Origin of the sequence: Actinomadura monticuli, assembly GCF_041463655.1 — a bacterium.
Lineage (GTDB): Bacteria > Actinomycetota > Actinomycetes > Streptosporangiales > Streptosporangiaceae > Spirillospora > Spirillospora monticuli.
Genome location: NZ_JAXCEI010000005.1, coordinates 343,730 through 544,652, shown reverse-complemented (window position 1 = coordinate 544,652; position 200,923 = coordinate 343,730). Strand labels below are relative to the sequence as shown.

Sequence of the window (200,923 nt, the reverse complement as noted above, 5' to 3'; positions counted from 1 at the left end):
CTTCTACCGGGGGCTCCACGCCCTTTCCGGGTGCCGCCTGATCGTCCGCGTGTCCGCCCTCAAAGCCTCGTTCGTGACAGGGAAGGCATCCTTGTCCGGATCGATTTCCCTGAGATCACCTCACTGTCAATTAATAACCGCCACCGCACCACCGCCGCGCGCCTCGTGACTGGCTCGTATCCCACTCGTTGATTTGCGGCGTGTTGTTGTTATCAAGCGGCCCATAACAACAACACGCCGCAGATCAACAGACCGCCTTGACGCGCCGGCCATGCCGGACGCTGCCATGCTCCCGGCCGGAGGCCGCGGCGCCGCCGTTCCGCATCTGGGAGGCGGCCGCGGAGCCGTGAATCGGCAGGTAAGCGACTCGGTGACGTCTCCCCCGCGCCTTCGGATCGCGCGACGAGCCGGCCTCGCTCGACCACCACGCCAGCGCGCGCACGAGGCCGCACCACTGTGGCACGTCACCCGTCCACAGCCCCCGCTCGCTGCGTTGACCTGCGGCGAGTTGTTGTTATGCGAGCCTTCAAAGCAACAACACGCCGCAGATCAACGGAACGGCGGACGCGCCGACCACGCCGGACCCCGCCACGTTCATCTCAAGAGAGGCCACGGCCGCCGCGCTACCGCTCTCCACGAAGCGAAGCGCGCCCCCGAGCGCCAGCGGCAAAGACCGCCGCGTTGATCTGCGGCGAGTTGTTGTTATGCACGCCCCCGAAACAACAACACGCCGCAGATCAACGGACTCGTGGGCGCGGCGGCGGGGCCCGGCGCTGAACGTTTCTGTCAGGGGAGGTCGAGGCGGCCGCTCTTCACGGCGTTGAGGAAGGCAGGCCAAGCGTCAGCGCCGAAGCCCAGCATCGGTCCGTCCGGATCCTTAGAGTCCCGCGCCAGCACCATGGTTTCGTCCGGCGCCACCTCGACACATTGGCCTTCTTCCGCGCTGTGGCTGCTCTTTCGCCAAGCGCCGATCTCGACACACTGGCCCCCATTACCAGTGCTGTAACTACTTGTGCGCCAGTTGATTCGAGACGCTTCCATGGGGCACCTGCTTCCTCGAGGACTCAAGGTCAGTTGATTGCCTGAATGGATGAAGTGATCAAGCTTCGCGACTGCTCGCGGCCACTGGCCTGAGCGCGCAGGTGGTTGAAGATGAGCACATAGCTGTCCACTTCGTCCGGCTTCTCCAGGTAAAGGCTTCCCCGCCGATACTCGACGTACACCGTGGCCGGATCGGCGGGTTCAGGAAATCCGAGGATCGTGAAGCCTCCCTGCATGGCCGGGTGAGCACCAGCAGTGAACGGCAGAACTTGGAGCGTGACATTGGGACGGCGGGACAGTTGAAGCAGCGACTCAAGTTGGCCTCGCATGGTCGCACGTCCACCGACTTGGCGTCGGATGGCTGCTTCATTGATGACGAACCACATGTCTGGGGCGTCCTCGGCCTCAAGGAGGCGGGCCTGACGCTCCATACGGAGGTTGATCTGTCGATCGATCTCTTCCTCCGAAGGGACTACCGCTTCCGCCAGATACGTGGCCCTGGCGTACTCCTCAGTCTGGAGGATTCCGGGGACGACCTCTGACTGATAATCCTGTACCAACGCCGCCTCGCCTTCGAGACCGACGTACACCTGGAACCAACTGGGCATGGTGCCGCTGTACTGGTGCCACCAGCCGCGTTTGCGGGCGTCTTTGGCCACCTGGAGGAGGGCTTCGCGCTCGTCGCCGGTGACGTCGTAGACCTCCAGCATCAGGGAGACCTCTCCGACGCGGGCACCGCTCTGCCCGGTCTCGATGCGCGTGATCGTCACGGGGGCGCATCCGATGCGTTCGGCGACCTGTTCGCGAGTCAGCCCGCACTCCTTGCGCAGACGCCGGAGTTCAGCGGCGAGGCGGCGCTTGCGGACGGTGGGGCTACGGCGAGCGGTCACTTCGTCCTCCTTGTATCCGTTTTATGGTGCCTTGAGATCAAGATCGAAGAAACAAACTGCGTTAGTTCAGTTCGTTTCTATTGCAGAACGCACGTCTCCTGCGCACACTCTGACCGTAGCGAAAATCACGCACGGTAGATGAGCGGTCACACAAGAAAGTCGGGTGAATCGTGGTCGTTCGCGTGCCTGGAGAAGGGGCGTCCGACGATGTCAGCGGATCAGCGACCGCACGTGGTGCGGTTCAGCCTCCTGGCTGATCTGTGTCTCAAGCTGGGGGAACGTCAGCAGTGCGCGTCCATGCTCGTCCACCCGTCGCGGGGTGAGGCGGTGCTGTGGGTGCCGGGGCGGGCCTGGCCGCACAGGTGGCTCGGGGTCGCGGCGGTCGACCACCGGGGGCGGTGGCTCTACGCCTTCGGCGACCAGTGGAGCGTGGCCGGGGACGTGGCCGAGGCCGCGGCCCGGGTGGCGTGGGCGGTGCGGGCCCGGTGAAGCATCTGGGGACGTGCGTCATCCCGTCCGCACCGCAGAACGTGGCGAACGGACGGCGGTGGCTGCTGGGGCGGCTCGAACCACTGCTCGGCGCGGAGCACAGCGCCTGCGATGACAGTGTCCTGCTGCTCTCGGAGACGCTTACCAACGCGATCGTCCACGGTGAGGGCCGCCTTGTGGAGGTGGACGCTTACGTGGACACCGCCAATATCCGGATCGAGGTCACTGACGCGGGCGGCAGCACCGTCCCGCACGTCGGGACGATCCGCGTGGCGAGCATGGGCGCGGACTTCCCATTCTGTCGATGCTCGCGAAGTCGTGGGGGTTCGACCAGCTCGATGACGGCCGGCTGCGGGTCTGGTTCGAGGTCCCGCACACCGTGCCGCCCGACGCTCATGCCACGGCGCGCGAGGACGTTCCGGGCCCGCCGCGTCCCAGCGACGGAATCCATGATGCGGCCACTCTCGCGGCGAACACGTCCGCGCATTCAGTCGACGGGTGATTGCTCCTCCGCCTTGGGACGCGTCCACCAGCGGGGCAGGGCGATGAGGGCCAGGCCCGCCAGGAGGAGCAGGACGGTGTAGAGCCAGAGGTGGCCGGGTTCGCGGAACAGTTCCGCATTGGGTCCGCGTCTACCTGTCCCGTGCCAGTCGGCGAGCAGGCCGCAGGCACCGATCACCGTCGCGAACATCAGCGGGCCCAGGACGGCCGGGGAAAGACCGTCCTGGGTCAGCCGGATGCCGAGCGAGGCGATCGCGACGGTGACGGTGGCGGCGAGGAGGGCCAGGACGATGACGGTCAGGCCGTCTGGGCGGATCAGCATCGTCAGGGCGAGGACAATCGCGCAGGCGGCGCATCCCGCGAGGGCGGCCCAGAGCCGCCACGACGGGAACGCGGCGGCGGCCCCCACCACGACGCCGAGCGCCACCAGGAACCACATGCGGATGTAGCTCGTGTTCTCCGCCTGGATCAGCGCACTGGCCGGGCCCGAGATTCCGACGACGACCGCCGATGCGACGAGAACGCCGGCCGCCGCGCGGAGCCCGGCCAACGCCGCCGCGACCAGGCCCGTGCCCAGCAGGACCCAGCAGGCGTTGACGCCGAACCCGCCCTTGACCGTCTCCATCGCGGCGGCCGGGACGAACGCCACGGCCCCCACCGAGCCCGCGAGCGCCGTCCGGAGGCCCAGCTCGGGCTCGGGGCCGGACGGTGCGGCCAGCTCGGGCCGTCCGTCATAGCGGTGGTGCAGGCTCAGCAGGAGAAGCGTGCCGCCGATCGCCGTGGCCAGGAACACGACATGAAGGAGGATCTGGGCGGCCTCGGCGACGTCGACCGGGAAACCGCCGGGCTGCGCGATCGCGATGTGGGCGATCCACACGTCGGTGGACGCGCCGAAGACCTGGGCGCCCATCCCGGCCCCGATGAGGATCGCGCCCGCGCCCGGCGCACCCATGTGGACGAGCCTGACCCCGGCGGCCAGCGTCCCCAGCAGCACCAGCTGCGCCCCGGCCGTGACCGGCCCGAAGTAGAACCAGGCCGCAGAACCGAACAACTCGTTCCGGGTCACGACGTTCGCGAGCTCGGTAGGGAGTGTCAGGGTCACGCCCGCGACCAGCAGCCACGGCCAGCTCCGCCGCAGCGACCACCACAGCGCCGCGAACCCGGCGACGGTCACCACCGCGACCACGGCCGCCTGCTCGGTCTGCACCACACCGGGATTGACGCGCAGGACGTCCGCGAACCCCGCCGCGCGGCCGACGCTCCCTCTGGGCCGCGCCGAGTTGGCGACCGCCCCGAGCGTCCCGACCGCACACAGGAGAACGGCGCCGATCACCCATGGTCGGCTCGACTCGACTGGATTCCGGCCCCTCAGGGATTCGGTCGCCATGTCACTCCTACGGGTCTGTCATCGTCCGCTGGCGAGTTGCGGCAGTCGGCTCCGGGGACGCCTCATCGGTCGTCGTGTCTCCTGTGGTCGTCGTCCCATTCAGCGAATCGTTGGAGGTTCTTGCGCACCTGCCAGGCTGCGGCCGCGAAGCGCGCGATGCTCGGGGCGGGACGTGTGGGGCGCCGTGCGATGGGCGTGTCAGGCGCGTAACGCATGACCGCCTCGGCCAGGCGCTCCCCCTCCAGTCGCCAACCCTGGATCCTTTGCGACACCAGGGACGGCTCGGCGGCCATGCCACGGAGCCAGGGGCCGAAAAGCGCCTCCTTGATCTCCTCCTCCGCCGCGGTCGGCGGCGGCAGTCCCGGTGGCCTGGGCAATCGGCTCATCCGGGCCTTGGCGCCGGCGGCGTTGAGTTCGACTCCCACGTGATGCTGGCGCCCTTTCTGTCCGCCACCGCCGTGCGTGATCTGGTCGAAAGTCACGATGCAGTCGATCCATGCCCAGGGGATCAGATCCGGTTGAACGTTTTCGCTGCTGTAGCCGAAATAGACGCCGCGGGCATCCACCGCGAACGAGACCTCCCCGCGGCGTACTGATCTCGCCACGAGAAAGACGAGTAGCGCGGTGATTCCGCCGAACCCCAACAGTGCGATGCCGGCCCCGAGTCCGGGATTCCGAATGGTCTGATAGAGCACGAACACGGTCACGGCGCCGAGTATGACCACGACCGGCAGATTGCTGGCCCAGGTCTGACGGGCGATATACGCACCCTCGGTGAACTCGCCGGGGAAGCCGTCGGGGCTCATGCGCAGCACCCCACCCCTGTCCGCGAACGGCTCATCGTCGCCACCACCGGATACCCGTGTGTCGCTGTCCGTGTCAACAGCGCTGAACTCCAGACTGTCATCGTGCGGCGTCGCACACCAGACCCATTCTTTGGGTCGGCACCAATGGCGCCTGACGTGCTATGAGAGCCCGGCCACCTTCAATCGCGAGGTTCCGGAAACCACGCGCACACGGTTATTGATCGGCGGACGGCCGCGCGGGTCCCACCCTGTCTCCCGGCCCGAGCACAGATCCGAGACGTGGCGGCCGCCCTCTACTCGGTGCCGGGAGCGCCGCTGCCCGTCAGAGGTTGTTGATGGGGAGGAGGGCGATGTAGTGGTCGAGGACCACGGTGTTCGCGCCGGCCGGTGACGGCAGACCGGTCGCCGAGTTCACGAGGGCGTCGACGTTCACCCCGGCCTGCTCGCATCCCCGTGCGGCAGGTGCGAGGAAGGCGTTGTCCACGTGCGTCGCCGAGAAGACGTTCGCGCCGCCCACTTTCCCCACGGTCGTGAACGGGACGCCCGTGATCGGAGTGTTCGGCGGTGGCGGGCTCGTGGTCCCCGTCGTCATGCTGAGCGGAATCGGGTCCTCATCGCTGCCGATCACGCAGGAGCCGCCGAGTCCGGCGCCGCTCAACCGGATCTTCAGACCGATCGTCATGTTCGGGAAGTTGATCGTAAGGCCGCCCGCGTACTCGGGAGCCGCGAACACCTCCTTACCCGGCGGAAGGCCGATGGCCTCCGAGGGCAGCGCCACCTTCTTCGTGTGCAGCGGCCCGACGAGGTACTGCCTCTCCCCGGAGAGAAATTGCGTTACCTCGGCGTAGGTGAATTTGATGGGATCAGTGATCTCGTGACTGAGCCGGCCGATCTGGATCCGGCCACCCACCACGACCTGGTCGTAGCACATCCCGAAATAACTTTCGTGTTCCTTCGGGACAGTGGGACAATCGGAGAAATCGAAGTCCGGCAGGTCGATTTCTGCGGGAGCCGCCGGAACGGTACGAGCTTGGGCGGAGGACGTTCCGGTCAGGAATAACCCAGCCGCTGCGGCCCCATCGCCACCAGAATGGATGCTTTCCTACGCCGCATCGAAATCATTCCTTCTCATTGCTGCCGATACACCGTCTGCGGGAAGCTCGACCGGTGAGGTGGAGGCCGTGCCCGCGGGGTCGCCGCGGGCACGGCACGTTCACTACCGCGGGGTCAGAGTTCGCTGTAGCTCTTCTGGGCGATGTACTCGTTCTGGATCATGGTGTTCTTGCCGGCCGCCGACGGGAATCCGCCGACCTGGTTGATCAGCCAGTCGGCGACGCCGCCGCCGAACACGCAGCCCTTGGCCCCGGGCACCGCGAAGGAGTTGTCGACGTGCTTGGCCGCGCGCACCTCGATCGGGCTGGTCTGCACGATCGTGGCCGGGGACCCGCTGATCGGCGTGTTGGGCGCCGGCGGGTTGGTGGTGCCGGTGGTCAGGTCCAGCTTGATCGGGTTGCTGTTGGTGCCGACCGTGCAGTTGCTGCCCAGGAACGGGTTGATGAGCCGGACCTTCAGCCCGATTCGGATCCTGAAGTCATCGCTCGTCGGCAGCTCGAAGGACCCCGCGTACTCCGGCTTGGCGTACACGGCGGACAGGAGCGGATCACCGAAGAGGCCCGGCTGGATGAGCATCGACTCCGCGGCGATCTTGCCGAAGACGGTGCCGAACTCGAAGGTGTCGAGATTGAGGGTCTGCGCGAACGTGATCCGCATCGGCTTCTCGATCGACTGATCGAATTTGCCGATCTGGAACTTGCCGCTGGTCACCACGGCCACGAAGCAGTGCGAGAACAGAGGGTCCGCCCCCGCCGGCAGGGCCGGGCAGTCGGAGAAGTCGAAACTGCTGGGGATCGGGTCGGGCGCGGCGTGGGCCGTGCTGCCCAGGCCGAAAGTCAGTGCCGCGGCGAGAACGGCGGGAAGCGCGAGCCGTGAACCGCGCCTCGAGAACCGGGTGAATTGCACAGACGGTCCTTTCGTCGTACCGGGGGTGGAAACGGGAGCTGAGCACCGGACGACCGGGATCAATCCAGCTGATGCCGGAAACGCGAGCCCGTGCCCGCGGGGTCGCCGCGGGCACGGCATGGTCGACCGCGCTCCGTCTAGAGCTCGCTGTAGCTCTTCTGGACGATGTACTCGTTCTGGATCATGGTGTTCTTGCCGGCCGCCGACGGGAATCCGCCGACCTGGTTGATCAGCCAGTCGGCGACGCCGCCGCCGAACACGCAGCCCTTGGCCCCGGGCACCGCGAAGGAGTTGTCGACGTGCTTGGCCGCGCGCACCTCGATCGGGCTGGTCTGCACGATCGTGGCCGGGGACCCGCTGATCGGCGTGTTGGGCGCCGGCGGGTTGGTGGTGCCGGTGGTCAGGTCCAGCTTGATCGGATTGCTGTTGGTGCCGACCGTGCAGTTGCTGCCCAGGAACGGGTTGATGAGCCGGACCTTCAGCCCGATTCGGATCCTGAAGTCATCGCTCGTCGGCAGCTCGAAGGACCCCGCGTACTCCGGCTTGGCGTACACGGCCGTCAGGAGCGGATCACCGAACAGACCGCCCTGGATCAGCATCTTGTCAGCGGCGATCTTGCCGAAGACGGTGCCGAACTCGAAGGTGTCGAGATTGAGGGTCTGCGCGAACGTGATCCGCATCGGCTTCTCGATCGACTGATCGAATTTGCCGATCTGGAACTTGCCGCTGGTCACCACGGCCACGAAGCAGTGCGAGAACAGAGGGTCCGCCCCCGCCGGCAGGGCCGGGCAGTCGGAGAAGTCGAAACTGCTGGGGATCGGGTCGGGCGCGGCGTGGGCCGTGCTGCCCAGGCCGAAAGTCAGTGCCGCGGCGAGAACGGCGGGAAGCGCGAGCCGTGAACCGCGCCTCGAGAACCGGGTGAGCTTCACAGACGGTCCTTTCGTCGTACCGGGGGTGGAAACGGGATCAAGGCGCCGGACGAGCGGAATCAATCGCAGCCGACACCGATCTGCCGACGCTGGCCCGCAACGGGAATAGCGGTTATTCCCAACCGGATCGTAAGACTGACTCGATGGCGTTTCAATACACACCAACACGCCAACTTGGAAATTCTTTCACTCTTGTCAGCGGCTGCCATCCGGAGCGGCATCCACTCCGGCGATATTGTCACCTGCCGCACAGTGCCCGCCACTGGCGAAGAAGGAGATCATTCGATCTGAATCGAATGAAGCAAGTCCGCAATTGGCCTGGCGGAACAGAACTGGCTGCGCCGTGACGTGACCGCCGCACTCACCGTGGGCCTGTGGAGGCCCACGGTGAGCGGGCTGGCCGCACCCGCTGGGGTGGTGCAGACAGGTACGGCCGGCCTTTGACCAGCCTGGGGCGCGGAATCAGACCGCACCCCGGCGGGCACCACTCAGGGGGAGGTGATGCTCTGTGGTGGGTGGAGACCGAATTCGCCCTTCGCCTCGAGAGCGACATCAAATCCCACCCCGAAACAAGTTGAGGCCGGCGATGACATCAGTTCCCCCGGGGCCAACGACAAGGACATGACCCCATTGTCGTAGCTTCCAGTGAATCGGCCAGGCCCCTCAATGTAGTCGAACCCCGAGAACTGTCCCCGCGCCAGCCGCAATGAACATTCTTCTCCATTGACGATCAAGGGTGCGTTGATGACGACATTTTCCATCGCGATCTGCACCTTGCCATCGTCTTCGACTTGGAGCACGTTCAAGAACAGGTCATTTTCCTGAGTGACCTCTCCTGCGGACGGATAGATCGTGCCGTCCGGCCCCTTGACCGTACAGCCCTCGAACGACATGCGGCTCTTCGCAAGCATGAAGGGCGCCTGCCAGTGCCCTTGATCCAGATGGAACCGAATCGTCGCCGACTCGCAGCTGAGCTGACCTCCGCCTTCCCAATTGGACACGATGGTGAACGGCTTTGCGACGGCGGTGACATTCCCGCCGGGACTTACCGTGAGAGTGGTCGGCTGGGCACCTTCACCGTTGACGCAACCCGATCCGTCCGTAACCATGCACCATACCCCGGAATGGACATTCACGTAGTTGCCTGATCCGGAGACACTTGCGGTAAGGAGCGGACTGAGGTCCTCCGTTGCGCCGCAACCACTGAAGGCCGGGATTTCGAGGTTTTCAGAAATCAGCGACTGACCAGGTATCGGGTTCAGCACACCGGTCTTTTCGTTCCCCATGAACGAGGCTGCGGAAAGCCGGGTTGGAGTGGTCATGCATTTGTTGCCGAGATCGATCGGTACGCCGTTCACTGCCGCCTTGTCAGCCTTGACCCGAATGTAGGCCGCAACCTGAATTCCCGTGTCCTTGAGAACATTCGGCGCATTTCCTGGCGTGAAGGTGAGGAACCGATAGTTACCTGCGATCGGGTCATTCTTCCCGCCTCGTGGGCTCCGGACCTGAACAGCCTCGGCAATCGCACGTGTCGGCATAAAACCGAACCCAAGCACAGTGGCCGGTACCGGCTCGGTACTGTTGACGAAATAGCCCTGGTCCTCAAGGTAATTCGATCCGAACCACGGATCACCGGCGTAGGTCTTGACTTGCCTTCGAAGAAGGGATTTGGCGGACACCGGGACCGCGTTCCCGGCCTTCTTTACATTGAAGAACCCCGCTGCACTGATGCACATCGGTATGCCCCCGTCCTCGGGGCTCTGAGTCGCATCGTCCGGTCTTTTCGGGTCGTCGTAGATCTTCATGAGATCGGGATCGGGGTTGAAGTCGTATCGCGGATCGACTCCCGGAGGGGGGATCTCCTTGCACGCTTTCTCCGACGGAGCAGCGGCTTGAGGGGAAACCCCGCTCCGCCCGTTGGGCGCCGCCTGGCTGCCGCCTCGGACGCGTACGGCACCCATTACCGTCTGCTTCTCCGCCGCGCAGCGCAGCGACACCCCCGCCTTTTCCGTCCCAGTCGCCGCATCACTCGGCACCAGGTTCAGTTCGAGATCACCAGCCACCCATGAGAGCCCGCCTGACGATCGGGGGACCAATGGCGGTGCCACCCCGCTACCGGTCAGGTGCACGGTTCCGTCTTCACGAGACGGGGTGGCCGCCAGCGCGAACGCCGGCCACCCGCTGCCCTGCTGCTCACGGCCGGGACCGTCAACGGCGACCTGAATCTGTGCCACTCCCGCGATGGCGGGTGAGGGCGCGGGCGCGACCCCCGTGACCGGGGGCGCCGAAGCCTCTCCCGGGGACTTCGCCGCCACCTCGTCCGCCAAGGCCGCCGGGATGCCGACGTCCACCTTGATGGTGCCCAGCTGCAGCGGTTCACCGACATTTCCGGAGGTCGGGGCGCCGGCTTGGATCCGCAGCCCCACCTCACGTGTACCGGTCGCACCGTCGCACACGAATCGCATGTCCGCTCCGATGTCCGCCATCGCCGGCGGAACGGCCACCACCGCACCGCTGCTCACGGCGATCGCCGTGATCGCCACGACCCGCACGACGCTTCTGGACATCGGATGCATGTTCACTTCCTCGGTCGACGGGAGAGGGAACCGCACCCGGGCGGGGCCCGGGTGCGGTCGAAATCAGAGCCGTGCCCTCACATCACGGGCTGGTGATGGTCTGAGCAGGCGACAGGAGGTACTCGCCGGCGAGCGTGATGGGGTCGCCCGGCGAGGCGAGGGTGCCGCAGCCGGGGCCGGTGGCGGTCAGCACCACGAGATTGCTGCCGGTCACGCCGAGGCGGTGGGTGCTGTTCGTGTGCTTGCCCGTGATCGTGGCGCCCCCGCCGCCGGAAGCGCCGACCGTCACGGTGCACTGCGGGCTGGCGGGGTTGCCGATGACGGCCGTGGCCTTGACACCGGTGAGGTTGCCGGTGGTCACACCCGCACTGTAACCCGTGGCGTTGAAGTGCCACGGCAGGTTGGTGGCCGTGATGGTCGTGGCGAGACCGCCCGTGGTGACGCAGCCGGTGGCGCCCACGGTGTTCAGCTGGGCGATGTTCGTGCCGGAGAGTCCGGAGCCGCTCAGCAGGGTGCCCGAGGCCGTCGAGCCGCTGCAGACCGCGGCCACTCCCTTGGCCGTGTTCAGAGCCCGCAGGGGCTGGGTGTTGGTCCCACTGACGGCGCCGCCGGGGGTGACGGTGAAGGTGATCGGTGCCGCCGAGGCCGGGACGACCGCAAAGGCAGCGGCGGAGGCCGCGACCACGGTAGCGGTCAGGGCCGTACGGGTGATCTTTCGCATGTCAGTTCTTTTTCCCTTCAGGGGGGGTGGTTTCTTCTACTCGTAGGGACACTGACCGCGTTCTACAGAACGAACTCCTCCGGGTCGATGGGAGCAGAACCCCGGAAGCCGAACTCATTCAGCTCCGCTGCAAGACCACCCAGTCCTGCCGTACTCATATAAAAAGGTACCTGCCAGTAGCCCACTTCTCAAGAGCCCTTAGGGACTTTTCTTAGGCTCACATAAGAATCAGGTACCACTTGTCACCTGCTTAGCATTGGATCATTATGTATTTATCACCGGCTTACAGCGTCGCAGCCGACGCGACCGCACCACGAATCCTTATGCCAACCCGGCGCCGGCTAGGAGACGTGATACTGGGCACGGAGCGAGATAATATCGCCCGTGATGAACAAGCCAGCACAGGGCCCGAATGTGCTCACGATCACGAGATTGGTCGACGAGCCCAGGTCGAGGACGCTTGAGGAGCTGGTGAAGGTGCCGGGAATAGATCCAGGTCCGCCGCCGGGGCCGGTGACCGTTACCGTACACCCCAGCCCAGCAATCATGAATTGGAGCTTGAAGCCCGTCAACTGGCCCCAGATCACTCCCCCGCTGGAAGCGATCTGGCTGAAGACCCATGGGAGGTTCCCTGGCTGCACCGCGACGGCAAGACCGCCGATGCTATTGCAACCAGAGAAGGTGACGCCGGTCATCACGAAGGGAGGATTCCCACCGGAGGACGTACCGGTGGCCGTCGAGGAGTTGCAGGTCACCGAGGCCCCTGTGGCCATGTCGAGCATTTTCACTGGCTGCGTGTTCGCCGCCGTCAAAGGGTCAGCGAAGGCCGGGACGGCGGTGAGGGCCGTGGTGGCGGTCACAGCCGCGATAGCGGCTAAGACCCTTCGTACGAGCTTTCGCATGCCGTATTGCTCCGTTCCGTGATTGGTTAGGCGCAGTCAGGCACCGAGGGTGTCGATGTTGGTGATCTTCCATTTGCCGTCGGCGTACAGGGCGTCGACGGCGAAGACGGCCGCGGAGTAGCTCGTCTTGTTGGTGTCGGTGCGGGTGTTGCGTTGGTCGGCGAAGACCAGGAGGCGGGCCCGGTCGCCGGTCAGGGACTTCACCGCCGAGTCGGTGACCGACGTGGTGAGCACCTGCTTCTGCTGCGGCGCCTGCTGGCGCACCAGGGCGAACAGCTGGTTGTACTGCTGGACGGCCTTTCCGGTGAGCAGTTCCTGCGCCGCCTTCTCCGTCTTCGCAACGTCTGCGTAGTTGTAGGAGAACACCGTGTTGACGACCGTGGTCACCTGGCCTTTGACCTCGGCGGTGCGGCCATTATCGCTGAGTGCGTCGTTCTGCGCGGAGGTCGCGCCAGTCAGGTCTCTTTCCTGGGTGTTCGACCAGGCGGCCACTCCACCCAGCGCTATTGTCAGCGCGCCAAGAAAGACGACCAGGAGGGTGCGCCCGGTGCCGGGAAAGAAGCGGCCGGCCGAGGTGATCGCTGCCATTTTCGCTTTCTCCTCCCTGCTCAGGACGTTCCGGTCGGGGCCTGGCCGAGCGCCGACAGCTTCCAGCCGTCCGAGGTCCGGGTGAGCTGGCCGGCGAAACGGCGGGTGTTGTCGACCGGCTTGCCGTCGGCACCGGTGATGGTGATGCGGACGGCGGCGATCACGGCCGCCTTCCCCGCGCGGGTGTCGAGTTCGGTCAGCCCGGACTCGAGGATCTTCGCGGTGCTGGACGTCTTCGCGTTCTGCACCTCGGTCCTCAGCCGCTCCCGGCCCGAGACGATCTGGTCGTAGAGCTGCGCGGTCGCCGAGTCCTGCCACACCTTCAGGCCCGCGTCGACCTGGCGGTAGTCGAGGGTGTTGAGGTTGACGATCTCCTGCCCGGCGACGGCGAGCACCCGGTCGCGTTCGGCGGCGTAGGCCAGCGAATCGTCACCGGACGCAGAGTGGTACGACCAGCCGAACCAGGCCGCCGCGCCGGCCGCGACCAGCGTCACGAGGGACGCGACCCGGATGAGCGGGTCCTTGGAAAGGCGGCGCCGGGGCCGTTCGTCCGCGTCCTTCGCCGGCCGTTTCGCGCCCGGCGGCTCACCTGTCCTCTTCTCGGACGTCGGCGTTTCCTCGCTCTCGGCCTTCTCCTCCGCAGCCTCGGGGCCCTTGTCGGTCTCCTTCGCGGACGGTTCCGGCTCGGACACCTCGTCCGCCGGGACCTCGGGCTCGTCCGCGCGGGCCTCGGGCTCGTCGGCCTTGGTCCTGGTCTTGGTCACCTGAATTTCCACCCTTCGTTCAGGCGGCCCGGAGGTCGCTGATGCGCCAGCCGTGGTCGTCGCGGGCCGTGACGATGAGCTGGGCCGCGACCGGCGAACCGGTCGGCTTCCCCGCCCTGGTCGCCCGCTGGTCCAGCAGGACCAGCAGGACCGCCGTCCCGTCACGGGAGAGTTTGATCAGCCCCGCCCTCGTCACCGTCGTGGTGAGGGCGAGCTTCATGACCGGTGCGTTCTGCTTCACCAGGCCGAACAGCTTGCGGTAGTCGCCGACGGCGCGGCCGGTGAGGACGTCGTTCGCGGCCCGCTCGGTGGCCGCCGGGTCGGTGTGGCTGTAGGTGAAGATCCGCGCGACCTTCGCCGAGACGTCGGCGACGACCTTGCCGGTCGCCGTCTTGTCGACGAGTGCCCGGTTGGCGGCCGGTGACCGCTCGCTTCTCCTGTCGGCCCAGCCGTGTACGGCGAAGGCGGACAGGCACAGCGCCAGGGCGAGGGCCACCGGCCACCCCAGCCCGGCCGTCCGCTTGAGTCCGGGGACCAGCGAGCGCCGGGCGGTCTTCTTCCTTTTCTTCTTCCGCGGGGCGGGGTCGCGGCGCGCGGGGCGCTCCTCGGTGATGCTCACGGGCCGCTCCCTCCGGCTGCCAGGGATCTCAGCGAGCTGATCTTCCACACGTCGCCGACCCGCTGCATCCCGACCTCGTATCGTTTACGCTGCTCGGTGCCCTGGGCGGCGTCGCCGACGGGGTCGGTGAAGATCCGGACGGAGGCGAGGACGGTCGCCTCCCCCGCCGACCGGTCGAGCGAGGTGACGGCGAGGGCGGTGACGCGCCCGTGCGAGGGCGCCTTCTGCCCGGCGAACTTCGCGCGGGCGTTGGGCATGTCGCGTTTGAGTGCGTCCGCGAACGGGCCGGTGGCGACGTCCAGCCAGTGCGTCATGTCCAGCTCCGCCACCTTGGGGTCGATGCTGTTGATCAGCGCCAGGTCGCGGACGGCGGTCCGGGTCACGTCGTCCCGGGCGGCGGCGAGGTCGTGGTCGGCGCCCCGCCCGGACTGGAACAGCGACCAGAACGCCAGGAGGAGCAATACCGCGGCGACGGCCGTGAGGGCGTAACCGGCCGGTTTGATCCACTCGATCATCCGGGTCGGCTTGCGCAGCACGGCCGCCACGATCGTCACCGCGTACCTCCGAGCCCGAGCAGGGTGGCGAGGTCGCCGGACGGCGCCTGCTGCCGCGTCAACCCGGCCAGGCCCAGCGAGGCGAGCAGCCCCGTCGCCTCCGGGCCGCTCAGCTTGCCGGGCTTCGCCGGCGCCGGGACGCCCTTGCGCGGTGCGTTGGCGGTGCCCCGCACGTTGATGCCGCTGCTCGGGCTCTCCGAGCAGTGCGCGTCGGTGTTGAACGGCGCGGGCGACAGCGTGAGGCCGTCTCGGTACTTCGTCTTGCCGTAGCCGCGGGTGCACGGCTGGGGGTTGAAGAACGTGGTGGCCAGGCCCATCCGGAGTTTGTCCCCGTCCACGATGCTGGGGCCGATCGCCGCGACCTGCGGAAGATTGGCCAGCATCTCCTCGATGGCCGCCTGCCGCGGCTCGGCGACGCGGGCGGTCGTGAGGAGGTTCGCCAGCAGGACGCTGAGGCTCGGGTCCAGGTCGTGGAGCAGGCCGGACAGCTCGGCCGCCGCGCCGGGCCCGGCCGAGATGAGCTCGCGCAGGTCGGCGTCGGAGTCGCGGAGTTGCGCCGCGAGCAGGCTGGAGTTGGTCGCGAACGACTTGAACGCCCCCGACATCTCGTTCTGCGTCCGCAGCACCGCCTGCCCGTTGTGGATCAGCGCGCGCGAGTCGGGGAACGCCGCGTCGGACGCCGCGATGAACTGGGCGCTCGTGTCGAGGAGCTGCTGGAGGTGCGGGCCCTGCCCGGCGAACGCCAGCCCCATCTCGTCGATGAGGATCTTGGTGTCGTTCAGCGGCAGTGAGGCGGTGAAGTCGTTGACGCTCTTCAGCGTCTCGTTGACCGGCGCCGGGGTGGTGGTGGCGCTGCGCGGGATCGTCGTGCCCTGCGCCAGGTAGGGGCCGGAGGCGGCGCGCGGTCGCAGATCGACGTACTGCTCGCCGACCGCGGAGCGGTTCGCGACGATCGCCTGGAGGTCACGCGGGATGTCCGGCGCGGAGTTGTCGATCCGAAGCTCGGCGATGACGCCGTCGTGCGTGAGGTCGAGCTTGCCGACCTTGCCGACGGTGACACCCCGGTACGACACCGCGGACCCCTCGAAGAGGCCGCCGGTCTCGGGCAGGTCGAGCCGGACGGTGTAGTACCCGCGCAGCCCGACGTAGCGGCCGACGTCGCCGTAGGTGACGCCGATGTAGGAGACCACGACGATCGCGATGACGACGAACACGGCGATCTTGATGCGGGTGACCAGGGTCAGCATGTCAGTTCCCCTCACCGAGCGTCGGCAGCGGGAGGGCGGGCTCGCTGCTCGGGCTTTCGTTCCGCGGCGCCTGGCTCGGTGCCACCGGCTGCGGCGTTCCCGTGGTGGGCGTCCCCGTGGCGGGGGTCCCCGCGCCGGGCGCCGTGGCCGTCGAACCGGGGCCGGTCGCGGTGTCCGGGCACGGCGTTGGCTGGGGCCCGGGAACCGTGGGCGTCGCGGCGAGGGCGCGTGCCCGCGCGGCTCCGTCCTCGTCCTCCTCGTCGAGGACGCCCTTCGGGCTCCTCTCCTTGACCGGCGGGATGACGCAGTTGTAGCCGTCGGCGGCGATGACGGTGACGTAGCCGTTGAGGTAGTCGCCCTTGATCGCCTTGAGCGCCTCATCCGTGAACGGGTATGTCAGCAGGATCTCCAGCGACTTCGGCAGGTCGCGGCCGGAGTCGGCGAGCTTGCGCAGGATGACCGCCAGCGACCGCAGGTTCGCGGCCGTGTCGTCCCGGCTCGCGTTGATCGTCTTGACGGCGACGTCCGACAGCTTCTCCAGCCGGCGCAGCATCGTGAGGAGCTGGCCGCGCTGCTCGTCCAGCACCTTCAGGCCGGGCGAGAGATCGTCCAGGACGGTCGCGACCTGCCCGTTGCGGGACGCGACCGTGGACGACAGCCGGTTCAGCCCGTCGAGCGCGTTCACGATCGACTGCCGGTTCCGGTTCAGCGTGCTGGTGAGGGTGTTGAGGTTGCGCAGCGCCGACCGGACCTTGTCCTCGCGGCCGTTGAGCGCCTGGTTCAGCTCCCGGTTGATCGTCCGGATCTGCGGGAGCCCGCCGCCCGACAGCAGCAGCGACAGCGCGCCGAACACCTCCTCGGTGTCGGCGTTGCGCGTCGTGCGCGACGCCGGGATCACCGCGCCGTCGGTGAGCCGCTGCGGGGACGGCGCCGTCGCCGGCGCGGCCAGCTTGACGTACTTCTCCCCCAGCAGGCTCGACTGCTCCAGGTTGGCGGTCGCGTTCGCGGGCAGGTGCACGTCGCCGTTCACGACGAGCGTCACCTCCGCCTGCCACGCCCCCTTCGGCAGCGACACCTTCTTGACCCGTCCGACCGGGACGTCGTTGACCCGGACGGCGGCCTGCGGGACGAGGTTCAGCACGTCCTCGAACTGCACCTTCACCGTGTAGGGGTGGTCGCCGAGGTCGGCGCCGCCGGGCAGCGGGACGTCCTCCAGCTGCACCGAGCAGCCCGTCCCGGCCGCGAGGACGACGCCGGCGGTGAGGGCCGCAACGAGCTTGGCCGCGCGCATCAGCGGACCGCCTTCCCGCCGGTGCCGGCGTAGATCTTGCCCGCGGGCGGCAGCGGCAGCGCCGGCAGCCCGGTCTCCTGGCTGGGCGCCACCGCGACCAGCCCGCCCTTCGTCAGCCGGTCGCACTGCTCGCGGAGCGCCTCCGTCGCGGCCGACGCCGACGCGCACAGCGGCCGCTCGTCGGCGGCGACCGGGTCGACGCCCGGCTGGTTCAGGCTGCCGAACGCCTTGGTGATCTCCAGGAGGTTGCCGCGCGCCATCAGCGTCCGGGTCTTCGGGTCGTAGGCGTTCAGCGCGTTCTGCGTCACCAGCGGCGCGGTGTCGATGAGCTCGGCGAGGGACGCCCGCTGGTCGACGAGGATCTGCGTGACGTCGGAGAGCTTGGCGACGTTGCGTTTCAGCGCCGCGCGGTTGTCCTGGATGAACCCCTTCACCTCGGCGAGCGCCTTCGCGAGGTTGCGCAGGGCCGCGCCGAGCTCGTCGCGGTCGGCGGCGAGGAAGCCGCTGACCTCGGAGAGCTGGCTCTCCGCCAGCCTGATCTGCCCGTCGTTAGCGCGGAGCATCTCGCTGAACCTGTTGAGGTTGGCGACGGTCGCGTACAGGTCGCCGCTGTTGTCGGACAGCGTCTGCGACGCCTTGCCGAGGTCGGCGATCATGGTGTTGAGGGCCTGGCCGTTGCCGCCGAGGTTGGCGGCGCCGACCCGGATGACGTCCGACAGGGCGCCCTGGGCGTTCAGCCCCTGCGGGCCGAGGTCGCCCGAGATCTTCCGGACCGCGGCGTAGAGCTGGTCCAGTTCCAACGGGGTCGCCGTGCGGCTTACGTCGATCAACGCGCGGTCGGCCATCTTCGGGCCGCCGCTGTAGGCGGGGTCGAGCTGGACGTACCGGTCCGACACCAGGTTCGGCGCGATGACGATCGCGCGGGCCGCGGCGGGGACGTCGACGTCGTCGTTCACCCGCATCTCGACCTTGACCTTGTCGCCGAGCGGCTTGATCGAGTCGATCGACCCGACCTTCACGCCGAGGACGCGGACGTCGGAGCCGGGGTAGACGCCGATCGCGGTGGCGAAGTACGCCGTGATCCGGTGCGTGGGCCCGCCGCTCAGGAACGGCACCAGCGCGATCGCGACCAGCAGGACGAACACCGCGATGAGCGCCTGCACCACCCGCGTCCGGTGGTCGCGGATCGGCGAGCCGAGCTTCGGCAGCTTCACGGGGCGTGCCGAGGGGGACGCCATGTCACCGTCCTCCCGTCAGGTGCGGCGGCTTGCAGCGGTCCGGGTCCTCCGGCTGCCACCTGCCGTTCTCCAGGTACTCCTTGGGGACGGTCCCGCACAGGTAGCCGTCCACCCAGCGGCCGTTGCCCGTCGCGTTCCCGAGCACGCGGATGTAGGGGACGGCCGTCGTCAGCACGCGCTCCAGGCTCTTCTGGTTGCGCTGCAGGACGCCGATGACCTTCTCCAGTGACGCGAGCGTCGGGCCGAGCGTGCGGCGGTTGTCGTCGACGAGGCCGATCAGCTCCGTGCCGAGCCGCTGCGTGCCGACGAGCAGCGCGTGGATCGCGTCCCGCCGCCGGCGCAGCTCGCCGAGCAGCAGGTTGCCGTCCTTGAAGAGCGTCTCGAACTGCTCGTTCTGCGCGGCGATCGTGCCCGACAGCTGCTTGGTCCCGGCGAGCAGCCGGGACAGCTCGGCGTCCCGCGAGGCGATCGTGGTGGACAGCGACGACAGGCCGTGCAGCGCCACCCGGACGCTCACCGGGGTGTCCTCGAACGTCGTGGAGATCGTCTCCAGGCTCTGCGCGAGTTTGGCCGTGTCGAGCTGCTCGAACGTCCGGCCGAGGTCCTGGAACGCGCTCGTCACGTCGTAGGGGGCCACGGTCCGGTCGAGCGGGATCGGCACCTTCGGGTTCTGCTTGCGGTAGCCGAGCGGGTCGAGCTGGAGGTACTTCGACCCCAGCAGCGTCTTGATCATGATGGTGGCGCGGGTGGAGTTCCCGACCCAGGTGTCCTTGACCCGGAACGTCACCTTGACCTTGTTGCCCTTGAGGGACACGTCGGTGACCTTGCCGACCTTCACGCCCGCGACGCGGACCTCCTGGCCGGGGTTCAGCCCGGCGGCCTCGGAGAAGTAGGCGCTGTACGTCGTCCCGCCGCCGATGACCGGCAGCTGGTCGGCGCGGTAGGCGAGCGTCCCGAGGACGAGCAGGATGACGATGCCGACGGCCGCGATCCCGATCGGGTTGCGCTCGCGCAGCGGCTTCAGCCGGGGCCGGCCCTTCTTCGGGCGGGGCAGGGCGCGCGGCAGCGGCGCCGTCGGCCCGCCCGGGGGCGGCCCGCCGGCCGGCGGGCCCACCGGCGGTCCACCCGGTGGCCCGCCCCCCGGGGGGATCGGGGGCGGGCCGCCCGGCGGCGGGGTGGGCGGGGTCGGGGGCGTCATCCGCGGCACCTCGCGTCCTTGATGGGGATGCCGGTCGGCGGCGGCTGGTTCGACAGGTCCGAGCCCGCGTAGCTGACGCCGATCAACTTCACCTCGCACTGGTAGAAGTTCACCCACGACCCGTAGGAGGCCAGGCGCCCGAAGGTCGCCATCTTCCCGGGGGACCGCTGCAGGAATCGCTCCAGCAGCGGCTGGTCGCGGTTGAGGTTGTCGCTGAGCCGGCCGAGCTGGACGATGTCGTCCTTCAGCGGGTCCCGCGTCACCTGGAGCAGCCCGGCCGTGGCGGTGGTCAGGTCGGCGATCGACCCGAGCGCCTCGCCGAGGGGCCTGCGGTCGGTGGCGAGCCCGGAGGTGAACCGGCGCAGCGTGGTGACCAGGTCGACGAGCTGCCGGTCCCGGCCGTTGATGGTCCGCACGACGCTGTCGAGGTTCGTGATGACCTGGCCGATCACCTCGTCCTTGGCGGCGAGCGTGCTCGTGAGCTGCCCGACGGTGCGCAGCAGGCTCTCGACGGTGCCGCTCTCGCCCTGGAGCACCTTGACGACCGACTCCGACAGCTTGTTCGCGTCCCCGGGCGACAGCGCCTGCATGAGCGGCTGGAAGCCCTGGAACAGCTGGGTGAGGTTCAGCGTCCCGGCCGTGTGCTCGACCGGGATCGTCCCGCCGGGCTTCAGCACCTGGCCCGGCGAGCCGGTGCCCTGGCCGAGCGCGATGTACCGCCCGCCGACCAGGTTCAGGTACCTGACGGCGGCCGTCGCCGACGCGGGGATCTGCCGGTCCCGGTCGACGGAGAACTTCACCCGGGCGAGCCGCCGGTCGCTGACCTTGATCTCCTCGACCTGGCCGACCTGGACGCCCGCGATCCGCACCCCGTGCCCCGGGTGCAGCCCGGCGACGTCGGTGAACTTGGCGTAGTAGGTGACGCGGTCGCCGCTGGTGGCGCCGGTGATGCTGGACGCCAGCAGCGCCGTCGCCAGCACCGTCACCGCGATGAAGATCAGCGAGCTGACGAGCGGGAAGCCCATGCCCTTGATCCCCTGGCCGGTGAGCCTCACTTGACCGTCACCTCCGTGCCCCGGTAGATCGGCCCGACCAGCACGCTCGACCAGTCCGGCAGTTCCTCGGGGACCTCATCGAGCGGCGGCCCGGCGAGCTCGTTGACCAGGTCGTTCTCCGACGCCGAGTTCGCGGGGCCGAGGCCGCTGCCGGCCGCGCCGCCGGTGCCCGGCGCCCCGCCGGCGGGCAGCACCCGCACCCCGTTCCCGGTCGCCAGGTACGGGACGCTCGGGCAGTGCGGCCCGTCGCCGCCGTCGTAGCGCGGCGCGTCCCTGCCCGGGACGTAGCGGCCCTTGCTCGTCACCGGCACGACCACGCCGTGGACGCCGTGCCGGTTCGTGCCCTTCCCGAGGACCTTGTTCATCGTCGGGATGAAGCCGGCGAGCGTCCGGAACGTGCAGGGCGCCGCGGGCGCGTAGCGGCGCATGATGTCCAGGCTTCCCCGGCTCTCGGTCGCCAGCGCGATGATGTTGCCGGAGTTGGCGCGCAGGAAGTCCTCCAGGTCGGCGGACGACCCCGACACCGCGTCGTACAGGGTCGCGAGGGCGGTGCGCTGCTCGGCGATCGTCCGGCTCGTCACCGTGAAGTCGGTGAGCGCCTGGAGCAGGTCCGGCGCCGCGTCGGACGCGTGCTGGGTGAACTCCGCCAGCTCCTGGAGGTTGCGGGTGAGCGCCGGGACCTCCGGGTTGAGCTTGGTCAGGAACGCGTCGAGCTGCTCGAAGTTGCGGCCGATCTGGTCGCCGCGCCCCTCCAGCGCCCGCGAGATGGCGTTCAGCGTCGCCGACAGCTTCGCGGGCTGGAGGGTGTTCAGCAGGTCCATCGTGTGGTTCAGGACCTCCGACAGCTCCACCGCGTTCTGCGAGTGGTCCTCGGAGATGACGTCGCCGTCGGCGATCGGCGCGCCCGCCGACCCGGGCGGCGGGACGAGGGAGACGAACCGGGCGCCGAACACCGTCGTCGGCAGCAGCCGCGCCTGGACGTCCGCCGGGATCCGGTCGGTCATCCCCGGCTTCAGCGCCAGCTCCAGCTTCGCGCCGGACCCGTCCGCCTTGATGGAGCGGACCTCGCCGACCACGACGCCGCGGACCTTCACGTCCGCCATCGGGTGCATCTCGTGCCCGGCCGTCGAGGTGCGCAGCGTCACCATCGTCGCGTCGGTGAACTGCTTGTCATAGATCGCGATCGACAGCCAGACCAGCAGCGCCGGGACGAGCAGGAACGCCACCCCGGTCAGCCGCTGCCCGACCACATGCCGGGTCGTCCGTTTCGCCATGTCAGCCCGTCACCTTCACCGTCGTCGTGGCGCCCCAGATGGCGAGGCTGGCGAAGAAGTCCGTCACGCTGATCAGCACGATCGCGGTGCGGACCGCGCGGCCGACGGCGACGCCCACGCCGGCGGGGCCGCCGACCGCGCGATAGCCGTAGTAGCAGTGCGCCAGCACCACCATCACGCTGAAGATCAGCACCTTGGCGAACGAGAGCAGCACGTCCTCGGGGGCGAGGAAGATGTTGAAGTAGTGGTCGTAGGTACCGGCCGACTGCCCGTTGAACCAGATCGTCACCTGTCTGGACGCCAGGTAGGAGCTGAGCAGCCCGATGCCGTACAGCGGGATGATCGCGACGGTGCCGGCGATGATCCGCGTGGTGACCAGGTAGGGCACCGACTGGATGCCCATGCCCTCCAGGGCGTCGATCTCCTCGTTGATCCGCATCGCGCCGAGTTGCGCGGTGAACCCGGCGCCGACCGTCGCCGACAGCGCCAGCCCGGACGCCAGCGGCGCGATCTCACGGGTGTTGAAGTACGCCGACACGAAGCCGGTGAACGCCGCCGACCCGATCTGGTCGAGCGCGGCGTAGCCGGACAGGCCGACGACGACGCCGGTGAAGATCGTCATGCCGATCATCACGCCGACGGTGCCGCCGATGACGGCGAGCGCGCCGCTGCCGAACGCCACCTCGCCGAGCAGCCGCAGCGCCTCGCGCAGGTAGCGGCGCAGCGCGCGCGGCGTCCACAGCAGCGCCCGGACGTAGAAGCCCAGCTGGTCGCCGGGCTGGTCCAGCCACGAGACCAGCTTCACCGGGCGGAGGCGGCGAGCCCCGGGGACCGCCATGTCACGCTCCCTTCGGGGGGACGACCTGCAGATAGATGGCGGTCAGCACGACGTTGACGAAGAACAGCATCAGGAACGTGATGACGACCGACTGGTTGACCGCGTCCCCGACGCCCTTCGGGCCGGGGCTCGGGTTCAGGCCGCGGTAGGCGGCCACGACCCCGGCGATGAACCCGAAGATCAGCGCCTTGAACTCGCCGATGTACAGGTCGGGGAGTTGCGCGAGCGCGGAGAACGACGCGAGGTAGGCGCCGGGCGTCCCGTCCTGCAGCAGCACGTTGAAGAAGTAGCCGCCGGCCACGCCGACGACGGAGACCAGGCCGTTCAGCAGCACCGCGACCGCCATGCAGGCGAGGACGCGGGGCACGACGAGGCGCTGGATGGGCGAGACGCCCATCACCTCCATCGCGTCCATCTCCTCGCGGATCGTCCGGGAGCCGAGGTCGGCGCAGATCGCCGACCCCGCCGCGCCGGAGATCAGCAGCGCCACGATCAGCGGGCTCGCCTGCTGCACCACCGCGAGGACGCTCGCGCCGCCGGTCAGCGACTGCGCGCCGAGCTGCTTGGCCAGCGACCCGACCTGGAGCGAGATGACCGCGCCGAACGGGATGGACACGAGCGCCGTCGGCAGGATCGACACCGACGCGATGAACCAGAACTGCTGGACCAGCTCGCGGAGCTGGAACGGGCGCCGGAACGACAGCGCCAGCACCGTCCCGGCGAGCGCGAAGAGCCGGCCGGTCTGGCGCAGCGCGCCGGCGCCGGGGACAGCGGAGTCAGGTGCCGCCACGCGCGTCTCCTTCCACGGAGGTTGCCGGGAGTCCGGCCTGATGTTCGGTTCGCGCCCGTTCGATCGGCGCCCGGTCGGTTCGTCCCGGTTCAGTTGGCGCCATGGAACCCGCCCTCCCGCATGTTCCTGCGGTTGGCGTGGATCGCCTGCTGCGCCTGGTAGGACAGCCGCGGCATCATCTCGTCGACGCGCCGGGCGTGCCGCAGCTCGGCCTGCCGGGGCGGCATCCCCGGGGTGGGGCGCAGCTGCGGCGGGATCTCCAGGGTGCGGTGGGTGCGCGCCGGAGCGGCGGCCTCGGCCGCGAGCAGCGCCGCGTCCTTCTCCTCCGACATGCCGATCGGACCGTGCACGTCGCCGTGCAGGAACTGCAGGACGGCCGGTTCCTCGCTGGTCAGCAGCGCCTCGCGGGGACCGAACGCGACGAGGTCGCGGCGGTACAGCATGCCGATGTTGTCCGGGACGGTCGCGGCGATGTCGATGTTGTGCGTGACGATCAGCATGGTCGCGTCGATGCGCGCGTTCACGTCGATCAGCAGCTGGGAGATGTGCGCGGTGCGGACGGGGTCGAGGCCGGAGTCCGGCTCGTCGCACAGGATGATCTCCGGGTCGAGGACGAGGGCGCGGGCGAGGCCGGCGCGCTTGCGCATGCCGCCGGAGATCTGGCCGGGCAGCTTGCGCTCCTCGCCGCCGAGCCCGACCATCTCCATCCGCTCCATCACGATCCGCCGGATCTCCGACTCCTTCTTGCGGGTGTGCTCGCGGAGCGGGAACGCGATGTTGTCGTACAGCGGCAGGGACCCGAACAGGGCGCCGTCCTGGAACATCAGCCCGAACCGCTTGCGGGCCTCGAACACGTCGCGGTCGCGGTCGTTGACCATGTCGACGCCGTCGATGAGGACCCGGCCCTCCTCGGGCTTCAGCAGCCCGACGAGCGACTTGAGGAAGACGGTCTTGCCCGTGCCGGACGGGCCGAGCAGCACGCTCACCTCGCCGGGCGGCAGGTTGAGCGTGACGTCACGCCAGATCGTCTGCCGGCCGAACACTTTCGTCAGCCCCTCGACGACCACTTCGATTCCCACGACACCACCACTCGCGCTAGGAAGGAGGTTTCGTGGACGTTACGGCTGAGTAGACACGGTATTCAATAGGAGCCCGGAAGCTCATCGGCACAATTCGGTAAATGGCCGCCGGAATTTGTCAACGGGTTAGTAGTCGATCTCGCGGAACACGTCGCCGGTGACTACCAGGGAGTAACATGCCCCTCGGCGGCGCCGCGCCGGCCGACCCGGACCCGCCGGGTTTGTCAACGACCCTGTAACCGAACCGCGTTCTTGTCACAACGTGCGCAAGGAAGCCCCCTCCCGGGGCCGATCATGCGGCAAGCCCTTGCCAGCCGGGACTGGCGACTTTATGTTCACGGTGTTCTCGATCTCGTCCAGGGTGTTCGCTTCCCGCCCGGTACACCCCATCCGACGCCGCCGTCTCGGCCGGGACGGCGGCGCGGCGACCGGCCGGCTCGATGCGGAGGTTCCTTTCCATGGCGCAGGCATTGGAATTGTCTGAACACGACCGGAGTCAGACTGAGTTCCAGGATTTCCTCGACCTGCTGCGCGCGGGGCTGTCCGATGTGACCAACGAGATCGTCAGCGAGATCAAGCAGAACATCCCGGAGTACGACCGTCCCGACCCCGCCTACGACCAGATCCTCCGGCTCTGCACCGACATCCTGCTCCCCTCGTTCCTGGACCGGGTCGCCGACCCGGACGCCTCCACCGCCCAGCGCGACGAGACCTGCCGCACCATCGGCCGCTTCGAGGCCGTCGAGGGGCGCACCCTCGACCACCTCCAGGCCGCGGCCCGGATCGCCTTCCACGTCGCCTGGCGCCGGACGGCCGTCCTCGCCGAGCGCGAGCAGGTGCCGACCTCCGTCGTGTCCGCCGCCGTCGACGCCATGCTCGTCTACCTGGAGGAGTCCGTCGCGCAGGCCCGGCTCGGCTACCAGCAGGCCACCGGGCACGCCGACCTGCGCCGCCGCGAGGAGCGCCGCCGGCTGCTGCACCTGATCCTGCAGCGGCCCGCCGTCGTCCCCGAGGCCATCGAGGACCTCGCCAAGTCCACCGGCTGGTGGCCGCTGCCCGAGGAGGCCACCCTCGTCGCGCTGCACCCCGAGGCGCCCTGCACCCGCTCCGCGCTCGACACCGACGTCCTCACCGACTTCGACTCCGCCGAGCCGTGCCTGCTCGTCCCCGGGCCGCTCACCGCCGACCGGCGCAACATGCTGCGCGCCGCACTGTCGGACGCCAGCTGCGTCCTGGGGCTCACCGTTCCGCTGGAACGGGCCACCCACTCGCTGCGCTGGGCCCGCCGCGTGCTCTCCCTCGCCGAGGAGGGCGTCATCCCGGACGGCTCCCTCATCCCGTGCCAGAACCACCTGATGACCATGTGGCTGCTGCTGGACCCGCCGCTCATCGAGGAGCTCACCCGGCAGCACCTGGAGCCGCTGCGGGACGTCTCGGACGGGCAGCGCAAGCGCCTCGTCGAGACGCTCGCCGAGTCCGTCACCACCCGGGCGACCGCCGTCGACATCGGCGAGCGGCTCAAGATCCACCCGCAGACCGTCCGGTACCGCCTCCGGCAGCTGGAGGGGTACCTCGGCGACAGCCTGGAGGACGCCGACACGCGGTTCTCCCTCGACGCCACCCTCCGCGCCGCGAGCCTGTACCGGCGGCGCGGACGCGGCCGGAAGGGCACGCCCGGCACCCGGTGAGCGCGCTCGACACCGCGCCCGGTGGGGCGTGGGCGCGGTATCGGGTCACACGGGACGGCGCGGACCGTTATCCTGACGTTCTGGTTACCGGATCCTGACGGAAAGTCGAAGGAGTCCATGCCGACGTCGACCTGGTTCCGCCTCAACGTCGCCAAGCGCGAACGCGTCCTCGAGGTGGCGATGCGCGAGTTCGGGGAGCACGGGTACTCGACCGGCAGCCTGAACACCATCGCGCGCGAGGCCGGCATCGCCAAGGGCTCGCTCTTCCAGTACTTCAGCGACAAGCTGGAGTTCTTCGCCTTCGTGTGCGACGAGGCGTCCCGCCGCATCCGCGAGGAGATGGAGCGCCGCATCGAGCGCGTCTCCTTCGACCAGCCCTTCGACGAGTGGCTCTTCGACGTCCTGTGCGACTGGACCGAGTACATGGCCGACCACCCGCTGGAGCGCGGGGTCACCGCGGCGACGAACTTCGAGCTCGACAACAGCGTCCGGTCCGTCGTCCGCGACACCGCGAACCAGCACTACCTCCAGGTCATCCATCCGACGCTGGAGCTGTGGAAGGCCGAGGGCGCCATCCGCGAGGACGCCGACCTCGCCGTCCTCGCCACGTGGCTGATGACGCTGCTGCCGTTCCTCGCGCTCTCGCCCTACTACGACGGCCTCGACCCGATCCACGAGCTGCGCGGGCGCACCCCGGCCGAGCAGCGGCCCGTGATCCGCCAGCTCATCGCGGGCTTCCGCCCCATCTTCGCGCCCGAGAAGTAAGCGCGCTCCCGTCAGTCCTCTATGTCCGCGACCAGGACGTCCATGTAGCGGGCGGCGAAGCGGCCGGGCGCGGGGAGCTCCGCGGCCTCGGCGGGGGTCAGCACGCGGGGGGCCGTGATGCGCCGCACGCGACCCAGCCGCTCCACGCCGCCGCGGCCCTCGGCGAGCAGGTTGCGGACCCAGTCGGTGTCGCGCCCGTACGGCAGCCCGACGATGAGCCGCCCGCCGCTGCGGAACGCGGTGACCGGCGTCCGGTACTCGCGGCCCGACCTGCGCCCCCGGTGGACGATCATCGCGAGCGGCGGCAGGTAGGGCGCGTACACGCCCTGGATGCGGTTGGTGACCTTCTTGTTGAAGCTGGGGAGCCAGCTCGGCATCAGGGGCTTGCGCATGCCCCATGAGTAACACGTCCGGGACGCGCGCGCACGGCGTCCCGGACGTTCCCGGCCCGCCCGTCAGCGGGTGAGGAGGTACTCGTCCGGGTCCACCTTGCGGGAGCCCGCCCAGAACTCGAAGGTGTGGCCCGGCCAGAGGGTGCGGTTGACGCCCTGGTCGTCCAGGTACCAGCTGCTGCATCCGCCCTCGTTCCAGACGGCGCGGCGCAGCCGCTTCTGGATCCGGTCGTTGAACCGGCGGGCGGCCTGCGACTTCGGCTCGATCGCGTCGGCGCCGGACTCCTGGAGCAGGCGCAGGCAGTTCAGCACGTGCTGGATCTGCACCTCGATCATGAACACGACGGAGTTGTGGCCGAGGCCGGTGTTCGGGCCGAGCAGCATGAAGAAGTTCGGCATGCCGGGGATCGTGGTGCCGCGGTGCGCCTCGATGCCGTCCGCCCAGATCTCCTGGAGCTTGACGCCGTCCCGGCCGGTGACGCGCAGGTCGGTGAGCGCGTCGGTCACCTTGAAGCCGGTGCCGTAGATGATGCAGTCGACCTCGTACTCGCGCCCGTCCGCGGTGACGATCGAGTTCTCCCGCACCTCCGCGACGGCGGAGGTCTCCACGTGCACGTTGGGACGGGTGAGCGCCGGATAGTAGTCGTTGGACAGCAGGATGCGCTTGCAGCCGATCGTGTAGTCGGGCGTCACCTTGGCGCGCAGCTCCGGGTCGGGGATCTGCTTCGCAAGGTGCCGGCGCGCGATCTTCTCCTGCGGGGCGGACAGCCGCGGGTCGAGGGTGAAGCCGACCGCGCGGGCCTCCAGCGCCCAGTAGATGCCGCCCCGGAAGGCGCGGGCCGCCCCCGGCACCTTCTCGAACGCCTTGCGCACCGGCGCCGGGATGGCCACGTCGGGCTTCGGCTGGATCCACGGCGGCGTCCGCTGGAAGACGACGAGGTCGGCGGCCTGCTTCGCCACCTTCGGGACGAACTGGATCGCGGACGCGCCCGTCCCGATGACGGCGACGCGCTTGCCGGTCAGGTCGTAGGAGTGGTCCCATTCGGCGGAGTGGAAGGCCGTCCCCTGGAAGCGCTCGATGCCAGCCAGAGCTGGGAAGGACGGGACGTGCAGGGCGCCGATGCCGGACACGATGGCCTTCGGAGTGAGGACCGTCCCGTCCGCGAGGGTCACGTTCCAGCGCTTCGCGCCGTCGTCGTACTCCATGGAGTCGACGGCCGCGCCGAAGCGGATGTGGTCGCGCACCCGGTACTTGTCGGCGGTGCGCTCCAGGTAGGCGCGGATCTCGGGCTGCGGCGCGAACATCCGCGACCAGCCGGGGTTCAGCTCGAAGGAGAAGGAGTACATGTGCGAGGGGACGTCGCAGGCGCACCCCGGGTAGGTGTTGTCGTGCCACGTGCCGCCGAGCGCCTCACTCTTCTCCAGGACGGCGAAGTCGTGGAAGCCGGACTGCTTGAGCCGGATCGCCATGCCGAGCCCGGCGAAGCCGGAGCCGATGATGACGATCGACGGGGCTCGCTCGCTCATAACCCATCCTCTCGCGTAACCTACTCTGGGCAAGTTACCTGGAGTAGGTTACTGACGGTAGGTCCAACGGAGAGGATTCGCCTGTGAGTGGCGCCACACCCCCGCACCCGCCCCGCCGCAAGCGGATGTCGCGGGCCGCGCGCGAGCGGCAGATGCTGGACGTGGCGGAGCAGGTGTTCGGCGAGCGCGGCTACCAGGCCACCTCCATGGACGAGATCGCCGAGCGCTGCGGCGTCTCCAAGCCGATGCTCTACGAGTACTTCGGCTCCAAGGACGGGCTGCTCGTCGCGTGCGTGAGCCGCTCCAAGGCCGAGCTGCTCGACGTCACCCAGAAGGCCATGGCGGGCGCCACCACCCCCGAGGACATCCTGTGGCGCGGCATGGTCGCCTACTTCACCTTCATCGACTCGCACAGCAAGTCGTTCGCGATGCTGCTGCGCGAGCCGACGGCCGAGACGCCGGAGACCGCCGAGGCCATCGAGGCGACGCGGCGGCAGCAGAGCACGCTGATCGCCGGGGTGCTGGCGACGTTCGCGCCGACCGCGCCCGCCGACGTGATCGAGGCGTACACGCAGATCATCATGGGCGCGAGCGAGCGGATGGCGCTGTGGCAGACGAGCCGTCCCGACGTGTCCGCCGAGGACGCGGCCCGCTACATGACCGACTTCTGCCGGCAGGGCCTCAGCCCGTACCTGACCCCGCCCCCGCCGCCCTCGTCCGCTCCGCCCCCGTCCGCGCAAGCGCCTCCAGCGCGGCGATGAGCAGGTCGAGGCCGAACTCGAAGTCGGTCTCGGGAACGTGCGCGGCCAGCTCGGGGCCGTAGGCGATGACGTGCCGGAACTCCTCCGGGTCGAGGTGGTTCCACGACTTGGCGCCCGTCTCGGCCAGGTGCCCGAGCATCTTCTCCATGCCGACCTCGCGCATCTGGGCGCCGATCGCGTAGGCGAGCAGCGCCCGCATGATCCGCACGGCGGTGCCGCCGTCGAAGCCCGCCGCGTCCGCCAGCGCGAGCGCGCGCTCCATCGGCCGCAGCCCCACCGCCGTGTCGACCTTGTGGGTGAACACGATCGTCATGCAGCGCGGGTAGTCGTGCGCGACCTTGCGGAACGCGCGGACGAGGGCGCGCGCCCCCTCCTGCCAGGAGACGGCCGGATCGCGCTCCAGCTCCAGGCCGGCGACGACGTGCTCGGCGACGCCCTCCAGCAGCGCGGTCTTGTTCGGGACGTGGTTGTAGAGCGACATCACCGCGACGTCCAGCTCGGCCGCGACGCGGCGCATCGACAGCGCGTCCGCGCCCTCCCGCTCGATCAGCGCGACCGCCGCCTGCACGATGCGGTCGCGGGTCAGCGCGGGACGCGGGGTGTCGGAGACCACCGCCGCTCCTCTCCTTGCCGTTGACACCGGTAAGTGTCCCATGACACCGTACGTACATTGTACGTGAGACGTACACCGTACGTCCGCGCTTCGGGGAGGAGTGCCCTTGTCGACCCACGACCTCTACACCGACCCCGTCCCCATCGAGACCTGGAACGTCCCCAACGCCGGCGACGCCCGCTTCACCTGGGAGTACGACGACGGCCGCGACCGCCTCCTCGCCCTGTACCAGAAGGGCAAGGACAAGCAGTGGGACTCGGTCAAGCGCATCGACTGGGACATCGAGGTCGACCCGCACGACGTCCTCGGCGTCCCCGACCAGTCCCTCGCCATCTACGGGACGAAGTACTGGGACATGCTCTCGGCGAAGGAGCGGGGCGAGCTGCGGCGGCACCACACCTCCTGGCAGTTCTCCCAGTTCGTGCACGGCGAGCAGGGCGCCATGGTCACCGCCGCCCGGATCGTCGAGTCGGTGCCCGACCTCGACGCCAAGTTCTACTCCGCCACCCAGACGATGGACGAGGCGCGCCACGTCGAGCTGTTCACCCGGTTCCTGCACGAGAAGGTCGGGATGGTCTACCCGATCAACACCAAGCTGCAGGACCTGCTGAGCGAGACCCTCACCGACTCCCGCTGGGACATGCCCTACCTCGGCATGCAGGTGCTCATCGAGGGCCTCGCGCTCGCGGCGTTCGGCGTCATGCGCGACATCACCACCAAGCCGCTGCCGAAGCAGCTCCTCGCCTACGTGATGCAGGACGAGGCCCGCCACGTCGCGTTCGGCCGCCTCGCCCTGCGCGACTACTACAAGCAGCTGTCCGCCGCCGAACTCCGCGACCGCGAGGACTTCGTCATCGAGGGCTGCTACCTGATGCGCGACCGCATCCGCGGCCGGGAGATCTGGACGAACTTCGGCATCGACCCCGCCGAGGTCGACCGGCTCATCGAGGACTCGCCGTACATGCGGATGTTCCAGAGCCTGCTGTTCAGCCGCATCGTCCCGTGCGTGAAGGACATCGGGCTGTGGAGCGAGCGCATCCAGCAGACCTACGACGACATGGGCGTCCTCGACATGTCCAGGGCCGACCTGGACGCCCTCATGAACCAGGACGAGGAGATCGCCGAGAAGCTCGACGCCGAGCGGTTCGCCGCCGAGGAGGCCGCCCGGAAGGCCGAGGTGGACGCCGTCATCGCCGAGGCCGCCATCGCCGACACGGGTGCGGGCTGAGTACGTTTGGATCACTCGATCCGCACACCTCGGAGGTCTGGATGCCACTCGCGCACTTCGATGGAGCGCTCGCCGTCGTCACCGGAGCCGGCAGCGGCATCGGCCGGGCCATCGCCATCTCGCTGGCCGGCAACGGCGCGACCGTCATCGCGGCCGACATCGACCTGGACGCCGCCGAGCGGACCGTCGCCCGCGCCAAGTCCGTCGGGGCGGGCGGCACCGCCTACCGGGTGGACGTGTCCGACGCCGACGCGATGGAGGCGTTCGCCGCCGAGGTGAAGGAGGCGCACCGCGTCCCCGACATCGTCGTCAACAACGCGGGCATCGCGCTGGCCGGCCCGTTCCTCGACACCGAGATCGACGACTGGGAGCGCATCCTCGGCGTCAACCTGTGGGGCGTCATCCACGGCTCACGGCTGTTCGGCCGGCAGATGCGCGACCGCGTGCAGGCCCTCCCCAACAAGCCCGACAAGCCCAACTTCGGCGGCCACATCGTGAACATCGCGTCCGCCTCCGCGTTCGCGGCGTGGCGCGCGATGCCCGCCTACTGCACGACGAAGGCCGCCGTCCTGATGCTCAGCGAATGCCTGCGCGCGGAACTGGCCGGCTCCCGCATCGGAGTCACCGCCGTCTGCCCCGGCTTCGTCAGCACCGACCTCGTCAAGAACGGAAGCTTCACCGACGGGCGCTCCGCCTCCCCCGGGAAGCTGCGGCAGCGCGGCCAGCAGGCCATCCAGCTGCGCAACTACCCGCCGGAGAAGGTCGCCGAGCGGGTCGTCCACGCCATCATCAAGAACAAGGCCGTGGTCCCGGTCAACTTCGAGGGCCACCTCCTGCACGCCCTTTCCAGGATCTCCCCGGCCTCCGTGCGCCTCCTGGCCAGAATCCCCGCCCCCCAGGGCTGACCCGCACGGGCACGGCCCCCGACTCTCCCGTACTGAGAGGTGAAGGATCGATGCCCCCCGAAGCGTTGCTGCTCGACGGCCGACCGCGGAACTGGACGGCCCGGATCAGGTGCACGGACGGCGACCACACGCTGGAGCTGACGCATCGGGAGGTGGTCGCCGAACGGCTGCTGCGCACGTCCCGCAAGCACTCGTTCGACCCCGACACCGACATCGACTGGGACGCCCCGCAGGACCCGGACGTCTTCTACATGCCGCCGCAACTCGCGTCCCTCTACGAGACGCCGCTCTGGGACACGCTGACGCACCGGCAGCGGGTCGAGCTGACCAAGCGGGAGATGTGCAGCATCGCCTCGTTCGGCATCTGGTCGGAGATGATGCTGATGCAGTCGCTGCTGATGCACGCCTACCGGCACCGCTACGACAGCGACCACGTCGCCTACGCGCTGACGGAGATCGCCGACGAGTGCCGGCACTCGAAGATGTTCGGCCGCATGGTGCGGACGTGCGGGCTGCGCACCCACCGGCCGCGGGCCCTGGAGTACAACGTCGCGAAGCTGTTCGGCGCCGTGTACGACCCGATGCCGATGTTCGCCGGGACGCTGGTCGTGGAGGAGTTCACCGACGCGTTCCAGCGGCTCACCTTCCCGGACGAGGACGTCCAGCCGATGATCCGGCAGGTCACCCGCATCCACGTGATCGAGGAGGCCCGGCACATCAAGTACGCCCGCGAGGAGCTGAAGCGGCTGGTCGCGAAGGCCCCCACGGTGCGGCGGCGGATGGCGGCCTACGTTCTGGCGCAGGCGACGCGGCTGATGGCCGCGCAGGTGATCCACTCGTCCTGCTACACGGCGGTCGGGCTGGACCCGAAGCTCGCCCGGCAGGTGGCGGCGCGCAGCCCGCACCGGCGCGCGACCCTGGCGTGGGCGTTCCGGAAGTGCACCGCGTTCTTCGACGAGGTCGGCTACCTGGACGGCCGGGCCCGTGACGTGTGGATACGCGGCGGCCTGCTGGAACGGTAACCGGTTCCACCGGGACGCCATTTATCTCGACGTCGAAGCGTTTTTAGAAAACAGTTCTTGAATGCCGCGTCGTAGTGGTACCCGCGATGGGAGCGCAAAGGACCGCGGAGCGGGGACCACTCCGCGGCCCACCGACGAACAAGGGCGCCTGCCTGGGGTTATCTCACCCAGGACACTCCAACCGATTGCACGGTCACGTCGTCGACCTCCTCCTCCCCGGCGCTATCAGCACACCGATCACATGCCTGGCGCGGGAGCATGATCGGCATACCGCCTCCCCTATACCGAATCACCTTAGAAGGTCTTGACAGAAGATATGCCGCGATCGGCCGAATCAGGTCAGAAATCATTAAGCGCGGTGAACACTTCGCGGGCGGCGGCGGTCGCCTTGGCCAGGCACGCCCGCTCCCGCTCCGCCTGCTCGCCCCGGCCCGGCGCCCGCTCGCTGTAGCTGACCGTGAAGACCGCGTTGCGGACCCTAGCCGTGACCTGCCCCACCACGGTCGGCTGGCCCTTGTCGGCCGTGAACCAGCGGTACGCCTCGTCCCCGACGCCGCCCTGCCGCTCCAGCGCGATCGTCCGGACCAGCGGGGCGTCGTGCGCCTGCGCCCACTGCGCGTCGTAGTAGCTCTCGGCGTCCCGCACCGGCGTCGCCGTGTTGGCGGGCGCGTACAGCCGCGTCTCGACCCGCATCCACCGGAACCCCGGCTCCGTCGAGGTGTACGTGCACGTGGTGAGCGTCGAGTTCGCGCTCTCCTGCTTGCGCGCCTTCGGGACCGTCCTCGCGACCGTGCCCTCCGAGACCGTCCCGCACGGCGGCGGCAGGGCCCGCACGATCCGCTGCGCCGGCTCGGACGGCGAGGGAGTCGCCGGGGCGCTCCCGGTCGGCGTCACGGCGACCCGGTCGGTGCCGTCCCCGCCTCTGCCGGGCGCGACCAGGAAGACCGCCACCGCCGCCGCGGCGAACGCGGCGGCCGCCACCGCGAACACCAGCAGCCGCCTCGGCCGGCGGGACGGAGACGGCGGCTCCGGCCCGGCGTACGGCCGGTGGAACGGTTCGACCGGACGCCGCAGCCCCACGTCCCGCTCCTCACTCCCCCGTCGCGTCATGGCCCGCCCTCCCGTCAACGTAGCCAGGCGCGCCGCCTCTGACCAGGCCCCCCGACGGTGCCGATTGTCAGACCCCGGGGCCACACTGGAGGGGTGCTGATCGCTGACATCGCGCGGACGTCGGGGGCGGTGGCGGGCACCTCGGGCCGGAAGGCCAAGGTAACCGCGCTCGCCGAGTGCCTGCGCCGGGCCGACGCCGGCGAGGCCGCCATCGTGGTCGCCTACCTGTCCGGTGAGCTGCCGCAACGCCAGATCGGCGTGGGGTACGCCGCATTGCGCGATCTCCCGCCGCCCGCCGCCGAGCCGTCCCTGACCGTCCCCGGCGTGGACGCGGCGTTCACCGAGATCGGCGCCGTCTCCGGCCCCGGCTCGGTCGCCCGCCGCCGCGACCTGGTCGCCTCGCTCCTCGGCCGCGCCACCCGCCCCGAGCAGGACTTCCTCATCCGGCTGCTGGCCGGCGAGCTGCGCCAGGGCGCGCTGGACGGCGTCATGGCCGAGGCGATCGCGGCGGCGGCCGAGGTGAAGCCCGCCGAGGTGCGGCGCGCGTTCATGCTGCGCGGCTCGCTGGGCCCGGTCGCCACCGCCGCCCTCGCCGACGGCGTCGCCGGCCTGCGCGCCTTCACCCTGGAGGTCGGCCGCCCGGTCAAGCCGATGCTGGCCGCGGCGGCGCCGTCGATCGGCGAGGCGTTCGGCAAGCTCAAGGCCGAGGCCGCGGTCGAGTGGAAGCTCGACGGCATCCGCGCCCAGGTGCACGTCTCCGGCGGCGAGGTGCGCGTCTTCACCCGCACCTTGGACGAGATCACCGCCCGCCTGCCCGAGGTCGTCGAGGCGGTGCGCGGCCTCCCCGTCCGCGCCGCCGTCTTCGACGGCGAGCTGATCGCCCTGCGCCCGGACGGCCGTCCCCACCCCTTCCAGGTGACCGCCGCCCGCACCGCCACCCGCACCGCGAAATCCACCGAACCGGTCCCGCTGAGCGTCTTCCTCTTCGACGTCCTCTACCTGGACGAGGGCGCGGGCACCGCATCCGATGGTTCGGGGGATCTGCTCGACGCGCCGGGGGCGGAGCGGAACGCGGCGCTGGTGCGGGTGCTGCCCGAGGAGCTGCGGATGCCGCGGGTCGTGACGGGCGACCCGGTGCGGGCCAAGGAGGTGTTCGACGAGGCCGTCGCACGGGGCCACGAGGGCGTCGTGATCAAGTCGCTCGACACGCCCTACACGGCCGGGCGGCGCGGCGCCGGGTGGATCAAGGTGAAGCCGCGGCACACCCTCGACCTCGTCGTGCTCGCCGTGGAATGGGGGCACGGGCGCCGCCGGGGGCTGCTGTCGAACCTGCACCTGGGCGCCCGCGATCCCGCGACCGGCGGGTTCGTCATGCTCGGCAAGACGTTCAAGGGGCTCACCGACGAGCTGCTCGCCTGGCAGACCGAGCGGCTCCGCGAGCTGGCCGTCCGCGAGGACGACTGGGTCGTGCACGTCCGTCCCGAGCTGGTCGTCGAGATCGCGTTCGACGGCGTCCAGCACAGCCCCCGCTACTCCGGCGGCATCGCGCTGCGGTTCGCGCGGGTGCTGCGGTACCGGCCCGACAAGTCCGCCGCCGAGGCCGACACGATCGACACCGTCCGCGCGGTGGCCCCGGTGATGGACTGAGCGGTGATGGACTGAGCGGTCACGGGCCGGGCGGTCAGGGCGGGTCGTCGGGCTGGGGGGCGGCGGGCTCGCGCGGCGGCGCGGGCGGGAGCCGGCCGCCGGGGCGGAAGCCGGGCGGGAAGTCGTCGCCGGTGCGGGCGTCGCGGGCCTGCCTCGCGGCGGCGCGGGCCCGCATCCGGGACGCGGCCCCGCCGGGGATCCGGGACGGGACGACGGCCCCGCGGCGGCTCCCGTCCCGTGTGGCGGACCGGCGCTCCGCCCGGCGGGCCGCGCGCCGCTCGGCCCTGCGTTCCGCGCCGGCCGCGAGGCGGGCGGCGGCCCGCCGCTCGGCGCGTTCGAGCCGCCGACGGCGGGCGCGGTCGGCGGCCTCGGCGCGGCGCTGCAGCAGCTCCGGCGGGATGAGGTCGTGCCGTCCCGCGATGAACTCCTGCACCCAGATCTTGCCGCGGATCAGCGGCCGGCGGACCTGCTTCTCGCGCCGCACGGCCCGCTGGTACCGGCGCGAGTCCGGGGCGTAGCGCCAGCGCGCCCACGGCGACCCCGGCCGCGCCACCCGGATCGCGCCGACGATCAGCAGCGCGGGCACGAACAGCCCGATGAGGCCCGTCCAGATCTTGCCCTTGAGCAGGGTCAGCACGGCGAAGACCAGGTTGACCACCAGGGACGCCACGTAGACGCGGGTCAGGATGCCGGTGCCGGGGTCGGGCGCGATGCCCTCGTAGCCGAGCGGGCGGATGCCGAGCAGCAGCAGCCCCGTCACCGCGATCGCCACGAACACGGCGTCGACGGACGCGCGGCCCTTCTCCGTCCAGTACACGTCGCTGAGGTGCAGGATCAGCGCGAACTCGTCCAGGACGAGGGCGGAGCCCATGCCGAACACGACGGCGGCCGACACGTTGAGGCCGGTGTAGGCGTCCGGGACGGCGAGGCTTCCGATGCCGCCCGCCAGCATCAGCACCACGCCGAACACGACGTGGTGGATGTGCAGGTCGCCGGCGGTCACGTTGCGGAACCACCAGCGCGCGTCCGACCGGATCAGCCGGACGTTCACCCGCGTCAGCACGAATGTGATCAGGAACGCGACGAAGAACCCGAGCAGCGGAAGCCGCCCGGTCGCCACGATCCGCTCGTCGAACATCTCGATCATCTGCCCCCCGCTGCCTCCATGATGCACCGTGACATGCGCGGATATCGTGGGACCCCTGCCGACCGGCGACGATCGAGGAGGGTACGCCGTGAGCCGCACCGTGGACCGCTGCGATCCCGGCTACCGGGCCTGGACCGCCGAGGCGATCCGGCTGGTCGACGCCGACGCCAACCGCAGCGCCGACACGCACCTGCACGTGTTCCCGCTGCCGCCGGAGTGGGGCATCGACCTGTACCTGAAGGACGAGTCCGTCCACCCCACCGGTTCCCTGAAACACCGGCTCGCCCGGTCACTGTTCCTGTACGGGCTCGCGAACGGCTGGATCCGGCGGGACACGACGATCATCGAGGCGTCCAGCGGGTCGACGGCCGTGTCCGAGGCGTACTTCGCGCGGCTGCTCGGCCTGCCGTTCATCGCGGTGATGCCCGCCTCGACCAGCCCGGAGAAGATCCAGCTGATCGAGTTCCACGGCGGCCGGTGCCATCTGGTGGACGAGCCGTCCGCCATCTACGACGAGTCGCGGCGGCTCGCGGCCGAGTGCGGCGGGCACTTCATGGACCAGTTCACCTACGCCGAGCGCGCCACCGACTGGCGCGGCAACAACAACATCGCCGAGTCGATCTTCGATCAGATGCGGCTGGAGCGGTTCCCGGAGCCGTCCTGGATCGTGGTCGGCGCGGGCACCGGCGGGACGTCCGCGACGATCGGCCGGTACGCCCGCTACCAGCGGTTCCAGACGCGGCTCGCGGTCGTCGACCCGGAGGGCTCGGCGTTCCACGGCTCCTACGCCGACGGCGACCCGGAGCGGACGGCGGCCGGCTCGCGGATCGAGGGCATCGGCCGGCCCCGCGTCGAGCCGTCGTTCCTGCCGACGGTGATCGACCGGATGATCCGGGTGCCGGACGCGGCGTCAGTCGCCGCGATGCGCTGGACGGCGCAGGTCAGCGGCCGGAGCGTCGGCGGCTCGACCGGCACCAACATGTGGGGCGCGGCGGAGCTGATCGCGCAGATGCGCGAGCGCGGCGAGCGCGGCAGCGTCGTCACGCTGATCTGCGACGGCGGCGAGCGCTACGCGGGCACCTACGGGTCGGACGCGTGGCTCGCCGAGCAGGGCCTCGACATCGCGCCCTACCTGACCGCGCTGAACGGCTTCCTGAAGACGGGCGAGATGCCCGCTATCCCGTGACGGTGACGGGGTTCACGAGGTCGGCGTAGATCAGCAGGCCGCCCATGACGATCAGCACGACCGCCATCACGTACGTCACCGGGAGCGCCTTGGCGACGTCCACGTACCCGGGGTCGGGACGGCGGAAGATCTTCGCGAACGCCTTCTTGACCGCCTCCAGCAGCGCGCCCGCGATGTGGCCGCCGTCCAGCGGCAGCAGCGGGACGAGGTTGAACAGCCCGACCGCGAGGTTCAGCGAGCCGAGCAGCATCACGAAGAACGAGACCTTCTGCGCGGCGGTGTAGTCGCTGGACGCGGCGACCTCGCCGCCGATCCGGCTGACGCCGACGACGCCGACCGGGCCGTTCGGGTCGCGCTTCTCGTCGCCGAACGCCGCGTTCCAGACGCCGACCATCTTCTGCGGCATCCGCACCAGCGCCCCGGCGGTGCGCGCGGTCAGGTCGCCCATCGTGCTCGCGACCGCGCCCGGCCCCTGCCGCTCCATCGCCTGGATCGGCGTGATGCCGAGGAAGCCCACGTTCACGATCTTGTCGGGGTCGTCGAGGTCGTGCATCTGGTTGCGGATGATCGGGACGTTCAGCCGCACGTCCTGCCCGCCGCGCTGGACGGTCATCGGGACGGTCTTCCCGCCGTTGTCGCGGATCAGCACCCGCAGCTTCTCGTAGTCGCCGTCGATCTTCGTGCCGCCGAACGACACGATCCGGTCGCCCGCCTTGAGCCCGGCCTGCGCGGCGGGCGTCGGCGCCGCGTTCGCCGGGCACTGCGTCGTCTGCGACTGGCTCGCGGGCACCATGCACGGGAGGACCTCGCCGATCACCGGCTGGGACTGCTTGGTCCCGATGCCCATCAGCAGGATCGCGAAGAACATCACCGAGAGCAGCAGGTTCATCGCGGGCCCGCCGAACATGATGAGCAGCTTCTGCCACCACTTCTTGGCGTAGAAGACGCGGTCCTCGTCGCCGGGGCGGATCTCCTCCAGCGCGGCGCCGCGCGCCGACTCGATGAGGCCCTGCCACGGCCCGGTGCTGACCTGCCGGACCTGACCGGGGGCGTCGCCCTTGCGCGGCGGCAGCATCCCGATCATCCGGATGTAGCCGCCGAGCGGGATCCACTTGACGCCGTACTCGGTCTCGCCCTTGCGCCGGGACCACATCGTCGGCCCGAAACCGACCATGAACTGGGTCGTCCGCACCTTGAACAGCTTGGCGAACGAGAAGTGGCCGAGCTCGTGGAGCGCGATGGACACCAGCAGGCCGAAGAACAGGATCAGCATTCCTGCCAGGTAGACCATCCCGCTTGCCCTTCACGTCGCGCCCCCGCGCTCACCGCGGGTGATCTCCGGTAACCAACCAAAGAGTACGTGATCCGCCCGCATTCGGTTGAAGCCCGCAAGGAATCCCCGCAGCGCCCGCGGGCCGCCCCGCTTTGAGGTGGGCTGCTAAGGCGCGGCGCGGGCATTCACCCGCCGTTGACTATCCGCGCGGCGGGCCACATGCGCATCATGGGCCGTTCTCACCCCGTCATTGGAGGTACTCACCTTGAAGCGCGGACTTGTAGCGATGCTGGCCTTGACGCTCGCGCTCGGCGGATGCGGCGGCTCCGATGACGGCGGCACGGACTCGGGCGGGTCGGCGCCCTCCTCGCCGGGGGCCTCGGCGCCGTCCGGCACCTCGACCGCGAAGGGGATCACCGGCACGCCGACGCCGCCCGCGGAGTCGAAGGTGACCAAGAAGTTCAACGACTGCATGACCGACCAGGGCGTGCGGCTGCCGAGCCCGAACCCGTCGACGACGCCCGCCAAGAAGGACCTGGAGAAGATGAAGGCGGCGCTGAAGACGTGCATGCGGAAGCTGCAGCCGCCGGCGTCCTCCAACCCCGGGTGACGGCGGGTGGTCGGCGGGCAGGGGCGCTGCTAGATTGGCGGTTCAGCCGTTGATCCCGTGCGGGAGAGTCCCACGCAGCCGGTGTGGGACGCCGAAGGAGCAACTCCTCCCCGGAACCTCTCAGGCCCACGGACCGCACGGACCAGGCGACCTCTGGAAAGCGGGGACCCGGGTCCCCCGCCGAAGGTGAAAGCCCGCCCGGCAGGCGGGTGAAGCTCTCAGGCGCAGATGACAGAGGGGGAGGCACCGAGACGCCCGGTGCGCGAGTGGGACGATGGACCACATGCGCCCGTGACGAAGGAGCCGAACCCATGTCCGCCGATCCGAAGACCACCCCGCTGCACGACGTCCACCGGGACCTCGGCGCGAACATCGTCGACTTCGCCGGGTACCTGATGCCGCTGCGCTACAAGAGCGAGACGGCCGAGCACGAGGCCGTCCGCACCGGCGCCGGGCTGTTCGACCTGTCGCACATGGGGGAGATCTTCCTCTCCGGGCCCGGCGCGGGCGCCGCGCTGGACTACGCGCTGGTCGGGAACCTGTCGCCGATGCCGGTCGGCAAGGCCCGCTACACCATGATCTGCGGGCAGGACGGCGGCGTCCTCGACGACCTGATCGTCTACCGGCTCGCTGACGAGACGTGGATGGTGGTCGCGAACGCCGCCAACGCGGCCGTCGTCCGGGACGCGCTGACCGAGCGGGCCGCCGGCTTCGAGGCGGCCGTCGACGACCGGTCGGACGCGTACGCGCTGATCGCCCTCCAGGGCCCGCGCTCGCAGGAGATCCTGGAAGGGTTCACCGACGCCCCGGTGGCCGGCCTCAAGTACTACGCGATCCTCGCCGGGCGGGTCGCGGGCGCCGACGCGCTGGTCGCCCGCACCGGGTACACCGGCGAGGACGGTTTCGAGCTGTTCGTGGACGCCTCCGACGCCGTCCCGCTGTGGCGGGCGCTCGCCGCGGTGGACGGGGTCGTCCCCGCGGGCCTCGCGGCGCGCGACTCGCTGCGCCTCGAAGCGGGCATGCCGCTGTACGGCAACGAGCTGACCGCCGAGACGACGCCGTTCGAGGCGGGCCTCGGCCGCGTCGTGAAGCTGGACAAGCCGGGTGACTTCGTGGGCAGGACGGCCCTGGCGGCGCAGGCGCAGACCCCGCCGGGCCGTAGGCTCGTGGGACTGGTCGCGCGCGGGCGTCGCGCGCCCCGGAAGGGGTACCAGGTCGTCACGTCCGGCGGCACGCCGTGCGGGGTCGTGACGAGCGGCGCCCCGTCGCCCACACTGGGCAGGCCGATCGCCCTGGCCTACCTCGACAGCGGCGTCGAGGAGACGGACCTGGCCGTGGACGTCCGCGGCCGGCACGAGCCGGTGGACGTGGTCGGACTGCCGTTCTACAAGCGGTCCTAAAGAGCCCTAAGAGAAGGTTGTCCGGGGGTGTGGGGGTCGGCCCCCACCATCAATGAGAAGTTGTCGGGGGTGTGGGGGTCGGCCCGGCCCCCGCCATGACAGGAGAGAGAATCGTGAGCGTTCCGGAGCAGCTCCGCTACAGCGAAGAGCACGAGTGGGTGTCCGGCCTCGGCGGTGAGGACGGCATCGTCACCGTCGGCATCACCGCGCACGCCGCCGACGCGCTCGGCGAGATCGTCTACCTCGAGCTGCAGCCCTCGGAGGGCGACGCCGTCGAGGCGGGCGAGCCCTGCGGGGAGGTCGAGTCCACCAAGTCCGTCAGCGACCTCTACTCCCCCGTGAGCGGCGAGATCACCGCGATCAACGCCGCCGTGGTGGACGAGCCGAAGGTCATCAACGACGACCCGTACGGGGAGGGCTGGATCTTCAAGGTGCGGATCTCCGACGAGCCGGGCGACCTGCTCGACTCGGCGGCCTACGCGAAGCTGATCGAGGAAGCATGAGCCTCTACGACTCCCTCGCGACGGCCGATCCGGAGGTCGCCGAGGCCGTCGCCGCGGAGCTGCGCCGCCAGCAGACCACGCTGGAGATGATCGCGTCGGAGAACTTCGCGCCCGTCTCGGTGCTGGAGGCGCAGGGCTCCGTCCTGACCAACAAGTACGCCGAGGGCTACCCCGGCAAGCGCTACTACGGCGGCTGCGAGTACGTCGACGTCACCGAGCAGCTCGCCATCGACCGGGCCAAGTCGCTGTTCGGCGCCGAGCACGCGAACGTCCAGCCGCACAGCGGCGCGCAGGCCAACACGGCGGTGTACTTCGCGCTGCTGCAGCCCGGCGACACGATCCTCGGGCTCGACCTCGCGCACGGCGGCCACCTCACCCACGGGATGCGGCTGAACTACTCGGGCAAGACGCTGAACGTGGTGCCGTACCACGTCCGCGCCGAGGACGGCCTGGTCGACATGGACGAGGTGGCCGCGCTCGCGGCCGAGCACCGGCCCAAGATGATCGTGGCGGGCTGGTCGGCGTACCCGCGGCAGCTCGACTTCCCGGCGTTCCGCGAGATCGCCGACTCGGTCGGGGCGCTGCTCATGGTCGACATGGCGCACTTCGCCGGGCTCGTCGCGGCGGGGCTGCACCCGTCGCCCGTCCCGCACGCCGACATCGTCACGACGACCACGCACAAGACGCTCGGCGGCCCGCGCGGCGGCCTGATCCTCGCCCGCGAGGAGTACGGCAAGAAGATCAACTCGGCGGTGTTCCCCGGCATGCAGGGCGGGCCGCTGGAGCATGTGATCGCCGCCAAGGCCGTCGCCCTCAAGATCGCCGCGTCGGAGGAGTTCAGGGCCCGGCAGGCGGCCACCGTCGAGGGCGCGAAGCTGCTCGCCGAGCGCCTCCTCGCCGAGGACTGCGCCAAGGCCGGCGTGAAGGTCCTCACCGGCGGGACGGACGTCCACCTCGTCCTGGTCGACCTCGTCGACTCCGAGCTCACCGGACGCGACGCCGAGGACCGCCTGCACGACATCGGCATCACGGTGAACCGCAACGCGGTGCCGAACGACCCGCGCCCGCCGATGGTGACGTCCGGCCTGCGGATCGGCACCCCGGCCCTCGCCACCCGCGGCTTCACCGCCGCGGACTTCGCCGAGGTCGCCGACATCATCGCGCTGGCCTTGCAGCCGTCCTCCGCGGACCTGGGGTTGGCGGCCCGGGTGCAGGCGCTCGCCGACGAGCACCCCCTGTATCCGAACCTTTGACGTCTCCGCGCCCCCTCCCCCCGTCCGGGGAGGGGGCGCAGCTACAACGAGGTAGCGATGGCCATCAGCGTTTTCGACCTGTTCAAGATCGGCATCGGCCCGTCCTCGTCCCACACCGGGGGCCCGATGGCGGCGGCGCACCGCTTCGCGCGGGGCCTGGAACGCGACGGCCTCCTGGAGAAGACGGCTTCGGTCCGGGTCGTCCTCTACGGTTCGCTCGGCCTCACCGGCAAGGGGCACGGCAGCGACAAGGCCGTCATCCTCGGCCTGGAAGGCGACAAGCCCGAACTGGTCGACGTGGACCGGGTGGACGAACGGCTGGCGTCCATTCGCGGACGCGGGGCCCTGCGGCTCTTCAACGACCACGACATTCCCTTCGTGGTCAACGAGCACCTGCACTTCGAGCGCAAGGAGTCGCTGCCCGGCCATCCCAACGGCATGCGCTTCACCGCCTACGGCGACCCGGGCGAGGAACTGCGCTCGAAGGTCTACTACTCGGTCGGCGGCGGCTTCGTCCTGGACGAGAACGCCGCCGGCGCCGACCGCATCAAGCCGGACGACACCGTCCTCCCCCACCCGTTCGACACGGCCGAGGCGCTCCTCGACCGGTGCCGCGAGACGGGCCTGTCCATCTCCGCGCTGATGCTGGAGAACGAGGAGGCGTTCGGCCGCGGCGCCGGCGAGATCCGCGCGGGCCTGCTCGCGCTCTGGGAGGTGATGCGGGCCTCGGTGACCCGGGGCTGCGCCCGCGAGGGCCTCCTGCCCGGCGGCCTGAAGGTCCGCCGCCGCGCCCCTCAGCTCCACCGGCAGCTCTCGTCCGAGAAGACCTCCGACCCCCTCCACGCCATGGACTGGGTCACCCTCTTCGCGCTGGCCGTCAACGAGGAGAACGCCGCCGGCGGGCGCATCGTCACCGCGCCCACCAACGGCGCCGCCGGGATCGTCCCGGCCGTCCTGCACTACTACGACCGCTTCCTGCCCAGCGACGACGACGGGATCGTCCGGTTCCTGCTGACCGCCGGGGCGATCGGCGTCCTGTTCAAGCAGAACGCCTCCATCTCCGGCGCCGAGGTCGGCTGCCAGGGCGAGGTCGGCTCCGCCTGCTCCATGGCGGCCGCCGGCCTCACCGAGATCCTGGGCGGCACCCCGGAGCAGGTCGAGAACGCCGCCGAGATCGGCATCGAGCACAACCTGGGCCTCACCTGCGACCCGGTCGGCGGCCTGGTCCAGGTGCCGTGCATCGAGCGCAACGCCGTCGGCGCGATCAAGGCCATCAGCGCCGCCCGCATCTCCCTGCGCGGCGACGGCCGCCACTTCGTCACCCTCGACAAGGCCATCAGGACCATGCGCGACACCGGCCGCGACATGCTCGACAAGTACAAGGAGACCTCGCGCGGCGGCCTCGCCGTGAACGTCATCGAATGCTGACGCCCGTCAGAGGGTTTCGGACATCCGCGCGAGGCGGCGGGCGAGGCGGGCGGCGGCCTCGCGCAGTTCGGGAGGGTCGAGGATCTCCGCGTCGAAGCCGAGGCGGGACACGTGGACGGCGAGCCAGTCCAGGTCGTCGCCGCCGGTGACGAGCAGGCACCACCCGCCGCCGTCGTCCTCGACGCGTCCCACCTGGGGCGGCACCAGCTCGCGGACCTGGCCGGGGTCGGCGCGGAGCCGCACGCGGGCCAGGTGCCGGTACGGCGCCCCGGTCACGGCCCGCTGCACGTAGGCGACCGGGTCCGGATGCTCCCTCGGCCGGAAATGCCAGGTGGTCGCCTCGGTCCCGCGCATCCGGTCCAGCCGGAAGGTGCGCCAGTCGCCGCGGTCGACGTCCCAGGCCATCAGGTACCAGCGGCGGGCGGTGGCGACCATCCGCACCGGCTCGACCAGGCGCTCGCGCTCGGCGCCGCCGCGTCCGGCGTACCGGAACCGCACACGGACGGCGTCCCGGCAGGCCCGCGCGAGCGTCACCAGCACCTCCGCGTCGACCTCCACGCCGGGGCCGACGAGGGTGTCGGTCGCGCCGTGCACGGCCCGCACCTCCTCGCGCAGCCGGGGCGGCATGACCTGGTCGAGCTTGGCGAGCGCCCGCAGCGCCGCCTCGCCCGCGCCGGTGACCGTGCCACCGGACGCCATCCGCAGCGACACCGCCGTCGCGATCGCCTCCTCGTCGTCCAGGAGCAGTGGCGGCAGCCGGGTGCCGGCGCCGAGCCGGTAGCCGCCGCCGACGCCCGCCGCCGCGTGGACGGGGTAGCCGAGCGCGCGCAGGCGCTCGACGTCGCGGCGCACCGAGCGGTCGGTGACGGCCAGTTCGGCGGCGAGTTCGGCGGCCGTCCAGGACGACCGGCGCTGCAGCAGTGCCAGGAGCCGCAGCACCCGCTCGGTCGTCCCCTCGACGGTCATGGCGTTCATCGTCGCACGGAACGCGGAACGTATCTGTCCGCTATTTGGGGAAGGGTGGACGGCATGGACTGGAACGCACGGCTGCGGGAGCAGCTCACCTGGCACTGGGACCACCAGCTGCGCGACCGCCTCGCCGGGCTCACCGACGACGAGTACTTCTGGGAGCCGGTGCCCGGCTGCTGGAACGTGCGCCCGCGCGGCACCGGCAGCGCCCCGGTGCGGGCCGGGTCCGGGGCGATGACCATCGACTTCGCGTTCCCGCCGCCCGACCCGGCGCCGTTCACGACGATCGCCTGGCGGCTCGCGCACGTCATCGTCGGCGTGCTCGCGATGCGCAACGCCGCGCACTTCGGCCGCGCGGCCACGGACTACGACTCGTTCGAGTACGCCGCCACCGCCGGCGAGGCGCTGGCCCAGCTGGACGCCGAGTACGCCGCCTGGCTGGACGGCGTCGAGTCCCTCGGCGAGGCCGGACTCGCCCGCCCCTCCGGGCCGGCGGAGGGACCCTACGCCGAGTACCCGCTGGCGGCGCTCGTCCTGCACATCAACCGCGAGATGGTGCACCACCTGGCCGACGTGTGCCTGCTCCGCGACCTCTACCTGCACACTCACCGGGAGGCGAGCTGACATGGCCCGCGACGTACAGATCACCCGCGACGTACAGATCACCTTCGACTGCGCCGACCCCGCCGCCCTGGCCGCGTTCTGGGCCGAGGCCCTCGGCTACCGGCTCCAGGACCCGCCCGGCGGCTTCGCCTCGTGGGACGAGGCCCTCGACGCGATGGGCGTCCCGCCCGAGCGGCGCAACGACGCCTCGGCGGTGGTCGACCCGGGCGGCGCCGGGCCGCGGCTCTTCTTCCAGCGGGTGCCGGAGGGCAAGCGGGCCAAGAACCGCGTCCACCTCGACGTCCGGGCGGCCCCCGGGCTGGAGGGCGACGCGCGGATGGCGGCCCTGGAAGCCGAGGCCGACCGCCTCACCTCGCACGGAGCCAAGCGCCTCGCGCGCCACGAGCCCGCTCCCCCGCTCGGCGCCGGCCACATCATCATGGCCGACCCGGAGGGCAACGAGTTCTGCCTGGACTGACCGGCCGCGCTACCGGATCGGGATGTCGGCCCCGTGCTCGTCCGCCGGGCGCGGGCCGTGGATGCGCCGGTCGGCCTCGCCGATCCGCACATCGTTGATGCCGGCCTCGCGGCGCCGCATCAGCCCGCGCTCGTCGAACTCCCAGAGCTCGTTGCCGTAGCTGCGCCACCACTGCCCGGCGTCGTCGTGCCATTCGTACTGGAAGCGGACGGCGATCCGGTTCTCGCGGAACCCCCACAGGCTCTTGCGGAGGGCGTAGTCGAGCTCCCGGTCCCACTTCTCTTTCAGGAAGGCGACGATCTCGTCCCTGCCGGTGATGAAGCGGTCGCGGTTGCGCCAGACCGAGTCGGGCGTGTAGGCGGACGCGACCTTCTGCGGGTCGCGGGTGTTCCACGCGTCCTCGGCGGCCTGGACCTTCTGCCGGGCGGTCTCCTCGGTGAACGGCGGGTAGGGCGGGCGGTCCTCGGGCATCACGGTCTCCTCAGTTTGAGAACGTACGTTCTCTATCTCTTCGGCTACGGTAGGGAACGACCGTTCTCGACGTCAAGCGGGAGGGCCGATGCCGGCCGCGATCACCGAGGAGCAGCACGCCCGGGACCGCCGGACGCTGCTCGACGCCGCCGAGGACCTCTTCTACCGGCGGGGCGTCCAGGCGGTCGGCATGGACGAGCTGCGGGCGGCGGCCGGGCTGCCCCTCAAGCGCATCTACCGCCTGTACCCCACGAAGGAGGCGCTGATCGTCGCGATGCTGGAGCGCCGCGACCGGCGCTGGCGCGGGAGCCTGGCCGCCCACCTGGACGCGGTGGCCGACCCCCGCGAGCGCGTCCTCGCGCTGTTCGACTGGCTCGGCGCCTGGTTCGCCGAACCCGGGTTCCGCGGCTGCGCGTGGGTCAACGCCCACGGCGAGCTCGGCCCGTCGGCGCCCGCGATCGCGGAGGCCGCGCGCTCGCACAAGCGCGCGTTCCACGCCCAGGTCGTCGACCTGGTCGGCGCCGTCGACGCGTCCGCCGCCGAGGCCGTCTACCTGCTCGCCGAAGGGGCCATCGTGGTGGCCGGCGTCCACGGCGACCCCGCGGCCGCCGAGCGGGCGCGGGCCGGAGCCCGCGCCCTGCTGGCGGCGTCAGGAGGCGCGGACGCCCCGCCCGCTGGGTGAGTGGGCGCCCCTCCGGGCCTCGCCGCCGCAGTGCGCGCACACGACGACGGGGGTGACGGTCTCACCGCAGGAGTGCTGCCAGCGGACGGGCGGGTCGTCCGGATGCAGGTGCCGGTCGCCCCACCGCATCAGCACGAGCAGCACGTCGCACAGCTCCACGCCCGCCGGCGTCAGGTGGTACTCGTACCGCACCGGGTGGTCGCTGTAGCGCTCCCGCCGGATGATGCCGTTCGCCTCCAGCTTGCGGAGCCGCGACGTCAGGATGTCGCGGGACGCGCCCGTGTTGCGGACGATCTGGTCGAACCGCCGCACCCCGTAGACCAGCTCCCGGATCGCGAGCAGGCTCCAGCGTTCCCCGACCAGGTCGAGGGTGTCGGCGACCGAGCACTCGCGCGGGTCGGCGTCCTTCGGCATACGCGCAGCCTAGCCGCCGGTCAGAGCCGTTCGACGATGGTGGCGTTGGCGAGGCCGCCCGCCTCGCACATGGTCTGGAGCCCGAACCGTCCGCCGCGGTCTTCGAGGGCGTGCAGCAGCGTCGTCATGATCCGGGAGCCGCTCGCGCCGAGCGGGTGGCCGATCGCGATCGCGCCGCCGCGCACGTTGACCCGCGCCAGGTCGGCGCCCGTCTCCCGCTGCCAGGCCAGCACGACCGGCGAGAACGCCTCGTTCACCTCGAACAGGTCGATGTCGTCCAGCGTGAGGCCGGCCCGCCCGAGCACCTTCCGCGTCGCCGGGATGATCGCGGTGAGCATCAGCAGCGGGTCGTCGCCGGTCACGGCGAACGCGTGGAACCGCGCCCGGGGCCGCAGCCCGAGCCGCTCGGCGACGTCCGCGCCCATGACCAGCACGGCCGCCGCGCCGTCGTTGATCGGCGACGCGTTGCCCGCGGTGATCTTCCACTCGATCTCGGGGAACCGCTCCGCCGTGCGCTCGTCGTAGTAGGCCGGCCGCAGCCCGGCGAGGACCTCCGGCGACGTCCCGGGACGGACGGTCTCGTCCCACTGCCCCGTCCAGGCGACCTCCCGGTCGAACTCGCCGTTCTTCCACGCCTCGGCGGCGCGCCGGTGCGACTCGTAGGCGTAGGCGTCGAGCTCCTCGCGCGCGAACCCCCACCGGGCGGTGATCAGCTCGGCGCCGATGCCCTGGCCGACGAGCCCGTCCGGATACCGCTCGCCCAGCATCGTCCCGAACGGATCGCTTTCCGGCAGCACGCTCGACCCCATCGGCACCCGCGACATCGACTCGACCCCGCACGCGATCGCGACGTCGTAGGCGCCGCTCTGCACGCCCTGCGCCGCGATGTGCAGCGCCTGCTGGGACGACCCGCACTGCCGGTCGACCGTCATCGCGGGCACGCTCTCGGGGAACCCGGCGGCGAGAACGGCCGTCCGCGTGATGTTGAGCGCCTGCTCGCCGACCTGCGTGACGACCCCGCCGATGACGTCATCGACCTGCCCCGGGTCGATCCCGGCCCGCTCGACGAGCGCCTTCAGCGTCCGGGCCAGCAGATCCGCCGGATGATCACCGTGCAGCGCCCCGCTCGCCTTCCCCTTGCCCACCGGAGTCCGCACGGCCTCCACGATCACCGCATCCCGCACCCCGACCACCTCCGTTCGGTTTTCCAACTAACACTCGCAGTATCCTCCGACAAAGTTGGAAAACACAACCCACTCCTCCGCGTGCGCTGCCTCACATCGGCCGGCCGGGATCGGGCGCGCCGGCAGGCGGCGGGCGGGGACGGAAAAACCCCGGGGCCGCGGCGAATGGCTGCGATCCCCGGGGTTTCGGGCCGCTCAGCGGGAGGGGCCCATGCCGTGGTCCGTCTGTTCCCTCCATACGTCGAAAGGCCCCTTGGTGGAGCCGCCCGTATTCTCACGGTGGGACAAGTGCGCCTCCTCGATGGCCTCGACGTCACGTTCACTACGGACGTTAGCCCGAAGTGCGGACATGGCCGACAAATCAGACCTAAAGGGGCCGTCAATTCGCCGGCGGGGGACGTCCGGGGCTCAGCCGCCCTTGAACATCTCGCGCATCTTGCGAGCGGCGTCGCCCGGTTTCTTCTTCTGGGGCGGGTTCGCGGCGTTCTCGGCGCGGCGCGCGGGCGGCGGGTCCTCGCGCTCCCGTTCGGTGTTCGCCCTGCCCTCGGGCTTGCCAGGCTTCTCGGTCACGACAACTCCCCGATGTCGCTGCACTGTCGTCCCATAGGTACCCCGCCTAGCCGGGGTAGAAGCGCACTTCCGGACGGCCTACCTGTCCGTAGTGGGGTTTGCGGTGCGCCAGGCCGTTCTTCGCCAGGTACTCCAGGTAGCGGCGCGCGGTGACGCGGGAGACGCCGGTGAGGTCGGCGGCAGCGGCGGCGGACAGGCCGTCGGAGGCGCGGGACAGCACGTCCGTGACGGCCTGGAGCGTCTCGCCGCTCATGCCCTTCGGCAGCGCCCGGTGGTCGGGGGTGCGGAGGGTGGCGAGCATGCCGTCCACGTCGGCCTGACCGCTGACCTCGCCGGTGCCGACCGTCTGCTCGCGGAAGCGGGCATAGCGGTCGAGTTTGTCGCGCAGGGACGCGAACGTGAACGGTTTGAGGAGGTACTGGACGACCCCGACCGAGACCGCCGAGCGGATGACCGCCAGGTCGCGGGCGGAGGTGACCGCGATGACGTCCACGTCGCGGCCTCCCGCGCGGAGGGCGCGGCAGACGGTGAGGCCGTGCGTGTCGGGGAGGTAGAAGTCGAGGAGGACGACGTCGACCGGGGTGCGCTCGCAGAAGCGCAGGGCCTCCGCCCCCGAGTGGACGACCCCCGCGACGGTGAAGCCGGCGACGCGTTCGACGTAGGCGCGGTGCGCCTCGGCGGCGACCGGGTCGTCCTCGACGATGAGCACTTCGATCATCGGTTGTCCAGGGGAAGTCGGACGGTGAACACGGCGCCGGCGTCGTGCCCGACCCGGACCTCGCCGCCGTACCGCCGGACGGCCCGCCCGACCAGCGCGAGGCCGAGCCCGTGCCCGACCGGGCCGCCGGACGTCTTCGTCGTCCAGCCGCGCCGGAACATCTCGGGCACGGCGGACGGATCGATCCCCGCTCCGCTGTCGGACACCTCAAGCAGCAGGGTACCGGCGTCCTCCCGGGCGGTGACGACGACCCGGGGCGGACGGGCGGCGGCGTTCTCGATCGCGGCGTCCACCGCGTTGTCGATCAGGTTGCCGAGGATGGTGACGAGGTCGCGGGCCTCGACGGCGCCCTCGATCGCGGTGTCCTCGGTGATGACCAGCTCCACGCCGCGCTCGGCGGCCTCGGCCGACTTGCCGAGCAGCAGCGCCGCGAGGACGGGCTCGGTGACGGCGCCGACGACCCGGTCGGTGAGGCGCTGCGCGGTCGCGAGCTCGGCGGTGGCGAACTCGACGGCCTGCTCGGGACGGCCCAGCTCCACCAGCGACACCACGGCGTGCAGGCGGTTCGCGGCCTCGTGGGCCTGCGAGCGCAGCGACTCGGCGAAGCCGCGGACGGTGTCCAGCTCGCCGGTCAGGCCCTGCAGCTCGGTGTGGTCGCGGAAGGTGACGACGTTGCCCCGCGCCTTGTCGCGGGACCGGACGGGCGAGGTGTTCACGACGAGGACGCGGGTGTCGCCGACGTGGATCTCGTCCGACCGCGGCCGCCGGGACACGAGGGTCCTGACCAGCTCGTCCGGCAGGCCGAGGGACGCGACCGGCCGCCCGCGCGGATGCTCGCGCAGATCGAGCAGTTCGAGGGCGGCGTCGTTGCAGAGGACGACGCGGCCCGCCCGGTCCAGGATGAGCAGGCCCTCGCGGACGGCGTGCAGGATCGCCTCGTAGTACTCGAACATCTCGCGCAGCTCGCCGGGCGCGACGCCGCGGGTCTGCCGGCGCAGCCGCGCGGAGACGAGGTAGCTGCCGGCCATCCCGGCGGCGAGCACGACCCCGGCGACGGCGCCGAGCGCCAGCAGCCGCCGCTCCAGCCGGCCGCTGATCTCCCGGACCGTGATGCCGACCGCGACCAGCGCGACGACCCGCTGCCGGTCGTCGAGGACCGGCGCGACGGTCCGCACGGACGGGCCGAGCGTGCCGGTGTAGGTCTCGGTGAACGTCAGCCCGGCCACGGCGGGCGCGGTGTTGCCGACGAAGTGCCCGCCGATCCGGGACGGGTTGGGGTGCGTGTAGCGGATCCCGTCCGGGCTCATGATCGTGATGAAGTCGACGCCGGTGTCGCGGCGGACGCGCTCGGCGTACGGCTGCAGCAGCCGGCTCGGCTCGTCCGTCGCGATCGCGGCCCGGACGTTCTGCGCGTCGGCGATGCTCACCGCGAGCGCCGTGACGGTCTGCCTCGCGCTCTCGTCGGCGGCGCGCCCGGCGTCCAGGTAGGCGAGGACGGCGCCGGCGGCGACGAGCAGCCCGACGATCGCGGCCTGCAGCACGAGCAACTGCCGCGCCACACTCCAGCTGCCGGGCCTCGCCCAGCGGGGACGCCGCATCGGGCCGCCGCACCTCCTTCCGAACTCGCCGTGAACGAAATGTACACAAGCGTGACGGTCGTCACGGGGTTGCGCATAGTAGCGGTTGCAAGGAACGCGGCCCCGCCGACCACGCTCCCGACCTGCGCGACTTCCCCCAACGCGGTGCGCCCGCCGTGTGCATGCGCCGTCCGTCCCGGCGCATGGGCGCCCGCCGGGGAGCGGGCGCCCGTCCCGGACCGAGCCGGGACGGGCGCCGCTCCTCCCATCGCTCCATCGCTTCCCGTCGCCGCGCCCAGGTGCGTCCGTTCCCGGCGCCGCTGCGGCGGGGCACCGCGGAGCCCTCCCCGGTGACCGCCCGAACACTCGGCCGCCCGGTGCCACGCGCCCCGGTACCGGGCGGCCGTCAGGCGTCCCCGATCGCGGGGACGTTCAGGCCGTCTCCGGCTGCGGGCGGCGGCGGCGCGGGCGCTTCCGCTCGACCAGCGGACGGAACCGGACCACCACCGGCAGGCCGGGCATCCCGACCGCGCGGCGGTAGCGCTCCACCGGCCCCGCGCCCAGCTCCCCGTACACCTCGCCGACCAGCGTGTCTCCCGTGCACGAGACGTCCAGCAGGAGGCGCGGCCGGTCGGCCGTGCCGGTCAGCCGGAGGCGGACGTCCTCGACGCCGGGCAGCGAGCGCACGTCCCGGCCGAGGTCCTCCCCGGCGTGCCGCGCCCGGACGCGGGTCTCCGCGTCCAGGTCGGGCCACCGCTTGTGGACGAGCGTCCGCACCTGCAGGACGAGCCACAGCTGCCCGGCGAGGGCCAGCAGCTCCGCCGCGCCCGCCGCGGACGGCAGGAACCACCCGGTATCGGCCGCGAAGCGCACCAGCGCCGGGTCGAGCAGCGGCCGTCCGGACACCGCGCCGAACGCGTCGAACGCGCCCAGCCCGGCGGCTGCCGCGGACACTCCGGCCAGCAGCAGCACCGTCCCGGTCACCGCGATCGCGATCCGCATCATCAGTCCTTCCGCCAGCCGAGCCGGACGTCGACCGGCGGCCGGTGCATCGGCTCGATCCGGTCCAGGCGCGCGTCGACGGCGTCGCGGACCAGCTCCGCCAGGTTCGACGGGTTGCGGTAGTACGTGCCGGCCCGGACGACCAGCCCCCGCCGGACGACCCCGAGGCCCCGGACGCGGACGCGCTCGATGCCGGGCACCTCCAGCGCCGCCTCAGTGAGCGTCCGCCGCAGCGCGGCCCGTCCGATGAGGCCGGCCTGCCGCGGGTCGGAGCCGGCCAGCGGCACCCCGCGCAGCCGGCCGGGCAGCGCGGCGGCCAGGAACGCGGCCCCGAGGACGGCGACCCCGCCCATCACGACGAGGACGTTCGGGTCATTCCACGTGTACCGGCGCAGGACGTCCAGCAGGGCGGCCACGCCCGGCACCGGATGGACCGCGGACCCGAGCGCGGCGGCGAGCAGTTCGATCGCCGCCACCCCGTTCACCGCCGTCACCAGCAGCGCCGCGGCGAACCCGGCGAACGCGCGGCGCGGCCGGAACGCGCGGACGGCCAGCCGCCGCGCCTCCCGCCTGCCGCGCTCCTCCTCGATCAGGTCCTGGACCAACGCCTCGGCCATAGCCACCCCCGTGAGCCACCGGCACGTCCGACATCGTCACGTGTCGATATCGTCACCCATGGTGCGTCAATGTCACGCGGAGTGAAACACGCCATGCCGACATGTCACGGGAATCCGCAGGTCAGCGGAAGACGACGGTCCGATCGCCGTTGAGCAGCACGCGGTGCTCGGCATGCCAGCGGACGGCGCGGGCCAGCGCGAGGCACTCGACGTCGCGGCCGACCGCCACCAGCTCCTCCGGGCTGTGGGTGTGGTCGACGCGCGCGACCTCCTGCTCGATGATCGGCCCCTCGTCCAGGTCGGCGGTGACGTAGTGCGCGGTGGCGCCGATCAGCTTCACGCCGCGCGCGTGCGCCTGGTGGTAGGGCCGGGCGCCCTTGAAGCTCGGCAGGAACGAATGGTGGATGTTGATGATCTGACCGGGCAGCTTGGCGCAGAAGTCGTCCGACAGGATCTGCATGTAGCGGGCGAGGACGACGAGGTCGGCGCGGTAGTGCTCGACCAGCGTCAGGATCTCCGCCTCCTGCGCGGCCTTGCCGCCGGACCCGGCCGGCAGGTGGTGGTAGTCGATCCCGTACGACTGGGTGAGGGGCCGCAGGTCGGGATGGTTGGACGCGACGGCGACGATGTCGATGTCGAGCAGCCCCGACCGCGTCCGGTAGAGCAGGTCGTTCAGGCAGTGCCCGCCCTTCGACACCATGATCAGGACGCGCGGTCGCTCGGCCAGCGCGTGCAGCCGCCACTCCAGCCCCAGCTCCGGCGCGAGCGACGCGAACGCGGCGCGCAGCTCGTCGGGGTCGGTGTCGTCCAGGGCCGAGAACTGGACCCGCATGAAGAACGTGCCGGACTCGCCGTCCCCGAACTGCTGGCTCTCCAGGATGTTGCACCCGCGCTCGGCCAGCAGCCCCGAGACGGCCGCGACGATGCCGGGCCGGTCCGGGCAGGACAGGGTCAGGACGAATTCGCTCAACGGTCTCACTCTTATCGCGACGCGGCAGGTCGGAACGGGTCCCTACGAGCTTACGCGGGCGCGGCCCGTCCCACCGCCGTCCTCGCGCGCGTCCACCCGGGCACTTCGTCTACCGGCGAGTAGTTTGAGGTCGTCCGTTGGGGTTAGCTTTGCCTCCATGCGGCGAATCCTGCTCGTGGTACTGGCGGTCACCCTCGTTCTCGCGGGCTGCACCGAGAAGCCCGGCGAGAAGGGCGGGGACGGCAAGCGCCCGGCCGAGGCGAACGGCATCCCCACCTCGGCGGGCACGCACAAGCAGAAAATGGACGTGGGGACCTTCGGGCACCGCGAGTTCCTGCTGCACGTGCCGTCCAAGGTGTCCGGCGGCGACTGGGAGGACGGCAAGCCCGCCGACCCGCCCGCGCTGGTCATCGCCCTGCACGGCGGTCTCGCCACCATGGGCAAGATGCAGGACCTGACCGGCTTCGACAAGCTGTCGGACGAGCACGGCTTCCTCGTCGCGTACCCGGACGGCTTCATGACCACCTGGAACGCGGGCGACTGCTGCGGCGCCGCGAAGGTCGGGAACATCGACGACGTCGGCTTCCTGACCAAGCTGATCGACAAAATCACCGGCGCGGGGCTGGCCGATCCGAAGCGGGTCTACGTCACCGGGTTCTCCAACGGCGCGGGCATGGCCTACCGGATGGCCTGCGAGAAGCCGGACAAGGTGGCGGCGATCGGCGTCGTCGAGGGGGCGCTGGTGACGCATTGCGACCCCGGCCGGCCGGTCTCGGCGATGATCTTCCACGGCACGGCGGACGGCAGCGTCCCGTTCAACGGCGGCGGGCACCGCGACTTCAACGACAGGCGCCCGTTCCCGCCGGTGTCCAAGGCGGTCGACTTCTGGCGCAAGGTCGCGGGCCTGCCCGCGCCCACCGAGCGGGTGAAGGCACTCGGCGACACCACAAGCTGCGAGAGCACCGGCAAGGGCGACCAGGGCGTCGCGGTGACCTTCTGCAAGATCCAGGGCGGCACGCACCAGTGGCCGGATGAGGCCGCTCCGATGCTGTGGAACTTCTTCTCCTCACATCCTCGCAACGGTACGTGAGACCTTTTCACATTAGCCGCTAGGGTGTGGCAGTGTGACAAGCATGAACCTCCGGGACCGCTATGACGCCGCGACCGCCGGCATCGAGGCGCCGTTCGCCGTCGTCGACCTGGCGGCCTTCCGCGCCAACGCCGCCGGCCTCGTCCGGCGCGCCGCCGGCAAGCCGATCCGCGTCGCCAGCAAATCGGTGCGCTGCCGGGCCCTCCTGGAGGACGTCCTCGCCACGGACGGCTTCGCCGGGATCATGGCCTTCACGCTCCCCGAGGCGCTGTGGCTGGCGGCCGAGGGCGTCAGCGACGACATCCTCGTCGCCTACCCGACCGCCGACCGGACGGCCATCGCCGCGCTCGCCGAGAACCCCGGGGCCGCGCGGGCCATCACGCTCATGGTCGACTGCCCCGAGCACCTCGCGCTGATCGAGCGCGCCGCCGGCGACCGGAAGATCCGCGTCTGCATCGACATCGACGCCTCCTACCGCCCCCTCGGCGGACGGGTCCGGATCGGCGCGCTCCGCTCCCCGCTGCGCACCGCCGCCCAGGTCTGCGCGTTCGCCGAGCGGATCCTCAAGCGGCCCTCGCTCGACCTCGTCGGGCTGATGGCCTACGAGTCGCAGATCGCCGGCGTCGGCGACGTCCCGCCCGGACGTCCCGCGCGGGGCCGCGTCATCCGCGCCATGCAGCGGCAGTCCCGGCTGGAGCTGGCCCGGCGGCGCGCCGCGATCGTGCGGGCCGTCCGCGAGCTGACCGACCTGGAGTTCGTCAACGGCGGCGGCACCGGCAGCGTCGAGAAGACCGCCGCCGAGCGCGCCGTCACCGAGGTCGCCGCGGGCTCCGGCCTCTACCAGCCGCACCTGTTCGACCAGTACTCCAACTTCAGCGGGCGCCCCGCCGCGCTGTTCGCGCTGCCCGTCGTCCGCCGCCCTGCCCCCGGCGTCGCGACCTGCCTCGGCGGCGGCTACCTGGCGTCCGGCCCGGCCGACGCCGTCCGCCTCCCCCAGCCGTACCTGCCGACCGGGCTGTCCTTCGACCCCAACGAGGGCGCCGGCGAGGTGCAGACCCCTCTGCTCGGCCACGCCGCCGACCTGCTGTCCATCGGCGACCGCGTCTGGTTCCGGCACACCAAGGCCGGCGAGCTGTGCGAACGCTTCGACGCCCTCCACCTCATCGACGACGGCCGCCTCCTCCGCACCGTCCCCACCTATCGAGGCGAGGGCAAGACGTTCCTGTAACACGTAGGTTGGGGGGATGACGGATGCTCCCCTGATCAGTGTTCGTGGTGAGGCTGTTTTGGAGGCCGAGCCGGAGATCGCGCGGCTGTCGGTGCACGTCCAATCGCAGGAGTCCGACCGGCGCACCGCGCTGGACCGGCTCACCGAGCGGAACCGGCAGTGCCTCGACCTGGTCGGGTCGTACGGCGACGCCGTGGAGAAGGTGGAGACGGGCGGGGTGTCGATCGCGCCGGTGCTGAAGTACCGGCGGCGCGAGGGCGACGTCCGGGGCTACCGGGGCACCGTCTGGATCAAGATCGCGGTGACCGACTTCGCGGTGCTCGGGGAGCTGGTCGCCCGGCTCGGCGACCTGGAGCGGACGTACGTCAACGGGCCCGAGTGGGAGCTGCGGCGCGACAGCGAGGTGTACGAGCGGGCCGCCCGGCAGGCGGCGCACGAGGCCGTGGCGCGGGCGCGCGGCTACGCGGAGGCGCTCGGCGCGCGGCTCACCGGCCTGGTGGAGCTGTCGGACGAGGGGGTCGGCCGCACGCCGGACGCCCCCGTCGCGCTCGCCGCCGCGTACGGGGGCCGGATGGACGGCGCCGAGGAGCCGGAGCCGATCGACCTGGAGCCGGAGACGCAGATCGTCCGCGCCGCGGTCGTGGCGCGCTTCACCGCGACGGCGCCCGACCTGGAGCCGCGGTGAAGGTCGCGATCGTCGGGGCCGGCAGCGGCTACATGCCGGGGATCGTCCGCGGGCTGCTGCACCGCGCCGATGATCTCGCCGGGACCGAGCTGGCCTGCTACGACATCGACGCCGTCCACCTGGACGTCATGACACGGCTCGCGCGGAACATGTTCGCCGCGCGGGGCGCCGCGTTCACCGTGTCGTCGCACACCGCGCTCAAGGCGGCGCTGGACGGGGCGTCGTACGTGTTCACGACGTTCCGTCCGGGCGGGCTGGCCGCGCGGCACCTGGATGAGTCGATCCCGCTGAAGCACGGCGTCGTCGGGCAGGAGACGGCGGGGCCGGGCGGGTTCCTCATGGCGCTGCGGTCGGTGCCCGTCCTGCTGGACATCGCGGAGAAGGCGGACGCGGGCGCCTGGATCGTCAACTACACGAATCCAACGAACGTGGTCACCGATGCCGTGGCGCGGCACACCGGCGCCCGCATCATCGGGCTGTGCGACCAGTTCATCGGCGACACCGAGATGTGGGCCGAGCTGCTGGGGCTGCCGTCCGACGGGCTGGAGGCCGACTGGATCGGCCTCAACCACGCCACCTGGGCGCAGCGGCTCCGGCTCGACGGCCGCGAACTCGACGTCCCGCTCCTGCTGGACGATCTGGAGGTCCCCGGCGGCGGCGCGACACCGTGGCGCGACCCGTCCCGGATGGCGGAACTGGCCAAGACGCTCGGGTTCCTGCCGAACTCCTACTCCAAGTACTACTTCTTCCACGACGAGGTCGTGGCGGAGCTGCGGGCGAAGGGCACGACCCGCGCGCAGGACATCCTCGCCATGCTGCCCGGCTACTACGAGCAGGTCGCCGCCGAATCGCGGAAGGCCGACCCCGACCCGTCCCGGGAGCGCGGCGGCGGGGAGCACGGCGAGTTCGCCGTCGACGTCATCTGCGCCCTGCACCGGGACGAAGGCCGCCGGATGATCGTCAACACGCGGAACAACGGGGCGATCGCGTCGCTGGACGCCGACGCGATCGTGGAGGTCCCGGCCCTGGTCGGACGGTCCGGACCCGTCCCGCTGACGATGGGCCCGCTGCCCGGCCCGGTGCGCGGCCTCACCCAGGCGATCCACGCCTACGAGCGGCTCGCGTCCGACGCCGCCGTCACCGGCGACCGCCGCACCGCGCTGCAGGCGCTGATGGCGCACCCGTTCGTGCGGAGCAAGCACACCGCGGAGAGGATCCTGGACGAGGGCCTCGCCGCCCACCAAGACCATCTCCCCCAGTTCCGCTGAACGGGGCGGGGCGCCGTCCCGTACTCCAGGGTGTGGGAGGAACGGACTGCGGGGCGTACCGTCTCGGTCTCGGCGTCTACGCCATCGGGCAGCTGGTCGGCGCCGAGGCCGACGCGCTGTCGGCGCACCTGCTGAACTGCCCGACCTGCCGCGCCGAACTCGCCGAGCTGCGGGACGTCGCCGAGCTGCTCGCGCACTCCGCCCGGTCGGGCGCCCTACCGGAACGCGAAGGCGCCGGCCGCGGACCGCGGACCGGCGCCTCCAGGTCGAGCCTCAGCGGCGCCTGCGCCTACGGCGCCAGAGGACCAGGGCGGTCACGGTGACCGCGGCGCCGACGCCCGCGAGCACCACGCGCTTGTCGATGCCGCCGCCCTGACCGTCGTCGTCCTCGCCGGGGGGCCGCACCATCGCGCCGATGGCCTTGGCGACCTGGTCGGCCTCCTCTTTCAGCCGCTCGACGCCCCGGTGCGCGACGTTCTTCGGGTTGACCCGGTCCGCGAGTTCGTCGACGGTGCGCGCCAGGTCCTTGCGGGTGCGCGCTATGTAGCGTTCGACCTCCTCAGGGTCGCTGAACCTGTCGGCCATGCCGTGTCCTTATCGTCGTGTAGGGCGAACTCGCAGCGGGGCGAGACCACGAGGCAAGCATGATCCGAACAGTGTTGCAGGTCTTACCGGGGGACGTCCGGCCAACCCCGGCCGGTACGGTTGGTTCCACCATCCGAGCGAAAGGCGGGTCAGGGTGTCCGAGCGGCTGCAGCCGGGCGACGTCGCCCCCGATTTCGAGCTTCCCGACGCGGACGAGAGCGCGGTGTCGCTGGCCTCGCTGCGCGGCAGGCGCGTGATCCTCTACTTCTACCCGGCGGCCATGACTCCCGGGTGCACCAAGGAGTCCGTCGACTTCGAGGGGAGCCTGGCCGAGCTGGAGGCCGCGGGCGTGACCGTCGTCGGCGTCTCCCCCGACAAGCCGGCGAAGCTCGCGAAGTTCCGGGAGAAGGAGGGGCTGACGTTCCCGCTCCTGTCCGACCCGGACGCCGAGGTCCTGAAGGCCTACGGCGCGTACGGCGAGAAGAAGCTGTACGGGAAGGTCGTCGTCGGCGTCATCCGGTCCACGTTCATCATCGACGCCGAGGGCAGGATCGAGAAGGCGTACTACAACGTGAAGGCCACCGGGCACGTGGAGCGCCTCCGCCGCGACCTCGGGGTCTAGCACCAATGCCGGGAAGTTAAGGATCTCGGGTTGCTGTCAAGGGGGATCCGGTGAGGATGTTGATGGCGATGGTGGCCTGGTAGGTGGTTCGGTCGATGACCGGGCCGCGGGCGTTGTACTTGGAGATCGCGCGTTTGACGGTGCGGGCGTTGGTGCGCATGCGTCGGTCGGGCAGCAGGTTGTCCAGGACGGCTCGTCCGATGCGGCCGGTCAGGTCGATGGTGGTGTCGGCGATCACGCCGGCGGCCTGGATGACCTGGTCGCGGGCGGCGGCCAGGGCGGTACTGAAGCCGGCCCGGTCCGGGGCGATGCGGGGGTCGCTGTTGGTGGCGTCGGCCATCGCGGTGCGTAGTGCCTGGTAGGCGATCAGCAGCGCGTAGACCTCCTGGTCGGTGCCGGCCGGGGTCCGGGCCCGCAGGACACGGCCGCCCAGGATGGAGGATTTCAGCTCCAGGTAGGCGGTCTCGACCTCCCACCGCTGGTGGTAGAGCCGCACCAGGTCGGTGGCCGGATAGGCGCCAGGGTCCAGCAGTGTGGTGATGAGCCGGTAGCTGCCGGTGGACTGGCCGGCGGCGGTGGAGACGGTGATGGCGGCGTCGATGACGCGGACCTTGATCCCGCCGTGCCGGGAGATGAACGAGCCGTCGGGCAGGCGGTGCAGGGCCGGCAGCTTGGGTGCCGAGCGGCCGTTCTTGACCCGGATCAGCAGGTGGGCGCCGGTATCGGCGATCTGCTTGACCAGCCACCCGGCGGCAAAGCCCCGGTCGGCCAGCACGATCATCTGCTCACCCAGCGCGCCCAGCAGCCGGGCCGCATAGGCGGTCTCGCCGTTGCCGGTCCCGCAGGCCGGGCCGAACGCCGCGTCCAGGACGCTGCGGGTGCCGCAGGCCACCACCGCGACCAGACGCAGCATCGGGAAAGCCGACCCGCGCTGCTGGGGATAGGCCACGCGGTTGGCCGGGCTGTCGGCCGCACTCATCACGGTCCCATCGACGGCGCACACCAGCAGACCCCGCCACCGCACCGCGCCGCCGAGCGTGGCGGCCGGGCCGCGCAGCAACTCAAACAGCGCCTTCAGCGGTGCGACACCCAATCGCCGCCGCGCCTGGGCCAAAGCGGCCCCGCTCGGCACCGGCTGCGACCCGCCGAGCCCGGCGGTCAGCCGCCCCCATACCTGCACATAGCCCAGCTCGGCGAACAACACCCCGGCCAGCAGCAGATACACCACCACCCGGGACGGAAGCAGCCGCACCCGCCGCTGCACGGCACCGGTCGCCACCAGGACCTCGTCGACCATCTCGAACGGCACCTGCTGGGTCAGCTCACCCAGATGCCCGGGCGCGAACACCCCCGCCCCCACCCGGACCGTCCGCGTGACCGTACTGATAGCGCAGGCCAGCGTGGACCTGCCAGACTGCTGAGACAACGGAGATCCAGTCTGTTCGGACGTTTGTGAGAGAACACCCGTTCTACTGGATCTCCGTTCTCATGTCCGGCCACCAGCCGAGAACCCTTGACACCCCCGGCGTCATCCTCAACTTCCCGGCATTGGGTCTAGCACCGCGAAGGCCCGCGCTCCGCGCGCGGGCCGGGTGTGCGGGCGGGGGGATTCGAACCCCCACGGTGTCGCCACCAACAGGACCTAAACCTGCCGCGTATACCTGATTTCGCCACGCCCGCCGGTGCCTCCCTCGGGGAGCGCGTTCAGCTTAGCGGCTTGGTCCGCGGGCTCGGCAACGGAATTCGCGGGCTCCCGGCGCGGCGTCCGGTACAGGGCCGCGACGGCGACGGCGGTGGCGGCGATCACGATGGACGCGGTGAGGAAGGCCGACTGGACACCGTCGGCGAACGCCGCCCGCGCCTGCTCGGCGACCTGCGGGCCGAGCCGCAGCGCGCCCGCGAGCGACTCCTTCGCCCCTTCGGCGGCCGGTCCGGGCAGCCCCACCGGGTCCAGGTTCGCGCGGTAGGCCGACTGAAGGAGGCTGCCGAGGACGGCGATCCCGAGCGCGCCGCCCAGCTCGCGGGCCAGGTCGTTCATCGCCGAGCCGACGCCCTGCTTCTCCGCGGGCAGCGCGTCGGTGATGGCCGCGGTCGCGGGCGTCATGGCGAGGCCCATGCCGGCGCCGAGCGGGATCAGCCCGGCGAGCAGCAGCCAGTAGGTGCTGTCCTCGTCCAGCAGGGAGAAGACCAGCATCGCGACGCTGACCAGCAGCAGGCCGGCGGTGATGACGCGGCGCGGGCCGAGCTTGGCGGCGGCGCGGGGCGCGACGCCGCGGGCGAACGGCATCATCGTGAGCGCCATCGGCACGAGGCTGAGCGCCCCGACGAGCGCGCTGTGGTCCTTCACCAGCTGCAGGTACTGCAGGACGATGAAGACGAAGCCGAAGAAGGCGAAGAACTGCAGGGTGAGCGAGAGCGCGCCGGCGGAGAACGCGCGGACGCGGAACAGCCGCGGGTCGAGCAGCGGGTTCGCCCGCTTCAGCTCCCAGCCGACGAACCCGGCGAGGATGGCGACCGAGGCGGCGAGGCCGAGCAGGGTGCGGGCGCTCCCCCAGCCCTCGGTGGGCGCCTCGATGATCGAGTAGACGCCGGCGCCGAGCCCGGCGACGGTGATGGCGGCGCCGGTCAGGTCGAGCTTCGGGGCGTCCGGGTCGGCGGACTCGGGGACGACCGCGAGGGTCGCGACCAGCGCGACGACCGCGAGGACGACGTTCATCCAGAACACCGACCGCCACGACCACGCCTCCAGCAGGCCGCCGGACACCAGCAGCCCGAAGATCGCGGACGCTCCGGCGACGCCCGCCCAGGCACCGACCGCCTTCGTGCGCTGCGCGGCCGGGAACGTCGAGGTGATCGTCGACAGCGTCGCGGGCATCACGAGCGCGGCGCCGACGCCGAGGACGCCGCGCATCGCGATCAGCCAGCCGGGATCGCTGGCGAGCGCGGCGGCGGCCGAGCCGGCGCCGAAGACGACCAGCCCCGCGGCGAGCGCGCGGCGGCGCCCGTAACGGTCCCCGATGGCGCCGCCGAGCAGCAGCAGCGCGGCGAACACGAGCGCGTACGCGTCGATGATCCAGGACAGTTCGGTGAGCCCGGCGTGGGTGTCGCGGGCGATGGACGGGACCGCCGTGTTCAGGGACGCCACGGCCGACACGACGGTGGCGAGGGAGAGCATCACGGCCGGCAGCACCGCGCGGTGGACGGTGCCCGGGCCCTCCGGAGCTGTGGTCTTCATGCCTCGACTCTCGGCCCCGCCCCGGCTATATTTCAATCGTGATGAATAAATCCGGGCCGGGCACGCGGGGGCGGCGACGCGGCAGCCCCGACACCCGGGAGGCGATCCTCGCGGTGGCGCGCCGCCGCTTCCTCGCCGACGGCTACGGGCCGGTCACGATGCGGTCCATCGCCGCCGAGGCCGGCGTGGACGCCGCGCTGATCAGCTACTTCTTCGGCTCGAAGAAGGGACTGTTCGGCGCGGTCCTCGGGCTGGTCGCCAACCCGCCCGAGGTGCTCGCCGGCGCGCTGCCCGGCGACCCCGGCACGCTGCCCGAACGCGTCCTGCGGGCGCTGCTGGCGGCGTGGGACGACCCGGAGGGCGGCGCGCGGCTGGTGCTGCTGGTGCGGGCCGCCGTGCACGAGCCCGAACTCGCCCGGCTGCTGCGCGACCTGCTCGAACGGGAGATCATCGGCCGGATCGCCGAGCACGTCGGAGGCCCCGGGGCGACCGCGCGGGCCGGCGCGTTCGGCACGCAGCTCGCCGGGCTGATCTTCGCCCGCTACATCATCGGCATAGAACCGGTCGCGTCGATGACGCACGATGAATTAATCCGGCACCTGGCGCCGGGGCTCCGCGCCGTCCTGTACCGGGCGCCACACCCCCGTGCCCGGTAAGGACGGGTCGGTCGCGGAATTTGACACCGCCGTCCGGCTGCGGCTCGTCCTTCCCCCGCTCGGACCGGCCAGTACGGACGGAGGGTGAGGAGCTCCATGCGTTGGGCTTCCAAATCGTCCGCGGCGGCGTACGCTGAACGAATCCACCCAGAATCCGATGGGCAGGCCATGGAAACATCCTGGTTCGCCACGCGCCCCGTCAGCGCCGTCCGGCCCGGGGACCACGGCTGGCTGGCCTACAACGGTCCCGAGGAGCGCGACCGGGTCATCGGCCCCTTCGTGAGGGAGGGCCTGGAGACCTCGGAGAAGGTCGTGTACGTCACCGACGTCCCCGCCGAGCGCCTCCCCGGCCTCGGCCCGGGCATCGACGTGGAGGAATGCGTCGAATCCGGCCGGCTGCGGGTCATCGCGCGGCGGGACGCCTGCCTCGACCGCGACGGCGCCTTCGCCCCGGCCCTGATGCTCGACACCATCGGGCGGGAGGTCGGCGAGGCGTTCGACCAGGGTTTCCGCGCGGTGCGCCTCACCACCGACTACAGCTGGCTGCTGCACGGCCCCGAGCCCACCGACCTCGGCCGGATGCTCGGCTGCGAGCACCGGGTCGGCGACACCGTCTCGCCGAGCACGATGGCGATGGCGATCTGCCAGATCGACCGGCGCGCGTGCCCGCCCGACCAGCTCAACGCCCTCCGCGACACACACGAGGTCCTCGTGGAAGTGAACCCCGAATTCGACGACGGGATCCTGAAGATCGTGCGCACGTTCGATCCGGCCGGCCTCCGCATCGAGGGCGAGCTGGACGCCGCCCGGCACACGGTGGTCGCCGAGACGCTCTGCCGGATCGGCACGCTGCACGGCAGCGTCCACCTGGACCTCTCCCGGCTCGGCTTCATCGACATCGGCGGCCTCAACCTGCTGGCACGGCACGCCACCCGGCTGCCCGCCGACGGGTCGCTCGTCCTCGACCATCTGCGGCCGAGCGTGGAGCAGGTCATCGAAGCGGTCGGCTGGAACCGGCTGCCGGGCCTCTCCCGCGGCGCGCGGGCGGGGCTCCCGGGGACGGAGGACATCGCCTGATGGCCCTGGAGCACAAGGCGTTCATGTACTCCGGCACCGACGACTTCCTGTCGGTCACGGTGCCGTTCCTGACGTCCGGCCTGGACCGGGGGCAGGCCGTCGTCGCGGTGGCGCGCGAGCCCAACCTGTCCGCGCTGCGCGACGTCCTCGGCGAGAAGGAGATCCTCTTCGTCGACTCCCTCGGCTTCTACCTGCATCCCGTCCACACCTTGCGCGACTACCAGACCATCATGCGGGACAACGCACCGCGCAAGGTGTGCGCCGTCGCCGAACCCGTCTGGGACGGGCTGGACGAGCGGCAGACCCTGGAGTGGATCCGGTACGAATCCCTCATCAACGTGGTGTTCGGCGACTCCGACGCCCGCGCGCTGTGCACCTACGACACCGTGTCGCTGCCGCCCCGCGTCCTGAGCGAGGCGCGGCGCACCCACCCGCTGCTGCTCGCCCCCGGCCACGACGGCGCGAGCGACGACTACCTCGACCCGGTGGCCTTCGGTTCCCGCTGCGACCGCGGGCTGCGCTTCGACCGTCCCGGCGACGCCGAGTACCTGCCCATCGACGGCGCCGACCTGCACGTCCTGCGCACCTTCGTCGGCGAACGGGCGCACCGGCACGGCCTCACCGTGCAGGCCGCGCAGAACCTCGTCACCGCCGTGAACGAGATCGCGGCGAACGCGCTGCAGCACGGCACCCCGCCGATCGGCCTGTGGGTGTGGCAGGACGGCGACGAACTCGTCTGCGAGGTCGGCGACCACGGCTTCTGGCGGCCCGGCCCCGGCCCGCTGACCGGTTATGTCCCGCCGGAATCGGCCCTGCAGAGCGGCTTCGGCCTGTGGACCGTCCGCCTCCTGGTCGACCTCATGGAACTCCGCGCCGGATGGGACGGCACCTTCGTAAGAGTCCACTGCTCGACCCTCGGCGTCAGGCGCTAGAGCGCTGTGTTCGTTGCTCCGCCCTCGGCGTCCGGCGATTAGAGCGCCTTCTTTCAACGGGCCGAGCGGCGATCGCTGCATCGCTCCGGCTCGCCCAGGGGCTCGCTGCGCGATCGGTTTCTCGCGGGCTCGAAACCGCCTTCGGACGCGATCGCAACACGGCGGGTCGGTGCGGGCCGGGCTTACGGACGTGTGCCGTCAGGTTGGCGCGTGGCCGGCGCATCGGTTGTGGTCGGTGAAACGGTGCCGGTCGGCGAAACGGTGACGGACGGTGAAGCGGTGGTCGGCGGTGAAGCGCTGGGTGCGGGGGTCGGGGGTGCCGAGGGCTGGTTGGTCGGTGTCGGGACGGGTGGGTCCATCTCCTGTGCGGGGCCCATCGGACGAGGTTGTTCCGGGTTTCGCGTGACCGGCCACAGGAGCAGGACCACCGCCACGAGGACGGCGGCGGTGAGGGCGGCGGCCAGGGTCGGGAGCATCCACGTGCGGAGGGGGACGGGGACGGTGCGGGTGCTCCGGGCCGCGTCCTGGAAGCGGCGGACGGTGGCGGGGTCCGCGTGGACGTCGTCGGCGGCGGCGCGGTAGTGGTCGCGTAGCAGGTCGTCCAGGTCGTCGTTCACGCGCGGCCCTCCCTCAAGTGCTCCCGCAGCGCGGCCATGGCCCGCGCGGTGTGGCTCTTCACCGTTCCCCGGGAGATCCCGAGCGCGTCGGCGATCTCGTGTTCGCTCAGGTCGCACCAGTACCGCAGCACGACCACCGCGCGCTGCTTCGCCGGCAGCGCGCGGAGCACCTCGTCGAGGTCGCCCGCGGCGGCCCCCGGCGCCGGGGACGGCCCCGCGAGCCGCTCCAGGTCGGCGGCCGACCCGGCCGGGGTGTCGCGGCGGCGGGCGCGCCGCCTCCCCTCGTCGATCGCGAGGTTGACCAGGACGCGGCGCGTGTACGCCTCCGGGTCGCCGTCCGCGAGCCGCCCCCACTTCCGCGCGACCCGCTCGTAGGCGGTCTGGAGCAGGTCCTCGGCGAGGTGCCGGTCGTAGACGAGGAACACGGCGGTGCGCAGCAGCCGGCCCGCGGTCGCGGCCACGAAGTCGTCGAACGTGGCCGCCGTCCCGCGGATCTCCTGGGTGCTCAACGCGGACAGGTCGCACCTACCCGTCGTGGGAGGGCACCGGCGACGGGGTGGCCGTCGTGGTCGGCACCGGCCTCGGCATCGTCGGCCGGGTCGTCGGGGCCGGGGCCGCGGTCGCCGGCGGCCTGGCGGGCGCGGGCTCCAGGCAGGGCGCCGGCGCGGGCGTCGCGGTCTCCGGCGCCGACGGCACCGGCACGGGCGCCGTCTCGGGCGGCGCCGTCGGGGCGGGCGCGGGAGGCGTCGGCCGCCTCGTCGCCGGCGGCTCGCACGGGGCCGACGGCACCGGTGACGGCGTCCGGGCGGGAGGCGTCGCCTCGCTGGCGGCGACGGGCTTCGCGTCCGTGGACGACGCGGAAGCGGCGGCCAGCCAGACTCCGGCGGCGACGAGACCCGTCCCGCCGAGCCCGGCGAGTGCGAGCAGCGGGCCGCGGCGGATGCGGCGCTTGTCGGTCATGGTGCTCCTCGGGGGAAGTTTCCCTACACCCCCGATAACCCCCGGCCGGGTCCGGCGGGTTGTCATGCCGCCGGGTTTTTCTCGCGGGACGTCAGCCGCCGGCCGCCAGCGCGTCCGGGACGAGGGCGGCGAGGTCGCGGAACGCCCTGCCGCGGTGGCTGATCGCGTCCTTCTCGGCGGCGGACATCTCGGCGGTGGTGCGGGTCTCGCCGTCCGGGACGAAGACCGGGTCGTAGCCGAAGCCGCCCGTGCCGCGCGGCTCGCGGATCACGGTGCCCCGCATGCGGCCCTCGACGGCGCGCTCGACGCCGCCGGGGGTGGCGAGCACGGCCGCGCACACGAAGGCTCCGCCGCGCCGGTCGTCGGCGACGTCGGAGAGCTGGTCGAGGAGCAGGTGGAGGTTGGCGGCGTCGCGGTCGCCGGTGGCGGCGCCGAAGCGGCCCGACCAGCGCGCGGACAGGACGCCCGGCATGCCGTTCAGCGCGTCCACGCACAGGCCCGAGTCGTCGGCGACGGCGGGCAGGCCGGTGAACGCGGCGATCGCGCGGGCCTTCAGGAACGCGTTGCCCTCGAAGGTCAGCTCGGTCTCGGGGACGTCGGGGGCGCCCGGGAACTCGTCCAGCCCGACGACGTCGAGGCCGCCGAGGATGCGGTGGAGTTCGGCGACCTTGCCGCGGTTGTGGCTGGCGAGGACGATCCGGCTCATCGGCCGAGGGCCTCCTTCTGGAGGCGGGTGAGGTCGGCGCAGCCGCCGGCGGCGAGGTCGAGCAGCGCGTCCAGCTCGCCGCGGTCGAACGGGGCGCCCTCGGCGGTGCCCTGCACCTCGACGAACCGGCCGTCGCCGGTGCAGACGACGTTCATGTCGGTGCCGGCGGCGGAGTCCTCCTCGTAGCAGAGGTCGAGGCGGGCCTCGCCGTCGACGACGCCGACGCTGACCGCCGACACGGAGGTGATCAGGGGGTCGCCCTTGAGGAGCTTGCGCTCCCCCATCCAGGAGACGGCGTCGGCCAGCGCGACGTAGGCGCCGGTGATCGCGGCGGTGCGGGTGCCGCCGTCCGCCTGCAGGACGTCGCAGTCGAGCTGGACGGTGTTCTCGCCGAGCGCCTTCAGGTCGAGGCACGCCCGGATGGATCGCCCGATCAGCCGGGAGATCTCGTGGGTGCGCCCGCCGATCCGGCCCTTGACGGACTCGCGGTCGTTGCGGGTGTTGGTGGCGCGGGGCAGCATCGCGTACTCGGCGGTGACCCAGCCGAGGCCGCTGTCGCGCCGCCAGCGGGGCACCGACGCCTGCACGGACGCCGCGCACAGCACCCGGGTCGCGCCGAACTCGACGAGCACCGAACCCTCCGCGTGGTCGAGCCATCCGCGCTGGATGCGGACGGGGCGGAGCTGGTCTGGAGCGCGATCACCGGGGCGGGCCATGCGCCCAACCCTAGCGGGACTCAGAGGGTGTAGCGGGCGCCCACACGGGCCAGCTCGATGTCGCCCTCGTAGGCGGTGGCCTTGGCCTCCTTGAGGGAGAGGTCCGCATCGTTCCAGGGGACGAGGTGGGTGAGGACGAGCCGTCCCACCTCGGCGCGGGCGGCGTGCTCGGCGGCCTCGCGTGCGGTCAGGTGCAGTTCGGGCGGGTGGCCCGGACCGTCCAGGAAGGACGCCTCGCAGAGGAACAGGTCGGCGCCGCGCGCCAGCTCCACCAGCTCGTCGGACGGGCCGGTGTCGCCGGAGTAGGCGAGGACCCCGCCGCCGTGCTCGATGCGGAACGCGTACGCCTCGACCGGGTGCGGCATCTGCGCGGTCGTCACGCGGAACGGCCCGATCTCGTAGGGGCCGGGGCGCAGCGTCTGGAAGTCGAACGTCTCCGACATGCCCGGGACGGGGTCGAGGTCGTAGGCGCGGGCCATGCGGGCGGCGGTGTCGGCGGGGCCGTGCACCGGGAGCCGCGGGGGCGGGCCGCCCGGTCGGTAGGTGCGCGCGACCCAGTACCCGCACAGGTCCAGGCAGTGGTCGGCGTGGAGGTGTGAGATGCAGACGGCGTCGATCTCGTACAGCGAGCGGAACCGCTGCAGCGACCCGAGTGCCCCGTTGCCGAGATCGAGCACCAGCGCGTAGCCGTCGGCCTCGATCAGGTAGCTGGACGCGGGGCTGTCCGGCCCAGGGAAACTGCCGGAGCAGCCGATCACAGTGACCCGCACGCTCACTCCTCCTTCGGTCCCCGAGGAATCAGGTGGTCAGTGCCTCGTCGGGCACGGCCTCGCTCAACGTCGTCTCCACCGAGCCGATCTCCGGTCCGAGGAAGCGGCGGCCGAGCTCGGCGAACACGGCGGGGTCCCCGGTGGCACGGAACCGGTGCCGCGGCCGGGGCGTCGCCTCGGCGCGGGCCAGCCCCCGATCGTGCAGCACTCGGTACACGTCCTTGGCGGTCTCGTCGGCACTTGACACCAGTGTGACCCCGTCGCCCACGACATACGAGATGACGCCGGTCAAAAGGGGGTAGTGGGTGCAGCCGAGAATGAGGGTGTCGCAGCCGGCGTCCACGATCGGCCGCAGGTAGCCGCGGGCGGCCTCCAGCAGTTCCCCGCCCATCGTCACGCCCGCCTCGACGAACTCGACGAAGCGCGGGCAGGCGGCGCTGACGAGGTCGATGTGCGGGGCGGCGGCGAACGCGTCGTCGTAGGCGCGGCTGGTCACGGTGGCCTGCGTGGCGATCAGGCCGACCCGCCCGTTGGACGTGGCGCGGGCGGCGCGGCGGGTGGCGGGGTTGATGACCTCGACGACCGGGACGTCGTAGCGTTCGCGGGCGTCGCGCAGCATCGCCGAGCTGGCGCTGTTGCAGGCGATCACCAGCATCTTCACGCCCTCGTCGACGAGCTGGTCCAGCATCTCGAGGGCGAACGCGCGGACCTCGGCGATGGGGCGCGGCCCGTACGGCTGGCGGGCCGAGTCGCCCAGGTAGACGATCGGCTCGTTGGGGAGCTGGTCGAGGATGGCGCGGGCCACCGTCAGCCCACCGAAACCGCTGTCGAAGATCCCGATGGGAGCGTCTGGGAGGCCGTCCCCCCGGGATGGATCTGACATGGTGCACAAGGCTAAGCGACACGGCCCCGCACGGGTGCGTCATGCGTCGGACATCACACCGTCACATGCCGGAAAACCGTCCAGGTCATGACCGGCGCGCGTGATTCGGCCGACCGGAGCGGCGACACTCCGGGTTCTCCGCGCGGCGCGTCAGGAGCGGGCGCGGGGGACGCGGGCGATCTGGCGGCTCTGCGCGACGAGCCGGCCGGCGGTGTCCCACACCTCGACCTCCTCGTCGAACCAGCCGTCGGCGAGCAGCCGTCCGGTGCCGTGGACGGCGAGCCAGCCGGGCGCGGGGACGGCCCGCATGTGCCAGGTCAGCTCGACGGTCGGCGCCCAGCCCTGCGCGCCGAGGTTGAGGGCGACGGGCGGCAGCGCGTCCACGGCGAGGGCGAGGGAGCAGGCGTCGATCTCGTAGCCGTCGCGGTGCCGGAACCAGGCGCGGATCTCGGGGTTCCCGCTGGGCTGCCCGTCGAGCCAGCCCATCGTGGTCCGGTCGAAGCGCATGTCGACGCTGTCGGCGAAGCCGCCGCCGGTGGGCGGCCGGAAGTCGGTGCAGTCGTCCACCGGCGGCACCGGGGCGGGCGCGGCGCCGGCGTAGTCGGGCTCGGCGGCGGCGTCGAGGGTGCCGGTGGTGATCAGCGCGTCCACGACGGGACGGTCGTCCTGGACGAGGGTGACCAGCGCCGAGGCGGCCGTGCGGCCCGTCTTGCGGGGGTCGACGATCACCTGCGCGGGGCCCGCCTTGGTGACGCGGTGGAAGTCGGCCGCGGTCGAGATGGGGTGCGCGTGCGGGGAGGCGTCGACGGCGGCGCGGGCGAGCACGGCCATCAGGTAGCCGCCGTTGAGCGCCTCGCCGATGGCGTAGCCCGCGTCCAGGTCGATCTCGTACCGGCCCTCGCCGACCCGCTCGACGGCGGTCGCCTCGCCGAACCCGCTCATCCGCACACTCCCACGTCGGCCGGGGCCTTAGACGTCCCGCCGGCCCGGTTCTAGAATCACGTTCGAAAACGCACTCTACCGTGCCGGGCGGGACGCCGTACCCGCCGGTTCAGGCCCAGAGCTGGCCTTCGAGACGGGCCTCCGCCTCTTCCAGCGTCCCGCCGTAGGCGCCGGTGGACAGGTACTTCCAGCCGCCGTCGGCGACGACGAACGCGATGTCGGCCCGCTCGCCGGCCTTCACCGCCTTGCGCGCCATGCCGATCGCGGCGTGCAGCGCGCCGCCGGTCGAGATGCCCGCGAAGATGCCCTCCTGCTCCAGCAGCTCGCGGGTGCGGCGCAGCGCGTCCCCCGAGGTGACGGAGAACCGGGTGGTCAGGACCGTGTCGTCGTACAGCTCGGGGATGAAGCCCTCGTCGATGTTGCGCAGCCCGTACACGAGGTCGCCGTACCGGGGCTCCGCCGCGACGATCTTCACGTCCGGCACCCGCTCGCGCAGGAACCGGCCGACGCCCATCAGGGTGCCCGTGGTGCCCAGCCCGGCGACGAAGTGCGTGATCGTCGGCAGGTCCGCCAGGATCTCCGGGCCGGTCGTCTCGTAGTGCGCGAGCGCGTTGGCCTCGTTGCCGTACTGGTAGAGCATCACCCAGTCGGGGTTCTCCGCCGCCAGCCCCTTCGCCACCCGGACGGCCTCGTTCGAGCCGCCCGCCGCCGGGGACGAGATGATCTCCGCGCCCCACATCTCCAGCAGCTGGCGGCGCTCGGCGGAGGTGTTCTCCGGCATCACGCACACCATCCGGTAGCCGCGCAGCTTGGCGACCATGGCGAGGGAGATGCCGGTGTTGCCGGACGTCGGCTCCAGGATCGTGCAGCCGGGCGTCAGCAGCCCCTCCTTCTCCGCCTTCTGGATCATGTAGAAGGCGGGGCGGTCCTTGACGGAGCCGGTGGGGTTGCGGTCCTCCAGCTTGGCCCAGATCCGGACGTCCTCGCCGGGCGACAGCCGCGGCAGGCCGACCAGCGGCGTGCGGCCGAGCGAGTCCAGTAGCGAGTCGAAACGCATGCTCGTCCCGGTTCGGGTCAGCCGCCGGCCACGGCCGGCAGGATGGTGACGTTGTCGCCGTCGGCGACCTGCGTCTCCAGCCCGCCGAGGAAACGCACGTCCTCGTCGTTCAGGTAGACGTTGACGAACTTGCGCAGGCCCTTGTCGTCCACCAGCCGGCCGCGCAGGCCGGCGTGCCGGGAGTCAAGGTCGGTGAACAGTTCGTCCAGTGTGCCGCCCTTGCCCTCGACGGCCTTCGCGCCGTCGGTCAGGTTGCGCAGGATCGTCGGGATCCGGACCTCGATCGCCATCGCGGTGATCTCCTTCTACGTCGTACGGGGCTCCCCGCCCTCTGCGTCAACCGGGCGGGCAGCGGGATGATTCCAGGCGTGATCAGCGCGTCAGCGACAGTCGTAGACGACCTCGGCGCGTGAGTGCCCGAACAGGAAGCTCTGCACGGGTGGCACCGCGGCGGACCCGGAGCGGCGCCGCACGCCGCCCGCCTCATACCCGCTCGTCCACATGTCGACCAGTTTACCGGCCGCGACCATACCGTCCCGCTCCGGTGCTAGGGGGTGTAGGCGTCCACGACGGTGACCTCTTCTTCGGTCACCTCGCCGTCCACTATCCGGTACGACCGGAACTCGGTGTCGTCTTCCGCACGGGTCGACACCAGCACGTAGTGGGCGTTCGGCTCGGACGCGTAGGAGATGTCCGTGCGGGACGGGTACGCCTCCGTGGCCGTGTGCGAGTGGTAGATCACCACCGGCTCCTCGTCCCGGTCGTCCATCTCCCGCCACACCTTCAACTGCTCCTGGGAGTCGAACCGGTAGAAGGTCGGGGACCGCTCGGCGTTCTCCATCGACACATACCGGACGGGACGGTCCGAACCGGCCGGGCCGGCGATGATGCCGCACGCCTCGTCCGGGTGGTCGGCGCGCGCATGCGCGATGATCTTCTCCACCAGGGCGCGCTCGATCGTCAGCATGGCCCCGAGCTTAAGGCAACGGCTCCCCAAGGACGCGGACGAGGCTCTCCTGCAGCATCGTCAGCCAGTCGTAGGTGGCGAAGAGGGGGGCGCGGGGATCGCGCGCGTCCATCGTCTCGGCCTCCTCGTACCAGTCCTCGGTGATGTCGAGCCGCGTCCCGAGCGCCAGCCGGACGTCGTTCAGCGCCCGCAGCCAGCCCTGCGTTTGCTTCTCGTCCAGGACGATGTCGGCGCCCCCGTCGTGCAGCGCGCCCAGCACCATCCCGGCGGCCTCGCGCTTGCCGTCCCGCAGCCCCATCTCGGTGTAGCGGCGGAACTCCCCCGCCGCCTCGCCGTCGTCGCGGTAGGCGTCCGGGAACAGCCGCGCCAGGACCGGGTCGTCCGGCGTCGTCGCGTTCTCGGCGATGCCCATCGCGGCCAGCTCGTCGTCCCCGCCGGGCGCGTCGCCGATCAGCGCCAGCAGCTGCTCCATCAGGGCGCGCAGCAGCGCCGCCTCCTCGGCCTCCAGCCGCACCCGGACGCCCTCGCGGGTCCTGCGCACTTCGGTCATCGGCTCAATCGTCCCGTTTCACGGTCGCCCACAGCCCGTAGGAGTGCAGGATCTCCACGTCCCGCTCCATCTCCTCGCGGGTGCCGTTCGCCACGACGGCGCGGCCCTTGTGGTGCACGTCGAGCATCAGCTTCTCCGCCTTGGTCTTCGGATAGCCGAACACGGCCTGGAACACGTACGTGACGTACGACATCAGGTTGATCGGGTCGTTCCAGACGATCGCCAGCCACGGCCTGTCGGCGCTGACGTCCTCGTCGGCCTCCGGCCGTTCCAGCTCGACCGGTGCGGGCGCCGTGCTCATGGCGCTCATTGCCCGGACCGCCCCCTCTCTGCGCGCTGTCGGTCCGCCCACCGCACCCGATGCTATGCGCCGCTCCCCCGCCAGGTGCGCGAGCCCGCACATCCATGGTGCCCCCACTCGGGCTTAGGGTTCCACCCGTGGACCTTGGTGACGGCACGGCCCTGCTGACCGACCAGTACGAGCTGACCATGCTGCAGGCCGCGCTCCGCAGCGGGACGGCCGGCCGCCGCGCCGTCTTCGAGGTGTTCGCCCGCAACCTGCCCGCCGGACGCCGCTACGGGGTCGTCGCGGGCACCGGCCGGCTGCTGGACGCGATCGAGGCGTTCCGGTTCGGGTCCGCCGAACTGGACTTCCTCACCTCCACCGGCATCGTGGACGAGCCCACGGCGCGATGGCTGGAGAAGTACCGCTTCACCGGCGACGTGTGGGGCTACGCCGAAGGCGACTGCTACTTCCCCGATTCACCGATCCTGACGGTCGAGGGGACGTTCGGCGAGGCCGTCCTCCTCGAAACGCTCGCGCTGTCGATCCTGAACCACGACTGCGCGATCGCGTCCGCCGCGTCCCGGATGGTGCAGGCCGCGCAGGACCGCCCGATCATCGAGATGGGGTCGCGGCGCACCCACGAGCGGGCCGCCGTCGCCGCCGCCCGCGCCGCCTACATCGCCGGGTTCACCACCACGTCCAACCTGGAGGCGGGCCGGCTGTACGGCGTCCCGACCGCCGGGACGAGCGCGCACTCCTTCACCCTCCTGCACGACGGCGAGCGGCACGCGTTCCAGGCCCAGCTCTCGTCCCTCGGGGAGGGGACGACGCTGCTGGTCGACACCTACGACGTCGAGCGGGCCGTGACGACCGCGGTCGAGCTCGCCGGGCCCTCCCTGGGCGCCGTCCGGATCGACAGCGGCGACCTCGGCCTGATGGCCCGCCGCGTCCGCGACCAGCTCGACTCCCTCGGCGCGCACGGCACCCGCATCGTGGTGACCGGCGACCTGGACGAGTACGGCATCGCCGCGCTGACCGCCGCCCCCGTCGACGGGTACGGCGTCGGGACGTCCCTGGTCACCGGCTCGGGCGCGCCCACCGCGTCCCTCGTCTACAAGCTCGTCGCCCGCGCCGACGGCCCGGACCGCGACGCCCCCATGCGCCCGGTCGCGAAACGCTCGACGGGCAAACCGAGCCGCGGCGGGCGCAAGACGGCCGTCCGCCGCATCGACGGCCACGGCGTCGCCTACGCCGAGACGATCTCCACCGGCGAGCCGGCCGCGGGCAGGCGCGACCGGCCCCTGCACGTCCCGCTCGTCCAGGACGGCGACATCGTCGGACGCGAACCGCTCCACGCCGTCCGGGAGCGCCACACGCGCTCGGTCGCGGAGCTGCCGGCGACGGCGGTGCAGCTCTCCAAGGGCGACCCCGCCATCCCGACCGAGTTCACCGACGGCGGTCCCCGCTCGTAACCCCGCACGCCTGGGGTACCGTCGGTTCGGGGCAACCGGTAACAGGGAGCGGTCATGGGCAAGAAGGCTCTGATCATCGTCGACGTCCAGAACGACTTCTGCGAGGGCGGCTCGCTGGCCGTCGACGGCGGCGCGGACGTGGCCACCGCCATCTCGGCGCACGTGGCCGGGCACGGCGACGGCTACGACCACATCGTCGCGACGCGTGACTTCCACCTCGACCCCGGCGCCCACTTCTCCGCCGAGCCCGACTTCGTCGACACCTGGCCGCCGCACTGCGTGATCGGCACCCCCGGCGCCGACTTCCACCCGAACCTGGCCCTCGCCCCCATCGAGGCCGTCTTCAGCAAGGGCCGCGAGGCCGCCGCCTACAGCGGCTTCGAGGGCTCCGCCGACGACGAGACCCCCCTCGGCGACTGGCTGAGCGCCCGCGGCGTCGACACCGTGGACGTCGTCGGCATCGCCACCGACCACTGCGTCCGCGCCACCGCCGTCGACGCCGCCCGCGCGGGCCTGAACACCACCGTCCTGCTCGACCTCACCGCCGGCGTCAGCAAGCCGACGGTCGACCGCGCCCTGGACGAACTGCGCGAGGAGGGCGTCGCCCTGTCCGGCGCCCCGGTGGTGAGCGCCTGACCATGACGACACCCCCACCCCCCGAGATCGTCCTGGTCGCCGGTGTGTCCGGCAGCGGCAAGACCACCATCGGAGCCCTTCTCGCGGAACGCCTCGGCTGGGAGTACGCCGAGGCCGACGCGTTCCACTCCGAGGCCAACATCGCCAAGATGCGCGCGGGCCGCCCGCTCACCGACGAGGACCGCCTCCCCTGGCTCCGCTCCATCGCCGCCTGGATCACCGAGCGCCTCGCCACCGGCCGCCCCGGCGTCGTCAGCTGCTCGGCCCTCAAGCGCACGTACCGCGACAGCCTCACCGGGGGCCGCCCCGAGGTCGCCATGGTCCTCCTGGACGGCGACCGCGACCTCATCGCCGCGCGCATGAAGGCCCGCAAGGGCCACTTCTTCACGGAGACCCTCCTCGACACCCAGTTCGCGGACCTGGAACTCCCGGCCCCCGACGAGAACGTCCTCCTGGCCCCCATCACGGGCACGCCGGAGGAGACGGTCGCCCACATCATCAAGGCCCTGAACCTGGCCCCCGTCTCCGGCTGACCTCCCGAAGGGCGCTGCTGAACACCGCTGTTCTCAACCCGGCCCAGCGGGCTGTGCGATGTAAGGTTTGTGCATACCGGGGCCACCACCGTTGAGAGCACGAGGAGACCTCCGATGACGGCGATGCCGGAAGAGCCGCCGTTCGTCCGTGAAGACCTGCGCGCCGCTTTCGCCGCGCTCGAGGTGATGCCGGGCTTCCGCGCCGAACTGGTAGATGGAGAGATCATCGTGTCGCCGACCCCCGACGGTCAGCACGAGACCATCGTCGTCGCGATCTACGACTGGTTGCGCGATACCCATGACCTGCGACTGCACAGCAACCTCACGCTGATCAGCCCGGAGGGCGAGTATGTGCCCGATGGGATCGCCGCCCCCAAGGGAGCGTTCGCCGGGCGCGAGTGGCACAGCAAGCCCGACGGAGTCGTGATGGTGCTGGAGGTGACCTCCGGACGGCGGGGCGACCGCAAGGCCGCCGAGCGCGACCGCGGCCCCAAACGCCGCGGCTATGCCGCCGCCGACATCCCGCTTTACCTGCTGATCGACCGGCTGGACGGCAAGGCCACGATCTTCTCCGAGCCGCGTGGCGGCGACTACACGCACAGCGCCTCCGTCGCCCTCGGTGAAGACCTGCCCATCCCCGCACCTCTCGAGAGCGTCCTGCCGACCGACGAGTTCTGACCACCTGCTGGGCCTGGCACACCGTCAACGACCACGAACCCGTCAGACCTCCGCGCTCCGCGCATCTCCGCCGTCGTCGGGGTAGTCGGCCAGTTCGCCGCGCCGGACCCTGCGCACGTCCATGTCCACCGCGATGCGCCGCCCCGGGTCGCGGTTCCACTCCGGGACGAGGCCGTGGTCGCGGAGCACGCCGACGACCTCGTCGCCCAGCGCGACGCGGGACTCCTCCGAGCCGTCGGGCGTGTCGAAGGCCAGGTACAGGGGACGGCGCCCGGTGTCCTGCTCGTGGTAGAAGACGTAGCCCCGCGCCTCGTCGTCCCCGGCGTCGTGGTCCTCGTCGCGGATCTCCGCCAGCCCGCACCGCTGGCAGCAGGCGAAGTTCTCGCGGGCGACGATCGCGCGGGCGTTGAGTTCGTCGAAGGCGTCGCCCAGCCGGTCGCCGTCGGCCGGACGCCCGCCCAGGCTCTGCTGCCACGCAAGGTGCGCGGCGAACTCGTGCCGGAGCAACTCCACGAGCCATGCGCGCAGGTCGTCCTCGTCCACCCCGTGCAGTTCCTCGTACTCGCCCGCCTCGATCTCCAGCGGCAGGTCGATCATCAGGGTGGCGTCGATGACGTCCTCGACGATCTCGTCGAAGGTGCCGTCGGCCAGCGCCACCGGCGTCGCGAGCGCGTCGTACATGGAGTCGAGGACCTCGCGGGCGTCCAGGTCGGAAAGCGCGCTGCTCATGGGTTCCTCACAGAGTCGGGGACGGGACGAGCGGAGCCGCCCGCGGCCCCGGGCCGCCCCACCCCGATCCTGACGCAGACCGCACCCGCCCCGGTTCCACGCCCGCCGACACCGCGTCCTTCGAGGTGCTCGCGGGGCGCGTCAGTCGCGCACGTAGTAGTGCCCGAGGACGCCGTCGTAACGTCCACTGGATCGGCAGCAGCGCCGGAAAGCGCCGCCCGGACCCGCAGGGGCAAGGGTCGTTGCCACCGAGCTTCTCGACCAGCTCGGTATCGCCGCCGACCACCCGGTCACCGCGCTTGACCTTGGTCTCGCTAGAGGGAACCCCCTGCGACGCTTACTAGTCCGCTCAAAAGGACGCCTCAGTGTCACGCTCGCGATACATGTCAGTCTCCTTCACTCGGGCTCGAATGCCGCCGACGATAGGCCGAAAGGATCCGGCGAAGCCACCCAATTGATCCCACAGCCTGCCCACCCTCACCGGCTTGGATGATGCGTTCTTCGGCCCGACCTCTGGAGGAGCGCATGGCCCACAACCAGAGTTGCGCGGAGGCCAGGTCGCCTCGTTGTGAATGCGCGTGCGGCGGCGCGAGACATGGCTGCCAGGGGGCGTTCCGGGTGGCGGACGAGCTGAGACCGCCAGGGTCTCGGTAGGCAGTCCTCCTCCGTGGGTTCATGCGGGGGAGGGTCGCAGCCGTCCGCGACAGTGTCCGGTCACCCTTTTCCCGGTGAACTGCTCGCGCATCCGCACGGCGTTGCCGAGGTGGCCACGACCTCGACGCTGTACTTCACCTTCTGCCGCGAGCCGCGTCCGGTCAGTGACCTGTCCCACGGCTGGGGCTCCAACTCCCAGTGGCGGACGAGCTTCTCGCGGTTCTACTCCGACGAGGACGGACTGCACTTCAACTGGTACGGCGAGGTGGACATCGGCGCGGACCCTCCGGCGCTCCAGGCCGAGCGGCCCGGCGACCCGGATCCACTGGACGAGCGCCGGGAGCTGCTGCTGCACCGCTGCTTCGTCCGCAGCGCACCGCCCCGCGACGAGGACGACCGCTTCCCCTTCGAAGACCGCCTCAGCCTCACCACCGCGGAATGGCCGCTGCGACCAGAGTCGATCGTGCATATGAGTAGGGGTACTCAGTCGATGTGAGTAGGTGACCTCATGCGCCCGGCGGCGACCGGACGCAGTCTCGGTGCATGGACGGCAAACCTCCCCGTGACGGGATCCGTCAGCTGGTCATGGGCTTGGCGATCGTGACCGCGGTCGTTCTGACCGTCGGCGGGCTGGCGGTCATCGGCGCCTACGTCTTCATCGTCATCGCCATGTCCAATTTCGGGAGCAACAAGTGATCCCGCGGATGCTGCTGATCGTCCGGATGGCGCGCCCGGCGGTCGTGGTGCTGCTGGGGCTGTTCACGGCCACCGGCCTCGCCCAGGCGGGACGCGACGAAGACCACCTGCTGCTGGCCCGCGCGCTCGTCGTGGTCTTCGGGTTCCTGGTGTTCTCCGTCGCCTGCAACGACATCGCCGACGCGTCCATCGACCGGGTGAACCTGCCCGGCGACCCGGCACGCCCCTTGGCGGCCGGCACCGCGCATCGTCGGGACATGGCGCTGATCGGTGTCACCGCCGGTGCCCTGGCACTGGTGGCGAGCCTCACCTTGCACTGGCCCGCCGCGGTGGTGACCCTGGTGGGCCTGGCCGTCAGCGCCGGCTATTCGCTTCGTCCGGTCCGGCTGTCCGCCCGTGGTGTGGTGGCGCCGCTCGTGCTGCCGGCCTGCTACGTCGCCGTCCCCTACCTGGTCGGGATCTTCGCGGTGCGCGACTCGCCGAGGCACGGCGACCTCCTGCTGCTGGCCGGGCTGTACGTCGGCTTCATCGGCCGGATCCTGCTCAAGGACTTCCGTGACGTCCGCGGGGACGAGATGTTCGGCAAGCGGACGTTCCTGGTCCGGCACGGCCGCCGCTGGACCTGCGCGTTCAGCGCCTTCTGCTGGGCCGCCGGGACGGTCATGCTGGTGGCGGCCGTCCGGCACCCCACCGTCACCCTGGTTCTCGTCAACGCCGTCTACCTGGCCGCCGCGCTGCTGCTCCTGCGGGCCCTGTCGGCCGGACGGGGCGCGCGGCGCGACGAGCACCTCATCGCCGCGATCGCCATCGTCGGCCGCGGGATCGTGCTGTCCGTCCTGGCGCATCTGGCACTCACGAACGCCCAGTGGCCCGCCGCGTCGTACGGGGCCATGATGATCGCCGTCACCGCGGGCATACTGGGCCTGGCGGCCGTGATGGCCCGCCGCGGCCCGGCCGTCCCACCCGCCTGGCGGTCGTCGCGGAACCCGACCAGCCTCGAAGGGAAAGTCGCCGATGCCGATCCCCGGTGCCGTGGCCCGCTTCAACCGGACCGTCACCAACCGCGTGACCAGGCCGTTCGCGGGACGCCTCCCCGGGTTCGCGGTCGTGCACCATAAAGGCCGCAAGTCCGGCCGGCCCTACCGGACGCCGGTCAACGTCTTCCCGCGCCCCGGCGGGTACATCGCCGCACTCACCTACGGTCCCGACCGCGACTGGGTCAGGAACATCATCGCGGCCGGGGGCGGCGAGCTGGAGATCCGCGGAAAGATGATCCAGGTCGGTGAACCGAAGATCGTCCATGATCCGGGCCGGGCCGACATGCCGCCGGGGGTGCGGCAGTTCCTCGGCCTCATCGGAGTCACCGACTTCCTCCACCTGACCAAGGTGACACGCTAGGCGCACATCGTCCGAGCCGGATGACCAGTGCGGTGGCCATCAAGGTTCACCGGGTCCGTTGACCTGCGGCGTGTTGTTCTTATGGGCCTCGCCATAACAACAACACGCCGCAGGTCAACATAGGGACGATCCTGCCGACGTGCGTGGTCACCGCACTAGGCGTCCTTGAGCGCCTCGCCGAGGTGGCGGAGCGCCCGGGGGGTGAGGAGGAGCTTGGGGCCGTCCGGGTCCTTGCTGTCACGGACGGCCACGGTGTTGTCGATGCGGGCCAGCTCGACGCAGTCGCCGCCGTTGCTGGAGCTGCGGCTGGACTTGCGCCACTGGGCGGTGCTCAGGTCCATTTCCTTCGCCACCTTTCCTGTCGGCTCAGCTCGGACGCCGTCCGGGGGGCGGCGTCCGAGCCGGGTGACTAGGCGTCCTTGAGCGCCTCGCCGAGGTGGCGGAGCGCCCGGGGGGTGAGCAGGAGCTTGGGGCCGTCCGGGTCCTTGCTGTCACGGACGGCCACAGTGCCATCGATGCGCGCGATCTCGACGCAGTTGCCGCCGTTGCTGGAGCTGCGGCTGGACTTGCGCCACTGGGCGGTGCTCAGGTCCATTTTTCCTTTGCCACCTTTGCTATCAGGTCGAGGGACTGGTCCACGGGGTACGCGGCGGACTGAATGGACGCGAACAGCTCGGTGAGCCGTTTGATTTCGAGGCGGTCGGTGGTCGTGTCGCCGCTGATTGCGTTGTCTTTGTACCCTACCTCGCTTCCGTCTGGAAGCGCTCCTATGGCGAAGGCACCGGTGATGCCCTCGTGCAGGCTGAGCGGGGCGATTTGGATGCGTACCTGACGGGAGGAGATCGCCAAGAGGTGCTGGAGTTGGTCACGCATGACCTGCGGATCTCCCGCGCCGCGGTTGAGGACGCTCTCGTCGATCACGTACATGAGGTTCGGTGGAGTGTCGCCGGTCAGGACGTCCTGCCGGGTGAGGCGGGCCTCGACCGCGGTCTCGTCGTTGTCGAGCAGGTGGGCGGCGTAGGCGGGGGTCTGCAGAAGACCGGGGATGACCAGAGGCTCGTAGCCTCGGATGGCGTCGAACTTCGGTTCCTGCATGGCCCAGTCGACGAACCAGACCGGGACGGCGTTGGTGCCCTTGAACAGGCCGTCCCACAGGTGGGTCAGGGCCTCCCGGGTGTCGAGGACGCGGTCGCCGTGGACGGCCAGGAGCCGGTCGGGCCGGGACTCTCCGCGTTCCACCGAGCCGACGGTGCTCTTCGAGTACGGCGCGCTCTCCTGGATCCGCTCGCAGAAGGCGGCGATGCTCAGACTCGCCGCCTCGCGGTAGCGGCGGAGTTCGGAACCGAAGAGCGCGTTCGGGGACTCCCAGGGGCGTAGGTCGTTCGGGCGTTGTCCCATCTCCATCTCCTTTGCGGACGGCCGGTGATGACCGGCCATGAGCGGCGGCTGCCCAGGGATGCGCGGACCTTGGGCACTCGTTGTGCATTTCCCATCGCACAGCGTGACATGAAAGCAATGATTTTGCCACCGGATTCCGCGAAAGAACGCCGTTCTGGAGGCTGTTTACCGTGATCGATTCGAATCTGGCGACAGAGGCGGGCGCAATCGTGCTCAATTCCTCCGCGCGCGCGCCGGAGACCGCTCGAAAGTGGCTTGCGGACGTATTCCGTCAGCACTCTCTAGGGGACGACTACATCGGACGTACGGTCGTCACCGAATTGGTGACCAACGTCCACAGGCACACCGACACGGAGCTCATTTCCGTCCGTCTAATCTTGCGAGACGGTTACACCTTGGTGGAGGTGGAGGACGGCTCCGACGAACTCCCGGTCGTCCACGCCGAGGACGACACCGCCGAGTCGGGGCGCGGGCTGCTGATGATGTCCATGCTCGTCGAGGAGTGGGGCGTCCGGACGCTCGGCAACGGCGGGAAGGTGACGTGGGCGCGGCTGGCCGAGTGACGGTTCCCCGTACCCGGCCCGGGGTGTGGTGGGTCCGGCTCCGGTACCGGCAGCGGACGGCCGAACGGCATCTGGACGCCCTGGCCGACACGGTGCGGACGCGAGGCTGGGCGCAGCTCAAGATGTACGCCGAGTCGCCGCCGGTGCTGTGGGTCTACCCGCAAGGGGCCGAGAGCGCCGCGGTGAGCGTCGCGGCGGTACGGGCCGGCGGGCGGTGGGTCCTCCAGATCTCCCGCTTGATCGAGTACCCGTGTGAGGCGGTCGATCGGGTGGCGGGGGTGCTCGATGACGTCCTGCGGGATCGCGTCGGGCGGCCGAAGGTCCCCGACGTGCGGTGATGCCGTCAGTGGCGGCGTTTGGCGGCCCAGTCGCGGATCTTGGCGATGCGGTCGCGGATCTCGGCGGCGCTGGCCTGCGGGACGGGCGGGCCGCCGCAGGCGCGGCGCAGTTCGTTGTGGATGACGCCCTGCGGCTGGCCCGTGCGGTGGTTCCAGGCGTTGACCAGGCCGTTCAGCTCGCGGCGGAGGGCGGCGATGTCCTCGGCGGCGGTGCGGTCGGCGCGGGGGTCGCCGGTCTTGCGCTTGCGCTCGCTGGCCAGCTGGGCCTCCTGCCGCTTGCGCAGCAGGGCCGAGACCTGCTCGGGCTCCAGGAGGCCGGGGATGCCCAGGTACTCCTCCTCTTCGGCGGAGCCGGGCTGGGCGTTCATGCCGAACTCGCCGCCGTCGTAGAGGACGCGGTCGAACGTGGCCGAGGCCTCGACCGTCTCGAAGGGGAGTTCCTCGCCCACGTCGGGGGTGTCCTGCTGGCGGTTGGCCTCGGCCAGCAGGTCGTCGTCGAGGCCGTCCTCGCGGACGGGCCGGTCCAGGACGTGGTCGCGCTCCTCCTCCATGTCGGCGGCGTGGCCCATGAGGGTCGGGACGGACGGCAGGAAGACCGAGGCCGTCTCGCCGCGCTTGCGGGCGCGAACGAAACGGCCGATGGCCTGCGCGAAAAACAGCGGCGTGCTCGTCGAGGTCGCGTAGACGCCCACGCAGAGGCGCGGGATGTCGACGCCCTCGGAGACCATGCGGACGGCGACCATCCAGCGGTCGTCGGTGTCGGTGAACGCCTTGATCTTCTTGGACGCGGTCGGGTCGTCCGACAGCACGACCGTGGCGCTCTGGCCGGTGACCGCCTTGAGCATCCCGGCGTAGGCGCGGGCCGTCTCGTGGTCGGTGGCGATGACCAGGCCGCCCGCGTCCGGGATGACGCGGCGCAGCTCGGTGAGGCGCCGGTCGGCGGCGGCGATCACCTGCCTGATCCAGTCGCCCTTGGGGTCGAGCGCGGCGCGCCACGCCTGGGCGGTCTGGTCCTGGGTGAGGGGCTCGCCGAGGGTGGCGGTGATCTCGTCGCCGGCGCGGGTGCGCCAGCGCATCTCGCCCGCGTACGCCAGGAAGATCACCGGGCGGACGACGCCGTCGGCGAGTGCTGGGCCGTAGCCGTAGGTGTAGTCGGCCCGGCTGCGCCGGATGCCGTCCGGCCCCTCGTCGTACTGGACGAACGGGATCGGGTTGATGTCGGTGCGGAACGGCGTGCCGGACAGGCCCAGCCGGCGGGCGGCGGGCTCGAACGCCTCCCGGACGGCGTCGCCCCAGGACAGCCCGTCGCCCGCGTGGTGCACCTCGTCGAAGATGACGAGGGTCTTGCGGCTCTCGGTGCGGTTGCGGTGCAGCGCCGGACGGGCGGCGACCGTCGCGTAGGTGACGGCGATGCCGTGGAAGTCCTTGCCGACCGGGCCCTGGCCGTTCTGGTACTCGGGGTCGATCCTGATGCCGACGCGGGCGGCGGACTCGGCCCACTGCCGCTTCAGGTGCTCGGTCGGGCACACGATCGTGATCGCCGCGACGATGCGCCGCTCCATCAGCTCGCGGGCGAGGCGGAGCGCGAACGTCGTCTTACCGGCGCCGGGCGTCGCGACGGTGAGGAAGTCGCGCGGGCCCGGCGCGGAGCCGTCCGTCCCGAAGTAGGCCTCCAGCGCCTGCTGCTGCCAGGCGCGCAGGGACGACGCAGTCCCCCAGGCGGCGCGTTCGGGGAACGCGGGGGGCATGCTCGATGCGGCGAAGGTACTCACGGTCATCGAAGGCTACCGAGCCCCGCCGACAGTTCGTGCCCCGCCGGCCTCACGTGTGCCGAGATCCACACGGTGCCGGCCGTGCCCGCGGGACCGGTAGGCCGCCCACGACGCCCGGATGAGACGGCCCTGACCTGCGGTGAAGGAGTTCATGCAGGCGTCGTGGGCGTAGTCCATGAAGTTGTGGATCGGATCGCGGCCGCGCTGCGGGCAGGAGTCGCGGCCCTGCGGGCAGCCCTCCGCCGGCTCCGCCTCGTACGGGGTGTCGGCCACCCCGTCGCCCGGCGGGACGCAGCCGCCCTCGAACGTGTGCAGCAGCCCGAGCCAGTGCCCGATCTCGTGGACGGCCGTGTACCCGCGGCTGAACGGCCCGGACGACCCGCCCGGCAGGCTGCGGTAGTCGATGACGACGCCGTCCATGCGCGGGTCGCGCCGGTACCACTGCGGGAACGTGGAGAACCCGAGGACGTCCGACCCGACGGAGGCCGTGAAGACGTTGAGCGTGCCGCGCCCGCCCTTGCGCAGGCGCTTCTTCATCGCGCGCTCGTTCCGCTCCGGCTCGTGGAACCATCTCGCGTTGTTCGTGCTGTCGACGCCGGTGAGGCGGAACCGCACCCCCGTGTCGACGCCGCCCTTCCGGCCCCCGTACGCGGCGTTCAGGGTGGAGATCTGGCGCTGGACGTCCCGCTTCGACAGCCGTCCGCTCGACCCGCTGCGGACGACGTGGAACCGCACCGGGACGACGAGGCGCCTCGCCTTGCGGCGGGCGGAGTCGAGGCGATGCTCGTCGGACGTCCCGAACCGGTCGAGGAGCGTCCGGCGGAGGTCGGCGAGCATGCCGACGACCTCGTCGTGCCCGAGGTCGGCCCGGTCGGCCCGGTCGCGCGGGCGGGCCGTCCGGGCGTTCGGGCGGTCGACGCACCCGCCGTCCCGCGCGGCGGCCGGGACGGCCCGCGGCCGCACCCGCTGACCCTCCGCGATCGGAACGGCGCATACCGTAACCAACAGTGCGCATAGCGAAACCCCGGCCAGCCGCCGCAATTCATCCCCCGTATGTCAGAAACCGCGTATGTCAGAAACCGCAGGCCCCGCGGCATGCCCCCGCCGCGGGACCCGATAGCGCGCAGCCCGGAATGGCGACGCGCCGCAAGCCGCCTCTCAGCGGCAGGTCACTCGTCGCCCTTGCCCGCCGGCTGCATGGATTCGTAGATCTCCTTGCACTCCGGGCAGACCGGGTACTTCTTCGGATCCCGGTTCGGCACCCAGACCTTGCCGCACAGCGCGATCACCGGCGTGCCGGTCACGGCACTCTCGGTGATCTTCTGCTTCTTCACGTAGTGGGCGAACCGCTCGTGGTCGCCGTCACCGTGCGAGAGGTCCGGCCGGACGTCCTGCTGGGTGTCGCTCTCAGGAAGGATCTTCGTACTCACGTCGTTCACCTTAGTTCAGCGTGGGGTCCTCGGGGAAAGTGGAGACGAACGCCAGATCGCCGCCCTGCCTGCGCAGGACGTTCCGCCACAGCCGGTCCGGGTCGGAGGCGAACACGTCCCCGGCCTCGGCGGGCACGAGGTACCAGGAGCCGTCCTCGACCTCGCCGCGCAGCTGCCCGGCCGACCAGCCCGCGTATCCGGCGAACACCCGCAGTTGCAGCAGCTCGGCCGCCAGCAGTCCGGGCGGGGCCTCCAGGTCGACGACGCCTACCCGCGCGACCTCCGTCCCGCCGTCGAGGGCCCGCCAGCCGAGCGGCTCGTCCTCGCCGGGGAGGCGGGCCAGCGCGAGCGCGTGCTCCAGCGCCACGGGGCCGCCCTGGAAGACCACGGCGGGCCCGGTGGCGAGCTCGGCCCAGGGCGGGAGGACGCGGTCCACGGGAATCTCGGTCGGCCGGTTGAGGACAACTCCCAGCGTGCCGCCGCCGATGTCGTGCTCGACCAGCAGGACGACGCTCCGCCGAAAGTTCGGATCCTCCAGCTGAGGGGTCGCCACCAGCAGGAGCCCCACCCTGATGCCGTCTTCCATGGGTTCCATCATGCGTTGTGCGGACCTCCGGCGGCACGTCCCCCCGCTCGTTAGCCTGTTACGCATTCCTATCGATGGGGATATCGGCACCACAAGGTCCTGGGTTAAGAATGATCTAGGATCATCGGCCACCCGCTTGGTGCGCGCCGGGAGGACAGCGATGCAGTTGCCCAGGGTCGTCATCGCCGCCGTGTTCATCGTGATCGGAGCGCTGATCGCGATCCCGGCCTTGTTCAGGTCGGACGGGCGCGCCGAACCGACCTCCGCCACGACCTCGGCGAGCCCCGGCCCGTCCGGCTCGGCCACCCCCACCCGGTCCGGGACGCCGAAGCCGCCGACGCCGCCGGTGACCGCGAGCATCGGGTCGGTCTCCTGCCCGGAGCGCACCGTCAACGTGAAGATCCGCAACACCGGGACGCAGACCGAGGACTTCTCCATCGAGCGGGACGACGGCGGCGCCGCGATCCCCGGCCAGATCCGGCCGAACAACACCCGCACGATCTCGGTCAAGCTCCGCGAGGACCGCCGCACCGACCTCGCCGTCACCTGGGCCAACAAGCGCATCGAGGCCAAGACGGTGAAGGCGAACTGCACGAAGGCGGGCACCGGGGCGCCGACCGAGACGCCGCCGAGCAACCTGCCGCACACCGGCCCCGACACCGTCCTGTGGGCGCGGGCCGCGACCGGCGTCGGCATCATCCTCACCGGCGTGATCATCTTCTGGTACGGCGGCGTCTGGCCGCGCCGCCGCGAGCACATGTTCGCCGGCAAGAAGGGCGACTAGGGCGCGGGACGCGCCCCCGCTACGCCTCGGTGCGGGGGCGGCCGCCGGCGGCCTCGCGGACGGCGCCGGCGACGCGGGTCGCCACGTCCGGGTGGAAGACGCTCGGCACGATGTAGTTGGGGCCGATCTCCTCCGGGGTGACGACCTCGGAGAGCGCCGTCGCGGCGGCGGCCAGCATGTCGAGGGTGACGCCGTCGGCCTGGGCGTCCAGCAGGCCGCGGAACACGCCGGGGAAGGCCAGCACGTTGTTGATCTGGTTGGGGTAGTCGCTGCGGCCGGTGGCGACGACGGCGGCGTGCTCGCGGGCCTCGTCCGGCGACACCTCGGGCTCGGGGTTGGCGAGCGCGAACACGATCGCGCCGTCGTTCATCGTGGCGATGTCGTCGCCGGTCAGGATGCCGGGGGCGGAGACGCCGATGAACACGTCGGCGTCCTTGACCGCGCCGCGCAGGTCGCCCGCGTAGCCGGCCGCGTTGGTGTGCTCGGCGATCCAGCGGAGCGAGTCGTCCAGGTCGTCGCGGCCCTTGTGGACGGCGCCGCGGTAGTCGCACACGACGAGCTCGCGGGCGCCCGCGTGCATCAGCAGCTTCAGGATCGCCGTCCCGGCGGCGCCCGCGCCCGCCATCGTGATGCGGACGGAGCCGATGTCCTTGCCGACGACGCGCAGCGCGTTCGTCAGCGCGGCCAGGACGCAGATCGCCGTGCCGTGCTGGTCGTCGTGGAAGACGGGGATGTCGAGCAGCTCGCGCAGCCGGGCCTCGACCTCGAAGCAGCGCGGGGCGGAGATGTCCTCCAGGTTGATGCCGCCGAACGCGGGGGCCAGGATCTGGACGGTCCGGACGATCTCGTCCGTGTCCTGCGTGTCGAGGCAGATCGGCCACGCGTCGATCCCGGCGAACCGCTTGAACAGCGCCGCCTTGCCCTCCATGACCGGCAGCGCGGCCTCCGGGCCGATGTTGCCGAGGCCGAGCACCGCCGACCCGTCGGTGACGACGGCGACGCTGTTGCGCTTGATCGTCAGCCGCCGGACGTCCTCGGGGTTGCGGGCGATGGCGAGGGAGACGCGGGCGACGCCCGGCGTGTAGGCCATCGAGAGCTCGTCGCGGTTGCGCAGCGGTACCTTCGACTGCATCTCGATCTTGCCGCCGAGGTGCATCAGGAAGGTCCGGTCGCTGACCTTGTGGATCTTGACGGACTCGATGCCCTCCAGCGCCCCCGCGATCGCCTCGGCGTGCTGGGTGTCGCGGGTCGCGATCGTGACGTCGATGCGCAGCGTCTCGTGGCCGGCGGTGTTGACGTCGAGGGCCGTGACGATGCCGCCGGCGTTCTCGACCACGTGGGTGATCTGGCTGACGGCCCTGCCGCCGGCCGGGACCTCCAGCCGGACGGTGATGGAGTACGACACGCTCGGCACGCTCGCCACGACGGATGCTCCCTTGTCGATCCGGGTTGTTCTCGCTCCCGCGCGCCGCCCGTGGACCGCGGGCACGGGAGCCCTCATGACGGCGACATGAGGGTGCGGAGCCGCGGATCGGCGGGGTCGACCTCGTTGACGTGCATCACCTAGGCCGTCCGGGCACGGTCATCTTCATCGAGCATACGCTCACCGCCGCGGCCGGGTGTCCCGATCGCCCCGCCTCGTCCCGCGAGAACGACGCCGGTCAGAAGAGGGCGGACTGCAGGGCGCGGCGCGCCCTGCCGACGCGCGGGTCGTCCGGCGGCAGCAGCTCGAACAGCGACAGCAGGTGCTTGCGCGCCGCGTCGCGGTCGTCGCCCGCGCTGCCGCGCACGGCGGCCAGCAGCCGGTCGAACGCGGCGTCGATGCGCCCGGACACCATCTCCACGTCGGCCGCGCTGATCTGCGCCCGGACGTCGCCGGGCTTGGCGTCGGCGTCCTCGACGGCGCCGGCGTCCAGCGTCCCGACGCGCAGGCTCAGCTCGACCAGCGCGAGGCCCTGCTTGGCCTGGGCGTCCCTCGGGTCGTCGGCGAGGATCCGCTCGAACGCGGACTTGGCGGCGGGCAGGTCGCCGCGCTGCAGCGCGTCCTCGGCGGCGGCGTACACGGGGTCGGCGGCGGGCGCCGCCCCGACCTCGCCCGCCGCGCCGGGCTGCTCGCCCTGCGGCGCGTCCGGCAGGATGCCCTCCTTGCGCAGCGCGTCGAAGAGCTGGCCGATGGCCTCGCGCACCTGCGGCTCGGGCGCCGCGCCGTTCAGGAACGGCAGCAGCTGCCCGGCGACGACGGCCGCCACGAACGGGATGCCGCGCACGCCCATCTGCTGCATGTACGCGGCGAGCTGCGGGTTCGCGTCGATGTCGACCTTCGCGAGGACCCACGCGCCGGCCGCCTCTGCGGCGAGCTTCTCCAGGATGGGGCCGAGCTGCTTGCACGGCCCGCACCACTCGGCCCAGAAGTCGACGAGGACGGGGACGGACTGCGACCGCTCCACGACCTCGGCGTTGAAGGTCTCGTCGGTGACGTCCACGACGTACTGGCCGGCGGCCCCGCCCGCGCCCGCCGGCGCGGCGGCCGCCTGGGCGCGGCGTTCCTGCTGCTTGCGTGTGGCCGCCTGGCGCGCCCCCAGGTCGATGGCCCCGTGCAACGAAAAGTCCCGAGAAGGCATGGGTCCATCCTGCCCCATGACCGCACCGTGCCGTGCCCCCGTACGCTCCCAGCGGAGCGCGCCGCCGGCGCCGGACGCCCGGCAGGCCCCACCACGCACGACAAACCGCGAATTGTCCGCCTTTCTCGAATTCTCACCTTCGGCGCGGTAGGCAAAGAATCCAGGCGTGCTGCCGTAAAGGCAATAAGATTGCTGACAGCGATCACCAAGCCCGGTTATAGTCACGATGTCGATGCATCGCGGCTCGGCAAAAGCGGCCGGCGCCCGCCGAACGGCGGCCCGGTCCGGCGGGCACCGCGTGGCGGGTTGGGGGACCCGGGGCCACCGCGGCGTCCGCGCCGGCACCGCGACCGCATGACGAGCAACGGGGGGAAACACTTGTGATCGCGGAGCATTCCGTGATCGTGGCCCGAGGAATGGGTGTCCGCCGCGGGGGGCGGTGGCTCCTGCGCCCGGTGACCTTCGGCGTGCCCGAAGGCGTGGTCGGCCTGGCCGGTCCACCTGGTGCCGGTAAATCCACTCTGCTGGCCACGTTCGCGACCTTGCGCAGGCCGAATGCCGGCCTGCTGCGCATTCTCGGACATGACATATCCAACGCCGCCGGGCTGCGGGCCGCGCGGGCCGGGATCGGCTACCTGCCGGCCCGGTTCTCCCAGGCGGAGAGCATGACGGCCGGCGAGTTCGTCGCGTACGCGGCGTACTACAAGCGGATGAGCGCGTCCGCGGCGCGCTCCATGCTGCGGCGGCTCGACCTCGCCGACGCCGCCGGGACGGAACTGGCGCTGCTGCCGCCCGACGTCCGGCTGCGCGCGGGCCTCGCCGCCGCCTGCGTCCACGAGCCGACCGTGCTGCTCCTGGACGACCCGTTCGGCGACCTGTGCGCCGCCGCCGAGCCGTGGCCCACCGGCGCGGCCGGCCCCGGCGGGTCCACGCTGACCGCCGCGATGGCGGAGCTGTTCCCGGTGCTGCGGACGCTGGCGCCGGCGGTGGTCGTCACCGCCGACGCCACCGACACCCTCACCGGCTGGTGCGACCGGCTCTTCACGCTCGCCCGGGGCCGGCTGACCGAGCAGCCGACGCACTCCGCCGGCGCGCGGCGGGGCCGGTCCGCCGCCGACCGGCGCGGCGCCGACGCCCCGGGCCGGCAGGACGCGCCGCAGCCGCAGGCCGTCAACGCGCTGCGGCGCCGGCCCGCCCGGCCCGCCCGGCCGGCGCTGCCCCAGCTCCAGCTGCCGCAGCTCGCCGGTCTCGCGGGCCTGCGGGTCAGGCGGCCGCCCGCCGGGAGCACCACCGGTGTCTGACCTCGGGCGGGTGCTCCGGCTGGACGCCCGCCGCACGGCACTGCTGGTCGCCGTGCCCGTCCTCACCGTGGTCGGGACGGCGGCCGCGCTTCCGACGCTCTGCCTCTCCGCCGCGTACTGGGACAACACGGTCGCCACGCTGGTCAACGCCGTCCGCTTCCTCGGGCCGGTCGCCACCGCGCTGGCGGCGTGGGCGGCGGTGCGCGAGCGCCCCCTCGACTACCTGCGCGACCTCACCGCGCGCTCCCCCGCCACGGGCGTCCTGCTCGACCTCCTCCTGCTGTCCTCCGCGGTGCTGGTCTCCTACGCCGTCGTCACGGCGCTCGTCGTCGCCGTCACGCTGGCGCAGGCGGAGGCCGGCCACCCGCATCCGCTCGGCGTGATCGCGGGCGCGGGCGCGCTCGTCCTGCACGTCGTCGTGGGCTACCTGATGGGCCGCGTCGTCCCGCACCGCGCGACGGCGGCGCTGGCGTTCGGCGCGACGTCGATGTGGGCGGCCCTGCGCATCCCCGGCGTGTCGTGGTGGAGCCTGCTGCCCCCGGCCGCCTTCACCCGCATCGACCTGTTCAGCGCCCTGCGCCCGCGGGTGTTCGCCGACCAGGCGCTCTGGACGGCCGGGCTGACGGTCGCGCTGATCCTCGGCTACGTGCTGTGGGCCACGCGGCGGCTCCTGCTCGTCCTGCCGCTGGCCGCCGCGCTCGGCGCGACCGGCACCGCCACGCTGGGCCTGCACGAGTCGGGCGCCGGGACGGTCCGGGCCGCCCCCGCGCGGCCCGTCTGCCGGCAGTGGCCGGTGGTCGTCTGCGTGCACCCGGCGCTGCGGGACGCGCTGCCCCGGCTGACGGCGGCGGTCGTCCCGCTCGCCGCGCGGCTGAACGGCACGCCCGGCGCGTTCACGGAGGTGCGGCAGCAGCCGGAGTGGGCTCCGGTCTCGGTCGCGGGCGGGGTCGCCTCCGTCCACCTCGACGAGAACCTCTCCCCCGGGTACGAGGCGCGGGCCGTCCGGCAGATCAGCGACGCGCTCAAGGACTCCGCCGCCTGCGCGGGCGACTCCGCCGGCTACCGGGCGCTGGTGGACGCGTGGCTCCTCGGCGACGATCCCCCGTCGATCGGCGACGCCGACGCGGCCCGCCGGTTCGCGGCGCTGACCGAGAGCCGGCGCCGCGCCTGGCTGGGCCGCCACTTCACCGCGTACCGCACCTGCACCCTCGGCCCCGGCGACTTCCGCCCGGCGCCCGCGAAGAAGCACCGCGGTGTCGGCGAGTCGCGCCGCCGGGCGCCGGAGCCCGCGAGCTCCCCCGCGTGAAGGCTCCCCTGCGTGGCCGCGGCGGCCACCCCCAGCCGGCCGCGGCCACGCAGGAACTCAGGCCCGTCCGGCCGGCTGCGGCTGCGGCTCGGCGGCGGGCGTCGCGGGCCGGGTCCAGTACCGCTCCACGAGGAACGGGGCCACCGGCAGGAAGGCGGCGCCGAGCGCCGGGACCGTGCGCTTGAAGCCCCAGCCGAGCTGCTCGCGGACGAGGAAGACCAGGCCGACGTAGGCCATGAACAGGACTCCGTGCAGCGGCCCGACCACCTGAACGCCGGCCGGCATGTCCGCGCCGTACTTCAGCGGCATCGCCACCAGCAGCAGGAGCAGGAACGAGACCGCCTCGGCGACGGAGACGAGCCGGAAAACACGAATCATGTCCACGCCCCCACAACGGACCGTCCCCACCTGGGGTTTCGGCTCGCCCTATGGCCTTGATCACACCGGGGCCCACACCGACCTCACCGGTCCGGCAGGTATTGGACGCGGATGCCGGGAATGTCATGGGCATGGCTCGCTCCGAACCGAAGAACGACGCGCCCCCCACGCCGTCCCGCCCCGCCCGGCGCGGCCTGCTCACCCCCGTCCTGCTGGTCATCGCGACCATCGCCCTGGTGCTGGTGGCGCAGCAGGCGCTGCACGGGCTGCCGGGCTGGCTGAACCCGTTCGGCACGGAGACCAAGGACCGCAGCGGGCCCGTCCTGCTGAAGTCGATCCGCGACCTGCACCGCTACGAGGCGGCGAGCGGCAGCTTCCAGGTCATCGTGGACCTGGAGAAGGACGCCAAGTTCCTGCCCGGCTCGCTGCGCGGCAAGCGGACCCTCTTCGTCGGCAACGGCACCGTCGACGCGTACGTGGACTTCTCCAAGCTCGCCTCCGGCGCCGTCAAGGTGAACCAGGACCGGACGTCCGCGACGATCACGCTCCCGCGCGCCGAGCTGGAGAAGACCAACCTGGACCCGAAGTCCAGCTACGTCTACGCCACCGAGCGCGGCCTCATCGACCGCTTCGGCGACTTCTTCAGCAGCAACCCGAACAACCAGCAGCAGCTCTACGTCCTGGCGTCCCAGAAGATCCAGACCGCCGCGCAGCAGAGCGGCCTGAAGGAACGCGCGGACGCCAACACGAAGTCGATGCTAGAGAACATGCTCAAGGCCCTGGGCTTCAAGACCGTCACCATCCAGCAGTCCAGCGCCCAGTGAGCCGGTGAGCCGGTGACCGCTAGGCGGTGGGGACGCGCAGGATCAGCGCGTCTCCCTGGCCGCCGCCGCCGCACAGGGCGGCGGCGCCGGTGCCGCCGCCGCGGCGCTTCAGCTCGTAGGCGAGGTGCAGCGCGATGCGGGCGCCGGACATGCCGACCGGGTGGCCGAGCGCGATGGCGCCGCCGTTGACGTTGACCTTCTCCGGGCCGACGCCGAGGTCGCGCATCGACTGGAGGCCGACGGACGCGAACGCCTCGTTGATCTCGATGAGGTCGAGGTCGTCGACGGTCAGGCCGTCCTTGCCGAGGGCGTGCCGGATCGCGTTGGACGGCTGCGACTGGAGCGAGTTGTCGGGGCCGGCGACGTTGCCGTGCGCGCCGATCTCGGCGAGCCAGCCGAGGCCCAGCTCCTCGGCCTTGGTCTTGGACATCACGACGACGGCCGCGGCGCCGTCGGAGATCTGCGAGGACGAGCCGGCGGTGATCGTGCCGTCCTTGCTGAACGCGGGGCGCAGCCGGGCGAGGCCCTCGGCGGTGGTGTCGGCGCGCACGCCCTCGTCCTTGGCGAACACGATCGGGTCGCCCTTGCGCTGCGGGATCTCGACCGGCGCGATCTCCTCGTCGAACACGCCGTTCTTGATGGCGGTGGCGGCGCGCTGGTGGGAGCGGGCGGAGAACTCGTCCTGGTCCTCGCGGGAGATGCCGAGCCTGGCGTTGTGGTGCTCGGTCGACTCGCCCATCGCGATGCCGTCGAACGCGTCGGTGAGGGCGTCGTAGGCCATGTGGTCGAGGACCTCGATGGAGCCGTACTTGTAGCCGCCGCGCGACTTCGGCAGCAGGTGCGGCGCCTGGGTCATCGACTCCATGCCGCCCGCCACGACGATGTCGAACTCGCCGGCCCGGATGAGCTGGTCGGCGAGCGCGATCGCGTCGAGCCCGGACAGGCACACCTTGTTGATCGTGATGGACGGGACGTTCATCGGGATGCCCGCCTTGACCGCCGCCTGCCGGGACGGGATCTGGCCCGCGCCCGCCTGGAGCACCTGGCCGAGGATCACGTACTGCACCTGGTCGCCGGACACGCCGGCCCGCTCCAGCGCCGCCTTGATCGCGTGCGCGCCGAGGTCGGCCGCGGAGAAGTCCTTGAGCGAGCCCATCAGGCGCCCGATGGGGGTGCGCGCACCTGCGACGATCACGGACGTTGCGGTCATGTGGGGGCCCTCCCGATGGTGCTGCGGCGACGTTTGCCACCATACCCAGGGCGACGTCGTTCGGTTCCGTTCGCCCCCGCCTGGCCGCCGGAGTAGGGAGAAAGCCCATGCTGACCCGTATCGACCACATCGGCATCGCCTGTCATGACCTGGAGGCGACGGTCGAGTTCTACAAGGCGACCTACGGTTTCACCGACGCGCACTTCGAGGTGAACGAGGAGCAGGGCGTCCGGGAGTGCATGCTCAAGATCAATGAGACGGGGGACGGCGCGGCGAGCTACCTGCAGCTTATCGAGCCGATCCGGGACGACTCGGCCGTCGCCAAGTGGCTGGCGAAGAACGGCGAGGGCGTCCACCACATCGCGTTCGGGACGGACGGGACGGTCGTCGGCGAGGCGGCGGGGATCGCGGGCAAGGGCGTGCGGGTCCTGTACGACGCGCCGCGCAACGGATCCATGGGATCGTTGATCAACTTTTTGCACCCCAAGGACTGCCACGGCGTGCTGACCGAACTCGTGCAGAAGCGCCGGGACACGGAATGATCTTGCGGGCCGGGCGCGGCGCGGGCGCGACCGGATCGTGACGTGTTCGATATCACGGTCGCGGGCGGCGGGGCCTTGACCGCCGCTCTGTGACCGTTCAGACACATCTGGTGCATTTGCACCGCCGGTACCTGGGCAGCCTTGACCCGCCCGAACACGGCAACAAACCGGACATTCCACGCAGCGCGTCAAGATGAGCCCCCAACACGGCAGTGTCCGGAGTACGCTTCGTTTCGCCGGAAGAGGTCTGGGGCTCCGCGCCCGTTCATGTCAGGCGATCAACCGGTCCCCGGAACCACCCGTAGCCCCGTCACATCAGGATTGAGCCACATGCAGTCCGACATCGACGCCCAGCTCAGCAACTTCTTTGAAGACACGCCCCCGCGCGAGTTCGACGTGGTGCTTCGCGGCTACGACCGGCACCAGGTCGACGAGCACATCAAGCAGCTCGACAACGAGGTGCGGCAGACCCGCGAGCAGACCCAGGCCCTGCAGCGGGAGCTGTCGGACGCCCATCGTCAGCTCCAGGAGCAGGAACGTCCCACCTACTCCGGTCTCGGCGCCCGCATCGAGCAGCTGCTGCGGCTCGCCGAGGAGCAGGCGACCGAGCTGGTCCAGGCGGCCCGCTCGGAGGCGAACGAGATCAAGGCCGCGGCCAAGGTCGACGCCGCCGAGCAGCGCGCCAACGCCGAGAACGACGCCGCCGAACTGCGCGCCAACGCCCAGCGCGAGGGCGACGACATGCGCAACGCGGCCGAGCGCGAGGCCGAGGAGGTGCGCACCTCCGCCCACCGCGAGGCCGACGAGCTGACCTCGACCACCGAGCGCGAGGTCGCGAAGCTCCGCGCCACCGCCGACCACGAGGTCGCCGAGAAGCGGGCCGGCGCCGAGCGCGAGATCGCCAAGCTGCGCACCACCACCGAGCGCGAGGTCGCGCAGCTGCGCGCGTCCACCAAGCGCGAGCGCGACGAGATCCTCACCACGGCCAAGCGCCAGGCCGACGAGATGCGCGCGCAGGCGCAGCGCATCCTGGAGGAGAGCGAGGCCCAGCGCGCCCAGGCCGAGGCCGAGTTCGAGATCCAGCTCGCCGCCCGCCGCGAGGAGGCCGACCGGCAGGACGCCGAGCGGCACTCCGCCGCGCAGGCCGCCACGCAGAAGCTCGTCGCCGAGGCCGAGCAGCGCGCCGCGTCCGCCGAGCAGCGCGCCGGGAAGGCGACCCAGCAGGCCGAGCAGACCCGGCGCGAGGCCGACTCGCACGCCAAGCAGCTCATGGCCAACGCGCGCAAGAACTCCGACAACGTGATCGCCGAAGCGAAGGCGCAGGCCGAGCAGCTGCTCGCCGAGACCAAGTCCGAGGCCGACCGCGTCCGGACCCAGGCGCAGCGCCAGGTCGACGAGCTCACCCGGCAGCGCGACAGCATCACCAGCCACCTCAACCAGCTGCGCCAGCTCATCGGCGGCGTCGCGCCGTCGATGGGCGGCGAGCCCGAGCTGGCCGCGGCCCCGGAGAAGGCCGCGATCCCGGCCGCCGAGCCGAAGCCCGCCCCGGCCCAGCCGAAGCAGCAGCCGGCGGCGGCGAAGGCCGCACCGGCCAAGCCGGCCCAGAAGTCCGAAGAGGACGACGAGGACTGGTGGCAGGAGTGAGTTCCTGAGATCGGCGTCGAGGAAAGCCTAGAGGCGGTGAAACGCCTCTAGGCTTTCCTTCGTCTCAGACAGAGACTGCGACACGAGGAGAGCGGCGTGCCCGACGAGACCTCCCGCGAGGACGGACCGGAGGCGGTACCCGGCCCCGGACGGCCCGCGGGCGACCCTGCGGTCCCCGCTCCCACCCCGCCCGCCGACGACCGCGACACCGTCGGCGACCAGGGCGGCGACCAGGGCGGCGACCAGGGCGGCGCCCGAGGCGGCGCGGCCGGCGGCGAAGGCGAGAGCGTCGCCCCGAGCGGTGCGCTGCGCCCCGAAGAGACGGACGAGCCCGTGGGGGAACGCGACCCGGCGACCGGCGCCCCGGTCACCCTTCCGGCGGCGTCCGCCGAGCAGGCGCCGCCCGTCCCCGGTGCGCCCGACCCGGCGCACGACGTCGAGCAGCGCCGCCGCGAAGCGGGCGTCGACCACCGGTTCCCGTTCGGCCGGCCGGGGGAGCCGCTCGGCCGCGCCCACCCGTTCGTGTTCGGGTTCACCGCCGCGCTCGGCGTCATCACCGCGTGGATGCTGGTGAAGGCCGCCACGAACGCCAAGTCCGTCATCGTGATGATCGTCGTCGCGATGTTCCTCGCGGTCGGGCTCAACCCGGCGGTGGAGCGGCTGCGCAAGTTCGGGTTCCCGCGCGGCGCCGCCGTCGCGACGGTGTTCCTGCTGGTGATCCTGTTCTTCGCGGGGTTCGTCGCGTCGCTCGTCCAGCCGGTGTCCGAGCAGGTCACCGAGCTGCGGCACAACATCCCCGAATACGTCACGCAGCTGCAGAACAACAAGACGCTCGCCGACTGGGACAAGCGCTACGGGCTGCTCGATCGCGCCCAGAAGGCGGTGTCCGGCGAGGACTTCCAGAAGACCCTCACCGACACCGCCACCGGCATCGGCAAGGTCGCGGTCAACGGCATCTTCCAGACGATCACGATCCTGATCCTGACGCTGTACTTCCTCAGCTCGCTGCCGCAGATCAAGACGTTCTCCTACCAGCTCGCGCCGCGCTCGCGGCGGGCCCGCGTCGCCCTGCTCGGCGACGAGATCCTCGACCGGATCGGCGGCTACGTCGCCGGGCAGTTCACGATCGCGTTCATCGCGGGCGTCAGCTCGTACGTCTTCCTGTCGATCCTCGGGGTGAAGTACGCGCTCGCGCTGGCGCTGATCGTCGCGGTGACCGACCTGATCCCGCTCATCGGCGCGACGATCGGCGCGGTCGTGGTGTGCCTGGTCGCTTTCCTCACCGGGACCACCACCGACCTCATCGTCTGCGTGATCTTCTATGTGGTCTACCAGCAGGTCGAGAACTACCTCGTCTACCCGCGCGTCATGAAGCGGACGGTCGACGTGCAGCCCGCGGTGACGATCGTCGCGGCGCTCGTCGGGGCGGCGCTGCTGGGCGTGGTCGGCGCGCTGCTGGCGATCCCGACGGCGGCGGCGATCTCGCTGCTGATCCGGGAGGTCGCCATGCCGCGCCAGGAGACCCTGTAGCCGGACGGCGCGGGGCCGCTCAACGGGCGCGGCTCAACGGGCGCGGCTCAGCGGGCGGTCCGGGCGAGCGCGGCGGCGAACTCCGCCACCGCCTGGTTGAACAGGTCGGGCTGCTCGACCGCACACAGGTGCCCGGCGCGCGGGATGACCAGCAGCTCGGCGTTCGGCAGCGCGTCCGCCATCGCACGGGCCTCGGCCTCGGTGGCCAGGGCGTCCTCGTCCCCGATCATGACGAGGGCGGGCGCGCGCAGGCCGCGGAGCGTGTCGAAGGCGTCCGGGCGTGCGGCCATGGCGCGCTGCGCCCACGCGGCGGCGTGCGGCGGCGTCGCCTGGACGAGCCCGCGCACCCGCCCGTAGATCAGGGCGCGCTGCCGGTAGGTGGTGGGCCCGACGAGGCCGGGCAGCACCTCGTCCACCAGGACCTGCGGGCTGCGGTCGCGTTCGAGCCGCTCGGCCTGCCGGAGCCGGTTCCGCCGGACGGGCTCGGTGTCGGCGGCGGCGCGGGTGGCGGCGAGCACGAGGCCGAGCACCAGGTCGGGGTGGCGGCGGCACAGCGCCATCGCGACGTAGCCGCCCATGGACAGCCCGCCGACGACGGCGCGCTGCACGCCCGCGCTCCGGAACATGCGGGCGACGTCGTCGGCCATCGCGTCGACCGACGGCTCGTCGTCGCCGAGTACCGAGCCGCCGAAGCCGCGCAGGTCGGGGGTGATGACGCGGAACCGTCCCGCGAGGCCCTCGCGCTGGGCCAGCCACATCGCCGAGGACAGCGGGAACGCGTGCAGCAGGACGAGCGGCGTGCCGGAACCGACATCCCTGGCGTACAGCTGCACCGTCATTGGGCCATGGTTACCCGCTCGCGCGGCCCTGTGACGGGAGTGGCCGCGATCGGCCGCGAGGTTTATCTGTCCGCTTCGTCCCATTCGGCGGGGAGCGGGTAGGCGGCCGGCGCGACACGCTTGACGATCTCGTTCAGGACGATCCGGACATACGGCTCGCCCACCCAGAGGTGCTTGGCGTTGTCCACCGCGACCACCTCGGCCTGCGGGACGCGCTTGAACCGCTCCCGCGCCTCCGCCGGGCGCAGGTAGTCGTCGAACTCGGGCACGAGCGCCACCACGGGACGCCCGTCGGCGCCCCACGCGTCCAGGTCGGCGTCCCCGGCCCGCTTCAGCGGCGGCGACAGCAGGATCACGCCCTCGACCAGCGGGTCCCGGCCCCACCGCAGCGCCAGTTCGGTGCCGAACGACCAGCCGAGGAGCCACGGCCGCGGCAGGTCGTGGTACTCGGTGTACTCCAGCGCCGCGGCCACGTCGAACCGCTCGGTCTCCCCCTCGCCGAACTCGCCCTGACTCGTCCCGCGCGCCGACGTCGTCCCCCGGGTGTTGAACCGCAGGACGGCCAGGTCGGCGAGCGCGGGCAGCCGGTAGGACGCCTTGCGCAGGACATGGCTGTCCATCATGCCCTCGGCCGTGGGCAGCGGATGCAGGCAGACCAGCGTCGCCACCGGCGGCCGCTCCAGCGGCAGCGCCAGCTCCCCGACCAGCTCCAGCCCGTCCGACGTGTGCAGCGTGATCTCCTCGCGCCGCGCCGGCAGCACCGTCGCCGCCCTGATCTCCGCCCTGCTCTCCGCCATATGGCCCTCCTTCAGTAACGGGGTGCGTTGCGGCTGCGCTGGACGCGGGGCGAACGCCTGCCCCGTGCCTGCCAGCAGGGACGATGCCAGTGCCGCCGGTCGTCGCCGTCGTCCCCGGCCCGCCAGGCGACGACGTGCGGGACCCCCGGCGGGATCTCCTGGTCGCATCCCGGGCACCGGTACGCCTTGGTCGCGGCGGCCCCGGCGATCGGCCGGACGATCCACTCGCCGTCCGGACCCTCCTCGGTCTCCTGAGCCCACGCCCCGCCGCCGCCCGCGGGGGGACGTCCGGTATAGGCACGGCGATTCTTCCGGGGGCTCATGCTCCAAGAATATTCAACGAGCGGAGCTCGTCCTTTGAATGGCGGTGGGCGGGGGCTGGAGGACGGGCGCCGAGCGAAGCTCGTCTGTTGGATGGCGGTGGGTGGGGGCTGGAGGACGGGCGCCGAGCGAAGCTCGTCCGGCGGCGTCAGCGGAGGGGGCTGCCGGCGGTCACGTGCTCGACGAGGAGCGGGGTCGGGGACAGCGCGGGTTCGCGAATCTCGGCGTGCAGGGCGCGCAGGACCGCGACGGCCCGCGGCAGGCCGAGCCGGTCGAGGTCGGCGATCGGGCCGGTCGGGTAGCCGCAGCCGAGCGTCATCGCGGCGTCGATCGAGTCGGCGTCGGCGTATCCGGCGCCGAGCATGGCGGCGGCGTCGTTCAGGTACGGGAAGCGCAGCGCGTCCACGATGAACCCGGCACGGTCGCGGCACCGGACGACGGTGAGGCCGAGCCGGGCGAGGAGGTCCGCGGCGCGGTCGGCGACGTCCGGGCCGGTCGCGACGGTGGCGGCGATCTCGGCGAGCGTGCCGGCCGGGTCGGGCAGGTGCAGCCCGACGACGTCGGCGGGACGTCCGGTGGCCATCGCCTGCTCGATCACCGAGCCGCCGGCGGACGTGACGGCGAGCACCGCGTCCGGCTTGGCGGCCTGCGCGGCGGCCGACAGCAGCGCGCGGGCGGCCTCGGCGTCCTCCGTCGCCTCGATGACGAGGTCGCAGCCGGCGAGGTCGGCGGCGGAGTCGCGGACCTGGACGCCCGCGCCGTCGCACAGCGCGGCGAGCGCGTCGGCGAGCGGGCCGACGCCGACGATGCCGACGACCGGGAGCGGGCCGTCCGCCGGCTCGGGCGCGGCTCCCGGCGAGGTGTCGTAGGAGTAGAAGCCGCGGCCGGTCTTGCGGCCGAGCAGCCCGGCGGTGACGAGTTCGCGCAGCACCGGGGAGGCGGCGTGCCGGCGGTCGCGCGACTCGGCGTAGATCGCGTCCAGCACCTCCAGGCAGGTGTCGAGGCCGATCAGGTCCATGAGGGTGAACGGGCCCATCGGCAGGCCGGCGCCCGCCTTCATCGCGGTGTCGATGTCGTCGCGGGTCGCGTGCCCGGACTCCAGCATGCCGGCGGCCTGGTTCAGGTAGCCGAACAGCAGCCGGTTGGCGACGAACCCGGCGCGGTCGCCGATCGTGACGGGCGTCTTGCCGAGGCCCGTCACCAGGCCGGCGACGCGGGCGACGGCGTCCGGCTCGGTCAGCACGGTGGCGATGACCTCGACCAGCTTCATCACCGGCGCCGGGTTGAAGAAGTGCACGCCGACGATCTTGGTGGGGCGGCCGGTGGTGACCGCGATGTCGGTGACCGACAGCGACGAGGTGTTGGTGGCGAGGACGGCGTCGTCGCGGCACACCCGGTCGAGTTCGGCGAACACCTTGCGCTTCAGGTCGAGCCGCTCGGGGACGGCCTCGATGACCAGGTCGCAGTCGCCGAGGTCGGCGAAGTCGGTGGACAGCGTCACCCGGCCGAGGATCTCCCGCTGCGCGTCCTCGGTGAGCCTGCCGCGCTTGACGGCCCGTCCGGTCGAGCCTTCCAGGTGCCCGCGCCCGCGCTCCAGCGCGTCCTGGTTCACCTCGATGCCGACGACCGCGAGGCCGCCGCGCGCCAGCACCTCGGCGATGCCCGCGCCCATCGTGCCCAGTCCGACGACCCCGACCCTGCTGAACGAACCCTCAGTCATGCTCCGCAGTCTTGCAGAGGGCTCGCGCCCACCGGTTGCCGGGTACGACGGGGACGTGCGCCTAGGAATCTTCCTCTTGACCACCCGATTTCCGGGGCAGGACGACGCCGCCGCCGTGTCCCGTACCGTTGAGGCCGCCGTCGCCGCCGAACGCGCCGGGTTCGACGACGTCTGGCTGGCCGAGCACCATTTCATGTCGTACGGGGTCGTCCCGTCCGCGACGCTGATGGCCGGGCATCTTCTCGCCGTCACCTCGCGGATCCATGTCGGGACGGCGGTGAGCGTCCTGTCCACGCAGCACCCGGTGGCGCTCGCCGAGCAGGCGGCGCTGCTGTCCCTGCTCTCCGGCGGACGTTTCCACCTGGGCGTCGGGCGCGGCGGGCCGTGGCGGGACCTGGAGGTCTTCGGCACGGGCGTCCCCCGCTACGAACACGGCTTCGCCGAATCCCTGGACCTTCTCCTTACCTCTCTGCGTGATGACCGTGTCTCCTGGGAGGGGGAACACTTCCGCTTCCGCGAGGTGCCGATCGTCCCGCGCGCGCTCGTCCCGCCATCGGTCACGGTGGCGTGCACGTCGCCCGCCACCGAGAGGCTCGCCGCCGAACGCGGCCTGCCGATGCTGCTCGGCATGCACGTGGACGCAGGCGAGAAGGCCGCCGCCGTCGCCCGCCACGGCGACCCCGCGCTCCCGCACGTCTCGACGCATGTGGCCCAGGTGGCCGACACCCGCGAGCAGGCGGTCACGACCCTCATGACGGAGATGCCCCGCTGGCTGGCCCCCGGCCTGGACGGCTACGTCGCCGTGGACGACCGTCCACGGCCGTCCCCCGATCCCGTCGGCTACACGCGCCGCATGTGCGGCATCCACCCCGTCGGCTCGCCGGACGACTGCGTCGAGTCACTCCTGACCACGGTCGAGAAGACGGGCATCACGCACCTGATCCTGCTGGTCGAGGCCGCCGGCTCCCGCGAGGCCGCCCTGGAGAACATCGCCCGCCTGGGAGCCGACGTCCTCCCTCGGCTCCGCGCCGCCAGCTGAGCGCGCGGCGCGCCGGGGGCCGGCGCGCCGCGCGGGGTCGGGACGGTCGGGTCAGCAGTCGCGGAGTTCGGGAGACTGGTTGAGGATCTGTTCGCGGGCCGTCACGAACGTCCGGTGGGCGGGGGTGTCGCCGGCCGGGAAGACGGCGACGCGGTGGCAGTTCTGGAAGGCCAGCTTCACGCCGAAGTAGCGCTCCAGCGCGTCCCGCATGGCGTCGCTCGCGAGGACGCGGAGCAGCTGGCCGCGGGACTGCTCGTCCGGCGGGGGCGTGAGGTTGTCGGCGAAGTCGCCGCCGTCCACCTGGAGCCGGGCCACCAGCCCGCTGATCATGTCCCACGCGTACGGGAGGGAGGTCCTGATGCACTCGACGAAGGCCGCGTCACCGACCTCGCCCTTCTGCGCCGTCTCAAGCAGTTCCGGAGTCACGTCGAGAGACATGCGGGGGGTCCTTTCGCCGATGGAGGATGAACACCCACCCGCCGACGCTAATCACGGCGTCCGGAGAATTCCAGGCTTGACAAAGGTTTTCATTCCGCTATGCGCCGCCCCCGGCCGGTCCCGCCCGGCCGGGGGCTCGCGTCATCGGGCCGGCGCCGCTCCGTGCCGCCGCGGGCGGCGCGCGGCGCGCCGGACGGCGAACCGCTCGGCGCGGTCGGCCCAGAACTCGCGGGCCCGGCGCGCCGTCCCGGCGTCCCGCTCGGCCGCGGCCCGCGCCCGCAGCTCGCGGCTCCGCTCGGTCATGATCGACTGCATGATGTCGTGGTGGAACACGGCCCCTCCCGAGTGCTCCGGGCCGTTCGGCACGGCCCGACATCCAAAACACTCGTCCTAAGGACCCCGCCCCCGCATCGGCAGCACGCCTTATCTGACCGTCTCCGGCGTCTTAGGCGCACCCGTCCGCCATGATCGCGGCATGAGCGAACCGCCGGCGGGGCTGGACGACATCGGCTGGGCGGGGCTCGACCACGCCTACGGCTCGGCGGAGGACGTGCCCGACCTGGAGATCCTCGGCGTCTGGGGCGTGCCCGCCGATCACGACGAGTGCCGCCGGTATGCCGGTCTCGCCTGAAGCGGGGGTGACGCCGCACTAAGGTGAGGCAGCGTGCGTCTCGTTATCGCCCGCTGCAGCGTCGACTACGCCGGCAAGCTCACCGCCCACCTGCCGATGGCCCCCCGCCTGATCCTGATCAAGGCGGACGGAAGCGTGAGCATCCATGCCGACGACCGCGCCTACAAGCCCCTCAACTGGATGAACCCGCCCTGCTCGCTGCGCGAGGAGAGCTACGAGGAGAACGGCGCCGTCGCGCGCTGGACGGTCACGCACGGCAAGTCGGGCGAGCGGCTCATCCTCACCATCGAGGAGATCGTGCACGACACCAGCCACGAGCTGGGCATCGACCCGGGCCTGCAGAAGGACGGCGTGGAGGCGCACCTCCAGGAGTTGCTCGCCGAGCACATCACCACGCTGGGGGACGGGTACACGCTGATCCGCCGCGAGTTCCCCACCGCGATCGGCCCGGTCGACATCCTGTGCCGGGACTCCGACAGCGCCACGGTCGCCATCGAGATCAAGCGGCGCGGCGAGATCGACGGGGTCGAGCAGCTGACCAGGTACCTGGAGCTGCTCAACCGCGACCCGCACCTCGCGCCCGTCCGCGGCGTGTTCGCGGCGCAGGAGATCAAGCCGCAGGCCCGCGTCCTCGCCACCGACCGCGGCATCGACTGCGTCACCCTCGACTACGACGCGCTGCGCGGCATCGAGCACGAGGGCACCCTCTTCTAGCCCGTCCCGCCCCGCTCCCCGCCCTGTTCCGTCCTGTCGGACGTGACGTGCATCATGGCGGGATGACCTTCCAAGCGAGCGGCAGCTTCGACATCGAGGCGTGGGACGCCGAGAAGCCCTACGAGGAGCAGGACGGCACCAAGCTGACCCGCGTGCACGTCGGGAAGCAGTTCCACGGCGACCTCGTCGGGACGAGCAGCACCGAGCTGATCACGGTGGAGACGGCCGCCGGGCCCGCCGCCTACGTGGGCGTCGAACGCGTCCAGGGCATCCTGCACGGGCGCGAGGGCACGTTCGTCCTGCAGCACAGCGCGGGCAGCGAGGACGGGACGCCCGACACCCAGTGGCTGCGGTGGCTGATCGTCCCCACCTCCGGGACGGGCGAGCTGGCGGGCATCCGGGGCTTCGGCCAGATCACCGTCGCCGACGACGGCTCGCACACCTGGACGCTGGAGTACACGTTGGACTGAGGGCCCGCGGGCGGCCGGTAATGTTCGGGTCATGCCGGTCACCACCGACACCACGCGCGAACGGATCATCGACGCGGCCGAAGAGTGCTTCGGCCGCTTCGGCGTCGCCAAGACGACGGTCGAGGACATCGCGGCCGCCGCGAAGCTGTCCCGCGCGACGGTGTACCGGAGCGTCACCGGCGGGCGGGACGAGCTGATCCTCGCCGTCGTGGTCCGCGACCTGCTCCGGTTCCTGGACCGGCTCGCCGAGCGGCTGCGCCGGGAGCGGTCGGTGCCGGAGGCGATCGTCGAGGGCACCCTGGACGCGGTCGAGTACGTCCGCAGCGAGCCGACCATCGCGCACTTCCTCGTCCCGGAGGCGGCCGGGCACATGCAGGCGGCGGTGGCGGGGGCGGCCGAGCACGTGCTCGCGCTGTGCTGCGACTACGTCCGGCCCTACTTCGAGCAGGCGCAGCGGCAGCGGACCCTGCGCGCCGACATCGACGTGGAGGGGACGGTCGAGTTCCTCTTCCGCATCATCACCTCGCTGATCGTGATGGACCGGGACCGGGACGCCGACGGGCTGCGCAGCTTCCTGCGCACCTATGTCGTTCCGGTCATCGCGGCACCGTGACTCCGGCGAGCAGGTAGTTTCCGTAGGAAGATCAGGCAGGACGGGCGCCCGGACGCGGCGCGGCGAGAGGGGCCGGAGCTATGAACGGGACTGCGCACGAGGCGCGAGGGAGTTCGGCCGTCCGGCCGAGCCCGGTGTTCCTCGCGATCGTGGCGGCGACCGTGCTGTGCGGCCTGATCGCCTGGCGGTACGGGACGATCCTGGAGACCCCCGGACGGACCGCGCTGTTCGGGTTCGTGCTCGCGGCGTGGGTGCTGTCGCTGTCGCTGCACGAGTTCGGGCACGCCTACATGGCCTACCGGTCGGGCGACCACAGCGTCGTCGCCAAGGGCTACCTCACGCTGAATCCGCTGAAGTACTCCGACATTCTGATGAGCTTCCTCATCCCGGTGGTGTTCATCGTCCTCGGCGGCATCGGCCTGCCCGGCGGCGCCGTCTGGATCGAGCGGCACCGGATCCAGGGCCGGCTGCGGCACAGCCTGATCTCGGCGGCGGGGCCGCTGTCGAACGCGCTGTTCGCCGTCATGCTGGCGGTGATCTTCAAGAACTTCGCCGACAAGGACCACGCGCTCTTCTGGTCCGGGCTGGCGTTCCTGGCGTTCCTCCAGGTCACGGCCACGGTCCTGAACCTGCTGCCGATCCCCGGGCTGGACGGGTTCGGGATCATCGAGCCGTACCTGCCGCGCCGCCTGGTCCAGCAGGTGAGCCCGTACGGCGGCTACGCCTTCCTCATCCTGATCGCCCTGCTGTGGCTGGGCCCGATCAACGAGGGCTTCTTCAACGTCATCTTCCACATCACGGACGCGCTGGGGCTGGGCGAGTTCCCGTTCCCGGTGAGCGCCGCGGTCGACAACTTCCCGATCGAGATGGGCCGCTACCTGTTCCTGCCCTGGCAGAAGTGACGCCTCGGGGCGACGGCGGCGCCGCGCTCAGCGGCGCTCGTCGATCGTCCTGATCTCCCGCATGGCCCAGTCGAACCAGTCGCGGCGCATGGCCATGTAGCGCTTGCCGTACTCGATGGCGAGCCGTCCGTAGACGGAGAGGTCGTCGTCGCCCCAGTCGACGTTCTTCTCCAGCTCCTTCAGGTCGTCGAGACCGCCCGCCACCCCGGGATCGCGCGGAAGCGCCACCTCCCCGAACCCGGCCGGACGGTCGCCGCCGCCCGGCCGTCCTCCCGCTGACCTCACGAAAGGACCACCGCGATGAGCGAGAACGCCGCCGGCACCGCCGCCTGGATGGACGGCCACCTGGCGCCCGTCCCCGACGAGACCGACGCCTACAACCTGCGCGTCACCGGCACCCTGCCGGACGCGCTGACCGGACGCTACTTCCGCAACGGCCCGAACCCCAGACCTGGCGGGCCGAGCCGGCACTGGTTCGCCGGGCACGGGATGATCCACGGCGTCCGGCTGCGGGACGGCCGCGCCGAGTGGTACCGCAACCGCTGGGTCCGCACGGACGCGCTCACCGAGGGGAGGCCGTTCGTCCGCGACGACCTCACCTTCGACCGGCGCGCCGTTCAGGCCAACACGCACGTCGTCCCGCACGCGGGGAAGATCTGGGCGCTGGTGGAGGTCGGCTTCCCCTACGAGGTGACGCCGGAGCTCGAGACCGTCGGCCCGTGCGACTTCGGCGGGCGGCTGACCACCGCGATGACCGCGCACCCGAAGGAGGACCCGGTCACCGGCGACCTGCTGTTCTTCGGCTACGGCGTGTTCCCGCCCTACCTCACCTTCCACCGGCTGTCCGCGGACGGGACGCTGGTCGAGAGCCGCGAGATCGAGGTGCCCGGCCCGACGATGATGCACGACTTCGCGATCACCGCGAACCATGTCGTCTGGCTCGACCTGCCGGTGGTGTTCGACCTGGACCTGGCGCTGTCCGGGACGTCCGGCATGCCCTACCGGTGGGACGACGGGTACGGGGCGCGGCTCGGCGTGATGCCGCGGGACGGGTCCGCCGGCGTCACCTGGTTCGACGTCGACCCCTGCTACGTGTTCCATGTCGGCAACGCGCACGAGGACGCCGCCGGGCGGGTCGTGCTGGACGCGGCGCGCTACCGTCCCGGGAACTTCGCCGCCCTCTGGGGCGGGATCGGCGGCGCCACCGACCCCGCGGCCGAGGCGGCGCGGTCGGAGAGCGCCCACCTGCACCGCTGGATCCTGGACCCCGCCAAGGGGAGGGCGACCGAGGAGCAGCTCGACGACCGGAACGTGGAGTTCCCCACCCACGACGACGCCCGGACGGGCCTGGAGCACCGCTACCTCTACACCGTCGCCGGGACCTCGATCGTGAAGTACGACCTGCGCGGGGCGCCGTCCGCGTACGACCGCAAGCCCGGGGCGCACGTCGGCGAGGCGGTGTTCGTGCCCGCGCCGGGCGCCCGCGCGGAGGACGAGGGCTGGCTGCTGTCGATCGTCTCCGCAGACTCCGGCACGGGCACCGAGCTGCTGGTCCTGGACGCCTCCGACCTGTCGCACACCGCGACCGTCCATCTGCCGCGGCGCGTTCCGGCCGGTTTTCACGGGAGCTGGATCCCAGACTCCCCGCCGGCGGCTTAGGGTGGTTTACTAGCCGGTACCAGACGCAAGTATTCACTTACAAGGCTCCTCCCGGGAGGTTCCTCATGTCCGTGGCCACGGAGAGCGCCGAGACGTTCGCGTCCCTGAACCCGGCCACCGGCGAGGTCGTCGCCGAGCACCCCGTCCAGGACGGCGCGGCCGTGGCGGCGGCGATCGAGCGCGCCCGCGAGGCCGCCGAATGGTGGCGCGCCCTCGGCTGGAAGGAGCGCCGGCTCCGGCTGCTCAACGTCAAGGGCTCCCTCACCCGCAACCTGAACCGGATGGCCGAGCTCATCCACCAGGAGACCGGCAAGCCGGTGCAGGACGCCCAGCTTGAGACGATCATGGCGATCACCCACCTGGACTGGGCCGCCCGCAACGCGCAGAAGGTCCTCGGGCCGCGCAGCGTCTACCCCGGCCTCATGGCGGTGAACCAGAAGTGCGTGCTGGAGTACCAGCCGCTCGGCGTCGTCGGGGTCATCGGCCCCTGGAACTACCCGATCTTCACCCCGATGGGCTCGATCGCCTACGCGCTCGCCGCCGGCAACGCGGTCGTGTTCAAGCCGTCCGAGTACACCCCGGGCGTCGGCGTGCTGCTCGCCGAGCTGTTCGCCGCGGTGATCCCCGAGCACCCCGTCCTGCAGACGGTCACCGGGCTCGGCGAGACGGGCGCGGCGCTCTCCTCGTCGCCGCACGTCGACAAGATCGCCTTCACCGGCTCGGCCCGCACCGCCAAGCGCGTCATGGCGGCCTGCGCCGAGAACCTCACCCCGATCGTCGCCGAGTGCGGGGGCAAGGACGCCTGCATCGTCGACGCCGACGCCGACCTCGACGCCGCCGCCGAAGCCGCGCTGTGGGGCGCCATGTCGAACGCGGGCCAGACCTGCATCGGCGTCGAGCGCATCTACGTCGTGGACGAGGCGTACGACAAGTTCCTCGGCAAGCTCACCGAGAAGGCCAAGGACCTGCGCCCCGGCTTCGACCGCGAGTCCGCCTACGGGCCGATCACCATGCCCTCGCAGCTCGACATCGTCGAGCGGCACATCAAGGACGCCCTCGACAAGGGCGGCAAGGCCGTCGTCGGCGGCGCCGACTCCGTGCGCAAGCCGTACGTGGAGCCGGTCGTGCTGACCAACGTGCCGGACGACTCGTCGGCCGTCTGCGAGGAGACGTTCGGGCCGACGATCACCGTCCACCGCGTCAAGGACCTCGACGAGGCCGTCGAGCGGACCAACAAGACCAGCTACGGCCTCGCCGGGACGATCTTCTCCCGCGACAAGGCCCGCGCGCTGGACGTCGCCCGCCGGATGCGCTCCGGCATGACGTCCATCAACGCGTTCGCCGCGTTCGCCCAGGTCGCCGCGCTGCCGTTCGGCGGCGTCGGGGAGTCCGGGTTCGGCCGCATCCACGGCGCGGACGGGCTGCGCGAGTTCACCCGCCCGAAGGCCATCACCCGGCAGCGGTTCGCGACGATGAACCTGACCACGTTCGCCCGCACCGAGAAGGAGATGGCGCGCGTCCTCGGTCTGATCAACATGATCCACGGCCGCCGCTACAAGCGCTGACGCCGTGCGCCCCCGGCTCCGGCCGGGGGCGCCGCCTAGACTCGAGACCATGACCTCCGGGACGTTCGGCGCCCCCGTCCGCAGCCGGCTCCAGGCGACCCTCGGCGCGACGCCGCCGCCCCCGCCGTGCTTGCGCCCGTTCACCGGCGCGGACGTCCCGCCGCTCGCCGCCGCCATGTGGGCCGCCTACCGCGGCACCCTCGACGAGGCCGACGTCGGCGACCTCCCGGGCGCGGCCCGCGAGATCCAGCTCACCCTGAACGGCGAGTACGGGACGTTCCTGCCCGGGGCCTCGTTCGTCGCCGACCACGAGGGCCGTCCGGTGGGCGCCGCCCTGGTCACCCTCTACCGGGACGAACCGCTCCTGGCCTTCCTCTTCACCGCCCCGTTCCACGCCGGACGGGGCCTCGGCCGGGGACTCGTCCACGCGGCCATGCACGCCCTGGCCGCGCAGGGCCACGCCACCCTCTCCCTCGCCGTGACCCGCCGCAACCGCCGCGCCCGCCGCCTCTACGAGCATCTCGGCTTCGTCGAGGTCGGCTGAGCACCGGGACGGGCCGTCAGCCGGGTGCGGCCGGGGCGATGTTCTGGTTCGCCCGGAAGAAGTTGCCGGGATCGTACTTCGCCTTGATCTGAGCGAGCCGGTCGTAGTGGTCGCGGTAGGTGGCCCGGACCCGCTCCTGGCCCTCGTCCGCGCCGAGGAAGTTCACGTAGGCGCCGCCCATCGAGTACGGGTGGAGTTCCTCCCAGTAGTCCACGCTCCACCGGCGGATGGTCTCGGCGTTCGCGGGGTCGGGGTCGATGCCCGCGTAGATGCCGGACCAGGTGGCGTCCCGGTAGCTCCAGGCGGTGTCGTCCTTCCCCACCCGGCCGGCCGCGCCGTCGATCGGGTACAGGTGCATGGTGGACAAAGCCGTCGGGATCTCGGCGCCGTGCCTGTGGTGCACCTCGATCGCCTCGTCGGTGATGCGGTCGAAGAAGTCACCTCGCCAATACCACTGGAGACCGGTCGGCAGGAGGTCGTCGAACATGGACTGGAGCATCGGATAGGGCATCGGGCTGGTGAACTGGAAGGCCGGCGGGCCGGGCGCGCCCGCCCGCGCGAGGATTCCCGGCAGTTCGTCCGGATCGCCGGTGTGGCACCAGACGACGGCGCACATCTTCGTCCCGTGGAGTTCCGCGGGGAACGGCGGCGCGGGAGGGACGACGAGGACGGCGAAGAAGCCGTTCAGGTCGTCGGGAGCCTGCGGCAGGAAGTCGCGGTACCACTGGAGGACCTCGCGCATCGCGTCGACCGGCCATGCGGTGATGCCGACCCCGACCGTGTCCACGGGGTGGAGCCGGTAGGTGAACGAGGTGACGACGCCGAAGTTCCCGCCTCCGCCGCGGAGCGCCCAGAACAGGTCGGAGTTCTGCGACTCGGACGCGGTGACCCACGTGCCGTCCGCCAGGATGACATCGGCGGCGAGCAGATTGTCCACGGTGAGGCCGTACTTCCGGGTGAGGTGGCCGTGGCCGCCGCCGAGCGTGAGGCCGCCGACCCCGGTCGTCGAGACGATTCCCGCGGGCGTCGCCAGGCCGAACCCGTGGGCGGCGTGGTCGAGGTCGCTCAGCAGGCTTCCCCCGCCGACCTCCGCGGTGCGCGCGTCCGGGTCGACCCGCACCCAGCGCATGGGCGACAGGTCGACGGTCACGCCGCCCTCCACCAGGCACAGGCCGGACCCGCTGTGCCCGCCGCCGCGGACGGCCGCCGCCGCGCCCACCTCGCGGATCAGGCCGAGCGCCGCCACCACGTCCGCGGCGTCCGCGCACGAGACGATCGCGGCGGGACACGTGTCGATCATCGCGTTGTAGATCGCGCGGGCCCGGCCGTACTCCGAGTCCCGCGGACCGACGACCGGGCCGCGCAGTGCCGTTCGCATGGATTCCAGAACCGTGGCCGTCATCAGGCCTCCCCACCGGGCCGCCGCGCACCATGCGCCTCGCGCACCCGTGGCATCGATGACCCACCAGGCCCCTCCCGGCGGGAGTTACCCGCAGCAGTACCCGGCCCCCCTCTCGCCACAATCAGGCCAAAGAGGAAAAATCACCCCAACTCGGGGACGGGGGCGCCCCGAAGGACGGCCCTGCGTCCGGTCATTTCCGGGCCCGCAGGCACACCCAACCCGCGGGCGTCTCGCCGGAATCAAGGAAGCCTCGCAGCCGCTCGCCCTGCGGCTCCGGCACGACCCGATCGAGCTCCGGGTAGAGGATCTTCTCCTCCTTCAGGTTGTGGTGCAGGAGCTGGACGGCCAGCCGGCGGCACAGCGTGAGCGCGGCATCGGCGTCCGGCTCGCCGTCGAGGACGTCGAGCGTCGCCCACATCTCCCCGTGCTCGCGCAGCATGACGAGGACCGGCGCCATGAGCCCCGCCGCGTGCAGGGCCGGGAACAGGAACTCCTCTTCGAGATAGATGTGCCGCCGCAGCGCACGGACGGCACGCGCCAGCGGCTCGCGGACGCCCGGCTCGGCCGTGAACGCCTCGATCCCCGCATCGATCTCCTGGTGCTCCCGCTCGAGCGCCGCCGCCAGTGACTCGATCTCCATGCCCGCACCTCGATGCCGCGCTCGGACGGTGCACCCACCGCCACCGTTCGCCCCCGCACCCAACCGGCCGGGGACGCTGGAGTTCGATATTAATACATGTGCAGTTTGTAAAAAATGTCACCGGCATGAGAAACAAAGCACACCCGGCCGGTCCCCGGCCGTCCGGCGCGGTGGCACCGGTTCAGTCGGCGACCAGGCGGGTCCCCAGCCGTCCCCCGTGTACTCGCGCTGGCGGCGGACGGCGTAGCGGCCCGGGGTGCAGCCGGACGCGCCGTGCTCGGGATGCAGCAGGTAGACGGGGCCCGAGCAGTCAACCGCCGCACCGCACCCTCCACCCACCTCCAGGACGCCAGGTGCGCGGCTGGGCGTCCATCTGAGTTCCTTCGGGTGAGCCGGGGGCGGATCTAAGGCGTCCTAGGTGGCCTAGATAAGGCGTCGTCCCCATGTGAGGGGTGGGGTCTTAGGACGAACCTTGTAGATGTCGGGCCGAGAGGGTCCGGCGGGATTCGAGGAGAACGCAATGATCCGCCCGGAGTTCAGCAAGGTCATCATCGACGACCGCCTACGCACGTTGCGGAAGGAGGCCAAGGAGGCCCGCCGCGCGCGCCTGGCGAAGGCGCTCAAGCGGTGACGCCCGCGGCCTGTACGCGCGAGACGCCCCCGTCCGGAAGGACGGGGGCTTTCCTCATTTACGGGCGTTGGCCGGCGGCAGCGGCGTCCGGCCGCGGATCAGGTCGGCGGCGCGCTCGGCGATGGCGATCGTGGGCGCGTTGGTGTTGCCCCGGGGGACGGCCGGCATGACGGAGGCGTCCACGACCCGGAGGCCCTCGACGCCGCGGACGCGCAGGGACGGGTCGCAGACGGAGTCGCCGCCGCCCATCGCGCAGGTGCCGACGGGGTGGAACAGCGTCGCGACCTCGCGGCGGACGAACGCGGTGACGTCCTCGTCGGACTCGACCTGCTCGCCCGGCGCCCACTCGCCGCCGATCAGCGAGGCCAGCGGCCCGGACGCGGCGATCTCGCGGGCCTGCCGGACGCCCGCGACCAGGATGGCCAGGTCGGATTCCGCGGCGAGGTAGGCCGGGTCGATCAGCGGCTTGGCGTGGGGGTTCGCGGAGCGGAGGGTGAGCGCCCCGCGGCTCTCGACCGCGATCGCGGTGACCATGACCGACAGCAGCCGCTCGGACGAATCGGTGAGGCCCTGGTTCACGAACGGCGTCGGCAGGACGTGGTACTGCAGGTCGGGGGCGGGCAGGCCCTCCGCGGTGCGGACGAACCCGCCCGCCTCGGCGACGTTCGACGCGTACGGGCCGCGCGCCAGGGCCTGGTACAGCGCGAAGGAGCGGGCGTTGGCGAGTTCCCACAGGGGCTTGGTGCGGGGGGTCGCGAACATGACGTTCACGAACGGATGGTCCTGGAGTCCCTGCCCCACCGGGGAGTCGACGACGACGTCGATGCCCAGGGAGCGCAGGTGGCCGGCCGGGCCGATGCCCGACAGCATCAGGAGCTGCGGGCTGTTCACCGCGCCCCCGGAGAGGATCACCTCGGTCCCGGCGCGGACCGAGTGGGCCTCGCCGCGCGCCTCGTAGCGGACGCCGACGGCGCGCCCGTCCTCGATCGCGACGCGGGTGGCGAGGGCGTCGGTGACGACCGTGAGGTTCGGCCGGTTCTCGATCGGGTGCAGGTAGCCGGCGGCGGCCGACCAGCGCCGGCCGCGCTTGTGGGTGACCTGGTAGAAGCCCACGCCGTCCTGGTCGGCGCCGTTGAAGTCGGGGTTCGCGGCGAGGCCGTACGCCTTCGCCGACTGCACCCACGCGCGGGTCAGCGGGTGCTTGTAGCGCAGGTCCTCCACCCGGAGCGGGCCGCCGACGCCGTGGTAGGGGAGGTCGCCGCGCTGCTGGTCCTCCGCGCGGCGGAAGTAGGGCAGCAGGTCCTCGTAGCCCCAGCCGTCGCAGCCGTAGGAGTCGCGCCAGGTGTCGTAGTCGTGCCGGGAGCCGCGCATGTAGATCATCGCGTTGGTGGACGAGCTGCCGCCGAGCGTGCGCCCCCGCGGCCAGTAGACGCTGCGGTCCGCCGCGTGCCGCTGCGGGACGGTCGCGTAGTCCCAGTCGTACGGACCCTTGATCAGCGAGGCGACGGCCGCCGGGATGTGGATCTCCGGCGCGTCGTCGGGCGGACCGGCCTCCAGCAGCAGGACCTTCACCGAGGGGTCCTCGGTCAGGCGGGCCGCGAGAACGCAGCCCGCGCTCCCGGCTCCCACGATGATGTAGTCGTACACGGCGGCCTCCGGGGTCTTTCCGGAACCCTACCGAACGGCCTTCGACGCATCGCATCGCTAGGCTGCCGATATGGCGAAGAACAGGGACAACCCCGTCGTGCTCTCGCGGATCTATACCCGGACGGGCGACGACGGCACCACCGCACTGGGCGACGCGTCGCGGACCCGCAAGACCGATCCGCGCCTCGCCGCCTACGCCGACGTCGAGGAGGCCAACGCCGCGATCGGGGCGGCGCTCGCGCTCGGCTCGCTGCCCGAGGACGTGGCGGCGCTGCTGACGCGCGTCCAGAACGACCTCTTCGACGTGGGCGCCGACCTGTGCGCGCCGGTCGTCCCCGACCCGCAGTACCCGCCGCTGCGCGTCGAGGCGTCCTACATCGAACGGCTGGAGGCGGCGTGCGACGAGCACAACGCCGCCCTGCCCGTCCTGCGCAGCTTCATCCTCCCCGGCGGGACGCCCGGCGCCGCGCTCCTGCACGTGGCCCGGACGGTCGCCCGGCGCGCCGAGCGCACCACGTGGGCGGCGATCGAGGCGCACGGCAGCGCCGGCGAGGCCGCGGAGGACGGCGCGGCGGCCGAGGGCGGCGTGAACCCGCTCACCGCCACGTACCTCAACCGTCTGTCGGACCTGCTGTTCATCCTGTGCCGCGTCGCGAACGCCGGGCACGGCGACGTGCTGTGGAAGCCGGGCGGCGAACGCTGACGGGCGTCCGGGGGTAGGGCTAGCCCCACCCCCGGATGACCGGCTCCCCACCTGGTGACGCCGCCCCCGCCGCGCCAGGCTGGTCTTGTACGGTGCACGGCGATCATCGGGAGTGACCAACGTGAGGACCTTGACGGGGACGGCCGTCCTGGCGGTGGCGGCGGCCGCGCTGACCGCCTGCGGCAACCTGAGCTTCGGTACCCATCACGACCAGCGCTCCTACACCGCGCCGGCCGGCGTCACCAAGCTCAAGATCCAGACCAGCGGCAGCCGGGTCGAGGTGACCGCGTCGGACGTCCCCGCCATCCAGGTCAGCGAACGGCTGCGCTGGTCCAATGACGAGAACAAGCCCGAGGTGAAGCACGTCACCGAGGGCGGCACGCTGAAGCTCACGTCCACGTGCGGCACGCAGGTGATCGGCATCTCCTCGTGCGGCGTGTCCTACCGCGTCCGGGTGCCGCGCTCCACCCCCGTGGAGATCGACAACCGGGACGGGTCGATCGCCGCGTCCGGGCTGGCCGGGACGGTGAGGCTGCACAGCGACAACGGCTCGATCACCGCGGAGGGCCTGAGCGCGACCTCGGCGACGCTGTCGTCAGAGGACGGGTCGCTGCGCGTGTCGGGCAGCGTCACCACCGCCGACCTGAACAGCCGGAACGGCTCCGTGGACGCGACCGGGCTCACCGCCCGCACGCTGACCGCCCGCTCCAGCGACGGCCGCATCCGCCTCAGCGGCACGGTCACCGTCGCCGACCTGCGCACCGACAACGGAAGCATCGACGCCGACGGGCTGAGCACCGACCGGATCACCGCCCGGACCAAGGACGGCGGCATCCGGCTCCGCCTCGTCGCGCCCCCGGCGAACGTCGACGCGGGCACCGACAACGGCTCCATCCACCTCCGCCTGCCGGCCGGGGAGGGGTACGCGATCAGCGCGGCCACCGACAACGGCAGCAAGCGCATCGACTCGGGCATCCACGAGGACTCCCGCTCCGAGCGTCGGATCAAGCTCGACACCCGCGACGGCGGCATCACCGTCAAGCCGAGCTAGCGGACCTGGTACGGGCCCTGCCACACCGGCGCGTAGGACGGGACGAGCGGCAGGGCCAGGCGGGCGCCGCCGTTGACCGCGACCGTCGTCCGGGCCAGGTGCTGCAGGACGTGCGCGACCCCGTCCGTGGTCGTGTCGAGGAGCTTGAGGTTCACGTTCTTCATCCGGTCGCACGCGGCGTGGTAGCAGGGGTCGTACGCCTTGCCCGGCCTGCCGCCGAACAGCTTCGCCTCGGCGGCGGTCTTCACGCCCTCGGCGCCCGTCGCGATGCCCCCGGACGGGATGCCCTTCTCGATGAACGGGCCGTAGTCGGAGCGTCCGTCGAACTCGCTCTCGGACGTCGGCAGACGGCGGCTCTTGAAGTAGTCGCGGAACATCTTCTCGATCGCCCCCGACCCGGCGGGCGCCCGCGTGCCGCCGGTCGAGTTGTCCCCGTCGTACACGCCGCGGGTCCCGTTGGGCGAGCCGAGCATGTCGAGGTTGACGTTGAGGGCGATCTTCTCCCTCTCGGCGGCCGGCAGCGACCCGACGTAGTGCGCGGACCCCCGCAGCCCCTCCTCCTCGGCGCCCCACCAGGCGAAGCGCACCCGGTTGCGGAGGCCGTCCTTGCCGAGGTCCTTGATCTTCGCGGCGATGGCGAGGAGCGCGGCGGCGCCGGTGCCGTTGTCGTTGATCCCCGGCCCCTTCGGGACGCTGTCGAGGTGCGCGCCCGCCAGCACCACGTTGCCGGGGTCGCCGCGCCCGGTGTCGGCGAGGACGTTGGCCGACGACGTCCTGCCGTGCACCGTGTCCGTCTTCACCCGCAGCCGCAGGCCGCCCCTCCTCTTCGCGATCTTCACCAGCCCGGCGCCCAGCTCGTGCGTGGGGCCGACGACCGGGAGCGTGGACGGCTTCGTCACCGTCCCGTTGATCGGCCCCTTCTCCCCCGGCTTGTTGTAGATCACCACGGCGGACGCGCCCGCCGCCTTCGCCCGCGACGTCTTCGTCTGGAACGTGCACGTGCCGCGCTGCAGGAGGGCGATCGAGCCCTTCTTGAAGCCCTTGAAGTCGCTCTTCTCGCAGCCGCTCGTCCCCTCCCCCTTCGCGGGGACGTCCACGGCGATCGCCCGCGCCGTCACGTCGCCGGACCCCGAGAAGGCGAGCGTGAGGAAGTCCTCGTCCAGCTTGTAGGACTTGGCGGACGGCGCCGTCCGCGCGAACACCGCGTCGGACCTCTCCCGCCAGTACGGGTACGTGAACTTCTGGACCTTCGGGGTGAAACCGGCCTTGCGGAGCCGCCCGACGACGTACTTCACCGACACGCCGTAACCCGGGCCCCCCGACGCGCGGTCGCCGCCGTTGTAGTCGGCGATCTCCTGGAACGCCGCCAGATGCGCCTTCACGTCCTTCAGCGTCACCAGCCTCGCCAGATCGCCGCGCGCCGGCGCGGCGCCCGCCGCCGGAAGGGCCGCGGGCAGGAACAGCGCGGGCAGCGCCACGGCAGCGCCCATGAAAAGCTTGCGGCCGACGAAAAGCTTGCGGCCGATGAGAATCTTGCGGCCGGTAATCAGCTTGCGCACGGGCACTCCAGCGGACGGACGGCGAGCGGACCAGCAGCGATCCTCGCCCCGCGCTCCGCCCGCCTCAAGCAGCGGCGGCACGGCCACGCCAATTCGATACCGGCGCCTTACCCGGCCTTACCCCGTCATTCCGGAGGGTGCAGATCGACCGGCAGGCCGGGCGGCGCCGCCTCCAGCCACGCCAGGAACCCCGTCAGCGCCGCCGCGCTCATCGCCAGCTCGACGGTCAGCCCGCCGTCCCGCACCTCGATGACGCTCACCTCCGGCAGCAGGCCCTCCGCCTCCTGCGGGCCCGGCCGCCGCCGGTTGGACACGACGAGGCCCCGGCGGTGGATCACCTGCCGGGGCCTTCTGCGGAAACCGAACACGCGGTGCCAGTGCAGCTCGTCGCCCTTGTAGCGGCCGATGCCGAGCCGCCACACCCCCGGAGCTCCGCCCTCCGGGGACAGTTCACGCAGGCTGCACTCCACGGTGCCGCCGCCGCGCGTGAACAACCAGCGGCGCACCAGCATGCAGACGACCAGCAGCGCCGCCACGAGGACGAGCGCGGCGAGCGCACCGCCCACATCCAGTGCCAGGTGCTCGCCCACATCCCCCGCCGTCCGTCGAACTCCAGGCTTCGATGCTAGGCCTCGATGCCCGCCGCGCGCAGCCGGGCCCGCGCCCGGCGCTCCGGCGTGGCGTCCTCCGCCTCGGCGCCGAGCGCCGCGTCCAGCGCCTGCCTGGCGTCGTCGACGTCGATCTCGTCGCCCAGCTCGGCCAGCTCGGCCAGCACCGACACCTCGTCGGCGGCGACGGAGAAGAACCCGCTGCCGACCGCCGCGATGATCGGCTCGCCGCCGTCGACCGGCTCGATCTTCACCACACTGCCGTCGAGCAGGACGCCCAGCACCGGGGCGTGGCCCGGCAGGATGCCGAGCGAGCCCTCGATGGTCTGCGCGACCACCATCTTGGCCTCGCCGGACCAGATCTCGCGCTCCGGCGACACCAGCCCGACCTTCAGGGTTGCCACGTTGGTTCTCCTCCGAATACTGGAGCGGATCCGCCGGAGCGGCCCGGGCCGAGGCCGCGGGCCGCTCCGGCGAAGCGGACTACTTCTCCAGCTCCCTGGCCTTCTTCTCGACGTCCTCGATGCCGCCGCACATGAAGAACGCCTGCTCGGGCAGGTGGTCGTACTTGCCCTCGGCGATCGCCTTGAACGAGGCGACCGTCTCGTCCTTCGGCACGGTGACACCCGGCTGCCCGGTGAACTGCTCGGCCACGTACATCGGGTGCGACAGGAAGCGCTCGATGCGCCGCGCCCGCTGGACGGTGACCTTGTCCTCCTCCGACAGCTCGTCGATACCGAGGATCGCGATGATGTCCTGCAGCTCCTTGTACTTCTGCAGGATCCGGACGACCTCCTGGGCGACCTCGTAGTGCTCGTTCCCCAGGATCTGCGGGTCCATGATCCGCGAGGTGGAGTCGAGCGGGTCGACCGCCGGGAAGATGCCCTTCTCGGAGATGCTCCGGGACAGGGTCGTGGTGGCGTCCAGGTGCGCGAACGTGGTGTGCGGCGCCGGGTCGGTGATGTCGTCGGCGGGCACGTAGATCGCCTGCATCGAGGTGATCGAGTGACCGCGCGTCGAGGTGATCCGCTCCTGCAGCACGCCCATCTCGTCGGCCAGCGTCGGCTGGTACCCCACCGCGGACGGCATGCGCCCGAGCAGCGTGGAGACCTCCGAGCCGGCCTGCGTGAACCGGAAGATGTTGTCGATGAACAGCAGCACGTCCTGGTTCTGGACGTCGCGGAAGTACTCCGCCATCGTCAGCGCGCCCAGCGCGACGCGCAGCCGGGTGCCCGGCGGCTCGTCCATCTGGCCGAACACGAGGGCGGTGTCCTTGAGGACGTCCGCCTCGGCCATCTCCACCCAGAGGTCGTTGCCCTCACGGGTGCGCTCGCCGACGCCGGCGAACACCGAGGTGCCGCCGAAGTTGCGGGCGACACGGCGGATCATCTCCTGGATGAGGACCGTCTTGCCCACGCCCGCGCCGCCGAACAGGCCGATCTTCCCGCCCTTGACGTACGGGGCGAGCAGGTCGATGACCTTGATGCCGGTCTCCAGCATCTCGGTCCGCGACTCCAGCTGGTCGAACGCCGGGGCCTTGCGGTGGATGCCCCACCGCTCGTTGATCTCCAGCGACGCGGTCGGCGTGTCCAGCGCCTCGCCCAGCGCGTTCCACACGTGGCCCTTGGTGATGTCACCGACCGGGACCGCGATGGACTTGCCGCTGTCGAACACCGGAGCGCCGCGGACCAGGCCGTCCGTCGGCTGCATCGAGATGGCCCGGACCATGTTGTCGCCCAGGTGCTGGGCGACCTCGAAGGTCAGGGTCTTCTCCTCGCCGCCCAGCGCCACCTGGACGTTGAGCGCGTTGTAGATCTCCGGGAGGGCGTCGGCGGGGAACTCCACGTCGACGACCGGGCCGATGACGCGTGCGACGCGCCCGGTCGCGGTCGCCGTCTCTACCTGTGCAGTCATTATCACTCCCCGCCAGACTCGGCGAGCGCGTCAGCGCCACCGACGATCTCGCTGATTTCCTGGGTGATCGCGGCCTGCCGCGCCTGGTTCATCTGGCGCGTGTAGACCCCGAGCAGTTCGTTGGCATTGTCGGTCGCCGACTTCATCGCCCGCCGGACCGACGCCTGGAACGACGCCGCCGACTGCAGCAGCATGTGGAAGATGCGGCTCTCGATGTAGTTCGGCAGCAGCAGGTCGAGCGCCGCCGCGGCGGACGGCTCGAACTCATACGACGGCGGCACCCTGTCGCTGGAGCTCTCCTCGATCTCCAGCGGCATCAGCCGCTTGACCTGGACCTCCTGGGTCAGCATCGAGACGAACTCGGTGTAGACCACGTGGATCTCCCCGACGCCGCCCTCGGCGTCGGTCTTGAGGAAGTCCTCGGTCAGCCGGCGGCCGATCTGCTCCGCGTTCGCGAAGTGCGGCCGGTCGCTGAACCCGTGCCAGCTCTGCGCGACCTCCCGGCCCCGGAACCGGTACCAGGTGATGCCCTTGTTGCCCACCACGTACGGGACCGGCTCGCGGCCCTCGTCCCGCAGCGCCCTGATCAGGGACTCGGCCTCGCGGATCACGTTGGCGTTGTACGCGCCGCAGAACCCGCGGTCACTCGTGACGATCAGGACGGCGCTGCGGGTGTCGGCCGGCTGCTCCTGCAGGAGCGGGTGGTCGATGCCGACATGATGGCTCACCAGCGCGGTCAGGGCCTGCGTGATCTGGTCGGCGTACGGCTTGGACGCCGCCACCGCCTGCTGGGCCTTGACGATCCGCGACGTGGCGATCATCTCCTGGGCGCGCGTGATCTTGGCGGTCGACTTGACCGTCTTGATCTGCTGCCGGAGTTGACGAAGTTGCGCGGCCATCGGCGTCAGACCTTCTTGACGCGGGTGATGGTCTCCTGCTCGACGTCCTCGGCCTCGATCGGTTCGACGGGCTCCTCGGCCAGCAGGTCGCCCTCGCTGGTCTGGAAGCCCTTCTTGAACTCCGTGATGGTGTTCTTGAGGCTCGTGAGGCCGTCGTCGGAGAGCTTGCCGGTCTCCCGGATGGAGGTCAGCAGGCCCGCCTCCTCGCGCTCCACGTAGTCGAGGAACTCGCGCTCGAAGCGGCGGATGTCCGCGACGGGCACATCGTCCAGCTCGCCGGAGGTGCCGGCCCACACGGACACGACCTCCTGCTCGACCGGGAACGGGTTGCCCTGCGGCTGCTTCAGCAGCTCGACCAGGCGGGCGCCGCGCTCCAGCTGGGCGCGGGAGGCCGCGTCCAGGTCGGACGCGAACGCCGCGAACGCCTCCAGGTCACGGAACTGCGACAGCGCCAGGCGCAGCGTGCCGGCGACGGTCTTCATCGCCTTGATCTGCGCGGAGCCGCCGACCCGGGACACCGAGATGCCGACGTTGATCGCCGGCCGGACGCCCTGGTTGAACAGGTCCGTCTCCAGGAAGCACTGCCCGTCGGTGATCGAGATGACGTTCGTCGGGATGTAGGCCGACACGTCGTTGCCCTTGGTCTCGATGATCGGCAGACCCGTCATCGAACCGGCGCCCAGGTCGTCCGACAGCTTCGCGCAGCGCTCCAGCAGCCGCGAGTGCAGGTAGAAGACGTCGCCCGGGTAGGCCTCGCGGCCCGGCGGGCGGCGCAGCAGCAGCGACACCGCGCGGTACGCCTCGGCCTGCTTCGACAGGTCGTCGAACACGATCAGGACGTGCTTGCCCTGGTACATCCAGTGCTGCCCGATCGCGGACCCGGTGTAGGGGGCGATGTACTTGTAGCCCGCCGGGTCGGACGCCGGAGCCGCCACGATCGTGGTGTACTCCAGCGCGCCGGCCTCCTCCAGGGAGCGGCGGACGTTGGCGATCGTGGAGCCCTTCTGGCCGACCGCGACGTAGATGCAGCGCACCTGCTTGCTCGGGTCGCCCGACTCCCAGGCTTCCTTCTGGTTGATGATGGTGTCCACGCAGACCGTGGTCTTGCCGGTCTGCCGGTCACCGATGATCAGCTGCCGCTGGCCGCGGCCGATCGGCGTCATCGCGTCGATGGCCTTGATGCCGGTCTGCAGCGGCTCGCCGACCGACTGCCGCTGCACGACCGTGGGGGCCTGCAGCTCGAGCGCGCGGCGCTCGGTCGTCTCGATCGGGCCGAGGCCGTCGAGCGGGCTGCCCAGGGCGTCCACAACACGGCCGAGGAAGGCGTCGCCGACCGGCGCCGACAGGACCTCGCCCGTCCGCCGGACCTTCTGGCCCTCCTCGATGTTGCTGAAGTCGCCAAGGACAACGGCGCCGATCTCGCGCACGTCCAGGTTCAGAGCCAGGCCACGGGTACCGTCCTCGAACTCAAGGAGTTCGTTCGCCATCGCGGAGGGCAGGCCCTCGACGTGGGCGATACCGTCGCCGGAATCGACGACGGTGCCGACCTCTTCGCGCGCGGCGGCCTCGGGCTCGTACGACTGGACGAAGCGCTCCAGCGCGTTCCGGATCTCGTCCGGACGGATCGTCAGCTCCGCCATGATTCCTCTCTTGCTCCCTAAAAGGTCAGCTCAGCAGGCGTTCAGCCGGCGCCGAGCCGCCGGCGGACGTCGTCCAGCCGTCCGGCGATCGTGCCGTCGATGATCTCGTCCCCGATCTCGATCGACAGTCCGCCGATCGTGCCGGGGTCGATCTCGATGTTCAGGTGTACTTCGTGTCCGTAGGCGGTGGCGAGCACTCCCGCGAGCCGCGTCCGCTGCGCCGCCGACAGGTCGGTCGGCGTCCGGACCAGCGCGACGAGCCGCTCCCGCCGCTGGGCGACGAGCTTGCCGTACTCGGCGAGCCCACCTTCCAGGCTACGTCCTCGCGGGCGCAGCACCAGCTCGGTGACCAGCGCCAGCGTCGCGGGAGTGACCTTGCCCTCCAGCAGCGCGTTGACCAGGCCGAGCTTGCGGTCGTCCGGCAGCCCCGGGCCGGCGAGCGCGCCGCGCAGGGCGACCTCGCCCTCGATGACCCGGGAGAACCGGAACAGCTCGTCCTCCAGGTCGTCGATCTGCCCGTCCGCCTCGGCGCGCGCGGCCTCGGCGGTGACCGCGAGGGCCTCCACCGCGTCCGACAGCTCCGAGGGCTTGGACCAGCGCAGCCGGACGACGTCGGCGACCAGCCCGAGAGCGGCCGGCGACACCTTGCCCTCCAGCAGGATCTGCACGAGCTGCGCCTTGTCGGCACCGTCCCGCGCCGGGTCGGAGACCGCCCGCCGCAGGCCGTGCTCGCGGTCGATCAGGTGCAGCACCGCGAACAGGTCGCCGCCGAGCGCGGCCAGGTCGGCGGAGGGAATGACGGCCTCCAGCCGCTGCCTGGCCTCGGCCAGCGACGCCCTGCCCACCGCTCCCGTGATGGTCATGGCGCCGCCCGGTCTGGACTGAGGAGCGAGGCACGAGCGACGAGGGAAGACCGGGCGTGGAAACGCCGTGGCCCCTCGTGCCGGAGGCGCGACATCAGGTAGGTCATGAGGTGATCTGCTCCTGCGTGCGAGCGCGGCTCTCCAGCTCCTCGAGGAACCGGTCGACGACCCGGCTCTGCCGCGCGCTGTCCTCAAGGGACTCGCCCACGACGCGTCCGGCCAGGTCGACCGACATGGCGCCGATCTCGGCGCGCAGCGACTGCAGGGCCTGCTGCCGCTCGGCCTCGATCTGCTTCTTGGCGTCCTCGACGATCTTGCGCGCCTCCGCCTGGGCCTTCTCCTTGGCCTCGGCGATGATCTGCGCGCCCTGCTCCTCGGCCTTGCGTCGCTCGTTGGACGCCTCGACCGCGGCCGCCTTCTGCTGGGACTTGTACTGATCGAGGACCTGCTGGGCCTCTTTCTGCGCCTGCTCGGCCCGTTCGAGGCCGCCCTCGATCGCCTGGGTCCGCTCCTCCAGCGTCTTCTGCAGACGCGGGACGAGGATGCGGCCCAGGACGACCATGACGACGACGAACGAGAAGATGCCGACGACCAGCTCGTACGGGTGCGGGACGAGCGGGTTGTTGGCCTCCTCCGCCGCAAGGACGGAAGCTGCTGTGATCATGTCTGCAGCCCTTCCTCAGGTACGGACGGCTACTACTTGATGCCCTGGAAGATGAACGGCGCGACCAGGCCGATGAGGGCGAGCGCCTCGGTGAGGACGAAGCCCAGCAGCATGTTGGTGCGGATCACGCCGGTCAGCTCGGGCTGGCGGGCGATGGCGTTCACGCCCTGGCCGAAGATGATGCCGATGCCGATGCCCGGGCCGATGGCCGCGAGGCCGTAGCCGATCGAGGTGACGTTACCGCTGACGGCGGCGAGAACTTCTCCCGTCATGGGGCTCATTCCTTTTCTGTCGGCCGGCGGACACTCCGCCGGTCTTGGGCTAACGAGGGTGTCTGGGAGAGCCCGGCACCGGAGCGCGCGGGCCCGAGGGCTCAGTGGTCCGCTTCGAGACCGCTCTGGATGTACATCGCGGCGAGCATCGCGAAGAGGAACGCCTGCAGGAACTGGATCAGCAGTTCGAGCGCGGTCAGCACGATCGTGACGAGCACGCCGACGATGCCGACCCCGAAGCCGAGCGCGGTGGGCTTCTCGAACAGGAACCAGAAGCCGACGAGGCTGAAGAACGCCAGGATCGTGTGGCCGGCGAACATGTTGGCGAAGAGCCGGACCGCGTGCGTGAAGGGAGCGAGGATGAAGGTCGAGAGGTACTCGATCGGCACCAGCAGGAAGTAGACCGGCAGCGGCAGGCCCGAGGGGATCATGTTGGTGAAGTACTTCAGCTTCTGGTGCTTGAGGCCGAGGTAGACCTTGACGATGTAGACGAAGACCGCCAGGACGATCGGGAACGCGATGTGCGACGCGATCGGGAACTGGATGATCGGGATGACCGCGAAGATGTTCCAGAACCAGATCAGGAAGAACAGCGACATCAGCATCGGCATCCACCGGTCGGTGTTCTTGCCGAGGAACGGGCGCGCGATCTCGTCCCGCACGAACATGTAGCCGATCTCGCCGATGTTCTGCATGCCGCGCGGCACGAGCTTCGGCTTGGCGAACGCCGTCCAGAACAGGACGCACACCAGCAGGGCGCCGACGACCGCGAAGACGACGGGTTTGGTCAGCCACTCCGGGCCGCCGGCGAACAGGGGCGGGAAGTCGAACAGCTCCGGGCCCGGGGCTTGGAACTCATCTCCCCCGGAGGCGAGGACCGTCAGCGCGTTCACGCGGCGTTCCCTTCATCAATGTGGTGATGTTTCACGAAGGCTTCCTCGGCGGCTTCCTCTGCGGGGCCGCTCAGGAGGAGTGGCGACCGTACTTCAGGTAGACCAGGTAGACGGCGAGCCCGACACCGATGACCAGGCCGATGGGTATCAGCCAGGCCTGGTGCGTCCACTTGGACAGCAGCCACCCGATGCCGCCCCAGATGATCATCCCGGAGAGGAGGTAGCTGGGCACGGACCAGGCGACGTCGGCGAATTCCCGTTGGCCGTCCTCCGGACGACGCTTCTGCTCGCTCATCGCGCTCCGGACGATAGCAGGCCACCCCTGCGGTGGTCATATTGGAGTAGTCCTCGGGAACAGGTGCCGTCCGCCGGGGCTGCATCACGGGCTCCGGTCCAGGACGTTCTCGGGCTCGTCAATGTAGGGCCTCCGCTGCAGCACGATCCGGAACTCGGCGGCGATCCAGAGCAGCGCGAGCCCGATGACCGTCCAGCCGAAGACCTTGGTGTTCCAGACCGAGACGCCGTCCATCGTCGTGACCAGCACCATCACCGCGAGGATCTTCACCATGTAGCTCGCCAGCGCGGCCAGCATCATGGTCTGCGCGGAGTACTTGGCGGCCCACGAGACCACCAGCGCGCTGGCCGAGAAGAAGGCGATCACCACGACCGACGCCAGCGCCGCGGCCAGGGCGCCCTTGGCGCCGGCGGTCAGCAGGCCGATCAGCACGGCGGCCACCCCGACGACCGAGGTCGGGATCGCGGCGCCGCGGAGCATCCTGGCTTCGGAGGTGTGCATGAAGGCTCCGACTGGTCACGTTCAGTGGTCGTCTGTTGTTCGTGAAAGGTATCACAAGCGTCCGGAATGTCCACAATTACCCTAGAGGTAATGCGGGTCCAGGGCCCGGGAGGCTACCTCCGGTAACGCTCGCACCTGGACTTTAGCCCAGCTCAAGCCCTGCTTTAGCCTCCGCGCCCCGACCCGCGCGCCGTCCATGCGCGGTCCATTCACCGTCCACGCGCGGCCCGCGCGGCGGTCATCCGGCCGCCTTCCCGGCCGCCGCGAAGCGGTCGCGGCCCGTGTCAGACGCGCATCGGGGGACGCTGCGCGGGCTGGTCGCCGGTGCCCGGATCGATGCCGGGCCGCTTGCGGCGCGGCTTGCGGAGCATCAGCACCACCCCGGCCGTCGCGATCAGCAGCGTGACGCCGAGGGTGATCCACGCGGCGTCGAACAGCGCCAGCCCGACCAGGCCGGAGGCCAGCAGCCCCACCCAGAAGTACATGATCAGCACGGCGCGGCGGGTGGAGTGGCCGAGTTGCAGCAGCCGGTGGTGCAGGTGCTGCTTGTCCGGGGAGAAGGGCGACCTGCCCTGGTTCGTCCGCCGCCACACCGCGAGCAGCATGTCCGCGAACGGGACCGCGGCCACCGCCGGGATCAGCAGGATCGGGACGAAGAACGGGAACAGCCCGTTGGCGAGGATGGCCGGGTCGAACTGGCCGGTCAGCATGATCGTGGACGCGCTGAGCAGCAGGCCGATCAGCATCGAGCCGGTGTCGCCCATGAAGATCCTGGCGGGGCTGAAATTGTGCGGCAGGAAGCCCAGGCACATCCCGAACAGGATCGCGGCGATGAGCGTGGCGCCGGTCAGCGTGGTCAGCCCGATCGTCCGCGACAGCAGGTAGGCGTAGGAGAACAGCGCCAGCGCGGCGATCCCGACGACGCCCGCGGCGAGGCCGTCCAAGCCGTCGATGAAGTTCACCGCGTTGATCGTGGCGACCACGACCAGCACGGTCAGCGGCACCCCGTAGGCGGGCGGCAGCGACAGCGACTCGCCCGTCGGCAGCGGGATCACATAGATCTGGATGCCCTGCATGATGAAGATCCCGGCGGCCGCGACCTGCCCGGCGAACTTGGTGAGCGCGTCCACCTCCCAGCGGTCGTCGGCGATGCCGATCAGCACGATCAGCCCGCCCGACAGCGTCAGCGCCTTCGCGACGCTGATGTCGCCGTCGTCGAGGACCTTGCGCATCTCCGGCAGCCCGGTCGCGACCACCAGCGCCGCCAGCATCCCGCCGAACATCGCGAGACCGCCCAGCCGGGGCGTCGGGATGACGTGCACGTCGCGATCGCGCGGGACGGCCTGCGCCCCGAACCAGACGGCGAACCGGCGCACCGAGGGCGTCAGCAGGTACGCGACGAGAGCGGCCACGAGAATCGTGAGCAGGTACTCCCGCACTCCGCGCGCCTCCCTTCGCCGATCACCGGTGCCGTGCCGCCCCGTCCGGCGGCCCCCCGTCCTTCGAGGCCGTCACGGTGGTAGACGGCCTGCGGGGCCGACGGGTTCGCGCCGCGACCGACCAACTGTAGACCCACCCGGCGACCCCTCGCTGCCGATCACGGCCGGGCCGCGCCGCGCGTACACGATCCCGGCGCCGACGATCAGCAGCGCCAGCCCGGCCAGGCACGGGTCGCCCAGCGAGAAGGCCCACGGGCCGCGGGCCGCGATCTCGTCCCCCGCGTCGGCGACGACCAGCAGCAGGCCGGCCGCGATCAGCCCCGCGCCCGCCCGCCGCGGGACCGGGCGCCGCGCGACCAGCGCCACCGCGCCGACGGCGAGGGCGAGCACCGCGGTGCCCGGCCAGTCGCCCGTCCAGCGCGGCGGGACGTACCGGGGCGCCGCCACGGCGATCGCGTGCTTGGGCAACCGGACCCGGATCTTCATGCCCTCGTGCGGGGCCAGCGCGTTCTGGACGAAGTCCACCGCGTACGGGCCGTCGCGGTCGCGCGGGCAGCGGATCGTCGCACCCCGCGCGCCCGCCCGGCACGTCACGTGCCGCAGCGGGACCGGCGCCTCGACCCGCACCGCCGCACTCCCGATCGGGACGCTCCAGGCCGTCCCGATCGCGTCCCACACCAGCTCGTCGTGGTCGGCGCGCGGCGTGAACGCCCGCCCCACCTCGTACTCGATCACGTACGCCTGCCGCCCGCGGACCTCGCGGTGCCGGTCGCCGACGCTGATCTGCACGTCGTGCAGGAACCGCGTCATCCGGGCCCGGGACGGTGCGCCGGTGGACGAGCTGGTGCGCACGTTCCGCACCTCGAAGACGCGGTCGCCGCGGCGGAACGGCACGTGCCGGACGATCCCGTGCTCGCCGCTCTGGTCGAAGTCGTAGGTGATCGTCTCCCGGACGTACAGCACGCCGTCGGCGCCGATGGTCAGCACGACGTCGTAGGTCGGGATGCTCTCCCCGACGGCCGGCGGGGGCGGCGGGACGGTCCCCGACACGCCGGGCGCGGGCTCGGTTCCGGGGGCGGGTTCGGCGCCGGCGGCGCGGGCGGGCAGCATGAGCACGACGATCAGCAGCAGAGGGCCCACGAAGATCGCGGGCCTCCGGACACGGCCACGCACGTCAGGCATGGTTTCACCTGTTGCCATGATCGTGTCGGTCTAACGCGCCCCGGCGGCCGCCGGGCGGGCGCGAACGGCTTCCTGGACACTTGGACGCACCCGGGCCCGGATCGGTTCGTCCGCCCGCCGAGATCGTCCGGCCCTGGTCAGCCTGTAAGGCTGTCATAAAGGTGACCATGCAGACACTGCTAAGTTATCGGCTGCTAACCCCCAACACACGAGCCTGGAGGGACCTATGCGGCGAATCGCTGCAGTCGCCCTGACCGCCGGCACCCTGATGGCCGGCATGGCCGCCGTGGGTGCTCCCGCCGAAGCCGCCACCGGCTGGAAGCCCTACGACTCTTACAGCGGCATCGACGCCTGGGGCACCTACTCCCGCAGCGGCGGCAAGACCTACGTGAAGGGCTACCTTCGCGACACCAAGAAGAACGGCTGGACCGCCTGCGTCCGGTTCCTCTTCACCGAGGGCACCAACAAGTACTGGTCCCGCTTCAAGATCATCGGCGTGACGTCCGGTGGCACGAAGTACAACTTCGACGGCAAGGCCACCGTCTCGATCAGCGTCAGCTCCAGCTACAGCAGCCACCTGTGGGTGCAGGAGTGCGGCCGGAGCAAGAGCACCGGCAAGTACTACTACGGCAAGGGCAAGAAGCTCTTCTAAGCCCCGCCGTCACGCCTGACGACACAGGCCCCGCCCGGCCCGGCGGGGCCTTCGTGCTTTCGCGGGCCCGTGCCGCCCGGCCGGCCGGTCAGGACTCCCGGCCGCCGGCCGGGTCGTCCTTCGCCGGTGACGGCTCGGCCGCGGGCTGAACGACGTCGGCAGGGGCCTCAGCAGGCGCGTCGCGCGTTTGCGCGGCGTCCCCCTTGCTGAGGGAGGGCTTCGCGGACGGAGTGTCGGAGACGGCCTCTGCGGGCTCGCCCGGCGCCGCGGACTCCCGCCTCTTGCGGAGGGAGAGCGCCGCCGCCTCCGCGTCGGCGGCGGCCTTCGTGGCAGTGTCCGACATGGCCGGGGTGTCGGGCTCGTCGGGGTCGTCCTCATCGGTGAGGAGGACGCCCACGACGGAGCGGATCCTGTCCTCGGGGACGGCGCCGGCGCGCAGCAGCCGCGGGACGGGCCCGGTCAGGTCGATGATCGTCGACGGGTCGGCGTGGCCGGAGACGCCGCCGTCCAGGTAGACCGCGACCGAGTCGCCGAGCATCTTCTCGGCCTCGTCGACGTTCCGCGCCGCGGACCGCCCGCTCAGGTTCGCGCTGCTGACCGCAAGCGGGCCGGTCTCCTTGAGCAGCTCCACCGCGAGCTCGTGCATCGGCATCCGGACGGCGACGGTGCCCTTGGTCTCGCCGAGGTCCCACATGAGGTTCGGGTTCGCGCGGCACACGAGCGTCAGCGCGCCCGGCCAGAACTCGTCGATGAGGTCCTGGCCGTACGTGCCGAGGTCCTCCACGAGGGCGGTGGCGGCGCGCACGGAGCCGACCAGGACCGGCGGGGGCATCTCCCGGCCGCGTCCCTTCGCCTCCAGCAGCGCCGTCACGGCGGGCGGCATGAACGCGTCCGCGGCCACCCCGTAGACGGTGTCGGTCGGCATGACGATCAGCTCACCGCGCCGCACCACCGACACGGCCTCGGCGATCCCGCGGGTGCGCTCCATCGGCTCGGAGCAGTCATAGCGTCGGCTCACGAACCCAGTTTCCCACGCGCCGGGGACTAGTCGGCAGCCAGGCGGGCGGTCACGAAACGGTCCCGGTTCGTCAGGTCGCGGCGGTTGCGGACGTCGCGCCAGCCGTTCTCCTCCGCGAACGTCCAGTAGACGCCGTTCCCCTGCAGGTCACTGTGCTCGACGGCCACGTACCCGCCCGGACGCAGCAGCCGGCGCGCGGTGCGCTCCACCACCCGGATCGCGTCCAGGCCGTCGTCGCCGCCGCCCCACAGCGCGTCCGCCGGGTCGTGGTCGCGGACGTCCGGCGGCACGTACTCCCACTCGCTCATCGGAATGTACGGCGGGTTGGAGACGACCAGGTCGACGGTGCCGTCCAGCTCGGGAAGCGCGGTGGCGAAGTCGTCCAGATGGAGGCGGACGCGGCCCCGCTCGTCCAGCTCCTCGATGTTGCGGGTCGCGTGCACGAACGCCGTCGGGTCCTTCTCCACCGCGTGCACGCGCGCGCGAGGCGCCTCCAGCGCGATCGACAGCGCGATCGCGGCCGAGCCGGTGCCGAGGTCGACGACCAGGGGGTCGCGCACGTCCATGTCGCGGAGCGTCTCCAGCGCCCAGCCCACCATCACCTCGGTCTCCGGACGCGGGACGAACACGCCGGGCCCGACCTTCAACTCCAGGTAGCGGAAGAACGCGCGGCCGGTGATGTGCTGCAGCGGCTCCCCCGCCTCGCGGCGCGCGACGAACTCCCAGAACCGGGCGTCGAACGCGCTGTCGGGGACGCCGTGCAGCTCCGAGCGCCGCACCCCGTGCACGGCCGCCGCCAGCTCCTCGGCGTCGGCGCGGGGCGAGGCGGCGCCCGCGTCGGCGAGGCGGGCGGTGGCCCGGGCGATCTCGTCGAGCAACAGGTTCATGATCGTGCCCTTCGAGGGGGGACGACCCCCCACACCCCCCGGATTCGCTCCGCTCATGGCCTCGCCCTTCGAGGGGGGACGACCCCCCACACCCCCCGGATTCGCTCCGCTCATGAGGTTTGGGCTTCGGCCAGGCGGCGCTCCATGTCCGCGTCGACGAGCGCCTGCGTGACGTTGTGGAGGTCCCCGTCCAGCACCTGGTCGAGGTTGTAGGCCTTGTAGCCGACGCGGTGGTCGGAGATCCGGTTCTCCGGGTAGTTGTAGGTGCGCACCCGCTCGGAGCGGTCAACGGTGCGGACCTGGCTCTTGCGCTCGGCCGCCGCCGCCGCGGCGGCCTCCTCCTGCGCCATCGCCAGGAGCCGCGACCGCAGGATGCGCAGCGCCTGCTCCTTGTTCTGCAGCTGGCTCTTCTCGTTCTGGCAGGAGACCACGACGCCCGTCGGCAGGTGCGTGATGCGGACCGCCGAGTCGGTCGTGTTGACGCTCTGCCCGCCCGGACCGGACGACCGGTACACGTCGATGCGCAGGTCGTTCGGGTCGACCTGGACGTCGACGTCCTCGGCCTCCGGCGTCACCAGGACGCCGACCGCGCTGGTGTGGATGCGCCCCTGCGACTCGGTCGCGGGCACCCGCTGCACGCGGTGCACGCCGCCCTCGTACTTCAGCCGGGTCCAGACGCCTTCCTCGGCGTTGCCCTTGGCCTTCACGGCGACGGTGACGTCCTTGTACCCGCCGAGGTCGGACGGGTGCGAGTCGATGATCTCGGTCTTCCAGCCGATGCGCTCGGCGTACCGCAGGTACATGCGGAGGAGGTCGCCGGCGAACAGCGCGGACTCCTCGCCGCCCTCACCGGCCTTGACCTGGAGGATGACGTCCTTGGAGTCGCTCGGGTCGCGCGGGACGAGCAGCCGGCGCAGCCGCCCCTCCAGGGCCTCGCGGCGCTTGTCGAGGTCGTCGGCCTCGGCGGCGAAGGCCGCGTCCTCGCCGCCGAGCTCGCGCGCGGTGGCCAGGTCGTCCAGCGTGGACGCCAGCTCCCGGTGCGCCTCGACGATCGGGCGCAGCTCCGCGTACCGCTTGCCGAGCTTGCGCGCCAGGACCTGGTCGGCATGGACGGACGGGTCGGCGAGCCGCTCCTCGATGCTCGCGTACTCACTGATCAGATCGTCGAGATTCACGCTGTGTCCTGACCCGTCCCGGCCCGGAGACGGCCTCCGGTTCGCCGACTTCGAAAGGCCCGGGGACCTCGAGCGTCCCCGGGCCGTTCCTGGTATGTGTGCGGCGCTCTTCCTACTTGCCGGCCTTCTTCTTGCCGAAGCGCTGCTCGAAGCGCGCCACCCGGCCACCGGTGTCGAGGATCTTCTGCTTGCCCGTGTAGAACGGGTGGCAGTTCGAGCAGACGTCCGCGTGGATCACGCCGTTCTCGGCGGTGCTGCGGGTCTCGAAGGTGTTGCCGCACGTACACGTCACGGTCGTGACGACGTAGTTCGGGTGAATGTCGGGCTTCATGGTTCTCCTCGCCTCAGGCGGTCGCCGGGCGCCCCTCGCCCATGGTGGGACCCATGGGAGATGTGGGAAGCGTGAACCGGTACCGCAGCGGTTGCACCTCAAGTGTGCCAGATACCTGAACGTGGCGAGGTCACCGGTCATTCCCGATCTTGGACGGCGGCGCCGTCCGTCACCCGCCGGCCCGTCCCAGATAGGCCAGCACGGCCATCACCCTGCGGTGCCCGCCCTGCGCGGGCTGCAGGTCCAGCTTCATGAAGATGTTCGAGATGTGCTTCTCCACGGCGCCCTCGGTGACGACGAGGTCCGCGGCGATCGCGCCGTTCGAGCGTCCCTGCGCCATCAGCCCGAGCACCTCGCGCTCGCGCGGCGTCAGCGACTCCAGCGGGTCCCCGGTGCGGCGCCGGCCGAGCAGCTGCCCGATCACCTCCGGGTCGATGACCGTCCCGCCGGCCGCGATGCGGCGGACCGCGTCGATGAACTCGGCGACGTCCGACACCCGCTCCTTCAGCAGGTAGCCGACGCCCTCCGCGCCGCCCCCGATGAGGTCGGTCGCGTACCGCTCCTCCACGTACTGCGACAGGACGAGGATCGGCGTGCCCGGCCGCCGCTCCCGCACCGCGAGCGCCGCGCGGAGCCCCTCGTCGGTGAACGACGGCGGCATCCGGACGTCCACGATCGCGAGGTCGGGGCCGTGCTCCTCCACGATGCCGAGCAGCCCCGGCCCGTCCCCCACGGTCGCCACCGTCTCGATCCCGGCGTCGCCGAGCAGCCGGACGAGCCCTTCCCGCAACAGCACCGAATCCTCGGCGATCACAACCCGCATCCCGCCATTATCGAGCCTGCGGCCCGGCTCGCGGACGCGCGAGCCGAGCCAGGAGCCCGCGGTCGAGCCGGAGGCGGTCACCAGGTGCAGGGCAGGTCCGCGCGGATGATCGTGGGGCCGCCGGGCGGGCTGTCCACGATGAGCATCCCGTCGATCGTCGCGGCCCGGTCGGCGAGGCCCGCGAGGCCCCCCTCGGGACGGGCGACCGCGCCGCCGACCCCGTTGTCGACCACCTCGACGACGACCCAGCGGTCCTCGCGCGCCACCCGGACCGACACCTGCGTCGCGCGGGCGTACTTCGCGACGTTCGCCAGCGACTCGGCGACGATGAAGTAGGCGATGCTCTCGACCGCCGCCGGGGGACGCTCCGGCAGGTCGACGTCCACCTCGACGGGGACGGGGGCGCGGGCGGCGAGACCCGACAGCGCCGGGTCCAGGCCCCGGTCGGTGAGGATCGCCGGGTAGATCCCGCGGGCGAGGTCGCGCAGCTCGGAGATGGCCTCCTTCGTGCCGGCGTGGGCCTGCTCGATCAGCGCCCGCGCGCCCTCCGGGTCCTCGTCGAGCTTGGCGCGGGCGCGCCCGATGTCCATCGCCACGGCCAGCAGCCGCTGCTGCGCCCCGTCGTGCAGGTCGCGCTCGATGCGGCGGCGCTCGAACTCGGCGGCGTCCACCCCGCGGGCGCGGCTGGCCCGCAGATGCTCGGTGCGCCTGCGCAGCTCGGTGTTCTCCGCCTGCGCGGGGCTCGGGCCGAGCAGCAGCGCGGTGAACACCGAATGCCCGATCGCCATCGCCCGCGTCACGTACATCGCGAGGACGAGGAACACCAGCCCGAGGGCCATCACCGGGACGGCCTCCAGCGGGTTGCCCGCCCAGTACGAGACGACCCCGAAGCTGATCTCGGCGCCGTCGCCGTTCACCGCGACGATCAGCGGCAGGAACAGCGTCATGCCCGTCGCGCCCCAGACGGCCGCCGACACGACGAACTCGACCAGCGTGACCGGGAACAGGACGGCGAGGTAGGCGAGGTCCTTCCAGGTGGCCGGGTCGGTCGCCATCCCCCTCAGCTTGGACAGCGGGTTGCGGCCCGCCGGCAGCCGGCGGTACGGGTCCGGGATGCGGACGCCGAACGCGGCCCGGACGAGCCGCCGCTCCAGCATCGCGCCGAACCGCCACGCGATCATCAGCAGCGCCAGCAGCGGCACCCCGACCCAGATGATGAGCAGCCCGGCGGACAGCGACAGCCCGACGACCAGGGTGACGAACCAGCCGAGCCCGAGCCCCATGCTGACGCCGAGGTAGAGCGCCGAACGCCAGGTCAGCGACGACCGCGCCATCGCCACGGGATGCCAGGGCCGGTTCAGGACCGACGGCGCGTCCCCGCCGCCGCGCGTCGCCGCGGCCCACCGGGTCGCGGCCCATCCCACGGCGCCGCCGCCGGGTTCTCTGCTCAGCTCGCCCACATCGTCCTCCGTGCCCATTCCCAACCTACGGTCCCAGCGTGCCGGGCCCGGGACGGGACGACCATGACGCGCTCCGCCGGATCGGAGGTGGGGCTAACCCCACCATCGGACCGGCCGGGCGGCCTCGGCCTGGGCCTCGGCCTCGGCCTCGACTTCGGCCTCGGCCGGGACGCGGAACGCCCCCGCCCGGTCTCCCGGACGGGGGCGTGTCGGCCCGTGCTCCAGCCAGCGGTCGAGCTCTGGGCGTCGCGCCGCGCTGTCGCGGCTCAGCGGTCGTCGGAGACCGTCGTCTTCTGCACCTGGAGCAGGAACTCGGCGTTGGACTTGGTCTCCTTCATCTTCTCGATGAGGAGCTCCAGCGCCTGCTGCGTGTCGAGCGCGTGCAGCACCCGGCGCAGCTGCCAGACGACCCGCAGCTCCTCCGGAGCCATGAGGATCTCCTCCTTGCGGGTGGACGACTGGTCGACGTCCACCGCCGGGAAGATCCGCTTGTCGGCCAGGCTCCGGTTGAGCTTCAGCTCCATGTTGCCGGTGCCCTTGAACTCCTCGAAGATGACCTCGTCCATGCGGGACCCGGTCTCCACCAGCGCGGTGGCGAGGATCGTCAGCGAGCCACCGTTCTCGATGTTGCGCGCCGCGCCGAAGAACCGCTTCGGCGGGTACAGCGCGGTCGAGTCGACACCACCGGACAGGATGCGGCCGGACGCCGGCGCCGCCAGGTTGTAGGCCCGGCCCAGGCGGGTGATCGAGTCGAGCAGCACGACGACGTCGTGGCCCAGCTCGACGAGCCGCTTGGCACGCTCGATCGCCAGCTCGGCGACCGTGGTGTGGTCCTCGGCGGGACGGTCGAAGGTCGAGTGGATGACCTCGCCCTTCACCGTCCGCTGCATGTCGGTGACCTCTTCCGGACGCTCGTCCACGAGGACGACCATCAGGTGGCACTCCGGGTTGTTCTTGGTGATCGCGTTGGCGATCGCCTGGAGCACCATCGTCTTGCCGGCCTTCGGCGGCGACACGATCAGGCCGCGCTGGCCCTTGCCGATCGGCGACACCAGGTCGATGATCCGCGTGGTCAGGATGCCGGGGTCGGACTCCAGCCGCAGCCGCTCCTGCGGGTACAGCGGGGTCAGCTTGCTGAAGTCGACGCGGCCCTTGGCCTGCTCCGGCTCCATCCCGTTGACGGTGTCGAGGCGGACCAGCGCGTTGAACTTCTCGCGCCGCTCGCCCTCGCGCGCCTGCCGGACGGCGCCGGTGATGACGTCGCCCTTGCGGAGGCCGTTCTTGCGGACCTGCGCGAGCGACACGTACACGTCGTTCGGGCCGGGCAGGTAGCCCGTCGTCCGGACGAAGGCGTAGTTGTCGAGGATGTCGAGGATGCCCGCGACCGGGATGAGGACGTCGTCCTCGCTGATCACCGGCTCCTCGTAGCGCTCGCGCCCGCCGCGGCCCCGGTTGCGCTCGCGGAACCGGCGCCCGCGCCGGCCCCGGCCGCCGCCATCGTCGTCGTCGTGCTGGCCGCCGCCGCCCTGGCTCTGGCCGCGCTGCCGGTTGCCGCCGCCCTGGTCGCCGCGCTCGCCCCGGTCACCGCGCTCACCGCGGTCGCCCCGGTCGCCCCGGTCACCGCGCTCGCCCCGGTCGCGGCCCTCGCCGCGCTCCCGGCCGCCGCGCTGGCGCTGCCGTCCGCCGCCCTCGCGGCCGTCCCGGCCCTGCTCGCGTCCGCCGTCGCGACCGCCGTCACGGCCGCCCTGGGACTCGCCGTCCTCGGCGTTCTGCTCGCGGCCCGGACGCTCGCCGCGTCCCTCGCCGGCCCCCCGGTCCTGCCGCTCACCGCGCTGGCGGCCGCCCTGCCGGTCCGCCCGCTCGGCCTTCTCCGGCTTGTCGGCCGGCTTCTCCGCGCTCTTCTCGGCGGCCCTGTCGCCGGCCTCGGCCGGCTGCTCGGCGGCCGGCGCGGCGTCGGCGATGGTGACCTGGTCGTCGGAGACCTCGCGCTTGGCGGACGTCGTGCGGGTCCGCCGGGGACGCTCGGCCTTCGACGGGGCAGCGGCTCCCTGCTCGCCCCCCGCCGAGCCCTGCTCCTGCCCGCCGCCCTGCTTCTCCTGGATGGCGGCGATGAGCTGGCTCTTGCGCATCCCGGTCACGCCGGTGATGCCGAGGCTGGACGCGAGCGCCTTGAGCTCGGGCAGCACCATGGCCGACAGGCCGGTGCCCGACCGGCGGCGCCGGGGGGTGGCGGGCTCCGCGCCGGCCGCGGCGGCGTCGGACACGGTTCCCGTGCTTGCTGCGTCCGTAAGGAGTTCGCTGGATTCGCTCACTAAGGGTCCTTCCCAGGGAGCGGGCGTTGGCCGGCGTTCGGCCAGTCGACCCGGTGGTGCGGCCCGGCGGGGGCGCCGGGACGGGCTCCGCTGATCACGATGGAACCGGGATCTGCGTGTTCTGGGCACAGCCAGATGGTGGACGGGACGTTCCGCTCGTGCGAGTCCCCGGTACCGTCACGTCCGAAGTTGTTGCGCTGGAATGCCTGACAACGGGATGTCACGGTGTCGGGGAGCCTAGTACGCGGGACCGACACGACCGGAGGGCCGAACAGGCGACGCGCGGCTGACGAGCACGCTGCCCCGAACGGGGCATCTGGTGCGGCATTAAGCCTAACATCACCAGGGCACACTGCTATTCCCCAGAGGTCGATGTCTTCGCATTTTACCTAGCGGGATCGGGCCGGGACCGGGACCGGCCGGAGCGGCACGGCAGCCCCGCCCACGGCTTCGCGATCAAGCCCGGACCTCGGATTCTCCGGTCATGACGCGTGCGCCGCGGGTAGCGACGTCCAACGGGTGTATGTGCCACCCTTTACCCACTTCGGGGACCACTGAATCAACTCGTGATGCGTTTGTGAAGGCCAGGACAGTCGGTCCCGCCCCGGAAATCACGGCCGGCACGCCCGCGTCCCGCAGCGTCGTGACCAGGGCGGCGGAATCGGGCATGGCGGGCGCGCGGTAGTCCTGGTGGAGCCGGTCCTCGGTCGCGTCCAGCAGGACGTCCCCGGCCAGGCCCGCCGTGAGCGCCGCGATGAGCAGCGCGGCGCGTCCGGCGTTGGCGGCGGCGTCCCCGTGCGGGACGGTCGCGGGCAGCAGCCCGCGCGCCCGCTCGGTCGCCAGCCGCTGCTCGGGCACGATGGCGACGACCTTCGTGACCTGCGAGTCCAGCCGGACGAGGCGCGGGCCGGCGGGCGTCGTCCAGGCGACGGTGAGGCCGCCGGCGAGGCACGGCGCGACGTTGTCGGGATGCCCCTCGATCTCGGTGGCAAGGCGCAGCGCGGCGCCGTCGCCGAGCAGTCCCCCGGCGGGGTGCAGCGCGCGGGCCGCGACGATCCCGGCGACGATCGCGGCCGACGACGAGCCCAGCCCGCGGCTGTGCGGGATCCTGTTGCGGCAGCGCAACCGTATTCCCCCGGGCCTCGGCGGGCCGGATCCGGCCAGGTCATCGAGGACGTCGAAGGTGCGGCGCAGCACCTTCACGATCAGGTGGCGCTCGCCCCGGTCGGCGACCTCGGCGCCCTCGCCGTCCACCTCGATGGACACGCCGGAGCCGGTCAACTCGACCTCGACGTCGTCGTGGAGGCTGAGCGCGAGCCCGAGCGAGTCGAAGCCGGGGCCGAGGTTGGCGCTGGTCGCGGGGGTCCGCACCAGCACCGGGCCCTCCGTCCAGCCCACTTAGGTGAGGCCGAGTTCGGAGGCGGCGGAGTGCGCGTCCACCTTGATGGTGGTCGGCGCGGGGGCGCCAGAGATGGCCCAGTCGGGGTCCTTGAGGCCGTTGCCCGTCACCGTGCAGACGACCCTGGAGCCCGCCTTGACGGCCCCCTGCTCGCTCGCCTGCAGCAGGCCCGCGACGCTCGCCGCGGAGGCGGGCTCCACGAAGACGCCCTCCTCCCTGGCGAGGAGGCGGTAGGCGGCGAGGATCTGCCGGTCGGTGACGGAGTCGATCGCGCCGCCGGACTCGTCCCGCGCGGCGACGGCCAGGCCCCACGACGCGGGGTTGCCGATGCGGATCGCGGTCGCGATGGTCTGCGGCTTCAGGACCGGCTCGCCCTTCACGAACGGCGCCGCGCCGCTGGCCTGGAAGCCCAGCATGCGCGGGGTCCGCGACGCCTCCTTGTCGGCGGCGTACTCCTTGTAGCCCATCCAGTACGCGGAGATGTTGCCGGCGTTCCCCACGGGCAGGCAGTGGACGTCGGGCGCGTCGCCGAGCGCGTCCACGATCTCGAACGCCGCCGTCTTCTGGCCCTGCAGCCGGTACTTGTTGACCGAGTTGACAAGCGCCACCGGATAGTCGACCGACAGTTTCTGCGCCAGTTCGAGGCAGTCGTCGAAGTTGCCGTCGACCTGCAACAGCCGCGCGCCGTGCACCAGCGCCTGCGCCAGCTTGCCCATCGCGATCTTGCCCGCCGGGACGAGGACCGCGCAGGTCATCCCGGCCCGGACCGCGTAGGCGGCGGCGGACGCGGACGTGTTGCCGGTGGAGGCGCAGATCACCGCCTTCGCGCCGTCCTCGGCGGCCTTGCTGATCGCCATCGTCATGCCGCGGTCCTTGAACGAACCGGTCGGGTTGGCGCCCTCGACCTTGAGGAACACCTCGCAGCCGGTCAGCTGGGACAGCCGGTGGGCGGGCAGCAGCGGGGTGCCGCCCTCCAGCAGCGTGACGACCGGTGTCGCGTCCGTCACCGGAAGCCGGTCGCGGTACTCCTCGATGAGGCCACGCCACGCGCGGGCGTTGGGGTTCACGTCGGTCTCCTGAATGACCTGGGATATTGTCCGGAGTCTACCGGGGGCGGTCCCTCCGGTTCGCTCTCCGGTGGCCTTATAGGCGGACTTATTCGTCACCCTCGACGCGCATCACGCTCGTCACCGCCCGGACGATCTCCAGCTCGCGCAGCCCTTCGACCGTCGCGGTCAGCGCGGCGTCCGGCGCGCGGTGCGTCACGACGACGAGCTGCGCCTCCTCACCGAGCCCGACCTGCCGGACCGCCTGGATCGACACCCCGTGCCTGGCGAACTCCTCGGCGACCGTGGCGAGGACGCCGGCCTCGTCGGTGACGTCCACCTGGATGTAGTAGCGCGTGACCGTCTCACCCATCGGCAGGACGGGAAGCTTCGCGTAGGTGACCTCGACAGGGCCCGGTGTACCGCCGGCCACGTTCCGCGCCACCGCGACGAGGTCGCCCAGGATCGCGGACGCCGTCGGCGCTCCGCCGGCGCCCGCGCCGTAGAACATCAGCGAACCGGCCGACTCGGCCTCCACGAACACCGCGTTATATGCCTCGCGGACACTCGCCAGTGGGTGCGACCTCGGAATCATGGCCGGATACACGCGGACGGACACGCCGCGGCCGTTCCGTCCGTCCTCCGAAGGGACGCGCTCGCAGATGGCGAGAAGCTTGACGACGCAGTCCATTCCCTTGGCGCCCGCCACGTCGGCGGCACTCACGTCGGTGATGCCCTCACGATGGACGTCCGCGGCCGTGACGGGCGTGTGGAACGCGAGCTGCGCCAGGATCGCCGCCTTGGCCGCCGCGTCGAAACCCTCCACATCGGCCGTCGGGTCGGCCTCCGCATAGCCGAGCGCCTGCGCCTCTTCCAGCGCGTCGTTGAAACCGGCGCCGTGGGTGTCCATCTGGTCGAGGATGTAGTTCGTGGTGCCGTTCACTATGCCGAGCACCCGGTGCACGTGGTCGCCGACGAGCGAGTCCCTGAGCGGCCGCAGCAGCGGGATCGCACCCGCCACGGACGCCTCGTAGTACAGGTCGGCGCCGTACTCCCGCGCCGCCGCGAACAGCGTCGCGCCGTCCTCGGCCAGCAGCGCCTTGTTCGCGGTGATCACCGACTTGCCGGACTTCATCGCCTCCAGCATCAGCGTCCTGGCCGGCTCGATGCCGCCGATCACCTCGATGACGATGTCGACGTCGTCCCTGGTCACGAGCGTCTGGGCGTCCGTCGTGAGCAGCTCCCTGGGCACGCCCTCGCGCACCCGGTCCGGCCTGCGGACCGCGATCCCGGCCAGCTCCAGCGGCGTCCCGACGCGCGCGGCCAGATCGTCCGCCTGCTCGATCAGAAGCCGGACGACCTCCGTGCCGACCACGCCGCATCCGAGCAGCGCCACGCGCAGTCCGGGTTTCACGCTTCGACCTCCGCATCGAGCCGCAGCAGGTCCTCGGGGCTCTCCCGGCGGACGATCACGCGCGACCTTCCGTCCCGCACCGCCACCACGGCCGGCTTCGGGACGAAGTTGTAGTTGCTGGCCATCGACCGACAGTACGCACCGGTCGCCGCCACCGCCACCAGGTCACCCGCCGCAATATCTTCGGGGAACCACAGGTCCCGCACCACAATGTCGCCGCTTTCGCAGTGCTTGCCGACAAGCCTACTGAGCATGGGCGATGCGTCGGACGACCGGCTCGCGAGCACCCCGGTGTACTCGGCGCCGTACAACGCCGTGCGCAGGTTGTCGCTCATGCCGCCGTCCACCGACACGTACGTGCGCAGGCCCTCGACGTCCTTCACGGTGCCGACCTCGTACAGCGTGACGCCGCCCGGACCGATGATCGCCCGTCCCGGCTCCACCGTCAGCCGCGGCATCGACAGCTCGTACGCCCTGCACTCGCGGGCCACGATGTCGCGCAGCCCGTCCGCGATCGACTTGGGGTCGTGCGGCTCCTCACCCGGCAGGTAGGCGATCCCGTAGCCGCCGCCCAGGTCGAGCTCCGGAAGCTCGATCCCGTGCTCGTCGCGGATCGCCACCAGCAGCTCCGCCAGCCGGTGCGCGGCGACCTCGAACCCGTCGACGTCGAAGATCTGCGACCCGATGTGGCTGTGCAGCCCCACCAGCTCCAGCTGCTTCAGCTCCAGAACCCTCCGCACGGCCTCCAGAGCGGCGCCGGAATTCCTGGAGAACCCGAACTTCTGGTCGTCGTGAGCGGTCGCGATGAACTCATGGGTGTGCGCCTCGACGCCCGTGGTGACACGCACCATCACCTTGGGGCGGACACCCCTCTCATGGGCGAGGTACCCCAGCCGCGCTATCTCCTCGAACGAGTCGAGGACGATCCGCCCGACGCCGACCTCCAGAGCCTTCTCCAGCTCCCAGGACGCCTTGTTACTCCCGTGCAAGGTGATGCGCTCGGTAGGGAAGCCTGCCGCCAAGGCAATGGCAAGCTCACCCCCGCTGCACACGTCGAGCCCGAGCCCCTCCTCGTTGAGCCACCGCGCGACCGCGGTACACAGGAACGCCTTGCCCGCGTAGTGGACGTCCCCGTCATGGAACGCCGCCGCGTACTCCCGGGCCCGGCTCCGCACGTCCTCCTCGTCGTAGACGTACAGGGGCGTCCCGTACTCCTTGGCGAGGTCCCGGACGTCGACGCCGCCGACCGTCAGAACGCCCTCGTCCCGCCGGGCGCCGCGCGGCCACACGGCGGGCTCCAGCGCGTTCAGATCCTCCGCCGGCCCGGCAGGATGGTCCTCCGGCAGCACATCCGCGTGCCGCGGCCCAGCAGGGTGTACTCGACTCATATCCGCTCTCTAGGGGTCTCACCGATCATGTTCAGCCCATTGCCGAGGACGACCTTCGCCGCCCGCGCCAGCCCCACCCGTCCCGGAACGGGCTCCTCGTCGCCCTTCGGAACAGCGGGACATCTCTCATGCACGTCGTGGTACGCCCCGGCCACCTTCTCCAAACAGAACATCAGCGGCCCGGCATCCCGTTCCCGCTCCGCCTGCTCGGCCCGCCCCGGCACGTCCGCCAGCGCCCAGGCGAGCTCCGACTCCAGCTCCCCCGCCGTCAACCGCCCGTCCCGGATGCCGAGATCCTTCGCCCACCGCTCCACCCAACAGGCCCGCGCATAGGCGTAACGCACCGAAAAGCCGGGATTGTCGAACGTCCGGGGCCACTCGTCCCACGCAGCCCGCGGCACCCGCGCGACCCCGTAACGAGGATCACGCAGAACCGCCTCCAGGACGTCTCCCACCGTCAGCACGATCCTGACGAACCCGCTGGCGGCCACGCCCCCGGCCCGCCGCGCGATCACCTCGGGCTCGACCCCGAGCCGCAACGCCACCGGGCTCTCGAAGACCCCGCGCCCCCGCCCGAAGACGACCACGCTCTCCGGCACCGCGACGTCGATCTCCCCTTCGGCCACGGCGTCCCGCACCGCACGCAGAAGGACATCGCCTGGAGTCACCCTGGTGAGACTATCTGACCACTATCTGGACACGGCAGCGAGTTTGCGCACCGTCTGGATCAGCTGATTCGGATCGAACGGCTTGGTCACGTACGCGTCCACACCGATCTCGTGCCCCCGCCGCACATCATGCTCCTGCGCCCGCGCCGTGATCATCACGACCCGGATGTGCGCCGTCCCGGGGTCCTCCCGGAGCTTCACCGCGGTCACCCACCCGTCCAGCCGCGGCATCATCACATCGAGCGTGATCACGTCGGGCCGCACCTCGGCCACCCTCTCCAGGCAGTCCTGACCGTCCACCGCGGTCGACACCTCGAACCCCTCCAGTTGCAGGTTCACGGCGATGAGCTGGCGGATCACCTCGTCATCATCGACGACCAGCACGCGTCCCAATGGCTCGGTCACGGCTCGAAGTTAGCCCACTCCCACCCCCGCACGCACGGCGAAAAGCCAGGTGCGCGTCACCCCGCCAACCCTGGTAACCTTCTACCGCGCCGCAACGAGGGCGCAACGCCCCCTTAGCTCAGGGGATAGAGCAACGGCCTCCGGAGCCGTGTGCGCAGGTTCGAATCCTGCAGGGGGCACCTTAGATGATCAGCCACTTTCGCGCTTGACCTGCGGAGATCGACTCTTGCCGTTCATGGGCCATGGGACGTCAGGTGCCACCGCGGGACGGCGTGTGTTCCACCCGTGTTCCAGGCTTAGACGAGTGGTTCCGCAGTGTGGCCAGTGGTCGTATGGGCTGGTGACCGGGTAGGCAGGGCGGGGCGGCGGGAGCTTCTGGCCGTAGCTGGGGCCTATTGGATGGACGTTGAGGGGCAGCGGACCATCTCGCACTTTGCTGCCAGCATCTGCGGGCACTCCGCGCATGGGGGCGGCGGGGCCTCCGGAGGCAGATCATTCCGATGGCGCAACCACCTCACGGTGCCGACCAAGACCGCCGCCGCGTTCAGGATTAACGCGAGCTCGCCCACCTCTAACGCACCCACGTGGTCAGCCCCCCATCGAAGAACGCGGTCACATCGATACACAGCGACGTGTGCGCGGAAACGCCCCTCGATACAACATGATGAAGGTGGGCATGGCAACAGCCCTGGGCCCCTGCCCCGGGAGGCGCCGGCGCGTTAGTCGTTCTTAGGTCCGGCCAGGCCCATGGCGAAGGCGAACGTCTCTACGTGTATGCGACCACTGCCTTGGGCAACTGCGTGACCAGTTGCGGAGATTCGTTCATCCCCGCATCCCAGCAGGTCCCACCGACACGACATCACGGGCTGCTGGAAGAGTCCTGCGCCTGGGCGGGAGAAGTGGTGTCGACGGGTGGACGCCGCTTTCAGTGCGAGTGCGCGACATGAATGCGGGCGACCGCATGGCTGGGCGCTGAGTGGTCAAGGCCGGCGTCGGCAGTAGACGTCGAACCAGGTCCAGGCGGCGCTGCTCGGGTACATCCGCCGTTCGTACGCCGCGACCGGACGGGATGTGGTCACCTCTGCCCGAAGTCCGGACGTCGCGAGGAGTTCGACGATGTCGCGCTGGTCGGAGTAGTACTCGTAGAAGCGCCCGTCGGGGGTGACGACAGAATTGTTGTTGAGCTGGAAGGTGAAATAGGCGACCCCCTGGGGAGTGAGGGCGTCCGCGATCCAGCGGGCCAGCTTCTGGGCCTCCGACCTGGTGAGATGGATGATCGATTCGGCGACCGTGACGACTTCGTAGGTCTCGGCGGCCGGCGGCGACAGCATGTCGGCGGGCGGCGGGGCGGGAATGCCCAGTCGTGCCGCCGCCACCTGGAGCATCTCGGGAGACAGGTCGACGATGTCGACGTCGAACCCCATGCGGGCCAGGAGCGCCGCGTGTCTGCCGGTGCCCGTGCCGAGGTCCAGCGCCCGGCGTGTCCGGGCGTCGTGGTCGACGAGGAGGCTTTCCATGATCGGCTCGACGGTCCGCAGGTGGCTTTCGCCGGCGAGTTCCGCGAAGACGCGCGCCCCGGCGCCCCGGTAGGCCTCGATCGTCTCGCCCACCGGGGCGATCCTCGTGGCGGAATCGACGTAGTAGCCGCTTTCCAGCTTGTTCACGAGGAGGCTCACCAATGCCGAACTGTCGACGTCGTCGTCGGCGGAGCCGGAGAGGCGGAGAATGGCCGCGACGTGATCGACGAGCGCGGATTCGGTCGTGGCGCGTTGGAGCGTGTCGCCGATCAGCTGATCGAGCTCGCGAAGCGCCGCCGCCGGCAGAAGCGAGTCCTGAAGCATCCACAGGACTCGGAAGAACGACGCGGCGTGAGTGTGATGGAAGATCTCGGGATGCGTCCGGTAGCGGTCGAACGTCTCGGAGAGCGCGAGGCGAAGGGCCGTCCGCTTCTCCTGGATGACCGCCTCGTCCTGCATGTCCTTCAGCAGGTCGATGATGGCCGGGGCCTCCAGGAGCGCCGCGAGCTCGGCGCTCAGACCCCAATCGCGGTGGGCCTGGCCCGGGTCGCCGCGGTGGTAGTGGATCAGGCTTGCGCAAGGGTCGGTCGGATCGAAGGGGGCATTGACCTCCGCCAGAAGTGCGACCAGGCAACTGGCCAGGCGGTCGCCGAGTCTTTCGCGGACCGGCGGCAGCATCGCGCGTCCGCCGTCGACCAGGGCCAGGGGAAGGTACATCAGCAGACCAGAGCGTTCCATCCGCCAGAAACTGCTGTAGGGCCAGAAGAAGGGCTGCCCCAGGGAAATCCCATCGGGCGGAGTGGGACGCGGCAGGCGTCTTCCCTCGGTGTCCTCCGCGAAGAGGGCGGTGAACATGTCCGGCAACGCGGCAGTGAGAACGCCGTGCACGTCCTTGGCGAGGTCGGGCGGCAGCGTGGTCTTCACGTCGCCGCCCAGCAGGTGGACGAGCCGGACGGTGGCCATGGTGCTGCCGAAGAGGTGGCTCATGTCCTCCCGCCACATCGAGCCGTACCGGCGGAGATACTCCGCCATCGCGGCGGCGGCGTCGGGTCTGCTGTGGCCCCCGAGGTGGCCGACATTGTCGGCGATGAGGGCGATCAGGGCCATGACGGTGTGACGGATGCGCACATCGTTGGCGCCGCGGCCGGACGACCGGCTGCCGACACCCCCGAGGGGACCGCGCCGGGAGGCGATGTTGTCACTGGCATGGCCGATCATGCCGTTCTCGTTGAGGACCTCGGCGGCCTCCTGCGCCGTCAGGGCCATGGTCAGATAGTCGACCACGTTGATGACGTTGCCGCACAGGATGTCGGTTCCGCCGTTGTCCCGGATCTTGCGGTCGCGCGTGATCGAGCCCTCGTCCCCCGCCCACAGGGATTCCATCCAGTTGTTCACCGTGCGGCCCCACGCCCCATTGGGAAGCTGGTCGAGGCGCAGGAACGAGTAGGCGAAGAGTCCGAGCGTCATGCGCCGGGTCTGGAGCCGGACGGCGGACCGGTCGTGCCGGAACTGCGGCTGGGCCGCTTCAAGACGATCCTTGATCTCCAGCGCATGGTCCAGTGCCGTGCGGCGGAGCTCCTCGGACGCGTGCGCGCTGGCCGCCGAGAACATGAACCGGGTCGCGAGCGCGACGTCGTATTCGAAGTCGGGATCGACGCCGGAAGGCGCGTGCGCCCTCGCCAACTCCCGCAACCTTCCGGTGACCGCCTCCGTCCGCTCGGGCTCCAGCGCCGCATCGGGATCGAGCTTGAGCACGATGTCCCGTTCGAGGCTCACGAAGTCCGCCAGGTAATGCTTCTCACCGACGTTGCCGAAGTCCACCACGTCGATTCCCGGACCATCGGCGGACCCGTGACTCGCGGACACCAGGATGTTGCCGCCGTGCAGGTCGCCGTGCGCGAGCCGGGTCGCACTCGAAATCGACAGGCGCGTGAATGCCTGATCCCACCAGGCCCACAATCGTGCGCCTTCGATCCCGAGCGCCGAAAGGCGTCGGTGGACGCTCGCGGGATCGTCGATCGTGTGGCAGCGGAACACGCTCCTGTTGGTCAGGTTCAGCGTGAGCTGGTCCAGCCGAAGGACGTTGTGAAAGAGATCGTCCAGCGCGGTCACCGCCTCCGCCGCGGTCGCGGTCGTGTACCACTCCGCGAAGGGGACGGCGTTCGTGCCGGTCAGGCTCAGCGGCAGGGCGATCAACTCTCGGTGCTCGACCTGCGCGTCCAGCATCTGGCCGGCGTTGCGGTACATCGTCCGCGCGAGGCGCAGCCCGTCGACGTCTCTCGAGAGGTCCTCGGCGGCCCCGACTTTGACGACCATCTGATGGGGACGGCCGAGAGAGCTCTCGGGGAGGCACAGGTAAGTGGCCGCCCCGGACGCTCCGCTCATGTCACGAACGATGGCCAAGCTGGTGAAGTTGAAGCGATCGAGCAAGGCCGCATGGATACCGGCGTATTTCGGAGGCCATTCCATGGCATCTCCTTTGATACTGGTCTAGCTTGCGTCAGGGCTCTGTCGGAGGATCAGATGCCGCCATTGTTTGAGCCGGGTGTCGCCCAGGGACCCGCGATTAGCGGTGCCTTCCCACTCGTCCGCGACGATGAGGCCGGCCCGGCCGCAGAGATCGATGATCTCGGCTCGCTCGTAGTACACGAATACCCGGCCCTCGCGGCGGACGACGACACCGCGCCCGGGCTGGAAGTTGATGTACAGTGCGCCCTCGCCGCAAAGAAGGCGCGCGGATTCTTTGAGGATCGCCAATGCCTCGCTCCGCGGGACATGGACGAGCACGGAGCGCAGCCACACTCCCGCGAAGGACCGAGCCTTGAACGGAAGGCGGCCGACGTCGCCCATCACCAGCCGCGGGGAGGGGACCCGCGCGGAGGCCAGGTTCTGGCGCGCGCTTTCGATCATTCCGGCGGAGGCGTCGACGCCGGTCCACGGGACGCCCAGCGCGGTGAACGCACCGTGGTGCACGGCCGGCCCGCATCCGGCGTCCAGCACGCCGAGTTCCGCCGCCTTGGGCGACTGCGGGAGCCGGCGGACGAATCGCGCGACCATGGGGTCGTCAGACCGCCCCCGCCAGGTCCGGGTGAACGCCTTCGAAACGGCGTCGTTGCCGATGCGATTCGACCTCCGCACGGCGGCGCCGAAATCGAGCACCGGCACGCCGTCCGAGACGTCCGGGGCGAATCGCTCGTGGTCGAGCAGCCAGGTTCGAAAGTGCGCGACGTTCACCCTTTCGCCCTCGGAGGAGTCGAAGATTTCGCGCGCTTCGGATGCGGAGACCAGCCATGCTCGCCAACTCTCGCGCTGAGCCTGCCCGATGCGGAACGCCTCGTCGATCACCCGCTGCTCCAGGTAGACGAGCGAACGCGGGTTCGGGACGTCGGCGAGGCCATGGAGGCCGTCGGGCACCGGGGTCCCGCCGACCGGCATGACGCCGTCCGCCGGCACGCACAGCAGGCGCATTCGGCCCGTGCCGTCCGAGAGTTCGAGCGACATCTCGAACTCGCGCCCCTGCTCGTTGAGAAAGGAGGTGATGACGCTTCGAAGGAAGCGGACGCGGTCGAGGTCCGTCGCGGGGAGGTCCGCGAGCCTCGCCGCGCCCCCATGACGCGGGCAGCGCAGCGCGGTCAGTTCCATCCGGCCCGCGGCGGACGGTTCGGCTCGCCGGGAAACGAGAGCGAAGGGTGGCATGGCCAGGAGGATGTCGAAAGGCGCGAGCGAGCAATGCCCGCACTCCGAGGTGTAACCGTGGTGCTCCATCCCGGCCCCGTCAGCCCTCATGGACGTCTCGCACGTACCGCACGATCGATCCGGCCATGGCCGGGTCCATGTCGAAGAGCTTGTCCAGCCTCCGGCGGTCGCCGTCCAGCGCCTCGATCGTCGCCATGACGTACTCGTGGAAGACGGCGATGCCGTTGTCCGCGCACCGCCTTGTCGGCTCCGGGATGAGCGAGGAGTTGTCCAGGACGGCGTCGAAGACGTCCCGGTCGGGCGCGAAGATCTGACCGTGGCCGTCCAGCAGGCGTTCGACGTCGAGGGTGTCGCGCCGCTGCACCTTGATCGCGCATTCCAGGACGTCCGGCCCCGCGCCGTCGATGGAGACGAAGCACTTCCGCGCACGTGCGGCCAGATCCGATTCCAGCCAGATGCGCAAAGAACCGTCGCCCGAGAACCAGGGTAAGAACCGGGTGTCGAAGACGACGCGGTCGTCCTCACGAGCCCGGCGGCCGAGGTATTCGTCTATCTCGGCATCGATGGACGAGGACTTCAGTATGGAGCCGAACTCCTGATAGCGGTCGAACCAGGTCCGAGACTCGTTCACCTTCGTGCGGTCGACGTCCAGCCGCTCAAGAAGGATCTCCGAGGCGGACACGTACGCGAATCCGAGGGTCTCCGCCAACAGAAGGGAATGGGTCGTCTTGCCGACCGCCGTATAGCCGGAGAAGCACACGTTCATGTCCGAATCATGCCCGATCCCTCGGTGACCTATTGCGTGATCGTCAGGTGCCTTCGTGGACCGTCGACGGATATGAAGTTCGGTCGCCCGGGCCATGGCGAGCAGCTGGGGCTTGACCGCATCCTACCAAAGTGACAAACACAAGGTATTTGATCTTATGGAGGGGCATCCCGACCGTGCGTGCCCGGCGCGGTCACGCGGGATCGAGACATGTCACGGGCGGAAGCCGTTCGACGTTAGCGCGTTCCATGCGCCGGGCAGTGTCAAGGGAGACGGTGATCTTGAGGTCGTTCGCGGTATCGTCCACGCGGAACCACCAGGGCTCGGCCCGGTTCCTTCGCGACCTGGGCATGCTCTGTTCCCCCGGACGAAAGCGCGCTCTACATGCAAACGACGAGGTCAGTCGATCGCGAGCAGTGGCCCGAGGCGGGCAGGGCAGGATCAGGAGACGATATGGCCAGGGAAAAACTGGTTCGTGACCGTATCCCGGACATCATCGGCGCGAACGGGGACACCTTCCAGACAAGGATCGCGGGAGAGCAGGAGATTCCCGAGCTGCTGCGCGAGAAGCTCCTGGAGGAGGTCCATGAGGTCCTTGCCGCGACGGACGAGCGCGCCACGATCGACGAGCTGGCCGACGTCCTCGAAGTGATCCACGCGTACGCCGAATGCCTCGGCGTCGAGATGCCGGAGATCGATCGGGCCCGGCGGACGAAGCGGGCGGCACGCGGCGGCTTCAGCGGCGGAGTCGTCCTGATCTCCACCGGCTCCGGCTGATCCGCCGGGACGGCACAGGCCGGCCGCGGAGCCGGCCCGGCGACCGAGACGGCCTCGGACTCCGACGCGTCCAGGCTCGCTCAGTGACTGCACTCCGCCGACTGACCGGCCAGTGTCCGCTGGGTCTCGCGGATGTTGTCCCATCGCGGGACCGCCGCATAGTCCCAGGCGTCGGCCTCACCGAGCGCCGCGGCGATATGGCGGCGGAAGAACTGCGAGACCCCGGGATCGGCCGCGAAGTGCACCGGCTCACCCGGTTCCTGGAACATCAGGTAGCTCAGGCCCCGCCCGGAATCGGCCGCCGCCAGCATCCCTTCGAGGGAGTCGAATGCCGTGAACTGCGGCGCGGTCTGCGCGAGCCCGTACTTCCCGGGGACGACGTGCACGTGCGAATGCGCGACACAGGCGGGGCGGCGTCCTTCGAGTTCCCGGCACGACCCGTGTTCGAAGATGGTCGCCGGGCCGTAGTGGCGCTCGATTCGCGATCTCACAGCGTCCAGCAGCCGGAGCAGTTCGCTGCGCTTCCCCTTCGGCAGGTCCCGAATCGACCTGGTGTGCATGATGGGCGCCACGATGACATAGCCGGGAACGAGGGCGCCGACCGCGCCGATGACCGTGCCTACTTCCGGCTCATGAATGAGCGGGCGGTCGTACCACGGAATCAGCTCCGGAGGGCAGTGTCCGGCGGCGCATATGAAGCAATCGGTGTCGTCCGCTCTCACCGGAACAGTGCACATTCACCCTCCCTTTCGCGGCAGAGGCCGACGGACAGAGATGGGACCGCAGTCTTGCAATGTTGTCACTATCGCTGGTAATGTATCACGCAGTCATGGGCCGCGCTAGTGGAACTTCGTAGCAGCTGAACACTTCAGCGGTTGCGCAAGTTGATCCTGGAGTGACAGTGACGCAAGCAAGTGCCGCACGCCTGGTCTACCTCCACGGTTTCGCTTCCGGTCCATATTCTTCGAAGGCTTCGCTGATCGCGGATCTCAGTGCACGTTTCGGCCTTGCGCTCGCCGTCCCCGATCTCAATCTTCCGACCTTCGAATCGCTTTCCATGGACGCGATGGTCGACATGGCCTGCCACATTATGGCCGCGAACCGGAATCGCACCTTCGCGATGGGCGGCAGCCTCGGCGCCGCCGTGCTCCTGCGGGCGCTCGCGGAGCGGAGGGCGCCCAACGTGGAGCGTGCCGTCCTGCTCGCACCGGTGGTCGACCATCGCGCCGCGCTTCTCCGGGTCGCCGGGCTGCGGGACGAAGAGCCGTGGCGTCGGTCGGGCACGCTTGAATTCCAGCATTACGCGGCCGGCATGCCGCTGCCGGTCGGCTACGGCCTGATCGACCGCCCGCCTCCTCTGGACGACGGGGTCCTGGCCCGGATCGAGTTACCGGTGCTCCTGCTCTCCGCCGCGGATGACACGGTCGCCACCGAGGAGGAGACCACGCGTCTCCTCCGGGTGCTGCCCAACGCCACTTCGGTAACGATGCCGACCGACCACCAGTTCACGCGGGGGTTCGACGCCACCTGGGCGGCCGTCAGCGACTTCTTCGATCTCCGTCGATCAGAGCCGGTTGGCCTGTCCGGCGAAACGGCGGCCAACCCGGAATTGCGCGAGCGAGCCGAACTGGTCCAGGAGGCCGTCTCCCTGCTGTGCGCCGCATACGCGGACCGGAGTTATCCGCCCGCCGTTCACCGCGAGCGCCTGGTGCACGAAGGCTCGATGCTCGCCTCGGTGCGGGATGAACGCCGTCCGGGCGCTCCAATGGTCGCGGTCTCCTACGTCCGCCCTGACGGCAAGGTCGCTGCGGTGGCCGTCGATGAGCGCTACCGCGGGCGCGGCCTCGCGAGCCGTGTTCTGCGGGCTCTGAGAGCCGCGCGGACGTCGCGGTTCATCGAGGTCGAACGCGACGACGAGAGGGCCGAGCACATGGTTCTCGCGGCCGGCTTCCACCCCGTGTACGACCGCGCCGGTGTCACCGATCTGCTGGCGAGCGCGGGCCATGACGTCACCTGCCTCGGCAGGGACCGGCTGGGCGTCTACTACGAACGCCACCGACGGGCGGCGGGGCGACCGGGAATAATGAGGACTTTCACCGCGGGCCGATTCGAAGAGTACGTCACTAATGATCTGTCAACCGAGACCAGAGGATGACACGATGGACTCTCCGGATGTCAGCGCGGCGATCGCGGAGTACACGTCGCTTCGCGGGGAGATCGACGGGCGCGCGAAATACCAGCAGCAGATCCTCGCCCTGCAGCTGACGCTGACCGGTGCAATATTCGGGTTCGCGCTGACCCGCGCCGGCCTGTCCGGCATCATGCTGCTGATTCCAGTGAGCTCCTATCTCCTCGGTGGGCGGTACGTCGCCCAGCGCACCGCCATCCACCGGATATCGACTTATATCGACGAAGTGCTCAACGACAAGGTCGGAAAGGGCTTCGGGTGGGTCGAATGGAGCCGGGCCAATCCGCGTCCCGCGACGACCGTCGATTGGCTGATCCCGATGCTGCTGACCTTTCCGGGGGCGAGCCTGCTGGCGCTGGGCTGGGTGTTTCCGCTGGTCTTCTACCGCGCCGATGTGTCCGTGGCCGAGCGGGTCGGCCTGATCGCGGTGTGGTCGGTCGGCTGCTTCGGCGCCGCCGTCACCGCCCGGATGATCGTGAGCATCCATCGCGGCGGAGACCGCCCGCCGTCGCGGTGATCGGGTCCGTTCAGGACGCAGGGCGCGGAGGGCCCCTCCACCCCCGCTCCAGTGGGTGTTCGAGGCGGTTGGAGGGGGTCTGAGCTGGGGGTTTGATTTTGGGAGGGTTTGCCTTCCCTTGGGAGCTTCTGTAGCTTGGCCCCCACCGGGGTGCCCTCCAGGTGCTCCCGTGCCACCCGGGACGGGTGGGAGCGGCGGCGCGACCCACGTGCCGTCCTGCGGCGGTCCGGCCGCCGCCTGAGACCTCGCCGACCGTGCGCGCCCACGCAGAGAGCGCGCTGCGGCAGGTCCGTTCACACGGCCCCCGAGGCATATCCCTCGGACGGTCTGACAACATCAGCGCCGCTCTTCCCGCATGGGCCGGCACGGTCCCGGGACCGCAGCGGCACCGCCGAGTCCGCATCGCGCGGAGCCGGGGACCCACCCTCGCAGCACTGGGGTGAATCGGCCTGCCCCCAGGCCGTAGGGCGACTTCCACGTCCGAACCCGTCAGCTAACCCGGTAGGCGGCACATGGAAGAAGGAGCCCCCCTTTTGAAAGGCAAGCACAGCAACGGCAAGGGCGTTTTCGGCCTGAGCCCCCGCACCAATGGAGCGCTGCTCGGTCTCGCCGTGTTCGGCGTGGCCGCGGCGACGGTGCACGTGGCGGAGCGTCCGTCCGATACCGGTACGTCGGTCGCCGCCGTCAAGACCATCCCGCAGCCGCGAAAGGCGGACGCGACCGAGAAGTCCGCGAAGAAGACGGACGAACGGTCCGAGGTCATCGAGCGGGCCAGGTCGTGGAAGCCGCACAGTGCGGACCGGGTGCCCTACAGCCAGGTGAGGTCGCACGAAGGGTACCGGGCCGACTGCTCGGGGTATGTGTCCATGACGCTGGGGCTGCCCAAGCCCGGGCAGAACACGGTCGGCCTGACGTCGTCGCGCTACACCGAGCGCATCAAGATGTCGGAGCTGAAGAAGGGTGACCTCGTCATGGACGCGGAGGGCACCAACACCACCCGGCACGTCGTCATCTTCGAGAAGTGGGCCAACAGCCGGCACACGTCCTACTGGGCGTACGAGCAGCGCGGCCGGTACGGAACCGACTACCGGACGCGCGACTACGGCCTCGACGCGGGCAGCGAGTACAAGGCCTACCGGCCGAAGAAGCTCAGCGACGCCTGACTCCCCGGATCGGGGTGCCCGGAGAGCAGGGTGATTCCCTGTTCTCCGGGCGCTTCGGTCAGGTGGAGCGCACCGCCCTGATGGACTCCTTCAGGGAGCCCACGGTGGCCATGACCGCGGTGGGCTCGTAGCCGCAGTGCGCCATGCAGTTGGCGCAGCGCGGGTCGCGGCCCCGGCCGTAGGAGTCCCAGTCGGTCTCGTCCAGGAGCTCCTTGTAGCTCTGCGCGTAGCCGTCCGACATCAGGTAGCAGGGACGCTGCCATCCGAAAAGCGAGTAGGACGGGATCGCCCAGGCCGTGCACGGGAAGTCGATCTTGCCTTCCAGGAAGTCCAGGAAGAGCGGCGAGTGGTTGAGCCGCCAGCGCTTGCGGTTCCCGTCCGCGAACGCCTTGCGGAACAGTTCCCTCGACTCCTGGACGCCGAGGAAGTGCTCCTGGTCGGGCGCCTTGTCGTAGGCGTATCCCGGCGAGATCATCATCTCGTCGACCTGGAGATCGTCGTTCAGGTAGTTCATGACCTCGATGACGTTCTGCGGGGTGTCGGTGTTGAAGACGGTCGTGTTGGTGGTGACGCGGAATCCGCGGCGCTTGCATTCCTTGACCGCAGCGACCGCGTCGTCGAAGACGCCCTCCTTGCAGACCGAGGCGTCGTGCCGTTCCCGGAGGCCGTCGATGTGCACCGCCCACGCGAAGTACGGCGACGGCTTGAACTTGTCGATCTTCCGCGGAATGAGCAGCGCGTTCGTGCACAGGAACACGAACTTCTTGCGCTTCACGAGCTCGTTGACGAGTTCGTCGATCTGCGGGTGCATGAGCGGCTCACCGCCCGCGATGGACACCATCGGGGCGCCGCACTCCTCGATGGCGGCGACGGCCTGCTCGACCGGCATCCGCCTTTTCAGGGTGTCGGCGGGGTGCTGGATCTTTCCGCAGCCGGCGCAGGCCAGATTGCACGCGAACAGCGGTTCCAGTTCGACGATGAGCGGGAACTTCTCCCTGCCGCGCATCTTGTTGCGGAGGATGTAGGTTCCGATGCGAAGGCTCTGGCGAAGCGGCATGCTCATTGTGTTCGGACCTCCTTTGGCAGGGTGAATTCGGTCGTCTCCACCGTGACCGTGCGCTCCTCGGCGTCGACCGGTCCGAGGCCGCGCAGGGCGTCGACGACGGCGTCCAGCACGGACGGCGGCGCGGACGCCCCCGCCGTCAGCCCGACGACGCGGGCCCCGGCGAGCCGGCCGAGCGGGATGTCCGCCGGCCCGTCGATCAGCACCGCGGGCGTCCCGTGCGCCTCGGCCACCTCCACGAGCCGGCGCGAGTTGGAGGAGTTGGCCGACCCCACGACGAGGACGAGGTCGCTGTCGCGGGCGACGCCGGCGACGGCCCGCTGCCGGTTGGTGGTGGCGTAGCAGATGTCGTCGGTGTGCGGGCCGACCGCGTCCGGGAACCGGCCGGTGATGGCGGCCGCCACCTCGCCCGCCTCGTCGGCGGCGAGGGTGGTCTGGGTGAGGTAGGCGACGGGGCGGCCGGCGGGCAGCGACGCGACGTCGTCCGGCGTCTCGACCAGGACGGTCGAGGACGGCGCCTCCCCGAGGGTGCCCTCGACCTCCTCGTGCCCGGCGTGCCCGATCAGCGCGACGAGGTGGCCGGAGGCGGCGTACCGGCGGGCCTCGGCGTGCACCTTGGACACCAGCGGGCAGGTCGCGTCGACGACCCGCAGCCCGCGCCGCCCGGCCTCGTCCCGGACGGCGGGCGCGACGCCGTGCGCGGAGAACACCGTGACCGAGCCGGGCGGGACCTCGTCCAGCTCGTCGACGAACACGGCGCCGCGCCGGGCCAGGTCGTCCACGACGTGGGTGTTGTGGACGATCTGCTTCCGCACGTAGACGGGCGGCCCGTGCAGGTCGAGGGCGCGTTCCACGATCTCGATGGCCCGTTCCACGCCGGCGCAGAAGGAGCGCGGCCCGGCGAGGAGCACCCGTCGCGGGCCGGTCGCGTCCGCCCATTCGCGCAGGGCGGGGCCGACGGTGCGCAGCCGCCGCAGCGCCGCCGTCCCGCCGGTGAGCGTGGCGGGGCCGACCAGCGGGCGGCCGGGCGTGTCGACGATGGCGCGGACGACGGCGAACGGCCGGTCGCCCGCCGCCTCCGCCAGCACCGAGGACTCCATGTCGGCGACGAGCGCGCCGGACGCGGCGAGGGAGGCGCGCTCGGCGCCGGACACGATGTGGTCCGTGGTGACGAGCGGCCCGCGGTGGACGGTCGCGCCGGTCGTGCGTTCCAGCAGCCCGGCCAGCGCCTCCGCCGACCGGCAGAGCACCGTCCCGGACGGGCCGCGGACCTCCGTCGCGACGAACAGGTCGCCGGGGCGGAGCCGCGCGTCCAGGGCCCCGCCGCAGCCGGCGACGGCCAGCGCCTCGTACTCGGGCAGCCGCCCGGCGGCGGCCCGCGCCTTGGCGGGCCCCATCCCGGTCCGGACGACGTCCCGTCCCACGGCCCGCGCCTCGATGGCGAGCGCCGCGCACACGACGAGGCGCGTCATGTGGCACCGCCCAGATAGCGGCCCAGCGCGCTGATCGGGAACACCAGCCGGTACAGGTGGTAGTTGATGTAGAAGTCGCCGGGGAACCCGGTGCCGGTGAACTGGTCCTCGTCCCAGTTGCCGTCCGGGCGCTGGTTCCGCACCAGCCAGCGGACGCCGGCGTCCACGGCGGCGGAGCGCTCGCCGGCGGCGAGCAGCGCCAGCAGCGCCCACGCCGTCTGGGACGGGGTCGACTCGCCGCGCCCGATCCAGGACGGGTCGTCGTAGGAGCGCAGGTCCTCGCCCCAGCCGCCGTCGGCGTTCTGGTGCTCCTCCAGCCACGCCACGGCGCGCCGGATCGCGGGCTTCTCCGGGCGGACCCCGGCGGCGATCAGCGCGGGCACCACGCCGCCCGTCCCGTACACGTGGTTGGCGCCCCAGCGCCCGAACCAGGACCCGTCCGCCTCCTGCGCCTTGAGCAGCCACACCACGGCCCGCTTGACCACGGTCGACTCGGCGAGGCCCTCCTTGGCGAGCGCCTCGACGACGTGCGCGGTGACGTCGGCGGACGGCGGGTCGATGACGGCGCCGAAGTCGCAGAACGGCAGCTTGGTGCACAGTTCGCGGGTGTTGTCGGCGTCGAACGCGCCGAAGCCGCCGTCCCGCGAGGCCATGCCGTTCAGCCACCGGACGGCGCGCTCGATCGGCGCCTCCGCCTCCGGCAGCGCCACCTTGCGCAGCGCGAGGATCGCCTCGGCGGTGTCGTCGGTGTCGGGGTAGACGTCGTTGTCGAACTCGAAGGCCCACCCGCCGGGCGGGGTGCCGGGCCGCCGGACGGACCAGTCCCCCGGGCCGCGCACCTCCTCGCCGACGATCCAGCGCCCCGCCCGCACCAGCGCGGGGTCGTCGGGCGCGGCTCCGGCGTCGCCGAGCGCGTTCATGGCGAGGACGGTGTCCCAGACCGGCGACTGGCACGCCTCCAGCCGGCGGCCCTTCTCGTCCCTGATCGTGAACCGCTCCAGGCCGTCCAGCCCGCGCTTGACGACCGGGTGGTCGAGGCCGTAGCCGAGGACGTTCAGCGCCATCAGCGAGTACACCCACGGCGGCTGGATGCCTCCCCAGCAGCCGTCGGCCTCCTGCCGGGCGATGATCCAGTCGGCGGCGCGGCGCATCGCGGCGGTGCGCAGCGGGCGCACCGGCGCCTTCTCGTACACGTGCAGGACGCGGTCGAGGGCGTTGAACGCCCGCCCCCAGCCCTTCGCGTCCTTCGGCGGCATGACCCCGCTGCGCAGTTCCGCCAGGTCGACCGGCAGGTCCCGGACGGGGCGCAGCGACCCGAGGATCGTCAGCGGGACGATCGTCTGCCGCGCCCAGCACGCCCAGTCGTACACGTTCAGCGGGACGCGGCTCGGCAGGTACATCAGCTCGGGCGGCATGACGGGCAGGTCGTCCCACGACCACTGCCCGAACAGCGCGAGCCAGATCCGGGTGAAGACGCGGCTGCCCTCGATGCCGCCCGCGTCCCGCGCGTACTTCGCGGCCCGCCGCATGTGGTCGGCGTCCACGGGGTCGCCGGCGAGCCGCAGCGCGACGTACGCCTCGATCGTGGTGGACGGGTCGGCGGGGCCGCCGTGGAAGTTCGCCCAGGTCCCGTCGGCGCGCTGCTGCGAGCGGATCCAGCGCGCCGCCTCCTTGGTGTCGGCGTCGGAGCGGATGCCGAGGAACTGGCGGAGCAGCAGATCCTCGGCGTCCATGGTGACGTTGGTCTCCAGCTCGGCCTTCCACCAGCCCTCGGGCGACTGCAGGCCGAGCAGGTGGTCGCGGGCCGCTTCGACGGCGGCGGCCGCCGCGCCGGTGAGCTCCGGGGCTTCCGTCGTGGTCATTCGGCGGTCTCCTTCTCGCGCGTGGCCGGGTCAGTGGTCCCGGGAGGTGACGAAGAGGGCGATGTCCCGGAACTCGGCGGCCACGTGGTCGTCCATCCCGGAGTGGTCGAGGTGCCGTTCGGCGGCGGCGATGCGGCGGTCGGCCTCGGCGGCGGCCCAGTCGCGCCCGCCGGCGGCCGCCACGAGCCGCGCCATCTCGCGCAGGGCGTCCTCGGACGGCCGTTCCGGCTTGGCGTACAGCTCGGCGAGCCGCGCGGAGTCGGGCGTCCCGGCGTTGAGCGCGTACACGACGGGCAGCGACTTCTTCCGGGCCCGCAGGTCGGACAGGACGGGTTTGCCGGTCGTCTCCGGGCTGCCCCAGATGCCGAGCAGGTCGTCCACGAGCTGGAACGCGAGGCCCATCTCGGCGCCGAACCCGGTCAGGCCGGTGACGAGCCGGGTGGGCCCCTCGCCGAGCATCGCGCCGATCGAGCAGGCGCACGCGAGCAGCGCGCCCGTCTTGTCGGCGGCCATGGTGACGCACTCGTCCAGCGAGACGTCGTCGCGCTGCTCGAACCCGATGTCGGACGCCTGGCCGGAGATGAGCCGCTGCGTGGCGGCGGCCAGGGCGCGCGCCGCCCAGTGCGCGCCCCGCGTCTGCTCGTCGAGCAGCAGCTCCTCCGACAGGGCGAGCAGCGCGTCGCCGCCGAGGATGGCGGCGGACGGGCCGAACACCGTCCACGCGGCGGGACGGTGCCGGCGGGTCCGGTCGCCGTCCATGATGTCGTCGTGCAGCAGCGAGAACGCGTGCACGAACTCGACCGCGACCGCGCCGGGCAGCGCCGTCTCGGGCGGCGCCCCGGCGGCCCGCGCGGACAGCAGCGCCAGCGCGGGGCGCAGCGCCTTCCCGCCCGCCTCCGCGGGACGCCCGTCCTCGTCGGTCCAGCCGAGGTGGTAGGCGACGACGCGGCGGGTCCACGGGTCGAGCCGTTCCGCGGCGGCGCGCATCGCCTGGTCGGCGAGCGCGCGCCCGTCGGTGATCGAAGTGGGAATGGTGGTCATCGGCCGCTCACCCCGTCGGTCCGCACCTGGCGCAGGTGCCGCCGGACGAGGCGGGCGGCGGTGAGGCCGCTTCGCACGGCTCCCTCCATCGTGTCGGGCCAGCCCGTGTCCGTCCACGCGCCGGCGAGGAACAGCCCGGGCAGCCGCGTCGCGGACGCGGGACGCAGCGCGCCGCTGCCGGGGCTCTGGCGGAACGTGGCGTGCCGCTCCCGCGTCACGAAGAAGTCGGTGACGCGGGCCCGGCGCGCGGCCGGGAGCAGCCGTTCCAGCGCGGCGAGGTACACGTCGCGCAGCTCCGCGGTGGGGGTGTCGATCCAGCGGTCGGCCGCCGAGACCGAGACCGCGAGGTACTGGCCGCCGCCGGTCAGGCCGCTCACCGCGGTCCGGTCGAACACCCACTGGACGGGCGAGCCGACCGCCGCGACGAAGGGCTCGTCCCTGCCGTCGACGCGCAGGACGGGCCGGTCGTAGACGACATGGACGTTGACGATGGGGCTGGAACCGAGCCCGTCCCACCGCGCCCGGTCCGGGGACGCCTCCTCGGGGACGAGCGAGGACGCCGCCCGGTGCGGCACCGCGATCACGACGGCGTCGGCGCTCACCGGGGCGCCGTTGACGACGAGCTTCGGCCCGGCGTCCACCGCCGTCACCTTCGCGCCCAGCTCGACCCGTCCGCCGCCGTGCCTGATCTTCGCCGCGGCGATCGTGCCGTGCAGGTCGCCGAGCGGGATCGTGGGGACGCCGATGTCGGCGGCGTCCGAGCGGCCGAGGAGCGCGGTCTGGCACACCATCGCGGCCGGGCCGAGCGCGGCGTCGTCGACCCGGATGTTGAGGGAGGCGGTGACGAAGAGGTCCCAGAGCGCGTCGCGGGCCCGCGGCCGCTGGCCATGCCCGGTGAGCCAGCCGCCCATGCTGAGCCGGTCGAGCGCCGGGTCGTCCGGGTCGAGCCGGTCGAGCGCGAGGGACGCGCGGACGGCGCGCAGCCGGTCGGCGGGCGGCAGCAGGCGGTAGCCGGCGAGCGCGGGCAGCAGGTGCAGCGGGCCGGGGGCCTTGGCGCGGCGCAGCCGCCCGCCGGGGCCGTCCGGGGTGAGGACGCGGACGTCGAAGCGGTCCTGGACGCGGACGCGGTCGGTCGCGCCGAGCCTGCCGAGCAGCCCCTGGTACGCCGAGCAGCACTTCAGGAAGATGTGCTGCCCGTTGTCGACGGTCAGGCCGTCGCGGGTGAAGGAGTGGGTGGCGCCGCCGAGCCGGGGGCGCGCCTCGTAGACCGTCGCCCGTATCCCGGTCTCCTGGAGCGCCAGCGCGGTCGTGACGCCGGCGAGGCCGCCGCCGACGACGGCGACGTCCGGGCCGCTCACCGGTGGACCCCGGACATGGCCAGCGCGGACACGGCCGCCTTCTCCCATGCGGGGAGGGACGTGCGCGTGTCGAGCGCGGCCAGCGGGTCGGCCTTGATGCGTTTCAGCAGGTGCCGGTAGATGCCCGCCATCGCGCCGGCGCACGCGGCGCTGCGCCGGTCGAGCATGGGCAGCAGCCGGAGGCCGGTCGCGTACCACTCCTCCGCCCGGTCCGCCTCGAACCGGATGAGGCCCGCCAGCCGCTCCGGGTCGTCGGTCAGCCGGCCCGACGCGTCGCGCTCCAGCGTGACGCCGAACCGGGCGAGGTCCTTGGCGGGCAGGTAGACGCGGCCGCTCAGCCCGTCCTCGCGGACGTCCCGCAGGATGTTCGTCAGCTGCAGCGCGACGCCGAGCGCGTCCGCGCGGGGCGCGGCCGTCTCCGGGTCGGACGTGCCGAACACGCCGAGCGACAGCCGCCCGATCGCGCCCGCGACGCACCGGCAGTACCAGTGCAGGTCGTCGAAGGTGTCGTAGGTCTCACCGCGGACGTCGGCCTCGCAGCCGTCGATCAGCTCGCCGAACGCCTCCAGCGGGATCGGGTAGCGGTCCGCGGCGTCCGACAGCGCGACGAGCACCGGGTCGGACGGGTGGGCGGCGGCGCCCGCGAGGCGCTCGCGCTCGTCGCCGAGCCGCGACAGCCGGGCCGCGGGCGGCGCGGCGTGGTCGTCGCCGATGTCGTCGACGCGGCGGGCGAACGCGTAGACGGCGCTCAGCGCGCGCCGTTTCGGTGCGGGAAGCAGCCGGATCCCGTACGAGAAGTTGCGCGCCTGCGAGCGCACGACGTTCTCGCAATGCCGGTAGGCGCTGGGTGCGTCCATCCACTATCTCCTTCCCAGTGTCCGCGACCACTCGGCCAGCAGCCGCGCTTTCCTCGGGCGTGACGGGCTTCCCAGGACGTCGTAGGCGCCGCGTTCCAGTGCGGCGAGGGCGGCGAGCCCGCCCGCGACGTATCCGGCGACGGCGACGCGCGCGAATCCGCGGAGCGCGCTGGTGAGGGCGGCGCCCTCGTCCAGCAGCGCCGCCGCCCGCCCGGCCTGGAGGGCGACGACGCCGCGCAGCCGGGTCGGCGTGATCGCGGCGGCCAGGTCGTCCTCGGTGCAGCCGAACCGCGTGAGGTCGTCGCCCGGCAGGTAGATCCGGCCGTTGCGGTGGTCCTCGCCGACGTCCTGGCAGTGCTCGATGATCTGCAGCGCGGTGCACACCTTGTCCGACAGCCGGAGCCGGTCCGGGGTGGCGGCGCCGAACACGTGCAGGACGATGTGCCCGACCGGGTCGGCCGAGTAGGCGCAGTAGCCGAGGAGGTCGTCGAACGTCCGGTACCGGGTGACCTCCTGGTCGCGGCGGTTGGCCTCCAGCAGGCGGCGGAACGGCTCCGCGGGGATCCGGCACGCGGTGATGGTGCGGGACAGGTCGCGCAGGACGGGCAGTTGCGCCCTCTCGCTCGCGTAGACGCGGTCGAGATCGCGTTCGACCAGGTCGAGCAGTCCGGCCCGCTCGGCCGGCGGCGCCTCGTCGCCGATGTCGTCGACGAGCCGGGCATAGCCGTACACGTTCAGGAGATGCTCGCGATGGCGCGCGGGGAGCAGCCGGGTGGCGACCGGGAAGTTCTCCCGGGACTGGAGTTCGAGGCGGGTACGGCGTTCCTCGGTCTCGTTCCACAAACGCTCGCTGACGGACATGGCGTTCCTTCGAGGAGGCGGCGGCGCAGGGCGTTCATCGATGGCCGATATCCGGGTGCCGACCTGGTAAACATGACCCATCGCGAACCCCTGTGCCCTACGTCCCCGAACCGCTCCGAGAAACCTCCAAAATAACCGGCTTTTATCATCTTAGGCCGGAAGTGGTCAGCCGGGAATATGTGATCCCGACGGCGCGGGATCACCGCTGGGCAGCACTTTTTTCCATTCCGTTATGTTGGACCCGAGTGGAGACTTGCGTCTAACTCCGAGGCTCGATTCGAGTCCCGGGAAGGGCCGGTCAGTAGGCGGCGAGCAGCCGGGTGAGGATCCGCTGGGTGTGCTCCGGCGGCGCGGCCTCGGTCACCAGCGTGTTGAAGACGTGCCAGTGCCGCTCGATCTCCGCGCGCCGCGCCGGGTAGGCGGCGCCGTCGGCCCGTTCGAGGTACACCATGTCGGGCAGCCCCTGCTGCGGGAACCGGACGAGGGTGAGCGGCGCGTCCCCCGCGACCCTGCCGCAGATGCCGAACGGCGCGATCTGGACGGTGACGTTCGGCCGCGCGCACAGCTCGGCGATGTGCCGGAGCTGGCCGCGCATCGTCGCCGCGCCGCCGATCGGACGCCACAGGGCCTGCTCGTCCAGGACCACCCAGAGGTTGAGCGGGCGCGGCCGGCGGCGCAGCACCCGCTGGCGGCGCAGCCGGAGCTCCACCCGCCGCTCGACCTCCTCCTCGGGGGCGACGCGGCGGATCATGGCGCGCGCGTAGTCCTCGGTCTGGAGGAGGCCGGGCACGAACTGGGCCTCGAACGTGCGGACCAGCCGGGCCGACTGCTCGGCGCTCAGGTAGGGCCGCGCCCAGCGCGGGACGATGTCGCCGTCGCCGTGCCACCAGGCGCGTGCGGTCGTCTGCTCGGCGAGGGCGAGCAGGGTGGTCTGCTCGTCGCCGTCCGCCCCGTAGCGGGCGAGCAGCCGGGCGACCTCGCGCGGCCGGCCGCCGGCCCGGCCCTGCTCCAGCCTGGCGATCTTGGACTCGGAGCCGTGCACGATCAGTCCGGCGTCCCGCCGGGACAGCCCGGCCCGCTCCCGCAGCTCGCGGAGCCGCCTGCCGAGCAGCATCCGGGGGACGAGCGGATCCCCGTGGGGGCGTGCGGCGCGGGCGCGTGCCGACCGGCTGCTGCCGGTGCTCGTGACGGAGGCCAACGGGACTCCTCGTCGGGGGGATCGGCCGGACGACTCACTATAGCTTCACGCAGCGCGGCGGAGAGGAAACGGTGCGCGACCTCGCCCCGGCGTCAGGGTTTACGCGCCACCGCGCACAGGGTCGGAAGCTCTTCGACCTCGATGCCGGCGACATCGGGACGCCACGCGCCGCTCGTCACGAGCCCCGGCTCCTCCATCTCCAGTCCGTCGAAGTAGGCGCGGATGAAGTCGGGGCCGCGCAGCCGGAACGGGATGGCGCCGGTCTCGTCGTAGGCGCGCTGCGCCGCGTTGAACGCCTCGTTCTGGTCGGTGGAGTCGTGCAGGATGAGGTAGCTCCCGGACGCCAGCGGCTCCAGCAGCCCGCGGACGACGCCGAACGCCTCGTCGGGGTCGACGATGTGCCCCATGACACCGATCAGCAGCAGCCCGACCGGCTGCGACAGGTCGAGGATCTCCGCCGCCCTCGCCATGATCGTCTTGGGGTCGTGCAGGTCGCAGTCGATGTAGGACGTCCGGCCCGCCGCGGTGCCCGTCAGCAGGGCGCGGGCGTGCGCGAGGACGAGCGGGTCGTTGTCGACGTAGACGACCCGCGCGTCGGGCGCCGCACGCTGGGCCATCTCGTGGGTGTTGTCGACGGTGGGGAGCCCGGTCCCGCAGTCCATGAACTGGCGGATGCCGCGTTCGAGGGCGAGGAACCTGATCGCGCGGTCCATGAAGTAGCGGCCGGCGCGCGCGATGGGCACGATGCCGGGATAGAGCGAGACGTACGCGTCGCCGGCGAGGCGGTCGACCTCGTAGTTGTCGGTGCCGCCGAGCCAGTAGTTCCAGATCCGGGCCGACTGGGGGACATCGGTGTTGATCTTCGTCTCGGGCCCCTGGTCCGGGCCGCTGGTGGCATCCGTCATGGGTCAGACGCTCCTTCGGGGGGCGCTCCGGCGTGTCCCTGCAAACGTAGACCCGCCGTCCTCGGGCCGCCCGGGAACGCGAAATTCGGCTCTGTCCGCATTGCCTTTCGGGACACGAATGTCGGGTATACCCATGAGGCTGCCGCGCCGCAACGCGCCCCGCGGGGCGAACGCGAACACCGCCGACCCTTAATGATCACTTACCGTGCGGTCAGAATGCCCTCGCCGGGACGCACGAAGCTCACACCCGTGGACCAGCCCACATGCACGGCCAAGGGCCGTCGTTCCACACCAATCCCGCGGACGCACGTACTTCACAGGGCGGCGTCCCGACCGTGAAGGCCCTCGCGAAGAACACCCGTACGGCCCGGCTTCCACCGCATGACCGCGCCCGATCAAGAAGCCGGCCGGATTCCGCCGATCGTCGCCCTCAGCGTTTTTCTGGACGTCTCCATAGAACGCCGCAGACCGCTCGTGTCGCGCCGCCCGGCCATGACCGCCGCCGGGCGTCCGCGAGCATTGCCGCACGCCGGGTCCGCCACCGCAATCGAGACCCCCGCCCAGCCGTCGATCGCGACATTTGTCTCATTTCTCGCATTCCACCCGAACTGCGAAAGAGAAGCCCGGGGAAAGCGCCGCACAGCGGGCCCTGCGGACACCGGTAACGCCGGTGACGCCGTCAGCGGGTGGCCCAGACCGCGATGGCCAGCGCCACCCGGTCCTCGAACCGGAGCGGGTCGCGGCCGGTCAGGGACTCGATGCGCGCCAGGCGGTGGCGGAGCGTGTTGGGGTGCAGGAACAGAGCGCGGGACGTGGCGCCGACCGCGCCGCCCATGTCCAGGAAGGTGCGGAGGGTCTCGGTGAGCCGGGTGCCGTGCGCGCTGTCGTACTCGTTAAGCGGCCGGGCGATCTGCTCGAGGAACGGGGCCAGCTGGTCGTGGTCGAGGCGGCCGAGCAGGGCCTGGAAGGTGGCCAGGTCGGAGGCGTGCACGACGCCGCCGGCGTGGCGCGCCGCGTCCAGCGCGGTGAGGCTCTCGGCGAGCGACACCGGCAGGTGGTCGAGCGATCCGGCGCTGCCGACGCCGGCGGGCTCGGACCAGGCGTGCGCGTCGTTGGTGACGAGCAGCGCCATGTCGCCGTCCAGGCCGAGGACGCCGGGCAGCGCCTCCTCGACGCCGTCCATCGCGATCACGAGCAGGGCCGCCGGGTCGAGCCCGGCGTCGTCGATCCGCTCGCGGAGCACCTCGGCGGACGCGTGGCCCTGCTGGATCATGCGGAGCAGCCGCCCGGTCTCCTCCCGCTCGTGCCGCTCGTCGCGGGTGAACGCGAGCCGCTCGGCGAACCACTCGGTGAAGCTCAGGAACGGGACCTCGGCCGGCACCTCGGCGAGCGGCAGGCCGATGCGGTCGCAGACCTCGCGCAGCGCCTCCGGCACCTCGGCGGTGACGTCGCCGACGCCGTAGCCGATCGCGCACGCCCGCCCGGCCTTCACGGACTCGGCGAACGCCGCGCAGGCGCCCGGGTCCCGCAGCGACGCGCCGACCGTCAGGACGATCTCGCCGCCGCGCAGGTAGGGCCCGGGATCGAGCAGCTCGGTGGAGTGCGCCCAGCGGATCGTCCGGTCGAGGCCGCCCTCGCCGGCGACCAGGCGCAAGTGGAACCTCGGCACCTCCAGGAGCTGCCGGACGGTGAGGTGCGGCACAACGGGATCGCTGGTCACAGTTTCACCTTCTCACCCGGACGGGCCCGTGACGGGTGCCCGTGACCGTGTTTTGGGAGAACCGTGCTTTGGAGAAGGGCACGACGTCCCGGGCGTGCCGTGGTGCGATCGGCCAAGAAATCGGCTGTTCCCTTGCCACCTGGGGTTATGCCGGGTTTGCCTGGGAACTTCGAAGCGAATGTCGAGGTGATCAGATGCGCGAGCGGGTCGCACTCGTCACCGGCGCGGCGAGCGGGATCGGCGCCGCGATGGTGCGGGAGCTGGCCGGGCGCGGCTGGCGGACGGCCGCCCTTGACCTCGTCCCGGCGGAGGACGCCGACCACACGGTGGGCGTGGACGTGGCCGTCCCCGAGCAGGTGACCGCCGCCGTCCGCCGGATCGAGCGGGAACTCGGGCCGATCGAGGCGGCGCTGTGCGCGGCCGGGCACTACGCGATCGTCCCGGTGTCCGACGTCGCCTGGGCCGACTGGCTGCGGATGCTGCGCGTCCACCTGGGGGGCGTCGTCAACGTGTGCCGGTCGGTGACCCCGGGCATGGTCGAGCGGGGCCGCGGCAGCGTGGTCGCGGTCTCGTCCGACCTCGCCATCGGCGGTTCGGACGGCGAGGCGCACTACGCGACGGCCAAGGGCGCGGTGATCGGGCTCGTCCGGTCGCTGGCGGCGGAGCTGGCGCCGTCCGGGGTGCGGGTGAACGCGGTGGCGCCGGGCCCGACCGACACGCCGATGCTGCCGCCCGACTCGCCGTGGCGCCGGCCCGCGTACCTGCAGACGCTGCCGACGGGGCGGCTCACGTCGCCGGAGGAGGTCGCGTTCGCCGCCGCCTACCTGGTGGAGGACGCGACGTTCTGCGCCGGAGAGGTCCTCTCCCCCAACTCCGGGGCGGTGATCTGATGGCGGTCGCGCTGGTCACGGGGGCGGCCGGCGGGCTCGGCGCGGCGGTCGCGCGGCGGCTGGCCGCGGACGGGCACCGCGTCGCCCTCAACGACCGCCCGGACCGGGACGTGAGCGGCCTCGTCCGCGAGCTGGACGGGCTCGCCGCGCCCGCCGACGTCGCCGACCCCGACGCCGTCGCCGCGATGGTCGCGGAGGTCGAGTCGGTGACGGGCACGCACGTCGGGATCCTCGTCGCGGGCGCCACCCACCTGACGACGGCCCCGTTCGGCGAGCACGACCCGGGCGACTGGTGGCGGGTCATCGACGTCGACCTCGGCGGGACGTTCGCGTGCGCGCAGGCGGTCATGCCGGGGATGGTGGAGCGCGGCGGCGGCCGGATGGTGCTGATCGCGTCCGAGGGCGGGCTGATCGGGATGCCGGGGGCGACCGCCTGCTCGGCGGCCAAGGCCGGGATCGTCACGCTGGCCAAGTCGCTCGGCCGGGAGCTGGCGCCGCTCGGCATCGCGGTGAACGCGATCGCGCCGAGCGTGATCGACACGCCGCGGCTGGCGGCGATGGCGGCGGACACCGGGATCTCCGCGGACGAGTTCCGCGCCCGGCAGGCGGCGCGGGTGCCGCTCGGCCGGGTCGCCTCGCCCGCGGAGATCGCGGAGGCGGTGGCGTTCCTGGCCGACGAGCGCATGCCGACGCTCGTCGGCCAGATCCTGCACGCCGACGGCGGCAGCACCCGGGCCCGCGCCTGACTCGGCGCCCCGCGGGGCGCCCGCTACCGCGTCCGGGTCTGATCGACCGAGCGCCGGACGTCGCGTCCGAGCTCGTCGAAGAGGTGCAGGGGAAGCTCCATCAGCGAGCGTTCCAGCAGGTCGGGGCGGGTCGCCGACGCCTCGATGGCAGCGCGGGCCTCGCTCTTGGTGAGCGTCCCCCCAGCGGCCTTCCGCGCCGCGATGAGGCCCTCGCGCCAGCCGTTGCCGAGTTTGCCGTGGGCCCGCGCGTACATGTATCCGAGGACGCGTCCGGCGTCCGCGGCGGGCTCCGCCTTCTCGGCGAGGACGAACGCCAGGTCGGGCCCCGGCGTGCTGCGGAGCAGCCGCGTGATGCGGTACTTCGGGCCGATGAGCCGGGCGAACTCCTGCTGGCCCGCGGCGTCCTTGAGGAAGGGCAGGTCGTTGCGGCAGACGAGGCCGGCGCGGCGGGCGTTCGAGGCGAGCAGCGCGCGGACGGCCGACGCGCCGAAGCCCGGATACAGGTCGACCAGGACGGTGCCGTGGTCCTGCAGGTTCCGGGGCAGCGGCGCGCCCAGGAACGCGGGCAGCGCGAGGCGGCGGCCGGGGGCGTCCGCAGGCCAGCCGTCCCCGACGAGCAGCGTCTTCCCGCCGGAGTCCGCGCCGAGTTCGAGGACGCGGGCGGCGGCCCCGGCGTCCAGTCCGCCGCCCGCCTCCACCGACTGGGCGCCGTGCGTGTACATGGCGGTCCGGGGGTCGTCGGCGACGGCCCTGGCGGCGCCGGCCGTCCGCCGGGTGGGGCGCAGCACGTACAGGGCCGCGGCGCCGCCGACCGCCTGCGCGCCCACGTACCGGTTGAAACCGGGCAGCATCGCCTCGTAGGCGAGGTGGAGCGGGTTGAGCGCCTTCTGGACGGCGAGCCCCAGCGCCGGCTGCCGCTCGCCGAACCCGTAGGCCAGCAGGACGCGGCCGTTGCGGTGGTCGCGGAGCCCCTGCAGGCCGCGGGCGACGAAGAGCTGGACGCCCTCCGGCGTGTACGGCGGGTCGGTGAACACCAGCTCGCACGACTCCCGCAGCGCGGCGGGCAGCCCCAGCCGCAGGTCGGCGAAGTGGCACCGGACGTCCCAGCCGCGCCGCGCCGCCTCGCCGTCGGCGAACTCCAGCAGCCGCTCGTCGACGTCCACGACGCTCGCCCGCAGGCCGGGCGCCCCGCCGGCGAGGAAGAGGCCGAGCGAGGACAGGTCGTGGTCGCCGACGAACAGCACGTGCGCGCCGGTCAGGTCGAAGCCGTCGAGCATGAACCGGGCCCGCTTGACCACGGTCTCGGCGGTGGCGGGCACGTGGTCGAGCGCCTGCACCGGCGGCGGCGCCGCGGCGATCAGCTCGGCCGCCGCGGCGATCGCCGCGGGGTCGCGGCGCGCGGACTCCGTCCACGGGTCGGCGGCGCCGAACGGCTCCCGCTCACCGAACACGCGGCCGTACTCCCCGACGTGCCGTCTCGCGACGCGCCGGCCTTCGCCGGACGGTTCGAGGTCCGGTTCCAGGGCCCGGAAGACCGCCTCGACCGTGCGCCGCGACGTCCCTGTCAGGGAGACGACCTCCTCGATCGTCCGGAACTCCGCGCCGGCCAGCAGGCGGCCGACCTGGTCGACGCGCCGGGCGTCGATCCCGAAGTCGGCCCGCAGCGCGCGGACGGCCTCCAGCGGAGTCTCCTGCTGCTCGGCATTCGTCATGGATCGGGCCTGCTCCGCTCGGCTGGGACGCTCGCGACCCGATCCTATGGTCCGTGCGCCGCGCGGCGCGCCGACCCGCTCCGTCCGTTCGCCTGCTTCCGGCTGGTCAGGGCCGTCGTCCCGAGATGACCGGCGATTTCGCCGATGTAGGGGGATCGGCCGCCTGCCGAGAATGTGCCCGTCCAGGAGCCGCCCGCCGGCTCCGCCCCGTTCCGGGGAGCCGGCTCCCGGCTCCTCCCCCCGAACAGGAGCGAAAAGACGTGCACCTCATCCCCCGAAGCGCGGCGAAAACGCTGCTCGCCGCGGCGCTGACCGCCGGTGCCCTCGCCGTCCCGCAGGCCGCCGCGCAGGCGGCCGACAACCCCTACGAGCGCGGTCCCGCCCCGACCGAGCAGAGCATCGAGGCGCTCCGCGGCCCGTTCGCGACGTCCGAGACGAGCGTGTCGTCGCTGAGCGTCACCGGCTTCGGCGGCGGGACGATCTACTACCCGACCAGCACCGCCGCGGGGACGTTCGGCGCGGTCGCGGTCGCGCCCGGCTTCACCGCCGACCAGAGCAGCATGGCCTGGCTCGGCCCGCGGCTCGCCTCGCAGGGCTTCGTGATCTTCACGATCGACACCAACACCCGGCTGGACCAGCCCGACAGCCGGGCCCGCCAGCTGGAGGCCGCGCTCGACTACCTCACGCAGCGCAGCAGCGTCCGGACCCGGATCGACGCGACCCGGCTCGGCGTGATGGGCCACTCGATGGGCGGCGGCGGCACGCTGGAGGCCGCCGAGGACCGCCCGCAGTTGCAGGCGGCGATCCCGCTGACCCCGTGGGACCTGCAGAAGAACTTCTCGGACGTGCGCGTCCCCACCATGATCATCGGGGCGCAGGCGGACACGATCGCGCCGGTCGCCTCGCACTCCGAGCCGTTCTACACGAGCATCCCGGCGTCGTCGGAGAAGGCGTACCTGGAGCTGGCCGGCGCCAGCCACTTCGCGCCGAACACCGCGAACACGACGATCGCGAAGTACAGCATCTCCTGGCTCAAGCGGTACATCGACAACGACACCCGCTACGACCAGTTCCTGTGCCCGGCGCCGGGCCGGGACCTGAACATCTCCGAGTACCGGGACACCTGCCCGAACTCGTAGCCGTCCCCCGTCACCGACCGGGCCGCCCGCCGCCTCCCCGCACGGGCGGCCCTTCGGCGTCCTCCGGGCCGTGCAGCCGCAGCGCGCTCAGCGCGAGGGCCAGCTCGACGAGGTCGCCGGGGCGGGTGAGCGCACGCCCGGTCAGCTGCTCGATCTTGCGGAGCCGGTTGAGGACGGTGTTGCGGTGGCAGAACAGCCGGTCCGCCGCGCGGGCCGCGGAGCCGTCGCACGCCAGCCAGGTCTCCAGCGTCGTCAGCAGCACGTCGCGGAACGCGGGGTCGACGTCGCCGAGGCCGCCGAGCGCGACATGGCCGAGCCGGCCGGCGAGGCGCGGCTGGGACAGGACGAGCGCGTCGGGAAGGCGCCGGTCGAGCCGGGCGATCTGGCTGCCGGGGCCGCGGCACGTCCGCAGCGCCAGCTCCGCGAACCAGCGGGCGCCGCCCAGCTCGGCCAGCGACCCGACGACCGGGCTGACCCCGGCGTGCGAGCGCGCGTACGGGCGGACGGCGGCGACGAGGTCGTCGAGGTCGGCGCCGCCGAGCGCGACGAGCGCCACCTGCGCGTCGGTGCGCAGCCGCCAGATGAACCGCATGCCGCCGCTGTCGGCGGGACGCCGGTCGACGCCGTCCCCGAAGCCGCACTCGGCGCCCAGCATGACGACGGCGTACCGCCCCGTCACGGGCAGGCCGAGGACGGACGTGGCGGTCGCGAGCAGCCCGCCGTCGGCGCCCTGCCCGTCCAGCAGCGCGTCCACGATCGCCTGGACGCGCTCCTCGGAGCGGCGCGCCAGCGCCAGCTCGGTGCGGTGGTAGGCCGCCGCGGCGGCGCCGGACTGCTGGTCGATCGTGTCCCAGGTGCGGGTCGCCTGCCGGATCAGCGCCGGGACGTTCTCCGGGTCGTGCCGGCCGACGACCTCGACGACCGCCTCCCAGAACACCCGCCCGGCGAGCCGGTAGGAGCGCAGCAGCTGGTCGAGCGGCTGCCCCTGGTGCGCCCGGCGCTGCCCGAGCCGGCGCGCCCAGTCGAGGTCGGCGCGGCCCCGGTCCGGGTCGAGGATGGTCTCGAAGCCGTACCCGAGCCCCGCGTGGCACATCTCCCACACGTCGTGCCGGAACGCGTCGTCCCGGTCGCCGCGGTCGGCGCCGGACAGGATCTCGGCGGTGAGCCGGTCGGCGAGGTCGGGCAGCCGGTCCGACAGCCGCAGTACCGCCTTGCGCATGATCGTCCGGTCGGCGTCCACCTGGCCGGCCAGATCGGTCCGTCCTCCCGTCATCGAGGGCCACCTCCAGCCGTCATCGAGGGCCTCCTCCAGCACAATGCGGGGGCCTCATCGTGCCATCAGGCGCCCGTACGGGCCATCACGGGACGGCCGGACTGTGCGGGCGCACAATCGCGGCCGGTCCGGATTGCGCCACGGCCACGCGACGGAAAACCGCTCTGGACCGGCGGCGGGTGCCCGTGTTGACCTATGGTCCCCTTCGCTTTTGAGACCCCGTCCAATAAAGGCCCCAGGGGAACCCCCTACGGCGCCGGGCCGAGGTCAGTTCCCGCTGAGGAGGGACCGGCATGACCCACCCCCACCCCCTTCACCTCCTGCACCCCCAGCACCCCCAGCACCCCCTGCACGGACGCGAACGCGAACTACGGGCGATCGAGGCGACGCTCGACCGGGCCCGCGGCGGGCGCGGCGGCGCCCTGGTCGTCGCCGGGGACGCCGGCGCCGGCCGGACGGCGCTGCTGGAGGCCGCCGTCCGCGCGGCCACGCCCGCCTTCCGGACGATCGGCACCACCGGCGTCCCCGGCGAGACCGGCGTCCCGTACGCGGGGCTGCACCGGCTGCTGCGGCCGCTCGCCGCGGAGACCGCGCGGCTGCCGCCCGCACACCGCGGCGCGCTCGGCACGATCAGGGCCGGGACGCCGAGCGCCGCCCGGCTCGTCCTGTACACGGCGGTGTGCGAGCTGCTGAGCCTCGCCGCGCGCAGCGGGCCCGTGCTGTGCTGGGCGGACGACGTCCAGTGGCTGGACCAGGGCTCGCTGGAGGTGCTGGCGTTCGCGGCGCGCCGCGTCCAGGACGAGCCGGTCGCGGTCCTGTTCGCCGCCCGCGACGACCGGGACGGCGGGGACGGCGGGGACGCGGGCGCGCTCGCGGGCATCCGGCGGCTGCGCCTCGCGCCGCTCGACGAGGAGGCGAGCCGGCGGGTGTGCCTGGACGCGGTGCCCGGCGGCGGCCACACGGCCGGCACGGGGGGCGGCGACCTCGCCGAGGAGATCGTCGACCTGGCGTGCGGGCGGCCCCTCGCGATCCGGGAGCTGGCCGCCGCGCTGACCTCGGGGCAGCTGTCCGGGGCGGCGCCGCCGCCGCGCTCGCTCCCCGCCGGCAGCTCGCTGCGCGCCCTCTACCGCCGCCGCCACCTGCGGCTTCCCGCCGGCGCGCGGCGGCTCGTCCTGATGGCGGTGGCCGAGGAATGGCTCGGCGCCGCGACGATGGCGCGGGCCGCCCGCGCGGACGGCATCGGCCCGGCCGACCTCGACGCGGCCCGCGAGTCGGGGCTGCTCCGGTTCGAGGGGGAGGGCGTCGCGGTCCGCAACCAGCTCGTCCGGTCCTCGCTGTGGGCGGACGCGTCGCGCGAGGAACGGCAGGACGCGCACGCGCTGCTCGCCGAGGCCCTCGCCCAGGAATGGCAGCGGCCCCGGCGGCTCTGGCACCTCGCGGCCGTCGCCGGCGAACCCGACGACCGGCTCGCCGGGGAGCTGGCGGAGGCGGCCGCGACGTCGCAGCGGGCCGGCCGGTACGCCGACTCGTGGCGGGCCTGGCAGCGCGCCGCGACCCTCACCGTCGAGCACGGCGTCCGGACGGACCGGTTCCTCGCCGCCGCCGGTGACGCCTGGGCGAGCGGCCGGTCCCGCCGCGCCCGCGCCATGCTCCGGCAGGTCCGGCCCCCGGAATGCGACGGGACGCGCGCGGCCCGCGCCGCCGTGCTGCGCGGCCAGGTCGAGGTCGCGGCGGGCTGCCCCGCCACGGCCGTCCCCGTCCTGCGGGACGCGGCCGAACGGCTCGCCGGGTCCGACGCGGAGGCGGCGCTGGACGCGCTGATGTGGGCGTCCGAGGCCGCCGACGCGTCCGGCGACACCCACGCCTACCTGGAGATCGCCGACCGCGCGGCGTCCCTGCCGCCCGCCGGCGGCGCGCGCGGCGAGCTGATGCTCGCGCACCTCGGCGGCATGGCGGCCATGGTCCGCGGCCGGCACCGGGAGGCGGCGGGCCGGCTCGGCGCCGCCGTCCGGCTCGGCGCGGACATCGCCGACCCGGCCGCCCGCGTGTGGGCGGCGCTCGCCGCGTTCGCGCTCGGGGACGGGCCGCGCACCCGCGCCCTCGCCGCCGAGGCCGTCGCGTCCGCGCGGCGGCTCGGCAACGCGCCCATCGAGTCGTACGCGCTGCTCGTCGCCGGTCGGTGCGAGGCGCTCCTCGGGCACCCGCCCGCGCCCATCGCCGCCTGCCACGACGGGCTCCGCCTCGCCCGCGCGACCCGGCTGCACGGCCACGCCGTCGAGCAGCTCGCCACCCTCGCGCTCACCGCCGCGTTCAACGGCGACGCGGGCGCCGCGAACGCGCACCTGGAGCCGCTCACCGGTACCGCCGACCGGCGCGGCCTCACCCGCGCCGCCGCGTTCGGCTCGTGGGCGCCCGCCTGCCTCGACCTCGCCGCGGACCGTCCCGCCGACGCCGCCGCGCGGCTGCGGCTGCCGGGCGGCGCCGGGCTCGCGCACCTCCCGGCCCGGCTGTTCGCCGTCCCCCACCTGGTGGAGGCGCTGGTCCGCACCGGCGACCACGAGGGCGCCGCCCACGCCTACGAGCGCTTCCGCGGCTGGACGGACGGCATCGGCGCCGCCGCCGGAACCGGCACCGCCCCCGGACGGGACGCGCTCAGCCGCCGCTGCCGCGCCCTGCTCGCCGAGTGCGACGCCGAGGCGGAGGAGCACTTCACCGAGGCGCTGCGCCTGCACGAGGCCGCCGGCGCCGTGTTCGACCTCGCCCGCACGGAGTTGCTGTTCGGGCACCGGCTGCGGCGCGGCCGCCGGCCCCGCGCCGCCCGCGGGCACCTGCGCGCCGCACTGCGGATCTTCGAGCGCTACGGCGCCGCCCCGTGGACCGCGCAGGCCCGCGCGGAACTGCGCGCCGCCGGGGAGACCGTCGCGCCGCCGCCGGCGCCGCCCGCGCCGCCCGTCCCCGGGCGGGGGTCGGGCACGGGCGGCACGCGGGGCCCGGCGCCCGCGCCGCGCGCGGCGGCGAACGGGTTCGGGACGCTCACCGCGCAGCAGGCGCACATCGCCCGGATGGCCGCCGAGGGCGCCACCAACCGGGAGATCGCGGCGCGGCTGCTGCTCAGCCCGCGGACGATCGACCACCATCTCCGCAACGTCTTCACCCGGCTCGGGATCCGGTCGCGCGTCGAGCTGGCCCGCCTCATCCGCTGACCCGCGGCGCCGCGCCGGGTCGCCCCGGACCGCGGCGCCGCCGGGGTCAGACCTCCTCGTACTCCTCTTCCTTCTTGGACGAGGCGGCCTTGGTGCCGGTGCTCTTGGCGTTCTTGGACGTGCCGGACGACGACTTGGAGCTCTCCGCCGACGACTTGGAGCTCTCCGGCTTGGCGGACTTCTCCTCGTCCTCCATGGCCTCCTCGTGCGTCCGGACGACCTCGCTGTCGCGGATCTCGCCGCGCCAGCCCTCGATCTCGTCCGCGCGGGTGAGCGACTGCGTCATCACGTACCGGCGGAAGTGCTTGAGCTCCAGGCGCGCCCGGCGGCCCTGCGCGCGCCACAGGTTCCCGGTGCGCTCCATGAAGCCCTGCGGGTGGTATTCGAGGACGACCAGGACGCGGGTCAGGTTCGGGGACAGCTCATGGAAGCTGACCGTCCCGTCCACGTGGCCCTTCGGGCCCTTCGACCGCCACACGACGTGCTCGTCGGGGACCTGCTCGACGATCGTGGACTCCCACGTCCGCGCCGACCAGAAGATCTTCGCCTTCCAGTTCAGCTTGGTCTCGTCGGCCTGGTCGACGCTGATGACCTTCTTCATGAAGGACGGGTAGTCCTGGAACTGCGTCCACTGGTCGTAGACGAGGCGGCGCGGCGCACCCACGTCGATGTGCTCGACGATGTTGGTGACCTTCACCTTCTTGCCGCCGCCGCCCTTGCCGCCCTTCTTGCCGTCGTCCTTGTTCTTGTCGCCGCCGGGGAGGGCGCCGGTGACGGTCTCCTTGAGCGACCCGAGCACGCCCTGGCCGTTGCGCTTCTCCTCGGCCCGCTCGCCCTTCTCGTCCTTCGTGTCCTTCGTGTCCTTCTCGCTCTTCGCGTTCTTCACGGGCGTCTCCGCCTTCTCCTCGGTGCCGGACGGGTTCCGCTCGTCCTTCTCGCCGTTCTCGTCCTTCTCGCCGTTCTCGCCGCCGCGCCCGGTGAGCGCCTTGCCGGCGGCGAGGGCCGCGCCGGCGCCGAGCAGGACGCCGCCCGCGGTGCCGACGGCCCGGCCGCCCGGCACGCCCTTCGGGAGGTTCTTGGCGAGCTTGCCCAGGTCGGGGACGCGACTGCGGCGCCCGCCCGGGAGGTGCTTCGTTATCTGTCCGATGGGCGTCCGGCCCATCAGGCTTCCGCGTGCCATGGTGCCTACCTCACTTGGGGTTTGTGACGATCTCGCCGTCGCGGATCTCGCCTCGCCAGCCCTCGACCTCGTCGGGGCGGATCAGCGCCTGTGTCATCACGTGACGGCGGAAGTGCTTGAGTTCGAGCCGGGCCCGGCGGCCCTGGGCGCGCCAGAGGTTGCCGGTCCGCTCGAAGAGACCGGCGGGGTGGTACTCCAGGACGAGCAGGACGCGGGTCAGGTCCGGGGACAGCTCGTGGAAGCTGACGGCCCCGTCCACGTGGCCCTTCGGGCCCTTCGAGCGCCACACGATGTGCTCGTCGGGGACCTGCTCCTTGATCGTCGACTCCCACGTCCGGCTGGACCAGAAGATCTTCGCCTTCCAGCTCAGCTTCTCCTCGGACGTCTGGTCGACGCTGACGACCTTCTTCATGAAGGACGGGTAGTCCTGGAACCGCGTCCACTGGTCGTAGACGAGGCGGCGCGGCGCACCCACGTCGATCTGCTCGACGATGTTGGTCGTTCTCCCCCTTCGTCCGCGCCCGAAGATGCGGGCCAAGGTCTCCTTCAGGGCCGTCCAGCCGAAGCTCAGCAGCGCGCGGAACGGGGACTTGCCGTCCCGCAGCGCCGTGATCCCCGCCACCGCGGCCTTGCCGAGCGGCCCCGCCTCCTCCGCCTTCGCGACCAGGTCCCGGGTCGCGCGCTCCAGCCGCCGTTCGATCCGGCGCAGGACCCGGCGCCGGAGGCGCCGGGCGGACAGGGCGGCCCGCCGGGCCGACATCACGGCCACGACCCCGCCGGCGCCCGCGGCCGTGCCGAGAGCTGCGCCGGCTGCGGTGCCGGTCCGAAATCTCATGTCCTGTCCACCTCGTCCGCTCGGGTACGGCGCCGGGTTACCCGGTCAAGAGAGGGCAAAACAGGACGCAGGCCAGCGAACGGGAGTCGGACGCCGCAGGGCGGGCGGCATGTGCGAACGTCCACGCTCCGTTGACCTGCGGCGTGTTGTTGTTATGGCAAGGCGGATAACAACAACACGCCGCAGGTGAACGGGGGGCTGGCGTTCGTGGAATGGGCGGGGGACGTCCCGGCGGGGGCGTCAGCCGGGCTGCTTGGTGTAGTCGCGGGTGTACCAGCGCTCCGGGCGCACCCTTGTCAGGACCATCGTCTCGGCGACGTCCTTCGTCGACTCCAGATACCTGGCGCCGTTCTCGACGCCGAGGTAGCGCTCGGCCAGCGCGCGGCGGTCCTCGAAGGACGGTTCCTCGAACCCGACGACCGGCCCCTCCACCGAGACGTACTGGTAGTAGGGCGGCGCGGCCCGCTGCACCACCAGGCTCACCCGTCCCGCCGCCCGGATCAGGGCCATCTTGCGGCTGTCCCGGCCGGTGATGAAGGTGATCTCGCCGCCCGGCTCGTAGGCGTACCAGACGGGCAGCGCGAGCGGCGCCCGGCCCGCTTCGTCCGCGACGCTCACTATGCCCACGTACGTTCCGGCGAGGAACGCCTCCCGCTCGGCCACGCTCATCGTCAAGGACATGACGGCTCCTCTCCGCTGACCCCAGCATGCCCGAGCCCGCCCCGCCTGAAGATCCGGCGGAACTGCCCGCTCGGCGGCGCGGCGGGGTTCGTTACCGGCGAGTCAGGGTGCACTTACCGATGGGGGCTATGTGCAGTTGTACCTACATGATTGGCGTGCGGGCGGGTGTACTCGTCCAGGTGCCGGCGCCGCGCCGTCGCGGGCCGTCCGGCCCGGTGGGTGAGGACGAGTGGGAGGCGGCGGATCCCATGGAGACCGAAATCATCGTGGGAATGATCGGGGCCGCCGCGACCGTCTCCGGCGCCGTCATCCAGAGGAGCTGGCACTGGCGCGGCGGACGGGTTCCGCACGGGGGCGAGGCGACGGAGTTCGGGCGTTTCCGGGAGGACGCGTCCTTCAGCGTCGACGAGGTCGTCAAGGTGCTCGACCTGCGCCGGTCGCCCGGGGATCCGGGGGTGACGGTCCTCACCGACACCTATCTCGTGCGCCGGACCGCCGAGAAGGGCAACGGGCTCGTCTCCTTCTACGGGACGAGCGGCACCCTGGAGGCGCGGTGCGTCTCCCACCCGGGCGCGGGGCACGAGTTCGGCCCGATCGAGTCGCGGCACATGCCGGTCAACTGCGCGATGGGCGTCGACCTGCGCGGGCTCGCGATGGACGCCGTGGTGCGCGTCATCAACGAGGTGACCTTCACGGGGGCCTACGACCGGGTGCCCGTCGAGAACTTCGAGACCCACATCGACCGTCCGACCCGGGCGCTCGTGTTCGTCGTCCTGCTGCCCGAGCGGCACCCGGCCGTCGACATCACCGGGTTCATGCAGACCGGGCGGAGGACGGAGAAGAAGGCCGACCGAGAGAACGGCCCGATCCTGGTAGGCGGCGGTACGGTCGCGCATTGGCGGATCACCCCGGAGAAGGGCCGCTGGCTTCCCGCCGAGGCCCGGTACCGCGTTGAGTGGCATTGGCGGCCCGCCCCCGGCGGAGGTCACGAGCTGCACAGGGCCGCCGCCGAGGACGGGACGTGACCCCCCGCGAACACGAGGAGAGAGATGGCCGGCCCAATCGGACTGGACGCGAATCCCTGCGAAGTCGGCCACTGGAAACCCGCCAGGACCTTTCCCGACCTCTATCCCGGCGACTGCCCCGACCACGACTACGTGCTGCTGAACGACCGGGTCCACGCGCTGCGCCATGAGGGCGGCGCCACGTTCTCCATTCCCGGATACGGCACGGAACTGGACGCGCTCCTGGTGGCGCGCGGGCTCCCCCGTCTGGAGGAGCGCGTGGCGGTGCTCGCCTACGGGGCGAACCGGAACCCCGCCACGCTGCGCATCAAGCATGACAACTACGGCTACCGCTCGCCGAACGGCGCCGACCTGTGCGTTCCGGTCCTTCGCGCCACGCTCGCGGACGCCGATGTGGCGGGCTGCGGCATCCATGGCCAGGGGTATCTCTACGGCGAGCTGCTCCTGCGCACCGAGTACTGCCGCGGGACGACGCTCGAGGCGCGCGTCTGCATGGTCGACCCCGACCAGCTCCGCGTCCTGAACGACAGCGAGGGGATCCGGCAGGGCGACTACAGGCTCGCCCGGATCCCCGGCGTCCGGCTGGCCGCCCTGGACGAGCCCATCACGGCGGTCGGCTACGTCGCCGGCGCCCGCACCTGGGTCTCGCCCGTCCTCGGCGCGCCCCTCGGGTTCGCGTCCGTGGCCGCCTCGGGGCGCCGCTACCCGTCGATGACCGCGACCGAGGGCCTGGACCACGTCCTCGGGACGCTCGGGCTGCGCGCCGACGTCGCCCGCATCACCGGGCTGGACGACGACGACCGGCTCGCCGCGAACCTCGCGAAGTATCTGAACGGCCAATGGTGGTACTCCCTCAACACGGGTCGGCGGGCCATTCCCGGATACGAGCGGGTCCTCGCCCTCTTCCGCACGCGGATGAGCGAGAGCCTGCTGCCCGTCCGCACCCTGGACCATCTCGCCGAACTCGGCGGCGTCCTCGACGCGGAGGCCGCCTACACGCCCGGCCGCTCGCTGAGCTGGGCGACCGCCCCGCCGGGTCCGGCGTAGCGTCGGCGGCGGACCCGCCCTCCGGTGGTGGCCTGGTCAGTGCGGGCCTCGCGGACGAGGCGGAAGGGGTCTCCGCCTCCCGGCGGAACGCCTGGGGCGGGAGTGGCCAACGCATTCCGGGGCCGGGGTGCGGCTTGTACTGTTTCCGCGTGCTCATGGGGCGGGATCGGGAGAGGGGCCGGCTCGCCGGGCTGCTCGGAGACGCGCGGGCCGGCCGGAGCCGGACGGTGGTGATCCAGGGCGAGGCCGGGATCGGCAAGACCGCGCTGCTCGGCCAGATCGCGGCGGACGCCGGAGACATGCGGGTCGTCCGCGGCACCGGAGTCGAGGCCGAGACCGAGCTGGCGTTCAGCGGGCTGCACCAGATGCTGCATCCGTACGGCGACCGGCTCGACGCGCTGCCGGGACAGCAGGCCGCGGCGCTGCGGTCGGCGCTCGGGCTCGGCTCGGGTCCGGCCGGCGACCGCTTCCTGATCGGCGCGGCCACCCTCACGCTGCTGTCCGAGCTGGCCGCCGACCGTCCGCTGCTGTGCCTGGTCGACGACGCGCAGTGGCTCGACAACGCCTCGCTGGACGCGCTGCTCTTCGCCGCCCGCCGGCTCGCCGCCGACCCGATCGCGATGGTCTTCACGGCGCGGGACGGCGTCCGCCCGTTCCCCGACCGCGGCCTGGACGTGGTGCGGCTCGCCGGCCTGGACCGCGCCGCCGCCGGAGACCTCGTCGCGGCGCGCGCGCCGGGGCTGACCATCCCGGTGCGGGAACGGCTGCTGGACGAGGCCGCCGGCAACCCGCTCGCGCTCATCGAGCTCGCGGACGCCCTCGGGTCCCGGCCCGTCCGCAACGCCGGGCCGCTGCCGGTCGGCGGCCGGGTCCAGGAGACGTTCCGCCGCCGGCTGGCCGACCTGCCGGACGCCACCCGCCGGCTGCTCCTGGTCGTCGCCGCCGACGGGACCGCCGACCTCGGCGTCGTCCTGCGCGCCGGGGCCGCGCTCGGCCTCGCGCCCGCCGACCTCGAACCCGCCGAGGAGTCCGGGCTCGTCGTCCTGGACGGGGAGGAGGTGCGGTTCCGCCATCCGCTCATCCGCGCCGTCACCTACCAGGACGCCGCCCACCACCGGCGGATCGCCGTGCACGGAGCGCTGGCCGGGGTCCTCGGCGGCGACGAGCACGCCGACCGCCGCGCCTGGCATCTGGCGGCGGCCGCGACCGGCCCGGACGAGGACGTCGCCGCCGAACTGGAGCGGGCCGCGCGCCGGGCCGGGCGGCGCGGCGGGTCGGCCGCGGTCGCCGCCGCCTACGAGCGCGCGGCGCGGCTCAGCACCGAACCGGAGGGCAAGGCGCGCCGGCTCGTGCACGCGGCGCGGGCCGCCTACGACGCGGGCCGTCCCGACCAGGCCACCCGCCTCGCCGCCGAGGCCGAGCACCTGTCCGCGCGGGACGGGGTCGTCGCCGAGGCCACGTTCATCCGCGCGCAGGTCGCCTACGAGCGCACGTCGCCCGCCGCCGACGCGACGCTCGCGCTGCGGGGCGCGGCGCTGATCGCCGGGAGCGATCCGGAGCAGGCGGTGTCCATGCTGACCGAGGCCGTCTGGTCCGCCCGCGACGCGGGCGCGCACGACCTGGTGCGGCAGGGCGTCGAGCTGCTCGGGCGGTTGCGGCTCCCCGCGGACTCGGCGAAGGCGCGGGTGGCGGCGGGCCTGATCGCCTACGGGCGGCTGCCGGACGGCGCGGCCGAGGCCGTCCCGCCGATGCGGGCGCTGTTCGAGGCCGCGCGGACGGGCGAGGTCGGGGACGCCGTCGACCGCGTCATCGCCGGTTTCGTGGGGCTCCTCGTGGCGGACGACCGGGCCGCGACCGACCTGCTGGAGGGGATGGCCGCCGACGCCAGGGCCGAGGGGGCGCTCGGCTGGCTGCCGTACATCCTGGAGGCGCTCGCGATCGGCCGGGTGCTGCTCGGCGATCTGCGCGGGGCCGACGCCGCGACCGCGGAGGGCCTGTCGCTGGCCGCTGACATCGGCATGGACACGCAGGTCACCGCCCTGAAGGGCGTCGCGGTCCGGCTGGAGTCCGACGCGGAGCGCAGCCGCGCCATGGCGCCGGACGTCCTCGCGCACGCCGGCGTCCACCCGACCAACGCCGCGCTGGCGTCCTGGGGGCTCGGCCTGCACGACCTCGCCGGCGGGCAGGCCGCCGCCGCCCTGGAGCGGCTGGACGGGGTGTGCTCCGGTCCCGCCCGGCACGACGTGCTGATCCGCGCCGTCCCGGACCACGCCGAGGCCGCCGTGCGGGCCGGGCGCCCGGACCTGGCGCGCACCTACCTGCCGGCGTTCGAGGCTTGGGCGGCGGCGACGTCCTGCGGGGCTCTCCCGGCCCGCTGCCGCGCCCTCCTGGCCGGCGGCGACGCGGCGGAGGAGCACTACCGCGACGCGCTGGAGCTGCACGGCGACCGCGCCTACGACGCGGCGCGGACCCGGCTGCTCTACGGCGAATGGCTGCGCCGGCGGCGGCGCCGCACCGAGGCGCGCACCGAGTTGACCGCCGCCCGGGACGCGTTCGCCCGGCTCGGCGCCGCCGGCTGGGCCGAGCGCGCCCGCGCCGAGCTGGAGGTCCTCGGCGACCGTCCGGCGGCCAGCGCCGGGGACGCCGACCCGCTGAAGCGCCTCACCCCGCAGGAGCTGCAGGTGGTGCGGCTCGCCGCCGCGGGTCTCAGCAACCGCGAGATCGGCGCGCACCTGTACCTGAGCCCGCGCACGGTCGGGCACCACCTCTACAAGGCGTATCCCAAGATCGGCGTGACCCGCCGCATGGAACTGGCCCGCCTCGTATCGGACACATGACTTAACCGCGCCTCCGTCGCCTCCCGGTCGTGCTCGCGCGAAATCCCGTCCGGACGCCCGTTCCGTCTTCTGGCCAGGGCCGTTCAGGACCGGTCCGGCGACCGATGCGGGCCGTCCGGCCGCGCGCCTAGCGTCGAGGCAATCTCGAACGGACGGAGAACGACATGCTTCTGGAGAACAAGACCGCGGTCATCTACGGCGGTGGCGGATCGATCGGCGGCGCCATGGCGCGCGGCTTCGCCGCCGAGGGCGCCCGCGTGTTCCTCGCCGGGCGCACCCCGGCCAAGCTCGACGCCGTCGCCGCGGGCATCCGGGACGCCGGCGGCCTCGCCGAGACGGCCCTCGTGGACGCCCTGGACGCCGACGCCGTCAACGGCTGGGTCGACTCGGTCGTGGAGACCGCCGGCAGCGTCGACGTCTCGGTCAACCTCATCTCCCACGACGCCCTCTTCGGCCCCCTGATCGAGGTGTCGGCCGACGACTTCGCCCGGTCCATGGAGAAGATCGCCCGCACGCTCCTGCTGACGACGCAGGCCGCCGCCCGCCACATGGTCAAGCAGGGCTCGGGCGTGATCCTGTACTTCGGCGGCTCCGACAGCGGGAACCGGATGCCGGGGCTCGGCAACGTGCAGATCGGCTGCGACATGGTCGAGGCGATGCGCCGGCAGTGGGCGTGCGAGCTGGGCCCGCACTCGGTCCGCGTCCTGTCGATGAAGACCGGGGGCATCCCCGAGTCCATGGGGGACGCGCCGGAGATGGACGCGGTCAAGCAGCAGATGGCGGACGCCACCCTCACCAAGCGCGCCGCGACCCTGACCGACGTCGGCCGCATCGCCGCTTTCCTGGCGTCCGACCACGCCGCCAGCATGACCTCGACCCAGGTCAACATCTCCGCCGGCGCCCACGTCGACTGACACACCCGCCCCTCCCGTTGACCTGCGGCGTGTCGTTGTTTTCCGCCTTGCCATAACAACGACACGCCGCAGGTCAACGTTGGTCGGGGGCGGGTTCGGCGTCCAGGGAGCGGACCAGGCGGACGGCCATGGCGCGGAAGGCGTTCAGCTCGGCGTCGGAGAGGGCCTTGAACCAGTCGGCGACGGCCGCGTGGTCGGCGGGGTTGCGGGCGCGCCAGTAGTCGGCGTTGACGGTGGTGGTGCTCAGGACGCGGCGCCGGCGGTCGTCCGGGTCGGGGCGCGTGGCGAGCATCCCCTTGCGTTCGAGGGACGAGACGAGTTGCGCGACGTTCTGGTGCGTCGTGCTCAGGTACGCGGCGGCCTCGCTGAGCGAGGGGCTGCCGAGGTGCTCGACCGCCGTCAGCAGCGCGGCCTGCTGGGTGGTCAGGCCGTCCGGGCGGAGCCTGCCGTCCATCCGGTTGCGCAGCCGGAGCGCGAGTCCCAGCACGGCCTGGAACGCCTGGACGGCGTCTCGGGTCTTCTCTTCCTCCATCATACGCAATATATTACCTAATATGATCGCACTCCTGCCACACGCCGCGTACCTGTCCGAGACCTCCCGCATGCTGGAGATCCACCGCGCGCTGGCCGCCCGCGGCGCCCCCGTCCGGCTCGCCACCCACGGCGGCACGTACGAGCACCTCATCGACGTCCCCTACGACGTGATCCCGCCGCACATGGACGCCGAGCGATGCGCCCGCTTCGTCCGGGAGGGCGTCGGGATCGGCCCCTACGACCAGTCGGTCTACAGCGACGAGGAGATACGCGCGCACGCCCTGGCGGAGGCCGAGTACTTCCGGACGCACGGGGTGCGCGTCGCCGTCACCGGGTTCACGCTCACGGCGCTGCTCTCGACGCGGCTGGCGGGGGTCGCGCTGGTCACCGAGCACCAGGGGATATTCGTCCCGCCCATCACCGGCGAGTACACCGCCGACCTGCCGGTGCACTGCGACGGCTTCAACCGGGTCGCCGCGTCGCTCGGCGTCGAGGGCGTGCCGAGCCTCGCGGCGCTGCTCATGGGCGACCTGGCACTGGTGCCCGAGATCCCCGAGGTGGCCGGCGTCCCCGCGTCCGTCCTGGAGGCGTGGACGCCCGGCGCCGACCCGCGGTACCGGCCGGGCACGCGGCTGCGCTACACCGGCCCGCTCTTCGCCCACCTCGACCTGCCCGTCCCGCCGGAGGTGGACGCCTTCCTGGACGCGCCGGGCCCGGTCGCCTACGTGGCGCTGACCAGCACGGACGCCGACCTGGTCCGCGCGGTCACCGCGGCGCTGCCGGCCGTGGACGGTCTGCGCGTCCTGGTCGCGGCGACGGTGCACGACCTCGGCGACCTGGACTCCGACCGCGTCCTCGTCGGCGGGATCCTGCCCAGCCACGAGATCATGCCACGCGCCGCCCTGGCGGTGACCGCCGGCGGGCAGGGCAGCGTCCAGACCGCGCTCGCGTCCGGCACGCCGCTCATCGCCCTCCCGCTCCAGCCCGAGCAGGCGCTCAACATCGCCGTCGCCGAGAGGCTGGACGCCGCCCGCACCCTCGCGCCCGACGCCGTGCCCGGCCTCCCGGCGCTGGCGAAGGAGATGCTGTCCACCGACGTCCACCGGCGGGCGGCGTCCCGCATCCGCGACCTGTACCGCTCCGCCGACGGCCCCGGCCGCGCGGCCGAGGCCGTCATCGAACTCCACGAGACCACGCGGGCCGCCACGGCGCCGGCCTAGCCGGTTGATGCGCCGCGACCGCTGTGCGAACTGCGCGGGCCGCGAGCCGTAGGGAGAAGAGCGGAAACGGCGCACCTCATGGACGGACCGGTCCGCGTCCTAGAACACGTGGGCCGCGTCCGCGCCGGCTATGCGCGTGCCATTCCGGAGGAGCAACCGCGTTCCCTCAGGGGGTGATGACGAGTTTGCCCCGGGTGTGGCCGCTGCGGCTGGCGTCAAAGGCGGCGCCGGTCTCCTCCAGCGCGAAGGTCCCGGACACCTCGCTCTTGAGCGCGCCGCGGTCGGCGAGGCGGGCCAGGTCGGCGAGCTTCGCGCCGTCCGGGCGCACCCAGATCCAGTGGCCGCCGTGCTCGTCCGCGGCCGGGTCCGCTGTGGACACGTGCCGCCCACCGGAGGCCAGGACGGCGAGGGTCGTGTCCAGCTGGCCGCCCACGCAGTCGGCGACGGCGGTCACCCCGCCCGGCGCCAGCTCCCGGACGCGCTCCTGCAGCCCGTCCCCGTAGGCGACCGGCTCGGCGCCGAGTCCCCGCAGGTAGTCGTGGTTCCGCTCGGACGCCGTGCCGATGACGCGGGCGCCGCGGTCGCGTCCGATCTGCACCGCGAAGCCCCCCACCCCGCCGGCCGCCGCGTGCACGAGCAGGACGTCGCCCTGGCCGATCTCCAGCCGGTCGAGGGCCCGCTGCGCGGTCATCCCGGCCAGCGGCAGCCCGCCCGCCTCGTTCCAGCCGAACGACCGCGGCTTGTGCGCCACGTCGTCCGCCGAGACCGCGACGTACTGCGCGAACGTCCCGGCGCCGACGACGTCCTTGCGGGCGTAGGACATGACCTCGTCGCCCACGGCGAACTCGGGCGTGTCGGGGCCGAGCGCCCGGACGACCCCGGCGACGTCCCAGCCGGGGATGACGGGGAACACCGCGTCCATCATCCCGTCGAGGCCGCCCGCCATGACCTTCCAGTCCACGGGGTTGACGCCGGCGGCGCGCACCTCGATGAGCACCTGGCCGGGGCCGACCTTCGGGTCCGGGACGTCCCCGACCTTCAGCCGCGAGTCGTCGGACGCGTACGAGTCATAGGTGACGGCGCGCATGCCTCCACCCTGCCTCCGCGCCCGCCGCCTAAACCAGCGAAGCGTAGGGATACTCCTACGTTTGACAGGTAGGAAATCACCTACATATCATCGGCCTCATGAACATCACGCATGTGCGACTGCTGACCGTCCCCGTCTCCGACCTGGACGCGGCCAAGACCTTCTACGCGGACGCCCTCGGCTTCGAGGTCGTCATGGACCGCGCCGCCGGGCCGATCCGCTGGCTGCAACTCGCCCCGGAGGGCGCGGAGACGAACATCGTCCTCGCCGACCACGTCCCGGCGCCGCCGGGAAGCCTGCACGGGCTGATGCTGGAGACGTCGGACCTCGACGCCGACTGCGAGAGACTCCGCGGAGCCGGCGTCGGCGTCGACGGCCCGCACGACCTTCCGTGGGGCCGCCAGGCCACCCTCGCCGACCCCGACGGCAACGGCATCGTGCTGGCCGCCCGGTGAGCACGGACGTCTTCGCCGCGCTGGCCAGCCCCGTCCGCCGCGAGCTCACCGCGCTCCTGCTGGACGGCCCGCGCCCGGTCAACGACCTCGCCGCGCACTTCACGATGAGCCGTCCGAGCGTGTCGGAGCACCTGAAGGTGCTGCGGGACGCGGGGCTCGTCACCGAGCAGCGCCACGGCCGGCAGCGCATCTACCGGCTGGAGCCCGCCCCGCTCCGCGAACTGTCGGAGTGGCTGACCCCGTACGAGCGGTTCTGGCGGGAGAGGCTGGCGGCCCTCCGCGAACTCCTCGACGAGGACGACCTGTGAAGTCCGCCCGGCACGGCGGATCTTGTCACCGAGAAGCGGCGGGCTCCGGACCGGGCCCGCGGGAAGGCCGGGAAATGAGCGATGAGCACGCGTCGATCAACGTGGACGAGTTCCTGCCGCATCCGCCCGCGAAGGTGTGGCGGGCGCTGACCGAGCCCGAGCTGATGGCCCGCTGGCTGATGCCGAACGACTTCGAACCCGTCGTCGGGCACCGGTTCACGTTCGCCGCCAAGCCGATCCCGAACGTCGGCTTCGACGGGACGATCGCGTGCCAGGTCACCGACGTCGACAAGGAGCGCCTCCTGCGCATCACCTGGAACGGCGGCGGCCTCGACACGACGGTGACCTGGCGGCTCGTCCCCGAGGGCCGCGGCACCCGGCTGTTCATCGAGCACGCCGGCTTCGACCTGGACGACCCCGTCGACGCCCACGCGTTCCGCGGCATGGGCAGCGGCTGGCGCACCGACGTCCTACGCCGCCTCCGCGACGTCCTGGCCGGACTCGCCTGACGCCGTCCGGGAGTCAGTGCCTCAGGCGGACCGCCCGGCGGGCGGGTCGGCGTAGACGCCCTCCAGCATACCGGTGGCCTGCCCGATCTCGATGAGATGGCCGTCGGGGTCGCGCATGTAGCAGCGCAGCTCGGCCTTGCGATCGATCGGCTCGGTCAGGAACTCGGCGCCCGACGCGGTGGCCTCCGCGTAGAACGCGGCGATGTCGGCCACGCGAACGTTCATGAACGCCGAGACCGGACCGCCGGGCTCTGGGGGCGCCAGCGTGACGTCGGGCTTGTCCGGGGTGGGCCCGCCTCCGGGGTTCATGATGATCCAGGTGTTGGCCACCTTCACGATGGCGGGATTCTCCTCCAGGACCACCTCGCCGCCGAAGACACCCGCGTAGAACTCACGCGAGCGCACCACGTCCCGCACGGTGAGGAAATGCGTGATCACCAGCCCGGTCTCCGGCGCCGGCAGCCGCCCCCGCTCCACCATCCACGCCCCCGTTCGACGACACCGCGGTCCCCGCGAACCTGCCCGCCCCCACCCCGCCCAACCCACCCACCCCGTCGTCTTGCCGGGGTGGGTGCTCGGGGAGGTCAGACGACCGGTTGCAGGGGCGCGTCGTTGGCGAACTGGGTGTTGTAGAGGTCGGCGTAGCGGCCGCCCGCGGCCAGGAGGGTTTCGTGGGTCCCCCGCTCGATGATGCGGCCCTCCTCGATGACCAGGATCAGGTCGGCGGCGCGGACGGTGCTCAGGCGGTGGGCGATGATGACGGCGGTGCGGCCGTCGAGGGCTTCGGCGAGGGCCTCCTGGACGGCGGCCTCGGAGGTGGAGTCGAGGTGGGCGGTGGCCTCGTCCAGGATGACGACGCGCTGGCGGGCGAGGAGGAGACGGGCGATGGTGAGGCGCTGGCGTTCGCCGCCGGAGAGGCGGTAGCCGCGTTCGCCGACGATGGTGTCGAGGCCGTCCGGCAGGCTCTCGATGAGGGTGTCGAGGCGGGCGCGGCGCAGGACGTCCCACAGGTCGTCCTCGGTGGCCTCGGGACGGGCGAGGAGGAGGTTCTCGCGGATCGACTCGTGGAACAGGTGGCCGTCCTGCGTGACCATGCCGAGCGTGTCGCGGATGCTCTCGAAGGACAGGTCGCGGACGTCGACGCCGCCCAGGCGGACGGCGCCGGAGTCGACGTCGTAGAGGCGCGGGAGGAGTTGGGCGATCGTCGACTTGCCGGCGCCCGAGCTGCCGACCAGCGCGACCATCTGGCCGGGTTCGGCGCGGAAGGAGACGTCGTGCAGGACGTCGACGCCGCCCCGGGTGTCGAGGGTGGCGACCTCCTCCAGGGAGGCCAGGGAGACCTTGTCGGCGGACGGGTAGGCGAACCGGACGTTGTCGAACTCGACCGAGACCGGCCCGGACGGGACGCGGCGCGAATCGGGCTTCTCGGCGACCAGGGGGTCCAGGTCGAGGATCTCGAAGACGCGCTCGAAGCTGACCAGGGCGCTCATCACCTCGACGCGTGAGCTGGCGAGGGCGGTCAGCGGCGCGTAGAGGCGGGTGAGCAGGAGGGCCAGGGCGACGACGGCGCCGGCGTCGAGGTGGCCGCGCAGGGAGAGGAAGCCGCCGAGGCCGTAGACGAGGGCCAGGGCCAGCGCGGACACCATGGTGAGCGCGGTGATGAAGACGTGCTGCACCATCGCGGTGCGGACGCCGATGTCGCGGACGCGGCGGGCCCGCGCGGCGAACTCGGCCGACTCGCGGGCGGGGCGCCCGAAGAGCTTCACGAGGGTCGCGCCCGGGGCGGAGAAGCGCTCGGTCATCTGCGTGCTCATCGCGGCGTCGTGCGCGGCGGCCTCGCGTTCGAGGCGGGCGAGGCGGGAGCCCATGCGGCGGGCCGGGAGGACGAAGACGGGCAGCAGGACCAGGGCGAGCAGCGTGATCTGCCAGGAGATGCGGACCATCACCGCGAAGGTGAGCAGCACCGTGACCATGTTGCTGACCACGCCGGAGAGGGTGTCGCTGAAGGCGCGCTGGGCGCCGATCACGTCGTTGTTGAGGCGGCTGACCAGCGCGCCGGTGCGGGTCCGGGTGAAGAACGCGACGGGCATGCGCTGGACGTGGTCGAACACGGACGTGCGCAGGTCGAGGATCAGCCCCTCGCCGATGCGCGCCGAAAGCCACCGGTTGGCCAGCCCGAGACCGCCCTCGGCGACCGCGAGGACGGCGATGAGCACGGCCAGCCACACGACGGTGGACGTCGAGGAGTGGTCGACGATCGCGTTGACGACCCATCCGGCGAGCACGGGCGTCGCGACCGCGATGACCGCCATCACCACGCTGAGCAGCAGGAAGGCGGCCAGTCTCCGTCTGTGGGGGCGGGCGAACCGGCCTATGCGGCGCAGCGTGCCCTTGGAGAACGGCCTGCTGTCCCGCGCGTTCATGGCGTGGTGCAGCGACATCCACGCCGTGACTTCCATGTCCATGAGATCCCCTGGTGATCGTTAGGCTGGAACAGCAAGCATGAGACCTCAAGAAAGGTTGAGGTCAAGTCGTCATCGCGACCAGCATGGCCCGCGGGTACGACATTCCTCGGAGGGATGCGCGACTGTGGATATCGAGAGGCTCCGGAGGGACACTCCCGGCTGCGCGAAGGTGGCCCATCTGAACAACGCCGGCGCGGCGCTGCCCCCGATTCCGGTCATCGAGGCCGTCAGCGAGCATTTCGCACTGGAGTCGACGATCGGCGGGTACGAGGCGGCCGAGCAGAACGACGCGGCGATCCGGCACTTCTACGACGCCGTGGCACGGCTCGTCGGCGCCCGCGCGGACGAGATCGCCTATGTGGAGAACGCCACCCGGGCATGGGACATGGCGTTCTACTCGATCCCGTTCGCCGACGGCGACCGCATCCTGACGACGACCAGCGAGTACTCCAGCAACGCGATCGCCTACCAGCAGATGGCGGCGGCCAAGGGCGCGCGGGTGGACGTCGTCCCGGACGAGGCCGGCGGCACGCTCTCGCTGGACGCGCTGGAGGCCGAACTCGCCAAGGGCGATGTCCGCCTCGTGTCGCTCAACCACGTCCCCACGCAGAACGGGCTCGTGAACCCGGCCGCGGAGGTCGGACGGCTGTGCCGCGAGCACGGCGTCCTCTTCCTTCTGGACGCGTGCCAGTCGGTGGGCCAGCTCGCCATCGACGTGAACGAGATCGGCTGCGACATGCTCTCGGCGACCGGGCGCAAGTACCTGCGCGGCCCGCGCGGGACGGGTTTCCTCTACGTCCGCCGCGAGATCCTGCGGACCCTCGTCCCGCCGTTCCTCGATCTGCAGGCCGCCACCTGGAAGGCACCGGACGGATTCGAGCTGCGCGACGACGCCCAGCGCTTCGAGACATGGGAGCGGTACGTGGCCGGCCAGATCGGGCTGGGCGTCGCCGCCGCCTATGCGGCCGACCTAGGGATGGCGGACATCGAGACCCGCGTGACCGGGCTCGCGGCCAGGCTGCGTGAGGAACTGGCCGCCCGGCCCGGCGTCGCCGTCCTCGACAAGGGGGCGCGGCCGTCCGGGATCGTCACGTTCAGCGTGGACGGCCACGACCCCGCCGCCGTCAAGGACGCCGCCAGGAAGCACGGCGTCAACATCAACGTCACGAACCCGCTCTCACACGGATATGACCCGGACGCCCGTCCGGCGGCCGTGCGGGCGTCCGTGCACTACTACAACACCGAAGAGGAGCTTGAGCGGCTGCTGGCCGCCCTGCCGAAGGAGTGAGCGCGCCCGGGGCCGGAGGATGGGCACCGGTGGCGGCCTCCGGACGCGCCCACTGGTCATGAACCGCGAGGGCTCACGTGTTGCCGCGTGCGGCGCTGATGTCCGCGAGCGCCGACGAGGAGTCCTTCTCCATGGCGAGGTCGCCGATGGACACGATCCCCACCGGACGCCCGTCCTCCATGACCGGGAGCCGCCGCACCGCCCGCTCCCGCATGATCTGCGCGGCCTTGTCCACGGAGTCGTCGGGGCCGACGGTCGCGGTCACGCGGCTGGCGATGCCGCCGATCTTCGCCTGGGCCGGGTCGCCGCCGGCGGCGAGCCCGCGGACGACCAGGTCGCGGTCGGTGACGACGCCCTTGAGGTCGTCGCCGTCCGCCACCAGCACGGCGCCGATGTCCTCGTCGCGCATCGCCCGCGCCACCGTCACGAGGTCGAGTTCCGGTGACACCGAGGTCGGCGAACCGGTCATGATTTCGCGGATCTTCGTGGCCATGGACTGCACACTCCTTGAGCCTCGTGGGAACGCTTCTGCCGGCCCGGGATGATTTCGGCCCTACCCGACACGAACGCACTCACTCACGACGTCCTGAATGCGGCGAACATCCGGTCCGCCCCCTCCGGCTCCCACTCCAGCCGGTTCGGATCCCGCCGCGCGGGACGCACCGGAACCGTGTCGAACTCGATCGAACCGCCCTGGCCGAAGGCGCGGGCGAGCGCCTGCGCCTCGCCCGCGCCCAGCCCCGGAGTGCTCTTGACCGACCTGGTCGCGACGGCCAGGAACCTCGCGAACCGGACGGGGTCCCTGCGCATCCGCTCCCGGGCCTCGCGCGCCAGCGCCGCCAGGAACTGCTGCTGCCGCTTGATGCGGGAGAGGTCGGAGCCGTCCCCGAGCCCGTACCGGGCCCGGACGTAGGCCAGCGCCTGCCTCCCGTCCAGCCGCTGCTCCCCCGCGGGCAGCCGCAGCCCGGCCTTCGGGTCGCGGACGGGCCGGGGCAGCGTCATCCGGACGCCGCCGAGAGCGTCCACCATCCCCCGGAACCCGGCGAAGTCGATCACCACGACCCGGTCGATCCGGACTTGCGTCAGCGACTCCACCGTCTTCGCCGCGCAAACGGCGCCGCCGGCGGTGAACGCCGAGTTGATCAGTCCTGTGCGCCCCGGGAGGGCCGTCCCGTCCGCGGTCTCGCACGGCGGGATCCGCACGAGCGAGTCGCGCGGGACGCTCACCGCGCGGACGCGCCGCCGGTCCGCCGGCACGTGCACAATGATCATGGTGTCCGAGCGCGCCGCGCGGCCGTCGCCCCGCTCGTCCGAGCCGAGGACCAGCACGTTCAGCGCCCTGCCCACCACGGGAGCGGTCGTCCGCGTCCCCACGGGGTCCGCGTCCCGCCCGTGGAACATCGTCGCCGGGACGAGGATCGCCGCCGCCGTCACCGCCGCGACCAGGCCGAGCAGCGTCCACCGTCCCGGGCCGCGGCGGCGGTGCCGGGCCGCGTCCAGCAGCCGGTTCCGCTGCCGGACGAGCGAGGCCGGCGGCTCGTGCTCCAAGTCCGGGCCGAGGTCACGGATCAGGTCCAGGTCGTCCACGCTCACGCCTCCTCACGCGTCGGGTCGGTGTCGCCCAGCGCCGCGCGCACCTTGCGCCGGGCGCGGTTCAGCCGGGAGCGGACGGTCCCGACCGGAATGCCGAGCGCCCGCGCCACCTCCTCGTAGGTCAGATCGCCCCACGCCACCAGGAGCAGGACGTCCCGGTCCCTTCCCGGCAGCCCGGACAGCGCCTCCGCCAGCAGGGGCCGCGACGCCGACGCGGTCACCCCGGCCGCGACCCGCTCCGCGAGGCCCTCCACCGGACCGTCCACGGGGCTCCGCCGCAGCGCCCGGTAGCGGGCGCCCTCCGCCCGGTGATGCCGCGCGACCAGCTTCGTCGCGATGCCGAACAGCCACGGCCGCGCGTCCCGCTGCGCCAGGTCGTAGCGGTGCCGCTTGCTGAACGCGACGAGGAACGTCTCGCCCACGACGTCCTCCGCGGGCTCCGGCCCGAGCCTGCGCGAGACGTAGCGGTACAGCATCGCGGAATAGCGGTCGAACAGCGCGGCGAACGCCTCAGGATCGGTGAGCGAACCTTCGACGAGAGCGGCGTCGCTGTCCTGCGCCGTCGGAGGTACGGTCATCGCGGGCACCATGGCATGCGCACCGGGCCTTCCCGTGCGGGGACGTTGTCAGCGGTGTATCTCCGCACCGCCCCGCCCGGGTTCACGGACACGGCCGCCGCGGACGCGGATCGGCGCGAACCTTCCCGATAAACTGCGCATCCTTCACTATGCACGGGGTTGTCGGGGGGACCGCTCCGCGCCTGCCTGTCGAGGTCGAGCCGAGGAGGGCCGGGGACGTGGACGACGACGCCGAGCGGGAACCGGACACGTCCGAGGACGAGCAGGACGCCTCCCGCGCGGCGACCGCCGAGTTCCGCGTCCCGGCCAAGGTCGACCTCACCCGTCCGGACATGGCGGTCCGCCGCCCCGCCGAGGACGAGCCGTCCCCGCCGAAGGCCGTCTGGTACGTCCAGTTCTCGCCGCCGGCCGAGGAGACCTCGGACGACGCCCCCGCGCAGGACGAAGAGCCCTCGGACACGGCCGAGCCGGAACGCCGGACCCAGCCCACGCCTGCCCCCGCTCCCCCGCAGGACGACCCCGCCGACGACCCCGCCGACGACCCGACGAACACGCGCACGGACCTGCCTCGCCCCACCCAAGACGAACCGGAGCAGGACGAGCCCGCAAGCTCGGAGACAGAATCCGCACGGCGCGCACCAGGGCGCACCCCGCCCAAGGACGCGCCGCGTCAGCAAGAAGAGGAAGAAACCAAGCCCTCCGACACCCGGCCGGCGCCCCCGCGCCACGCGTCACAAGGCACCCCGCCCCCAGACGCTCCGACGCAAGAGATCAGGGCCGGAGGCCCGGCTCCCGAGCCGGCGCAGCCGGAACCGGCGCGCGCACAACGCCGGAGACCGCAGGCTCCTCCGCCGCAGGAAAACCGGAACGAAACCACGCCGTCCGGTACCCAGCCAACACCCCCGCGCCACGCATCACGACCCACCCCACCCTCGGACGCTCCGACGCAAGAGAACCGGGCCGAGAACACAGGGCCGGGTGCCCAGCCAGCGCAGCCAAGTGCCGCACGGCACGCGCCTAGACGCACACCACCTGCGAACGCTCGGCCGCAGGAAGAGCGGGACGAGAACACGCCCCCTGGCGGCCAACCGGCGCCTCCACGGCACGCGCGAAGGCACATTCCGCCTGCGGACGCTTCGTCGCAGGAGAGTCGGGGTGGGGGTGGTGCGCCGCCGGAACGTCCTGCGCAGGGGCGGCATGGCGCGCCGTCTCAAGGCGCGCCGCGGCAGGGAGGCCCGAGCGACGGGCGGGACGGGGCGGCACGGCAGCGTCAGGAAGGCTTTTCGGACGCGTCCCCGCAGGGGCCACGGCCGCGCGCCGGGGCTCCGGTGCAGGGTCGGCCCGAGGGGCAGGGCGTACCGCGGCGGGGTGAGGCTTGGCGCGAGGGGCCGCCGCAGGGCGAGGCCCGTGGGCGTCCGCGCGCGGCCTCTCCTGAGGGGGCGGCTCCAGGGGCGCCGCCGGTGCGGCGGCGGCCTGGTGACGGCCCGCACGAGGCGGCGCCGGCCGGGCTCGCCGGCCCGTCAGAGCCGCGGGCGGCGGGCATGCCGGTTCGAGAGCGGCCCGGGGACGTGCCGGGGGCGCCGCAGGACGCCGCGGTCACGCGGGTCGAGCGGTTGCCGGTCGTGCAGGGGTCCGGTGAGTATCCGTCGGCGCGGTCGTCGGGGCAGTGGAGTGTGCCCTGGGACGGGACGGCGCCGCCCCAGCCGCACCCGCAGCCGCAGGAGGCGCCCGAGGAGCCTGCGGACAAGTCCAAGCGGCGCGGGCTCGTCGTGCTCGTGGCGGCGTTGGTGCTGGTCGTGGGCGTCGTGGCGGGACAGCTCATCAGGCCCGTGCCGGACCCGACGATCCGGCTGGCCGTCGCGTCCAGTCACGCGTTCCCCGGCCAGGCGCCCGCGTTGCCGTGGCCCGCGGCGGGGCAGGCGGCCGTCTACGTGGAGGGCCTCGGGACGATGGGCTCGTCCGGCGGGGCGGCGCCGACGCCCACGGCGAGTGTCGCGAAGGTGATGACGGCGTTCGTGTACCTGCGCGAGCATCCGCTGAGGCCGGGCGAGCCGGGGCCGGTGCTGACGGTGTCTCCGGAGGCGGCGGCGCAGATCCCGATGCGCAGGAAGCGGGAGGAGTCGCTGCTCGGGGTGACCGCGAACCAGCGGCTGACGCAGCGCAAGGCGCTGGAGGCGCTGCTGATCATCTCGGCGAACGACGTGGCGCACGAGCTGGCGCGCTGGGACTCCGGCGACGAGCGGGCGTTCGTCGCGAAGATGAACGCGGCGGCGGCGGAGCTGGGGATGACCAGCACGCGCTACACCGACCCGAGCGGCTACGACTCCGGCACCGTGAGCACGGCGCAGGACCAGGTCAAGCTGCTGACGGCGGCGATGGACATACCGGCGTTCGCGGAGATCGCGAACAACCGGGCGTACGTGCCGGACAACGGCGGCGCGGCGCGGGAGGGCGGCAACTTCCTGCTGGGGCAGTACGGCGTCGTCGGCGGCAAGACCGGGTACACGGACGCGGCCGGCGGCAATTTCGTGTTCGCGGCGCGCAAGAGCGTCAGCGGCGTGCGGACGCTGATCATCGGCGCGGTGATGGGGCAGCGGTCGCCGAGCGCGGCGGGCGCGGTGACCGCGGCGGCGCGGCTCGTCACCGCGGCCGAGGGGGCGCTGACCGCGGTGACCCTGGCGCCGAAGGGCGCGACGGTCGCGCGGGTCGACGACGGGCTCGGCGGGACGACGCCGCTGCGCGCCGCGGCGCCGGTGACCGTGGTCGGCTGGTCCGGGCTGACGGTGGCGGTCGGCGTCACCGGTGATCCGCCGCATCGGGGCGGCGCCGGGGAGCGGGTCGGGGCCCTGCGGGCGGGGGCGGCCGCGGTCCCGCTGCGGCTCGGCCGGACGCTGGACGAGCCGCCCTACCTGAGGCGCCTGATCAGGCTGGCCTAGGCGTACAGGGCCGACAGGAAGCGGATCAGCAGTGCCTCGCGGGTCGCGGGCGGCAGCGCGTCGAGGATGGCGTTGACGACGGCCATCTCGGGTTCGCCGCCGCCCGCCAGGTCGACGCCGACGGAGGCGAGGAGCCCGGCGAAGCCGGCGTCGTCGAGGCTGTCGAGGTCGAGGCCGGCGAGCGCGTCGACCAGGTCGGACGGGACGTCGGGCGGGCCGGCGGCGCGCGCGGCACGGGCGGCCCCGGCCAGCGCGTCGAGGAGCGCGTCGACGTCGCTGACACCGGTCAGCGTGAAGTGCAGGTTCGGCGGGATGCCCTGGTAGGAGAGCTGCGGCTGGAAGAACCAGCCGCGCCGCCGGGCCTCGTCGGCGATGACGAACACGTCGAGGGCGGGGTCGGACGACGCGACCGCGACGAGCGGTGCGGCCGGGTCGCCGAGGACGCGCAGCCCGGGGATGGAGGCAACGCCGGCGATGAGGCGTTCCGCCGATTTCATGGCGGTCTCGGCGAGGTCGCGGTAGCCCTGCGCGCCGACCGCGTTGAGGGTCGCCCAGGCGGCGCCGAGGGGCCCGGCGCTCTTGCTGCTCTGGACGGTCGCGTTGATGACGGTGTATCCGGGCCATTCCGCGGACGCGAAGTAGGCGTGCCTGCGGTGCGACTCGTCCGCGAACAGGACGACGGAGGCGCCCTTCGGCGAGTACCCGTACTTGTGCAGGTCACAGGAGATGGACGTCACGCCGGGGACCGACAGGTCGAACGGCGGCACGTCGCGTCCGGCGTCCCGCAGCCAGGGCAGGACCCAGCCGCCGACGCAGGCGTCCACATGGCAGGGGACGCCCGCGGACGCCGCGATCGAGGCGATCTCCGGGACCGGGTCCATGACCCCCTGCGGATAGGACGGGGCAGAGGCGACGACGAGGGCGGTGCGGGAGGTCATCGCGGCGGCGGTCGCGGCCGGGTCGGCGCGGTAGGCGTCGTCCACGGGCACGTGCACGACCTCCATGCCCAGGTAGTGCGCGGCCTTGTGGAAGGCAGGGTGAGCGGTGGCCGGCAGGACGATCTGGGGCCGCCCCTCGACCGGGTGGGCGTCCCGGGCGGCCTTCACCGCC

Annotated in this window: 207 protein-coding genes, 2 tRNA genes, 1 pseudogene and 3 riboswitches (1 of these 213 only partly in view); of the genes and pseudogenes, 74 read left to right on the top strand and 136 right to left on the bottom strand. The window is 71.8% G+C overall.

Annotated features, from left to right (window positions below; genetic code table 11):
- Window positions 1-786: 786 nt before the first annotated feature.
- Both SM611_RS14440 and SM611_RS14435 read right to left on the bottom strand, forming a co-directional pair.
- Window positions 787-1,041: a DUF397 domain-containing protein gene (locus SM611_RS14440; RefSeq protein WP_371950026.1), complete on the bottom strand. Its 255-nt coding sequence runs from the start codon at window positions 1,039-1,041 to the stop codon at window positions 787-789.
- A gap of 29 nt (window positions 1,042-1,070) precedes the next feature.
- The gene (locus SM611_RS14435; RefSeq protein ID WP_371950025.1) at window positions 1,071-1,931 is read right to left on the bottom strand and encodes a helix-turn-helix domain-containing protein; all 861 of its coding nucleotides are present in this window, start codon (window positions 1,929-1,931) and stop codon (window positions 1,071-1,073) included.
- Window positions 1,932-2,138: 207 nt separating this feature from the next.
- Between SM611_RS14435 and SM611_RS14430 the strand changes: the two genes are divergently transcribed.
- Window positions 2,139-2,420, top strand: coding sequence for a hypothetical protein (locus tag SM611_RS14430; protein ID WP_371950024.1), 282 nt, complete (start codon window positions 2,139-2,141; stop codon window positions 2,418-2,420).
- A 190-nt stretch (window positions 2,421-2,610) separates the two neighbouring features.
- Here SM611_RS14430 and SM611_RS14425 read toward each other — a convergent pair whose 3' ends face one another.
- From SM611_RS14425 to SM611_RS14320, 22 genes are all read right to left on the bottom strand, one after another.
- A complete protein-coding gene (locus SM611_RS14425; RefSeq protein WP_371950023.1) occupies window positions 2,611-2,871 on the bottom strand; it encodes a hypothetical protein in 261 nt (86 codons plus the stop codon).
- A gap of 36 nt (window positions 2,872-2,907) precedes the next feature.
- Window positions 2,908-4,308 carry a hypothetical protein gene (locus SM611_RS14420; protein ID WP_371950022.1) on the bottom strand — a complete coding sequence of 467 codons (1,401 nt, stop codon included), beginning with the start codon at window positions 4,306-4,308 and terminating at the stop codon, window positions 2,908-2,910.
- A 62-nt stretch (window positions 4,309-4,370) separates the two neighbouring features.
- Window positions 4,371-5,114 (bottom strand): hypothetical protein, encoded by a 744-nt coding sequence (locus SM611_RS14415; RefSeq protein WP_371950021.1) that lies wholly within the window; start codon window positions 5,112-5,114, stop codon window positions 4,371-4,373.
- A gap of 322 nt (window positions 5,115-5,436) precedes the next feature.
- Window positions 5,437-6,045 (bottom strand): hypothetical protein, encoded by a 609-nt coding sequence (locus SM611_RS14410; RefSeq protein ID WP_371950020.1) that lies wholly within the window; start codon window positions 6,043-6,045, stop codon window positions 5,437-5,439.
- Between the two features lie 296 nt (window positions 6,046-6,341).
- Complete coding sequence (locus SM611_RS14405; RefSeq protein WP_371950019.1) at window positions 6,342-7,133, bottom strand: hypothetical protein; 792 nt, start codon at window positions 7,131-7,133, stop codon at window positions 6,342-6,344.
- Between the two features lie 137 nt (window positions 7,134-7,270).
- The gene (locus tag SM611_RS14400; RefSeq protein WP_371950018.1) at window positions 7,271-8,125 is read right to left on the bottom strand and encodes a hypothetical protein; all 855 of its coding nucleotides are present in this window, start codon (window positions 8,123-8,125) and stop codon (window positions 7,271-7,273) included.
- A gap of 425 nt (window positions 8,126-8,550) precedes the next feature.
- Entirely contained in the window at window positions 8,551-10,629 is a 2,079-nt protein-coding gene (locus tag SM611_RS14395; RefSeq protein WP_371950017.1) for a hypothetical protein, read from the bottom strand.
- 91 nt (window positions 10,630-10,720) lie between these two features.
- The gene (locus SM611_RS14390; RefSeq protein ID WP_371950016.1) at window positions 10,721-11,359 is read right to left on the bottom strand and encodes a hypothetical protein; all 639 of its coding nucleotides are present in this window, start codon (window positions 11,357-11,359) and stop codon (window positions 10,721-10,723) included.
- A gap of 341 nt (window positions 11,360-11,700) precedes the next feature.
- Window positions 11,701-12,219 carry a hypothetical protein gene (locus SM611_RS14385; protein WP_371950015.1) on the bottom strand — a complete coding sequence of 173 codons (519 nt, stop codon included), beginning with the start codon at window positions 12,217-12,219 and terminating at the stop codon, window positions 11,701-11,703.
- Between the two features lie 78 nt (window positions 12,220-12,297).
- Window positions 12,298-12,849: a hypothetical protein gene (locus SM611_RS14380; protein WP_371950014.1), complete on the bottom strand. Its 552-nt coding sequence runs from the start codon at window positions 12,847-12,849 to the stop codon at window positions 12,298-12,300.
- A 20-nt stretch (window positions 12,850-12,869) separates the two neighbouring features.
- A complete protein-coding gene (locus SM611_RS14375) occupies window positions 12,870-13,613 on the bottom strand; it encodes a hypothetical protein (protein ID WP_371950013.1) in 744 nt (247 codons plus the stop codon).
- A gap of 19 nt (window positions 13,614-13,632) precedes the next feature.
- A complete protein-coding gene (locus SM611_RS14370) occupies window positions 13,633-14,232 on the bottom strand; it encodes a hypothetical protein (protein WP_371950012.1) in 600 nt (199 codons plus the stop codon).
- Window positions 14,229-14,786, bottom strand: a complete 558-nt coding sequence (locus tag SM611_RS14365) for a hypothetical protein (protein ID WP_371950011.1) — start codon at window positions 14,784-14,786, stop codon at window positions 14,229-14,231. Before SM611_RS14365 ends, SM611_RS14370 begins: the two co-directional genes overlap by 4 nt.
- Complete coding sequence (locus SM611_RS14360; RefSeq protein ID WP_371950010.1) at window positions 14,783-16,033, bottom strand: MCE family protein; 1,251 nt, start codon at window positions 16,031-16,033, stop codon at window positions 14,783-14,785. The genes SM611_RS14365 and SM611_RS14360 overlap by 4 nt, the downstream gene beginning before the upstream one ends.
- A 1-nt stretch (window position 16,034) precedes the next feature.
- Window positions 16,035-17,324: an MCE family protein gene (locus SM611_RS14355; RefSeq protein ID WP_371950009.1), complete on the bottom strand. Its 1,290-nt coding sequence runs from the start codon at window positions 17,322-17,324 to the stop codon at window positions 16,035-16,037.
- Complete coding sequence (locus SM611_RS14350; protein WP_371950008.1) at window positions 17,324-18,562, bottom strand: MCE family protein; 1,239 nt, start codon at window positions 18,560-18,562, stop codon at window positions 17,324-17,326. Before SM611_RS14350 ends, SM611_RS14355 begins: the two co-directional genes overlap by 1 nt.
- A gap of 1 nt (window position 18,563) precedes the next feature.
- Window positions 18,564-19,676 carry an MCE family protein gene (locus SM611_RS14345; protein WP_371950007.1) on the bottom strand — a complete coding sequence of 371 codons (1,113 nt, stop codon included), beginning with the start codon at window positions 19,674-19,676 and terminating at the stop codon, window positions 18,564-18,566.
- Window positions 19,677-19,756: 80 nt separating this feature from the next.
- Entirely contained in the window at window positions 19,757-20,815 is a 1,059-nt protein-coding gene (locus tag SM611_RS14340; RefSeq protein WP_371950006.1) for an MCE family protein, read from the bottom strand.
- Window positions 20,812-22,089: an MCE family protein gene (locus SM611_RS14335; protein ID WP_371950005.1), complete on the bottom strand. Its 1,278-nt coding sequence runs from the start codon at window positions 22,087-22,089 to the stop codon at window positions 20,812-20,814. The genes SM611_RS14340 and SM611_RS14335 overlap by 4 nt, the downstream gene beginning before the upstream one ends.
- 1 nt (window position 22,090) lies before the next feature.
- Complete coding sequence (locus tag SM611_RS14330) at window positions 22,091-22,927, bottom strand: MlaE family ABC transporter permease (RefSeq protein WP_371950004.1); 837 nt, start codon at window positions 22,925-22,927, stop codon at window positions 22,091-22,093.
- A 1-nt stretch (window position 22,928) separates the two neighbouring features.
- On the bottom strand, window positions 22,929-23,717 hold the full coding sequence (locus tag SM611_RS14325) for an MlaE family ABC transporter permease (protein WP_371950003.1): 789 nt from the start codon (window positions 23,715-23,717) through the stop codon (window positions 22,929-22,931).
- An 89-nt stretch (window positions 23,718-23,806) separates the two neighbouring features.
- Window positions 23,807-24,796 carry an ABC transporter ATP-binding protein gene (locus SM611_RS14320; protein ID WP_371950002.1) on the bottom strand — a complete coding sequence of 330 codons (990 nt, stop codon included), beginning with the start codon at window positions 24,794-24,796 and terminating at the stop codon, window positions 23,807-23,809.
- Window positions 24,797-25,254: 458 nt separating this feature from the next.
- Here SM611_RS14320 and SM611_RS14315 point away from each other — a divergent pair, with 458 nt between their 5' ends.
- Together SM611_RS14315 and SM611_RS14310 are read left to right on the top strand one after the other, a co-directional pair.
- Window positions 25,255-26,484 (top strand): PucR family transcriptional regulator, encoded by a 1,230-nt coding sequence (locus SM611_RS14315; protein ID WP_371950001.1) that lies wholly within the window; start codon window positions 25,255-25,257, stop codon window positions 26,482-26,484.
- A 117-nt stretch (window positions 26,485-26,601) separates the two neighbouring features.
- Window positions 26,602-27,249 (top strand): TetR/AcrR family transcriptional regulator, encoded by a 648-nt coding sequence (locus tag SM611_RS14310; RefSeq protein ID WP_371950000.1) that lies wholly within the window; start codon window positions 26,602-26,604, stop codon window positions 27,247-27,249.
- 11 nt (window positions 27,250-27,260) lie between these two features.
- On the opposite strand, the gene SM611_RS14305 is transcribed toward SM611_RS14310, so the two are convergent.
- Complete coding sequence (locus SM611_RS14305; RefSeq protein ID WP_371949999.1) at window positions 27,261-27,641, bottom strand: nitroreductase family deazaflavin-dependent oxidoreductase; 381 nt, start codon at window positions 27,639-27,641, stop codon at window positions 27,261-27,263.
- Between the two features lie 63 nt (window positions 27,642-27,704).
- A complete protein-coding gene (locus tag SM611_RS14300) occupies window positions 27,705-29,168 on the bottom strand; it encodes a flavin-containing monooxygenase (protein WP_371949998.1) in 1,464 nt (487 codons plus the stop codon).
- A gap of 83 nt (window positions 29,169-29,251) precedes the next feature.
- Between SM611_RS14300 and SM611_RS14295 the strand changes: the two genes are divergently transcribed.
- Complete coding sequence (locus SM611_RS14295; RefSeq protein WP_371949997.1) at window positions 29,252-29,929, top strand: TetR/AcrR family transcriptional regulator; 678 nt, start codon at window positions 29,252-29,254, stop codon at window positions 29,927-29,929.
- On the opposite strand, the gene SM611_RS14290 is transcribed toward SM611_RS14295, so the two are convergent.
- Window positions 29,850-30,542, bottom strand: coding sequence for a TetR/AcrR family transcriptional regulator (locus SM611_RS14290; RefSeq protein WP_371949996.1), 693 nt, complete (start codon window positions 30,540-30,542; stop codon window positions 29,850-29,852). The two genes, SM611_RS14295 and SM611_RS14290, sit on opposite strands and share 80 nt — an antisense overlap.
- A 106-nt stretch (window positions 30,543-30,648) precedes the next feature.
- On the opposite strand from SM611_RS14290, the gene SM611_RS14285 reads away from it, so the two are divergent.
- From SM611_RS14285 to SM611_RS14275, 3 genes are read left to right on the top strand one after another with little or no spacing between them, the layout of a single operon-like run.
- Entirely contained in the window at window positions 30,649-31,770 is a 1,122-nt protein-coding gene (locus SM611_RS14285) for a ferritin-like domain-containing protein (RefSeq protein WP_371949995.1), read from the top strand.
- Window positions 31,771-31,811: 41 nt separating this feature from the next.
- The gene (locus SM611_RS14280; RefSeq protein WP_371949994.1) at window positions 31,812-32,675 is read left to right on the top strand and encodes an SDR family NAD(P)-dependent oxidoreductase; all 864 of its coding nucleotides are present in this window, start codon (window positions 31,812-31,814) and stop codon (window positions 32,673-32,675) included.
- 50 nt (window positions 32,676-32,725) lie between these two features.
- On the top strand, window positions 32,726-33,697 hold the full coding sequence (locus SM611_RS14275; protein WP_371949993.1) for an AurF N-oxygenase family protein: 972 nt from the start codon (window positions 32,726-32,728) through the stop codon (window positions 33,695-33,697).
- 339 nt (window positions 33,698-34,036) lie between these two features.
- Here the strand turns inward: SM611_RS14275 and SM611_RS14270 are convergent, their stop codons facing one another.
- Entirely contained in the window at window positions 34,037-34,807 is a 771-nt protein-coding gene (locus SM611_RS14270) for a hypothetical protein (protein WP_371949992.1), read from the bottom strand.
- Between the two features lie 93 nt (window positions 34,808-34,900).
- Between SM611_RS14270 and SM611_RS14265 the strand changes: the two genes are divergently transcribed.
- On the top strand, window positions 34,901-36,454 hold the full coding sequence (locus SM611_RS14265; RefSeq protein WP_371949991.1) for an ATP-dependent DNA ligase: 1,554 nt from the start codon (window positions 34,901-34,903) through the stop codon (window positions 36,452-36,454).
- Between the two features lie 34 nt (window positions 36,455-36,488).
- Here SM611_RS14265 and SM611_RS14260 read toward each other — a convergent pair whose 3' ends face one another.
- Entirely contained in the window at window positions 36,489-37,601 is a 1,113-nt protein-coding gene (locus SM611_RS14260) for a hypothetical protein (RefSeq protein ID WP_371949990.1), read from the bottom strand.
- An 88-nt stretch (window positions 37,602-37,689) separates the two neighbouring features.
- On the opposite strand from SM611_RS14260, the gene cds1 reads away from it, so the two are divergent.
- Window positions 37,690-38,787 carry an L-cysteine desulfhydrase Cds1 gene (gene cds1 / locus SM611_RS14255; protein ID WP_371949989.1) on the top strand — a complete coding sequence of 366 codons (1,098 nt, stop codon included), beginning with the start codon at window positions 37,690-37,692 and terminating at the stop codon, window positions 38,785-38,787.
- On the opposite strand, the gene SM611_RS14250 is transcribed toward cds1, so the two are convergent.
- On the bottom strand, window positions 38,777-40,078 hold the full coding sequence (locus SM611_RS14250) for a M50 family metallopeptidase (protein ID WP_371949988.1): 1,302 nt from the start codon (window positions 40,076-40,078) through the stop codon (window positions 38,777-38,779). The two genes, cds1 and SM611_RS14250, sit on opposite strands and share 11 nt — an antisense overlap.
- A gap of 268 nt (window positions 40,079-40,346) precedes the next feature.
- On the opposite strand from SM611_RS14250, the gene SM611_RS14245 reads away from it, so the two are divergent.
- The 5 genes from SM611_RS14245 (at window position 40,347) to SM611_RS14225 (ending at window position 45,254) form a co-directional block, all read left to right on the top strand.
- On the top strand, window positions 40,347-40,670 hold the full coding sequence (locus SM611_RS14245) for a hypothetical protein (RefSeq protein WP_371949987.1): 324 nt from the start codon (window positions 40,347-40,349) through the stop codon (window positions 40,668-40,670).
- Window positions 40,671-40,720: 50 nt separating this feature from the next.
- A riboswitch (glycine riboswitch) is annotated at window positions 40,721-40,816 on the top strand.
- Between the two features lie 4 nt (window positions 40,817-40,820).
- Window positions 40,821-40,908, top strand: a riboswitch (glycine riboswitch).
- A 73-nt stretch (window positions 40,909-40,981) separates the two neighbouring features.
- A complete protein-coding gene (gene gcvT / locus SM611_RS14240; RefSeq protein WP_371949986.1) occupies window positions 40,982-42,070 on the top strand; it encodes a glycine cleavage system aminomethyltransferase GcvT in 1,089 nt (362 codons plus the stop codon).
- Between the two features lie 113 nt (window positions 42,071-42,183).
- On the top strand, window positions 42,184-42,573 hold the full coding sequence (gcvH, locus tag SM611_RS14235) for a glycine cleavage system protein GcvH (protein ID WP_371949985.1): 390 nt from the start codon (window positions 42,184-42,186) through the stop codon (window positions 42,571-42,573).
- The gene (gene glyA / locus SM611_RS14230) at window positions 42,570-43,826 is read left to right on the top strand and encodes a serine hydroxymethyltransferase (RefSeq protein ID WP_371949984.1); all 1,257 of its coding nucleotides are present in this window, start codon (window positions 42,570-42,572) and stop codon (window positions 43,824-43,826) included. The genes gcvH and glyA overlap by 4 nt, the downstream gene beginning before the upstream one ends.
- 57 nt (window positions 43,827-43,883) lie before the next feature.
- The gene (locus SM611_RS14225; protein ID WP_371949983.1) at window positions 43,884-45,254 is read left to right on the top strand and encodes an L-serine ammonia-lyase; all 1,371 of its coding nucleotides are present in this window, start codon (window positions 43,884-43,886) and stop codon (window positions 45,252-45,254) included.
- A 6-nt stretch (window positions 45,255-45,260) separates the two neighbouring features.
- Here the strand turns inward: SM611_RS14225 and SM611_RS14220 are convergent, their stop codons facing one another.
- Window positions 45,261-46,220, bottom strand: a complete 960-nt coding sequence (locus tag SM611_RS14220) for a helix-turn-helix transcriptional regulator (protein WP_371950045.1) — start codon at window positions 46,218-46,220, stop codon at window positions 45,261-45,263.
- A gap of 63 nt (window positions 46,221-46,283) precedes the next feature.
- On the opposite strand from SM611_RS14220, the gene SM611_RS14215 reads away from it, so the two are divergent.
- Window positions 46,284-46,847, top strand: coding sequence for a DinB family protein (locus tag SM611_RS14215; protein ID WP_371949982.1), 564 nt, complete (start codon window positions 46,284-46,286; stop codon window positions 46,845-46,847).
- A 1-nt stretch (window position 46,848) separates the two neighbouring features.
- Window positions 46,849-47,304, top strand: a complete 456-nt coding sequence (locus SM611_RS14210; protein ID WP_371949981.1) for a VOC family protein — start codon at window positions 46,849-46,851, stop codon at window positions 47,302-47,304.
- Window positions 47,305-47,313: 9 nt separating this feature from the next.
- On the opposite strand, the gene SM611_RS14205 is transcribed toward SM611_RS14210, so the two are convergent.
- Window positions 47,314-47,775, bottom strand: coding sequence for a nuclear transport factor 2 family protein (locus SM611_RS14205; protein ID WP_371949980.1), 462 nt, complete (start codon window positions 47,773-47,775; stop codon window positions 47,314-47,316).
- Window positions 47,776-47,863: 88 nt separating this feature from the next.
- On the opposite strand from SM611_RS14205, the gene SM611_RS14200 reads away from it, so the two are divergent.
- A complete protein-coding gene (locus SM611_RS14200; RefSeq protein WP_371949979.1) occupies window positions 47,864-48,457 on the top strand; it encodes a TetR/AcrR family transcriptional regulator in 594 nt (197 codons plus the stop codon).
- Here the strand turns inward: SM611_RS14200 and SM611_RS14195 are convergent.
- The 8 genes from SM611_RS14195 to purU all read right to left on the bottom strand — a co-directional run bounded on the left by SM611_RS14195 (window position 48,425) and on the right by purU (window position 55,509).
- A complete protein-coding gene (locus SM611_RS14195) occupies window positions 48,425-48,871 on the bottom strand; it encodes a winged helix-turn-helix transcriptional regulator (protein ID WP_371949978.1) in 447 nt (148 codons plus the stop codon). The genes SM611_RS14200 and SM611_RS14195 overlap by 33 nt on opposite strands.
- 20 nt (window positions 48,872-48,891) lie before the next feature.
- Complete coding sequence (locus SM611_RS14190) at window positions 48,892-50,055, bottom strand: thiolase family protein (protein ID WP_371949977.1); 1,164 nt, start codon at window positions 50,053-50,055, stop codon at window positions 48,892-48,894.
- Window positions 50,056-50,463: 408 nt separating this feature from the next.
- Window positions 50,464-50,625 carry a hypothetical protein gene (locus tag SM611_RS14185; protein WP_371949976.1) on the bottom strand — a complete coding sequence of 54 codons (162 nt, stop codon included), beginning with the start codon at window positions 50,623-50,625 and terminating at the stop codon, window positions 50,464-50,466.
- Window positions 50,626-50,671: 46 nt separating this feature from the next.
- Window positions 50,672-51,343: a response regulator gene (locus SM611_RS14180; RefSeq protein ID WP_371949975.1), complete on the bottom strand. Its 672-nt coding sequence runs from the start codon at window positions 51,341-51,343 to the stop codon at window positions 50,672-50,674.
- Window positions 51,340-52,941, bottom strand: a complete 1,602-nt coding sequence (locus SM611_RS14175; RefSeq protein WP_371949974.1) for a sensor histidine kinase — start codon at window positions 52,939-52,941, stop codon at window positions 51,340-51,342. Before SM611_RS14175 ends, SM611_RS14180 begins: the two co-directional genes overlap by 4 nt.
- Before the next feature lie 411 nt (window positions 52,942-53,352).
- Entirely contained in the window at window positions 53,353-53,925 is a 573-nt protein-coding gene (locus SM611_RS14170) for a hypothetical protein (protein ID WP_371949973.1), read from the bottom strand.
- Window positions 53,925-54,539, bottom strand: coding sequence for a DUF6286 domain-containing protein (locus SM611_RS14165; RefSeq protein ID WP_371949972.1), 615 nt, complete (start codon window positions 54,537-54,539; stop codon window positions 53,925-53,927). Before SM611_RS14165 ends, SM611_RS14170 begins: the two co-directional genes overlap by 1 nt.
- Before the next feature lie 121 nt (window positions 54,540-54,660).
- Entirely contained in the window at window positions 54,661-55,509 is an 849-nt protein-coding gene (gene purU, locus SM611_RS14160) for a formyltetrahydrofolate deformylase (protein WP_371949971.1), read from the bottom strand.
- A gap of 157 nt (window positions 55,510-55,666) precedes the next feature.
- Here purU and SM611_RS14155 point away from each other — a divergent pair, with 157 nt between their 5' ends.
- From SM611_RS14155 to SM611_RS14135, 5 genes are read left to right on the top strand one after another with little or no spacing between them, the layout of a single operon-like run.
- Entirely contained in the window at window positions 55,667-56,599 is a 933-nt protein-coding gene (locus tag SM611_RS14155) for a CE1 family esterase (protein WP_371949970.1), read from the top strand.
- A gap of 43 nt (window positions 56,600-56,642) precedes the next feature.
- Window positions 56,643-57,827: an amino acid deaminase/aldolase gene (locus SM611_RS14150; RefSeq protein WP_371949969.1), complete on the top strand. Its 1,185-nt coding sequence runs from the start codon at window positions 56,643-56,645 to the stop codon at window positions 57,825-57,827.
- A gap of 16 nt (window positions 57,828-57,843) precedes the next feature.
- Entirely contained in the window at window positions 57,844-58,512 is a 669-nt protein-coding gene (locus SM611_RS14145; RefSeq protein ID WP_371949968.1) for an SIMPL domain-containing protein, read from the top strand.
- Window positions 58,509-59,780, top strand: coding sequence for a family 4 glycosyl hydrolase (locus SM611_RS14140; protein ID WP_371949967.1), 1,272 nt, complete (start codon window positions 58,509-58,511; stop codon window positions 59,778-59,780). The genes SM611_RS14145 and SM611_RS14140 overlap by 4 nt, the downstream gene beginning before the upstream one ends.
- Window positions 59,781-59,812: 32 nt before the next feature.
- Complete coding sequence (locus SM611_RS14135; protein ID WP_371949966.1) at window positions 59,813-60,103, top strand: anti-sigma factor; 291 nt, start codon at window positions 59,813-59,815, stop codon at window positions 60,101-60,103.
- On the opposite strand, the gene SM611_RS14130 is transcribed toward SM611_RS14135, so the two are convergent.
- Window positions 60,054-60,365, bottom strand: a complete 312-nt coding sequence (locus SM611_RS14130) for a DUF3618 domain-containing protein (protein ID WP_371949965.1) — start codon at window positions 60,363-60,365, stop codon at window positions 60,054-60,056. The two genes, SM611_RS14135 and SM611_RS14130, sit on opposite strands and share 50 nt — an antisense overlap.
- 154 nt (window positions 60,366-60,519) lie before the next feature.
- Between SM611_RS14130 and bcp the strand changes: the two genes are divergently transcribed.
- Window positions 60,520-60,987 (top strand): thioredoxin-dependent thiol peroxidase, encoded by a 468-nt coding sequence (gene bcp / locus SM611_RS14125; protein WP_371949964.1) that lies wholly within the window; start codon window positions 60,520-60,522, stop codon window positions 60,985-60,987.
- 349 nt (window positions 60,988-61,336) lie between these two features.
- Here the strand turns inward: bcp and SM611_RS14120 are convergent.
- The 3 genes and pseudogenes from SM611_RS14120 to SM611_RS14110 all read right to left on the bottom strand — a co-directional run.
- Window positions 61,337-62,386, bottom strand: a pseudogene (locus tag SM611_RS14120) (IS4 family transposase); the annotation flags it as partial.
- Window positions 62,387-62,582: 196 nt separating this feature from the next.
- A tRNA-Leu gene (locus tag SM611_RS14115) sits at window positions 62,583-62,667 on the bottom strand.
- Window positions 62,630-64,222, bottom strand: a complete 1,593-nt coding sequence (locus SM611_RS14110) for an MFS transporter (RefSeq protein WP_371949962.1) — start codon at window positions 64,220-64,222, stop codon at window positions 62,630-62,632. Before SM611_RS14110 ends, SM611_RS14115 begins: the two co-directional genes overlap by 38 nt.
- A 41-nt stretch (window positions 64,223-64,263) precedes the next feature.
- Between SM611_RS14110 and SM611_RS14105 the strand changes: the two genes are divergently transcribed.
- The 3 genes from SM611_RS14105 to SM611_RS14095 all read left to right on the top strand — a co-directional run bounded on the left by SM611_RS14105 (window position 64,264) and on the right by SM611_RS14095 (window position 66,887).
- The gene (locus tag SM611_RS14105; protein ID WP_371950044.1) at window positions 64,264-64,878 is read left to right on the top strand and encodes a TetR/AcrR family transcriptional regulator; all 615 of its coding nucleotides are present in this window, start codon (window positions 64,264-64,266) and stop codon (window positions 64,876-64,878) included.
- Between the two features lie 168 nt (window positions 64,879-65,046).
- The gene (locus SM611_RS14100; RefSeq protein ID WP_371949961.1) at window positions 65,047-65,955 is read left to right on the top strand and encodes an MEDS and STAS domain-containing protein; all 909 of its coding nucleotides are present in this window, start codon (window positions 65,047-65,049) and stop codon (window positions 65,953-65,955) included.
- Window positions 65,955-66,887 carry an anti-sigma factor RsbA family regulatory protein gene (locus tag SM611_RS14095; protein WP_371949960.1) on the top strand — a complete coding sequence of 311 codons (933 nt, stop codon included), beginning with the start codon at window positions 65,955-65,957 and terminating at the stop codon, window positions 66,885-66,887. The genes SM611_RS14100 and SM611_RS14095 overlap by 1 nt, the downstream gene beginning before the upstream one ends.
- A 182-nt stretch (window positions 66,888-67,069) precedes the next feature.
- Here the strand turns inward: SM611_RS14095 and SM611_RS14090 are convergent, their stop codons facing one another.
- From SM611_RS14090 to clpS, 14 genes are all read right to left on the bottom strand, one after another.
- Entirely contained in the window at window positions 67,070-67,504 is a 435-nt protein-coding gene (locus SM611_RS14090; protein ID WP_371949959.1) for a hypothetical protein, read from the bottom strand.
- A complete protein-coding gene (locus tag SM611_RS14085) occupies window positions 67,501-68,013 on the bottom strand; it encodes a SigE family RNA polymerase sigma factor (protein ID WP_371949958.1) in 513 nt (170 codons plus the stop codon). The genes SM611_RS14090 and SM611_RS14085 overlap by 4 nt, the downstream gene beginning before the upstream one ends.
- A gap of 16 nt (window positions 68,014-68,029) precedes the next feature.
- Window positions 68,030-68,464, bottom strand: a complete 435-nt coding sequence (locus SM611_RS14080; protein WP_371949957.1) for a hypothetical protein — start codon at window positions 68,462-68,464, stop codon at window positions 68,030-68,032.
- Window positions 68,465-68,555: 91 nt separating this feature from the next.
- The gene (rdgB, locus tag SM611_RS14075; protein ID WP_371949956.1) at window positions 68,556-69,170 is read right to left on the bottom strand and encodes an RdgB/HAM1 family non-canonical purine NTP pyrophosphatase; all 615 of its coding nucleotides are present in this window, start codon (window positions 69,168-69,170) and stop codon (window positions 68,556-68,558) included.
- Window positions 69,167-69,886 carry a ribonuclease PH gene (rph, locus tag SM611_RS14070; protein WP_371949955.1) on the bottom strand — a complete coding sequence of 240 codons (720 nt, stop codon included), beginning with the start codon at window positions 69,884-69,886 and terminating at the stop codon, window positions 69,167-69,169. Before rph ends, rdgB begins: the two co-directional genes overlap by 4 nt.
- Before the next feature lie 20 nt (window positions 69,887-69,906).
- The gene (locus SM611_RS14065; RefSeq protein ID WP_371949954.1) at window positions 69,907-70,656 is read right to left on the bottom strand and encodes an MBL fold metallo-hydrolase; all 750 of its coding nucleotides are present in this window, start codon (window positions 70,654-70,656) and stop codon (window positions 69,907-69,909) included.
- A gap of 28 nt (window positions 70,657-70,684) precedes the next feature.
- Entirely contained in the window at window positions 70,685-71,539 is an 855-nt protein-coding gene (murI, locus tag SM611_RS14060; protein WP_371949953.1) for a glutamate racemase, read from the bottom strand.
- Between the two features lie 150 nt (window positions 71,540-71,689).
- Window positions 71,690-72,481: a thioesterase family protein gene (locus SM611_RS14055; RefSeq protein ID WP_371949952.1), complete on the bottom strand. Its 792-nt coding sequence runs from the start codon at window positions 72,479-72,481 to the stop codon at window positions 71,690-71,692.
- Between the two features lie 109 nt (window positions 72,482-72,590).
- Window positions 72,591-73,538: a PLP-dependent cysteine synthase family protein gene (locus tag SM611_RS14050; protein ID WP_371949951.1), complete on the bottom strand. Its 948-nt coding sequence runs from the start codon at window positions 73,536-73,538 to the stop codon at window positions 72,591-72,593.
- A 17-nt stretch (window positions 73,539-73,555) separates the two neighbouring features.
- Window positions 73,556-73,828, bottom strand: a complete 273-nt coding sequence (locus tag SM611_RS14045) for a MoaD/ThiS family protein (RefSeq protein WP_371949950.1) — start codon at window positions 73,826-73,828, stop codon at window positions 73,556-73,558.
- 90 nt (window positions 73,829-73,918) lie between these two features.
- Window positions 73,919-74,041, bottom strand: a complete 123-nt coding sequence (locus tag SM611_RS14040) for a hypothetical protein (protein ID WP_371949949.1) — start codon at window positions 74,039-74,041, stop codon at window positions 73,919-73,921.
- 44 nt (window positions 74,042-74,085) lie between these two features.
- Entirely contained in the window at window positions 74,086-74,505 is a 420-nt protein-coding gene (locus SM611_RS14035) for a M67 family metallopeptidase (RefSeq protein WP_371949948.1), read from the bottom strand.
- A 10-nt stretch (window positions 74,506-74,515) separates the two neighbouring features.
- The gene (locus SM611_RS14030) at window positions 74,516-75,055 is read right to left on the bottom strand and encodes a DUF2017 domain-containing protein (protein WP_371949947.1); all 540 of its coding nucleotides are present in this window, start codon (window positions 75,053-75,055) and stop codon (window positions 74,516-74,518) included.
- 4 nt (window positions 75,056-75,059) lie between these two features.
- Complete coding sequence (clpS, locus tag SM611_RS14025) at window positions 75,060-75,356, bottom strand: ATP-dependent Clp protease adapter ClpS (RefSeq protein WP_371949946.1); 297 nt, start codon at window positions 75,354-75,356, stop codon at window positions 75,060-75,062.
- Window positions 75,357-75,460: 104 nt separating this feature from the next.
- Here clpS and SM611_RS14020 point away from each other — a divergent pair, with 104 nt between their 5' ends.
- From SM611_RS14020 to SM611_RS14005, 4 genes are all read left to right on the top strand, one after another.
- Window positions 75,461-76,813 carry a nicotinate phosphoribosyltransferase gene (locus tag SM611_RS14020; RefSeq protein ID WP_371949945.1) on the top strand — a complete coding sequence of 451 codons (1,353 nt, stop codon included), beginning with the start codon at window positions 75,461-75,463 and terminating at the stop codon, window positions 76,811-76,813.
- A 54-nt stretch (window positions 76,814-76,867) separates the two neighbouring features.
- The gene (locus SM611_RS14015) at window positions 76,868-77,449 is read left to right on the top strand and encodes an isochorismatase family protein (protein ID WP_371949944.1); all 582 of its coding nucleotides are present in this window, start codon (window positions 76,868-76,870) and stop codon (window positions 77,447-77,449) included.
- Between the two features lie 2 nt (window positions 77,450-77,451).
- Window positions 77,452-77,982: a gluconokinase gene (locus SM611_RS14010; RefSeq protein ID WP_371949943.1), complete on the top strand. Its 531-nt coding sequence runs from the start codon at window positions 77,452-77,454 to the stop codon at window positions 77,980-77,982.
- Between the two features lie 114 nt (window positions 77,983-78,096).
- A complete protein-coding gene (locus SM611_RS14005; RefSeq protein WP_371949942.1) occupies window positions 78,097-78,660 on the top strand; it encodes a Uma2 family endonuclease in 564 nt (187 codons plus the stop codon).
- 42 nt (window positions 78,661-78,702) lie between these two features.
- Here SM611_RS14005 and SM611_RS14000 read toward each other — a convergent pair whose 3' ends face one another.
- Window positions 78,703-79,389 carry a DUF6891 domain-containing protein gene (locus SM611_RS14000; protein WP_371949941.1) on the bottom strand — a complete coding sequence of 229 codons (687 nt, stop codon included), beginning with the start codon at window positions 79,387-79,389 and terminating at the stop codon, window positions 78,703-78,705.
- Window positions 79,390-79,396: 7 nt separating this feature from the next.
- Window positions 79,397-79,675 (bottom strand): SEC-C metal-binding domain-containing protein, encoded by a 279-nt coding sequence (locus SM611_RS13995; RefSeq protein WP_371949940.1) that lies wholly within the window; start codon window positions 79,673-79,675, stop codon window positions 79,397-79,399.
- 477 nt (window positions 79,676-80,152) lie between these two features.
- Between SM611_RS13995 and SM611_RS13990 the strand changes: the two genes are divergently transcribed.
- From SM611_RS13990 to SM611_RS13975, 4 genes are read left to right on the top strand one after another with little or no spacing between them, the layout of a single operon-like run.
- Entirely contained in the window at window positions 80,153-80,539 is a 387-nt protein-coding gene (locus SM611_RS13990) for a hypothetical protein (RefSeq protein ID WP_371949939.1), read from the top strand.
- A 47-nt stretch (window positions 80,540-80,586) separates the two neighbouring features.
- A complete protein-coding gene (locus tag SM611_RS13985; protein WP_371949938.1) occupies window positions 80,587-80,739 on the top strand; it encodes a hypothetical protein in 153 nt (50 codons plus the stop codon).
- On the top strand, window positions 80,736-81,857 hold the full coding sequence (locus SM611_RS13980; protein ID WP_371949937.1) for a UbiA prenyltransferase family protein: 1,122 nt from the start codon (window positions 80,736-80,738) through the stop codon (window positions 81,855-81,857). Before SM611_RS13985 ends, SM611_RS13980 begins: the two co-directional genes overlap by 4 nt.
- Entirely contained in the window at window positions 81,847-82,137 is a 291-nt protein-coding gene (locus tag SM611_RS13975; protein WP_371949936.1) for a nitroreductase family deazaflavin-dependent oxidoreductase, read from the top strand. Before SM611_RS13980 ends, SM611_RS13975 begins: the two co-directional genes overlap by 11 nt.
- Before the next feature lie 155 nt (window positions 82,138-82,292).
- On the opposite strand, the gene SM611_RS13970 is transcribed toward SM611_RS13975, so the two are convergent.
- The 3 genes from SM611_RS13970 to SM611_RS13960 form a co-directional block, all read right to left on the bottom strand.
- Window positions 82,293-82,478: a DUF397 domain-containing protein gene (locus SM611_RS13970; protein WP_371949935.1), complete on the bottom strand. Its 186-nt coding sequence runs from the start codon at window positions 82,476-82,478 to the stop codon at window positions 82,293-82,295.
- A 68-nt stretch (window positions 82,479-82,546) separates the two neighbouring features.
- Window positions 82,547-82,732, bottom strand: a complete 186-nt coding sequence (locus SM611_RS13965; protein WP_371949934.1) for a DUF397 domain-containing protein — start codon at window positions 82,730-82,732, stop codon at window positions 82,547-82,549.
- Window positions 82,723-83,535 carry a helix-turn-helix domain-containing protein gene (locus tag SM611_RS13960; protein ID WP_371949933.1) on the bottom strand — a complete coding sequence of 271 codons (813 nt, stop codon included), beginning with the start codon at window positions 83,533-83,535 and terminating at the stop codon, window positions 82,723-82,725. The genes SM611_RS13965 and SM611_RS13960 overlap by 10 nt, the downstream gene beginning before the upstream one ends.
- A gap of 170 nt (window positions 83,536-83,705) precedes the next feature.
- Here SM611_RS13960 and SM611_RS13955 point away from each other — a divergent pair, with 170 nt between their 5' ends.
- Both SM611_RS13955 and SM611_RS13950 read left to right on the top strand, forming a co-directional pair.
- A complete protein-coding gene (locus tag SM611_RS13955) occupies window positions 83,706-84,098 on the top strand; it encodes an ATP-binding protein (RefSeq protein WP_371949932.1) in 393 nt (130 codons plus the stop codon).
- A complete protein-coding gene (locus tag SM611_RS13950; RefSeq protein WP_371949931.1) occupies window positions 84,095-84,436 on the top strand; it encodes a hypothetical protein in 342 nt (113 codons plus the stop codon). Before SM611_RS13955 ends, SM611_RS13950 begins: the two co-directional genes overlap by 4 nt.
- Window positions 84,437-84,441: 5 nt before the next feature.
- Here SM611_RS13950 and SM611_RS13945 read toward each other — a convergent pair whose 3' ends face one another.
- From SM611_RS13945 to SM611_RS13930, 4 genes are all read right to left on the bottom strand, one after another.
- Window positions 84,442-86,184, bottom strand: coding sequence for a DEAD/DEAH box helicase (locus SM611_RS13945; RefSeq protein ID WP_371949930.1), 1,743 nt, complete (start codon window positions 86,182-86,184; stop codon window positions 84,442-84,444).
- A 36-nt stretch (window positions 86,185-86,220) separates the two neighbouring features.
- The gene (locus SM611_RS13940; protein WP_371949929.1) at window positions 86,221-87,171 is read right to left on the bottom strand and encodes a zinc metalloprotease; all 951 of its coding nucleotides are present in this window, start codon (window positions 87,169-87,171) and stop codon (window positions 86,221-86,223) included.
- Window positions 87,172-87,377: 206 nt separating this feature from the next.
- Complete coding sequence (locus tag SM611_RS13935) at window positions 87,378-87,638, bottom strand: DUF3039 domain-containing protein (RefSeq protein ID WP_371949928.1); 261 nt, start codon at window positions 87,636-87,638, stop codon at window positions 87,378-87,380.
- A gap of 10 nt (window positions 87,639-87,648) precedes the next feature.
- Entirely contained in the window at window positions 87,649-88,224 is a 576-nt protein-coding gene (locus tag SM611_RS13930) for a YqgE/AlgH family protein (protein ID WP_371949927.1), read from the bottom strand.
- Window positions 88,225-88,384: 160 nt separating this feature from the next.
- On the opposite strand from SM611_RS13930, the gene SM611_RS13925 reads away from it, so the two are divergent.
- Complete coding sequence (locus SM611_RS13925) at window positions 88,385-89,008, top strand: hypothetical protein (RefSeq protein ID WP_371949926.1); 624 nt, start codon at window positions 88,385-88,387, stop codon at window positions 89,006-89,008.
- Window positions 89,009-89,027: 19 nt separating this feature from the next.
- Here SM611_RS13925 and SM611_RS13920 read toward each other — a convergent pair whose 3' ends face one another.
- The gene (locus tag SM611_RS13920) at window positions 89,028-90,431 is read right to left on the bottom strand and encodes an NAD-dependent malic enzyme (RefSeq protein WP_371949925.1); all 1,404 of its coding nucleotides are present in this window, start codon (window positions 90,429-90,431) and stop codon (window positions 89,028-89,030) included.
- 238 nt (window positions 90,432-90,669) lie between these two features.
- Entirely contained in the window at window positions 90,670-91,629 is a 960-nt protein-coding gene (locus tag SM611_RS13915) for a tetratricopeptide repeat protein (protein ID WP_371949924.1), read from the bottom strand.
- 416 nt (window positions 91,630-92,045) lie between these two features.
- Here SM611_RS13915 and SM611_RS13910 point away from each other — a divergent pair, with 416 nt between their 5' ends.
- Together SM611_RS13910 and SM611_RS13905 are read left to right on the top strand one after the other, a co-directional pair.
- Window positions 92,046-92,930 (top strand): ATP-binding cassette domain-containing protein, encoded by an 885-nt coding sequence (locus tag SM611_RS13910; protein ID WP_371950043.1) that lies wholly within the window; start codon window positions 92,046-92,048, stop codon window positions 92,928-92,930.
- The gene (locus SM611_RS13905) at window positions 92,923-94,236 is read left to right on the top strand and encodes a hypothetical protein (protein ID WP_371949923.1); all 1,314 of its coding nucleotides are present in this window, start codon (window positions 92,923-92,925) and stop codon (window positions 94,234-94,236) included. Before SM611_RS13910 ends, SM611_RS13905 begins: the two co-directional genes overlap by 8 nt.
- A gap of 57 nt (window positions 94,237-94,293) precedes the next feature.
- On the opposite strand, the gene SM611_RS13900 is transcribed toward SM611_RS13905, so the two are convergent.
- On the bottom strand, window positions 94,294-94,614 hold the full coding sequence (locus tag SM611_RS13900; protein ID WP_371949922.1) for a DUF3817 domain-containing protein: 321 nt from the start codon (window positions 94,612-94,614) through the stop codon (window positions 94,294-94,296).
- A 131-nt stretch (window positions 94,615-94,745) separates the two neighbouring features.
- On the opposite strand from SM611_RS13900, the gene SM611_RS13895 reads away from it, so the two are divergent.
- Window positions 94,746-95,438, top strand: a complete 693-nt coding sequence (locus tag SM611_RS13895) for a DUF4230 domain-containing protein (protein WP_371949921.1) — start codon at window positions 94,746-94,748, stop codon at window positions 95,436-95,438.
- A 19-nt stretch (window positions 95,439-95,457) separates the two neighbouring features.
- Here SM611_RS13895 and SM611_RS13890 read toward each other — a convergent pair whose 3' ends face one another.
- Window positions 95,458-96,648 carry an acetyl-CoA C-acetyltransferase gene (locus tag SM611_RS13890; protein ID WP_371949920.1) on the bottom strand — a complete coding sequence of 397 codons (1,191 nt, stop codon included), beginning with the start codon at window positions 96,646-96,648 and terminating at the stop codon, window positions 95,458-95,460.
- A gap of 107 nt (window positions 96,649-96,755) precedes the next feature.
- On the opposite strand from SM611_RS13890, the gene mce reads away from it, so the two are divergent.
- The 3 genes from mce (at window position 96,756) to SM611_RS13875 (ending at window position 100,364) form a co-directional block, all read left to right on the top strand.
- Window positions 96,756-97,190 carry a methylmalonyl-CoA epimerase gene (gene mce / locus SM611_RS13885; protein ID WP_371949919.1) on the top strand — a complete coding sequence of 145 codons (435 nt, stop codon included), beginning with the start codon at window positions 96,756-96,758 and terminating at the stop codon, window positions 97,188-97,190.
- A gap of 330 nt (window positions 97,191-97,520) precedes the next feature.
- Complete coding sequence (locus tag SM611_RS13880) at window positions 97,521-98,834, top strand: DivIVA domain-containing protein (RefSeq protein WP_371949918.1); 1,314 nt, start codon at window positions 97,521-97,523, stop codon at window positions 98,832-98,834.
- Between the two features lie 96 nt (window positions 98,835-98,930).
- Window positions 98,931-100,364 carry an AI-2E family transporter gene (locus SM611_RS13875; RefSeq protein ID WP_371949917.1) on the top strand — a complete coding sequence of 478 codons (1,434 nt, stop codon included), beginning with the start codon at window positions 98,931-98,933 and terminating at the stop codon, window positions 100,362-100,364.
- Window positions 100,365-100,411: 47 nt separating this feature from the next.
- On the opposite strand, the gene SM611_RS13870 is transcribed toward SM611_RS13875, so the two are convergent.
- From SM611_RS13870 to SM611_RS13855, 4 genes are all read right to left on the bottom strand, one after another.
- Window positions 100,412-101,203 (bottom strand): alpha/beta fold hydrolase, encoded by a 792-nt coding sequence (locus SM611_RS13870; RefSeq protein WP_371949916.1) that lies wholly within the window; start codon window positions 101,201-101,203, stop codon window positions 100,412-100,414.
- A gap of 62 nt (window positions 101,204-101,265) precedes the next feature.
- Window positions 101,266-102,000, bottom strand: coding sequence for an alpha/beta hydrolase (locus tag SM611_RS13865; protein WP_371949915.1), 735 nt, complete (start codon window positions 101,998-102,000; stop codon window positions 101,266-101,268).
- An 11-nt stretch (window positions 102,001-102,011) separates the two neighbouring features.
- Window positions 102,012-102,323 (bottom strand): Rv1322 family protein, encoded by a 312-nt coding sequence (locus SM611_RS13860; protein WP_371949914.1) that lies wholly within the window; start codon window positions 102,321-102,323, stop codon window positions 102,012-102,014.
- Window positions 102,324-102,469: 146 nt separating this feature from the next.
- Complete coding sequence (locus SM611_RS13855) at window positions 102,470-104,041, bottom strand: 3-hydroxyacyl-CoA dehydrogenase family protein (protein ID WP_371949913.1); 1,572 nt, start codon at window positions 104,039-104,041, stop codon at window positions 102,470-102,472.
- Between SM611_RS13855 and SM611_RS13850 the strand changes: the two genes are divergently transcribed.
- The gene (locus tag SM611_RS13850; RefSeq protein ID WP_371949912.1) at window positions 104,040-105,080 is read left to right on the top strand and encodes an LLM class flavin-dependent oxidoreductase; all 1,041 of its coding nucleotides are present in this window, start codon (window positions 104,040-104,042) and stop codon (window positions 105,078-105,080) included. The two genes, SM611_RS13855 and SM611_RS13850, sit on opposite strands and share 2 nt — an antisense overlap.
- Window positions 105,081-105,131: 51 nt before the next feature.
- Here SM611_RS13850 and SM611_RS13845 read toward each other — a convergent pair whose 3' ends face one another.
- Together SM611_RS13845 and SM611_RS13840 are read right to left on the bottom strand one after the other, a co-directional pair.
- On the bottom strand, window positions 105,132-105,518 hold the full coding sequence (locus SM611_RS13845; RefSeq protein WP_371949911.1) for an SCO5389 family protein: 387 nt from the start codon (window positions 105,516-105,518) through the stop codon (window positions 105,132-105,134).
- 141 nt (window positions 105,519-105,659) lie between these two features.
- The gene (locus tag SM611_RS13840; RefSeq protein ID WP_371949910.1) at window positions 105,660-105,851 is read right to left on the bottom strand and encodes a hypothetical protein; all 192 of its coding nucleotides are present in this window, start codon (window positions 105,849-105,851) and stop codon (window positions 105,660-105,662) included.
- A gap of 142 nt (window positions 105,852-105,993) precedes the next feature.
- Between SM611_RS13840 and SM611_RS13835 the strand changes: the two genes are divergently transcribed.
- The 5 genes from SM611_RS13835 (at window position 105,994) to SM611_RS13815 (ending at window position 108,848) form a co-directional block, all read left to right on the top strand.
- Window positions 105,994-106,149: a hypothetical protein gene (locus tag SM611_RS13835; RefSeq protein WP_371949909.1), complete on the top strand. Its 156-nt coding sequence runs from the start codon at window positions 105,994-105,996 to the stop codon at window positions 106,147-106,149.
- Window positions 106,150-106,182: 33 nt separating this feature from the next.
- Window positions 106,183-106,863, top strand: a complete 681-nt coding sequence (nucS, locus tag SM611_RS13830; RefSeq protein ID WP_371949908.1) for an endonuclease NucS — start codon at window positions 106,183-106,185, stop codon at window positions 106,861-106,863.
- Window positions 106,864-106,925: 62 nt separating this feature from the next.
- The gene (locus SM611_RS13825) at window positions 106,926-107,333 is read left to right on the top strand and encodes a DUF3224 domain-containing protein (protein WP_371949907.1); all 408 of its coding nucleotides are present in this window, start codon (window positions 106,926-106,928) and stop codon (window positions 107,331-107,333) included.
- Between the two features lie 31 nt (window positions 107,334-107,364).
- Entirely contained in the window at window positions 107,365-107,946 is a 582-nt protein-coding gene (locus SM611_RS13820) for a TetR/AcrR family transcriptional regulator (RefSeq protein WP_371949906.1), read from the top strand.
- An 80-nt stretch (window positions 107,947-108,026) separates the two neighbouring features.
- Entirely contained in the window at window positions 108,027-108,848 is an 822-nt protein-coding gene (locus tag SM611_RS13815; protein ID WP_371949905.1) for a site-2 protease family protein, read from the top strand.
- 27 nt (window positions 108,849-108,875) lie between these two features.
- On the opposite strand, the gene SM611_RS13810 is transcribed toward SM611_RS13815, so the two are convergent.
- A complete protein-coding gene (locus SM611_RS13810; protein WP_371949904.1) occupies window positions 108,876-109,133 on the bottom strand; it encodes a hypothetical protein in 258 nt (85 codons plus the stop codon).
- A gap of 15 nt (window positions 109,134-109,148) precedes the next feature.
- Between SM611_RS13810 and SM611_RS13805 the strand changes: the two genes are divergently transcribed.
- The 3 genes from SM611_RS13805 to SM611_RS13795 all read left to right on the top strand — a co-directional run bounded on the left by SM611_RS13805 (window position 109,149) and on the right by SM611_RS13795 (window position 112,616).
- Window positions 109,149-110,507, top strand: a complete 1,359-nt coding sequence (locus SM611_RS13805) for a carotenoid oxygenase family protein (protein WP_371949903.1) — start codon at window positions 109,149-109,151, stop codon at window positions 110,505-110,507.
- A gap of 65 nt (window positions 110,508-110,572) precedes the next feature.
- The gene (locus SM611_RS13800; RefSeq protein ID WP_371949902.1) at window positions 110,573-112,072 is read left to right on the top strand and encodes an aldehyde dehydrogenase family protein; all 1,500 of its coding nucleotides are present in this window, start codon (window positions 110,573-110,575) and stop codon (window positions 112,070-112,072) included.
- A 49-nt stretch (window positions 112,073-112,121) separates the two neighbouring features.
- Window positions 112,122-112,616 (top strand): GNAT family N-acetyltransferase, encoded by a 495-nt coding sequence (locus SM611_RS13795; RefSeq protein ID WP_371949901.1) that lies wholly within the window; start codon window positions 112,122-112,124, stop codon window positions 112,614-112,616.
- A 16-nt stretch (window positions 112,617-112,632) separates the two neighbouring features.
- Here the strand turns inward: SM611_RS13795 and SM611_RS13790 are convergent, their stop codons facing one another.
- From SM611_RS13790 to SM611_RS13780, 4 genes are all read right to left on the bottom strand, one after another.
- Window positions 112,633-114,018, bottom strand: coding sequence for an FAD-binding oxidoreductase (locus SM611_RS13790; RefSeq protein WP_371949900.1), 1,386 nt, complete (start codon window positions 114,016-114,018; stop codon window positions 112,633-112,635).
- 190 nt (window positions 114,019-114,208) lie between these two features.
- Entirely contained in the window at window positions 114,209-114,658 is a 450-nt protein-coding gene (locus SM611_RS13785) for a hemerythrin domain-containing protein (RefSeq protein ID WP_371949899.1), read from the bottom strand.
- A gap of 117 nt (window positions 114,659-114,775) precedes the next feature.
- Window positions 114,776-114,997, bottom strand: a complete 222-nt coding sequence (locus tag SM611_RS37640; protein ID WP_504230279.1) for a DUF8820 family protein — start codon at window positions 114,995-114,997, stop codon at window positions 114,776-114,778.
- A 346-nt stretch (window positions 114,998-115,343) separates the two neighbouring features.
- Entirely contained in the window at window positions 115,344-116,936 is a 1,593-nt protein-coding gene (locus SM611_RS13780) for a GMC family oxidoreductase (protein WP_371949898.1), read from the bottom strand.
- A gap of 70 nt (window positions 116,937-117,006) precedes the next feature.
- Here SM611_RS13780 and SM611_RS13775 point away from each other — a divergent pair, with 70 nt between their 5' ends.
- Together SM611_RS13775 and SM611_RS13770 are read left to right on the top strand one after the other, a co-directional pair.
- Window positions 117,007-117,639: a cob(I)yrinic acid a,c-diamide adenosyltransferase gene (locus SM611_RS13775; RefSeq protein ID WP_371949897.1), complete on the top strand. Its 633-nt coding sequence runs from the start codon at window positions 117,007-117,009 to the stop codon at window positions 117,637-117,639.
- Window positions 117,640-117,760: 121 nt separating this feature from the next.
- Window positions 117,761-118,690, top strand: coding sequence for a DUF4097 family beta strand repeat-containing protein (locus tag SM611_RS13770; RefSeq protein WP_371949896.1), 930 nt, complete (start codon window positions 117,761-117,763; stop codon window positions 118,688-118,690).
- Here the strand turns inward: SM611_RS13770 and SM611_RS13765 are convergent.
- The 14 genes from SM611_RS13765 to SM611_RS13700 form a co-directional block, all read right to left on the bottom strand.
- Window positions 118,687-120,249 carry a M20/M25/M40 family metallo-hydrolase gene (locus tag SM611_RS13765; protein WP_371949895.1) on the bottom strand — a complete coding sequence of 521 codons (1,563 nt, stop codon included), beginning with the start codon at window positions 120,247-120,249 and terminating at the stop codon, window positions 118,687-118,689. The genes SM611_RS13770 and SM611_RS13765 overlap by 4 nt on opposite strands.
- A 125-nt stretch (window positions 120,250-120,374) precedes the next feature.
- Window positions 120,375-120,839, bottom strand: a complete 465-nt coding sequence (locus SM611_RS13760; protein ID WP_371949894.1) for a DUF2550 domain-containing protein — start codon at window positions 120,837-120,839, stop codon at window positions 120,375-120,377.
- Between the two features lie 35 nt (window positions 120,840-120,874).
- Window positions 120,875-121,261: a F0F1 ATP synthase subunit epsilon gene (locus SM611_RS13755; protein WP_371949893.1), complete on the bottom strand. Its 387-nt coding sequence runs from the start codon at window positions 121,259-121,261 to the stop codon at window positions 120,875-120,877.
- Window positions 121,262-121,340: 79 nt separating this feature from the next.
- Window positions 121,341-122,771, bottom strand: a complete 1,431-nt coding sequence (gene atpD, locus SM611_RS13750) for a F0F1 ATP synthase subunit beta (RefSeq protein WP_371949892.1) — start codon at window positions 122,769-122,771, stop codon at window positions 121,341-121,343.
- 2 nt (window positions 122,772-122,773) lie between these two features.
- Window positions 122,774-123,670: a F0F1 ATP synthase subunit gamma gene (locus SM611_RS13745; protein ID WP_371949891.1), complete on the bottom strand. Its 897-nt coding sequence runs from the start codon at window positions 123,668-123,670 to the stop codon at window positions 122,774-122,776.
- A gap of 5 nt (window positions 123,671-123,675) precedes the next feature.
- Window positions 123,676-125,310 carry a F0F1 ATP synthase subunit alpha gene (gene atpA, locus SM611_RS13740; RefSeq protein WP_371949890.1) on the bottom strand — a complete coding sequence of 545 codons (1,635 nt, stop codon included), beginning with the start codon at window positions 125,308-125,310 and terminating at the stop codon, window positions 123,676-123,678.
- 41 nt (window positions 125,311-125,351) lie between these two features.
- The gene (locus SM611_RS13735) at window positions 125,352-126,173 is read right to left on the bottom strand and encodes a F0F1 ATP synthase subunit delta (protein ID WP_371949889.1); all 822 of its coding nucleotides are present in this window, start codon (window positions 126,171-126,173) and stop codon (window positions 125,352-125,354) included.
- 103 nt (window positions 126,174-126,276) lie between these two features.
- Window positions 126,277-126,837: a F0F1 ATP synthase subunit B gene (locus SM611_RS13730; RefSeq protein ID WP_371949888.1), complete on the bottom strand. Its 561-nt coding sequence runs from the start codon at window positions 126,835-126,837 to the stop codon at window positions 126,277-126,279.
- A 32-nt stretch (window positions 126,838-126,869) separates the two neighbouring features.
- Window positions 126,870-127,109 (bottom strand): ATP synthase F0 subunit C, encoded by a 240-nt coding sequence (gene atpE / locus SM611_RS13725; protein WP_371949887.1) that lies wholly within the window; start codon window positions 127,107-127,109, stop codon window positions 126,870-126,872.
- 101 nt (window positions 127,110-127,210) lie between these two features.
- Entirely contained in the window at window positions 127,211-128,002 is a 792-nt protein-coding gene (gene atpB, locus SM611_RS13720) for a F0F1 ATP synthase subunit A (protein ID WP_371949886.1), read from the bottom strand.
- A 70-nt stretch (window positions 128,003-128,072) separates the two neighbouring features.
- Window positions 128,073-128,297 (bottom strand): AtpZ/AtpI family protein, encoded by a 225-nt coding sequence (locus SM611_RS13715; protein WP_371949885.1) that lies wholly within the window; start codon window positions 128,295-128,297, stop codon window positions 128,073-128,075.
- Between the two features lie 84 nt (window positions 128,298-128,381).
- Window positions 128,382-128,798 carry a Cg1360 family ATP-synthase-associated protein gene (locus SM611_RS13710; RefSeq protein WP_371949884.1) on the bottom strand — a complete coding sequence of 139 codons (417 nt, stop codon included), beginning with the start codon at window positions 128,796-128,798 and terminating at the stop codon, window positions 128,382-128,384.
- Window positions 128,799-129,082: 284 nt separating this feature from the next.
- On the bottom strand, window positions 129,083-130,237 hold the full coding sequence (locus tag SM611_RS13705) for an MraY family glycosyltransferase (protein WP_371949883.1): 1,155 nt from the start codon (window positions 130,235-130,237) through the stop codon (window positions 129,083-129,085).
- Window positions 130,238-130,309: 72 nt separating this feature from the next.
- On the bottom strand, window positions 130,310-131,419 hold the full coding sequence (locus SM611_RS13700) for a DUF2207 domain-containing protein (protein ID WP_371949882.1): 1,110 nt from the start codon (window positions 131,417-131,419) through the stop codon (window positions 130,310-130,312).
- 226 nt (window positions 131,420-131,645) lie between these two features.
- Here SM611_RS13700 and SM611_RS13695 point away from each other — a divergent pair, with 226 nt between their 5' ends.
- Window positions 131,646-132,071, top strand: coding sequence for a hypothetical protein (locus tag SM611_RS13695; protein WP_371949881.1), 426 nt, complete (start codon window positions 131,646-131,648; stop codon window positions 132,069-132,071).
- Window positions 132,072-132,159: 88 nt separating this feature from the next.
- On the opposite strand, the gene SM611_RS13690 is transcribed toward SM611_RS13695, so the two are convergent.
- The 13 genes from SM611_RS13690 to SM611_RS13630 all read right to left on the bottom strand — a co-directional run bounded on the left by SM611_RS13690 (window position 132,160) and on the right by SM611_RS13630 (window position 146,376).
- Window positions 132,160-133,089 (bottom strand): L-threonylcarbamoyladenylate synthase, encoded by a 930-nt coding sequence (locus SM611_RS13690; protein WP_371949880.1) that lies wholly within the window; start codon window positions 133,087-133,089, stop codon window positions 132,160-132,162.
- A 26-nt stretch (window positions 133,090-133,115) separates the two neighbouring features.
- Window positions 133,116-133,976 carry a peptide chain release factor N(5)-glutamine methyltransferase gene (gene prmC, locus SM611_RS13685; RefSeq protein ID WP_371949879.1) on the bottom strand — a complete coding sequence of 287 codons (861 nt, stop codon included), beginning with the start codon at window positions 133,974-133,976 and terminating at the stop codon, window positions 133,116-133,118.
- Window positions 133,977-134,086: 110 nt separating this feature from the next.
- Window positions 134,087-135,151, bottom strand: a complete 1,065-nt coding sequence (gene prfA, locus SM611_RS13680) for a peptide chain release factor 1 (RefSeq protein ID WP_371949878.1) — start codon at window positions 135,149-135,151, stop codon at window positions 134,087-134,089.
- 112 nt (window positions 135,152-135,263) lie between these two features.
- On the bottom strand, window positions 135,264-135,482 hold the full coding sequence (gene rpmE, locus SM611_RS13675) for a 50S ribosomal protein L31 (RefSeq protein WP_021598595.1): 219 nt from the start codon (window positions 135,480-135,482) through the stop codon (window positions 135,264-135,266).
- A gap of 169 nt (window positions 135,483-135,651) precedes the next feature.
- Window positions 135,652-136,305, bottom strand: a complete 654-nt coding sequence (locus SM611_RS13670) for a response regulator transcription factor (RefSeq protein WP_371949877.1) — start codon at window positions 136,303-136,305, stop codon at window positions 135,652-135,654.
- 77 nt (window positions 136,306-136,382) lie between these two features.
- Window positions 136,383-137,783: a sensor histidine kinase gene (locus SM611_RS13665; protein ID WP_371949876.1), complete on the bottom strand. Its 1,401-nt coding sequence runs from the start codon at window positions 137,781-137,783 to the stop codon at window positions 136,383-136,385.
- Window positions 137,784-138,031: 248 nt separating this feature from the next.
- Window positions 138,032-140,077 (bottom strand): transcription termination factor Rho, encoded by a 2,046-nt coding sequence (gene rho, locus SM611_RS13660; protein WP_371949875.1) that lies wholly within the window; start codon window positions 140,075-140,077, stop codon window positions 138,032-138,034.
- A gap of 456 nt (window positions 140,078-140,533) precedes the next feature.
- Window positions 140,534-141,454, bottom strand: a complete 921-nt coding sequence (gene thrB, locus SM611_RS13655) for a homoserine kinase (RefSeq protein ID WP_371949874.1) — start codon at window positions 141,452-141,454, stop codon at window positions 140,534-140,536.
- 21 nt (window positions 141,455-141,475) lie between these two features.
- A complete protein-coding gene (thrC, locus tag SM611_RS13650; protein ID WP_371949873.1) occupies window positions 141,476-142,543 on the bottom strand; it encodes a threonine synthase in 1,068 nt (355 codons plus the stop codon).
- A gap of 88 nt (window positions 142,544-142,631) precedes the next feature.
- Entirely contained in the window at window positions 142,632-143,936 is a 1,305-nt protein-coding gene (locus SM611_RS13645; protein WP_371949872.1) for a homoserine dehydrogenase, read from the bottom strand.
- On the bottom strand, window positions 143,933-145,324 hold the full coding sequence (gene lysA / locus SM611_RS13640) for a diaminopimelate decarboxylase (RefSeq protein WP_371949871.1): 1,392 nt from the start codon (window positions 145,322-145,324) through the stop codon (window positions 143,933-143,935). The genes SM611_RS13645 and lysA overlap by 4 nt, the downstream gene beginning before the upstream one ends.
- Window positions 145,321-145,992 carry a DALR anticodon-binding domain-containing protein gene (locus SM611_RS13635; protein ID WP_371949870.1) on the bottom strand — a complete coding sequence of 224 codons (672 nt, stop codon included), beginning with the start codon at window positions 145,990-145,992 and terminating at the stop codon, window positions 145,321-145,323. The genes lysA and SM611_RS13635 overlap by 4 nt, the downstream gene beginning before the upstream one ends.
- 21 nt (window positions 145,993-146,013) lie before the next feature.
- Entirely contained in the window at window positions 146,014-146,376 is a 363-nt protein-coding gene (locus SM611_RS13630) for a response regulator transcription factor (RefSeq protein WP_371950042.1), read from the bottom strand.
- 128 nt (window positions 146,377-146,504) lie between these two features.
- Between SM611_RS13630 and SM611_RS13625 the strand changes: the two genes are divergently transcribed.
- A tRNA-Arg gene (locus tag SM611_RS13625) sits at window positions 146,505-146,576 on the top strand.
- An 801-nt stretch (window positions 146,577-147,377) separates the two neighbouring features.
- Here the strand turns inward: SM611_RS13625 and SM611_RS13620 are convergent.
- The 3 genes from SM611_RS13620 to SM611_RS13610 are packed head-to-tail and all read right to left on the bottom strand — an operon-like array spanning window position 147,378 to window position 152,376.
- Window positions 147,378-150,383, bottom strand: coding sequence for a methyltransferase domain-containing protein (locus SM611_RS13620; RefSeq protein WP_371949869.1), 3,006 nt, complete (start codon window positions 150,381-150,383; stop codon window positions 147,378-147,380).
- 21 nt (window positions 150,384-150,404) lie between these two features.
- A complete protein-coding gene (locus tag SM611_RS13615) occupies window positions 150,405-151,679 on the bottom strand; it encodes a class I SAM-dependent methyltransferase (RefSeq protein ID WP_371949868.1) in 1,275 nt (424 codons plus the stop codon).
- Window positions 151,680-151,689: 10 nt separating this feature from the next.
- Window positions 151,690-152,376 (bottom strand): hypothetical protein, encoded by a 687-nt coding sequence (locus SM611_RS13610; protein ID WP_371949867.1) that lies wholly within the window; start codon window positions 152,374-152,376, stop codon window positions 151,690-151,692.
- A gap of 453 nt (window positions 152,377-152,829) precedes the next feature.
- On the opposite strand from SM611_RS13610, the gene SM611_RS13605 reads away from it, so the two are divergent.
- Window positions 152,830-153,153: a hypothetical protein gene (locus SM611_RS13605; RefSeq protein WP_371949866.1), complete on the top strand. Its 324-nt coding sequence runs from the start codon at window positions 152,830-152,832 to the stop codon at window positions 153,151-153,153.
- A gap of 80 nt (window positions 153,154-153,233) precedes the next feature.
- Here the strand turns inward: SM611_RS13605 and SM611_RS13600 are convergent, their stop codons facing one another.
- A complete protein-coding gene (locus tag SM611_RS13600) occupies window positions 153,234-153,875 on the bottom strand; it encodes an HIT family protein (protein WP_371949865.1) in 642 nt (213 codons plus the stop codon).
- A 179-nt stretch (window positions 153,876-154,054) separates the two neighbouring features.
- Here SM611_RS13600 and SM611_RS13595 point away from each other — a divergent pair, with 179 nt between their 5' ends.
- The 3 genes from SM611_RS13595 (at window position 154,055) to SM611_RS13585 (ending at window position 157,021) form a co-directional block, all read left to right on the top strand.
- Window positions 154,055-155,308 (top strand): YqiA/YcfP family alpha/beta fold hydrolase, encoded by a 1,254-nt coding sequence (locus SM611_RS13595; RefSeq protein WP_371949864.1) that lies wholly within the window; start codon window positions 154,055-154,057, stop codon window positions 155,306-155,308.
- A 4-nt stretch (window positions 155,309-155,312) separates the two neighbouring features.
- On the top strand, window positions 155,313-155,858 hold the full coding sequence (locus SM611_RS13590) for a hypothetical protein (protein ID WP_371949863.1): 546 nt from the start codon (window positions 155,313-155,315) through the stop codon (window positions 155,856-155,858).
- A 379-nt stretch (window positions 155,859-156,237) separates the two neighbouring features.
- Window positions 156,238-156,381, top strand: a riboswitch (cyclic di-AMP (ydaO/yuaA leader).
- 10 nt (window positions 156,382-156,391) lie between these two features.
- Window positions 156,392-157,021: an NlpC/P60 family protein gene (locus tag SM611_RS13585; protein ID WP_371949862.1), complete on the top strand. Its 630-nt coding sequence runs from the start codon at window positions 156,392-156,394 to the stop codon at window positions 157,019-157,021.
- Between the two features lie 58 nt (window positions 157,022-157,079).
- Here SM611_RS13585 and hpnH read toward each other — a convergent pair whose 3' ends face one another.
- The 10 genes from hpnH to SM611_RS13535 all read right to left on the bottom strand — a co-directional run bounded on the left by hpnH (window position 157,080) and on the right by SM611_RS13535 (window position 169,358).
- On the bottom strand, window positions 157,080-158,084 hold the full coding sequence (gene hpnH / locus SM611_RS13580; RefSeq protein WP_371949861.1) for an adenosyl-hopene transferase HpnH: 1,005 nt from the start codon (window positions 158,082-158,084) through the stop codon (window positions 157,080-157,082).
- On the bottom strand, window positions 158,081-159,556 hold the full coding sequence (gene ispH, locus SM611_RS13575) for a 4-hydroxy-3-methylbut-2-enyl diphosphate reductase (RefSeq protein ID WP_371949860.1): 1,476 nt from the start codon (window positions 159,554-159,556) through the stop codon (window positions 158,081-158,083). Before ispH ends, hpnH begins: the two co-directional genes overlap by 4 nt.
- Complete coding sequence (shc, locus tag SM611_RS13570) at window positions 159,553-161,418, bottom strand: squalene--hopene cyclase (RefSeq protein ID WP_371949859.1); 1,866 nt, start codon at window positions 161,416-161,418, stop codon at window positions 159,553-159,555. Before shc ends, ispH begins: the two co-directional genes overlap by 4 nt.
- Before the next feature lie 30 nt (window positions 161,419-161,448).
- Window positions 161,449-162,459 (bottom strand): polyprenyl synthetase family protein, encoded by a 1,011-nt coding sequence (locus SM611_RS13565; RefSeq protein ID WP_371949858.1) that lies wholly within the window; start codon window positions 162,457-162,459, stop codon window positions 161,449-161,451.
- Window positions 162,456-163,817, bottom strand: a complete 1,362-nt coding sequence (gene hpnE, locus SM611_RS13560) for a hydroxysqualene dehydroxylase HpnE (protein WP_371949857.1) — start codon at window positions 163,815-163,817, stop codon at window positions 162,456-162,458. Before hpnE ends, SM611_RS13565 begins: the two co-directional genes overlap by 4 nt.
- Window positions 163,814-164,674 (bottom strand): presqualene diphosphate synthase HpnD, encoded by an 861-nt coding sequence (hpnD, locus tag SM611_RS13555; RefSeq protein ID WP_371949856.1) that lies wholly within the window; start codon window positions 164,672-164,674, stop codon window positions 163,814-163,816. Before hpnD ends, hpnE begins: the two co-directional genes overlap by 4 nt.
- Window positions 164,675-164,677: 3 nt before the next feature.
- The gene (hpnC, locus tag SM611_RS13550; protein WP_371949855.1) at window positions 164,678-165,535 is read right to left on the bottom strand and encodes a squalene synthase HpnC; all 858 of its coding nucleotides are present in this window, start codon (window positions 165,533-165,535) and stop codon (window positions 164,678-164,680) included.
- Window positions 165,536-165,833: 298 nt separating this feature from the next.
- Window positions 165,834-166,733 (bottom strand): helix-turn-helix domain-containing protein, encoded by a 900-nt coding sequence (locus tag SM611_RS13545; protein WP_371949854.1) that lies wholly within the window; start codon window positions 166,731-166,733, stop codon window positions 165,834-165,836.
- Window positions 166,734-166,825: 92 nt separating this feature from the next.
- On the bottom strand, window positions 166,826-167,638 hold the full coding sequence (locus tag SM611_RS13540) for an SAM-dependent methyltransferase (protein ID WP_371949853.1): 813 nt from the start codon (window positions 167,636-167,638) through the stop codon (window positions 166,826-166,828).
- A gap of 679 nt (window positions 167,639-168,317) precedes the next feature.
- A complete protein-coding gene (locus SM611_RS13535) occupies window positions 168,318-169,358 on the bottom strand; it encodes a PucR family transcriptional regulator (protein WP_371949852.1) in 1,041 nt (346 codons plus the stop codon).
- Between the two features lie 194 nt (window positions 169,359-169,552).
- On the opposite strand from SM611_RS13535, the gene SM611_RS13530 reads away from it, so the two are divergent.
- Window positions 169,553-170,248, top strand: coding sequence for an SDR family NAD(P)-dependent oxidoreductase (locus SM611_RS13530; RefSeq protein WP_371949851.1), 696 nt, complete (start codon window positions 169,553-169,555; stop codon window positions 170,246-170,248).
- Window positions 170,248-170,994, top strand: coding sequence for an SDR family NAD(P)-dependent oxidoreductase (locus SM611_RS13525; RefSeq protein WP_371949850.1), 747 nt, complete (start codon window positions 170,248-170,250; stop codon window positions 170,992-170,994). Before SM611_RS13530 ends, SM611_RS13525 begins: the two co-directional genes overlap by 1 nt.
- A 23-nt stretch (window positions 170,995-171,017) precedes the next feature.
- Here the strand turns inward: SM611_RS13525 and SM611_RS13520 are convergent, their stop codons facing one another.
- Window positions 171,018-172,706 (bottom strand): bis-aminopropyl spermidine synthase family protein, encoded by a 1,689-nt coding sequence (locus SM611_RS13520; RefSeq protein ID WP_371949849.1) that lies wholly within the window; start codon window positions 172,704-172,706, stop codon window positions 171,018-171,020.
- A 269-nt stretch (window positions 172,707-172,975) separates the two neighbouring features.
- Here SM611_RS13520 and bdeA point away from each other — a divergent pair, with 269 nt between their 5' ends.
- Entirely contained in the window at window positions 172,976-173,845 is an 870-nt protein-coding gene (gene bdeA, locus SM611_RS13515) for a bis(hydroxyethyl) terephthalate hydrolase (protein WP_371950041.1), read from the top strand.
- A gap of 10 nt (window positions 173,846-173,855) precedes the next feature.
- Here the strand turns inward: bdeA and SM611_RS13510 are convergent, their stop codons facing one another.
- Window positions 173,856-175,118: a PucR family transcriptional regulator gene (locus SM611_RS13510; RefSeq protein ID WP_371949848.1), complete on the bottom strand. Its 1,263-nt coding sequence runs from the start codon at window positions 175,116-175,118 to the stop codon at window positions 173,856-173,858.
- A gap of 293 nt (window positions 175,119-175,411) precedes the next feature.
- On the opposite strand from SM611_RS13510, the gene SM611_RS13505 reads away from it, so the two are divergent.
- Complete coding sequence (locus tag SM611_RS13505; protein WP_371949847.1) at window positions 175,412-178,321, top strand: helix-turn-helix transcriptional regulator; 2,910 nt, start codon at window positions 175,412-175,414, stop codon at window positions 178,319-178,321.
- Window positions 178,322-178,367: 46 nt separating this feature from the next.
- On the opposite strand, the gene SM611_RS13500 is transcribed toward SM611_RS13505, so the two are convergent.
- The 3 genes from SM611_RS13500 to SM611_RS13490 all read right to left on the bottom strand — a co-directional run bounded on the left by SM611_RS13500 (window position 178,368) and on the right by SM611_RS13490 (window position 181,017).
- Window positions 178,368-179,501, bottom strand: coding sequence for an SRPBCC family protein (locus SM611_RS13500; RefSeq protein ID WP_371949846.1), 1,134 nt, complete (start codon window positions 179,499-179,501; stop codon window positions 178,368-178,370).
- Between the two features lie 10 nt (window positions 179,502-179,511).
- A complete protein-coding gene (locus SM611_RS13495; RefSeq protein WP_371949845.1) occupies window positions 179,512-180,336 on the bottom strand; it encodes an SRPBCC family protein in 825 nt (274 codons plus the stop codon).
- Window positions 180,337-180,576: 240 nt separating this feature from the next.
- Window positions 180,577-181,017: a pyridoxamine 5'-phosphate oxidase family protein gene (locus SM611_RS13490; RefSeq protein ID WP_371949844.1), complete on the bottom strand. Its 441-nt coding sequence runs from the start codon at window positions 181,015-181,017 to the stop codon at window positions 180,577-180,579.
- A gap of 248 nt (window positions 181,018-181,265) precedes the next feature.
- Between SM611_RS13490 and SM611_RS13485 the strand changes: the two genes are divergently transcribed.
- The 4 genes from SM611_RS13485 (at window position 181,266) to SM611_RS13470 (ending at window position 186,840) form a co-directional block, all read left to right on the top strand.
- A complete protein-coding gene (locus SM611_RS13485; protein ID WP_371949843.1) occupies window positions 181,266-182,042 on the top strand; it encodes a hypothetical protein in 777 nt (258 codons plus the stop codon).
- A gap of 24 nt (window positions 182,043-182,066) precedes the next feature.
- A complete protein-coding gene (locus SM611_RS13480; protein WP_371949842.1) occupies window positions 182,067-183,089 on the top strand; it encodes a hypothetical protein in 1,023 nt (340 codons plus the stop codon).
- A gap of 155 nt (window positions 183,090-183,244) precedes the next feature.
- A complete protein-coding gene (locus tag SM611_RS13475) occupies window positions 183,245-185,926 on the top strand; it encodes an ATP-binding protein (RefSeq protein ID WP_371950040.1) in 2,682 nt (893 codons plus the stop codon).
- A gap of 164 nt (window positions 185,927-186,090) precedes the next feature.
- Window positions 186,091-186,840: an SDR family NAD(P)-dependent oxidoreductase gene (locus SM611_RS13470; protein ID WP_371949841.1), complete on the top strand. Its 750-nt coding sequence runs from the start codon at window positions 186,091-186,093 to the stop codon at window positions 186,838-186,840.
- Window positions 186,841-186,913: 73 nt separating this feature from the next.
- Here SM611_RS13470 and SM611_RS13465 read toward each other — a convergent pair whose 3' ends face one another.
- Window positions 186,914-187,375, bottom strand: coding sequence for a MarR family winged helix-turn-helix transcriptional regulator (locus SM611_RS13465; protein ID WP_371949840.1), 462 nt, complete (start codon window positions 187,373-187,375; stop codon window positions 186,914-186,916).
- 19 nt (window positions 187,376-187,394) lie between these two features.
- Here SM611_RS13465 and SM611_RS13460 point away from each other — a divergent pair, with 19 nt between their 5' ends.
- Window positions 187,395-188,594, top strand: coding sequence for a glycosyltransferase (locus SM611_RS13460; protein WP_371949839.1), 1,200 nt, complete (start codon window positions 187,395-187,397; stop codon window positions 188,592-188,594).
- Between the two features lie 166 nt (window positions 188,595-188,760).
- Here SM611_RS13460 and SM611_RS13455 read toward each other — a convergent pair whose 3' ends face one another.
- Window positions 188,761-189,681 carry an NADP-dependent oxidoreductase gene (locus SM611_RS13455; RefSeq protein WP_371949838.1) on the bottom strand — a complete coding sequence of 307 codons (921 nt, stop codon included), beginning with the start codon at window positions 189,679-189,681 and terminating at the stop codon, window positions 188,761-188,763.
- Between the two features lie 98 nt (window positions 189,682-189,779).
- Between SM611_RS13455 and SM611_RS13450 the strand changes: the two genes are divergently transcribed.
- From SM611_RS13450 to SM611_RS13440, 3 genes are all read left to right on the top strand, one after another.
- Window positions 189,780-190,136 carry a VOC family protein gene (locus SM611_RS13450; protein WP_371949837.1) on the top strand — a complete coding sequence of 119 codons (357 nt, stop codon included), beginning with the start codon at window positions 189,780-189,782 and terminating at the stop codon, window positions 190,134-190,136.
- Entirely contained in the window at window positions 190,133-190,444 is a 312-nt protein-coding gene (locus SM611_RS13445) for an ArsR/SmtB family transcription factor (RefSeq protein WP_371949836.1), read from the top strand. The genes SM611_RS13450 and SM611_RS13445 overlap by 4 nt, the downstream gene beginning before the upstream one ends.
- A 74-nt stretch (window positions 190,445-190,518) precedes the next feature.
- Window positions 190,519-190,953: an SRPBCC family protein gene (locus SM611_RS13440; protein ID WP_371949835.1), complete on the top strand. Its 435-nt coding sequence runs from the start codon at window positions 190,519-190,521 to the stop codon at window positions 190,951-190,953.
- A gap of 21 nt (window positions 190,954-190,974) precedes the next feature.
- On the opposite strand, the gene SM611_RS13435 is transcribed toward SM611_RS13440, so the two are convergent.
- Both SM611_RS13435 and SM611_RS13430 read right to left on the bottom strand, forming a co-directional pair.
- Window positions 190,975-191,433, bottom strand: a complete 459-nt coding sequence (locus SM611_RS13435; RefSeq protein WP_371949834.1) for a VOC family protein — start codon at window positions 191,431-191,433, stop codon at window positions 190,975-190,977.
- A gap of 104 nt (window positions 191,434-191,537) precedes the next feature.
- The gene (locus SM611_RS13430; protein ID WP_371949833.1) at window positions 191,538-193,418 is read right to left on the bottom strand and encodes an ABC transporter ATP-binding protein; all 1,881 of its coding nucleotides are present in this window, start codon (window positions 193,416-193,418) and stop codon (window positions 191,538-191,540) included.
- A gap of 124 nt (window positions 193,419-193,542) precedes the next feature.
- On the opposite strand from SM611_RS13430, the gene SM611_RS13425 reads away from it, so the two are divergent.
- Complete coding sequence (locus tag SM611_RS13425; protein WP_371949832.1) at window positions 193,543-194,706, top strand: aminotransferase class V-fold PLP-dependent enzyme; 1,164 nt, start codon at window positions 193,543-193,545, stop codon at window positions 194,704-194,706.
- Between the two features lie 73 nt (window positions 194,707-194,779).
- On the opposite strand, the gene SM611_RS13420 is transcribed toward SM611_RS13425, so the two are convergent.
- From SM611_RS13420 to SM611_RS13410, 3 genes are all read right to left on the bottom strand, one after another.
- Entirely contained in the window at window positions 194,780-195,199 is a 420-nt protein-coding gene (locus SM611_RS13420; protein ID WP_371949831.1) for a CBS domain-containing protein, read from the bottom strand.
- An 83-nt stretch (window positions 195,200-195,282) separates the two neighbouring features.
- Window positions 195,283-196,299 (bottom strand): LCP family glycopolymer transferase, encoded by a 1,017-nt coding sequence (locus SM611_RS13415; protein ID WP_371949830.1) that lies wholly within the window; start codon window positions 196,297-196,299, stop codon window positions 195,283-195,285.
- Window positions 196,296-196,877 (bottom strand): RNA polymerase sigma factor, encoded by a 582-nt coding sequence (locus SM611_RS13410; protein WP_371949829.1) that lies wholly within the window; start codon window positions 196,875-196,877, stop codon window positions 196,296-196,298. The genes SM611_RS13415 and SM611_RS13410 overlap by 4 nt, the downstream gene beginning before the upstream one ends.
- A 1,541-nt stretch (window positions 196,878-198,418) precedes the next feature.
- Here SM611_RS13410 and SM611_RS13405 point away from each other — a divergent pair.
- On the top strand, window positions 198,419-199,813 hold the full coding sequence (locus SM611_RS13405; protein ID WP_371949828.1) for a D-alanyl-D-alanine carboxypeptidase family protein: 1,395 nt from the start codon (window positions 198,419-198,421) through the stop codon (window positions 199,811-199,813).
- On the opposite strand, the gene SM611_RS13400 is transcribed toward SM611_RS13405, so the two are convergent.
- Window positions 199,810-200,923 carry the 3' portion of a pyridoxal phosphate-dependent decarboxylase family protein gene (locus SM611_RS13400; protein WP_371949827.1) on the bottom strand. It continues 311 nt past the right edge of the window, so 1,114 of the gene's 1,425 nt are visible here — the last part of the coding sequence; the start codon falls outside the window, past its right edge; it ends in the stop codon at window positions 199,810-199,812. The genes SM611_RS13405 and SM611_RS13400 overlap by 4 nt on opposite strands.

Bases quoted from the DNA above. Each gene is read 5' to 3' on its own strand.
- SM611_RS13825 (WP_371949907.1), top strand. From the start codon at position 106,926: ATGACCTTCCAAGCGAGCGGCAGCTTCGACATCGAGGCGTGGGACGCC.
- SM611_RS14095 (WP_371949960.1), top strand. From the start codon at position 65,955: ATGGCCCTGGAGCACAAGGCGTTCATGTACTCCGGCACCGACGACTTC.
- SM611_RS14415 (WP_371950021.1), bottom strand. From the start codon at position 5,114: ATGAGCCCCGACGGCTTCCCCGGCGAGTTCACCGAGGGTGCGTATATC.
- SM611_RS13960 (WP_371949933.1), bottom strand. From the start codon at position 83,535: ATGGGACAACGCCCGAACGACCTACGCCCCTGGGAGTCCCCGAACGCG.
- SM611_RS14155 (WP_371949970.1), top strand. From the start codon at position 55,667: ATGCGGCGAATCCTGCTCGTGGTACTGGCGGTCACCCTCGTTCTCGCG.
- SM611_RS14330 (WP_371950004.1), bottom strand. From the start codon at position 22,927: ATGGCGGTCCCCGGGGCTCGCCGCCTCCGCCCGGTGAAGCTGGTCTCG.
- SM611_RS14150 (WP_371949969.1), top strand. From the start codon at position 56,643: ATGAACCTCCGGGACCGCTATGACGCCGCGACCGCCGGCATCGAGGCG.
- SM611_RS13460 (WP_371949839.1), top strand. From the start codon at position 187,395: ATGATCGCACTCCTGCCACACGCCGCGTACCTGTCCGAGACCTCCCGC.
- rph (WP_371949955.1), bottom strand. From the start codon at position 69,886: ATGGCCCGCCCCGGTGATCGCGCTCCAGACCAGCTCCGCCCCGTCCGC.
- SM611_RS13900 (WP_371949922.1), bottom strand. From the start codon at position 94,614: ATGATTCGTGTTTTCCGGCTCGTCTCCGTCGCCGAGGCGGTCTCGTTC.
- SM611_RS14035 (WP_371949948.1), bottom strand. From the start codon at position 74,505: ATGCTGACGATCGAGCGCGCCCTGGTGGAGAAGATCATCGCGCATGCG.
- SM611_RS13410 (WP_371949829.1), bottom strand. From the start codon at position 196,877: ATGACCGTACCTCCGACGGCGCAGGACAGCGACGCCGCTCTCGTCGAA.
- SM611_RS13795 (WP_371949901.1), top strand. From the start codon at position 112,122: ATGACCTCCGGGACGTTCGGCGCCCCCGTCCGCAGCCGGCTCCAGGCG.
- SM611_RS14205 (WP_371949980.1), bottom strand. From the start codon at position 47,775: ATGCCCGAGGACCGCCCGCCCTACCCGCCGTTCACCGAGGAGACCGCC.
- SM611_RS14360 (WP_371950010.1), bottom strand. From the start codon at position 16,033: ATGCTGACCCTGGTCACCCGCATCAAGATCGCCGTGTTCGTCGTCATC.
- SM611_RS13870 (WP_371949916.1), bottom strand. From the start codon at position 101,203: ATGACGGTGCAGCTGTACGCCAGGGATGTCGGTTCCGGCACGCCGCTC.
- SM611_RS13945 (WP_371949930.1), bottom strand. From the start codon at position 86,184: ATGCCCCCCGCGTTCCCCGAACGCGCCGCCTGGGGGACTGCGTCGTCC.
- rdgB (WP_371949956.1), bottom strand. From the start codon at position 69,170: ATGAGCCGGATCGTCCTCGCCAGCCACAACCGCGGCAAGGTCGCCGAA.
- SM611_RS13865 (WP_371949915.1), bottom strand. From the start codon at position 102,000: ATGGCGGAGAGCAGGGCGGAGATCAGGGCGGCGACGGTGCTGCCGGCG.
- SM611_RS13470 (WP_371949841.1), top strand. From the start codon at position 186,091: ATGCTTCTGGAGAACAAGACCGCGGTCATCTACGGCGGTGGCGGATCG.
- SM611_RS14030 (WP_371949947.1), bottom strand. From the start codon at position 75,055: ATGACCGAAGTGCGCAGGACCCGCGAGGGCGTCCGGGTGCGGCTGGAG.
- SM611_RS13525 (WP_371949850.1), top strand. From the start codon at position 170,248: ATGGCGGTCGCGCTGGTCACGGGGGCGGCCGGCGGGCTCGGCGCGGCG.
- SM611_RS14105 (WP_371950044.1), top strand. From the start codon at position 64,264: ATGAATAAATCCGGGCCGGGCACGCGGGGGCGGCGACGCGGCAGCCCC.
- SM611_RS13715 (WP_371949885.1), bottom strand. From the start codon at position 128,297: ATGAGCGAGCAGAAGCGTCGTCCGGAGGACGGCCAACGGGAATTCGCC.
- SM611_RS13820 (WP_371949906.1), top strand. From the start codon at position 107,365: ATGCCGGTCACCACCGACACCACGCGCGAACGGATCATCGACGCGGCC.
- SM611_RS13850 (WP_371949912.1), top strand. From the start codon at position 104,040: ATGCTCCGCAGTCTTGCAGAGGGCTCGCGCCCACCGGTTGCCGGGTAC.
- SM611_RS14280 (WP_371949994.1), top strand. From the start codon at position 31,812: ATGCCACTCGCGCACTTCGATGGAGCGCTCGCCGTCGTCACCGGAGCC.
- SM611_RS13465 (WP_371949840.1), bottom strand. From the start codon at position 187,375: ATGATGGAGGAAGAGAAGACCCGAGACGCCGTCCAGGCGTTCCAGGCC.
- SM611_RS14220 (WP_371950045.1), bottom strand. From the start codon at position 46,220: ATGACCGTCGAGGGGACGACCGAGCGGGTGCTGCGGCTCCTGGCACTG.
- SM611_RS13510 (WP_371949848.1), bottom strand. From the start codon at position 175,118: ATGACGGGAGGACGGACCGATCTGGCCGGCCAGGTGGACGCCGACCGG.
- SM611_RS13880 (WP_371949918.1), top strand. From the start codon at position 97,521: ATGCAGTCCGACATCGACGCCCAGCTCAGCAACTTCTTTGAAGACACG.
- SM611_RS14145 (WP_371949968.1), top strand. From the start codon at position 57,844: ATGACGGATGCTCCCCTGATCAGTGTTCGTGGTGAGGCTGTTTTGGAG.
- SM611_RS14300 (WP_371949998.1), bottom strand. From the start codon at position 29,168: ATGAGCGAGCGAGCCCCGTCGATCGTCATCATCGGCTCCGGCTTCGCC.
- SM611_RS14425 (WP_371950023.1), bottom strand. From the start codon at position 2,871: ATGGATTCCGTCGCTGGGACGCGGCGGGCCCGGAACGTCCTCGCGCGC.
- SM611_RS14005 (WP_371949942.1), top strand. From the start codon at position 78,097: ATGACGGCGATGCCGGAAGAGCCGCCGTTCGTCCGTGAAGACCTGCGC.
- SM611_RS14010 (WP_371949943.1), top strand. From the start codon at position 77,452: ATGACGACACCCCCACCCCCCGAGATCGTCCTGGTCGCCGGTGTGTCC.
- SM611_RS13615 (WP_371949868.1), bottom strand. From the start codon at position 151,679: ATGGAGCACCACGGTTACACCTCGGAGTGCGGGCATTGCTCGCTCGCG.
- SM611_RS13915 (WP_371949924.1), bottom strand. From the start codon at position 91,629: ATGCCTTCTCGGGACTTTTCGTTGCACGGGGCCATCGACCTGGGGGCG.
- hpnC (WP_371949855.1), bottom strand. From the start codon at position 165,535: ATGTCCGTCAGCGAGCGTTTGTGGAACGAGACCGAGGAACGCCGTACC.
- SM611_RS13605 (WP_371949866.1), top strand. From the start codon at position 152,830: ATGGCCAGGGAAAAACTGGTTCGTGACCGTATCCCGGACATCATCGGC.
- SM611_RS13405 (WP_371949828.1), top strand. From the start codon at position 198,419: ATGCCGGTTCGAGAGCGGCCCGGGGACGTGCCGGGGGCGCCGCAGGAC.
- SM611_RS14245 (WP_371949987.1), top strand. From the start codon at position 40,347: ATGCTGGCCTTGACGCTCGCGCTCGGCGGATGCGGCGGCTCCGATGAC.
- SM611_RS14100 (WP_371949961.1), top strand. From the start codon at position 65,047: ATGGAAACATCCTGGTTCGCCACGCGCCCCGTCAGCGCCGTCCGGCCC.
- glyA (WP_371949984.1), top strand. From the start codon at position 42,570: ATGAGCCTCTACGACTCCCTCGCGACGGCCGATCCGGAGGTCGCCGAG.
- SM611_RS13800 (WP_371949902.1), top strand. From the start codon at position 110,573: ATGTCCGTGGCCACGGAGAGCGCCGAGACGTTCGCGTCCCTGAACCCG.
- SM611_RS14015 (WP_371949944.1), top strand. From the start codon at position 76,868: ATGGGCAAGAAGGCTCTGATCATCGTCGACGTCCAGAACGACTTCTGC.
- SM611_RS14355 (WP_371950009.1), bottom strand. From the start codon at position 17,324: ATGCGCGCGGCCAAGCTCGTTGCGGCCCTCACCGCCGGCGTCGTCCTC.
- SM611_RS14275 (WP_371949993.1), top strand. From the start codon at position 32,726: ATGCCCCCCGAAGCGTTGCTGCTCGACGGCCGACCGCGGAACTGGACG.
- SM611_RS14225 (WP_371949983.1), top strand. From the start codon at position 43,884: ATGGCCATCAGCGTTTTCGACCTGTTCAAGATCGGCATCGGCCCGTCC.
- SM611_RS13930 (WP_371949927.1), bottom strand. From the start codon at position 88,224: ATGGAAGACGGCATCAGGGTGGGGCTCCTGCTGGTGGCGACCCCTCAG.
- SM611_RS13670 (WP_371949877.1), bottom strand. From the start codon at position 136,305: ATGCGGGTTGTGATCGCCGAGGATTCGGTGCTGTTGCGGGAAGGGCTC.
- ispH (WP_371949860.1), bottom strand. From the start codon at position 159,556: ATGACGCGCCTCGTCGTGTGCGCGGCGCTCGCCATCGAGGCGCGGGCC.
- SM611_RS14050 (WP_371949951.1), bottom strand. From the start codon at position 73,538: ATGCGTTTCGACTCGCTACTGGACTCGCTCGGCCGCACGCCGCTGGTC.
- SM611_RS14250 (WP_371949988.1), bottom strand. From the start codon at position 40,078: ATGGTCTACCTGGCAGGAATGCTGATCCTGTTCTTCGGCCTGCTGGTG.
- SM611_RS13785 (WP_371949899.1), bottom strand. From the start codon at position 114,658: ATGGAGATCGAGTCACTGGCGGCGGCGCTCGAGCGGGAGCACCAGGAG.
- SM611_RS13490 (WP_371949844.1), bottom strand. From the start codon at position 181,017: ATGTCCTTGACGATGAGCGTGGCCGAGCGGGAGGCGTTCCTCGCCGGA.
- SM611_RS13455 (WP_371949838.1), bottom strand. From the start codon at position 189,681: ATGCGCGCCGTCACCTATGACTCGTACGCGTCCGACGACTCGCGGCTG.
- SM611_RS13815 (WP_371949905.1), top strand. From the start codon at position 108,027: ATGAACGGGACTGCGCACGAGGCGCGAGGGAGTTCGGCCGTCCGGCCG.
- SM611_RS14165 (WP_371949972.1), bottom strand. From the start codon at position 54,539: ATGGCCGAGGCGTTGGTCCAGGACCTGATCGAGGAGGAGCGCGGCAGG.
- SM611_RS14175 (WP_371949974.1), bottom strand. From the start codon at position 52,941: ATGCGGCGTCCCCGCTGGGCGAGGCCCGGCAGCTGGAGTGTGGCGCGG.
- SM611_RS13485 (WP_371949843.1), top strand. From the start codon at position 181,266: ATGGAGACCGAAATCATCGTGGGAATGATCGGGGCCGCCGCGACCGTC.
- atpD (WP_371949892.1), bottom strand. From the start codon at position 122,771: ATGACTGCACAGGTAGAGACGGCGACCGCGACCGGGCGCGTCGCACGC.
- SM611_RS13475 (WP_371950040.1), top strand. From the start codon at position 183,245: ATGGGGCGGGATCGGGAGAGGGGCCGGCTCGCCGGGCTGCTCGGAGAC.
- hpnD (WP_371949856.1), bottom strand. From the start codon at position 164,674: ATGGACGCACCCAGCGCCTACCGGCATTGCGAGAACGTCGTGCGCTCG.
- SM611_RS13710 (WP_371949884.1), bottom strand. From the start codon at position 128,798: ATGCACACCTCCGAAGCCAGGATGCTCCGCGGCGCCGCGATCCCGACC.
- SM611_RS13890 (WP_371949920.1), bottom strand. From the start codon at position 96,648: ATGACCGCAACGTCCGTGATCGTCGCAGGTGCGCGCACCCCCATCGGG.
- SM611_RS14305 (WP_371949999.1), bottom strand. From the start codon at position 27,641: ATGCGCAAGCCCCTGATGCCGAGCTGGCTCCCCAGCTTCAACAAGAAG.
- SM611_RS13420 (WP_371949831.1), bottom strand. From the start codon at position 195,199: ATGGCCACGAAGATCCGCGAAATCATGACCGGTTCGCCGACCTCGGTG.
- SM611_RS13665 (WP_371949876.1), bottom strand. From the start codon at position 137,783: ATGGGCACGGAGGACGATGTGGGCGAGCTGAGCAGAGAACCCGGCGGC.
- SM611_RS13610 (WP_371949867.1), bottom strand. From the start codon at position 152,376: ATGAACGTGTGCTTCTCCGGCTATACGGCGGTCGGCAAGACGACCCAT.
- SM611_RS13540 (WP_371949853.1), bottom strand. From the start codon at position 167,638: ATGACGGATGCCACCAGCGGCCCGGACCAGGGGCCCGAGACGAAGATC.
- SM611_RS13565 (WP_371949858.1), bottom strand. From the start codon at position 162,459: ATGACCACCATTCCCACTTCGATCACCGACGGGCGCGCGCTCGCCGAC.
- SM611_RS13845 (WP_371949911.1), bottom strand. From the start codon at position 105,518: ATGTCTCTCGACGTGACTCCGGAACTGCTTGAGACGGCGCAGAAGGGC.
- shc (WP_371949859.1), bottom strand. From the start codon at position 161,418: ATGACCACGACGGAAGCCCCGGAGCTCACCGGCGCGGCGGCCGCCGCC.
- SM611_RS14080 (WP_371949957.1), bottom strand. From the start codon at position 68,464: ATGACCGACAAGCGCCGCATCCGCCGCGGCCCGCTGCTCGCACTCGCC.
- SM611_RS14195 (WP_371949978.1), bottom strand. From the start codon at position 48,871: ATGCCGAAGGACGCCGACCCGCGCGAGTGCTCGGTCGCCGACACCCTC.
- SM611_RS13500 (WP_371949846.1), bottom strand. From the start codon at position 179,501: ATGGCACGCGGAAGCCTGATGGGCCGGACGCCCATCGGACAGATAACG.
- prmC (WP_371949879.1), bottom strand. From the start codon at position 133,976: ATGAACCTGTTGCTCGACGAGATCGCCCGGGCCACCGCCCGCCTCGCC.
- SM611_RS13735 (WP_371949889.1), bottom strand. From the start codon at position 126,173: ATGACCATCACGGGAGCGGTGGGCAGGGCGTCGCTGGCCGAGGCCAGG.
- SM611_RS13985 (WP_371949938.1), top strand. From the start codon at position 80,587: ATGGACGGCAAACCTCCCCGTGACGGGATCCGTCAGCTGGTCATGGGC.
- SM611_RS14315 (WP_371950001.1), top strand. From the start codon at position 25,255: ATGGCGCAGGCATTGGAATTGTCTGAACACGACCGGAGTCAGACTGAG.
- SM611_RS14040 (WP_371949949.1), bottom strand. From the start codon at position 74,041: ATGTGGACGAGCGGGTATGAGGCGGGCGGCGTGCGGCGCCGCTCCGGG.
- SM611_RS13480 (WP_371949842.1), top strand. From the start codon at position 182,067: ATGGCCGGCCCAATCGGACTGGACGCGAATCCCTGCGAAGTCGGCCAC.
- SM611_RS14350 (WP_371950008.1), bottom strand. From the start codon at position 18,562: ATGGCGTCCCCCTCGGCACGCCCCGTGAAGCTGCCGAAGCTCGGCTCG.
- SM611_RS13520 (WP_371949849.1), bottom strand. From the start codon at position 172,706: ATGACGAATGCCGAGCAGCAGGAGACTCCGCTGGAGGCCGTCCGCGCG.
- SM611_RS13590 (WP_371949863.1), top strand. From the start codon at position 155,313: ATGGACTCTCCGGATGTCAGCGCGGCGATCGCGGAGTACACGTCGCTT.
- mce (WP_371949919.1), top strand. From the start codon at position 96,756: ATGCTGACCCGTATCGACCACATCGGCATCGCCTGTCATGACCTGGAG.
- SM611_RS14430 (WP_371950024.1), top strand. From the start codon at position 2,139: ATGTCAGCGGATCAGCGACCGCACGTGGTGCGGTTCAGCCTCCTGGCT.
- SM611_RS13745 (WP_371949891.1), bottom strand. From the start codon at position 123,670: ATGGCCGCGCAACTTCGTCAACTCCGGCAGCAGATCAAGACGGTCAAG.
- SM611_RS14335 (WP_371950005.1), bottom strand. From the start codon at position 22,089: ATGGCGAAACGGACGACCCGGCATGTGGTCGGGCAGCGGCTGACCGGG.
- SM611_RS14200 (WP_371949979.1), top strand. From the start codon at position 47,864: ATGCCGGCCGCGATCACCGAGGAGCAGCACGCCCGGGACCGCCGGACG.
- SM611_RS13530 (WP_371949851.1), top strand. From the start codon at position 169,553: ATGCGCGAGCGGGTCGCACTCGTCACCGGCGCGGCGAGCGGGATCGGC.
- atpE (WP_371949887.1), bottom strand. From the start codon at position 127,109: ATGACGGGAGAAGTTCTCGCCGCCGTCAGCGGTAACGTCACCTCGATC.
- SM611_RS13495 (WP_371949845.1), bottom strand. From the start codon at position 180,336: ATGAGATTTCGGACCGGCACCGCAGCCGGCGCAGCTCTCGGCACGGCC.
- SM611_RS14180 (WP_371949975.1), bottom strand. From the start codon at position 51,343: ATGATCGAAGTGCTCATCGTCGAGGACGACCCGGTCGCCGCCGAGGCG.
- atpA (WP_371949890.1), bottom strand. From the start codon at position 125,310: ATGGCGGAGCTGACGATCCGTCCGGACGAGATCCGGAACGCGCTGGAG.
- SM611_RS13925 (WP_371949926.1), top strand. From the start codon at position 88,385: ATGCAGTTGCCCAGGGTCGTCATCGCCGCCGTGTTCATCGTGATCGGA.
- SM611_RS13695 (WP_371949881.1), top strand. From the start codon at position 131,646: ATGCGGCGAATCGCTGCAGTCGCCCTGACCGCCGGCACCCTGATGGCC.
- lysA (WP_371949871.1), bottom strand. From the start codon at position 145,324: ATGAGTCGAGTACACCCTGCTGGGCCGCGGCACGCGGATGTGCTGCCG.
- SM611_RS13970 (WP_371949935.1), bottom strand. From the start codon at position 82,478: ATGGACCTGAGCACCGCCCAGTGGCGCAAGTCCAGCCGCAGCTCCAGC.
- SM611_RS13860 (WP_371949914.1), bottom strand. From the start codon at position 102,323: ATGAGCCCCCGGAAGAATCGCCGTGCCTATACCGGACGTCCCCCCGCG.
- SM611_RS14310 (WP_371950000.1), top strand. From the start codon at position 26,602: ATGCCGACGTCGACCTGGTTCCGCCTCAACGTCGCCAAGCGCGAACGC.
- SM611_RS14395 (WP_371950017.1), bottom strand. From the start codon at position 10,629: ATGTCCAGAAGCGTCGTGCGGGTCGTGGCGATCACGGCGATCGCCGTG.
- SM611_RS13730 (WP_371949888.1), bottom strand. From the start codon at position 126,837: ATGATCACAGCAGCTTCCGTCCTTGCGGCGGAGGAGGCCAACAACCCG.
- SM611_RS13440 (WP_371949835.1), top strand. From the start codon at position 190,519: ATGAGCGATGAGCACGCGTCGATCAACGTGGACGAGTTCCTGCCGCAT.
- hpnH (WP_371949861.1), bottom strand. From the start codon at position 158,084: ATGAGCATGCCGCTTCGCCAGAGCCTTCGCATCGGAACCTACATCCTC.
- SM611_RS14260 (WP_371949990.1), bottom strand. From the start codon at position 37,601: ATGATCGAGATGTTCGACGAGCGGATCGTGGCGACCGGGCGGCTTCCG.
- gcvT (WP_371949986.1), top strand. From the start codon at position 40,982: ATGTCCGCCGATCCGAAGACCACCCCGCTGCACGACGTCCACCGGGAC.
- SM611_RS13790 (WP_371949900.1), bottom strand. From the start codon at position 114,018: ATGACGGCCACGGTTCTGGAATCCATGCGAACGGCACTGCGCGGCCCG.
- SM611_RS14130 (WP_371949965.1), bottom strand. From the start codon at position 60,365: ATGGCCGACAGGTTCAGCGACCCTGAGGAGGTCGAACGCTACATAGCG.
- SM611_RS13435 (WP_371949834.1), bottom strand. From the start codon at position 191,433: ATGGTGGAGCGGGGGCGGCTGCCGGCGCCGGAGACCGGGCTGGTGATC.
- SM611_RS14410 (WP_371950020.1), bottom strand. From the start codon at position 6,045: ATGTGCTACGACCAGGTCGTGGTGGGTGGCCGGATCCAGATCGGCCGG.
- SM611_RS14390 (WP_371950016.1), bottom strand. From the start codon at position 11,359: ATGCGAAAGATCACCCGTACGGCCCTGACCGCTACCGTGGTCGCGGCC.
- SM611_RS13620 (WP_371949869.1), bottom strand. From the start codon at position 150,383: ATGGAATGGCCTCCGAAATACGCCGGTATCCATGCGGCCTTGCTCGAT.
- SM611_RS14055 (WP_371949952.1), bottom strand. From the start codon at position 72,481: ATGAGCGGGTTCGGCGAGGCGACCGCCGTCGAGCGGGTCGGCGAGGGC.
- SM611_RS14020 (WP_371949945.1), top strand. From the start codon at position 75,461: ATGGTGCCCCCACTCGGGCTTAGGGTTCCACCCGTGGACCTTGGTGAC.
- SM611_RS13700 (WP_371949882.1), bottom strand. From the start codon at position 131,419: ATGCCTGACGTGCGTGGCCGTGTCCGGAGGCCCGCGATCTTCGTGGGC.
- SM611_RS14110 (WP_371949962.1), bottom strand. From the start codon at position 64,222: ATGAAGACCACAGCTCCGGAGGGCCCGGGCACCGTCCACCGCGCGGTG.
- SM611_RS14270 (WP_371949992.1), bottom strand. From the start codon at position 34,807: ATGACGCGACGGGGGAGTGAGGAGCGGGACGTGGGGCTGCGGCGTCCG.
- SM611_RS13895 (WP_371949921.1), top strand. From the start codon at position 94,746: ATGGCTCGCTCCGAACCGAAGAACGACGCGCCCCCCACGCCGTCCCGC.
- SM611_RS14215 (WP_371949982.1), top strand. From the start codon at position 46,284: ATGGACTGGAACGCACGGCTGCGGGAGCAGCTCACCTGGCACTGGGAC.
- SM611_RS13775 (WP_371949897.1), top strand. From the start codon at position 117,007: ATGGCGAAGAACAGGGACAACCCCGTCGTGCTCTCGCGGATCTATACC.
- SM611_RS13805 (WP_371949903.1), top strand. From the start codon at position 109,149: ATGAGCGAGAACGCCGCCGGCACCGCCGCCTGGATGGACGGCCACCTG.
- SM611_RS13430 (WP_371949833.1), bottom strand. From the start codon at position 193,418: ATGGACATGGAAGTCACGGCGTGGATGTCGCTGCACCACGCCATGAAC.
- SM611_RS14420 (WP_371950022.1), bottom strand. From the start codon at position 4,308: ATGGCGACCGAATCCCTGAGGGGCCGGAATCCAGTCGAGTCGAGCCGA.
- SM611_RS14000 (WP_371949941.1), bottom strand. From the start codon at position 79,389: ATGAGCAGCGCGCTTTCCGACCTGGACGCCCGCGAGGTCCTCGACTCC.
- SM611_RS13855 (WP_371949913.1), bottom strand. From the start codon at position 104,041: ATGACTGAGGGTTCGTTCAGCAGGGTCGGGGTCGTCGGACTGGGCACG.
- SM611_RS13505 (WP_371949847.1), top strand. From the start codon at position 175,412: ATGACCCACCCCCACCCCCTTCACCTCCTGCACCCCCAGCACCCCCAG.
- SM611_RS14045 (WP_371949950.1), bottom strand. From the start codon at position 73,828: ATGGCGATCGAGGTCCGGATCCCGACGATCCTGCGCAACCTGACCGAC.
- SM611_RS14210 (WP_371949981.1), top strand. From the start codon at position 46,849: ATGGCCCGCGACGTACAGATCACCCGCGACGTACAGATCACCTTCGAC.
- SM611_RS13450 (WP_371949837.1), top strand. From the start codon at position 189,780: ATGAACATCACGCATGTGCGACTGCTGACCGTCCCCGTCTCCGACCTG.
- SM611_RS13910 (WP_371950043.1), top strand. From the start codon at position 92,046: ATGGGTGTCCGCCGCGGGGGGCGGTGGCTCCTGCGCCCGGTGACCTTC.
- SM611_RS13965 (WP_371949934.1), bottom strand. From the start codon at position 82,732: ATGGACCTGAGCACCGCCCAGTGGCGCAAGTCCAGCCGCAGCTCCAGC.
- murI (WP_371949953.1), bottom strand. From the start codon at position 71,539: ATGTCAGATCCATCCCGGGGGGACGGCCTCCCAGACGCTCCCATCGGG.
- SM611_RS14440 (WP_371950026.1), bottom strand. From the start codon at position 1,041: ATGGAAGCGTCTCGAATCAACTGGCGCACAAGTAGTTACAGCACTGGT.
- clpS (WP_371949946.1), bottom strand. From the start codon at position 75,356: ATGAGCACGGCGCCCGCACCGGTCGAGCTGGAACGGCCGGAGGCCGAC.
- SM611_RS14170 (WP_371949973.1), bottom strand. From the start codon at position 53,925: ATGATGCGGATCGCGATCGCGGTGACCGGGACGGTGCTGCTGCTGGCC.
- SM611_RS14380 (WP_371950014.1), bottom strand. From the start codon at position 12,849: ATGGCAGCGATCACCTCGGCCGGCCGCTTCTTTCCCGGCACCGGGCGC.
- rpmE (WP_021598595.1), bottom strand. From the start codon at position 135,482: ATGAAGCCCGACATTCACCCGAACTACGTCGTCACGACCGTGACGTGT.
- SM611_RS13835 (WP_371949909.1), top strand. From the start codon at position 105,994: ATGAGCGAACCGCCGGCGGGGCTGGACGACATCGGCTGGGCGGGGCTC.